The 223,742-nt window shown below is 67.6% G+C and carries 217 protein-coding genes and 1 tRNA gene (1 of these 218 running past the window's edge); 116 read left to right on the top strand and 102 right to left on the bottom strand.

Features of this window, described 5'->3' with window-relative positions; translation table 11 throughout:
- Positions 1-245: 245 nt before the first annotated feature.
- From ACIA12_RS33185 to ACIA12_RS33155, 7 genes are read right to left on the bottom strand one after another with little or no spacing between them, the layout of a single operon-like run.
- Positions 246-884: a choice-of-anchor M domain-containing protein gene (locus ACIA12_RS33185; RefSeq protein ID WP_396371170.1), complete on the bottom strand. Its 639-nt coding sequence runs from the start codon at positions 882-884 to the stop codon at positions 246-248.
- A complete protein-coding gene (locus ACIA12_RS33180; RefSeq protein WP_396371169.1) occupies positions 881-1,522 on the bottom strand; it encodes a choice-of-anchor M domain-containing protein in 642 nt (213 codons plus the stop codon). The genes ACIA12_RS33185 and ACIA12_RS33180 overlap by 4 nt, the downstream gene beginning before the upstream one ends.
- Positions 1,509-2,369: an anchored repeat-type ABC transporter permease subunit gene (locus ACIA12_RS33175; RefSeq protein ID WP_396371168.1), complete on the bottom strand. Its 861-nt coding sequence runs from the start codon at positions 2,367-2,369 to the stop codon at positions 1,509-1,511. The genes ACIA12_RS33180 and ACIA12_RS33175 overlap by 14 nt, the downstream gene beginning before the upstream one ends.
- Positions 2,366-3,112: an anchored repeat-type ABC transporter ATP-binding subunit gene (locus ACIA12_RS33170; RefSeq protein WP_396371167.1), complete on the bottom strand. Its 747-nt coding sequence runs from the start codon at positions 3,110-3,112 to the stop codon at positions 2,366-2,368. The genes ACIA12_RS33175 and ACIA12_RS33170 overlap by 4 nt, the downstream gene beginning before the upstream one ends.
- Positions 3,109-3,918: a TIGR03773 family transporter-associated surface protein gene (locus ACIA12_RS33165; RefSeq protein WP_396371166.1), complete on the bottom strand. Its 810-nt coding sequence runs from the start codon at positions 3,916-3,918 to the stop codon at positions 3,109-3,111. The genes ACIA12_RS33170 and ACIA12_RS33165 overlap by 4 nt, the downstream gene beginning before the upstream one ends.
- Positions 3,915-5,411 (bottom strand): anchored repeat ABC transporter, substrate-binding protein, encoded by a 1,497-nt coding sequence (locus tag ACIA12_RS33160; protein WP_396371181.1) that lies wholly within the window; start codon positions 5,409-5,411, stop codon positions 3,915-3,917. Before ACIA12_RS33160 ends, ACIA12_RS33165 begins: the two co-directional genes overlap by 4 nt.
- 47 nt (positions 5,412-5,458) lie before the next feature.
- Positions 5,459-7,735, bottom strand: a complete 2,277-nt coding sequence (locus ACIA12_RS33155; RefSeq protein ID WP_396371165.1) for a TIGR03773 family transporter-associated surface protein — start codon at positions 7,733-7,735, stop codon at positions 5,459-5,461.
- A gap of 343 nt (positions 7,736-8,078) precedes the next feature.
- On the opposite strand from ACIA12_RS33155, the gene ACIA12_RS33150 reads away from it, so the two are divergent.
- The 8 genes from ACIA12_RS33150 (at position 8,079) to ACIA12_RS33115 (ending at position 27,000) form a co-directional block, all read left to right on the top strand.
- Positions 8,079-8,702: a 50S ribosomal protein L25/general stress protein Ctc gene (locus ACIA12_RS33150; RefSeq protein WP_396371164.1), complete on the top strand. Its 624-nt coding sequence runs from the start codon at positions 8,079-8,081 to the stop codon at positions 8,700-8,702.
- Between the two features lie 43 nt (positions 8,703-8,745).
- Positions 8,746-9,321: an aminoacyl-tRNA hydrolase gene (gene pth / locus ACIA12_RS33145; RefSeq protein WP_396371162.1), complete on the top strand. Its 576-nt coding sequence runs from the start codon at positions 8,746-8,748 to the stop codon at positions 9,319-9,321.
- Positions 9,322-9,334: 13 nt separating this feature from the next.
- Positions 9,335-12,961 (top strand): transcription-repair coupling factor, encoded by a 3,627-nt coding sequence (gene mfd / locus ACIA12_RS33140; RefSeq protein WP_396371161.1) that lies wholly within the window; start codon positions 9,335-9,337, stop codon positions 12,959-12,961.
- Between the two features lie 29 nt (positions 12,962-12,990).
- Positions 12,991-13,629 (top strand): hypothetical protein, encoded by a 639-nt coding sequence (locus tag ACIA12_RS33135; protein WP_396371159.1) that lies wholly within the window; start codon positions 12,991-12,993, stop codon positions 13,627-13,629.
- 4 nt (positions 13,630-13,633) lie between these two features.
- The gene (locus ACIA12_RS33130) at positions 13,634-14,611 is read left to right on the top strand and encodes a MazG family protein (protein WP_396371158.1); all 978 of its coding nucleotides are present in this window, start codon (positions 13,634-13,636) and stop codon (positions 14,609-14,611) included.
- A 224-nt stretch (positions 14,612-14,835) separates the two neighbouring features.
- On the top strand, positions 14,836-25,833 hold the full coding sequence (locus ACIA12_RS33125; RefSeq protein ID WP_396371157.1) for a hypothetical protein: 10,998 nt from the start codon (positions 14,836-14,838) through the stop codon (positions 25,831-25,833).
- A complete protein-coding gene (locus ACIA12_RS33120; protein ID WP_396371156.1) occupies positions 25,830-26,138 on the top strand; it encodes a MazG nucleotide pyrophosphohydrolase domain-containing protein in 309 nt (102 codons plus the stop codon). The genes ACIA12_RS33125 and ACIA12_RS33120 overlap by 4 nt, the downstream gene beginning before the upstream one ends.
- A gap of 13 nt (positions 26,139-26,151) precedes the next feature.
- Entirely contained in the window at positions 26,152-27,000 is an 849-nt protein-coding gene (locus ACIA12_RS33115; protein ID WP_396371155.1) for a phosphotransferase enzyme family protein, read from the top strand.
- Here the strand turns inward: ACIA12_RS33115 and ACIA12_RS33110 are convergent.
- Positions 26,990-27,481: a hypothetical protein gene (locus ACIA12_RS33110; protein ID WP_396371154.1), complete on the bottom strand. Its 492-nt coding sequence runs from the start codon at positions 27,479-27,481 to the stop codon at positions 26,990-26,992. The genes ACIA12_RS33115 and ACIA12_RS33110 overlap by 11 nt on opposite strands.
- Before the next feature lie 67 nt (positions 27,482-27,548).
- Between ACIA12_RS33110 and ACIA12_RS33105 the strand changes: the two genes are divergently transcribed.
- From ACIA12_RS33105 to ACIA12_RS33080, 6 genes are read left to right on the top strand one after another with little or no spacing between them, the layout of a single operon-like run.
- Complete coding sequence (locus tag ACIA12_RS33105) at positions 27,549-28,421, top strand: LysR family transcriptional regulator (RefSeq protein ID WP_396371153.1); 873 nt, start codon at positions 27,549-27,551, stop codon at positions 28,419-28,421.
- Positions 28,418-28,978, top strand: a complete 561-nt coding sequence (locus ACIA12_RS33100; RefSeq protein WP_396371152.1) for an RNA 2'-phosphotransferase — start codon at positions 28,418-28,420, stop codon at positions 28,976-28,978. The genes ACIA12_RS33105 and ACIA12_RS33100 overlap by 4 nt, the downstream gene beginning before the upstream one ends.
- Before the next feature lie 38 nt (positions 28,979-29,016).
- The gene (gene eno, locus ACIA12_RS33095; RefSeq protein WP_396371151.1) at positions 29,017-30,297 is read left to right on the top strand and encodes a phosphopyruvate hydratase; all 1,281 of its coding nucleotides are present in this window, start codon (positions 29,017-29,019) and stop codon (positions 30,295-30,297) included.
- A gap of 18 nt (positions 30,298-30,315) precedes the next feature.
- Positions 30,316-30,927 (top strand): septum formation initiator family protein, encoded by a 612-nt coding sequence (locus tag ACIA12_RS33090; RefSeq protein ID WP_396371150.1) that lies wholly within the window; start codon positions 30,316-30,318, stop codon positions 30,925-30,927.
- Complete coding sequence (locus ACIA12_RS33085) at positions 30,924-31,409, top strand: DUF501 domain-containing protein (protein ID WP_396371149.1); 486 nt, start codon at positions 30,924-30,926, stop codon at positions 31,407-31,409. The genes ACIA12_RS33090 and ACIA12_RS33085 overlap by 4 nt, the downstream gene beginning before the upstream one ends.
- Before the next feature lie 55 nt (positions 31,410-31,464).
- Positions 31,465-32,397 (top strand): exopolyphosphatase, encoded by a 933-nt coding sequence (locus ACIA12_RS33080; RefSeq protein WP_396371180.1) that lies wholly within the window; start codon positions 31,465-31,467, stop codon positions 32,395-32,397.
- Here ACIA12_RS33080 and ACIA12_RS33075 read toward each other — a convergent pair.
- From ACIA12_RS33075 to ACIA12_RS33065, 3 genes are read right to left on the bottom strand one after another with little or no spacing between them, the layout of a single operon-like run.
- Positions 32,377-33,129, bottom strand: a complete 753-nt coding sequence (locus tag ACIA12_RS33075) for a class I SAM-dependent methyltransferase (RefSeq protein WP_396371148.1) — start codon at positions 33,127-33,129, stop codon at positions 32,377-32,379. The two genes, ACIA12_RS33080 and ACIA12_RS33075, sit on opposite strands and share 21 nt — an antisense overlap.
- Positions 33,122-33,649, bottom strand: coding sequence for a flavoprotein (locus tag ACIA12_RS33070; RefSeq protein WP_396371147.1), 528 nt, complete (start codon positions 33,647-33,649; stop codon positions 33,122-33,124). The genes ACIA12_RS33075 and ACIA12_RS33070 overlap by 8 nt, the downstream gene beginning before the upstream one ends.
- Positions 33,649-34,227, bottom strand: coding sequence for a TetR/AcrR family transcriptional regulator (locus ACIA12_RS33065; protein WP_396371146.1), 579 nt, complete (start codon positions 34,225-34,227; stop codon positions 33,649-33,651). Before ACIA12_RS33065 ends, ACIA12_RS33070 begins: the two co-directional genes overlap by 1 nt.
- A gap of 119 nt (positions 34,228-34,346) precedes the next feature.
- Between ACIA12_RS33065 and ACIA12_RS33060 the strand changes: the two genes are divergently transcribed.
- The 5 genes from ACIA12_RS33060 (at position 34,347) to ACIA12_RS33040 (ending at position 40,036) form a co-directional block, all read left to right on the top strand.
- A complete protein-coding gene (locus ACIA12_RS33060) occupies positions 34,347-35,765 on the top strand; it encodes an MFS transporter (protein WP_396371144.1) in 1,419 nt (472 codons plus the stop codon).
- 19 nt (positions 35,766-35,784) lie between these two features.
- Positions 35,785-36,615: a uracil-DNA glycosylase gene (locus tag ACIA12_RS33055; protein WP_396371143.1), complete on the top strand. Its 831-nt coding sequence runs from the start codon at positions 35,785-35,787 to the stop codon at positions 36,613-36,615.
- Between the two features lie 81 nt (positions 36,616-36,696).
- Entirely contained in the window at positions 36,697-37,692 is a 996-nt protein-coding gene (locus tag ACIA12_RS33050; protein WP_396371142.1) for a type IV toxin-antitoxin system AbiEi family antitoxin, read from the top strand.
- Positions 37,679-38,509, top strand: a complete 831-nt coding sequence (locus tag ACIA12_RS33045; protein WP_396371141.1) for a hypothetical protein — start codon at positions 37,679-37,681, stop codon at positions 38,507-38,509. The genes ACIA12_RS33050 and ACIA12_RS33045 overlap by 14 nt, the downstream gene beginning before the upstream one ends.
- 219 nt (positions 38,510-38,728) lie before the next feature.
- Positions 38,729-40,036 (top strand): NAD(P)/FAD-dependent oxidoreductase, encoded by a 1,308-nt coding sequence (locus ACIA12_RS33040; RefSeq protein ID WP_396371140.1) that lies wholly within the window; start codon positions 38,729-38,731, stop codon positions 40,034-40,036.
- Positions 40,037-40,048: 12 nt separating this feature from the next.
- Here the strand turns inward: ACIA12_RS33040 and ACIA12_RS33035 are convergent, their stop codons facing one another.
- The 3 genes from ACIA12_RS33035 to ACIA12_RS33025 all read right to left on the bottom strand — a co-directional run bounded on the left by ACIA12_RS33035 (position 40,049) and on the right by ACIA12_RS33025 (position 44,271).
- The gene (locus tag ACIA12_RS33035) at positions 40,049-42,397 is read right to left on the bottom strand and encodes a GH92 family glycosyl hydrolase (RefSeq protein ID WP_396371139.1); all 2,349 of its coding nucleotides are present in this window, start codon (positions 42,395-42,397) and stop codon (positions 40,049-40,051) included.
- A gap of 87 nt (positions 42,398-42,484) precedes the next feature.
- A complete protein-coding gene (locus ACIA12_RS33030; protein WP_343973357.1) occupies positions 42,485-43,150 on the bottom strand; it encodes a response regulator transcription factor in 666 nt (221 codons plus the stop codon).
- A complete protein-coding gene (locus ACIA12_RS33025; protein WP_396371138.1) occupies positions 43,147-44,271 on the bottom strand; it encodes a sensor histidine kinase in 1,125 nt (374 codons plus the stop codon). Before ACIA12_RS33025 ends, ACIA12_RS33030 begins: the two co-directional genes overlap by 4 nt.
- 103 nt (positions 44,272-44,374) lie before the next feature.
- On the opposite strand from ACIA12_RS33025, the gene ACIA12_RS33020 reads away from it, so the two are divergent.
- The 4 genes from ACIA12_RS33020 (at position 44,375) to ACIA12_RS33005 (ending at position 46,738) form a co-directional block, all read left to right on the top strand.
- Positions 44,375-44,881, top strand: a complete 507-nt coding sequence (locus tag ACIA12_RS33020; protein WP_363830559.1) for an ACT domain-containing protein — start codon at positions 44,375-44,377, stop codon at positions 44,879-44,881.
- A 32-nt stretch (positions 44,882-44,913) separates the two neighbouring features.
- Positions 44,914-45,453 (top strand): peptide deformylase, encoded by a 540-nt coding sequence (locus ACIA12_RS33015; protein ID WP_396371137.1) that lies wholly within the window; start codon positions 44,914-44,916, stop codon positions 45,451-45,453.
- A gap of 455 nt (positions 45,454-45,908) precedes the next feature.
- Positions 45,909-45,989 (top strand) — tRNA-Leu (locus tag ACIA12_RS33010).
- Positions 45,990-46,021: 32 nt separating this feature from the next.
- Positions 46,022-46,738 (top strand): TIGR02391 family protein, encoded by a 717-nt coding sequence (locus ACIA12_RS33005; protein ID WP_396371136.1) that lies wholly within the window; start codon positions 46,022-46,024, stop codon positions 46,736-46,738.
- Positions 46,739-47,223: 485 nt separating this feature from the next.
- Here the strand turns inward: ACIA12_RS33005 and ACIA12_RS33000 are convergent, their stop codons facing one another.
- Positions 47,224-47,796, bottom strand: a complete 573-nt coding sequence (locus ACIA12_RS33000) for a hypothetical protein (RefSeq protein ID WP_396371135.1) — start codon at positions 47,794-47,796, stop codon at positions 47,224-47,226.
- Positions 47,797-48,378: 582 nt separating this feature from the next.
- On the opposite strand from ACIA12_RS33000, the gene ACIA12_RS32995 reads away from it, so the two are divergent.
- A complete protein-coding gene (locus tag ACIA12_RS32995) occupies positions 48,379-48,849 on the top strand; it encodes a hypothetical protein (RefSeq protein WP_396371134.1) in 471 nt (156 codons plus the stop codon).
- Positions 48,850-48,942: 93 nt separating this feature from the next.
- On the opposite strand, the gene ACIA12_RS32990 is transcribed toward ACIA12_RS32995, so the two are convergent.
- From ACIA12_RS32990 to ACIA12_RS32955, 8 genes are all read right to left on the bottom strand, one after another.
- On the bottom strand, positions 48,943-49,383 hold the full coding sequence (locus ACIA12_RS32990) for an Imm1 family immunity protein (protein ID WP_396371133.1): 441 nt from the start codon (positions 49,381-49,383) through the stop codon (positions 48,943-48,945).
- On the bottom strand, positions 49,380-50,012 hold the full coding sequence (locus tag ACIA12_RS32985) for a DddA-like double-stranded DNA deaminase toxin (protein ID WP_396371132.1): 633 nt from the start codon (positions 50,010-50,012) through the stop codon (positions 49,380-49,382). Before ACIA12_RS32985 ends, ACIA12_RS32990 begins: the two co-directional genes overlap by 4 nt.
- Positions 50,013-50,179: 167 nt before the next feature.
- Positions 50,180-50,440, bottom strand: a complete 261-nt coding sequence (locus ACIA12_RS32980; protein WP_396371131.1) for a hypothetical protein — start codon at positions 50,438-50,440, stop codon at positions 50,180-50,182.
- An 86-nt stretch (positions 50,441-50,526) separates the two neighbouring features.
- The gene (locus tag ACIA12_RS32975; protein WP_396371130.1) at positions 50,527-50,868 is read right to left on the bottom strand and encodes a hypothetical protein; all 342 of its coding nucleotides are present in this window, start codon (positions 50,866-50,868) and stop codon (positions 50,527-50,529) included.
- Between the two features lie 105 nt (positions 50,869-50,973).
- Positions 50,974-51,717 carry a GntR family transcriptional regulator gene (locus ACIA12_RS32970; RefSeq protein ID WP_396371129.1) on the bottom strand — a complete coding sequence of 248 codons (744 nt, stop codon included), beginning with the start codon at positions 51,715-51,717 and terminating at the stop codon, positions 50,974-50,976.
- Between the two features lie 71 nt (positions 51,718-51,788).
- Positions 51,789-51,977, bottom strand: a complete 189-nt coding sequence (locus tag ACIA12_RS32965) for a hypothetical protein (protein ID WP_396371128.1) — start codon at positions 51,975-51,977, stop codon at positions 51,789-51,791.
- A 2-nt stretch (positions 51,978-51,979) separates the two neighbouring features.
- Positions 51,980-52,822 carry a phosphoribosylaminoimidazolesuccinocarboxamide synthase gene (locus ACIA12_RS32960; protein ID WP_396371127.1) on the bottom strand — a complete coding sequence of 281 codons (843 nt, stop codon included), beginning with the start codon at positions 52,820-52,822 and terminating at the stop codon, positions 51,980-51,982.
- A gap of 34 nt (positions 52,823-52,856) precedes the next feature.
- Positions 52,857-53,429, bottom strand: a complete 573-nt coding sequence (locus tag ACIA12_RS32955) for a pyridoxamine 5'-phosphate oxidase family protein (protein ID WP_396371126.1) — start codon at positions 53,427-53,429, stop codon at positions 52,857-52,859.
- A 138-nt stretch (positions 53,430-53,567) separates the two neighbouring features.
- Here ACIA12_RS32955 and ACIA12_RS32950 point away from each other — a divergent pair, with 138 nt between their 5' ends.
- The 3 genes from ACIA12_RS32950 to ACIA12_RS32940 are packed head-to-tail and all read left to right on the top strand — an operon-like array spanning position 53,568 to position 55,186.
- Entirely contained in the window at positions 53,568-54,209 is a 642-nt protein-coding gene (locus ACIA12_RS32950; RefSeq protein WP_396371125.1) for a hypothetical protein, read from the top strand.
- Between the two features lie 59 nt (positions 54,210-54,268).
- A complete protein-coding gene (locus ACIA12_RS32945) occupies positions 54,269-54,418 on the top strand; it encodes a hypothetical protein (protein ID WP_396371124.1) in 150 nt (49 codons plus the stop codon).
- 30 nt (positions 54,419-54,448) lie between these two features.
- Positions 54,449-55,186, top strand: coding sequence for a VOC family protein (locus tag ACIA12_RS32940; RefSeq protein WP_396371123.1), 738 nt, complete (start codon positions 54,449-54,451; stop codon positions 55,184-55,186).
- A gap of 38 nt (positions 55,187-55,224) precedes the next feature.
- On the opposite strand, the gene ACIA12_RS32935 is transcribed toward ACIA12_RS32940, so the two are convergent.
- From ACIA12_RS32935 to ACIA12_RS32910, 6 genes are all read right to left on the bottom strand, one after another.
- The gene (locus ACIA12_RS32935) at positions 55,225-55,536 is read right to left on the bottom strand and encodes a hypothetical protein (RefSeq protein WP_396371122.1); all 312 of its coding nucleotides are present in this window, start codon (positions 55,534-55,536) and stop codon (positions 55,225-55,227) included.
- Between the two features lie 77 nt (positions 55,537-55,613).
- Positions 55,614-56,081: a GNAT family N-acetyltransferase gene (locus tag ACIA12_RS32930; RefSeq protein WP_396371121.1), complete on the bottom strand. Its 468-nt coding sequence runs from the start codon at positions 56,079-56,081 to the stop codon at positions 55,614-55,616.
- Between the two features lie 347 nt (positions 56,082-56,428).
- Positions 56,429-56,872, bottom strand: coding sequence for a DUF4440 domain-containing protein (locus tag ACIA12_RS32925; RefSeq protein ID WP_396371120.1), 444 nt, complete (start codon positions 56,870-56,872; stop codon positions 56,429-56,431).
- Positions 56,859-57,326 (bottom strand): hypothetical protein, encoded by a 468-nt coding sequence (locus tag ACIA12_RS32920; protein ID WP_396371119.1) that lies wholly within the window; start codon positions 57,324-57,326, stop codon positions 56,859-56,861. The genes ACIA12_RS32925 and ACIA12_RS32920 overlap by 14 nt, the downstream gene beginning before the upstream one ends.
- A gap of 10 nt (positions 57,327-57,336) precedes the next feature.
- Positions 57,337-57,855: a DinB family protein gene (locus ACIA12_RS32915; protein WP_396371118.1), complete on the bottom strand. Its 519-nt coding sequence runs from the start codon at positions 57,853-57,855 to the stop codon at positions 57,337-57,339.
- Positions 57,856-57,864: 9 nt separating this feature from the next.
- Positions 57,865-58,197 carry a hypothetical protein gene (locus ACIA12_RS32910; RefSeq protein WP_396371116.1) on the bottom strand — a complete coding sequence of 111 codons (333 nt, stop codon included), beginning with the start codon at positions 58,195-58,197 and terminating at the stop codon, positions 57,865-57,867.
- Between the two features lie 557 nt (positions 58,198-58,754).
- On the opposite strand from ACIA12_RS32910, the gene ACIA12_RS32905 reads away from it, so the two are divergent.
- The 3 genes from ACIA12_RS32905 to ACIA12_RS32895 all read left to right on the top strand — a co-directional run bounded on the left by ACIA12_RS32905 (position 58,755) and on the right by ACIA12_RS32895 (position 61,258).
- Positions 58,755-59,504, top strand: coding sequence for a DUF4118 domain-containing protein (locus ACIA12_RS32905; RefSeq protein WP_396371114.1), 750 nt, complete (start codon positions 58,755-58,757; stop codon positions 59,502-59,504).
- A gap of 159 nt (positions 59,505-59,663) precedes the next feature.
- Positions 59,664-60,287, top strand: a complete 624-nt coding sequence (locus ACIA12_RS32900) for a hypothetical protein (RefSeq protein WP_396371113.1) — start codon at positions 59,664-59,666, stop codon at positions 60,285-60,287.
- A gap of 131 nt (positions 60,288-60,418) precedes the next feature.
- Positions 60,419-61,258, top strand: a complete 840-nt coding sequence (locus tag ACIA12_RS32895; RefSeq protein ID WP_396371112.1) for a Bax inhibitor-1/YccA family protein — start codon at positions 60,419-60,421, stop codon at positions 61,256-61,258.
- Positions 61,259-61,427: 169 nt separating this feature from the next.
- Here the strand turns inward: ACIA12_RS32895 and ACIA12_RS32890 are convergent, their stop codons facing one another.
- Complete coding sequence (locus ACIA12_RS32890) at positions 61,428-61,658, bottom strand: DUF4287 domain-containing protein (RefSeq protein WP_396371111.1); 231 nt, start codon at positions 61,656-61,658, stop codon at positions 61,428-61,430.
- A gap of 106 nt (positions 61,659-61,764) precedes the next feature.
- Complete coding sequence (locus ACIA12_RS32885; RefSeq protein WP_396371110.1) at positions 61,765-62,808, bottom strand: SGNH/GDSL hydrolase family protein; 1,044 nt, start codon at positions 62,806-62,808, stop codon at positions 61,765-61,767.
- Positions 62,809-63,050: 242 nt separating this feature from the next.
- Here ACIA12_RS32885 and ACIA12_RS32880 point away from each other — a divergent pair, with 242 nt between their 5' ends.
- Entirely contained in the window at positions 63,051-64,424 is a 1,374-nt protein-coding gene (locus tag ACIA12_RS32880; protein ID WP_396371109.1) for a cystathionine beta-synthase, read from the top strand.
- A 720-nt stretch (positions 64,425-65,144) separates the two neighbouring features.
- Here ACIA12_RS32880 and ACIA12_RS32875 read toward each other — a convergent pair.
- Together ACIA12_RS32875 and ACIA12_RS32870 are read right to left on the bottom strand one after the other, a co-directional pair.
- On the bottom strand, positions 65,145-66,611 hold the full coding sequence (locus ACIA12_RS32875) for a flavin-containing monooxygenase (RefSeq protein ID WP_396371108.1): 1,467 nt from the start codon (positions 66,609-66,611) through the stop codon (positions 65,145-65,147).
- Positions 66,612-66,644: 33 nt separating this feature from the next.
- Entirely contained in the window at positions 66,645-67,886 is a 1,242-nt protein-coding gene (locus ACIA12_RS32870; RefSeq protein ID WP_396371107.1) for a lactate racemase domain-containing protein, read from the bottom strand.
- Between the two features lie 207 nt (positions 67,887-68,093).
- Between ACIA12_RS32870 and ACIA12_RS32865 the strand changes: the two genes are divergently transcribed.
- From ACIA12_RS32865 to ACIA12_RS32850, 4 genes are all read left to right on the top strand, one after another.
- The gene (locus ACIA12_RS32865; RefSeq protein WP_396371106.1) at positions 68,094-69,482 is read left to right on the top strand and encodes an FAD-binding oxidoreductase; all 1,389 of its coding nucleotides are present in this window, start codon (positions 68,094-68,096) and stop codon (positions 69,480-69,482) included.
- Between the two features lie 76 nt (positions 69,483-69,558).
- On the top strand, positions 69,559-70,347 hold the full coding sequence (locus ACIA12_RS32860) for a hypothetical protein (protein ID WP_396371105.1): 789 nt from the start codon (positions 69,559-69,561) through the stop codon (positions 70,345-70,347).
- Complete coding sequence (locus ACIA12_RS32855; RefSeq protein ID WP_396371104.1) at positions 70,340-71,851, top strand: phospholipase D family protein; 1,512 nt, start codon at positions 70,340-70,342, stop codon at positions 71,849-71,851. Before ACIA12_RS32860 ends, ACIA12_RS32855 begins: the two co-directional genes overlap by 8 nt.
- Before the next feature lie 30 nt (positions 71,852-71,881).
- Positions 71,882-72,802: an aminoglycoside phosphotransferase family protein gene (locus ACIA12_RS32850; RefSeq protein WP_396371103.1), complete on the top strand. Its 921-nt coding sequence runs from the start codon at positions 71,882-71,884 to the stop codon at positions 72,800-72,802.
- Positions 72,803-72,859: 57 nt separating this feature from the next.
- On the opposite strand, the gene ACIA12_RS32845 is transcribed toward ACIA12_RS32850, so the two are convergent.
- Positions 72,860-73,579, bottom strand: coding sequence for a nucleotidyltransferase domain-containing protein (locus ACIA12_RS32845; RefSeq protein ID WP_396371102.1), 720 nt, complete (start codon positions 73,577-73,579; stop codon positions 72,860-72,862).
- Positions 73,580-73,712: 133 nt separating this feature from the next.
- Here ACIA12_RS32845 and ACIA12_RS32840 point away from each other — a divergent pair, with 133 nt between their 5' ends.
- Positions 73,713-75,758 (top strand): copper-translocating P-type ATPase, encoded by a 2,046-nt coding sequence (locus ACIA12_RS32840; protein ID WP_396371101.1) that lies wholly within the window; start codon positions 73,713-73,715, stop codon positions 75,756-75,758.
- On the opposite strand, the gene ACIA12_RS32835 is transcribed toward ACIA12_RS32840, so the two are convergent.
- From ACIA12_RS32835 to ACIA12_RS32825, 3 genes are read right to left on the bottom strand one after another with little or no spacing between them, the layout of a single operon-like run.
- Positions 75,753-76,244 (bottom strand): DinB family protein, encoded by a 492-nt coding sequence (locus ACIA12_RS32835; RefSeq protein ID WP_396371100.1) that lies wholly within the window; start codon positions 76,242-76,244, stop codon positions 75,753-75,755. The genes ACIA12_RS32840 and ACIA12_RS32835 overlap by 6 nt on opposite strands.
- A gap of 39 nt (positions 76,245-76,283) precedes the next feature.
- The gene (locus tag ACIA12_RS32830) at positions 76,284-76,994 is read right to left on the bottom strand and encodes a DinB family protein (protein ID WP_396371099.1); all 711 of its coding nucleotides are present in this window, start codon (positions 76,992-76,994) and stop codon (positions 76,284-76,286) included.
- 43 nt (positions 76,995-77,037) lie between these two features.
- A complete protein-coding gene (locus ACIA12_RS32825) occupies positions 77,038-78,036 on the bottom strand; it encodes a zinc-dependent alcohol dehydrogenase family protein (protein ID WP_396371098.1) in 999 nt (332 codons plus the stop codon).
- 81 nt (positions 78,037-78,117) lie between these two features.
- On the opposite strand from ACIA12_RS32825, the gene ACIA12_RS32820 reads away from it, so the two are divergent.
- Positions 78,118-78,432 (top strand): ArsR/SmtB family transcription factor, encoded by a 315-nt coding sequence (locus tag ACIA12_RS32820; RefSeq protein WP_396371097.1) that lies wholly within the window; start codon positions 78,118-78,120, stop codon positions 78,430-78,432.
- Here the strand turns inward: ACIA12_RS32820 and ACIA12_RS32815 are convergent.
- Together ACIA12_RS32815 and ACIA12_RS32810 are read right to left on the bottom strand one after the other, a co-directional pair.
- Complete coding sequence (locus tag ACIA12_RS32815) at positions 78,429-79,241, bottom strand: SDR family oxidoreductase (protein WP_396371096.1); 813 nt, start codon at positions 79,239-79,241, stop codon at positions 78,429-78,431. The two genes, ACIA12_RS32820 and ACIA12_RS32815, sit on opposite strands and share 4 nt — an antisense overlap.
- A gap of 143 nt (positions 79,242-79,384) precedes the next feature.
- On the bottom strand, positions 79,385-80,350 hold the full coding sequence (locus ACIA12_RS32810) for an alpha/beta fold hydrolase (protein WP_396371095.1): 966 nt from the start codon (positions 80,348-80,350) through the stop codon (positions 79,385-79,387).
- Between the two features lie 144 nt (positions 80,351-80,494).
- Between ACIA12_RS32810 and ACIA12_RS32805 the strand changes: the two genes are divergently transcribed.
- From ACIA12_RS32805 to ACIA12_RS32790, 4 genes are all read left to right on the top strand, one after another.
- On the top strand, positions 80,495-81,118 hold the full coding sequence (locus ACIA12_RS32805) for a histidine phosphatase family protein (RefSeq protein WP_396371094.1): 624 nt from the start codon (positions 80,495-80,497) through the stop codon (positions 81,116-81,118).
- The gene (locus ACIA12_RS32800) at positions 81,115-81,429 is read left to right on the top strand and encodes a nucleoside triphosphate pyrophosphohydrolase (protein ID WP_396371093.1); all 315 of its coding nucleotides are present in this window, start codon (positions 81,115-81,117) and stop codon (positions 81,427-81,429) included. The genes ACIA12_RS32805 and ACIA12_RS32800 overlap by 4 nt, the downstream gene beginning before the upstream one ends.
- 154 nt (positions 81,430-81,583) lie before the next feature.
- Positions 81,584-82,114 (top strand): DinB family protein, encoded by a 531-nt coding sequence (locus ACIA12_RS32795; protein WP_396371092.1) that lies wholly within the window; start codon positions 81,584-81,586, stop codon positions 82,112-82,114.
- Positions 82,115-82,144: 30 nt separating this feature from the next.
- On the top strand, positions 82,145-83,062 hold the full coding sequence (locus ACIA12_RS32790; protein ID WP_396371091.1) for a phosphotransferase family protein: 918 nt from the start codon (positions 82,145-82,147) through the stop codon (positions 83,060-83,062).
- Here ACIA12_RS32790 and ACIA12_RS32785 read toward each other — a convergent pair.
- The 7 genes from ACIA12_RS32785 to ACIA12_RS32755 form a co-directional block, all read right to left on the bottom strand.
- Complete coding sequence (locus ACIA12_RS32785) at positions 83,043-84,143, bottom strand: protein phosphatase 2C domain-containing protein (protein ID WP_396371090.1); 1,101 nt, start codon at positions 84,141-84,143, stop codon at positions 83,043-83,045. The genes ACIA12_RS32790 and ACIA12_RS32785 overlap by 20 nt on opposite strands.
- A complete protein-coding gene (locus ACIA12_RS32780) occupies positions 84,140-84,820 on the bottom strand; it encodes a VWA domain-containing protein (RefSeq protein WP_396371089.1) in 681 nt (226 codons plus the stop codon). The genes ACIA12_RS32785 and ACIA12_RS32780 overlap by 4 nt, the downstream gene beginning before the upstream one ends.
- Before the next feature lie 43 nt (positions 84,821-84,863).
- The gene (locus ACIA12_RS32775) at positions 84,864-86,288 is read right to left on the bottom strand and encodes a hypothetical protein (protein WP_396371088.1); all 1,425 of its coding nucleotides are present in this window, start codon (positions 86,286-86,288) and stop codon (positions 84,864-84,866) included.
- A gap of 537 nt (positions 86,289-86,825) precedes the next feature.
- Positions 86,826-87,200, bottom strand: a complete 375-nt coding sequence (locus tag ACIA12_RS32770; RefSeq protein ID WP_396371087.1) for a YciI family protein — start codon at positions 87,198-87,200, stop codon at positions 86,826-86,828.
- A gap of 105 nt (positions 87,201-87,305) precedes the next feature.
- On the bottom strand, positions 87,306-88,262 hold the full coding sequence (locus ACIA12_RS32765) for a hypothetical protein (RefSeq protein WP_396371086.1): 957 nt from the start codon (positions 88,260-88,262) through the stop codon (positions 87,306-87,308).
- A 213-nt stretch (positions 88,263-88,475) separates the two neighbouring features.
- Complete coding sequence (gene msrA / locus ACIA12_RS32760) at positions 88,476-89,120, bottom strand: peptide-methionine (S)-S-oxide reductase MsrA (RefSeq protein ID WP_396371085.1); 645 nt, start codon at positions 89,118-89,120, stop codon at positions 88,476-88,478.
- A gap of 87 nt (positions 89,121-89,207) precedes the next feature.
- A complete protein-coding gene (locus ACIA12_RS32755; RefSeq protein WP_396371084.1) occupies positions 89,208-90,647 on the bottom strand; it encodes a PLP-dependent aminotransferase family protein in 1,440 nt (479 codons plus the stop codon).
- Positions 90,648-90,709: 62 nt separating this feature from the next.
- Between ACIA12_RS32755 and ACIA12_RS32750 the strand changes: the two genes are divergently transcribed.
- From ACIA12_RS32750 to ACIA12_RS32740, 3 genes are all read left to right on the top strand, one after another.
- Positions 90,710-91,399 carry a YitT family protein gene (locus ACIA12_RS32750; protein WP_396371083.1) on the top strand — a complete coding sequence of 230 codons (690 nt, stop codon included), beginning with the start codon at positions 90,710-90,712 and terminating at the stop codon, positions 91,397-91,399.
- A 62-nt stretch (positions 91,400-91,461) separates the two neighbouring features.
- Positions 91,462-92,046: a TetR/AcrR family transcriptional regulator gene (locus tag ACIA12_RS32745; protein ID WP_396371082.1), complete on the top strand. Its 585-nt coding sequence runs from the start codon at positions 91,462-91,464 to the stop codon at positions 92,044-92,046.
- A 94-nt stretch (positions 92,047-92,140) separates the two neighbouring features.
- Positions 92,141-92,533 (top strand): hypothetical protein, encoded by a 393-nt coding sequence (locus tag ACIA12_RS32740; RefSeq protein WP_396371081.1) that lies wholly within the window; start codon positions 92,141-92,143, stop codon positions 92,531-92,533.
- A 33-nt stretch (positions 92,534-92,566) separates the two neighbouring features.
- Here the strand turns inward: ACIA12_RS32740 and ACIA12_RS32735 are convergent, their stop codons facing one another.
- Complete coding sequence (locus ACIA12_RS32735) at positions 92,567-93,712, bottom strand: hypothetical protein (protein WP_396371080.1); 1,146 nt, start codon at positions 93,710-93,712, stop codon at positions 92,567-92,569.
- Positions 93,713-93,720: 8 nt separating this feature from the next.
- On the bottom strand, positions 93,721-94,302 hold the full coding sequence (locus ACIA12_RS32730; protein ID WP_396371079.1) for a hypothetical protein: 582 nt from the start codon (positions 94,300-94,302) through the stop codon (positions 93,721-93,723).
- Positions 94,303-94,443: 141 nt separating this feature from the next.
- Between ACIA12_RS32730 and ACIA12_RS32725 the strand changes: the two genes are divergently transcribed.
- From ACIA12_RS32725 to ACIA12_RS32715, 3 genes are all read left to right on the top strand, one after another.
- Positions 94,444-95,598 (top strand): cystathionine gamma-synthase, encoded by a 1,155-nt coding sequence (locus ACIA12_RS32725; RefSeq protein ID WP_396371078.1) that lies wholly within the window; start codon positions 94,444-94,446, stop codon positions 95,596-95,598.
- A complete protein-coding gene (locus ACIA12_RS32720) occupies positions 95,595-96,965 on the top strand; it encodes a glutamate mutase L (protein ID WP_396371077.1) in 1,371 nt (456 codons plus the stop codon). The genes ACIA12_RS32725 and ACIA12_RS32720 overlap by 4 nt, the downstream gene beginning before the upstream one ends.
- 415 nt (positions 96,966-97,380) lie before the next feature.
- Positions 97,381-98,592 carry an AI-2E family transporter gene (locus ACIA12_RS32715; protein WP_396371076.1) on the top strand — a complete coding sequence of 404 codons (1,212 nt, stop codon included), beginning with the start codon at positions 97,381-97,383 and terminating at the stop codon, positions 98,590-98,592.
- Between the two features lie 72 nt (positions 98,593-98,664).
- Here the strand turns inward: ACIA12_RS32715 and ACIA12_RS32710 are convergent, their stop codons facing one another.
- The 6 genes from ACIA12_RS32710 to ACIA12_RS32685 all read right to left on the bottom strand — a co-directional run bounded on the left by ACIA12_RS32710 (position 98,665) and on the right by ACIA12_RS32685 (position 103,325).
- On the bottom strand, positions 98,665-99,459 hold the full coding sequence (locus ACIA12_RS32710) for a nucleotidyl transferase AbiEii/AbiGii toxin family protein (protein WP_396371075.1): 795 nt from the start codon (positions 99,457-99,459) through the stop codon (positions 98,665-98,667).
- Entirely contained in the window at positions 99,450-99,806 is a 357-nt protein-coding gene (locus ACIA12_RS32705; RefSeq protein WP_396371074.1) for a hypothetical protein, read from the bottom strand. The genes ACIA12_RS32710 and ACIA12_RS32705 overlap by 10 nt, the downstream gene beginning before the upstream one ends.
- Positions 99,807-99,810: 4 nt before the next feature.
- Positions 99,811-100,470: a nucleotidyl transferase AbiEii/AbiGii toxin family protein gene (locus tag ACIA12_RS32700; protein WP_396371072.1), complete on the bottom strand. Its 660-nt coding sequence runs from the start codon at positions 100,468-100,470 to the stop codon at positions 99,811-99,813.
- A 73-nt stretch (positions 100,471-100,543) separates the two neighbouring features.
- Positions 100,544-101,017 carry a hemerythrin domain-containing protein gene (locus ACIA12_RS32695; protein ID WP_396371071.1) on the bottom strand — a complete coding sequence of 158 codons (474 nt, stop codon included), beginning with the start codon at positions 101,015-101,017 and terminating at the stop codon, positions 100,544-100,546.
- A 170-nt stretch (positions 101,018-101,187) separates the two neighbouring features.
- Complete coding sequence (locus ACIA12_RS32690) at positions 101,188-102,789, bottom strand: MDR family MFS transporter (RefSeq protein ID WP_396371070.1); 1,602 nt, start codon at positions 102,787-102,789, stop codon at positions 101,188-101,190.
- The gene (locus tag ACIA12_RS32685; protein WP_396371069.1) at positions 102,786-103,325 is read right to left on the bottom strand and encodes a MarR family winged helix-turn-helix transcriptional regulator; all 540 of its coding nucleotides are present in this window, start codon (positions 103,323-103,325) and stop codon (positions 102,786-102,788) included. Before ACIA12_RS32685 ends, ACIA12_RS32690 begins: the two co-directional genes overlap by 4 nt.
- Positions 103,326-103,475: 150 nt before the next feature.
- Between ACIA12_RS32685 and ACIA12_RS32680 the strand changes: the two genes are divergently transcribed.
- The 4 genes from ACIA12_RS32680 (at position 103,476) to ACIA12_RS32665 (ending at position 107,040) form a co-directional block, all read left to right on the top strand.
- Positions 103,476-104,228 (top strand): SDR family oxidoreductase, encoded by a 753-nt coding sequence (locus ACIA12_RS32680; protein ID WP_396371068.1) that lies wholly within the window; start codon positions 103,476-103,478, stop codon positions 104,226-104,228.
- Positions 104,229-104,502: 274 nt separating this feature from the next.
- A complete protein-coding gene (locus ACIA12_RS32675; protein WP_396371067.1) occupies positions 104,503-105,450 on the top strand; it encodes an ABC transporter ATP-binding protein in 948 nt (315 codons plus the stop codon).
- 1 nt (position 105,451) lies between these two features.
- Entirely contained in the window at positions 105,452-106,237 is a 786-nt protein-coding gene (locus ACIA12_RS32670; protein WP_396371066.1) for an ABC transporter permease, read from the top strand.
- The gene (locus ACIA12_RS32665; RefSeq protein WP_396371065.1) at positions 106,237-107,040 is read left to right on the top strand and encodes an ABC transporter permease; all 804 of its coding nucleotides are present in this window, start codon (positions 106,237-106,239) and stop codon (positions 107,038-107,040) included. Before ACIA12_RS32670 ends, ACIA12_RS32665 begins: the two co-directional genes overlap by 1 nt.
- Here ACIA12_RS32665 and ACIA12_RS32660 read toward each other — a convergent pair.
- Positions 107,033-108,310: a phosphotransferase gene (locus ACIA12_RS32660; protein WP_396371064.1), complete on the bottom strand. Its 1,278-nt coding sequence runs from the start codon at positions 108,308-108,310 to the stop codon at positions 107,033-107,035. The genes ACIA12_RS32665 and ACIA12_RS32660 overlap by 8 nt on opposite strands.
- A 112-nt stretch (positions 108,311-108,422) precedes the next feature.
- Between ACIA12_RS32660 and ACIA12_RS32655 the strand changes: the two genes are divergently transcribed.
- The 5 genes from ACIA12_RS32655 to ACIA12_RS32635 are packed head-to-tail and all read left to right on the top strand — an operon-like array spanning position 108,423 to position 113,488.
- Entirely contained in the window at positions 108,423-109,217 is a 795-nt protein-coding gene (locus ACIA12_RS32655; protein WP_396371063.1) for a hypothetical protein, read from the top strand.
- A 37-nt stretch (positions 109,218-109,254) separates the two neighbouring features.
- The gene (gene ilvA / locus ACIA12_RS32650; RefSeq protein ID WP_396371062.1) at positions 109,255-110,460 is read left to right on the top strand and encodes a threonine ammonia-lyase; all 1,206 of its coding nucleotides are present in this window, start codon (positions 109,255-109,257) and stop codon (positions 110,458-110,460) included.
- A gap of 12 nt (positions 110,461-110,472) precedes the next feature.
- The gene (locus ACIA12_RS32645) at positions 110,473-111,810 is read left to right on the top strand and encodes an extracellular solute-binding protein (RefSeq protein ID WP_396371061.1); all 1,338 of its coding nucleotides are present in this window, start codon (positions 110,473-110,475) and stop codon (positions 111,808-111,810) included.
- Entirely contained in the window at positions 111,807-112,685 is an 879-nt protein-coding gene (locus tag ACIA12_RS32640) for a carbohydrate ABC transporter permease (protein ID WP_396371059.1), read from the top strand. Before ACIA12_RS32645 ends, ACIA12_RS32640 begins: the two co-directional genes overlap by 4 nt.
- On the top strand, positions 112,682-113,488 hold the full coding sequence (locus tag ACIA12_RS32635) for a carbohydrate ABC transporter permease (RefSeq protein WP_396371057.1): 807 nt from the start codon (positions 112,682-112,684) through the stop codon (positions 113,486-113,488). The genes ACIA12_RS32640 and ACIA12_RS32635 overlap by 4 nt, the downstream gene beginning before the upstream one ends.
- A gap of 165 nt (positions 113,489-113,653) precedes the next feature.
- Here the strand turns inward: ACIA12_RS32635 and ACIA12_RS32630 are convergent, their stop codons facing one another.
- Positions 113,654-114,079, bottom strand: coding sequence for a MarR family winged helix-turn-helix transcriptional regulator (locus ACIA12_RS32630; protein ID WP_396371056.1), 426 nt, complete (start codon positions 114,077-114,079; stop codon positions 113,654-113,656).
- 88 nt (positions 114,080-114,167) lie between these two features.
- Between ACIA12_RS32630 and ACIA12_RS32625 the strand changes: the two genes are divergently transcribed.
- From ACIA12_RS32625 to ACIA12_RS32615, 3 genes are all read left to right on the top strand, one after another.
- Complete coding sequence (locus ACIA12_RS32625; RefSeq protein ID WP_396371055.1) at positions 114,168-115,670, top strand: MFS transporter; 1,503 nt, start codon at positions 114,168-114,170, stop codon at positions 115,668-115,670.
- Positions 115,671-115,812: 142 nt separating this feature from the next.
- On the top strand, positions 115,813-117,717 hold the full coding sequence (locus tag ACIA12_RS32620) for a serine/threonine-protein kinase (protein ID WP_396371054.1): 1,905 nt from the start codon (positions 115,813-115,815) through the stop codon (positions 117,715-117,717).
- 282 nt (positions 117,718-117,999) lie between these two features.
- Complete coding sequence (locus ACIA12_RS32615; protein WP_396371053.1) at positions 118,000-119,298, top strand: hypothetical protein; 1,299 nt, start codon at positions 118,000-118,002, stop codon at positions 119,296-119,298.
- Here the strand turns inward: ACIA12_RS32615 and ACIA12_RS32610 are convergent.
- Positions 119,285-120,526: an MFS transporter gene (locus ACIA12_RS32610; RefSeq protein WP_396371052.1), complete on the bottom strand. Its 1,242-nt coding sequence runs from the start codon at positions 120,524-120,526 to the stop codon at positions 119,285-119,287. The two genes, ACIA12_RS32615 and ACIA12_RS32610, sit on opposite strands and share 14 nt — an antisense overlap.
- Positions 120,527-120,681: 155 nt before the next feature.
- Here ACIA12_RS32610 and ACIA12_RS32605 point away from each other — a divergent pair, with 155 nt between their 5' ends.
- Together ACIA12_RS32605 and ACIA12_RS32600 are read left to right on the top strand one after the other, a co-directional pair.
- Entirely contained in the window at positions 120,682-121,710 is a 1,029-nt protein-coding gene (locus ACIA12_RS32605; protein WP_396371051.1) for an ATP-binding cassette domain-containing protein, read from the top strand.
- The gene (locus ACIA12_RS32600; protein ID WP_363830838.1) at positions 121,707-122,546 is read left to right on the top strand and encodes an ABC transporter permease; all 840 of its coding nucleotides are present in this window, start codon (positions 121,707-121,709) and stop codon (positions 122,544-122,546) included. Before ACIA12_RS32605 ends, ACIA12_RS32600 begins: the two co-directional genes overlap by 4 nt.
- A gap of 49 nt (positions 122,547-122,595) precedes the next feature.
- Here the strand turns inward: ACIA12_RS32600 and greA are convergent, their stop codons facing one another.
- Both greA and ACIA12_RS32590 read right to left on the bottom strand, forming a co-directional pair.
- The gene (gene greA, locus ACIA12_RS32595; protein ID WP_343982280.1) at positions 122,596-123,108 is read right to left on the bottom strand and encodes a transcription elongation factor GreA; all 513 of its coding nucleotides are present in this window, start codon (positions 123,106-123,108) and stop codon (positions 122,596-122,598) included.
- A 192-nt stretch (positions 123,109-123,300) separates the two neighbouring features.
- Positions 123,301-123,825 carry a DUF4307 domain-containing protein gene (locus ACIA12_RS32590; RefSeq protein WP_396371050.1) on the bottom strand — a complete coding sequence of 175 codons (525 nt, stop codon included), beginning with the start codon at positions 123,823-123,825 and terminating at the stop codon, positions 123,301-123,303.
- A 35-nt stretch (positions 123,826-123,860) separates the two neighbouring features.
- Here ACIA12_RS32590 and mca point away from each other — a divergent pair, with 35 nt between their 5' ends.
- From mca to ACIA12_RS32575, 3 genes are all read left to right on the top strand, one after another.
- The gene (mca, locus tag ACIA12_RS32585) at positions 123,861-124,724 is read left to right on the top strand and encodes a mycothiol conjugate amidase Mca (protein WP_396371049.1); all 864 of its coding nucleotides are present in this window, start codon (positions 123,861-123,863) and stop codon (positions 124,722-124,724) included.
- Between the two features lie 40 nt (positions 124,725-124,764).
- Entirely contained in the window at positions 124,765-125,052 is a 288-nt protein-coding gene (locus ACIA12_RS32580; RefSeq protein WP_396371048.1) for a hypothetical protein, read from the top strand.
- 232 nt (positions 125,053-125,284) lie between these two features.
- Complete coding sequence (locus tag ACIA12_RS32575; RefSeq protein WP_396371047.1) at positions 125,285-126,322, top strand: copper resistance D family protein; 1,038 nt, start codon at positions 125,285-125,287, stop codon at positions 126,320-126,322.
- An 8-nt stretch (positions 126,323-126,330) separates the two neighbouring features.
- Here ACIA12_RS32575 and ACIA12_RS32570 read toward each other — a convergent pair whose 3' ends face one another.
- Entirely contained in the window at positions 126,331-126,897 is a 567-nt protein-coding gene (locus ACIA12_RS32570; RefSeq protein WP_396371046.1) for a Uma2 family endonuclease, read from the bottom strand.
- Positions 126,898-126,975: 78 nt separating this feature from the next.
- On the opposite strand from ACIA12_RS32570, the gene ACIA12_RS32565 reads away from it, so the two are divergent.
- The 4 genes from ACIA12_RS32565 to ACIA12_RS32550 all read left to right on the top strand — a co-directional run bounded on the left by ACIA12_RS32565 (position 126,976) and on the right by ACIA12_RS32550 (position 134,417).
- A complete protein-coding gene (locus ACIA12_RS32565) occupies positions 126,976-128,955 on the top strand; it encodes a thioredoxin domain-containing protein (RefSeq protein ID WP_396371045.1) in 1,980 nt (659 codons plus the stop codon).
- A 223-nt stretch (positions 128,956-129,178) separates the two neighbouring features.
- Entirely contained in the window at positions 129,179-131,233 is a 2,055-nt protein-coding gene (locus ACIA12_RS32560; RefSeq protein WP_396371044.1) for a M4 family metallopeptidase, read from the top strand.
- Between the two features lie 97 nt (positions 131,234-131,330).
- Positions 131,331-132,911, top strand: coding sequence for a M4 family metallopeptidase (locus ACIA12_RS32555; protein ID WP_396371179.1), 1,581 nt, complete (start codon positions 131,331-131,333; stop codon positions 132,909-132,911).
- Between the two features lie 75 nt (positions 132,912-132,986).
- Complete coding sequence (locus tag ACIA12_RS32550; RefSeq protein WP_396371043.1) at positions 132,987-134,417, top strand: M28 family peptidase; 1,431 nt, start codon at positions 132,987-132,989, stop codon at positions 134,415-134,417.
- Here ACIA12_RS32550 and ACIA12_RS32545 read toward each other — a convergent pair whose 3' ends face one another.
- Positions 134,418-134,927, bottom strand: coding sequence for a hypothetical protein (locus tag ACIA12_RS32545; RefSeq protein WP_396371042.1), 510 nt, complete (start codon positions 134,925-134,927; stop codon positions 134,418-134,420).
- Positions 134,928-134,970: 43 nt separating this feature from the next.
- On the opposite strand from ACIA12_RS32545, the gene ACIA12_RS32540 reads away from it, so the two are divergent.
- Positions 134,971-135,441: a nitroreductase/quinone reductase family protein gene (locus ACIA12_RS32540; protein ID WP_396371041.1), complete on the top strand. Its 471-nt coding sequence runs from the start codon at positions 134,971-134,973 to the stop codon at positions 135,439-135,441.
- On the opposite strand, the gene ACIA12_RS32535 is transcribed toward ACIA12_RS32540, so the two are convergent.
- The gene (locus ACIA12_RS32535; RefSeq protein WP_396371040.1) at positions 135,434-136,618 is read right to left on the bottom strand and encodes a phosphotransferase; all 1,185 of its coding nucleotides are present in this window, start codon (positions 136,616-136,618) and stop codon (positions 135,434-135,436) included. The two genes, ACIA12_RS32540 and ACIA12_RS32535, sit on opposite strands and share 8 nt — an antisense overlap.
- Positions 136,619-136,735: 117 nt before the next feature.
- On the opposite strand from ACIA12_RS32535, the gene ACIA12_RS32530 reads away from it, so the two are divergent.
- Positions 136,736-137,236, top strand: a complete 501-nt coding sequence (locus ACIA12_RS32530; RefSeq protein ID WP_396371039.1) for a MarR family winged helix-turn-helix transcriptional regulator — start codon at positions 136,736-136,738, stop codon at positions 137,234-137,236.
- Here the strand turns inward: ACIA12_RS32530 and ACIA12_RS32525 are convergent, their stop codons facing one another.
- Positions 137,237-137,962: a hemolysin III family protein gene (locus ACIA12_RS32525; RefSeq protein ID WP_396371038.1), complete on the bottom strand. Its 726-nt coding sequence runs from the start codon at positions 137,960-137,962 to the stop codon at positions 137,237-137,239.
- Between the two features lie 221 nt (positions 137,963-138,183).
- Between ACIA12_RS32525 and ACIA12_RS32520 the strand changes: the two genes are divergently transcribed.
- Positions 138,184-138,963, top strand: a complete 780-nt coding sequence (locus ACIA12_RS32520) for an isoprenyl transferase (RefSeq protein ID WP_396371037.1) — start codon at positions 138,184-138,186, stop codon at positions 138,961-138,963.
- Here ACIA12_RS32520 and ACIA12_RS32515 read toward each other — a convergent pair.
- A complete protein-coding gene (locus tag ACIA12_RS32515) occupies positions 138,920-140,026 on the bottom strand; it encodes an NYN domain-containing protein (protein ID WP_396371036.1) in 1,107 nt (368 codons plus the stop codon). The genes ACIA12_RS32520 and ACIA12_RS32515 overlap by 44 nt on opposite strands.
- Before the next feature lie 399 nt (positions 140,027-140,425).
- Here ACIA12_RS32515 and ACIA12_RS32510 point away from each other — a divergent pair, with 399 nt between their 5' ends.
- From ACIA12_RS32510 to ACIA12_RS32485, 6 genes are all read left to right on the top strand, one after another.
- On the top strand, positions 140,426-141,760 hold the full coding sequence (locus ACIA12_RS32510) for a PhoH family protein (protein WP_328328195.1): 1,335 nt from the start codon (positions 140,426-140,428) through the stop codon (positions 141,758-141,760).
- A gap of 162 nt (positions 141,761-141,922) precedes the next feature.
- Positions 141,923-142,621 carry a hypothetical protein gene (locus ACIA12_RS32505; protein ID WP_396371035.1) on the top strand — a complete coding sequence of 233 codons (699 nt, stop codon included), beginning with the start codon at positions 141,923-141,925 and terminating at the stop codon, positions 142,619-142,621.
- A gap of 35 nt (positions 142,622-142,656) precedes the next feature.
- Complete coding sequence (locus tag ACIA12_RS32500; RefSeq protein ID WP_396371034.1) at positions 142,657-143,301, top strand: spermidine synthase; 645 nt, start codon at positions 142,657-142,659, stop codon at positions 143,299-143,301.
- A gap of 20 nt (positions 143,302-143,321) precedes the next feature.
- A complete protein-coding gene (locus ACIA12_RS32495) occupies positions 143,322-144,725 on the top strand; it encodes a class II fumarate hydratase (RefSeq protein ID WP_396371033.1) in 1,404 nt (467 codons plus the stop codon).
- Positions 144,722-145,411 (top strand): DUF402 domain-containing protein, encoded by a 690-nt coding sequence (locus ACIA12_RS32490; protein WP_396371032.1) that lies wholly within the window; start codon positions 144,722-144,724, stop codon positions 145,409-145,411. Before ACIA12_RS32495 ends, ACIA12_RS32490 begins: the two co-directional genes overlap by 4 nt.
- Before the next feature lie 114 nt (positions 145,412-145,525).
- Entirely contained in the window at positions 145,526-145,690 is a 165-nt protein-coding gene (locus tag ACIA12_RS32485) for a hypothetical protein (protein WP_328328179.1), read from the top strand.
- 32 nt (positions 145,691-145,722) lie between these two features.
- On the opposite strand, the gene ACIA12_RS32480 is transcribed toward ACIA12_RS32485, so the two are convergent.
- A complete protein-coding gene (locus ACIA12_RS32480; protein WP_396371031.1) occupies positions 145,723-147,390 on the bottom strand; it encodes a fumarate hydratase in 1,668 nt (555 codons plus the stop codon).
- Positions 147,391-147,555: 165 nt separating this feature from the next.
- Here ACIA12_RS32480 and ACIA12_RS32475 point away from each other — a divergent pair, with 165 nt between their 5' ends.
- Complete coding sequence (locus tag ACIA12_RS32475; RefSeq protein ID WP_396371030.1) at positions 147,556-148,266, top strand: DUF1707 domain-containing protein; 711 nt, start codon at positions 147,556-147,558, stop codon at positions 148,264-148,266.
- 28 nt (positions 148,267-148,294) lie between these two features.
- Here the strand turns inward: ACIA12_RS32475 and ACIA12_RS32470 are convergent, their stop codons facing one another.
- The 3 genes from ACIA12_RS32470 to glpX all read right to left on the bottom strand — a co-directional run bounded on the left by ACIA12_RS32470 (position 148,295) and on the right by glpX (position 150,888).
- Positions 148,295-148,801, bottom strand: coding sequence for a hypothetical protein (locus ACIA12_RS32470; RefSeq protein ID WP_396371029.1), 507 nt, complete (start codon positions 148,799-148,801; stop codon positions 148,295-148,297).
- Between the two features lie 4 nt (positions 148,802-148,805).
- Positions 148,806-149,756 (bottom strand): carbohydrate kinase, encoded by a 951-nt coding sequence (locus ACIA12_RS32465; protein ID WP_396371028.1) that lies wholly within the window; start codon positions 149,754-149,756, stop codon positions 148,806-148,808.
- Positions 149,757-149,853: 97 nt separating this feature from the next.
- Positions 149,854-150,888, bottom strand: coding sequence for a class II fructose-bisphosphatase (gene glpX, locus ACIA12_RS32460; protein ID WP_396371027.1), 1,035 nt, complete (start codon positions 150,886-150,888; stop codon positions 149,854-149,856).
- Positions 150,889-150,950: 62 nt separating this feature from the next.
- Here glpX and ACIA12_RS32455 point away from each other — a divergent pair, with 62 nt between their 5' ends.
- Both ACIA12_RS32455 and ACIA12_RS32450 read left to right on the top strand, forming a co-directional pair.
- Positions 150,951-151,568 (top strand): DUF4245 domain-containing protein, encoded by a 618-nt coding sequence (locus ACIA12_RS32455; RefSeq protein WP_396371026.1) that lies wholly within the window; start codon positions 150,951-150,953, stop codon positions 151,566-151,568.
- Between the two features lie 120 nt (positions 151,569-151,688).
- Complete coding sequence (locus tag ACIA12_RS32450; RefSeq protein ID WP_396371025.1) at positions 151,689-152,363, top strand: NTP transferase domain-containing protein; 675 nt, start codon at positions 151,689-151,691, stop codon at positions 152,361-152,363.
- On the opposite strand, the gene ACIA12_RS32445 is transcribed toward ACIA12_RS32450, so the two are convergent.
- A complete protein-coding gene (locus ACIA12_RS32445; RefSeq protein ID WP_396371024.1) occupies positions 152,360-152,680 on the bottom strand; it encodes a DMT family transporter in 321 nt (106 codons plus the stop codon). The two genes, ACIA12_RS32450 and ACIA12_RS32445, sit on opposite strands and share 4 nt — an antisense overlap.
- Positions 152,680-153,279, bottom strand: a complete 600-nt coding sequence (locus ACIA12_RS32440) for a flavodoxin family protein (protein ID WP_396371022.1) — start codon at positions 153,277-153,279, stop codon at positions 152,680-152,682. Before ACIA12_RS32440 ends, ACIA12_RS32445 begins: the two co-directional genes overlap by 1 nt.
- A gap of 41 nt (positions 153,280-153,320) precedes the next feature.
- On the opposite strand from ACIA12_RS32440, the gene ACIA12_RS32435 reads away from it, so the two are divergent.
- Entirely contained in the window at positions 153,321-153,947 is a 627-nt protein-coding gene (locus tag ACIA12_RS32435) for a TetR/AcrR family transcriptional regulator (protein WP_396371021.1), read from the top strand.
- Here the strand turns inward: ACIA12_RS32435 and ACIA12_RS32430 are convergent.
- On the bottom strand, positions 153,944-154,174 hold the full coding sequence (locus ACIA12_RS32430; protein WP_396371020.1) for an exodeoxyribonuclease VII small subunit: 231 nt from the start codon (positions 154,172-154,174) through the stop codon (positions 153,944-153,946). The two genes, ACIA12_RS32435 and ACIA12_RS32430, sit on opposite strands and share 4 nt — an antisense overlap.
- Positions 154,171-155,385 carry an exodeoxyribonuclease VII large subunit gene (xseA, locus tag ACIA12_RS32425; RefSeq protein WP_396371019.1) on the bottom strand — a complete coding sequence of 405 codons (1,215 nt, stop codon included), beginning with the start codon at positions 155,383-155,385 and terminating at the stop codon, positions 154,171-154,173. Before xseA ends, ACIA12_RS32430 begins: the two co-directional genes overlap by 4 nt.
- Before the next feature lie 58 nt (positions 155,386-155,443).
- Here xseA and ACIA12_RS32420 point away from each other — a divergent pair, with 58 nt between their 5' ends.
- The 5 genes from ACIA12_RS32420 to ACIA12_RS32400 all read left to right on the top strand — a co-directional run bounded on the left by ACIA12_RS32420 (position 155,444) and on the right by ACIA12_RS32400 (position 159,503).
- Positions 155,444-155,953 (top strand): HAD domain-containing protein, encoded by a 510-nt coding sequence (locus ACIA12_RS32420; RefSeq protein ID WP_396371018.1) that lies wholly within the window; start codon positions 155,444-155,446, stop codon positions 155,951-155,953.
- 220 nt (positions 155,954-156,173) lie between these two features.
- Positions 156,174-156,581, top strand: coding sequence for a hypothetical protein (locus tag ACIA12_RS32415; RefSeq protein WP_396371017.1), 408 nt, complete (start codon positions 156,174-156,176; stop codon positions 156,579-156,581).
- 10 nt (positions 156,582-156,591) lie between these two features.
- Positions 156,592-157,797: a sensor histidine kinase gene (locus ACIA12_RS32410; RefSeq protein ID WP_396371016.1), complete on the top strand. Its 1,206-nt coding sequence runs from the start codon at positions 156,592-156,594 to the stop codon at positions 157,795-157,797.
- A complete protein-coding gene (locus tag ACIA12_RS32405) occupies positions 157,794-158,429 on the top strand; it encodes a response regulator (RefSeq protein WP_396371015.1) in 636 nt (211 codons plus the stop codon). The genes ACIA12_RS32410 and ACIA12_RS32405 overlap by 4 nt, the downstream gene beginning before the upstream one ends.
- Before the next feature lie 42 nt (positions 158,430-158,471).
- A complete protein-coding gene (locus ACIA12_RS32400) occupies positions 158,472-159,503 on the top strand; it encodes a 4-hydroxy-3-methylbut-2-enyl diphosphate reductase (RefSeq protein ID WP_396371014.1) in 1,032 nt (343 codons plus the stop codon).
- 39 nt (positions 159,504-159,542) lie between these two features.
- Here ACIA12_RS32400 and ACIA12_RS32395 read toward each other — a convergent pair whose 3' ends face one another.
- The 3 genes from ACIA12_RS32395 to ACIA12_RS32385 all read right to left on the bottom strand — a co-directional run bounded on the left by ACIA12_RS32395 (position 159,543) and on the right by ACIA12_RS32385 (position 161,313).
- Complete coding sequence (locus ACIA12_RS32395; protein WP_396371012.1) at positions 159,543-160,334, bottom strand: hypothetical protein; 792 nt, start codon at positions 160,332-160,334, stop codon at positions 159,543-159,545.
- A 3-nt stretch (positions 160,335-160,337) separates the two neighbouring features.
- The gene (locus ACIA12_RS32390; protein WP_396371011.1) at positions 160,338-160,874 is read right to left on the bottom strand and encodes a SigE family RNA polymerase sigma factor; all 537 of its coding nucleotides are present in this window, start codon (positions 160,872-160,874) and stop codon (positions 160,338-160,340) included.
- 73 nt (positions 160,875-160,947) lie between these two features.
- A complete protein-coding gene (locus tag ACIA12_RS32385) occupies positions 160,948-161,313 on the bottom strand; it encodes a winged helix-turn-helix transcriptional regulator (protein ID WP_396371010.1) in 366 nt (121 codons plus the stop codon).
- Between the two features lie 120 nt (positions 161,314-161,433).
- Here ACIA12_RS32385 and ACIA12_RS32380 point away from each other — a divergent pair, with 120 nt between their 5' ends.
- On the top strand, positions 161,434-162,042 hold the full coding sequence (locus ACIA12_RS32380; protein ID WP_396371009.1) for an NAD(P)-dependent oxidoreductase: 609 nt from the start codon (positions 161,434-161,436) through the stop codon (positions 162,040-162,042).
- 5 nt (positions 162,043-162,047) lie between these two features.
- Here the strand turns inward: ACIA12_RS32380 and ACIA12_RS32375 are convergent, their stop codons facing one another.
- The 9 genes from ACIA12_RS32375 to ACIA12_RS32335 all read right to left on the bottom strand — a co-directional run bounded on the left by ACIA12_RS32375 (position 162,048) and on the right by ACIA12_RS32335 (position 171,595).
- Positions 162,048-163,163, bottom strand: coding sequence for an SRPBCC family protein (locus ACIA12_RS32375; protein WP_396371008.1), 1,116 nt, complete (start codon positions 163,161-163,163; stop codon positions 162,048-162,050).
- 7 nt (positions 163,164-163,170) lie between these two features.
- Positions 163,171-163,608, bottom strand: a complete 438-nt coding sequence (locus tag ACIA12_RS32370; protein WP_396371007.1) for an SRPBCC domain-containing protein — start codon at positions 163,606-163,608, stop codon at positions 163,171-163,173.
- The gene (locus ACIA12_RS32365) at positions 163,605-163,931 is read right to left on the bottom strand and encodes an ArsR/SmtB family transcription factor (protein ID WP_396371006.1); all 327 of its coding nucleotides are present in this window, start codon (positions 163,929-163,931) and stop codon (positions 163,605-163,607) included. Before ACIA12_RS32365 ends, ACIA12_RS32370 begins: the two co-directional genes overlap by 4 nt.
- A 123-nt stretch (positions 163,932-164,054) precedes the next feature.
- On the bottom strand, positions 164,055-165,245 hold the full coding sequence (locus tag ACIA12_RS32360) for a glycoside hydrolase family 64 protein (RefSeq protein WP_396371005.1): 1,191 nt from the start codon (positions 165,243-165,245) through the stop codon (positions 164,055-164,057).
- Between the two features lie 613 nt (positions 165,246-165,858).
- Positions 165,859-166,416, bottom strand: a complete 558-nt coding sequence (locus ACIA12_RS32355; protein ID WP_396371004.1) for a GNAT family N-acetyltransferase — start codon at positions 166,414-166,416, stop codon at positions 165,859-165,861.
- 684 nt (positions 166,417-167,100) lie between these two features.
- Positions 167,101-168,324 (bottom strand): DNA recombination protein RmuC, encoded by a 1,224-nt coding sequence (locus ACIA12_RS32350; protein ID WP_396371003.1) that lies wholly within the window; start codon positions 168,322-168,324, stop codon positions 167,101-167,103.
- 62 nt (positions 168,325-168,386) lie between these two features.
- Entirely contained in the window at positions 168,387-169,802 is a 1,416-nt protein-coding gene (locus ACIA12_RS32345) for an MFS transporter (RefSeq protein ID WP_396371002.1), read from the bottom strand.
- 45 nt (positions 169,803-169,847) lie between these two features.
- Entirely contained in the window at positions 169,848-170,636 is a 789-nt protein-coding gene (locus ACIA12_RS32340; RefSeq protein WP_396371001.1) for a polysaccharide deacetylase family protein, read from the bottom strand.
- 74 nt (positions 170,637-170,710) lie between these two features.
- Positions 170,711-171,595 carry a DUF817 domain-containing protein gene (locus ACIA12_RS32335; RefSeq protein WP_396371000.1) on the bottom strand — a complete coding sequence of 295 codons (885 nt, stop codon included), beginning with the start codon at positions 171,593-171,595 and terminating at the stop codon, positions 170,711-170,713.
- Between the two features lie 70 nt (positions 171,596-171,665).
- Between ACIA12_RS32335 and ACIA12_RS32330 the strand changes: the two genes are divergently transcribed.
- The 7 genes from ACIA12_RS32330 to ACIA12_RS32300 all read left to right on the top strand — a co-directional run bounded on the left by ACIA12_RS32330 (position 171,666) and on the right by ACIA12_RS32300 (position 176,977).
- Positions 171,666-172,187 carry a GNAT family N-acetyltransferase gene (locus ACIA12_RS32330; RefSeq protein WP_396370999.1) on the top strand — a complete coding sequence of 174 codons (522 nt, stop codon included), beginning with the start codon at positions 171,666-171,668 and terminating at the stop codon, positions 172,185-172,187.
- Positions 172,188-172,221: 34 nt separating this feature from the next.
- Positions 172,222-173,298 (top strand): redox-regulated ATPase YchF, encoded by a 1,077-nt coding sequence (gene ychF, locus ACIA12_RS32325; protein ID WP_396370998.1) that lies wholly within the window; start codon positions 172,222-172,224, stop codon positions 173,296-173,298.
- Positions 173,299-173,351: 53 nt separating this feature from the next.
- Positions 173,352-173,714 (top strand): hypothetical protein, encoded by a 363-nt coding sequence (locus tag ACIA12_RS32320; protein WP_396370997.1) that lies wholly within the window; start codon positions 173,352-173,354, stop codon positions 173,712-173,714.
- Positions 173,715-173,812: 98 nt separating this feature from the next.
- The gene (locus ACIA12_RS32315) at positions 173,813-174,151 is read left to right on the top strand and encodes a DUF5984 family protein (protein ID WP_396370996.1); all 339 of its coding nucleotides are present in this window, start codon (positions 173,813-173,815) and stop codon (positions 174,149-174,151) included.
- A 274-nt stretch (positions 174,152-174,425) separates the two neighbouring features.
- Complete coding sequence (locus tag ACIA12_RS32310; RefSeq protein WP_396370995.1) at positions 174,426-175,235, top strand: oxidoreductase; 810 nt, start codon at positions 174,426-174,428, stop codon at positions 175,233-175,235.
- Entirely contained in the window at positions 175,232-176,248 is a 1,017-nt protein-coding gene (locus tag ACIA12_RS32305) for an AraC family transcriptional regulator ligand-binding domain-containing protein (RefSeq protein WP_396370994.1), read from the top strand. Before ACIA12_RS32310 ends, ACIA12_RS32305 begins: the two co-directional genes overlap by 4 nt.
- Positions 176,249-176,257: 9 nt before the next feature.
- Positions 176,258-176,977 carry a class I SAM-dependent methyltransferase gene (locus ACIA12_RS32300; protein WP_396370993.1) on the top strand — a complete coding sequence of 240 codons (720 nt, stop codon included), beginning with the start codon at positions 176,258-176,260 and terminating at the stop codon, positions 176,975-176,977.
- Between the two features lie 295 nt (positions 176,978-177,272).
- Here the strand turns inward: ACIA12_RS32300 and ACIA12_RS32295 are convergent, their stop codons facing one another.
- Positions 177,273-177,920, bottom strand: a complete 648-nt coding sequence (locus tag ACIA12_RS32295; protein WP_396370992.1) for a LysE family translocator — start codon at positions 177,918-177,920, stop codon at positions 177,273-177,275.
- Between the two features lie 166 nt (positions 177,921-178,086).
- Here ACIA12_RS32295 and ACIA12_RS32290 point away from each other — a divergent pair, with 166 nt between their 5' ends.
- Entirely contained in the window at positions 178,087-178,266 is a 180-nt protein-coding gene (locus ACIA12_RS32290) for a DUF5302 domain-containing protein (protein WP_328328093.1), read from the top strand.
- A gap of 138 nt (positions 178,267-178,404) precedes the next feature.
- On the opposite strand, the gene ACIA12_RS32285 is transcribed toward ACIA12_RS32290, so the two are convergent.
- Positions 178,405-180,483 carry an alpha/beta fold hydrolase gene (locus ACIA12_RS32285; protein WP_396370990.1) on the bottom strand — a complete coding sequence of 693 codons (2,079 nt, stop codon included), beginning with the start codon at positions 180,481-180,483 and terminating at the stop codon, positions 178,405-178,407.
- A gap of 27 nt (positions 180,484-180,510) precedes the next feature.
- Complete coding sequence (locus ACIA12_RS32280; RefSeq protein WP_396370989.1) at positions 180,511-181,578, bottom strand: class I SAM-dependent methyltransferase; 1,068 nt, start codon at positions 181,576-181,578, stop codon at positions 180,511-180,513.
- Positions 181,579-181,668: 90 nt separating this feature from the next.
- On the opposite strand from ACIA12_RS32280, the gene ACIA12_RS32275 reads away from it, so the two are divergent.
- The 4 genes from ACIA12_RS32275 to ACIA12_RS32260 all read left to right on the top strand — a co-directional run bounded on the left by ACIA12_RS32275 (position 181,669) and on the right by ACIA12_RS32260 (position 187,473).
- Positions 181,669-184,503, top strand: a complete 2,835-nt coding sequence (locus tag ACIA12_RS32275; protein WP_396370988.1) for an AAA family ATPase — start codon at positions 181,669-181,671, stop codon at positions 184,501-184,503.
- 40 nt (positions 184,504-184,543) lie between these two features.
- Positions 184,544-185,515: a hypothetical protein gene (locus ACIA12_RS32270; protein WP_396370987.1), complete on the top strand. Its 972-nt coding sequence runs from the start codon at positions 184,544-184,546 to the stop codon at positions 185,513-185,515.
- 53 nt (positions 185,516-185,568) lie between these two features.
- The gene (locus ACIA12_RS32265; protein ID WP_396370986.1) at positions 185,569-186,219 is read left to right on the top strand and encodes a DedA family protein; all 651 of its coding nucleotides are present in this window, start codon (positions 185,569-185,571) and stop codon (positions 186,217-186,219) included.
- A 75-nt stretch (positions 186,220-186,294) separates the two neighbouring features.
- Complete coding sequence (locus tag ACIA12_RS32260) at positions 186,295-187,473, top strand: hypothetical protein (RefSeq protein ID WP_396370985.1); 1,179 nt, start codon at positions 186,295-186,297, stop codon at positions 187,471-187,473.
- Here ACIA12_RS32260 and ACIA12_RS32255 read toward each other — a convergent pair.
- Positions 187,463-188,290 (bottom strand): acyltransferase domain-containing protein, encoded by an 828-nt coding sequence (locus ACIA12_RS32255; protein WP_396370984.1) that lies wholly within the window; start codon positions 188,288-188,290, stop codon positions 187,463-187,465. The genes ACIA12_RS32260 and ACIA12_RS32255 overlap by 11 nt on opposite strands.
- A 102-nt stretch (positions 188,291-188,392) precedes the next feature.
- On the opposite strand from ACIA12_RS32255, the gene ACIA12_RS32250 reads away from it, so the two are divergent.
- The 3 genes from ACIA12_RS32250 to ACIA12_RS32240 are packed head-to-tail and all read left to right on the top strand — an operon-like array spanning position 188,393 to position 190,252.
- Entirely contained in the window at positions 188,393-189,298 is a 906-nt protein-coding gene (locus ACIA12_RS32250; protein ID WP_396370983.1) for a helix-turn-helix domain-containing protein, read from the top strand.
- Between the two features lie 50 nt (positions 189,299-189,348).
- On the top strand, positions 189,349-189,696 hold the full coding sequence (locus ACIA12_RS32245) for a VOC family protein (RefSeq protein WP_396370982.1): 348 nt from the start codon (positions 189,349-189,351) through the stop codon (positions 189,694-189,696).
- A gap of 10 nt (positions 189,697-189,706) precedes the next feature.
- Positions 189,707-190,252 carry a GNAT family N-acetyltransferase gene (locus ACIA12_RS32240; protein ID WP_396370981.1) on the top strand — a complete coding sequence of 182 codons (546 nt, stop codon included), beginning with the start codon at positions 189,707-189,709 and terminating at the stop codon, positions 190,250-190,252.
- A 36-nt stretch (positions 190,253-190,288) separates the two neighbouring features.
- Here ACIA12_RS32240 and ACIA12_RS32235 read toward each other — a convergent pair whose 3' ends face one another.
- From ACIA12_RS32235 to ACIA12_RS32220, 4 genes are all read right to left on the bottom strand, one after another.
- Entirely contained in the window at positions 190,289-190,576 is a 288-nt protein-coding gene (locus ACIA12_RS32235; protein ID WP_396370979.1) for a 4a-hydroxytetrahydrobiopterin dehydratase, read from the bottom strand.
- A gap of 44 nt (positions 190,577-190,620) precedes the next feature.
- The gene (locus tag ACIA12_RS32230; RefSeq protein WP_396370977.1) at positions 190,621-192,597 is read right to left on the bottom strand and encodes an ABC1 kinase family protein; all 1,977 of its coding nucleotides are present in this window, start codon (positions 192,595-192,597) and stop codon (positions 190,621-190,623) included.
- Between the two features lie 289 nt (positions 192,598-192,886).
- Positions 192,887-196,192: a multifunctional oxoglutarate decarboxylase/oxoglutarate dehydrogenase thiamine pyrophosphate-binding subunit/dihydrolipoyllysine-residue succinyltransferase subunit gene (locus ACIA12_RS32225; RefSeq protein WP_396370976.1), complete on the bottom strand. Its 3,306-nt coding sequence runs from the start codon at positions 196,190-196,192 to the stop codon at positions 192,887-192,889.
- Positions 196,193-196,219: 27 nt separating this feature from the next.
- Positions 196,220-196,795: a TetR/AcrR family transcriptional regulator gene (locus tag ACIA12_RS32220; protein ID WP_396370975.1), complete on the bottom strand. Its 576-nt coding sequence runs from the start codon at positions 196,793-196,795 to the stop codon at positions 196,220-196,222.
- A 79-nt stretch (positions 196,796-196,874) separates the two neighbouring features.
- Here ACIA12_RS32220 and ACIA12_RS32215 point away from each other — a divergent pair, with 79 nt between their 5' ends.
- The gene (locus ACIA12_RS32215; RefSeq protein ID WP_396370974.1) at positions 196,875-197,714 is read left to right on the top strand and encodes a deoxyribonuclease IV; all 840 of its coding nucleotides are present in this window, start codon (positions 196,875-196,877) and stop codon (positions 197,712-197,714) included.
- 486 nt (positions 197,715-198,200) lie between these two features.
- On the opposite strand, the gene ACIA12_RS32210 is transcribed toward ACIA12_RS32215, so the two are convergent.
- The 5 genes from ACIA12_RS32210 to ACIA12_RS32190 form a co-directional block, all read right to left on the bottom strand.
- Entirely contained in the window at positions 198,201-198,953 is a 753-nt protein-coding gene (locus ACIA12_RS32210) for a succinate dehydrogenase/fumarate reductase iron-sulfur subunit (protein ID WP_396370973.1), read from the bottom strand.
- Positions 198,950-200,845, bottom strand: coding sequence for a fumarate reductase/succinate dehydrogenase flavoprotein subunit (locus ACIA12_RS32205; protein ID WP_396370972.1), 1,896 nt, complete (start codon positions 200,843-200,845; stop codon positions 198,950-198,952). The genes ACIA12_RS32210 and ACIA12_RS32205 overlap by 4 nt, the downstream gene beginning before the upstream one ends.
- 19 nt (positions 200,846-200,864) lie before the next feature.
- Positions 200,865-201,653 carry a hypothetical protein gene (locus ACIA12_RS32200; protein WP_396370971.1) on the bottom strand — a complete coding sequence of 263 codons (789 nt, stop codon included), beginning with the start codon at positions 201,651-201,653 and terminating at the stop codon, positions 200,865-200,867.
- 11 nt (positions 201,654-201,664) lie between these two features.
- The gene (locus ACIA12_RS32195; RefSeq protein ID WP_396370970.1) at positions 201,665-201,958 is read right to left on the bottom strand and encodes a hypothetical protein; all 294 of its coding nucleotides are present in this window, start codon (positions 201,956-201,958) and stop codon (positions 201,665-201,667) included.
- Positions 201,959-202,065: 107 nt separating this feature from the next.
- A complete protein-coding gene (locus ACIA12_RS32190) occupies positions 202,066-202,692 on the bottom strand; it encodes a hypothetical protein (protein WP_396370969.1) in 627 nt (208 codons plus the stop codon).
- Positions 202,693-202,732: 40 nt separating this feature from the next.
- On the opposite strand from ACIA12_RS32190, the gene ACIA12_RS32185 reads away from it, so the two are divergent.
- From ACIA12_RS32185 to ACIA12_RS32160, 6 genes are all read left to right on the top strand, one after another.
- A complete protein-coding gene (locus tag ACIA12_RS32185; protein ID WP_396370968.1) occupies positions 202,733-203,122 on the top strand; it encodes a (deoxy)nucleoside triphosphate pyrophosphohydrolase in 390 nt (129 codons plus the stop codon).
- 167 nt (positions 203,123-203,289) lie between these two features.
- The gene (locus ACIA12_RS32180; protein ID WP_396370967.1) at positions 203,290-204,336 is read left to right on the top strand and encodes an ABC transporter permease; all 1,047 of its coding nucleotides are present in this window, start codon (positions 203,290-203,292) and stop codon (positions 204,334-204,336) included.
- A gap of 3 nt (positions 204,337-204,339) precedes the next feature.
- Positions 204,340-205,344 (top strand): ABC transporter permease, encoded by a 1,005-nt coding sequence (locus ACIA12_RS32175; protein WP_363828020.1) that lies wholly within the window; start codon positions 204,340-204,342, stop codon positions 205,342-205,344.
- 19 nt (positions 205,345-205,363) lie between these two features.
- Positions 205,364-206,431, top strand: coding sequence for an ABC transporter ATP-binding protein (locus ACIA12_RS32170; RefSeq protein ID WP_396370966.1), 1,068 nt, complete (start codon positions 205,364-205,366; stop codon positions 206,429-206,431).
- Positions 206,432-206,459: 28 nt separating this feature from the next.
- Positions 206,460-207,497 carry an ABC transporter ATP-binding protein gene (locus tag ACIA12_RS32165; protein WP_396370965.1) on the top strand — a complete coding sequence of 346 codons (1,038 nt, stop codon included), beginning with the start codon at positions 206,460-206,462 and terminating at the stop codon, positions 207,495-207,497.
- A 187-nt stretch (positions 207,498-207,684) separates the two neighbouring features.
- Complete coding sequence (locus ACIA12_RS32160) at positions 207,685-209,397, top strand: ABC transporter substrate-binding protein (RefSeq protein WP_396370964.1); 1,713 nt, start codon at positions 207,685-207,687, stop codon at positions 209,395-209,397.
- A gap of 79 nt (positions 209,398-209,476) precedes the next feature.
- Here the strand turns inward: ACIA12_RS32160 and ACIA12_RS32155 are convergent, their stop codons facing one another.
- A complete protein-coding gene (locus ACIA12_RS32155) occupies positions 209,477-211,837 on the bottom strand; it encodes an ATP-binding protein (protein ID WP_396370963.1) in 2,361 nt (786 codons plus the stop codon).
- A 130-nt stretch (positions 211,838-211,967) separates the two neighbouring features.
- On the opposite strand from ACIA12_RS32155, the gene ACIA12_RS32150 reads away from it, so the two are divergent.
- From ACIA12_RS32150 to ACIA12_RS32125, 6 genes are all read left to right on the top strand, one after another.
- Positions 211,968-212,264, top strand: a complete 297-nt coding sequence (locus tag ACIA12_RS32150; RefSeq protein ID WP_343982572.1) for a LuxR C-terminal-related transcriptional regulator — start codon at positions 211,968-211,970, stop codon at positions 212,262-212,264.
- 44 nt (positions 212,265-212,308) lie between these two features.
- Positions 212,309-213,220, top strand: coding sequence for an N-acetyl-1-D-myo-inositol-2-amino-2-deoxy-alpha-D-glucopyranoside deacetylase (gene mshB, locus ACIA12_RS32145; RefSeq protein WP_396370962.1), 912 nt, complete (start codon positions 212,309-212,311; stop codon positions 213,218-213,220).
- A 77-nt stretch (positions 213,221-213,297) separates the two neighbouring features.
- A complete protein-coding gene (locus tag ACIA12_RS32140) occupies positions 213,298-215,640 on the top strand; it encodes an NB-ARC domain-containing protein (protein ID WP_396370961.1) in 2,343 nt (780 codons plus the stop codon).
- A gap of 20 nt (positions 215,641-215,660) precedes the next feature.
- On the top strand, positions 215,661-218,024 hold the full coding sequence (locus ACIA12_RS32135) for an ATP-binding protein (protein ID WP_396370960.1): 2,364 nt from the start codon (positions 215,661-215,663) through the stop codon (positions 218,022-218,024).
- 57 nt (positions 218,025-218,081) lie between these two features.
- Positions 218,082-218,597 carry a flavin reductase family protein gene (locus tag ACIA12_RS32130; RefSeq protein WP_396370959.1) on the top strand — a complete coding sequence of 172 codons (516 nt, stop codon included), beginning with the start codon at positions 218,082-218,084 and terminating at the stop codon, positions 218,595-218,597.
- A gap of 65 nt (positions 218,598-218,662) precedes the next feature.
- A complete protein-coding gene (locus ACIA12_RS32125) occupies positions 218,663-220,444 on the top strand; it encodes a VanW family protein (RefSeq protein ID WP_396370958.1) in 1,782 nt (593 codons plus the stop codon).
- An 89-nt stretch (positions 220,445-220,533) separates the two neighbouring features.
- Here ACIA12_RS32125 and ACIA12_RS32120 read toward each other — a convergent pair whose 3' ends face one another.
- Complete coding sequence (locus ACIA12_RS32120) at positions 220,534-220,965, bottom strand: type II toxin-antitoxin system PemK/MazF family toxin (protein ID WP_396370957.1); 432 nt, start codon at positions 220,963-220,965, stop codon at positions 220,534-220,536.
- Positions 220,966-221,000: 35 nt separating this feature from the next.
- Positions 221,001-221,939 (bottom strand): GNAT family N-acetyltransferase, encoded by a 939-nt coding sequence (locus ACIA12_RS32115; RefSeq protein WP_396370956.1) that lies wholly within the window; start codon positions 221,937-221,939, stop codon positions 221,001-221,003.
- 130 nt (positions 221,940-222,069) lie between these two features.
- Between ACIA12_RS32115 and fdxA the strand changes: the two genes are divergently transcribed.
- On the top strand, positions 222,070-222,396 hold the full coding sequence (fdxA, locus tag ACIA12_RS32110; RefSeq protein WP_131285641.1) for a ferredoxin: 327 nt from the start codon (positions 222,070-222,072) through the stop codon (positions 222,394-222,396).
- A gap of 60 nt (positions 222,397-222,456) precedes the next feature.
- Here fdxA and ACIA12_RS32105 read toward each other — a convergent pair whose 3' ends face one another.
- Together ACIA12_RS32105 and dapD are read right to left on the bottom strand one after the other, a co-directional pair.
- Entirely contained in the window at positions 222,457-223,434 is a 978-nt protein-coding gene (locus ACIA12_RS32105) for a hypothetical protein (RefSeq protein WP_396370955.1), read from the bottom strand.
- Between the two features lie 94 nt (positions 223,435-223,528).
- Positions 223,529-223,742, bottom strand: partial view of a 2,3,4,5-tetrahydropyridine-2,6-dicarboxylate N-succinyltransferase gene (gene dapD / locus ACIA12_RS32100; protein ID WP_396370954.1) — the final stretch only. It continues 725 nt past the right edge of the window; the window shows 214 of its 939 coding nt (coding positions 726-939); its start codon lies beyond the right edge, outside the window; it ends in the stop codon at positions 223,529-223,531.

The following is a 223,742-nucleotide window of genomic DNA, read 5'->3' as shown; positions in this document are numbered from 1 at the left end:
GGTGAACGCCAGGAAGAGCACGACGAAGGGGAGCGTCAAGATCCACGCAGCCGCGGTCTGGCGGCCGGGGGGCCCCCCGCGGCCCCCCCCCCCCCCCCCCCCCCCCGCGGCGCCCCCCCCCCCCCCCCCCCCCCCGCGCGGGGGGGGGGCGGCGGGGGCGGGGGGCGGGGCCCCCCCCCCCCGCGCCCCGCCCCCCCCCCCCCCCCCCCCCCCCCCCCCCCCCCCCCCCCCCCCCACGGATCGGGTTAGGGCTGGATGGTGAAGGTGTAGGCCTTCTGGCCGGTCGATACTGCGGCGCCGGCGGTTGTGGTGGCGGTGGCTTCGAAGACGATGGTGTAGGTGCCGGCCGCCTCGAACGCCCAGTTGGCGTGGGCGTGCGTGTTGATGGCGATCGCCCGGGTGTCCGGGAGGCCGTTGCCGCTGTCGAACCAGATGGTCGGGCTGCCGAGCGAGCTGGTGGTGTAGACGCTCACGTCGGCCGGTCCACTGACCGAGATCAGCTTCACGTTGAGCGTGTTGCCCTGCAGCGCGCCACTGGGTACGCCCTCGGTGTTGAAGCCCGGCCAGACGATGTTGCTCACCTGGGTCTGCGGCAGCATCCAGACGGCGCTCCCCGGCGTACCGAGGAAGCTGTATGCCGATCCGGACGGCACTGTCGTCTTACTGGCCGACACTGCGTTCAGTACTACGTCAGCCGGGTTGCGGTCGACGTTGGGGGTGACTGTGCCGTCGCGCAGGTCGAGCGTGAGGGCAGAGCCGGTCCAGTCGACGTCTACTGCGTCCACGTGCCCGGCGGAGATGGTTGTGAGGGCATGCGCGGGCAGTACCTGGAGCATGGCGATCAGCGCGGCGGTACCGGCGCCTGCGAGCACCCGGGCCTTCACTGCTTCACCTGGAAGGTGTAGGTGGCGACAGCGGAGACGGTCTTGCCGGTGGCGGCGAGCGTGCCACAGACCTTGACCTTCACCTTGTACGTACCAGCCGCCTCGAACGCCCAGTTGGCGTGCAGGTGGCCGCCGGCGCCCGTGGTGATCCGGTCCGGCAGTCCGTTGCCGCTGTCGACCAGTACGGTCGGCGAACCGAAGGCGTCGGTGGTGAAGACACTCAGGTCGGCCGGGCCGGTGACGCCGATGACGTCGACCTTCAACGCGTCGTCCTTGAAGACACCGGGCTCGATCTCCTCGGCGCCGATGCCGGGCCAGAGCAGGTCGGGGTCCTGCACCTGCGGCAGGACCCAGGCGCGGCTTCCCGGAGTACCGAGGAATCCGTACTGCGGGTCGTCGGGTACTGCGATCTCCGAGCCGGGCTTGGCGACCAGGTCGACCTCGGAGGGCGCGTACTCGACGCCGTGCTCCTCGTCGTGGATGTGCAGGTTGAACGCGCCGTCCTCGAAGGCGATGCCGATCACGTCGACATGGCCTTGGTCGAGGGTGACCTTCGGCGCGGCATCGGCCGGCAGGGACAGACCGGCCAGCGCGAGTACTGCCACAGCGGGCAGCGCAACGCGGTTAATTGTGCGCATGACTTTCCTTTCTTACTTGGGCAAACTTGAGGAGGCCGTGCCGGGGCGCGAACACCCAGCAGGCGATGAAGACGGCGGTCGCCGTCAGCACGATCAACCCGCCGGCGGCGAGGTTGAACGCGTAGGAGAGGTAGAGCCCGGCCAACCCGGAGAAGGCGCCGATCAGCGGCGCGATCAGCATCATCCGGCCGATCCGGTCGGTCAGCAGCCGGGCGCAGGCGGCGGGGGTGATCAGCAGCGCGAGCACCAGGATGTTGCCGACCGCCTGGATCGAGATGACGATCGCGATCGTCACCATCGCGTAGAGCGCCATGTCCAGCCAGAAGATCGGCAACCCGACCGAGCGGGCCGTCTCGCGATCCAGGCCGACGGTGACAAACTCCTTGTGCAGCGCGCCGCTGACCAGCAGCAGGACGGCGCCGCCGATCGCGACCGTGACGACATCGCCGTTGCCGATCCCGAGGACCGAGCCGAACAGGAACGACTCCAGCGATCCGCCGTACCCGGGCGCGGTGCTCATCACCACGATGCCGAGCCCGAACGCGGCCGCGAAGAACACGCCGATCACGGTGTCTTCCTTGAGCCGTCTGTTCTGCGAGAAGACGGCGACCGACAGTGCGGTGATCAGGCCCGCGACGATCCCGCCGACCACCAGGCTGGTGTGCAGGACGAACGCGATCGCGATGCCGGGGAAGACCGCATGCGCGACCGCGTCACCGATGAACGCCATCCCGCGGAGCGCGACATGGCTGCCGATGACACCGCAGACGACGCCGGACATCAGTACGACGAGGAAGGCGCGCTGCATGAACACGTGCTGCCACGGCTCGGTGAAGAACTCGATCATCGGGTCACCCCGAGTGTGTGCAGGAGTTGTTCGGAACGCGCGACTCCGAAGGCGCGCAACCACACGGCTGGGTCCCTGAGCTCTTCGGGGGGACCATCGGCGATCACTGTCTCGTTGAGCAAGCACAGTCGGCTACAGGTGTCCGCGGCCGCTGGCAGGTCGTGCGTGGTCATCAGAATGGCGGTGCCTTCGCTGGTCAACCTCCGGAACAGCCGGGTGAGAATCTCCTGCGTCGGTACGTCGAGCCCGGTGAACGGCTCGTCCAGCAACAGGAGCTTCGGTTCGAGGGCGAGCGCCCGGGCCACCAGTACGCGCTGGCGTTGCCCACCGGACAGCTCGCCGATCGGCCGCCGCTGAAGATCGACCAGATCGACCCGCTCCAGTGCCTCGTCCACGGCCGCTTTGTCTGCTCGGCCCGGCCGTCGCAGCCAGCCGATGCGGTGGGTACGACCGGTCATCGCGGCGGTACGGACATCCACCGGGTAGTCCCAGACAAACTCATGCCGCTGCGGGACGTACCCGATGCTGCCCCGCGCCTCGCGAGGCGTCCGGCCGTCGATGGCGACCGTCCCCTCGGTGATCGGCAACAACCCGAGGAGTGCCCTGAGGAGAGTCGTCTTCCCGGCGCCGTTAGGACCGATCAGCCCGACCTGCTCCTTGGCGTCGACAGTCAGCTCCACGTCATGCAGCACCAGCCGCCCACCCAGCTCGACCGCAACGCCGTCCACCTGCAGAACGCTCATGCGGCAACCCGCTTCCGGCGCCGCAGTACCAGGACAACGCCGATCGAGACCGCAACGAAAACAACAATCCCAACCACAACAAGGTCCAGCCCGCCTCCGTCGCCGGCCTCTTCCCGCGGGGCCGGCCCGACAGGTGCTGTTGTTTTGAAGGCATCCAGCGGATTACCCGGCCCGGCATACAAACGAAGCGGACGGTGGTCGGTGACTGTGGTGCCGTCGGTGAGTTCGGCTCTCATGGTGATGTCGAGCAGGTAGGTGCCGGGGGCGGAGAAGGTCCAGTTGCCGTGGACGTGCGTGTTGACGTCGATACCGGTCTCCTGCGGGAACGGCTTGCGGCTGTCGAAGACCGGGGCAGGCTTGCCGAAGTCCGAGTTGAGGAAGAGCGTGAACGTCCCCGGACCGTCGACACCGTTGAGCGACCACGTCACCTCGCGGTCGACCCGCTTCGCGACCTCGGGATCCTGCGTGTTCCAGCCCGGCCAGACGACGCCCGGCTGCTGCACCTGCGGGATCACCCAGACCTTCTGGCCGGCCTTGCCCAAGAACGAGTAGGCGGGATCCGCGGGAACCGACAGCTCCGCCTTGTCGGTTGCCTGCACGACGACGTTCTCCAGCGGCCGCCAGACAACCGGATCGCCGGTGTCGTCGCGCAACTGGATCGTCCATCTCCCGTGCACGAACCGTGGTCCCAGATCAACATGCCCGTCCGCGATCACCACCTGCGCGCCCGGCGGCGCCGGCGCGACACCGGCCGACGCGACTGCCGTCGCAGTGATTGCTGTTGGCAACAAGAAGAGCAGTGTCATCGAAATTCCCCCAGGCAGCGCAGCAGCTCGTCGGCGTTGTGCCGCATCATCGCGACGTAGGACCGGGCGTGTTCGTCGAACGAATCCCCGTAGATCGAGCACACCCGGACGCCGTTGTCGCGGGCGACCTGCGTCAGCACGGACGCGCGCTGCGCCAGGTTCGGCTCAGTGAAGACGGCCGGCACCTTCAGGTTGCGGATCGTCTCGGACAGCCTGCGCACCTGATCGACGCTCGGCTCCTGCGCCGGATTCGGTACCACGAACCCCGCGACCTTCAGCTGGTACGCCGAAGCGAGGTACCCGAACGCGTCATGCGTGGTGATCAACTGCCGCCGGTCAGCCGGGATCTTCGCCAGCCGCGACCTCACGTACTCGTCCAGCTCGTCGAGCTCACGCAGGTACGTATCGGTGTTGGTCCTGTAGATGTTCGACGACTGTGGATCAACACTGATCAACGTGTCGCGGATCAACTGCACGTACGCCTTCGCGTTGGCGACGTCCTCCCACAGATGTGGGTCGATCTCGCCATGCACATGCTTGCCGAGTACCGCCTGCGGCAGTTGATGGATCTGCGCCCCCGCCTTGCCCAGGAACGCGAACCGCGGATCGTCCGGCACCGTCTCGAGCGCCTTGCCCGGCACATCGATGACGACCCGCCCGGCCGGTACTGCGGATTGCGCCGCGCCGACCCGCCGCGCATCGGAGTACGCGTAGACCTGGCCGCTGTCGAGGTCGACGGTGAGGTCGGTGTGGCCGTCGTCGAGCACCGTCGCTTTGCCGCCGTCGGCCGGTTCGACCTGGTGCGGTTCGACTCCGACCGCGAAGGTGAAGGTGCCCTTGCCGAGTGGCCTTGGCTGTTGGCCGGTGCCTGTGTCGAGCTTGCCTTCGAGGGTGAGGTGGTAGACGCCGGGCTTCGTGAACGCCCAGTTGAGATGCGTGTGGGCGGCGGGTGGGAGCGTCGTACTGTCGGCCGGGTTGGCCGAGTCGAAGTACAGGTCGGGTTGACCGAGGGACTCGGTGAGGTACGCGACGAGCCTGCCCGGGCCGTCGATCTTGGTGGCGGTGAGCTGGATCGATGACGTACGGGTGGCGCCGCGCGCCTTGCCCGAACCGCGCACGCGCAGACCGAGCCAGAGCACGTCGAGCCCGATGTCCTCGACCAGTGGGATGACGTGCGCGCCGTAGGACTCGGCCGCCTCCGCGAGCGAGACGTTGGGGGAGTCCTTGGGCGCGTTGGCGTCGATCGTCTTGATGAGGGCCTGCGGTTCGAGCAGGAGGTGATTGGTGAAGGTGACGTCGGCTTTGGCTACTTTTTTGGCATCCGTCGGCGTCGGCTCATACGAATGCGGATCCCCACCGGCCGGCACCAGTGAACTGGCGGACACCCGATCCCCACCCACCCGCTGCACCAGATCAGCCAAGATCTCAGTCGTCGTAACAACGTCGACCTTCCCGCTGGCTCCAGCCGTACTTCCAGCGCACCCAGCAGCCACCAGTACTACGAACGCAACCCCCGCGGCGACGCACCGCTGCCCGCGCCTCACGCGTCCTCCCCGCGGCGGCGAGTAGCAACCAGAGTCACAACCCCAATCACCAACAACGTCACCCCGCCCCCGATCCACGCAGGCTCAACCTCAGCCCCCGCAGAAGCCAACCGGCACCCCTCAACAGCAGCCCGCGAAGGCACCGCCCCAGCAAGCACCGCGTCGCCCCGCAATGGCGCCGCCCCGGCCAGTACCACCCGCTCCGGCGACCCGGCGTCAACCGCCGTGCTCGCCCGTGTCGGTGATCCGGCTGCAAGCACCGCGCTCGCCGCCATCACCTGCTCCGCGCCGCTCGCTCGGCCGGCGCCCGCCGCGTCACCCACGTCCGCCGCGCCGGTGGCGCCTGCGCCGCTCGCGGCTGCGGCGGGCCTGCCGCTCGCGTCGGTGGTGTGGGCGGCTGGGTGGGTGCTGTTGGAGGCGTTGGACGGGGTGGCGGGGACTACGAAGGTGAGGGTGGAGGTGGTGGTGGAGCGGGTGCCGGTGGTGAGGGTGGCGGAGTGGGTGAAGGTGGCTTGGTAGGTGCCTGGTTTGGTGAAGGACCAGTTGCCGTGGGCGTGGGTGCCGAGGGGGATTTTGTAGGTGTCGGGGAGGCCGTCGCGGCTGTTGAAGATGATTTTGGGCTGGCCGAAGGAGTCGAACTCGAAGACGGCGATGCTGCCGGGGCCGGTGACCTTGGTCAGGCGCCAGTCGACCGGGGTGGAGAGCTGGGAGCTGGTGAGCTCTTCGGTGTTCCAGCCGAGCCAGATGACGCCGTTCTTCTGGGTTTGGGGGATCTGCCAGAGGGGGGAGCCGGCTGGGCCGAGGAAGTTGAAGGCGCCGCCGGGGGCGTAGGTGGCGGAGGCTGGGGTGAGTCTGATGGTTACGGATGCTGGGTCGCGCCAGATGGGGGCGCCGGGTTTGGTGCCGTCTTTTATGCGGGACTTGAGGGCGCCGTTTTCGAGGCGTACCGCGTAGTCGGCGTGGCCGTTGTCGAGGGTGGTTTTGGTTGGGTTGGCGGGGTTCGTTGGGGTGGTGGGTGAAGTGGTCGAGGGGTTTGTGGGGTTGGGGGAGTTGGTTGTGCCGGGCGGGTTTGTCTGTCCGGTTGTTGGGTTGCCGGACGTGGTCGGGTTGGTGGCTGGGTTGCTGCTGCTGCTGGTGGTGGGGCAGGGCGGGAGGGCGCCGGGTCGGTTGGAGTCGTTGGAGTTCGGCGGGGAATCGCTCGTCGAGTGCTCTCCATCGCCGCCGGAGAAAGAAGAAGAGCGCGGAGGTGATGAGAGAGGGGTCGTCGGCTTGGGGGTCGGCGTCGGCGTCGGCGTCGGGGCTGTGCCGGGTAGGGCGGGTGGGGGTGTGGTGGGGCGGGCTGGAGTGGGCGCCGGGGTGGTCGGCCCAGTCGGTCCCGTCGGTCCCGTCGGGGTCGTGGGGATCGGGGTGGTTCGGCCGGGAGCGGTTGGTGTGGGGTGCTCTGGCCCGGTGGCGGTCGGGTGGCCTGGGCCGGTCGGGGTGTTGGACGGGGTCGGGTTGGTGGGAGTGCCGGGCGGGGTGGTGGGTGTGCCGGGAGTGCCGGGTGGAGTGGTGGGTGGGGTGTAGGGGCCTACTACGAAGGTGTAGGTGGTGGGGGTGGAGGCGAGGGGGGTGCCTGCGGTGGCGGTGGCGGTGGCTTGGAAGGTTAGGTGGTAGGTGCCTGGGGCGGTGAAGGACCAGTTGGCGTGGACGTGGCGGCCTACTGGTTGGTGGAGGGTTCGGAGGGTGGGGTCGGCGGCGGAGAAGAGGCGCTGGGCGGTGCCGGTGAAGTCGTCGTAGTTGAAGAAGATCTCTACGTTTCCTGGGCCGGATGCCGACAGGAGGGTCAGGTCCACGGCGTCGCCGGCGAGGGTGCCGGGGGTGATGGTTTCGGTGTCCCAGCCGGGCCAGATGAGGTCGGGGTCCTGGGATTCGGGGGCGATCCAGACCGGGTCGCCGGGTTTGCCCAGGAAGGCGAAGGCGGGGAGGTCGGGGAGTTCGACCCGGGCGGAGGCCTTGTCCTCGAGGTTGAAGATCAGGTTGGCGGGGTCCGCCTCGCGGTACTCGCCCAGACCGATCCGGGTGCTCAGCCGCAGTACCGATCCGTCGTACGTCGTGTGCAGAGCGTCCGTATGGACCGCCTGCAACACCTCCGGCGCCGCTCCGGCGTACGAGCGCAACGGCAGCAACGCCATGCCCAGCGCGAGAGCGAGCGCCAGCAGCGCAGCGCCGGCCGCGAGCAGTCCGGCGCGGAGACGGGTGGGCAGGGGCGAGCGAGAGTGAGTGGCGGTCACCGGAGGAACTTAACTGATTTGACAATCGTTTTCAGTAAGCCGGTGGAAAACTGCCCTGTACGACGCCCGAAAGTCGTCACGACGCAGAAGGAACAAAGTCACCCCCAGAACGGATTTCCTGTCTGGGCTGAGTCGTGGGTAAACTGTTTTGGTTGCCTCGGCGAGGGACGCCCCCCGGACACAGTCGCGCTCACCCGTGAACTGTCGGGAGCGGCTCCGTGATCGACGCGGTGGTTCGTTGCCTGACGCCTGTACGGGAGTCAAGACGTGCCCGCTGAGGCTCTAGCAACTTTGTAACACCACCGACGACTAATCACCGCAACGCACTTGAGGAGTTCATCTCGTGGCCGAGGTCAAGATCCAAGCCGAGTCGCGCACGGAGTTCGGCAAGGGTGCTGCCCGCCGTATCCGCCGGGACCACAAGGTGCCCGCCGTTCTGTACGGCCACGGCACGGACCCGGTGCACATCACGCTGCCCGGACACGACACCATGCTGGCGCTGAAGACCGCCAACGCCCTGCTGCTGATCGAGGTCGAGGGCTCGGAGAGCCTGCTCGCGCTGCCGAAGCAGGTCCAGCGCGACCCGATCAAGAACACCATCGAGCACGTCGACCTGGTCATCGTGAAGCGCGGTGAGAAGGTCCAGGTCGAGATCCAGGTTCACATCGAGGGCGACGCCGTCAGCGAGACCCTGGTCGTGGTCGAGAACCAGACCATCCTGGTCGAGGCCGAGGCCACCCACATCCCCGACGGCGTCACCGTCTCCGTCGAGGGCCTGGACGCCGGCGCCCAGATCCACGCGTCCGACCTGAAGCTCCCGGCCGGTACGACGCTGGCCATCGAGCCGGACACCCTGATCGTCAACGTCACCGCCGCGCAGACCGCGGCCCAGGCCGACGCCGAGATGGCCGAAGCCGAGGCCGAGGCCGGCATCGAGCGCGACGAGCCGGTCGCCGCCGAGGCGTAAGCACCTCGCAGTACAACAGCTTCAACAGGAAGGGCCGGGATTCGTGGCGGACGACGTGTGGTTGGTCGTCGGGCTGGGGAATCCCGGCCCTTCCTATGCCAAGACCCGGCACAACGTCGGCCAGATGGTCGCCGACGAGCTGGTCTCCCGGGTCGGCGGCAACTGGAAACAGCACAAGCAGGCCAAGGCCGACGTGGTGGAGGCCCGGATCAGCGGCATCCGGACCATCCTGGCCAAGCCCCGGTCGTACATGAACGAGTCCGGCGGGCCCGTCTCCGGGCTGCTGAAGTTCTTCAAGGTCGAGCCGAAATCGATGATCGTGCTGCACGACGAGCTCGACATCGACTTCGGCGTCCTGCGCGCCAAGTTCGGCGGCGGCGACAACGGCCACAACGGGCTCAAGTCGATCCGCAAGTCGGTTGGCACGGGTGACTACTATCGAATCCGGTTCGGCGTTGGGCGTCCGCCCGGCCGTCAGAACCCGGCGGACTTCGTACTGAACGAATTCTCCTCAGCCGAACGCAAGGATCTCCCGTTCGCGGTCGACCGGACCGCGGACGCCGTCGAGTCCTTGATGACGGATGGCCTAGAAGTGACCCAAGGACGGTATAACTCCTAGTGAGGGACAACTCGTGAAACTGGCCGGCCTGGTCGACACCCTGATCACCGATCCGGTAGTAGCCGAGGCCATTCGCGACGCCAGGAACGACGGCGTCACGACGCTCGACCTGAGCGCTCCCGGACCGATCCGTCCCGTGCTGATGGCTGCCCTGGCGGCCGCCCAGGGCGCGGATCGTCCCGTGCTGGCAGTCACCGCCACCTTCCGCGAGGCCGAGGAGCTCACCGAGGCGCTGCAGTGCCTCGTCGAGCCCGGCACCGTCGCCTACTACCCCGCCTGGGAGACGCTCCCGCACGAGCGCTTGTCGCCGCGTTCCGACACAGTCGGCCGTCGCCTCGCAGTACTCCGCAGGCTCGCACACCCCGACCCGTCGGACGAGACGACCGGCCCGATCAAGATCCTCGTCGCGCCCGTACGGTCCGTGCTGCAACCTCAGGTCGCCGGACTGGCCGACCTCCGCCCGGTCCAGCTGCACGTCGGCGACTCCGTCGAGCTCGAGGACGTCACCGAGCGGCTCTCCGCCGCGGCGTACAACCGGGTGGACCTGGTCGAGCGCCGGGGCGAGTTCGCCGTCCGTGGCGGCATCATCGACGTCTTCCCGCCGACCGAGGAGCACCCGCTGCGGGTCGACTTCTTCGGCGACGACGTCGAGGAGATCCGGTACTTCGCAGTCGCCGACCAGCGGTCCCTGGAGATCGCCCAACACGGTCTGTGGGCGCCGCCGTGCCGTGAGTTGCTGCTGACCGACGAGGTGCGCGCGCGGGCCGCAGTACTGGCCAAGGAGCACCCGGAGCTGTCCGAGCTGTTCGAGAAGCTCGCCGAAGGGCATGCGGTCGAGGGGATGGAGTCGCTCGCGCCCGTCCTGGTCGACGACATGGAGCTGCTCGTCGACCTGATGCCGGCCGGCACGCATGTCGTCGTCAGCGACCCCGAGCGGGTCCGGGCGCGGGCGCACGACCTGGTCGCCACCAGCCAGGAGTTCCTGGAGGCGTCCTGGGCTGCTGCCGCCGGTGGTGGCGAGGCTCCGATCGACCTTGGCGCGGCGGCGTACATGTCGCTGGCTGATGTCCGGTCGCATGCGCTCGCCAAGGGCCTCGCGTGGTGGAGCATGTCGCCGTTCGCGATCGCTCCGACGGATGCGCCGGAAGAGCTGCGCGACTCGATGGGCGAGCGCGTCTCCTTCGACATCGACCCGGACGCCGGCGCGGTCCGCAGCCGGATCGTCGCGGCGCACGAGGTCACCCCGTACCGCGGCGAAACCGCTGCTGCCGTCGAGGATGTGCGCGGCTGGCTGCGGGACGGCTGGCGCATCGTCTGCGTCACCGAAGGTCATGGCCCGGCCCAGCGGCTGGCCGAGGTGTTCTCGGAGGCCGAGCTGCCCGCGAAGACCGTCGACAGCATCGACGGCATCCCGCCGACGGGCGTCGTGCAGATCTCGCAGGGTGCCCTCGACCGCGGGTTCATTGCCGAGGGCATCAAGTTCGCGGTGCTCACCGAGAACGACCTCGCCGGACAGCGGTCGGCGGCCGAAAGGCGTTCCCAGCAACGGATGCCGAGCCGGCGCAAGAAGGCGGTCGACCCGCTGGAGCTGGCGCCGGGCGACTACGTAGTACACGAACAGCACGGCGTCGGCCGGTACGCCGAGATGCTCCAGCGGACCGTTGGCACCGGGGCGCAGAAGGCCACCCGCGAGTACATCGTGATCGAGTTCGCGCCGAGCAAGCGCGGCCAACCTGGCGACCGGCTGTACGTGCCGACCGACCAGCTCGACCAGGTCACCCGGTACGTCGGCGGCGAGCAGCCCACGCTCGACAAGATGGGCGGCGGCGACTGGGCCAAGCGCAAGGGCCGGGCGCGCAAGGCGGTCCGCCAGATCGCCGGCGAGCTGATCAAGCTGTACGCCGCGCGCCAGGCGACCAAGGGGCACGCGTTCGCGAAGGACACTCCGTGGCAGCGGGAGCTGGAGGACGCGTTCCCGTTCGTTGAGACGCCCGACCAGCTGGCCACCATCGACGACGTCAAGCACGACATGGAACGCGTCACGCCGATGGACCGGATCGTGTGTGGCGACGTCGGGTACGGCAAGACCGAGATCGCGGTACGGGCGGCCTTCAAGGCGGTACAGGACGGTAAGCAGGTCGCCGTACTGGTACCGACCACGCTGCTCGTCCAGCAGCACTACGCGACCTTCTCCGAGCGGTACGCCGCGTTCCCGGTGAACGTCGCGCCGTTGTCCCGCTTCCAGACCGAGAAGGAGTCGAAGGCGACTCTGGACGGGCTGGCCGATGGGTCGGTCGACGTTGTCATCGGTACGCACCGGCTGCTCGGTGGTGAGGTCGCGTTCAAGGACCTCGGGCTGGTCGTGGTCGACGAGGAGCAGCGCTTCGGGGTCGAGCACAAGGAGCAGCTCAAGCAGCTCCGGACGGCTGTCGACGTGCTGACGATGTCCGCGACGCCGATCCCGCGCACGCTGGAGATGTCGATCACCGGCATCCGCGAGATGTCCACGATCGCCACTCCGCCCGAGGAGCGGCATCCGGTACTGACGTTTGTCGGCGCGTACGAAGAGGGCCAGGTGACCGCCGCCATCCGGCGCGAGCTGCTCCGCGAGGGCCAGGTCTTCTTCGTCCACAACCGGGTCAACACGATCGAGAAGGCGGCCGCCCGGATCCGCCAACTGGTCCCTGAGGCGCGGGTCACCGTTGCCCACGGCCAGATGCCCGAGCACCAGCTCGAGCAGGTCATCCAGGGTTTCTGGGAGAAGGAGTCCGACGTCATCGTCTGTACGACGATCGTCGAGTCGGGCATCGACATCTCCAACGCCAACACCCTGATCGTCGAGCGCTCGGACCTTCTCGGGCTGTCCCAGCTGCACCAGCTGCGCGGCCGGGTCGGGCGTGGCCGCGAGCGGGCGTACGCGTACTTCTTCTTCCCGCCGGAGAAACCGCTCACCGAGACGGCGCACGACCGGCTGGCCACGATCGCGCAGCACGCCGATCTGGGCGCCGGCATGCAGGTGGCGATGAAGGACCTCGAGATCCGCGGCGCCGGCAACCTGCTCGGCGGCGAGCAGTCGGGGCACATCGCCGATGTCGGGTTCGACCTGTACGTCCGGCTGGTGGGCGAGGCGGTCGCGGAGTACCGGGGTGACACCCAGGCCGACGAGCCCGAGGTCAAGATCGAGCTGCCGATCGACGCGCATCTGCCGCACGACTACGTGCCTTCGCAGCGGTTGCGGCTGGAGATGTACCAGCGGCTGGCCGCCGTACGGGACGAGGACGGTATCGCCGAGCTGGTCGAGGAGCTGCACGACCGGTACGGCGACATCCCGCAGCCGGTGCTGAACCTGATCGAGGTGGCGAAGTTCCGCAACCACGCCCGCCGGGCGGGGCTGCACGACGTCACTCTGCAGGGCAATCTGATCCGGTTCGGGCCGGTCGAGCTGCCCGATTCGAAGGTGCTCCGGCTGAACAGGCTGTACCCGAAGAGTCTGGTCAAGCCGCAACTGCGTACGATCCTGGTGCCGAGACCTGCCACCCGGCCGGTCGCCGGTCAGCCGCTTCGCGACCAGGAGCTGCTGCAATGGTGCGCGCGACTGATCGACGACGTGATCGCCGAACCGGTCGGCGCCACAGTATGACCACGAACTGGAAGATGCGAGGAGATTCGGTGAGCACTTCGCGACGGCTTCGGGCGACGCAGGTAGTCGGCGCGGGCCTGGCCTCGGTCCTGCTGCTCGGCGGCTGTGCCGCGGGCACCCACCCGGGCGCGGCGGCGACGATCGGCGACAACGAGATCAGCGTCTCCGACCTGGACAAGAGCACCGCCGCGATCCAGAGCGCGGTCGGCGGGCAGCAGCAGATCGCCCCGGCCGCCGTGCTGAAGATCCTGGTGAACAACGAGGTGGCCGCGCAGGTGCTCGACCAGCGCTCGATCAAGGTCAGCGACGCCGAGATCGAACCGGCCATGAAGGTGGTCGTCGACCAGTCGCTGTACCCGAAGTTCGCGGCGAACCCGGTCACCGCCGACTTCCTGCGGGCCGCTGCCCGCGCGGTGGTCGGCCAGATCAAGCTGGCCGGCGGTACCGGATCGGTCACCGACCCGAACGCGCAGCAGCAGAGCACCGAGGGCGCCAAGCTGGTCGAGGAGGCGTCGAAGAACATCACCGTCGACATCGCGCCCCGCTACGGCACCTGGGACGGCACCCAGCTCAAGGAGGGTTCGGGCTCGCTGTCGAAGCTGTCCGAGCAGAGCAAGCCGACGCCGACCGCGCCCGCAGAGCAGCCGCCGGCCGAGCCGCAGGGCTGAGCCTTTGACGGGTTCGATCAAGGTCGTCCTGACCAGTCCACGGGTCGCGCCCGGGTTGCTGACCCGGGCGGGCTGGCAGGTCTTCACCGACGCCTCGGCGATCGGCGCCTCGGCCGGGCCTGAGCGCCCGGACGTCCAGGCGCTGATCGGGTCCGGTCTGGTCGTCCAGCACATTGACGGTGACGTCTCCGAGCAGTGGGCCTGGCTGACCAGTGCCGCCCTGTCGGGTGAACGCGTGGCCTGGCTGGTCGGCGAGGACGGCGAGCCTGCGCTACTGCGGATCATCGCGGACGCGTTGAGCCGCGAGCCGCGCCCGGAGTACGAGGTCGAGATCGTGCACGGCTCGTACGACGTACCGGGCGCCCGCCTGATCGACCTCGTCCGCGTGATGGACCGGCTCCGCCGGAACTGCCCCTGGGACCAGGAGCAGACGCACGAAAGTCTGGCCCGTTATCTGCTCGAAGAGGCATACGAGACCCTTGAGGCGATCGAGACGGGCGACTACGAACACCTCCGCGAGGAACTCGGTGACCTGCTGCTGCAGGTGGCGTTCCACTCGCGGATCGCGGAGGAGACCCCGGACGAGGGCTTCTCGATCGACGACGTGGCCGGCGGCATAGTGGAGAAACTGATCCGCCGTCATCCCCACGTCTTCGCCGACGTCACCGCGGCCGACGCGGCCGCCGTCGAAGCCAACTGGGAATCCATCAAGGCCGCTGAAAAACAACGCTCCTCGGTCCTTGAAGGCATCCCCCTGGCCCTCCCCGCCCTGGCGCTGGCCGACCAGGTCCTGGGCCGGGCCGCCAAGATCGACCTGCCGCCGTCCGCGTCCCCGCTGTCGTCCGACAACGAACGAATCGGCGAGTCCCTGCTGGATCTGGTCCGCCAGGCCCGCGCCCTGGGCGTGGACCCCGAACAAGCCCTTCGCGAAGCCATCCGCCACCTTTCCACCCACATCCGCACCGCCGAGTCGAACGGCTGACGGCAGTCGGAGTTTGTCCGCGGCAACGACCGGCAGGCGACCTCTCAGCCCGAGAATTACACAGCGTGAACTTGTTGCCACAGCTTCCTTCTAGGTCTAGCGTCTGGTAGCGACGCGACTGGGGGACAGAAGAATGGCGTGGCAGGGGTGCCGCGCTGTCCGAGCCGCGGGGGTGGTGGGGGCTCGTGATGGACTTTCGTGCAGCCAGGCGTGCAATCGCAGCAGTGACGACATTGGCACTCGGCGGGGCCGTGCTCGTCGCACCATCGGCGCAGGCCGAGGTGCTGGCGACGCCGGAGGTCGATGGCATCCGGACCGCCCTCACCGGCGGGCCGGGCGTCCGCGGCCTGCAGGACTTCGTCGCTGATCTGTCCGGAGTCGGTGCCTTCGGCAAGCAGGTCACCGGCCTGACGATGGAGCCGGGCAGCGCCCAGGCGCTCGGCCTGCAGAACCTGATGCAGGGCGCGATCGGTGCGGTCGACGGCTACGCGTCCGCGACGACGGTCAGTGCGCTCGCGGATGCGTTCAACGAGACGAACGCCGACTACGCCGGTGATGCAGGTGCCAAGCGCCACGTGAAGTGGACGGCGACACCACTGCCGGACGGCTCCATCACGCGACTGCGGCTCACCGCCGTGGTGACCCGCACGGTGACCACGGGGATCAGGGTTTCGACCAAGACGAAACCCTTCGACTTCACTTCGGCGAAGGGGTTGTCGGCGCACCTGACGTTCACCGCGACCTTCACCGTCAACTACGACGACGCCGCGAAGACCTCCTGGCTGGACGCGGACCCGGCGATCGGCCTGCGGATCAACGACGTACACCTGATCACCCCGCCACCGCCGAACGACGGGCACACCCTGCCGGACGTCGACGCGGCGATCGGCATCCTCGGCGTCACGTTGAAGGACGACAGCAGCTACGCCGAAGATGTGACGCTCAAAGCAACGATCCGCGACCCGAACAACGACGGCCGGCTCTCAGTCGGGCAGCAGAACAGTGAACTGGGCGCGCAAGGCGCCTCGGCCGGGCTCGCCGCTGTGACCCTCGTGCCAGGTGGAACACTGTCAGGGACTCTGCACATCGTCCCTCGGCCGTCATCGACGATCGCCGGTCTGCCCGGCGTCGAGGTCGACGTCACCGTGGGGCCCAGCGATCCGGCCGCGGGAGAGCCGACCGCTGCCTACCCCGATCACGAGCTCGATCCGGTGGCGGCCTTCGAGACGCTGACGCCGTTCGACCTTGCCCAGGGTGTCAACCAGTTGGTCACGACACTGTCCGAGTTCCAGCACGCGAAGCCTGCGAGCTCGACGGTCGATGTGGACCTGCCTTTCCTGCACGGCACCGTCGCAGACCTCGTGCCCGCCACCGAGGCGCTGCAGCAGTTCCTCGTCGACCACGTGTCGAAACCCTCGACGCCGGGTGCCACCGGCGTCCCGGACTTCGCCTCGGTGCAGCAATTCCTGGACCAGCTGGTGGCCGAGAAGGGGCCGGGGAGCAGCTCGATCTACACCGTCACCGTCACCGGTGCGGGATTCGTCGCCACCGATCCCCTGCACCCACAGCTGAAGTTCACCATCGGCGTTCACCGCGAGCCGTCTGACCAGGCAGCCGATCCGGTCGCCGACCTGCTGTCCGGCGGACCCGCCGGCGTGACGTACTCCGACACGGCGCTCGTCGACAGCAGCAAGGACTGGAACGCGCTCAAGGCCGACCCGGCCACCAAGGCGATCATCGACGGCCTGGCCGGACGGCAGATCACGGCCGGCGGCCACACCGCCGCGATCAAGAGCGTCGGCGGCACGGACACGCATGCGATCCTGCTGGATTCCGCACCACTTGGCGGCACCACGGCCCCGGCGTCGCTCTGGACGGGCGGTACGCCGAGCAGTGGCACGGGGTACTCGATCGCGGCCGGCAACTCCAAGGCGGGCAACGTCGAGCTCGCGAACCTGCTCAAGGACAAGGCCCACCTACGGGACGCGAACGCGGTCCGGCCGCAGGCCACGATCACGTCCGGGTACACGCTGACGCTGCCGGTCGTGCTCGATCTTCAGCCGGCGGCCACCCTTGACGGCTGCAAAGGGCTGACCGATCCGCAGCAGGCCTGCCCCTTCGTCCAGAAGACCGGTGCCGACGGCAAGGGTCCGCAGCGCGTCGTGGAAGAACTGCCGCTCCGCGCCGACCGGATCATGCTGTCGACCGGCAGCCAGATCCTGACCGCCTCCACGAAGCTGACGACGCCGGTCGACCTGATCTCGCCGGTCGGCTACGTCCCGGTACACCTCGGCGGCACGATCGCGCTGTGCCCAGCAGCCGGGTACGACGGCTCTTGCACGAAGACGGGTGAGCCGGGTCCGGTCCAGCAGATCATGCTGCCGGGGACCGGCTCGCCGGTTCCGCTGGGCACGTTGTTCGACGGCGCCCGGGACCATCCTGACGACGTCCTGTCCGGCCTGCCCGCCGGTGCGGTCGCGCACTCTCACGGCGCGCTCAAGCTGCTCGAGGTGGCCGGCACCTCCACGTACTTCCACGACGACAAGTCGCCAGGGACCGCGACCATCGACGCCGACGCGGCGAGTACGCCGACCGCGCCGACGGTGACCGACCTGTCCGGGGACCTCGCCAAGCTGGTGCCGCTCGACGTCAAGCCGGACCCGAAGGACGCGTACTCGAACGCCCTGGCCGGGATGCTGCTGGCGGATCTCTCGGCGCTGTCCGGCCAGCTTTCGTCGGCCGCGACCGCAGGCGGTCTCGACACCCAGATCCCGTTGCTGGGCACGAGTTTCGGCCAGCTGATGGCCGATGGCGAGCGCGGTACCGCGTCGTACGGGATCGTCAGTGGTTTCCTCGAACTGACCGACTCGAGCCGGACCTTCGCCCCGGATCGTTATGTCGGCCGTCGAGTTCTGATAGGCAGCGCGCAGTTCCCGGTTGCCGGTGTTTCGGCCGACCTGCACACGCTGAAGCTGGCCACGCCTCCGGCAGCCCCACCGGCGAACGGGACGGAGTACGGAATCGGCGACGAGCTGCTCTGGGCGGTGGACGCGCTGACCTCGCTGCAGCCCGCGGACCTCGGTGCCCTGCTGGCAGACTTCAAGGCGCGTCTCGGCAACGGCAGTGACGTGTCGTTCACTGTGGACGCTTCGGCGAGCCCGCCGGTACTGCATCTGACGGTGGACTGGAAGCGCGCGTTCGCCACCCGCGCGACCGCCGGTGTGCACCTCACGCTTCCCGGCAGCGGCCCCGTTGATCTGTTCGGCAACACCAACGGCGGCACCGTCGACATCGACGTCAGCGGTGAGACCGTCGCGAAGCTGAACATCCCGCTGGACGCCGGCGGCCTCGCGGACCCCGTAGGCAAATTGACCATCGACCCGAGTTCGACCCGCTCGGCGCGGGCCAAGGTGAGTACTCCGGCCAGCCAGCGGACCGGCGCCGTCGGCGCGCTGCCGGTGGACCTCGGCAACTCCGGCGCCGACTCAGGTCTGCAACTCAAGGGCGACCTGGCCGTGGCCGTCGGGGACTCCAGCGATCCGGCAGGCACCGCAGTGGCGCTCGACAAGTGGTTGTCACATCTCAGCGCGAGCTCGCTGAACGGCGGGACCACGGCGCAGACCTGCACAGGTGTGTCGAGCTCCGCGCCGATGTCGTTGTGCGCGAGCATTCCGCTGCACAAGCACGGCGAGGCCGCGGTACTGGACACGATGGTGCTCCGGCTTCCGCAGACCGCTTCGAGCCTGGCGGACGCGCTGGCGCTGTCGCCCGACTTCGGCGGCGGACCGCGGCTGTCCGCGCTGCCCGGGCTGGACGCCGCTCTGAGCGCCAACACGATCAGCCTGCACCCACTTGCGGACGGCCTGCTCAAGTACCTCGATGACTCGAAGAGTGCGCTCGACCTGGCCAGCGCCGGTGGCAAGGTGCCGCTGATCGGCAAGGATCTCCAAGCAGGGAAGGACTTCCTCGGCCAGCTCGAGAAGAACCTGTCCGATGGCGTCAACGGCATCGGCGCCTACGCGACCTTCGGTGACCTGCAGACCGCACTGCAGGGAATCTTCGCGGCCGAGCCCCTGAAGTCCCTGACCAAGGGGCCAGGCGTCGTCACCGGCGAGTGCTCCGGTGTGCCGATCCCGGTGCCCTCCGGTGTGAACTTCACACCGACCACCGAGTCCGGCAAGACCGCGAACATCGATTACAAGTACGCCGTACTGGCGCGGGGGCCCGCACCGGCCAAGGCGCCGACCGCGCTGTCGGGGGCATCGCCGACGAAGAAGAACGCCGCCCTCGACGCCAAGAGCACCAACGCGGTGACCTGGAGCGGATCGGGCAGCCACGCGACCGGCTACGAGGTGTTCAGACAGGTCAACAACGACGGCAAGTGGCTCTTCATCGGCGCGACCACCGACACCCACCTGACCGACAGCGGCCAGGCCGCCGGTGGACCGCCACCGGCCGCCGGCAACCCGACGTACACAGGCCCCTGTACGCCGGCCGACGGTGCAGGCTACATCCAGAGCATCACGCTGAACGCCGCGTTCGGCTCGACCGGCAAGGTCGACGACAACGGCTGCACGGACGTCGGCGACACCGACAAGTGCCTGTCCGCGGACCTGCCGCTGGATCTCGGTCTGCCCGGAATCTCCTTGCACGCCAAGAAGGACGCGACCGGCGTCGTCAGCAAGGGGATCACCGCGAAACTGGGCTGGCGCCTCAACCTGGCGATCACCCTGGACAAGACCAAGGGCGTGGTGCTGGAGACCGCGCAGCAAGACGAGCTCCAGGTAGGCGCGGCCATCCAGATCCCGAAGCAGATCGACGCGGGGCTCGCCTTCATCCAGGTGCAGCTGAAGAACAACAAGCCGGACAAGAACCAGCTCGCGGCGTTGTTCAAGGTCGACCTCAAGGGCGGCGTCGGTGGCCACCTGCCGCTGGCCACCCTGCTGAACTCCAACCCCGCAAGCCTGTTCGTTCCGACCCTCAAGGCGGATCTCGACATCGACGTGGCGATCGACACCGGCCTGACCGGTGATGACGACCATGTCCTGCCCGGCCTGTCCGCGACCTTCAAGTTCGCGGCGAAGTGGGCCAGTTCGGCGCCGGCGGACATCGGCATCACGGCACTCGAGTTCGATGACATCAAGGTGGATCCAGGGGCGTTCCTGGCCAGCACGATCAAGCCGATCGTCGATGACATCGTCAACACCCTGAAGCCGATCCAGCCGATCCTGGACACCATCACCGCGCCGATCCCGGTGCTGAGCGATCTGTCCCACCTGGCAGGTGGCGGCGACGTCACGATCGTCACCCTGGCGGAGGCCTTCGGTGACGGCGCGCCCAGCGTCAAGACCGTCGCCGATGTGGTGACCACGGTGAAGAAGCTGTCCGACGCACTGACCAAGCTGGGCACAGCCGGCGGTATTCCGCTCGGCTCGTTCCAGTTGCTGCCCGACAAGGTCAAGAACACCGCGACCTCGCCGTCGTCGGCAGACAGCCTGATCGGCAAGGTCTTCGACAAGGACGGCGCTGAGATCACCGACGGCAAGCCTGGCTCGATCGTCGGCGCCCTCAACGACAACATCAACGACCCGACCAAGCTGGCCGACCAGGACAGCGGACCGGGAATCACCTTCCCGGCGCTGAAGAATCCCCGCCAGTTGCTCGGGCTGATCGCGGGCGGCGACGCCACCCTCGCCCAGTTCGACAGCAGCACGCTGACCGTCGGATTCTCGATGAGCGAGTCGTTCGGGCCGGTCTACGCCCCGCCGCCGGTGCTGGTGGTGATCTCCGGCAGCGCGTCGGTGAGCCTGCACGTGGTGGCCGGCTTCGACACCTATGGCATTCGGCAGGCGGTCGAGACCGGGAAGCCGGTGCAGATCCTCAACAGCCTGTTCTTCGTCACCGTCGACGAGAAGGGTGCGCCGATCCCGGTGCTCTCCTTCCACGGTGAACTCGCGGCCGGCGCGGAGGTGAGCGCCGTCATCATCAAGGTCGGTGTGGTGGGCGGTGTCGCACTGACCGTCAACTTCACCTGGAACGATCCGAACAACGACGGCAAGTTCCGGTTCAGCGAGTTCCTGGCCGCGGCGGTGAAGAATCCGATCTGCCTGTTCAACGTCGGCGGTGAACTGTCGCTGTTCCTCAAGGTGTACATCACCATCGGCTTCTCGCCGTTCTCGGTGTCGTTCGACTTCACCCTGGTGAACATCAAGCTGCTCGACTTCTCGATCAGTCCGAACTGCGCGCCGCCGCCACCCAGGCTCGGCGGCACGAAGGATCACGTGCTGTACCTGTTCGCCGGGAAGCTCGGTACCGGGACGGCGCGCGGGGACGCGCTGTGGAACGCCGCCGACGCCGACGAGACCTGGATCGTTCGCCAATCCGGTCCGACGATGACCGTTCAGGCGCTGGGGATCACTCAGACCTTCACCGATGTCAATGCCGTCGTACTGGACGGGCGCAAGTACAACGGCCAGCTCAAGGTCCTCCTCCAGGGCGCGAGCGCGGACGCCCAGTTCACCGCCAAGGCGGTCGTGTTCGGCAGTACGAAGACCGATGTGATCAGAACCGGTAGCGGTCGCGCCTTCGTGGACGGCGGTGACGGCGACGACACCATCACCACCGGCGACCGGCCCGACGTCGCCAAGACGACTGCGACCACCGGGGTGGTCGTCGCGGGCAACGGCGGTGCGGACCGGATCACCGTTGGCAACGACAACGACATCGTGGCTGGAGACGGTCAGCTGAGCCAGACCACGACAGCACTCGACCTCGACTCACCCAAGACCGGCGACGGTCAGGCCGATCCCGTCCACTTCGCGGACGTCATCGATGTCGGTGCGGTGGAGACCGCCGGACTTGTCTCCACATCGGCTCCGGCCGAAGGGGCTGCCGGCAACGACACCGTCGCGCTCGGCCTCGGCAAGGACGACGCGTACGGCGGTGACGGCGACGACAACATCGCGGTGGCCGCGGACAGTCCGCTGCTCGGCACGCCTGACCAGGGCGCCAACCCCGCACAGTTGAGGTCCGCCGGCGTGAAGGTGGTCGGCGGCGCGGGCGCGGACTCCGTCTCCGGCGGCAGCGGCGGCGACACGATCTTCACCGGCAACATCCCGAGCGCTCTGGACCAGGACAACCCGGGCACCGGGGACAAGTACGACGCGAGCGACCCGCTCAACCTCAAGGAGGCGACCGAGACGCCCCATGTCCGGCACACCGACGTCAACCACGTCGACACCGGCAAGGGTTCGGACACCGTCTGGGGCTCGAACTCCACTGACTTCGTCATCGGTCATTCCGGGACGGACAAGGTCGACCTTCTCTACGGTCTGGGCGGTAACGACGTCCTGGTCGGTGCGGACGGCGTGGACGAGATCTACGGCGGTCGCGGGGACGACTACCTGATCGCACAGCCGTCCTCGGTGGACACCGGCGCGAACCTGACCGATCAGGTCGGCTCGGGGGCGTACCGGGTGACCTCGCTGCCAGATCCCAACCCGACGTCGAAGAAGACGCTGGTCGGCGGCGGCGGAAGTGATCGAATCTACGGTGGTGACGGCGACTCGACGATCTACGGCGACCACTCGACGATCACCGCGACGTCGACACCGGACAGTTGCGTGAGCCCGGGGCCGGATCCATCCGATCCGCCGGCCGAGCATCCGCGGAACTCCGGCAACGAACCCGACCCGGCGAACCGTGACGGCGCCGATCTGATCCTCGGTGGCAACGGTGTCGACACGGTCCAGGCCGGTGGCGCCGACGACTGGGCCTTCACGGCCGGTGCCGGAGATCTGGTCTGTGCCGAGGGCGGCGGCGACCACGTCTACGGCGGCGCCGGCGACGACACCGTCTTCGGCGGCAGCGGCGACGACGTCCTCCAGGGCGACTCCGAGGCCGATCACCTGTACGGCAACGACGACAACGACACGGCGTACGGCAATGCCGGCGGTGACCACATCCAGGGCAACACCGGTGCGGACACCCTGTTCGGCGGCGAGGACGCGGACGTGATTCTCGGTGGCACCACGACCGCCGGCCGCGACGACCGGGCAAGCACCCCGGCCGGCGAGTCTCAGGCCCGCGGCGACATCATCCGGGGTGACATCGGCGCCGACACGATCATCGGGGACAACGGCAACCCGGCGGCCCCGGCCGGTCCGGTGTTCGACCTGGGCAGCAGCAATACCGACCTCGGTGGCCCGGACACGATCTACGGCGGCAGCGAGGCCGACACCCTGTACGGCGGCCTGAACGACGACCAGGTCTTCGGCGGGACCGGCAACGATGATGCCGAAGGAAATCCTGGCACGGACCACCTGTACGGCGAGGCAGGCGCCGACGACCTGATCGGCGGCAGCCACCAGACTCCAGGTGATCCGGCGGCCAAGGACGCGGCCGGTTATCCGGACACCGGTGACACGATCTCCGGTGGCGCCGACGACGACGTCATCGCCGGTGACGACGCGACCATCACCGACACCCTCGCTCCGGACGACGGCGACCCGGTCACGCGTGGCCGCGGTCTGACGTTCGGACGGCATGCGGTGCTGTTCGATCTGGGCTACAGCCCGGCCGCCGCGAACTCGGGCGCCGACATCATCGGCGGTGACGCCGACAACGACGTGATCTACGGCCAGGGTGACGCGGACACCGTCCATGGCGGTGCCGGCAATGACTACACCGAAGGCGACCAGGGCTCCGACATTCTGTTCGGTGATGCCGGGCAGGACGACCTGGCCGGCGGTTCGTCGTACGCCGAAAGCGGCACCGGCCAGCTGACCGCGGGGCAACTCGACCCGGGCGACACGATCTCCGGTGGCGCCGACGCGGACGTGGTGCTGGGCGACAACGGCCTGCTGACCCGCGACGCAGCCATCGCCAAGAGCCCGATCACGCAGGGCAGGTCGAATGCCGACGCTGCCGGGCAGATGACCGAGCGCAGCATTCAGCCCTACGACCTCGGCGACACCCCCGCCGCGAACACGTCGGGCGGCGACGACGTCACCGGCGACGACGGCTGCGACGCGATCCTCGGCCAGGGCGGCAACGACCGGCTGAAGGGCAATGCCGACGCCGACTACGCCGAGGGCGATCCCGGCCGCGACTGGGTCGAGGGCAATGCCGGCGACGACGACCTGATCGGCGGAAGCTCGCAGATCTTCGGCGCCGACACCGGCACGACCACGCACGGCCAGCCGGATGTCGCAGACGCGGTCTTCGGCGGCCTTGACGACGACCTGATCACCGGCGATAACGCGGTGATCACCAGGGTCGGCACCCCCTCGCCGTATCTGCTCAGGGTCGGCGGCAACGGCCGGTTCGAGACCCAGCGGTCGCTCCGGCTGCTCGACCTGTCGTGGAGCAACGGGTTCCTGGGCGCACCGACGCGTGCGGTGGCCGGCGGTGATCAGTTGTCCGGTGGCGGCGCGGTGGACGTCATCTTCGGCGAGGATGGCGACGACGCGATCTCCGGTGGCGCCGGCGACGACTATGCCGAGGGCAACGGCGGCCACGACACGGAGTACGGCGACCGCACGCTGGCCGAGGCCGGTATCGCGATCACCGCACCCGTACCGGCTTGGCCCGGCACGGCATCCGGTCCGGCGGCGCTCGGTGACGTCAGTGCGCCGCATGGACAGGACGACCTGATCGGCGGCAGTTCGCTGCAGGTGTTCCGCGACACAGCCGACGATGTCCACGGCGATGGTGCGGCCGACTTCGTGCTCGGCGACAACGGCACCGCGGTACGCGATGTCGTCGACCAGACCGGCAAGCCGGTGGCGCTCGGTGATGACCTCACGAAGGTGACCCTGCCGCTGACCAACCGGGTCTACGCGGGCCGCTACGATCCGGCGCACCTGCCGGGCGACGCGGCGTACGTCCGGCACGGCGTGAACGGTGCGCCGACCCGGTTCTGCACCACCGTACAGGCGACCTGTGAAGCCGTTGGCGCCTCGGGCAACGACCATCTGTGGGGCGGAATCGGCGAGGACACCATGTACGGCCAGGACGGCGACGACCTGCTGTACGGCGACACTGGATCCACCGCGGCCGCTGATGACGGCGGAACGCTGACGGCCGGTGCCCGCAACAACGACGACATGTACGGCGAACTGGGCAACGACCGGTTGTGGGGCGAGTCCGGTGAGGACGCCATGGTCGGTGACCGCGGCGGCATCGTCGACAAGTTCCAGAACGGGTCCGACCACTTCACCATCGATCAGAGCCAGGTTCCGCAGATTCACTACGAGGGGTTCCTGGCCGGCTCGGTCACCCGGTGGATCGACCTGCAGCACGACGTCAACGGTGACGTCTTCGCGGCCACCGGTACGGCAGCGGCGATGCCGCATCGCGGCGACCTCGAGGGTGGAGACGACCGGGTCCGCGGTGGGGAGGATCATGACTCGATCCACGGTGGCTTCGGTGACGACCTGCTCAACGGCGACAGCTCCGGTGACATCGTCTTCGGTGACGACGGGGCCGACCTGCTCTGGGGTGGCAAGGGCTGCGACACGGCAGTGGACGCCACCACTTCGGACTGCCTGACCAGCGGCACCTTCGACCCGAACGCCCGGGGGACGAACGACCGGATGGTCGACTACCTGCTCGGCGGCAAGGGGGCCACCTCAGGCCCGTCGGTCGCGCCGGCCACCGGCGCTCTCGGTTCGGACATCATCGACTGGCACCCGCGCGGGACATACGGCACGCCGGGGTCGACGACCTGCACCGCGAACCCGTGGCCGCAGACGTTCGGCAGCGGCAGGAACGCGGTCAGCATCGACCCGTGCTCCTGGTTCGAGATGACCAACCTGGACGACGCGACGGTGGCGAACAACCAGCACCACCAGGGCATCGACTGGATGTACGGCGGCTGGGACCGCGATGTGCTGCAGGGGGACGTGGCCGACAACGGGCCGAACCTCGGCGACCGGATGCTCGACTGGACCGGCGCGTACAACCTCTACACCCACTGCAACGCGGCGTACGGAGGCTTCAACGACGTCCGGCAATGGAGCCCTTCGATGCAGGACTTCCTGCAGCGCTGGGCCGGCTCGCTCGGCGCCGGTCAGAAGGCCGGCGAGGTGCTCACGGCAGGCACCTCGGCGTACGACGAACTGGCGCTGGTCTACCAGGCGGACCTGTCCAGCCACGGCGCCGGATCAGCCTTCCCGTCCACCCCAGGCCATTTCGACGACCCGAACGCCTGCGCTCCGTGACCGGCTGGGACCAGGAGCAAACGCACGAAAGCCTCGCTCGCTACCTCCTCGAAGAAACCTACGAAACCCTCGGGGCGATCGACTCCGGCGACTACATCCACCCCCGCGAAGAACTAGGCGACCTCCTGCTCCAGGTAGCCTTCCACTCCCGCATCGCCGAAGAAATCTCCCCCGAAGACGACGGCTTCACCATCGAACGACGTAGCCGGCACCCTCGTCGAAAACTGATCCGCCGCCACCCCCACATCTTCGCCGACGTCACGCGAAGCCCGTTAATTCCTTCGACGCACCCTGCGACCGGCTGACAGGGTGACGGTGGTGGAGCTAACTGACGTCCTGGCGCAGCGCTGGAATCTGACCGCCGACCGACTGGAGACTCTCAGCGGTGGGATGAACTCCCAGACCTGGCTGGTCACCTCCGACGGCGTCCGGTACGTCGCGAAGTCGGTGCCTGGAGCGGACTCCCCGTTCGAGCCCGGGCTCGAACTCGCCGCCCGCCTCGCCCGTGGCGGCCTCATCACCGGGGCGCCGATCCCCAGCCGCGACGGCCGCCTGGTGGAGCGCTGGGGCAACCAGCAACTCGCAGTACTGGAGTACGTCGACGGTATCCCGCTGCTAGCCACCCCAGAAGACCAGCAAGCCGTCGGTACGACGCTCGCCCGGGTGCACCAGATCTCTCAGACTCCTTCCGGTGACCTGGAGAAGTGGTTCGAGCTGATCACGGACTTCGACGCCTACCTGGACCTCGAACCCTGGATCCGCCCTGCGGTGGAAGGCGCCCTCGACGGCGTACGAGCCCTGGGCAACCTCACCTGGGCCGGCCTCCACGGCGACCCGGCGACGGAGGCGTTCCTCCGCCAGCCAGACGGCGAGATCGCCCTGATCGACTGGGGCAGCTACATGACCGCCCCACTCCTGTACGACGTCGCCTCAGCCGTCATGTACGTCGGTACGGCCGAACACATCCTCCCCGCCTACCTGGCCAAACGCCCCGACCTGACCCCCGAACTGACCACCGGCCTCCCAGCCTTCTGGCACTTCCGCCAAGCCGTCCAAGCCTCGTACTTCGCCTGGCGCATCACCACCAACGTACAAACCGGCCAAACCCCCGACAACAACAACCAAACCGGCCTAGCCAACGCCCACCACTGGTTCATTAGCAATTGATACGGGCGAGGTCTGCGGTGATTGCGGCTTCGGCGGATGGCCAGGTGGGGGTGTGGGTTAGGTGGGGTGGTACTCGGTGTTGGGGGCCGAAGAGGTAGCGGTGGGGGACCACGTCCAGTAGGGCTGCGTGGACGTCTGGTTTGTCGTCTATGAAGTGGGTGATGGAGAGGTCGGCGCAGTGGATTGCCTTGTCGGGGCGGTGGAGGCAGAAGCGGATGTTGGCGGCGGGGATGCCGGTGTGGGTGAAGAAGTTGTGGTGGTGGAGCCAGGCCAGGGAGCGTTGCTGGATTCTTGGGCCGCATTTGGAGATCAGCCAGGCCTGGCCGTCGAAGAGGTCTACCAGGCGGGGGATGGTGTCGAAGGCGCCGGGGACGGCGGGGGTTTGCAGGGCGGCGGTGGGGGAGCCGCCGAAGAAGGCGGTGTCCTGGCCGGGTGGGCTGTTGATGATGACGCGGCCGATGTCGATTCCCAATCTGTTCATGGGGTGATCGTGCAACGGGGGACTATGTCGACAGAACTATTAATCGCCTCGATAGCTATAGTTTGAGATGATGATTCTCGATCGGTTGGTGGCCGAGGACCTGGAGGCGTTCGCCGTCTTCGCCAAGCATCGGAACTTCACGCATGCGGCCACCGAGCTGCGTGTCAGCCAGCCCGCGCTGCACGCGAGGATCCGCAAACTCGAGCAGACGTTGGGCAAACAGCTCTACGAGCGCCAAGGCCGCAACCTGCTGCTGACCGTGACGGGCGAGCAGCTCGCCGCCTTCGCCAACGACACCCGTGCGCGCGCCGCAGCCTTCCTCGACGCGCTCGACGTCCTGCCGCCGCGGCCGCTCGTCCTCGCGGCCGGCTCCGGGGCATACCTGTACGTCATCGGCGACGTCCTCCGCCGCTACCTCGCCCGCCAGCCCGGTCTGCGCCTGATGACCACGAACTCCGACGCCACCATCGCCGCGGTCCGCGACGGCAGCGCCGACTTCGGGGTGACCGCACTCGCCATCCCACCGGACGACCTGGACTGCGAGCCGCTCGCGCAGTACCCGCAAGTGCTCGCGGTTCGCCCCGACCACCGCCTGGCGGACCGGCGTACCGTCCGATTGAAGGATCTCCAGGGCGAGGCTCTGGTCGTACCGCCGAAGACCCGCCCGCACCGGCAGCAACTCGAGCGCGGCCTGCTCGACGCCGGCGTCGACTGGACCGTCGCGGTGGAGGCGGAAGGCTGGGCCCTGCTGGTCCACTTCGTCCGTCTGGGCATCGGCCCCGCGGTCGTCAACGGATTCGTCCGTACGCCGGCCGCCGTGCGAACCATCCCGGTCAAGGACCTCCCGCCGGTGCGCTACTACCTCGTCACCCGCCGCAATCGCCCTGCTGACGCGAGACTCGACACCCTCCGCACTCTGCTGACACGCTTCGTCACGTGAGCCAGGCAAGCAGGCAGTTGTCCCGACTGCTCCGACACACAGCAGGCGACCGTGGGCTGGCGATGACCCCCGACGGCTGGGCCTCGATCGAGGACGTCTGCAAACTCCTCAAAATGGACCGTACTGCGCTCGCGGCCGCCGTCGCCCATAACGACAAAAAGCGCCTGCAGGTGGACGGCGACCGGATCCGCGCCTGCCAGGGCCACTCCGCCGACGGAATGCCCGTCACCCGTGAAGCCTTGGAGAACAGTTGGCGACGGGTCCAGCCCGTCGAGGAGCTGTGGCACGGCACGTCGACGGGCGTTCTCGACCTGATCCTGCGCGACGGGCTGCAGCCGGGCCGGCGTACCCATGTCCACCTCGCGCCGAGCCCGAACAGCCACGTGGGCAGGCGATCCAGGGTCGACGTCCTGCTCGGCATCGACCCGGCCCAGCTCGACGGCCCTGTTTTCGAAGCCCCGAACGGCGTTCTGCTGGTCCGTGAAGTGCCGCCGCGGGCGATCTCCCAAGTGCTGAAGGCGGACGCGGTCCACGGGGCCGACTGGTCTGGCCGCTAGGCTCGGGGCTGACATCAGGTGTGAACAAGGGAGTAGATGTGGCCACCATCGAGGCCGTCGGCGCCCGCGAGATTCTTGACTCGCGCGGTAACCCCACTGTCGAGGTCGAGGTTCTCCTCGACGACGACACCGTCTCCCGGGCGGCAGTGCCGTCGGGAGCTTCCACCGGCCAGTTCGAGGCCGTCGAGCTGCGTGACGGGGACAAGTCCCGCTACGGCGGCAAGGGTGTCCAGAAGGCCATCACGGCCATCCTGGAGGACATCGACAAGGAGATCGTCGGCTACGACGTCCACGAGCAGCGGCTGATCGACCAGGCCCTGATCGACCTGGACGGTACGCCGAACAAGTCCAAGCTGGGCGCCAACGCCATCCTCGGCGTCAGCCTCGCGGTGGCCAAGGCCGCTGCCGAGAGCGCCGGCCTGGACCTCTACCGCTACGTCGGCGGCCCGAACGCCCACGTGCTCCCGGTGCCGATGATGAACATCCTCAACGGCGGCTCGCACGCGGACAGCAACGTCGACGTGCAGGAGTTCATGATCGCCCCGATCGGCGCGTCGACGTACTCCGACGCCCTGATGCAGGGTGCGACCGTCTACCACGCGCTGAAGGCGGTACTGAAGGAGAAGGGCCTGTCCACCGGCCTCGGCGACGAGGGCGGCTTCGCCCCGAACCTGCCGAGCAACCGGGACGCGCTGGACCTGATCCTGGTCGCGATCGAGCGGGCCGGCTTCAAGCCCGGCGAGGACATCGCGCTGGCCATGGACGTGGCCGCGAGCGAGTTCTACACCGACGGCGTGTACGCGTTCGAGGGCGGCAAGAAGTCGGCCGACGAGATGATCGCGTACTACGCGGACCTGGTGGCGGCGTACCCGATCGTGTCGATCGAGGACCCGCTGAACGAGGAGGACTGGGAGGGCTGGAAGAACCTCAGCTCCCAGCTCGGCGACAAGATCCAGGTGGTCGGCGACGACCTGTTCGTCACCCAGGTCGAGCGGCTGCAGCGCGGTATCGACGAGAAGGCCGCCAACGCCCTGCTGGTCAAGGTGAACCAGATCGGCTCGCTGACCGAGACGCTGGACGCCGTCGACCTGGCCCACCGCAACGGGTTCGCCTGCATGATGAGCCACCGTTCCGGCGAGACCGAGGACACCACGATCGCCGACCTCGCGGTGGCGACCAACTGCGGCCAGATCAAGTCCGGCGCGCCGGCCCGGTCCGACCGTACGGCCAAGTACAACCAGCTGCTCCGGATCGAGGAAGAGCTCGACGACGCGGCCCGGTACGCCGGTCGCTCGGCCTTCCCGCGATTCAAGGGCTGACCGACGTAGGGTTGGCAGATGTCCTCCCGCCGGGATCCAGGTGCGCGCCCAGGCTCGCGACCGACGAGTCGTAGCCAGTCGCGCCCGCCTGCCCGCCGGGACGGCAACCAGCCCAAACGCCGTACGACGGGAACCCCTGGCGCGGGTACGCCTCGCACCAGGGGTTCGCGCAACCTCACCGGCCGGGCGGCCGTCGTGCTGCTCGTGCTCGGTGCGCTGATCGTCTCGTACGCGCAGAGCCTGCGGGTCTGGTTCGACCAGCACCAGCAGATCAGCGCGTTGCAGCAGGAGATTCGCGATCGCGAGACGCGGGTCGACCAGCTCGGCGAAGAGGTCGAGCGCTGGAACGACGACGCCTACGTCAAGGCGCAGGCCCGGCAGCGGCTCGGCTGGGTGATGCCGGGCGAGGTCGGGTACAGGGTGATCGGAGCGGACGGCAAGCCCGTCGGCGCACCGCCCGAGCCTGCTGGGCCGGCTGATCCGCACGCCGATCCGCAGAAGCCGACCTGGTACACGAAGCTGTGGGGGAGCGTCGAGGGCGCCGGCAATCCGCCTGCGCCGAGCAAGCCGGCCACCCCGAAGCCGACCCCCAAACCGGTACTGACCGCACCACCGAAAGGCAGCAGGTGAGCGTTACACCCGAGGACGTTACGGCCGTCAGCGAGCAACTCGGCCGCCCCGCCCGCGGGATCCGTTCGATCGCGCATCGCTGTGTCTGCGGGCTGCCCGATGTGGTCGAGACCGAGCCGCGGCTCCCCGACGGCACGCCGTTCCCGACCACGTACTACGTCACCTGCCCGCGGCTCGCCTCGGCGATCGGCACGCTCGAGGCGGACGGCGTGATGAAGGAGATGACGGACCGGCTCGGCGAGGACGAGGAGCTGGCCGCTCGTTATCGCGCCGCGCATGAGGACTACCTGCGTCGGCGCGAGGCGCTGGGCGACGACGTACCGGAGATCAAGGGGATCAGCGCCGGCGGGATGCCTACCCGGGTGAAGTGCCTGCATGTGCTGGTCGGGCATTCGCTGGCCGCTGGGCCTGGTGTGAACCCGCTGGGCGATGAGGCGCTGGCGATGCTGCCGGAGTGGGGCCGCCGGGGGCCGTGTGTCTGAGGACGCCGCGAGCGCTGAGGGGTATGTGCTGGGCGGCGCCTCGAGCGACGAGCCGGTGTCCGGCGTCTCGGTGCGGGTTGCCGCGATCGACTGTGGGACCAACTCGATCCGGCTGCTGATCGCTGACTATGTCGATGGCTCGTTGGTCGAGGTTGATCGGCAGATGCGAGTCGTGCGGCTGGGCCAGGGCGTGGACTCGACGGGGGCGTTCGCTCCGGATGCGTTGGTACGGACGTTCGCCGCCTGTGCGGAGTACGCCGAGATCGTGCGCGCGGCCGACGTCGATCGGGTGCGGTTCGTGGCGACGTCGGCGGCGCGGGATGTGAGCAACCGGGACGAGTTCTTCGCCGGTGTGTCCGAGCGGCTCGGCGTCGAGCCGGACATCATCTCCGGCGAAGAGGAGGCCGCGCTGAGCTTCCAGGGCGCGACGGGCGGGCTCGCGGCTCTCGAAGTACCGGGTCCTTACCTGGTGGCCGACATCGGAGGTGGGTCGACCGAGCTCGTCCTGGGTGATCGCAACGGCGTCCTGGCTTCGGAGTCGCTCGACATGGGCTCGGTGCGGATGACCGAGCGGCATCTGCACTCCGATCCGGCGACCGTGGAGGAGATGGCGGCCGCCACGAAGGACATCGACGCCCTGCTCGACTCGACCGTGGTGCCGCTGTCGCAGGCCCGCTGCCTGATCGGCGTCGCCGGTACGGTGACCACGGTCGCCGCTGTCGCACTCAAGCTCACCGAGTACGACCCGGGCGTGATCCACCACGCCCGGATCCCGTCCGACCTCCTGCTCGACACCACCTCCTGGCTGATGGGCTCGACGAAAATGGCGCGCTCCGAAGTACCGGCCATCCACCCCGGGCGCGTCGACGTGATCGGCGCCGGCGCCTTGATCCTCCAACGCCTCCACGACCGCCTCGACTACGACGGCGTCCTGGTCTCAGAACACGACATCCTCGACGGGGTCGCTCTAGCGCTTGCGAGCGAGTAGAGCGAAGGAATTCGGCAGCCGGCCCTCCCAGGCAGCTGCTCGGTGGCCGTCACCGGGACGCCAGAACGGTTCGGCGTACTCCTCCAGTACTTCGATCTCCAGGCCGGCCCGGACGCACGCCGTGACGATGTCTCCGAGCGACCACTGCCATTCCTGAGCGCCATTCGCCGGGAAGCTGTCGTTGATGTGTGACTTCGCGAAGTAGCTGCGGTCGGCACGGATCCGCGGCTTGTCCTCGTCCCAGGACCACAGTGGAACGACTGGATGAGCTTCATAGATGTAGAGCCGGCCAGCAGGCTTGAGGAGCCGCACGACCTCCGCGGCCCACGCTTGGAGATCACGCATCCAGATCAGCGCGCCTTTGCCGGTGTAGAGCAGATCCGCGCACCCGTCCCTCAGCGGCACGATCGGCACCTCGGCCACGACATAGTGGACCCTCACCGCCAGATCGCGCGCTCTGCGCTGAGCCGCGGTCGCTGCCGTCGAGCTGTAGTCGACACCGACCACCTTCCGGGCGCCCTTCGCGACCAGATCGACATCATCCAGCCCGTGCCCACTCTGCAGATGAACCACCATCGGAGCCTGCGCCAGGAACGGCCCGAGCAACTCCAGCTCCCACGGCCGCAACGACTTCAACCGCGCCGCCTCGGCCAGATGCTCGTCGTAGTCGTCCAGATGATGCCGCGACGCAAGCTCCCACGCCACCCGATTGGCTGCAACCTCTTCATTCACAGGTCTTCCTCACGAGGGCGATGATCTCCTCCCACGGCAACTTCCTGCCACCGGTTTCTGCCCGGGGCTCCAGCAGTTCCCACTCGACCAGGTCTGCGCCGGCTTTCCGTAGTACCTGCAAATGACCGGCCCAGGCGGGGTGGCGGGCGTGGGCTGCGTTCACGCGGGGGAAGACGATCATCGGCGTACTGCCGAGCGCCTCGGACAGGACGGTGAGCGCCTGGTTGTCGCCGATCCCCAGCGCGAGCTTCGCCACCGAGTTGGCGCTCAGCGGGGCGGCGATGAAGAGGTCCATCGGGGGATGCGGGCGGGGCTCGCCTGGTAGGCGGGGTTGGGAGCGGACCGGAAGGCCCGTCAGTTGCTCCAGGTCGTGGAGCTCGCGGGGGAAGAACCAGCCGGCGGCGGTTGGGGTGAGAGTCAGGGCGACCTGGTGACCCTGGTCGATCAAAGGCTCCAGCAAGCCGGTGCGTAGTTGCTCGACGCCGCCGGTTGCCGCGGCGACGACTCCGATGGTCGGCACTAGCGGGGGTGGAGGCCGTCTAGGGACAGGTTCAGGACTCGGGTGCGTTGGGCGTCGTCGACGAAGCCGGCGGCGGTGAGGCCGCTGACCATGCGGAGGACGTCGTCGAAGTTGGTGTCGAGGCGGATGTCGCCGGCGTTCTGAGCTTGGTCGAAGAGCGGCTGACCAGCCTCGTACATCGCCTCGCGGGCGGTGCGGAACAGGTCCGAGTCGCGGTTCAGCTCCTCGTAGATGGCCCGTTTGGTCGCGGCGTACCCGACGAAGCGCTGCAGCCAGGTCTCGAACGCCTCCCACGGCGGCAGGTCGGCGACCTCGTCCGCGGCCTGGCAGAGCTCCTCGATCTCGCCGAAGTAGACGGCGTCGAACAGGTCCTGCCGGGTCGGGAAGTTCCGGTACAGCGTCCCGATGCCGACGCCGGCCCGCCGGGCGATGTCTTCCAGCGACGCCCCGGAGCCGTGCTCGGCGAAGGCGTCCCGGGCGGCGGCCAGCAGGGCGTCGAAGTTGCGGCGGGCGTCCGCGCGGTGGGGGCGCTTGATCGCGACGCCCAGGCTGCTCCGCGCGTTGGTGGTCTCGGTCACCCCGCTCACCCTATCTACTAGAACCGGAGGTAGTCCTCCGCTATAGTGGAGGCATACCTCGACTTTAGCAGATCGAGGTCTCCCGTACCGCCGCTCATACCCTCTTGAAGGACTTCTGCATGCCCAGAATCAGGCATACCTCCCCACGATCGACGCTGGCCGTGCTGGCATCCGTCGTGGCTGCTTTCTCCATGCTGCAGTCGCTGGTCACCCCGGCGCTGCCGCTCATCCAGCACGACCTGCACACCACTCCAGGCCTCGTGACCTGGGTGTTCACCGCGCTTCTCCTCTCGGTCTCGGTGTCGACCCCGCTGCTCGGCCGGGTCGGCGACATGGTCGGCAAGGAGCGCACCCTGCTCATCGCCCTGGTCGCTCTCGCGATCGGCTGTCTGCTCGCGGCGATCGCGCCCAACATCGGCGTACTGATCGCGGGCCGGGTCGTCCAAGGTCTCGGCGGCGCGGTCTTCCCGCTGTCGTTCGGCATCATCCGCGACGAGTTCCCGAGCGAGCGGGTCCCGTCCGTGGTCGGCCTGGTGTCGGCCGTGATCGCGGCCGGCGGTGGGCTGGGGATCGTACTGGCTGGGCCGATCGTCCAGGCGCTCGGCTGGCGCTGGCTGTTCTGGATCCCGCTCGCCGTCGTCACGACCGCCGCGGTGCTGGTACGCCGGTACGTCCCCGAGTCGCCGAATCGAGTCCCCGGCCGGATCGACTGGCTCGCCGCCCTCCTCCTCTCCGGCTGGTTGATCGCCCTGCTGCTCCCGTTGAGCACCGGCCGCTCCTGGGGCTGGGGCTCGGCGCGTACCGTCGGCCTGTTCGCCGCGGCCGCCGTACTGCTGATCGGCTGGATCACCGTCGAACTCCGCTCGAAGAACCCGCTGATCGACATGCGGGTGATGCGGTTGCCGGCCGTCTGGACGACCAACCTGGTGGCGCTGCTGTTCGGCGCCGCGATGTTCGCCGTCTACGCGTTCGTGCCGCAGTTCGTACAGATCCCCAAGGCCGCGGGCTTCGGGTTCGGCTCGAGCGTGACGCAGGCCGGACTCCTGATGCTGCCGATGCTGGTCACGATGGCCGTCGCCGGGTCGCTGAGCGGTCCGCTGGCGCCGCGCTTCGGGCCGAAGGCGCAGGTGGTCTCGGGCTCCGCGCTGAGCTTGGTTGCGTCGCTGCTGTTCGCGCGGCTCCACGATTCGCCCTGGCAGCTCGCGCTCTCGACGGCGCTGTTCGGGATCGGACTCGGTCTGGCGTACGCGTCGATGACCAGCCTGATCGTGCAGAACGTGCCGCGTGAGCAGACCGGCGCGGCCACCGGGATGAACGCCAACATCCGCACCATCGGCGGATCCATCGGTACTGCGGTCGCAAGCTCCGTCATCACCGGCCACCTGCAGCCCTCCGGTCTGCCCGCGGAGTCCGGCTTCACGGACACCTTCTACCTGCTCGCGGCCTTCTCGGCGGCCGCCGTCCTGCTGGCGCTGGCCATCCCGACCGCCCGCCGGATCGCTGCGCCGGCTCCAGTCCTCGAAGAGCTGGTCAGCTGATCGGTTCTACGCTGAGGGCATGAAGCTGCCGCACCCACTGACCGGTGAGCTGTTCGACAGTCCGGTACCACCGGGTGCCGGCTGGCCCGAGGACCCAGCGGCACGCAGTACTGCGGTCGCTCACGACGCGGCCGAGGTCCTCAAGCTCGCGCAGACGGACGACCTGGCGGAACTCGACGCCAGGGTGTCCGTCTGCCGGGCTTGTCCCCGCCTCGTGGAGTGGCGCGAGGACGTTGCCCTCAGCAAGCGAAAGTCCTTCGCCGGCCAGCCGTACTGGGGCCGGCCGATCGCCGGCTGGGGAGACCCCTCGCCCCGGATACTGATCGCCGGCCTCGCCCCCGCGGCGAACGGCGGCAACCGCACCGGCCGGGTCTTCACCGGCGACCGCTCGGGCGACTGGCTGTTCGCCTCCCTCTATCGCGTCGGGCTGGCGAACCAACCGACGAGCGAGCATGCCGGCGACGGTCTCCGGCTCACCGGCGCCCGGATGATGGCCGCGGTCCGCTGCGCCCCACCCGCCAACAAACCGACGCCGGAGGAACGCGACACCTGCGCCCCGTGGTTCCACACCGAGCTGGAGCTGGTGCTGCCGACTACCCGCGCGATCGTCTGCCTCGGCAAATTCGGCTTCGACGTCCTCCTCAACGCGCTGCAGGCCGTCGGCGGCAAGGTCCCCAGCCCCCGCCCGAAATTCGGCCACGCGGTCGAGCACGCAGTACCGGGCCCGTACGGCGAAGTAACCGTCCTCGGCTGCTTCCACCCCAGCCAGCAAAACACCTTCACCGGCAAACTCACCGAACCGATGACAGACGCCGTCCTCACCCGAGCGAAGACCATCGCCGGCCTGTGACGCGCTGATCGAATGATGTTCAATCGGCGATCATGTTCAGCTATATTGAACGCGAGGCGAGATTGAACGGAGTGAGTTCAGGTGGAACCGCAAATCGCTTCGCTCCTCAGTGAGCAAGTGGACGCAATCGGGTTGGAGATCGACGGCCCCACCTTGCCTGAGCTGCTCGCGTCCGATGGAGCCGTGCAAGGTGAGATCCGGCGGCATAATGCCCGGGCCGACTACTGGCTGGCCTATCGGCGCGACATGACCTTCACCGAGATCGTTCAGCTGAGACGCTGGGCAGCGGACCGCCCCTTGCTGGTGCTCGGTGAGCGGATTACTGAACGATCCGCGAATGCGCTGAGAGAGGCGGATGTCCAGTACCTCGACAGTGCGGGTAACGCCTACATCGCGTTCGAGGACGTGTTGATCGACATCAGAGGGCGTCGCAGCTCAGTGCCCCTTTCCAGGTCGTCCGTACCGGCGCGATCTACCAACTTGTTCAGTCCCCGTCGGGCCCGGGTGGTTTTCGCATTGGTGACGTGGCCTGCTCTTGTACGGGCAAGCGTTCGGGAGCTCGCCGCGGTCGCGAGAGTTTCGTCTGGTCTCACGCATGACTGCCTCGACCTGCTGGAACGGAATGGCTACTTGAGCTCCGGCCGGCAACGGGAGCTCCGCGATGGCGAAGAACTGCTGGACCATTGGACCGCTGCCTATCCGTCAGGGCTGGCGCCGACCCTGAGGCTGGGCGAATTCTCTGGCGATATCGATGAAGTACGACCTGCTCGTCCGGATCAGCCGATCTTCGTCAGCGGTGAGTCGGCGGTGCCGCGCATGATCCGGCCGGTTTCGTTGACACTCTACGTAGATGTTCTGGATCCGATGCTGGCGATTCGCAACCGCTGGCGTTCGGATGAGCAACCCAACATCGTCGTCAGGCAGAAGTTCTGGACGGACCCTGGGGTGCCCGAGGAGTTGCCGGACGGCAAGTTGCTGGTGCCGTGGACGCTGGCGTACGCCGATCTGATGGCGACTGGTGAGTCACGTCAACGAGAAGCGGCTCACCAGTTGAGAGCGGACCTTGCTGAGTTTTGAAGGCATTGATGTCAGGCAGCTCGACCTGGCCCGCGTGGTGGTCGAGGAGATTCTGGAGCTGGGCGACATCGACCCGGCCGAGATCATGATTGTGGGGGCATCGTGTCGAGATGTTCTCCATGCCGGTCAAGGACACAGCTTCTCCTTGCGGGCGACGACGGATGTGGATGTCGCCATTGCTCTGCCCGCATGGGCGCCGTTCGAAGAGTTGGTCCAGCAGCTGAGGCCGGCTGGTGACAACGGGATCCGGTATCTGGTGCGGGACATCAAGGTCGATCTCATGCCATTCGGTGAGGTGGAGGATCCAGTTGGCTCGGTACTGCCTGTGCGGCGGGACGAGCACATGGATGTCTTCGCCTTCCGTGAAGTGTTCGACGGATCGCTGACGCTCCCACTTGGGGCGGAACTCAGCGTTCGAATCCCAGATCCAGCTGGGTACTGCGCACTGAAGATGTCGGCCTGGGCCAATCGCAGCCTGGTCAACGAATTCCGGGACGGCGCCGACATTGCTGCGGCAATGTACTGGTACCTCGAATCGCCTGTGGTCGAGGATCGGTTGTACAACACTGACGAAGGCATCGCGATCTTGCTGGCAACAGAGGTGGATCGGCTGCTGGCCTCCGCAGAGCTGCTGGGGCGGGATGTGGCTGTGAAGATCGGCCCGGAGCGCACGCGAGAACTGAAGGCTCGGTGGCCGGCCTCGGTCCGAAGCCGACTGGCGGGCGAGCTCGGTGACGAAACGATTCCCGGCTGGACTGCGGAGTGGAGCAGGCGTGAGGCGGCCATCGAACGACTGTGCGCCGGCCTTTGGGGCTGATCGGCCGGCCGGTCGGCCCGTGAACTTGCGGTTGTGTTACCGGGGTAGTTGTCGCTAGGTCCGGGCGGGTGCAGGCTGCAGAGTAGGGGACAGAGAACCCTCGGACGGGGGATTTCCGGTGGGTGAGATCACTCTGGAGATGGCTTGTGAAAGTTTTCACGAGCCGGGTATCCTGAAGTGGACATGAAGTTCGAACAGCACTCAGGGAGAGTGAAGGCAATGGCAGCCCAGGTACCGCACATCCTCGTCGTCGGAGGCGGTTACGTCGGGATGTACACGGCGTACGGCCTGCGCAAGGCCGCCCGCAGGGGCAAGATCCGGGTCACCGTGGTCGACCCCCGTTCGGTGATGACGTACCAGCCGTTCCTGCCCGAGGCCGCGGCCGGCTCGGTGGAGCCGCGGCACGTGGTGGTGCCGCTGCGCAAGACGCTGAAGGGCTGCCGGGTGGTCACCGGCCGCGTGGTCGGCGTCGACCACGAGCGCAAGGTCGCCCAGGTGATGCCCGAGGAGGGTCCTGACTACGAGCTCGCGTACGACCAGATCGTGATCGCGATCGGCTCGATCGCCCGGACGCTGCCGATCCCGGGGCTGGCCGAGGAGGCCACCGGGTTCAAGAACGTCGAAGAGGCGATCGCCCTGCGCAACAAGGTGCTCGACCGGCTCGACGTCGCGTCGTCGCAGCCCGACCCGGCGCTGCGCAAGTCCGCGCTCACCTTCGTCTTCGTCGGCGGCGGGTACGCCGGGATCGAGGCGTTCGCCGAGCTCGAGGACATGGCCCGCTACGCCACCCGGTACTACGACAACATCACGCCCGACGACATGCGCTGGGTGCTCGTCGAGGCCACCAATCGGATCCTGCCCGAGGTCGGCCCCGAGCTCGGTCAGTACACGGTCGAGCAGCTCCGCAAGCGCAACATGGACATCAAGCTCGAGACCCGGCTGGAGTCCTGCGAGAAGGGCCATGTCGTGCTGAGCGACGGCGAGGAGTTCGACTCCGACACCATCGTCTGGACGGCCGGCGTGAAGGCCAACCCGGCGCTGGTTCAGACCGGCTTCCCGCTGGACGAGCGCGGCCGGGTCAAGTGCCTGGCCAACCTGCGGATCGAAGGGGCCAGCGACGCCTGGTCCGCCGGCGACAACGCCGCAGTACCGGACCTGACGTCGGAGACCGGCGCGTACTGCGCCCCGAACGCGCAGCACGCCGTCCGGCAGGCCAACCGCCTGGCGGCGAACATCCTCCGCGTCGTCGACGGTCAGCCGCCGCAGGACTACAAGCACAAGTACGTCGGCTCGGTCGCGAGCCTCGGCCTGCACAAGGGCGTCGCCCAGCTGTACGGCGTGAAGGTCAAGGGCTGGCCGGCCTGGTTCCTGCACCGGACGTACCACGTGTCCCGCGTCCCCACCTTCAACCGCAAGGCCCGGGTGATCCTGGACTGGACGCTGGCGTTGTTCTTCCGGCGCGAGGTCACCAGCCTCGGCAGCCTGCAGACTCCGAACGAGGAGTTCCGCAGGGCTACCGACAGCTAGTCCCAGACTGTTTCAGTGGTCGATGGGAGCGGTGCCCCAGCTCGTGGGCGTCGCTCCCATCTGCACGTTGATCCGCCCGCCGCCGGTGATGAACGACTCCGGCAGCCACGACTCGGTCCGCGGCTTGCCGTTGAGAGCCAGCGCATCGACGTACTGGTTGGCATCTGACGTCTGCGGCGCCTCAATGGTCAGCCGAACCTTGTTGCTTCTTCGAAGCTCGACCTTCGGGAACAGCGGACTGCCCACCAGCAACTCGGCCCGCCCAGGCGTCTGCGGGAAGAGCCCGATGGCGGCGAACACGTACCAGGCCGAGAGCGTCCCCAGATCGTCATTACCCGGCAGCCCCGACGGCCCGGTGCCGTAGACGGTGTCCACGATCTCGCGCGTCGTCGCCTGCGTCTTCCACGCGACGCCGAGCCCGTTGTAGAGCCACGGCGTGTGCAACCCCGGCTCGTTGGTCGGGTCATACCGCAGCGCACTGCCGCCCTTGACCGCCCAGTTGCCCGCGGCGTCGTGGAAGAAGCCGTCCAGCCTGGTGACCGCATCGCCGCCCATCACCGCGCCAAGGCCGGAGACATCCTGCGGCACCATCCACGTGTACGTCGCGCTGGAACCCTGCGCGAATCCCACATCGGTCGACGGCGTGAACCCAGGCTGCCAAGTCCCATCCGCCTTGCGCGCTCGCTGATAGCCGACTTCCGGGTCGTAGGTATTCTTCCACCAGGTACCACGATCTGCGAGATCTTGGGTGTCCTTGCCGAGCCGGGATCCCCACTGGGCAAGGGAGAAGTCGGCCAGCGAGTTCTCCAGCGTCTCCGCGGCTCCACCCCAACAGTGGCAAGCGTCCTGCGGGGCATAGTGCTTTGCCAGGTATGTGTTGAGCGCCGGTCGCTGCCCGGTGCATTGCCCTGGGCAGCCGCCATCGTTCTCGGCATCGGCGTTCTGCACCGTCGCCTGGTGTACCAAGGAGTCGTAGGCGCCCTCGGCATCGAAGTTCGTGACGCCCATCGCCGCGAAGGTCGCCAGCGTCGGCGCCGCCGGATCGCCGGTCATCACGTGCGTGGGGCCGTTGTTGTGCAGCCAGCGGTCCCAGATGCCCTTGTTTTGTTGGGAAAACTGGTACATCGACTGCGCGAAGTCACCCGCGATCTCCGGCTTCAGCAATGCGAGCAGCTGGATGTGCGCCCGATACTGGTCCCAGCCCGAGAAGGTCCCGTACTGCGCCTGCTGACCCGGCGCGAGCTCGTGGATCTGCTGGTCGCTGCCGAGGTACTTGCCGTCGACGTCGTTGAACACGTTCGGCTGCAGGAGTACGTGGTACAGGGCAGTGTAGAAGGTGCTGCGCTGGGCGTCGCTGCCGCCGGTGATCCGGATGTTCTGCAGCTCGTTCTTCCAGGTCTTGTAGCCATCGTTGGCGATCCGGTTGACGGTCGCGTCCGGCCGGACCTCGGCGGCGAGGTTCTCCTCAGCGCCTTGCGGGCTCACGTACGAGATGCCGATCCGCATCTTGACCTTGGCGCCGGGGGTGAAGCTGACGTAACCGCCCGAGCCCTTGCCCGCCCGGTCGGCGCCGGTCGCGTAGCCCTCGCCACCCGTGGTCTGGGTGCCGCCCGGGGTGATCGTGTCGTCCTTCCAGGTGCCGGTGGCAACGACCGGTTGGTCGAAGGAGGCGGTGAAGTAGAGGCGGTAGTAGGTCTTCCGGTTGTTCGTACCACCGTTGGCGCGACGTCCGCAGAAGGCGCCGGTCAGGACGGAGCCGGTCACCTTGCGGTTGGCCGCGTCGATGGTGATCTCGGCGTCCTGGCTGCCGTTGAGCGAGTTCGACGTACGGAACAGCAGGTTCGGCTGACCGTCTTGGGGGAAGCTGAAGTCGCCGACGCCGGCGCGGGTGGTGACGGCGAGGTCGGACTCGACGCCGTTCGCGAGCTTGACGGTGTACCGGCCGGGCTTGGCGATTTCGTCGGTGTGGCTGAAGTCGCTGGCGTACTTCGCGTCTTTGGTGTCGGCGGTCGGCGAGGTGTCGACGGTACCGACGTACGGCATGATCGGGATGTCGCCGGCCGCGCCCGGGTTGCAGCCGGCGCCGCTGAGGTGGGTGAGGGAGAAGCCGCGCACCCGCGTCACGTCGTACTGGTAGCCGTTGGCCGCACCGGTGCTGGTCTGGTCGCCGCGAGTGCTTGTGGGACTCCACGAGATCATGCCGAACGGGCGGACCGCTCCCGGCCAGGTCGTTCCGTCGCGGGCGGAGCCGACCAGCGGATCGACGTACGCGGCCGGGTCCGTGACGACTTGGTCCACGGCCTGGGCTGGCAGGGCGGGGAGCAGCAGGGCTAGGGCTAGACCTCCGACGAGCAGGCGCATTTGAAACCTTCCAAGGGCGGACGAAACCCCTAGAGGCTAATGCGAATCAGGTCGTTGTGGTTGTCCGCGCGGGTGAAGGCTCGGTGATCAGCGGGTGTCGTCGAGGAGGCCGGCGTCGTGGACGAGGAGGGCGATCTGGACGCGGTTGTTCAGGTCGAGCTTGGTGAGGATGCGGGAGACATGCGTCTTCACCGTGGGGATGCTGAGGTACAGGGTCGCGCTGATCTCGGCGTTCGACTTGCCCTCGCCGACGGCGACGGCGATGTCGCGTTCGCGGTCGTTGAGGTCCTTGAGACGTTCGGCCGCCTTGCTCTTGCGCTGGTCCTGGCCGGAGGCGGCGACGCGGGTGATCAGCCGTTTCGTGACGCCTGGCGAGAGGACCGGCTGGCCGCCGGCGATCCGGCGTACGGACTCGACGATCTCGGCCGGTGGGGTGTCCTTGAGGATGAAGCCCGCGGCGCCCGCGCGGAGCGCGCGGAGTACGTGCTCGTCGGCGTCGAACGTGGTCAGGATGACGACCTCGGGTGCGCCGGGACGCCTGCGGATGGACTCGGTCGCGGTCAGGCCGTCCGTGTTCGGCATCCGGATGTCCATCAGCACGACGTCGGGGGAGAGCTTGTCGATCAGGCTCTGTACGCCGCTGCCGTCGCCCGCCTCGCCGACCACGCGGATGTCCGGCGCGCCGCCGAGCATCAGCTGCAGCCCGGCGCGCAGCAGCGGGTCGTCGTCCACGATCAGCACCCGAATGGTCATGCGGGCCACGGTAGCCAAGCGGCGAGGCGGAATTCGCCGTCGGGGGTACGGCCGTGTTCGAGCCGGCCGTCGACGAGCTGGGCGCGTTCGGTCAGGCCGATCAGGCCCTGGCCGTCGCCTTTGCGTGCTTGGCCGGCCGGGTTGTGGAGCTCGACCGTGAGGCCGTTGCCCGGGGCGCCGATCACCTTGATCTTCACCGGCTCGCCCGGGGCGTGCTTGAGGGCGTTGGTGAGGCCTTCCTGGACGATCCGGTACGCCGTTCTGCCGACGTGCTCGGGGAGGTTGCCGGGGGCATCGAGTTCGAGGTCTACGGGGAGGCCTGCTTTTCGTGAGTCGTCGACCAGGGCCGGGAGGTCAGCGAAGCTTGGCTGGGGGAGTTCGCCGACCGGGGCTCGTAGTACGCCGATCACCTCTCTGAGGTCCTGGAGAGCCTGGTGGGCGCTGGCCCGGATGATCTCGGCGGCGCTGGCTACTTCCTTGGGGTTGGCATCTGGGCGGTAGGCGAGGGCGCCGGCGTGCACGCTGAGCAGGGAGAGGCGGTGGCCCAGTACGTCGTGCATCTCGCGGGCGATCTCCTCGCGGGCTCTCAGTTGGCCGCGCTCAGCCTGTAAGAGTGCCATCGCCTCGGCACGGTCGGCCCGGTCGCGGAGGGTCTGGAGGAGCTGGCGGCGGGAACGGAGGTACAGGCCCCAGCCGGCCAGGGCGCAGTAGATCAGGATCGCCCAGAGAGCGGTTTGCTGGATGGACTCTGGTTTGTGCCGGATTGCGAGGTAGATGGCCAGGCTGACCGTGTTGACGCCGAAGATCACCAGCGTCGTCCGGAACGGCCGGTAGATCGCCACCGTGAGGATGATCATCAGGGTCGCGCCGGCGGCGGCGTCCGAGAAGGCCGAGATCGCGGCCGCCACGATCGCCAGCTGGACCGGCCAGCGGCGCCGGAACCACAGCGTCAGGCACAACGCCAGGCCGAGGACGAAGTCCAGGTCGTGCAGCCACTCGGGGATCGGGTCTTTCCGCCCGCTGTCGTACGAGACCAGGCTGATCAGGATCGCGAGGACGAAGCTCAGGCTGTCGACCACCCAGTCCCGGGCGCTGCGTCGAGGACCTTCTGAACCCGCCATGGGTCGAATCTAGCGGCGTTTTTCCGGTTTTCGGGGTCGTCGGTGGCGTCCGCATACCGAAGTTTGACCGGGTAAAGACTTTGGTCCGGGTAAGTTTCCGCCCATGAGTCAGCTCGCAGTCACCGTCATCGGCCCGGACCGCCCGGGCATCATCGCCGACGTCACCGAGGCCCTCGCCCAGACCGGCGTCAACCTCGAGGACTCGACGATGACGCTCCTGCGCGGCCACTTCGCGATGATGATCGTCTGCTCCGGGTCGTTCCCGGAGGTACGCGAGGCCCTGGAGCCGTTGCGCGGCGAACTCGTCATCACCGTCCGCGAAATGGGCCCGGAACACGCCCACGCCCCGATCGGTGCCCCTTTCATCTTGAGCGTGCACGGCGCCGACCGCCCCGGCATCGTCTCCGCCGTGACCCGGATGATCGCCAGCGTCGGCGGCACGATCACCGACCAGACGACGCGCCTGAGCGGCTCCCTGTACGTCCTCACCGCCGAGGTGGAGCTGCCCGCTGGCGCCGAACTCGGCATGCTCCAGCGAGCCCTGGAAATCACCGCCGAGGAACTCGGCGTCGGAGTCACCCTCCGCCCCGCCGAAAGCGACGATCTGTGAGCTCTCCAGTGACTGCGCATTTGAATCAGACGGTGGCCAGCTGGAGCCCCGCCCAACTGGGCCTGGCTGGCGACGTACTGGAAGTAGTCCGAGCCCCCCACCCCGTACTAGCCACCGAAGGCGCCCCTGTCGACCCGCTCGACCCCGTAATGCTCGCCCTGGCAGCCGACCTCGTAGCCACCATGCGCGTCTCACCCGGCTGCGTAGGCCTAGCCGCCCCTCAGGTCGGGGTAGCCGCCCAGATGTTCGCCCTGGACGTCACCGGCCACCCCAAAACCCGCACCTGCCACGGCGTCTTCGTCCTCTGCAACGCAGTCATCGTCGAAGCCACCCGCCAGGAAAAGGCCCGCGAGGGTTGTATGTCCGTCCCCGACCTGACCGGCGACGTAAAACGAGCCACCCGCCTGACCCTCACCGGAACCCTCCCCGGCACCACGACCGAACTCACCATCACCACCGACGCCTTCGAAGCCCGAGCCCTCCAACACGAAATAGACCACTGCTCCGGCGCCCTATTCCTAGACCGAGTAGCCGGCGCCCACGCCATCTACCCCCGCAAGGTCTACCTGTAAGGCAGCCGTGCCTCTCCCACCTACCCACCCCAAGGCGGGGCTGGAGCGTGGGGTCAGATGACTGTGGCTTCCCCGCCCGCCCGCCCCTGCGGGTTGGGATGTTGGGTCAGGCGGCTGTGGCTTCCCCGCCCGCCCAGCCCCAGGCGGGGTTGGGGTGTGGGGTGAGGTGGCTGTGGCTTTCCCGCCCGCCCAGCCCGAGGCGGTGTTGGTGTGTGGGGTGAGGTGGGTGTGGTTTCCCCGCCCACCCGCCCCTGCGGGGTTGGGGTGAGGGGTCAGGCGGCTATGGCTTACCCGCCCACCCACCGCCGTGCCCGAACATCAAGACCCCACGAACTGTCTTCGTCTGCTGACTCAACCCGTGCACAGGGGGATGTCCGCACATACCAACCCCACCTCACCCGCTTACCCTGTGTCCGTGACCAGGATCTACTTGTAAGGTGCTCCTTTGGTCGCAGGCCCGGGTGGCGGAACGGCAGACGCAGCGAGCTTAAACCTCGCAGCCGAAAGGCATACGGGTTCGAATCCCGTCCCGGGCACAACCGCCTCTGACCTGCGCTTATTCTGAGTGGTGGACACCGCCTGGATGCAGGAGAAGCTGAAGTACTACCTCGTCCTTGTCAAGCAGTACGACATGGCTTACGAGCGCGCAGGGTATGAGTGGAACTCGGACTGCGAGGCATTCAACAACGAAGCGGGGATGCTGCTGCCCACCATCGAGCAGATACTCAAAGTGCTCGGTGTGATGCCGTCGGAAGACCTCACCACTCTGGCGTACGGCGGCGGGGGCAAATCCGCTACTGCGGTGAGGCGGGCCCTCGGGACACTGCGCGACCGTGATGAGTGGGCGGTACGACTCGCACCACAAGCCCCCACATTTGCCGCTGATCAATTCCATCCCTGGGTGTGGCAAGCCGCCGCCGTCTTCTGGGACGCAGGTCAACCTGCGGCTGCCGTAGAGGCTGGATCAAAGTCGCTCACGGCACGCATTCAACAGAAGTCAGGATCTAGCCTGGTTGATCGTGAGCTTGCGGCGGACGTCTTCTCTTCGAAAGCCAGTAGTAGCAATCGAGTGCGCCTCTGGCTGCCGGGTGACCGTTCGACCGACATGTGGCGATCAAGGCAGGACGGGTTACACAACCTTGCCATCGGGGCCTATGCGGGCATTCGAAATGTGGCCGCACATTCTCATCAGCCAGGTTGGTCAGACCACGAAGCGATGGAGTACCTAGCCGTGCTGTCCACAGTCGCCCGGTGGGCAGACGAGACCGAGATAACCTCGCCGTAGTAGGACTGCCTCAGTCGGCTATCCCGTTGGCCTGACAAGTTTCTCTACGTCTTCAAGACGGGCCCCTCCAGGGCCCGAAAGCGCGCCGCCACCGCAAGACCGGGGGAGCGGGGCAGCCTCCGGCTCCTCGCCTAAGGGCTCGTCGGCCCCGCCCCCCCGTTGGCTTGGCGCGCACGTGCCAAAGGGTGCCGGTCGAAGACAGCAGAACTCGCCATCGAACGATCCGACACCCTGTCAGTGGTCGCGCCCGCAAATGCCGGCCACTCGTCGCGGTGGTCCAGGCGGTCTGCCGTCTCGCCTTGGTTACCGCATCGTCCCGCTAGCAATCATGGGAGGGATGGTCCGGCTCGGCCCGCGTCAAGGGCGCCTTCGGCGTCGCTCCGCGATCGAGCAAGCTCGCCTCTGGACCCGCACCGAACCGAACCTAAGGTCGGCAGCTATCGGGACGATGCGGCAGGACTGCCCGTGCGCTTGACACGTGACTGTCAAGTGTGGGTCGTGAGACGCGTGACGCGGCTAACGACAATTCCTGACGGCTCCTGCCGCACCTCAGCCTCGTACTGATGATGTTCGTCTTCGTAGGTGAACATATACCCGGCAGGGTTGAGCGTGTCTGCCTCTTTGACTATGTGCAATGCATCTCTTGAGACAGTCTGATAAGCCATCACGATAGCGTGGGTAGCCGCCCATCCAGCGCTCTCGCGGTCAAGCGGCTCAGTCATCTCCTTTTTCCGGATTTCTGAGATCTTCCGCCGAACCTTTTCGCCTATGAGGCCCAAGCCTGCGACGAGCAGGTCATGCGGTAGCTCCTGCGCCATCTGGATCATGTATTCGATGGATGAAGCCGAAGCACCCCACGAGAAATCTGTATATTTCTTCTCAAGGACAAATGGTGGCGGCAATTCAGTCGGCCGAATGTACAACGACTTGACGTCATCTACGCTGATCGCTGTCGGAACTCGAAACACCCAGGCTTCGCGCGGCACTAAATCTTCGACGTAGAGATTATCAATGATGGCGAAGCAAACGCTGCTCTCTTCGACTTCAGTCTCGCTCACACTGCACCATAAGGGATCGTGTCTACCGACCGCGAGTGTCCGGAGGCTTCGGCGGTGGAAACCGTTTGTCGCTGCCCATTGAGCCACCAATAGAACAAGTGTTCGAGACGCGCTATTTGACGCGTACGTGTCAACAGTCGGTGGATCGTGGACAGCACGGCGTGAGCAATCACCGACTGCTGTACGGCAGCGAAGTACAGCAACCAAGGTGGCCAGCATGGTCTGCGCCGGTCGTTGGCCATCCAGTGGTCACGCTTGGATGGCTTGCTCTGGCCGTGGTGCCCCGAGTTCGCAACGAGGTGCAGGTAGTTGCAGCCGTAGTTGCAGTTCACCCGGATGCGCAGGCGTTCGCCGACGTGCAGCAGCCGGAGCAGGAGTCTGAGGTGAACTACAACGAACGCCCACGGCTGGGGGATGGGCGAACTTAAACCTCGCAGCCGAAAGGCATACGGGTTCGAATCCCGTCCCGGGCACCTCATCACATGCATCTAGCGCTTCATCACCGCCGAGGACAATTGTCCGAGAATCTCGAACCGTCGGTTCATGACGCCAGCCTCCGCAGGATCAGCCACACTTGACCTCGTGAACTGGTTGCTCCGAGCTCGACGAAGCCGGTGGTTGGTCCCGGTCTTCCTCGGGGTTGCCGCACTTGCATTGGCCGGCGGATTGATGGCCACGGTCGTGGATGAGTACGACGTACGAGCAATCCTGAAGAACAGCGGCCAGCAGGCGACCGTCACCGTGACCGAGGTGACCGCGTACAGCAGAACGAAGGAGTCACTTGCCGTTCGCGCGGCGCTGCCAGATGGCCGACTAGTCGATGTGGACTTCGCCGACAGCAATCAACTCGGCGCCACGGTCGGGGAGCCCGTCCAGGTCACAATCGACCCCAATGACATAAGCATCAGCATACCGACCGACCAGTTGAACAACGGACAATCCTTTGCGAGTGGATTAGTCGCAACAAGTGGCCTCCCCGTTCTGTTCGCTGTCGGGTGTTTCGTCTTCGCCTTCATCAGAGCCAAGGAAGCAGCCCATCGCACTGATAGGTAGGCGTGAGCTATCGCTGGACTGACCCTCCACCAGAGCACGGTCCGGACTCACAAGCAGCCGCCGCCTGCGCAGCTCGACTAGCTTGCTGGAACGTCAGGCAATGTCCTGGGGCCAGGGCTTCCATTCGACCGAGGTCGGACGACCGCCGCCTTTCGAGACGAACTCCTTGACCGCGGCTCGAATTGCCTCGACCGGCAACTGGGAGTCGGCAGGAAACTCACGGTCCTGCCCGGCGTAGTAGTACACCAGTTCGTCGTGGTCGCTCGGCTGGCCAGCTCCGTAGTACGTGCCCGACTCGTTCATATAGCGCAGACTGCCGAGGATGCCACCCGCGTTGTCGATGCCGATCAGAAGTTCATGGTCGGGTACACCTGCGGAGTTGAGCCGACCACCGACGTACACGGTGGCCGCCGAGTTCTCGTAGTCCTCGCCGAGCAGGTCGTCGACGAGTCGGTCAACATCGGCCTCTGTCGAGATCCGGACAGGCTGCTCATCGTGCTCGTGTCGAAAGTAGGCCTCGGCCGTCGCGGTCATGATGGATCCGACTCTCCTCTGTAGGTCTGCTCGAAATTATCTGGTCCGTGGACGATCAACTCAGCGCCGGGTGGCAGGAAGCGCTTGAGGAGTTGGTTGCAGCCGAGTCGCCCGGGACATGGCATCTTGTTCACGGCGATGACTGCCTTCTTGATTCCTTCACGTCGCATCTTCATGGCGAACTTCAGTTCGACGTCGGCGGCTGTAGCCAAGGTCCCGTGGTCGGGGATCAGTCCGAGTCGCTTCGCATGACCCAGAGCTGCCTCGAAGTCTTCCCCATGTCGGCCGCTGATCAGGTTCTGTACGACGCCGCTCTCGTTCTGCCAGGCACCCCTCGTCTTCTGTCGGTGGTTCGGGATCACACGCTGGACCGGGAGGGATGCGAGCAACTCCCCTCCGGTCAGGCGGCGGTGCCGATCGCGCTGAGCGTCAGGGGAATCGGTCGGAGAGCGGGTCTGATCGCCACTCGCACGCGGTGTGCGTTCGCTCGGTTCTCCGGATCTCCCGGCGGTACGATTCTCGGAGACCAGCTGCTCGGCCCAGTCGCGCGCCTTTGGTCGTACCTGGGCAAGGTACTGCGCTGCGTCCTCGCAGCGGCGGGCCGCCTCGGCCAGCTGAACTGCAACCATTCGGGCTGCCGGATGGTTGGCGATGTGGCTGACAAGGCCCGCGTTCTCCCGACACCTCTGAGCCATTCGATGTAGGTACTGGGCAACGCGAGGCGTCTCGTCGAGGCTGGCCAGCAGTGCCTGGGCTACTCGCTGGAGTTCGGAGGGCATCCGCGTGCCTGTGGATGCTAGATCTGGTCGGCATAGCTTCGGCAGCCTTGGGCGGCGATCTGGAGAGACTCAACTGCTTGTTCGAGCGAGCGCCCGGCCGCATCGAGGAGTTGAGAGATGTCGCGGTCGGCGCCAGTGGCTGAGCCGGCGATCAGGGCTTGAACCTGTGCGCCCGTCTGGCTGAACTTCTGTCTGAAGCCGCCAAGGCTTCCGGCGCCTTGTTGGGCTTCGGTTGTCAGTTGGTAGAGCTGAGCTTTGAGCCTTTGGATGTCGGACATGGGTGCCTCATCTGATTCGGTTGCTGTGGGCAACTGGAGCGGCAGGTGGACGCAGGGTGCTGGGCCCGGTGAGTCCACCCGCCGGATTATGGAGTCGCGTCGACGGGGGAGGCGACGAATACCTGGGCGCCGGTCGCCTGCTCGAAGGTGAGCTTGACGGCGAGCGGAGCGCCGAGGACGGCGAAGTGCAGCATGCTCGGGAGTACGACGGCTGTTGCCTGGTGCTGGCCGATGGCTTGGATGAGTGCTTCGAAGGCAGCGGGCGTCGACTCCCGCTGCTCCACGAAGACCGGCCCCATCGTGAAGCCCTCGATGGTGGCGTAGTGGGCAAGCCGCTCCTTGACGCCGATGAGTTCGTCCGAGGTCATCAGCAGGTGCTGCCGGATGTAGCCGAGAAGAAGGGGTTTCGTGCGATCCGTGTCGCTCATCGGGTACTCCAAAGATCGAGTGTTCTAGTTCAGAGACTAGAACACTCGAATAGAACGCACAAGGCCGTCGAGATCGGCTGTTCGGTAGTGCGGGTACGGGGCCGATCAGTCGCCGAGGCGGCCGCGGTAGGTGACTCGGCCGTAGGTGATGCTTTCGCCGTATTCGAGGACGTCGCCGGTGTCGTCGTAGATCCAGTTGCGTCCGACGAGGATGAGGTCGCCTTCTTCGAGAGCGAGTTCGGCTGCCTGCTCAGCGGTTGCAGTTGCCGGTTCGAACTGGTCTTGCCAGGCGTCGATCGTCCGCTTGAGGGCGCTGGCGATGTACGCGAAAGTTCCTTCGCGAATCCGCTCGGTGCTCAGCAGCAGCGGAGCGAGCTCGGCCAGATCGCCTTTGAAATAAGAGGTTGACGCGGAGATCGGCTTGTCGTCGGCGCGATAGGTGACTCGCACGCGACGGATCACGGTGCTTCCGGCTTTGAGGCCGAGTGCGTCGGCGACCTGCTCGCTCGCCTTGTCGAGCGCCGCGTGGGTGATTTTGGCGTACTGGCCGGTGGGGTAGACCTTGCCGGTACGCCGGGACTTGTCGACCCGGTCGTTCGCTGCCCGGCCGCGTTCGTCCTCAGTCGTGACGATGCTTCCGACGCCACGCTCGGGCCGGATGTACCCCTCGGCCCGCAAGCTGGTCAACGCGCGCTGCGCCGTCGCGATCGCCACTCCGTAGTCGCGCATCAGCGCTCGTACGGACGGCACGCGATCGCCGGCCTGCAGTTCACCGTTGGAGATCCGGGTACGGATCGCGTCGGCAATCTGCAGGTACGGCGGCGCGGGACGCACCAACTTCGGGGGCATGACAGAACCTCAGACTCTTCAATCGGTGTTCTAGAACACCGTCGAGCATAAGCAGAACCGCGCGCGAAGGTCTAGTAATCGTCCCGCGCGTTGACCCGGTCGATGCTCAACCCAGTCGCGGCAACGGATCTGGCGATCTCGACATCCGCCGGCTCCGGCTCCACGCCATGTTCCTTGGCGGCCAGCAACCGGTGGTGGACCTTCTGCAGCTCCAGTACTTCGCTCAGGCGGGCCTCTTGGATCTCTTCCCACGTCGCCATGGTCAGTCCCACTTCAGCCCGGTGATGCGCTCGTACATCGCGACGTAGCGAGCCCGAGTCTCATCGACGACCTCGGCCGGGATCTCCGGGCCCGGGGGAGTCTTGTCCCAGGTCCCCAAGTCGCGCGCCCAGTCACGTACGAACTGCTTGTCGAACGACACCTGCCGCTGCCCGGGCTTCCAGTCCTCGTCGCGCCAGTACCGCGACGAGTCCGAAGTCAGAACCTCGTCCGCGAGTACGAGCGTCCCGTCCTTCGCCAAGCCGAACTCGAACTTGGTGTCGGCCAGGTGAACCCCACGGCCTTCGGTGATCTTTGTCGCCCGCGTGAACAGCTCAAGCGTCTTGGCCTCGAGCGTCTTCGCCAGCTCCGGCCCAACAGCCTCCGAGACCTCCTCAAAGGTCATCGGCTCGTCATGCCCATCCTCGGGCGCCGTCTTCGTAGTCGGCGTGAAGACCGGCTGCGGCAGCTTGTCGCCCTCGCGCAGCCCCGGAGGAAGCGACACTCCGGAGATCTTCCCGGTCTCCTGATAGGCCTCCCACCCCAGCCCAGCAAGGTATCCACGAGCGATGCACTCGACCTGGATGATGTCGACCTGCTGCACCCGGACGGCCCGCCCCTCGAACTCGGCCGGTACGTCGGTAGCCGAGATCACGTGATTCGGCATCACGTCCTTGAGCTGGTCAAACCACCACAACGAGAGACTCGTCAGCAGCTTGCCCTTGTCAGGTACCGGCGTAGGCAACACCACGTCGTAGACCGACACCCGATCAGTCGCAACGAGGATCACCTCCCCGGGCCGATCGCTGTAAACATCCCGAACCTTGCCCCGATGAAGAAGCTCCACGCCACTGTTCTAGCACACCTGCTTCGGCCCCGCGTCACGCTGGTGATGGCCGCAGGAGATCGTGGTGGGTCTCGGGCTCGCCTACCGAGGTCGCCGACGTCCCGCGTCGGACAAACTCACGCCCGTCCGGCCAACGGGCGACGAATTGATCACCGGTGGCATCGTCGTAGCGGATGACGGTGATGTCTGTGACATCGACCGCGAACAGATGGAAATGGCCGGGCACAGGACGCCAGCCGAGGGCGTCTGTGACCGCGTCCGCGTAGCGACGCTGAATCGCGGCGTCGTCGGTCGGATCGGCGCGGCCGCGCACCTTGTACTCGCCCTCGCCGCCATCGCGGCTCGTGATCACACTGTGCACGAGGATCCGCGGGTCGCGCAGCAGGTCACGTGCCTTGGTCGACCCCCACATCATGGACAGCCAGAGATCGCCGTCCATCACATACGGCTCGACGGGGCTCAGCCGCGGCGTGCCGTCGCGCCGGGTCGTGGCAACCAGGACGACTCCCGGATCCAGCAGCCGTCGGTGCCCGAACTCGATCAGACGTGGCTGACGGGATTCGATCTCGGCCCAACGCATGGTGTCCTCCTCGGTAGACGCCGTCATCGCTCACCGTCCTACACCGGCCCACGGACATTCGCAGGCGTGACGGCACGCTTACCGCTGCCGAACGACGGCCCGTCCAGGGTTTGATCGTCCTCGGCGTGGGGGTCGTTGAGGGCACGGTTCCGATACCGTCTGGGTATGACTGGTTGGCAGAGTTTGCGGGTGGATCTGCGCCGGTTGTATGAGGAGTCACCGGGTGCGATCGTCGTCGGCCCAAGCCCCGACAGGGAGCGGCGTGAGCCGCCTTTCCACATCCAGTTGGCCGCCTGGGCAACCGACATCGCGGCCACGCTGAACGCCAAGTACGGGAGCCTCCTGGATCTAGAGGTCGGGGCAATGACCTTCCCGGCCAGACAGCTGTGGCTGAGCGCGGACCTGCCCCAGCTGCGCGGAGTACCCGCCGAATCCGCCGGCCTCGACGTGGAACCCCTGTCACCGTTGTCGGTGCGGACCGGCCGGTCCACGCACGAGGATGTGCTGGTAACCAATCGGACTGCGCATGAGCAGGTGCTCTTCACCCACGGTGCTCTGACCTCAGGGGTGACCGACAGTTCCGGCGGCATCGTCGGTCTGTACGTCGGCCCACTCCACGCGTCTCGCGTGGGCTTTGCGATCGAACCTCATCAGAGCCGCCCTGTGCCGGTTCTGATCGGAACAGCCTCGATGGTTCCCGACCTGGGGTACGCCGTACCGCCAGGACAATGGCGGCTAGTCATCGCCATGCGCACCGACAGCGGCACCATGCTGTCGCCGCTGCTGGACATCACCGTCACGCCGTAAACAGCACGCGCTCTTGCCAGCGCCTCACCGGGATACCGACTGATATGACGTTGGGGGGCTTGATGAAGCACCTGGCGCTCGTTGAGTCGCAGTGGTCTGATCACTGGTTTCGCGACGTGGGGTTTGCGCCGCCCTTTGGTGCCATCGACTGGGACGACATCGCAGACGACTGGGAGTTCGTATCGGCTCGTGACGACACTGTGAAGTGAAGGGCGCCGACCTTCGTTAGCATCGGCGGCATGGCGACGCGGCTTGTTCAGATCAATATGAAGGCTCGGGATGACGCCGCGTTGGGCGGGTTCTGGGCGGAGGCGCTTGGTTGGGAGATCTCCAGCGAGGGGCCGGGCGTGACGAATCTTGAGCCGGAGGGCTTCGTCTATCCCGACCCCGTCGCCGTCTGCATCGACCTTGTCGTCTCACCGGAGCCCAAGACGGTGAAGAACCGCGTGCACGTTGACCTCGCTACCACCTCCGCGGTCCATCAGGCGGAGCTGGTCGGGCGACTCACGGACCTCGGCGCAACACTCGCCGACGTGGGTCAGGGCGACGCCCCGTGGACGGTCATGGCCGACCCAGAGGGCAACGAGTTCTGCGTGCTGGAACCCCGGCCGGTCTACCGAGACACCGGACCGATCGCGGCAGTGGTGGTTGACTGCGCGGATCCGCGAGCCATGGCCCGCTTCTGGGGCGAGGCGATGGACTGGGCCCTGCTCGAAGTGACCGACCACAACGCGGTACTTCGCTCCGCCAAGGGCGTCGGCCCATACCTGGAGTTCATCCGTACACCCGACGTGAAGACTGTGTGGAACCGAGTCCACCTCGACCTCCGCCCATACCCAGCTGACGACCTGGAGACAGAGGCCGCCAGACTCCGCTCCCTCGGCGCCACCCCCATCGACCTAGGCCAGAGCGATGTCCCGTGGACGGTCCTAGCCGACCCAGAAGGCAACGAGTTCTGCCTCCTCACCCCAGCCTGACCGAAACACCGGCCCACGGCTACATCGGCGGTCGCAGTTCACTGCCCTGCGAGCGGTTCGGGCGGGTTGTATTCATGACCGGCGAATTCGCAAGGCATGATGTCGGCATGGGAATTCGCGCCGAGCTTGTTGCATCTGGCGGTGCGGTAATCCGGCTTCCGGATCCATCGGGTGGCACGTTCGATGGCGCCGGGGACTTCGACGAACTGCTGCCGGTCGACGCAACCGCGTATCAGCAGCTCAGTCGGGTGGGACCATTCGACCAGACGGCCTTCTCTCCCGATGACATGGACGCACTGGTCCCAGAAATAGATCGGCTTATCGGCTCTGTCGCCCCAGGCCTTCAGCACAGAGGACTGCTCCGCCTCCGTGCGTTGGCGTCGACCTGCCGAAACCTTCCAGAAAGCACACTCCGCTTCGTGGGCGACTAGTCGGCCCCGCCCTGCGCGCCGGGGGGTGTGAGTCTTGGGTTTTTGGTTCGGCGCATTAGATGGGAGCTGCCCACCTCGTCGGTGAAGGCCCAGCGGCGGTAGAAGGGGATGAGGTTGGGTTGGCAGACTAGTTCGATGCTTTGTACGCCGGTGAGGCGCGGGTGGTGGACGACGGAGTCCATGAGGGTGGCGCCTAGGCCGGAGCCGCGGAAGTTGTCGCTGACCAGTACGTCCAGGACAAGCGCTACGTAGGTGTAGTCGGTGAGGACTCTGGTGAAGCCGACGAGTTGGTCGGACGGAGTGTGGATCACGGACAGGACCAGGTCGGACTCCCTTACCATTCTTGTGACGTCGTCCGGGGTGCGGTCGGTCATCCACCAGGCTGAGGTGAACAAGTCCATCAGTTGAGGTAGTCGCTCCGTCTCAACCAGTTCCTGCACAACGAAATCCTGAAGCCTCGTCATCTGCGCAGGTCTACCAGACGATCCGGCCCTGTTCTCGGCGTTGTGTTCCGTTCGACAGGACATAGTGCCGAATCGGCGGCTCGTGGGACCTGTGGCAGGCGGGGGCGTCGCCGGGGAGCGTGAGTATGTCCTGTCCATCGGGACAGGAATCCGCGGTTGCAAGCGGTGTCTGGGCCGGCCGTGTCCGGTTCGGCCTGGTTGCGTCGCATCGGGTGATTGTCCAGCGGGCGCGGGAGTATCCGGGTGCCTGGATGTGTCGATGTCGGCGGATTCGATGGCGCAGGGCGGGTGAATCTCTTTGAGTGCTGGGAATCGCATGAGGTGGGTGGGACGCGCGGGCCGTTCGACTAGTCGATTGTGAGGCCGGGGCGTTCGTCGTCCCAGGCTGCGGCGGAGATTCGCCAGCCTTCGGTGGTACGGATGAATTGGATGATTTTTCTGCCGCGGCCGGTGAAGGGTTCGCCGTTTTGGGTGCCTGCCTTGGCGTAGGCGCCCCACCAGTGGGCGATGTCGCCCCAGATCTCGGTACTTCCGCCAAGTGCCCATTCGTGGAAGTCGGTCAGCGTGCCGCCTTCGAGCAGGGCTTGGCGTGGGGCGATGAAGTCCTCGACGCCGTAGACGGCCGGCTCGCTGCCGCAGGTCCGGACGATGACGGCTTGGGGGATGAGGAGTTGCCGCAGTACGTCGAGGCGTGCCGCGACTCCCTCACCAGAGGTGAAGGCCGAGAAGAACGCGTCCACCATCCGCTCGAGCTCGGAGCGGTCGGTTGCCTGCTGATCAGTGGTGGTCATCTAGGCCTCCCAGGAAGTCGTGGTCGGCTTGCAGGGTGCTGGGCTCCGGCGGGATCGGCCCTAGCGCGATCAGGTTGCGGTGAGCGAATGTCAGCAGCAGGTCCGGGGAGATGTCCGGTGACGCGTGGAAGGTGCGCTGGTGGATGTCGAGGCGGTAGTACCCGGTTGGTTCACCGGCGAGTTCGCTGGTGACGAAGCAGAGGTAGTGATCGGGAGGCTGTGGTCCGGCGGCCAGGATGTAGTGGGCTCCAAGTTGGCTTCGGTGCTGCTCCAGCCACGCGGGGCGGCCGGAGCTCACCCCCGGTGTCCGCGCGGCCAAGGCCATCAGTTCCTCGAGCCTGTTGGTGGTGACGACCTTGATGTCGCTGGGGCGATTGTCCACCCACGCCGTCTCCGAGTCTTTGAACTTCGGCCAGCGTCTGATTCGTTGGCCCCAACCCAGCAGAAGGCTCATGTGGGGGACCTTATTGGCCGGTGGTGCCGTCGAGGGATTCTCGGAGGAGGTCCAGGTGGCCTAGGTGTCTGGCGGTTTCTTCGATCATGTGGGTGAGGGCGTAGCGGAGGTTGAAGGTCATGCCTTTGCCTTGGGCCATGTCGTCGAGAGATGAGGCGGCGGCTACTACGGCGCGGGAGCGGGTGCATTCGGCTTGGTAGGCGGCTACCAAGGCCGAGAGGGTGTCTTCAGGTGCCAACAAGAAGTTGCCGTGGGGGTTGTCATCGGGCCAGGGCCATTCGATGTCCTGGGCGGCGAAGTCGATGGCGAACCAGAAGCGTTCGGTGCCGGTGAGGTGTTTGACCAGGCCGGCGGGGGTCAGGGCTGAAGCGGGGACGGAGCGGGTGGCGGCCTGCTCGTCGGTGAGACCGGCGACCTTGTTCACGACCGTGTCGCGGAGGAAATCGAGCAAGCTGTTCAGAGTCGCGCGTTCATCCGCGGCCTGCAACGGGCGGGAGCGCTCGACGGGTTGCACCACCGATTTGTCCATTCGGCCAAGCTAGCTTGTGCGGTGGGCCTCTACCCGGCTGAAAAGGCCCGCCGGGTAGACGAAGACCCGCTTCACGCTGGAGATGGGGCTTTTCGTGGCGAGGATCGCGGTGCCCCTCGCTCCGGGGAGCAGGTAGAACTGGCTCTCGTTGGACAGCTTCACCCCTCGGTTGTACTTCGTGGCGTCGCCGTCCTCGCCCGCGAACGCGTCGCACCACTCGTCGACGAAGTCGCTGACGGCGGTTGCCTCTATCTGGCGCCCTTCCTTGGTGACGACGATGACCTTGTACATGTTGATTGTGTCGTTCGATCGGTTGTCGACGGTTGCGATCAAGTAGGTCACGACAGGAGCTTTCGCGAGGCGCCGGTAGTCGCCGTACCGCTGAAGGCGCGGATCGGTCCGCGGCGTCGGTACCTGGATGGTCCCTCGGGCATCCCCGAACGCGAACGAGTAGGTACCTGGGCCTGACAGCGCGGGCACTCTCGCAGTACTGGCTGGTCGACTGGTGATGGGCGGAGCTGGCGTTTTGGCTGGAGCCGAGGGCAGGGACGCCACCGATGCCGGAGGTCCGGAGACGGCTGGTGGCTGAACGGTCGGGTTGTTGACCACGCATCCTGTCGTGACGGCCATCAGGACGACGGTTGTCAGTCGAGTACCCCATCCAGCGAACGACCGCTCCACACCGAACATCCCCATCCCATTTTGGGACCGCCCCCGAACTGCCGATCCTCACTGAACGTATCGGTCACGTCTGCCTTGGTGTTACCGATCGCAGGTCGGAGCGGCGAGGCGAGGCCGAGCAGCCGTGAGCGTCAACGGGCGGCTGAACGTCCGGTGACTTTGTCAGAGTCTGGTGAGAGGCGTTGGAATGTTGGGCTGCGGGGCGTATCAATGGAGGTGTGGAGAGTTACCGGAATCCGGTGCTGACGGGCGCGGTGTTCGCCCCCTTGATCGTTTGTGTGGTGGTTGCGCCGTTCAGGCGCAGTTTTGACAATGCCAATGCGGCGTTGCTGCTGGTGCTGGTGATTGTGGCGGTGGCGTCTTTCGGGGTGCGGCCGGCCGGGGTGGTGGCGGCGGTGTCGAGCGCGGTCTGGTTCGACTTCTTCCTGACGGTGCCCTACAACCGGCTGACGATCGAGAACCAGGACGACATCGAGACGACGATTCTGCTCGTTGTGATCGGCGCGGCGGTGACCGAGATCGCGATCTGGGGCCGGCGGCAACAAGCTCGGGCCAGTCGGCAGACCGGGTATCTGGCCGGCGTCATGACCACGTCGAAGGCGATCGCGGCGGGTGGGTCGACGGCCGAGGTGATCGACCAGGTGCGGACGGAGCTCACCGCCGTACTACGTATCGACGGTTGCCGATTCCTTGCCGGTGGCAAGCGTGAGCACTCGCCGCAGCTGAACCCGGACGGCTCGGTCTCCCGGCGGGATCGGCTGATCAAGGTCGAGCGCGACGGGCTGCCGACCGACGCCGAGATCGAGTTGGTGGTCCAGCACGCCGGCGTCGTCCAGGGCCGGTTCCTGTTGACCGCGGCGAGCCGGATCTCGCGCCCCGACCTCGAGCAGCGCCTGGTCGCTGTCGCTCTCGCCGACCAGGTCGGCGCGGCCCTCGCCTCCCAGGAGACCACTCTGCGTAACCCTTGAAGTAACCCCTGAACTGGCCTGCGGGAAGAACCACATCCTGGGTGGCCACCGGTCCCGGCGTCGTACTTGCCCATACAGGTACGACGCCGCACCGCGTCCACCGCCGGCCGAAGCAGCAGTTTCCTGGCGCGATCGGCGGCCGTACGCCATCATTCGCGGGTGAACGAGCAGGAGATGTATGCGTGGGTGGGGGAGCTGTCGGGGCGGCTCGGCTACCCGATGCCGACGCTGATCTGGGTCGATGGCGGCGTGCACGACCAGAGCTGCATCCAGATCACGCCGAACCCGGCCGGAGGTTTGATCCTCACGGTGCACGATCACGTGGGCGACTTCCACTCCGTGGAAGAGCAGGAAATACTGATCACGCAGGGATTCGTGCAAGGGCGGCTGGGGGTCGAACGCTGGCCGAAGAGGTTCAGGTGGATCGAGGGAGGATCGTTGCTGGCCCTCTGCGTGGTCGGCGGCCTGGTCGTAGGCCAGATCACGGACAACAGGTTCCTGGCGTTGCTTGGGTTGCTCGCAGCGCTGGCGATCGCCTACCTGCTGACCCAGTTGGTGCATGTGCTGCTGGCGTTCGTCATGACGCGCAGCCTCCTCCGCCGGTCCGACCGGATGTTGTGCGAGGTCATCGGTCGTGATCGGGTGGTGGCGTGGCTGACCAGCCGGTTGGGGGATCCGAAGCCGATCGGGTGGAGGTATCGCCTCCGCTGGCTGTGGGCCGGGTCGGCCCCGATGGCTGCCGAGCGGCTGCGGATGTTGGGGGAGAAGGTCGCCGCCGCCTGAGCGGTTGGGTTGTGCAACCTGTTCTGGCTTAGGGATATCGCTTGGGGAACACCTGGTTGATCCTCAGGCGTTGTTAAGGGTGGGCCCGTAGTATCCAGGTACGACCCACAGTGGGTTATCAGGAGGATGACATGCAGAGCAGTAACCCGGTCCTGAACCGGTCGAGTGCGTTTGCGCCTGGCCAAGGCCAGGCCTATCCCGGGGCAGCTCCGTACGGTCAGCCCGGTCCTTACGGTCAGCCCGGCCAGTACGGCGGACCCGGAATGCCGGGCCAGCAGTACCAAGGTGCCCCCGCCAACAGCCGTCCGATGACGTTGGACGACGTCATCGTCAAGACCAGCATCACGCTGGGTGTCGTCATCGCCGGTGCCGCGGTGGCCTGGAACGTGATTCCGGACCGGCTGGTGTCGCCGGTGTTCATCGCGTCGGCGCTGCTGGGCTTCGCGCTGGCGATGGTGCTGTCGTTCTCGCGCAAGATCAACCCGGCGCTGGTGATCGCCTACGCCGCGGTCGAGGGCGCGTTCCTCGGAATCTTCAGCAAGTTCATCGCCGGCTACGTCGGCAGCTCCGATGTCATCGTGCAAGCCGTCCTGGCGACCATGGTGACGTTCGCGCTGACCCTGGCGACCTACAAGTACTTCGCGATCAAGGTGACGCCACGCTTCACCAAGATGGTCGTCATCGGCACGATGGCCTTCGCCGGCGTGCTGCTGGTCAACTTCGTCGCCAGCCTGTTCGGCTACCACACCGGTATCGGCGGGTTCGGCGCGATGGGCCTGTTGTTCGCCGTCCTCGGCGTCGGCCTGGCCGTGTTCAACCTGATCCTCGACTTCGACATGGTCGAGCAGGGTGTTCGCGCCGGAGCCCCGCAGCAAGAGGCCTGGCGGGCCGCGTTCGGCCTGACCGTCACGCTGGTCTGGCTGTACATCAACCTGCTGAAGATCCTCGCGATCCTTCGCGGTAACAACTAGCACTGCGGCAACAACTAGTACTACCCGACAAGGCCCGGTTCCTTCAGGTGGAGGAACCGGGCCTTCGTCATGCCGGACGTTGTCTCAGGCGACTGCATGCAACGAAGACCTGCCCCTCCACCTGAAAGGGCAGGTCTTCGGCGAAAAATTCAGTCTCCTGTTCGGCTCGTCAGCCCATTCGCCTGTGCGCCTTGGCGAGGTCGTACTCATGGACGATGGCTGTGGCGTGCCCGTGTGCGAGGGCGTACTCGCTGGAGAGCCATCTCACCCTGTCGTCGAAGCGCAGGAACGACGGTCCGTCGTTCATCAACCTGAACCACTCGGCCATCTCACGTCCAGTGCATCTGGGCACCTTCTCCACCAGACGTTGGTGCGTCTCCTCGGAGTGGTTCAAGCCCATCTTCGCCTCCCGTTTCATCCGGGGTATCGCGTAGTCATTCGACTGTGCATCAGGAAGACGTTGCGTGCAAGCCCTTCTTCATGAAAGTCAACGCTCAGCGGACGCTCTATTTCCCAACGGGTACTGCGTCCGCGGTGCCGCCGACGCCTTCCTCGACACCCTCAGCCTCGACCCGCTCGACCTCGACCTCGGGATGGCGACGACGGTGCCGGAGCTCGGCCCAGCGACCACGCGGACCGCGCTCGTGACCGGCCACCTCGGTGGCGGCGACCTCGGTACCAGCGGTCCGGGCGGCCTGTACCGCGGCCTCCGCGATCGGCAGCACCGCCTCACCCCGGAACGGCTCCGGATAGATGTACGACTCCGGCCCGATCCCCATCGCGGCGGCAACGGACGGCAGCAACGCGGCCGACGCGGCGGCGTACCCGGTGACGGAGGGGTGGAAGTTGTCCGGCCCCCACATCGACGGGTTGGTGCGGAAGGCCTCGCTCAGCAGGGAGCCCATCGACACCGTACGGCCACCGGCCTCGACCACGCTGATGGTCTGTGCAGCCGCCAGCCGCTGGCTCCACGAGCGGGCCACCTGGCGCAGCGGCGGCATGATCGGCCGGACGACGCCGAGGTCCGGGCAGGTGCCCACGACGACCTCGCAGTTCGCGGCGCGCAGCCGGCGTACGGCGGCTTCGAGCAGCCGGACGGAGGTCGACGGCGGCACCTGCGCCTTCACGTCGTTGACGCCGATCAGGATCGCGGCCACGTGCGGGCCGGCGAGGAGAGCATTGTCGACCTGGCCGGCCAGGTCGACGGACTTGGCCCCCGTTCGGGACACGTCGACGAGCCGGACCGGGCGCTTCGCCAGGTCGGCGAGACCGCTGGCGAGCAGTACGCCGGGGGTCTCGTCGGGCGAGGAAGTGCCGTATCCGGCTGCACTGGAGTCGCCGATCATCGCGAGCGTGATCGGGCGACCTGGGTACCGACCGTACAGGCCGTCGCCCTTGGCCGGGTGAGCCTTCATCGGACCGATGACGTGCTTGGCATACCGCGCTTCCGCGGTCAGTACGCCGTACAGCGTCGCCCCGATCAGTCCGAGTCCCCCGCCACCGAAGGCTGCGGCCTGGGCCAGTTTCTTGGCGGCCCGGGCTTTTGTCATAGACCCAGGATTACACGGTGTGATGCCGAAGCAAGTGAAATAGGGGAACGGCGCGCTAAGTGTGCCCTCAGCGACATCGCTCGAACGATGGCGGCGCCCAGGCACGCACCTCGCGGCGTTGGAGAAACGTCCACGATGCCAGGGCATCGAGGACGCTTCTCCGCCTTGCGATGCACGCACCTGGACGCCGCCATCGTTCGAGCGATGTCGCTGAGGGCACACTGGTCTCGTACAGTGAGACTGTGCGCTACTCAGAATCTCTCCTGGACCTGGTCGGCAACACGCCGCTCGTGCGGCTTTCGAAGACCACCGACGGTGCCAAGCCGCTGGTGCTCGCGAAGGTCGAGTACTTCAACCCGGGCGGGTCCGTGAAGGACCGGATCGCCAAGCGGATGATCGAGGCGGCCGAGGCCTCCGGCGAGCTCAAGCCGGGTGGCACGATCGTCGAGCCGACCTCCGGCAACACCGGCGTCGGGCTGGCGATGGTTGCCCAGGCCAAGGGCTACAAGTGCGTCTTCGTCTGCCCGGACAAGGTCAGCGAGGACAAGCGCAACGTGCTCAAGGCGTACGGCGCCGAGGTGGTGGTCTGCCCGACCGCGGTCGCGCCGGAGCACCCGGACTCGTACTACAACGTCTCCGACCGGCTGGTCCGCGAGATCGAGGGCGCCTGGAAGCCGAACCAGTACGCCAACGTGAACAACCCGATCTCGCACTACGAGTCGACCGGGCCGGAGCTCTGGGAGCAGACCGACGGCAAGATCACCCACTTCGTGGCGGGCGTCGGTACCGGCGGCACGATCAGCGGCACCGGGAAGTACCTGAAGGAGGTCTCCGGCGGGCGCGTCCAGATCATCGGGGCGGACCCGGAGGGTTCTGTGTACTCCGGTGGGTCCGGCCGGCCGTACCTGGTCGAGGGCGTCGGTGAGGACTTCTGGCCGGAGACGTACGACCGCGACATCTGCGACCGGATCATCGAGGTCTCCGACGCCGACTCGTTCGCGGTGACGCGGCGGCTGGCGCGGGAAGAGGCGATGCTCGTCGGCGGATCTGCTGGGATGGCGGCCGCGGCTGCCATTCGGCTGGCCAAGGAGCTGGATGACCCGGACGCGGTCATCGTCGTGCTGCTGCCGGATGGTGGGCGTGGGTATCTGACGAAGGTGTTCAACGACGAGTGGCTGGCGCAGTACGGGTTCCTGGCGCACGAGCGGCAGGGGGCGACGCTGGGCGAGGTGCTCGCGCGCAAGGACGGCAGCCTGCCGCCGCTGGTGCACATCCACCCGCACGAGACGATCGCCGAGGCGGTCGAGATCCTGCGCGAGTACGGCGTATCGCAGATGCCCGTGGTGCGCGCGGAGCCGCCGATCATGGCGGCCGAGGTTGCTGGTTCGGTGTCGGAGCGGACGCTGATGGACGCCCTGTACTCCGGGAAGGCGCGGCTCGCGGACATCGTCGAACTGCACATGGACCCGGCGCTGCCGTCGCTGGGTGCGGGCGAGTCGGTGACGCAGGCGGTCGAGCTGCTGGAGGGCCGGGACGCCCTGATGGTGCTGGACGACGGGAAGCCGGTGGGCGTGCTCACCCGGCAGGACCTGCTCGGTCATCTGTCCGTCAGCTGACTCCTATCTGTCCACGACGGTGGGAACGATGGCGATCAGGACCGTGAGCAAGATGCCGACCACGATCGCTGCTGACCCGAGTACCTGAAGAATTTCCATACCTTCAGAATCCGCCGGAAATCCGTTCTGCCCATCGGTCCCTAGACCTGTCTTGTGGTCCTCCCGGGGTAGCAGAACCCCTTGTTTCCCTCATACTTCTGTTGCCCCAAGCAATAAACAGAACCACCGACGCCGGCCGCCCCTACGGGGACGGCCGGCGTCGGCGGTTCTGGAGGTGCGAATGGCGCGTTGCCCGCACCCGGTGGGTGAGCTAGCGGTGGCGCTGCGCGCCACCAGCTGCTCGTCGTACTCCTGCTTGCTCCACCACCGATGAGCCCCCCGAGGACTCTTCGGGTGTGGGGCGGCCGCACTCGAGCGCTCGGTAGGTGGGGCGCCTGGCCTGCTACCGGGGCGTGGGGGGTTGGGGTGGAAGCACGCCCGGCTCGAGTGCGGGGCTGGGTCAGCGGTCTACGACGGTGGGGATGATGGCGATCAGGGCGGTGATCACCACACCGCCGACGATGACGACCGTGCTGAGGATCTGGAGGAGGTTCATGCTTCTAGAGTCCTCCGGAAACGAGCGGAAAACGTCGGTCCAAAGACCTGTCTTCGTCTCCACCTATAGTCGTACGCCGACCCTGGCCCTCTCCTACTCCAGTAGTCCGGGGTGCCTCAGGGGTGTCAGTGGGTGATGACGTAGTCGGCTGGGTTGAGGCGGCGGGTGCGGCGCCAGTAGGTGAGGGTGAAGTCGGGCCAGATGGTGGAGTTGCGGCCCTGGTCGTCGAGGTACCAACTGGTGCAGCCGCCTTGCCAGACGCTGCCGTCGAGGTCGTGCTGGACCTCGGAGACGAAGCGTTCCTGGACGTCCTCGCGCACCTCGACCGCGGTGGCGTTGCGGCGGCGCAGCAAGTCCAGCGCCTGCATCACGTATCGGACCTGCGCCTCGATCATGAAGACCATCGACGAGTGCCCGAGCGCCGTGTTCGGGCCGACCAGCAGGAACAGGTTCGGGTAGCCGGCCACCGTGATGCCCAGGTGCGCGCCGATCCCGTTCTGCTTCCACGCGTCGCCCAGGTCGACCCCGTCGCGGCCGAGGATGCTGATCCGGGTCAGGTTCCCCGACACCTCGAACCCGGTCCCGAACACGATCGTGTCGCACTCCCGCTCGACCCCGTCCGCGGTCACCACGCCGGTCGGTGTCACCCGGCCGATCCCGTCCGTGACGACCTCGACGTTGTCGCGAGCCAGCGCCGGGTAGTAGTCGTTCGAAATGAGGACCCGCTTGCAGCCGATCTGGTAGTCGGGCGTCAGCTTCTCCCGCAGTACCGGGTCGCTGATCTGCTTGCGGAGCTGCCGCTTGGCCTGCAGCTCGAGCCCCTTCATCAATCGAGGGTTGCCCGCGAAGCCGAGCCCGCGCGCCTCCAGCCCCCAGAAGATGATGTCGCGGATTGCCCGCTGACCGGCAGGGAACCGCGCATGCAGTGACCGCTCCAGCGACCCGATCGCGCGGTCGGGCTTGGATGTGACCCACGGCGGCGTCCGCTGGTACAGGTCCACCTGCGCCGCCTGCTCAGCGACGCGAGGCACGAACTGGACCGCCGAGGCGCCGGTCCCGATGACGGCCACCCGCTTCCCGGTCAGGTCGTGCTCGTGATCCCACTGCGACGAGTGGAACGCCTTGCCGGCAAAGGAATCCAGGCCGACGATCGCCGGGAACTTCGGCTTGTGCAGGTTGCCCACGCCGCTCACCAGCGCCTGCGCCTGCAGCGTCTCGGTGCCGTTGACCGTGACGGTCCAGTGCCCGGTGGCTTCGTCGTACGCCGCTTCGGTGACGTCCGAGCCGTACCGGATCTTGTCCGCGATCCCGTACTTCGTGGCGCAGTGCTCCAGGTAGGCGAGGATCTCGTCCCACGGCGCGAACATCCGGGTCCAGCGCGGATTCTGCTCGAACGAGAAGGAGTACAGGTACGACGGTACGTCGCACGCGCAGCCCGGGTAGGTGTTGTCGCGCCAGGTCCCGCCGAGGCGATCGGCCTGCTCCAGGATGACGAAGTTCTCGCAGCCGGCCTGGCGGAGCTTGATACCCATGCAGATCCCGGCGAACCCGGACCCGATGATGGCGACCTCGACCTGTTCCAGAGCAGTCATACCAGCGAAGGTTACCCGCCAGTCAGGTCGCTGTCAGCGGAGTCGATGGAGGATCTCGCCGGCGTTCGGGATGACCAAGGTGTCCGGGTCGCTCTCGTACTGCGCAAGCTCGAACCCCGCCGGATCCAGGTACCCGAGATTGGCGCCGCGGACGACCTCCTCCGGTATGCCTGTCGCCAGCGTGACGTCCACCCGACACCGCTCCCCATCGACCGGATCCCAGGTCCCCGCGCCCCGGAGATGCGTCGAGTGCGCGAGCACCCCCCAATGCATCGAGCGGAACGAATCCCACTGACCGAGGAAATAGTCGCGGCAGTGGTACCCGATCTGCTCGATCTCCGGGTGCATCGCGGCCAACTGGGTCACGTGCGGGGCGTACAGGATGACCTCGCCGCCGTCGGCCACGACCGGCTCGACCTTGTAGAAGCCCTTCGCGGCCGTCCAGATGTCTTGATAGCGCGACGGCATCAGCGAGACGACCCGGCGTACCGGCTTGTCGAGGTAGCGGACGTGGGTCTGCGCGGACACCGATGCGGCTGCTTGCCAGGAGGATGCGGTGTCGCCGAAAGCCACTGCGTGCAGGCCATTGGTGCCGGACTGGGCGACGACGCTGATCGCGAGCTTCTCGGCGGGGATGAGCGCGGCGGCCTCGTCGATGAGAGCGCGCACCGGGGTGATGCCCGGCGTGCCGATGATGCCGGCGCTGGTGATCAGCGCGCCGAGCCAGTGGGAGAGGTCGATGACTTCCTGGCCGGCGACACCTGGGAAGAAGTACTTGTTGCCGCCGGAGAAGCCGACCACCTCGTGCGGGAAGACTGGGCCGACGACGAGCGCGACGTCGTGCTCGACGACTGCGCGGTTGAGGCGTACCGGGACCTCCTCGTGCAGCAGGCCGCCGGAGATCTCGCCGATCCGGTCCGCGCTGATGATGCCGAGGTCGGCGAAGGTCTCTTCCTTCCACCACTCGTGGTTGAGCACGTCGTAGTCGCCGCCAAGATGCGTGCGCAGCTCGTCAGCGGACATCTCGGCATGGGTGCCGAGGGCAACGAGCACCGTCAGCCGGGAGACCTTTCCGGTCAGGGCGCCGTGGACTGCGTTCAGCAGGAGCGGCAAAGGGCAGCTCCGGGTGGCGTCCGGGACGATGACGCAGACGCTCCGGCCGTCGAGCCCGGCGCCGGCCAGTTGCTCGTGGATGAAGGCGGTGACGTCGGCATCGGAGAGGACCTGGCCGGGTCCACCCAGCAGTGCGGCGGTCTGCGCGTCGGTGGCGGTCATGCTGTTCAGCTTACTGGCAAGCGGTTGCCAAGGGGTGTCCTGTCGCTCGGGACCAGTCAAAGGATGCCGACTGTAGTCGGCTGGAAGCCCTTGGTGTGCAGGGGATTCGCGTCATCCTTCGGTAAGGGGTGAGGCGTTGACCGGGTCGGTGCGCGGGAGCAGCATCGGGGTGTCAACTGGGGAACAGCTAGGCAAGGGGGAGTTCCCATGTCCGACACGATGGCGCGTTCGCCGGGTTCTCATCGGGGGCGGCCGGACGGTTTCGGGGGAGAGGTGATCCGGCCGGGCGATCCGTCGTACGACCAGGCCCGGACGGTGTTCAACGCGATGATCGACAAGCGGCCGAGGGTGATCGCGCAGTGCGAGTCGGCGGCCGACGTCGCCGCGGCGATGCGGTACGGGGTCTCGGAGGGTTTGGAGATCGCGGTACGAGGGGGTGGTCACAGCGTTGCGGGTGCTGGGGTGACGGAGGGCGGCCTGGTGGTCGATCTGCGCAAGATGCGGTCCGTGCAGGTCGACCCGGAAGCCAAGCTGGCACGGGTGGCTGGTGGTGCGACCTGGGCGGATCTCGATGGCGCCTGTCAGCAGTACTGGCTGGCGACGACCGGTGGCAGGGTGTCGACGACGGGGGTGGCCGGCCTCACGCTTGGCGGTGGGTCCGGCTGGCTCGAGCGCAAGTTCGGGTTGGCGTGCGACAGCCTGGTATCGGTCGAGCTGATCACCGCTGATGGGCAGTTGGTGATTGCCGACGAGACCCGGAACACCGAGTTGTTCTGGGCACTGCACGGTGGTGGCGGCAACTTCGGGGTGGCGACGTCGCTGACGTTCAAGCTGCGGCCGCTGACGTCGATGACGCTGGTGATGCTGCTCTGGCCGGCCGCCGCTGGACCTGAGGTCCTCAGCCGGTACCGGAATCTGATCGAGGCAGGGGTGCCGGAGGAGTTGGGCGGTGGCGTGATCTACCTGACGGGGCCACCGGAGGACTTCGTGCCGGTTCATCTGCAGGGCGAACGGCTGGTGGCCGCGGGTGCGTTCTACGCGGGGCCGGAGGACGAGGCGCGAGCTGTCTTTGCGCCGATGTTCGATCTCGGGCCGGAAGGCGTGATGGTCGCCGAAATGCCCTATGTGGCGCTCCAGTCGGCGCTGGACGATCCGCCGGGATTCCGGAACTACTGGTCGGCCGAGCATCTGAGCGAGTTCCCCGACGAGGCGATCGCCGCGTTTGCCGCTTGTGCGGCCGACATGCCGTACCCGGCGCCTTCGCAGCAGGTGGTGGTGCCGTGGGGCGGTGCGGTCGCGCGCGATGCCGACAAGTGGCCGTTGCCGCATCGGAGTGCTGCCTGGGTGGTCCATCCCTTCGGGATGTGGGCCGATCCCGCCGATGATCAGCGGGGGATCGAGTGGGCGCGGAACCTCTGTACCGAGATGAAGCCGTGGGCGACCGGCGCGGTCTACCTGAACTTCATCGGTGACGAGGGCCAGGACCGGGTGGTGGCCGGATACGGGCGGGAGAACTATGACCGGCTTGCCCGGGTCAAGGCGGAGTACGACCCGGGTAACGTGTTCCACCTGAACCAGAACATCAAGCCTGGTTAGGCTCAGAACTTGGCCGCCAAGCGGTGCGTCTACTTGTCAACCAGATCACGTCGTCAGTACAGGAGACACCGAGCAGATGCGGCCGGTTGGGAGCGTGCTGACGCGGCGGGCCGGGAGCGTGCTCGGGCTCGGGCTGGTCTCGATGCTCGGCTGGAGTCTGGCGGTCTCGGCGTCGATGCCGAGCTGGTACGACCCCGATCGTGACTGCGCCCAGGCCTTCCCCCTCGCCGACGGCAACGGCCTGCGAATCACCAGCCAATGGCTACCCCCGCACGCCACCTGCGACTTCGGCGACGGCCAGGTCCACCAGTTCATCTCGCCGACCCGCTCGACGGTCTTGACGATCGTCTTCGCGCTGACCGCGGCGCTCACCCTCACCGGCCTGTACTTCGTACTCCGCCGCCTCGCCGCCCCCGCCGGCATCCTCCGCTCCGCCGAAGCCGTCGATCTCCGCGGCCGCCAGCTCCGGCACCTGGGGAGCGGCGCCTTTCTCACCCTCCTGATCGTCGCCCTCTTCGCCGGCGCCAACGTCTTCGCAGCCTTTCTGGGCGGCCCACCCGGCATGCTGATCGTCGCGGTCACCGCCATTGCCGCCCTCTCCGCAGTCGCTGCCGCTCTGGACCGCCAGTTGGGCCCGCTCCCCAGCACGGCCCGCGACTCCCACCGCCGAGGCACAGCCGTCGGCTCCATCACCATCGCCACCGTCTTCTTCATCACGGCAGCCACCGGCAACTTCCCCTTCTACCGAATCTGGGTGGCACCCGTTGGGGCTGTCACCTACCTCCTCGTCGTCACGCTCCAGTGGTCCCGGGCAACCCGTGGAGTTCGGAGTGGGATGGCCGGGGTACTGGGAGCGGATGAGTGACTGGTTTCTGACGGCTGAGGAGCGGGGCAACCCGGCCTCCGACCTCGAGGGCGCGTGGACGGAGGGCAACTCGGTCCGGATGCTCGTGCACGGTGCCGTCTACTTCCAGCGGCTGTACGACGAACTGTGTGCGCTGAGTGCGGGCGATCGGGTGTACTTCACCGATTGGCGTGGGGATGCGGATGAGGTGCTCTACGACGGTGGGCCGTCTGTCGGTGAGGTGCTTTGTGACCTCGCCAAGGCAGGGGTCGAGGTCCGGGGGTTGTTGTGGCGGTCGCATTCGGATCATGTGCAGTTCAATGCGCAGGAGAACCAGCGGCTCGGGGCCGAGCTCAACGAGGCCGGGGCGGAGGTACTGCTCGATCAGCGGGTACGGCGGTTGGCGTCGCATCACCAGAAGATGTTCGTGATCCGGCATCGGGGTGAGCCGGCGAAGGATGTCGCGTATGTGGGTGGGATCGATCTGAGTCATCAGCGACGCGATGACGCTCGGCACCTGGGCGATCCGCAGCAGGCGCCGATGGACCCTCGGTACGGGAAGCAGACGCCGTGGCACGACGCGGCGCTCGAGCTTCGTGGGCCGGTCGTCGGGGATGTGCTCCGCACCTTTGTCGAGCGCTGGGACGATCCGCATCCGCTCGATCGGCGTACGCCGTACCGGATGTTCGTGCAGCGGAAGGCGGACATGCCGCGGCATCCGTCGAAGCTGCCGGAGACCTTTCCGGATCCGCCGGCGGCCGGGCGGCACGCGGTGCAGGTGCTGCGGACCTTCGGGCACAAGCACCCGCCGTTCCGCTTCGCGCCGAAGGGGGAGTACAGCATCGCGCGGGCGTACCGGAAGGCGTTCGGGCGGGCGCGGCGGCTGATCTATCTCGAGGACCAGTACCTGTGGTCGTCAGTGGTGGCGGAGGGGTTGTGCGAGGCGCTGGAGCGGTCGCCGGAGTTGCGGGTGATCGCGGTGGTGCCGCGGTATCCGGATGCCGACGGGCGGTTCAGCGGGCCGCCGGCGCGGTACGGGCAGTTGCAGGCGCTCGACCTGTTGCACTCCGTCGCGCCGGATCGCTTCGCCGTGTACGACCTGGAGAATGCGGCCGGTACGCCGATCTACGTGCACGCGAAGGTTTGCGTGGTCGACGACGAGTGGTTCACGTGTGGGTCGGACAACTTCAACCGGCGCTCGTGGACGAACGACAGCGAGCTGACGTGTGCCGTCGTCGGTGACGGGTTGGCGAGGTCGGTACGGGCCGAGCTGTGGTCGGAGCATTTGGGGGTGGAGCCCGAACTTGACCCGGTTAAGGGTTTTGAACAGTGGCAGGCTGCTGCTCAGGCGTTGGACTCGTGGCATGCGGAGGGCGAGGTCGGGCCACGACCGGCGGGGCAGCTACGGCGGCATGATCCCGCGCCGGTCGGGCGGCTGGCGAGGGTGTGGGCGCGGCCGCTCTACGACCATGTCTATGACCCGGACGGTCGGCCGCGGCGGATGCGGCGGCGAAATTCGTTCTGAGATTCGCGCTGGCTGGGCTTGGATGACGGTATGGGCCGGATGCACGCGAACGAGGCGTTGATCGACGACGAGCTGGTACTGCGCTTGGTGGCGGGCCAGTTTCCGCGATGGAGCGGGCTGGCGGTCGCCGAGATCCCGTCGAGTGGGACGGTCAATGCGATGTACCGGCTGGGGGAGTCGCTGACCGTACGGTTGCCGCGGATCGCGGGTGGGGTGTCAGACATCGAGAAGGAGTTCGAGTGGTTGCCACGGCTGGCGCCGTTGCTGCCGGTACGGATCCCGACGCCGGTCGCGCTGGGGGAGCCGGCCGACGGGTATCCGTGGCCGTGGCTGGTGCAGGAATGGATCCCGGGGTCGATCGCGGTTGCTGGGGAAGTGCGCGAGCCGGTCGGGTTGGCGGAAGATCTGGCCGGATTCGTCCGAGCGATGCGCTCGATCGACCTGCCGGGCGATGCGGGGGCCGGGTCCGGGGGGATCGGGGGGCCGGCGGCGTATCGGGGTGGGCCGCTGTTCGCCCAGGACGAGGGGACGCGGAAGGCGCTCGTGCAGTTGGAGGGCTGGATCGATACGGGGACTGCGTTGGCTGCTTGGGAGTCCGCGCTGGCGGCGGCGCCGGCGACGTCGCCGTCCTGGGTGCATGCCGACTTGATGCCGTCCAACCTGTTGCTGACCGACGGCGGAAGGCTCGCGGCGGTGATCGACTTCGCCACCGCGGGAGTCGGGGATCCGGCTTGCGATCTGATTCCGGCGTGGAACCTGCTTCCCGCGGCCGGGCGATCGGCTTACCGCGAGGCGCTCGGGGTTGACGACGCCGCCTGGGTACGCGGTCGCGGGCGGGCGTTGTCGATGGCGCTCATCCAGCTCCCGTACTACCGCGACACCAACCCGGGCATCGCCGCCAACGCCCAGCACGTGATCAACGAGGTCATCGCCGACTTCAGCGCCGGCTGAGCGGCCGTACCGGACCGGATCACTCGTCGAGCGCGGAAGCCGGCGAACCGTACCGGATCAGTCGCCGGCGAGGTGGAAGCCGGCGAATAGGCGGCCGCCGTAGGGCTCAAGGATTGAGTCTGTTGTGGTGATCAACGGTTCTGAGGTGCCGGTGGTTGCGGCGCGGAGGGCGGCGGGTAGGGCGGTTGCGTAGTTGGTGTTGTGGGTCGCGTCGTAGGCGTGGAGCTCACGCAGCAGACCTTTGCCGGTGCCACCCCAGTGGTTGGCGCCGGTCAGGAGGAGCGTGGCGGCGTCCTGCCACAGCAACGAGGCGACGACCGTCCGCACGTCGTTGCTGTCGGCACCGATCAGGTCTTCGAGCAGATCGGTGATCTTGTACCTGAGCATGGCGAGGTCATGGGGTGACAGCGGCGGTGGGCCGGCCTGGAGCTGGGCCTTGGCGTTCGCTTGGAGGGCGGCGCCGGAGCCGTCGGTGTCGAGCAGGACGACGGTTTCGCCGACCAGGCGCATCATCGAGGGTTGCCGGCGTTGGCGGTCCTTCTCGCAGTAGTGGGCGAGGGACGCCTCGGTATGGACGAAGAGTTCGACCGGCCAGTCGGCGTACCGGAGGGATTCGCGCAGGGGTGCGGGCGGGCCGGGGAGCAGGACGGTGATGTCGAGGTCCGAGGTCGGCGTGGCGGTGCCTCGGGCGACACTTCCGCCGAGCCAGGCGGCGCGTGCCTGTGGATAACGCTCCTTGACGAGCCTCCGGGCGGTCTCTGTCGCTTCCTCGATCATCCGCTCAGTCTCACGGGTGGTGGTGGCGATCTCCAGCCAATTTGTCGCGGGCGGGAATAGGCAGGGAGGGACGCCGGTTGCCGGATTGATACCCCATGGGGGTATGGTGTTGGGTGAGTCGATGGAGGTTGAGATGAGTCACGAACACGCCACTCATGCTGAGCACGCACAGGGTGAGCATGAGCACGCGGCGCATGGCGGGCACGGGGATCATGCGGCGCAGTTCAAGGATCGGTTCTGGGTCAGTTTGGGGCTGGCTGTGCCGGTGGTGTTCTTCAGCGAGATGTTCTCGGAGCTGCTGGGCTACAGCAGGCCGGAGTTCGCCGGCGCCGAGCTGATCGCGCCGATCGTCGGCACGATCATCTTCTTGTACGGCGGGCAGCCGTTCCTGCGCGGCGGGTGGAGCGAGCTCAAGGCTCGCCAACCGGGGATGATGCTGCTGATCTCGATGGCGATCTCGGTCGCGTTCGTGGCGTCCTGGGTGACGACGCTCGGGATCGGTGGGTTCGACCTGGACTTCTGGTGGGAGCTCGCGCTGCTGATCGTGATCATGCTGCTCGGGCACTGGCTGGAGATGCGGGCGCTCGGCGCCGCCTCCGGTGCGCTCGACGCGCTGGCCGCACTACTGCCCGACACTGCCGAGAAGGTCACTGATGACGGCGTGATCGAAGTTGCCCTGAGCAACCTCTCCGAGGGTGACGTCGTGCTGGTTCGCTCCGGCGGCCGGGTGCCCGCCGACGGGCAGGTGGTCGACGGCCAGGCCGAGGTCGACGAATCGATGATCACCGGCGAGTCCCGCCCGGTACTACGCGCCGCCGGCGACCAGGTCGTCGCCGGTACGGTCGCCACCGACAGCGCCCTGCGCGTCGAGATCACCGCCGTCGGCGACAACACCGCCCTGGCCGGGATCCAGCGCCTGGTCGCCGAAGCGCAGGCGTCGTCATCACGCGCCCAGGCGCTCGCCGATCGCGCGGCCGCGTTCCTGTTCTACTTCGCCTCCATCGCAGGCATCATCACCTTCCTGGTCTGGAGCCTGCTGGGCAAGCTGGACGAAGCGGTCACCCGAACCGTCACCGTCCTGGTGATCGCCTGCCCGCACGCCCTCGGGCTCGCCATCCCGTTGGTGATAGCGATCTCGACCGAGCGCGCGGCGAAGGCCGGTGTCCTGGTCAAGAACCGGTTGGCGCTGGAGCGGATGCGGACGATCGACGTGGTCCTGTTCGACAAGACCGGCACGCTGACGAAGGGTGAGCCGGCCGTCACCGGCGTTGCGACGGTTTCCGTTGCTGACAACGAGTTGCTGGCCATTGCGGCGGCGGTGGAGTCGGACAGCGAGCACCCGCTGGCCAAGGCGATCGTGCGGGCGGCCGCGGACGCTGGTGCGGAGAGCCTGAAGGCGTCCGATTTCAGGTCGCTGACCGGGCGTGGGGTCGAGGCTGTTGTTGATGGCGCTCGCGTGTCCGTTGGCGGGCCGGCTTTGCTGCGCGAGTCCGGAGTACAGGTTCCTGCATCGTTGGACGCTGCGATTGACGAGTGGAAGGCGCGGGGAGCGGCGGTTCTGCAGGTGGTTCGGGACGGTCAAGTGCTCGGCGCGGTGGCGTTGGAGGATGAGGTGCGGCACGAGTCGCGGCAGGCCGTCGATGCGCTGCACAAGCGTGGGGTGAAGGTCGCGATGATCACCGGCGACGCGCATCAGGTGGCCGAGGCGGTGGCGGCCGAGTTGGGGATCGACGAGGTGTTCTCGGAGGTACTGCCGCACGACAAGGACGCCAAGGTGGCCGAGTTGCAGGCGCGTGGGTTGAAGGTCGCGATGGTCGGTGACGGCGTGAACGACGCACCGGCGCTGGCCCGGGCCGAGGTGGGGATCGCGATCGGCGCCGGTACGGATGTCGCGATCGAGTCGGCGGGCGTCGTACTGGCCGCCGACGATCCGCGGGCGGTGCTGTCGGTGATCGACCTGTCGAAGGCGAGCTATCGCAAGATGTGGCAGAACCTGGTCTGGGCGACGGGTTACAACGTCATCGCCGTACCGCTGGCGGCCGGGGTCCTGGCCTTCGCCGGGATTGTCCTGTCGCCGGCGGCAGGCGCGGTACTGATGTCGCTGTCGACGATCGTCGTCGCACTCAACGCCCAACTGCTGCGTCGCCTGAACCTGTCACCCGACCGGCTGGCGTCATAGCGGGTCCTGGCCCAGGCCGGTCCTCCCGTCGATGAGTTCCCGGGCGGCGTCGAGGTGGCCGAGGTGACGAGCGGTCTCTTCGATGAGGTGAAGCACGATGAACCGCAGGTCGGTGATCAGGCTGGTGTCCCCCTGCCCGTGATCACCGACCGGCGGCGTGTCCCAGGGAACGGACGCCAGTACTTCGTTGGAGCGGGCGATCTGGTCCCGATAGAACCCGAAGACAGTCTCCGGCGAAAGCGCCGAGCTGAAGCCGCCCTCGTCGTCTTCAGTGGGCTCTTCCGGCCAGGGGAACGGATCGGCAGCGCCCAGCGCAACCTGCTGGAACCAGTGCCGCTCGGCACCCCCGAGATGCTCGATCATGCCGAGCACCGTCCAGCCCGAGGGCAGCACGGCCTTCGTGAGTTGCTCCGGGGTGAGTCCTTCGACGATCTCGAAGACCCGGCCTCGTTGCGCGTCCAGGAATGACTGCAGTAGTTGGTCCATGCCAATAGGTCGAAGCATCGCCGCCCCCATCGACATTTCTCACCCGCCGGCGAGGACCGCGAGGTCGCGTTCGGCGTACAGGCGGTGCTGGTACTCCTCGTTGAGCGTGATGAGCAGGCATTCGCGGACCGGGTAGCTGATCGGCCGGGGCCAGCTGGGGGCTCCGGTGACCGGTGTGGTGTCGGCGGCGAGTTGCTCGTCGGTGAGCTGAGCGAGGTACTGGCGGGCGCCGGTCATGCGGTCCTTGCGGAGGGCGAGGACCTCGTCGAGGGACGGGCGGGCGGTGCGGTCCCGCGGTACGCCGGGGGTGTCGGCCATCTCGTCCCAGGGGAGGTCGAGTGGGTGCCAAGGGGTTGGGTCGCCGAGGATCGCTCGGCGGACCCAGGCGTCGGTGGCGAAGGCGAGGTGGCGGAGCGTCTCGATGAAGGACCACTCGCCGTCGACGCTCTCGTGCAGGAGCTCTGGTGGCAGGGCGCGCGCCTTGGTGACGGTCTCCTCCCAGCGCTGCTCGAGCAGATCCCAGGCCGCACGGAAACCGTCGGGGTCGGCCGGGCGCATCTTGGCGCGGTCGGGGTCGCGCCGGTCGAGTTCGGCGTCGATCAGTGGTGCTACGTCGACGCCGTTGATCGTCAGGTTCTCGATGTCGCCGGTGATCTCGACGTCGTACAGTTCCGCGCCGATCAGCCGCACCTTGCGCAGGAAGGCTCCGCGCAGCTGAACGTCCTCCAACACCAATGCGTCCTCGGTCATAGCTTGCACGCTAGAGCATGACCCGGACGGTTCTCGTCCGGAATCAGCGCGGGATGGTGACGACCAGTTTGCCGAAGTGGGTGTTGGATTCGAGGTGCTGGTGGGCCTGGATGATGTTGTCGAGGGTGAAGAGGCGGTCGACGGTGGGTTTGAAGGCGCCGCTCCGCAGGCCGCTGGTGACGAAGGCTGTTGCCCTGCGCAACCGTTCTGGGTTTCGGGTGATCTCGTGGACGGTGTAGGTGCGCAGGTTGAGGGCGGGCATGCCGAGGTCGAAGCCCGGGTACGGCGTCGGCCGGCCGCTGGCTGCTCCCCAGAGGAAGAGGGTGCCGTCGGGCGCGACCGCGCGGGCCAGGTCGGCGACTCCGGGACCGGCCACGGCATCGAAGATGTACTCCGCGCCGCGCTGGTTTGTGAGGTCGAGGATGCGGTTCGGGACAGCTTCTTCAGCGGAGATGATGACCTCGGCGGCGCCCTCCTCCAGGAGTCGTTGGCGCTTGGCGGTGGTGCGGGTGATGGCGATCGGGGTCGCGCCCAGGCGGTTGGCTGTGTGGATAGCGGCCAGGCCGACGCTGCTGGAGGCGGCGTTGATGACTACGACGTCGCCGGGGCGGACGTGGGCGATCTCCACCATCGCGCCGTACGCGGTCAGGTACGGCATCCAGACGGCGGCGCCGGAGACGGCGTCGACGGAGTCGGGGCGGGGGATGAGGGCGGTGACGGGGGCCAGTGCGCGTTCGGCGTACAGGGGGTAGTCGTTCTGGGAGAAGTTGGGGATGACGCTGACCGGCTGGCCGATCGTGAATCCGCTGACGCCGGGGCCGAGTGCTTCGATGACGCCGGCCGCTTCGCTGCCCAGGCCGGCCGGGAACTGCTTGACCGACTCGATGTAGTTGCCGCTGCGGAACAGGATGTCCGCGCGGTTGAGGCCGATCGCGTCGATCCGCAGCAGCACCTCGCCCGGGCCTGGCTCACCTGGGTCGAGGTCGTGCAGCCGGAGTACGTCGGGGCCGCCGGTGGCGTGGAAGCGCACGGTCGTCGTCATGCAGCCAGTCAAGGCGGAAGTTTGAGAACTGTCAAACTTTGAAATCCATCAAACTATGATGGATATCGTATGATCGGGCTCATGGCACGTGCGCCGCGGCATCCCGAGGTCTCCGAGTTCGAGCTCCAGCAGGTGCTGGAGGCGCTCGTCGACCCGGTCCGCCGGAGCATCGTCCAGCAGCTCGACGCCGCGGGGCACGACATCAAATGCGGTGACTTCGACATCGCCGTCCACAAGTCGACCGCCACGCATCACTTCAAGGTACTGCGTGAGGCCGGCCTGATCCGCCAGTACTACGTGGGCACCTCGCGCCTCAACGCGCTGCGCCGGGACGACCTCGACAAAGCCTTCCCAGGGCTTCTCCCCGCCCTGACGACTCCACAGGCTGCCCGTTAGGCGAAGTCGTTGCGGTGGTCCTCGACCCATTGCCGGTAGGACAAGGGTTTGCGGCCCAGCACTTCCTCCACGACGCCGGTCGCGGGTGAGCCGCCATCAGCGGCCGTTCGCAGGAAGTCCAGGATCGCCTCGATCTGACTGCTGTGCTGGAAGGCCTTCCGGGCGTCGCCCTCGGTCAGTTCCTCGACCTGCAGTGGGCGACCGAGGACGTCGGCGATGATGGCGACTCGTTCTTCCTGGCTCAGCAGCTCGTTGCCGGTGAGTATTCCGTCGGTCGCTTTGGTGGTGGTGAGAGCCGTGACGGCGACGGCGGCGATGTCGTGTTCGTGGATCGGCGCAGTACGAGCTTGTGGGCGGACGAGGCGGATGGGGTGCCGCGTGTCCCAGTGGAGATCGTTGGTGGCCAGTACCAACGGCCGGATAGGGGCCCAAGGCAATGAAGCGGCGGCGAAAGCGTCTTCGACCGCTCGATGCTCTTCCGCGATGGAGTTTCCGGCGGCGGATTCCAGCAGTACGCTCCCGGACGAGAGCTGCACCACGCGTTCGGGGTCCGCCTTCTCCAGTACGCGAATCACGCCCGCTACCTGGTTCGGCTCGGGTGCGTAGAGAAAGACCCGCTGTACTCCGCGCAGAGCGGCGCTGAGACTGTCCGGCTCGGAGAGATCGGCGCGCACCACCTCGACCTGCGCGGGAAACTCGTTGCCGCGGATACGCCGTACCGAGGCGCGAACGTCCTCGCTCAGTGCCAGCAGCTGCTCGACCACGGCTCGCCCGACGTTGCCCCGGGCACCGATCACCAGCGTTGTCATGACTACCTCCAAGGCACAAGGATCATCCGCAGATGACCATCCATGCGCCTCGAAGCCGCTAGCGGCAGAAGAAGCGTTCCGACGCTGCACTTCCTCTGCCGCCAACCATAGCTGCCCGTCGATTTCGGGCAAACCGGTGAGCGCTAGCCGAGGAAGGCTGTCAGCTCGCTGATCACCGCCTGCGGGTTCTCCTCGGCGAGGAAGTGGCCGGTGCCGGGGACCTTGTGGACCCGCACGTCGGTGCCCTGACCGGACCAGACGGCGAGGTTGGACTCGTAGCTGTACTCCGAGGTCAGACCGAGGAACGGCGCGGTGATCTTGCCGTAGCCGGCGAAGTCGACGACGTCCTGGTGGAAGCCCTGGTACCACGCGTTGCCGGCCCGGATCGCGGCCGGACCGGCGTACGCGTGGGCGTAGACGCGCCGGGACAGCTCGTCGATGGCAGACGGGTCCGGCGGGAAGGTGTCCATGAAGTAGTCGACGATGTGCCGGGACCGGCCGGTGATCAGCTTCTCGGGCAGGCTCTGCACCTGGTTGAACGCGAACCACCACAGGCTGAAGCCCTGCCCGGGCCGGACCAGTAGCGGCAGGTCGTACAGCGAAGGATCGGGGTGACCGACATCCATCAGCACGAGCTTGCGAGTCGCCGCGCGGTGGTTGACCGCGAAGCTGTGCGCGACCATCGCGCCGATGTCATGACCGGCGATGTTGACCGAGTCGTAGCCGAGGTGGTGGACCAGGTTGGCCACGTCGGCGGCCATCGTCTTCTTGTCGTACCCGTCGGCAGGCTTGGCTGATCCGCCCATGCCGCGCAGGTCGACGGCGATCACCGTGTAGCGCTTCGCCAGCGCAGGCAGGATCTTGTTGAACGACCACCAGGTCTGCGGCCAGCCGGGCAGCAGTACCAGCGGCTCACCGTGACCGCCGATCACGTAGTGCTGACCTTTCCAGTACTTGCTCCGCAGTCCCAGCTTCCGCGCGAGCGCAGCATCAGACGGTACGCCGCCGCCTGTGCCTGTTGCTTGTGCTGTGATCGCCGACCCGGTGACCCCAGCAGCCACAGCCGCCCCGGCCCCCAACGCGAGCAACCGCCTCCGGTCCATGTCCATCTAGCCCACCCCTCACCAGGCAGCCCCGCGGATCGACGCCGCCGTGCAGGCACAGTAAGCGCCCCATGGGTCAGGGCGGTCGAATCCAGTAGGCGCTCTCCGGGGCGATCGTGTGAGGATCGGTAGAGCTTTAGGGAGGCTGGGATGGCTGCTACTCGGTACCTGTATCTCGCTCGGCATGGGGAGGCGTTGGCGGATCAGAGTGGGTTGACGGTGAAGGGGCGTCGGCAGGCGGAGTTGCTCGGCAGGCGGCTGCGGGACGTGCCGTTGGCGGGGTTTCATCACAGTCCGTTGCCGAGGGCGGTACAGACGGCTGGGTTGGTTGGTGGGCAGCTGCGGGCGGGTGTTCCGGCGGAGGCTTCGGCGGCGGCCGGTGACTATCTGCCTGCTGCGCCGGTGGCTGGCGAAGTACCGGCTGAGTACGCCGACTTCGTGCGTCACGTGCTCGCGCAGTTCACGTCCGATGAGCTGCAGGAAGGCCCTCCGCTCGCCCGGCAGGCCCTGGATCTCTTCACCGGCCCAGCTGACGGTCCCGAGGATCGGCACGAGTTGCTCATCACCCACAACTTCCTGGTCGGCTATCTCGTCACCCAGGCCTTGGGCGCTCCCGGCTGGCGCTGGCTCACCCTCAACCACTGCAACGCAGCCCTGACAGTCCTCCGCTACACCCCAGGCCGCCCCGCAACAGCCCTTGTCTACAACGACATGCGCCACCTACCGAAAGACCTCCGCTGGACAGGCTTCCCCAAGCCGGAGCCGGGCCTATGAGCGACGGCAAGCTGATCAGAGACCGCATCCCAGACCTCATCCGCGCCAACGGCGAAGACCCGATCACCTACGTCGCCGCCGCGGCCGAGTACCGCCAACGACTCCGCGACAAGCTCCTCGAAGAGGTCGACGAGTTCCTGACCGCTGACTCCACCGCCGCCATCGAGGAACTGGCAGACGTACTGGAAGTCGTCTACGCCATAGCCGCAGACCTAGGCACCGACCGCGCAACCCTGGAGCAACTCCGCCAAGCCAAAGCAGAAGAAAGAGGCGCCTTCACCGAGCGCTTGGTCTGGCTCGGCCTCCGTTGAACCTGTTGGTAACGCGAGCCGTGCTGGGTGGGCCTATTGGGGCGTGACGGCTGTGCCGGCGCAGGAGTCGATTGCCGGCCTCCGGCGACTGCTTTTGTGAAACTGTTGATAGTAGAGGTCAGGAGCTGGCCGCTATTGTCCCTAGGCTGAAGGCATGACTACGAACGAGCAGATCGCCACCGGTGAGCGCGACGACATCCTGGACTTTCTTGGCAAGCATCGGTACTTCCTGCGGCACACTGCTGAGGGGTTGACCGATGAGCAGGCGAATACTCGGAGCACGGTTAGTGAGTTGACCATTGGTGGGCTGATCAAGCATGTGACGGCGGTTGAGCAGAACTGGGCCGACTTCGCGGTTTCGGGTGGTGGCAAGGAGGTTCCGGCGGAGGTCGAGTTCACACCGGAGATGATCGCCGAGTGGGAGAACCAGTTCCGGCTGGCCGAGGGGGAGACGCGGGCCGGCGTACTGGCCGAGTACGAGAAGGTTGCTGCTGCCACCGACGATCTCGTCCGGACGCTCGACCTCAACGCCAGCTACGAACTTCCGGCCGCGCCGTGGCAGCCGCCGGGTGTTTTCTGGACGGTCCGCCGGGTCTTCCTGCACATCACCGCCGAAACCGCCCAGCACGCCGGCCACGCCGACATCATCCGCGAAACCATCGACGGGCAGAAAACCATGGGCTGAACGCCTCCTCCGCAAGTAGCCTCGGCAGGCATGAGGTGGTTGCAGGACGGATCGACGACCGCGCTGGCCGAGGCGCTGAGGCAGGTCGCGCCCGCGTTGGCGGACCACCCGATCGCGTTTCGCGAATCGCCGGGCGAGGACGACCCCACGTGGTGGTCGGCGAGTACGGTCATCGGGGAGCGGTACGTCGCGAAGTACGCCTGGTCGCGCCCCGCCGCCCACCGGCTGGCCCACGAGATCACCATGCTGGAGGCCTTGGCGATCCCGTACCTGCCAGAGGTAGTTGCCAGCAGCACCGACCCGCTGCTGCTGGTGACCAAGCTCGTTCCGGGTCGGGCGCTGTTCGACGTTGCGAACTCGCTCGACCTGGACCAGGCCGGTGGGCAGCTCGCCCACTTTCTGAGCGAGCTGCACGATTCGGCGACCCACGTCGGTGACCTTCCTCCTGCATCGCTGCAACCAGTCTCGACCGATGTACTGCGCGAACGTTTTCCGAAGTGGGTTCGCCCAGAGCAGCGCCCTACTGTCAGCCAATGGTGCGACTGGACAGACGAAGTACTGGCGACGCCGGGCCCGAGTGTTCTGGTGCACGGCGACCTGCACGGCGGCAACCAGATCTGGCGTGGCGCCCACCTCCGCGCAGTCCTGGACTTCGAGACCGCCGGCCTCGCGGAGGCGGAGTACGACCTGCGCTGCTTCCCCGGAACAGGCCCCGGCGCCGAACTCCTGACCGCCACCCAGCACCATTACGAACAACTCACCGGCCGTACTTTGGCAACGGACCGAGTGATGGCGTGGCACGTCCGCACCACGCTCGGCGACGCCCTGTGGCGCAGCGAAGCAGCCGTCCCCCTCCCAGACCACCGAACCCCACCCGCCTGGATTGAAGACCTGGCCGGGCGATTCACCGCCCTGGACCTTGACCCGCTCAGTCGGGCTCGGACATGAACTTCTGAACAACCGATGCATCGGCGCCTTCTGCGCTGGCCGGCTCGTCGGCTGGTGAGTCGGCGGCGATGTCGGCGTGTCTCCAGATGACTACTGCTGTTCGGTCGTCGTGGGAGCCTTGGCGGCGGTACCGGAGGCTGTTGGCCATGGCGTAGGGGCCGAGGGGCAGCCGCCACTCCTGAGCGAGCCATTCGCGGAGGCCGGCGGAGTTGCGGAGGTCTGTCGCGAGGCCGTCGGTGGTCAGCACGATCTGGTTGTCGCTGCCGGTGCGGACCTCCTCGGCCACGGGCGCATGGGTGCTCGGCAGCCGGGCCGGCACGATGTTGAGGGCCATGTCGTCGTGCTCGAACAGTTCGCTGAAGGAGCCGTCGGAGGTCAGTGCGAACGCTGACACATCTCCTACCCGCGCGATGTCGACGGCATCCTCGGTGAAGACGGCGACGGCTCCGACGAAGGAGATGTCGTCGCTGGGCAGACCGTAGCTGTCCTCGGCGGTTGCGCTGGTCTGGGCGGCTGCCTGGACGAGGTACTCGGCCGCGGTGCAGTCCGTCGTACCGGCAAGGATCGTCACCTGTTCGCAGAAGATCCGGGCGCCGACCTGCGAAGCCGGGCGCGAGCCGAGACCGTCGACGATCGCTACGACGAGGCGACCGGTGGGCGTCAGGACGAAGTCGTACGAGTCCTGGCGTGGCTCGCCCTTGATGAGGTGCGCGGTACCGGCCTGGGATGCGGCCGCGACATGGAACGAGCCGACACTCAATCCGTCGAGAGCGACCGTCGGCGTGCGATGTACGACTCCCACGCCGACGTGGAGCTGGGGCAGCGGCCGGACCTTGCCGATGACCGGTGCCGACGTCGGCAACTCACGCGCTTCAGGGTCACGGGCTTCAGGGTTGGGGTCGCGGATTTCGGGGCGGGCGTCGGAGTCGCGGGTTTCGGGGACGCGGGGGTCAGGTGCGCGGGTTTCCGGGTCGTCGTCAGGCTGTGTGGGTGGCTCGGTCGACTCGGGCGGCGGCGTGGTCGCCGGTTGGTCCGACGGGGCCGGCGGTGAGTCGACCCGCTCGTCCTGGCCGGCGGTCACGCCGACAACTTCTCTAGCGGTGTGAAGTGGGTCCTCGGCGCGTCGATGTGCAGGCCGTCGACCTGGTTCGGATCGTGGAAGCTCCGCGAGGTCGTACGGATGCTGCTGATCAGCGCGTTGATGATCTCCCTGACGGCGTCGGCCGGGTTGGTGTCGTTGGCCATGAACGCGAAGCGGCTCGCGATCTCCTGCAGCGCCTCCTTCCTGGCCTCGCCCAGACCGAAGGTCACCACCTCGGGGGCGAACTTCCAGTTCGGGTCCTTCAACTCGGCCAGCGCGGGTCGGTAGTCCTCCCGGGCAATGTGCTCACCGTCGCTCAGGAAGAACACCACAGGCCGGTAGAACGGCGTACCTTTCGGCAACGAGCGCAGTCCGCTCTCGATCGCGGACCTGGTCTCGCGGAAGCCGGCCGCGAAGTTCGTGCCGCTTTCCACCATCACCTCGGGAATGGGCGCGTCGGCCAGGTCGCAGAGCGGGATGAGGGTCCGGGCGTCGTCCGAGAACGTCACCAGCGCGACCCGGGCGATCTCGCCGACCGTCGGATCCGAGAGCATCACCTTCTTGATCTCCGGCATGGCCTCGTTCAAGGCCTCGATCGGCCCGCCCGCCATGGACGCGCTGACGTCCACCAGCATGAAGATCGGGAAAATCGTATAAGACTCCGAGTTTTCGTTCATGGTGTTCTCTTTCTGTCGATTCAGGCGATTGTTTTGTGCATGACTAAACGCTGGACAAGAAACCCAGGGCGAAGAGGGCCGCAAATCCGCCGTAGATCCCGAGGCTGATCCGTGCCCGGGTGACTCCGGGGTACCGGGAATCAGCGCGCATCAGTTGCAGGAGACCGACGACGCAATAGACCAACGCCACCGGCCAGATGAGGAATAGCGCGAGCACGCCCTTCACGTACCAGGCAGGTCCGCCGGCCAGTGCTCGCCTGGCCACACCGCCGGTGGGAGCGGAGATGAGCTCGTACTGACCGGGGTAAGCGGTCGGGGTAGCCGGTTGTGGGTACCGGCGAGGCGGTGGCGGTGGCGGTGGCGACCAAGTCTGAGGAGTAACCGGTGGTGGCGGTAGTGGCGACGACCACCGCGGAGATGGCGGGGGAAGCGGCACTGGTTGCGGAGGAGTCGGCGGCGGCTGAGGCGGTTGCCTGACCGTGGGGGTCGATGGCCGCGGATCCCAGGTGGTCTTCGGCAACGGTACGAACGGGGCGGCCGGCTTCGGTTTCGGTTTCGGCTTCGTGATGGCGTCGAGTGCTTGCAGCGCCCGCACGTCGAATCGGCCGCCCGGCACGTAGGCACGCAGGAGCGCATCGACCCATTCCCTGGGCCGCGGCCGCATACCAGGATCCAGCGGTGACAGCCCGCGCCGGATGAGGCTGGCGATCTCTTTGTCGAGCTGGGCCGGAATGTTGCCGGGTTCCGGCCAGCTGCCGTCGGCTGCCCGGTCGAGGCGGCCGGGGGTGAGCAGCAGGCCCCGGTACATCGCGAGCGCGAGGCAGTACCGGTCGCTGTAGTGGTCGTGTGCCTTGATCGCCCTGGTCACCACCCGCGGATCGGTCCAGCCGGCCGCCGCGACGCCCACCTGGGGTGGCGGGTCCCGCGGGACCATTCCGTCGCAGTCGATCAGGTACATGATCGGTTCAGGGGTCAACGTCCAGGCGAGGTTCTTGACGTTGAGATCGCCGTGCACGAGCTGCTGCGCGTCGACGAAGGCCAGGATCTCGGCCATCCGGAGCAGCAGCGCCACCCGTTCCCTGGCCAGCGGCGGCCGGGCCCGGGACATGATCAGGAAGTCGAGGGTGCGGACGGTACCCAGGTCGGCGTCGAACAACTCGGCGGGGATCGCGGGCAGTACGACGGCTTTGACCGCGCCCGACCGGTCGAGCACATAGTCGACCGGCCAGTTCACCGAGGACTCCGGGGTGTCGCCGGGGCGCTTTCCGCGGGTGACCAGTACCTCGCGGCCGACCCTGGTCAGCGGATCGAGTCGCGCCAGGCTCGGTGCCTTGGCGGGGTTGAAGTAGCGCTTCACGACGAAGCGCGGATCGTCGGTCCGGTGGATCGAACCCACCCCACCCTTGGCCAGGGTGGCCTGGTCCACTGTGTATGCGCCGAACTGGCCGCGTTCCAGGTCGAAACCCATCGCCCGCTCCTCAGCTGCTGCCGGTCGTCGAGACCGATTCGATCTCGCCTGACACCGGGCCCCGGTTGCCGCAGGTGGGACAGGTGAAGTCCGGCCAGCTCTTGTCCCAGCACCCCAGGCTCTGGCAACCCCCACACTGGACGAAGCTGTCGGCTCCACAACTCGGGCAGCCGGTGTAGGTCGACGCGCAGGCGAAACCACCCGACTGCGAGCGCCGTTTGGCGGCCACCGGATTGCTCTCAGGCCGCTGTCGAGAAGCTCCGACGAGCACCCACTGCTCACTCATCCACTCGAACCTGGCCACGCCGGGATGGCGGGTCGAGCTACAGGTGAAATTCACGAAGAACGGCTGTGGGCTCACCATCAGCCCCGCCCCAGCCGCGCGCGAAATCTCTCCATTTGCACCCCTCCAGGCCCCTGAATGTCCGCCCTGCTGTCACACGTCCATCTCTGACGGACAGCGTTGGAGGCTTCGCCGGGAACGCCAGGCGTTGGGGCAGCCGGGCCAGTACGGCGTACTGGCCCGGCCGGGGTCTTTCAGAAGACGTGGATCGGGCGGAGCTCGATGGTTTCGCCGGGGCCGGCGAAGGTTCGGGCTACGGCGTCGGCGCGTTCGGGGCTGTCGACGTCGATGAGGAAGAAGCCGGCCAGGTGTTCCTTCGCCTCCGAGTACGGGCCGTCGGTGACGACCGGACGACCGGAGTACCGGTAGAGACGAGACGTGGCCGGGTCGCCCAGGGCCTCGCCACCGAGCAGTTCGCCGCTGGCCTGGAGCTCGCCCAACAGCTTCTCGAAGTCCGAGTTCAACCGGTCACGCTCGGCCTTGGGCAGCGCCTGATGCTCGGCCACCGTGTCACCGGTCGGGTGCCCCCACGGCTGCGGGTTGGAGTGGATCAGTACGACGTACTTCATCAGAGTTCCCTAACGTCGGAGCAGCCGCCGATCGGCCCTCTCGAAGCTACATCGGCGCCGACCCCCAACTCTCGACATTCAGCTTCGTACGTTCCCAGGTACCGGTCAGCAGGCTCGGCTCGCGAGATCGTTGGCTGCGGTGTCGATCTGCTCGGCAGAGGTCGTCAGGCTGTGAACTTTCGCAGTTGCCGTCGTCTTCGTCGTACCTGATTGGCGCAGAACTCCGGCTGCCTCCTTCACGCTCGAGAGGTCGGGCACTGTGCCGCCCTGCGCTTGGACACTCTTCGCGGATGCCTGAATTGACGTGATCTGGGTCTGCAGATCCTGCTCGGCGCTCGCGAGGTCCGCCGTGGCGGTTCCGAAGTCGCCTTCGGCAGTCATCAGGTCGCCGTACGCGGTGCCCTCGTCGCCGATCCTGGTGAATACGTCGACACAGTCGGCCGATTTCACCGCGGCCAGCGCTGCCCGCTGCGTCTTGAGGGCGCTCTGTACGTTGCCGAGCGCTACCGTCAGTCCGCCGCCGGCTGTTTTGACGGCGCTGATCAACTCGGGGATATTGCCGATGCTGTCCGCGAGTGCTTGCTCGTCGCCTGCGAGTGCTGCCGCCGCACTGGCATCCGCGGCGGCCTTGGCCTGCTCTTCCCGCTCGGTGGAGACGCGCGTCGCGAGCGCTTGAACAGCACGGTTGTAGGACTCGATCGTCGAGCGTGAGTACGTCACGGTCCGGACACCGCCGTCCTTCTGGGGTACAGACAGCGTCAAGGTGTCGCCCGACAACGTCCCGGTGATGGTGGTGAGACCGTCAACAGTCAGGTTCAGCGCACCTTTCGAAACCCGCCCACGGATGCTGGCGTCCGAGCTTTCCGTGGCCGGCCCGTCGGACTTGCTCGACGCGGAGACCACTTGATAAGTCCCCGTCAGAACGCCGTCGCCGTCCTCGGTCCACTGAACGATCGACAGCTGATCAGACGCCTCTGCCACGAACGTCGCCGGACCCTCGGCTGCCGTACAACCGGTGAGCAACACACCGACCAGCACCAGCACTGTTGGCAAACGCAACATGACCCCCACTCGAGCACGACGGCCGGTGCCCTTGCCCGCCCACCCTCAGATCGTCCACAACCGCCACCGCGTTACACCACGCAACGAGGTGATCTGAAGCCGCTGGGCATGGCGGCGGCCCCATGGGATGCGGGTTTCAGGTGCATCACATGGGGCCGCAGGTGGTTCGGGTGGGCTCAAGACTTCAGCCCGCTAGACGAGTACGGGTGGGCGCTATACGTCGGTGGGGAACTTGGCGCCGGTGTTGCTGTGGCAGCGGTAGCCGTTGGGGTTTTTGGCTAGGTACTGCTGGTGGTAGCCCTCGGCGTAGTAGAAGGTGCTGGCCGGGGCGATTTCGGTGGTGATGTCGCCGTAGCCGAGGGGCTTGATGACTGGGGCGTAGAGGTCGCGGGTGCGCTCTGCCTCTGCCTTCTGGGCCTCGGTGGTGTAGTAGATGGCCGAGCGGTACTGGGAGCCGAGGTCGTTGCCCTGGCGCATGCCCTGGGTCGGGTCGTGGGTCTCCCAGAAGACCTTCAGCAGATCGGTGAAGGTGGTCTTGGTGGGGTCGTAGACGACGCGGACCGCCTCGGTCTGGCCGGTACGACCGGAGCAGACCTCTTCGTACGTCGGGTTGGGGGTGTAGCCGCCGGCGTAGCCGACCGCGGTCGTGTAGACCCCGGGCTGCTGCCAGAAGATCTCCTCGGTGCCCCAGAAGCAACCGGTGCCGAACCAGACTTCCTCGAAACCCTCGGGAGCGGGTGCGGTCTGCGGCGTACCGAGCACGATGTTGTCCGCCGGTACGGCGAAGGTGGGCTCTGGGCGGCCGGGCAGCGCGCGCTCGGGCTCGACCAGGGCGGTGTTGCGGTTGAAGAACGACATCTCACGCCTCTCGCAAAGTGGCTTTCATAGTCTCTCAACGCGACGCCCGGGGTGAACCTTCCCCCGGCCGATTACGGGGCGTTTACGTCAAGCGATCATCGCGGCGGTACGCCGGAGCGGTGGTCCCGCCGTCAGCGACTCGTACGAGGCCGCCAACCGCGAAACAGCGTCACGCAGCGTATCCGGATCCAATGTGTACGGCAGCCGCAAGAACGACTCCAACCCACCATCAGGTGAGAACCGCGCCCCAGCAACCAGCAGTACTCCGTTCCGCTGGGCCACCCCCACCAGGCTCGACCCCACCGGCTCGGGCAGCTCGCACCACATCGACAGCCCGCCGCCGGGCAACGTGAACCGCCAGGTCGGCAGCGCAGTACGAAGCGCCGAAGCGAGCGTGTCCCGCCGCAGCGCCAGCGCGGCCCGCCGCTCGGGCAGTACCGACCTGTACGAACGCAGCAGTCGAGTCACGACCAGCTGCTCGAGTACCGGCGCCCCCAGGTCCAGCGACGCGCGCGCATCGAGGATGCGAGCGACCAGCGACTCAGGCACACGCAGCCACCCGATCCGCAGACCGCCCCAGAAGGACTTGCTGACCGACCCCAGCGTGATCACGCCCTGCGGATCGAACAAGGCGAACGGCGGCGGCATCTCCTGCCCGTCCAGCGGCAACTCGTACAGCGTCTCGTCGATGATCACGGTCGTCCGGGCACGAGCAAACGCCCGAGCCAGCCGTTGCCGATCGGCGGCCGGCATCAACCGCCCGGTCGGATTCTGGAAGTCCACCACCATCCACGCGGCCCGCGGCGCCGACTGCCGAATCGTTGCCTCCAGCAACGGAAGATCCCAGCCGTCGGGACTCATCGGTACGCCGACCACGCGGCACCCGCTCCGCCGGATGGTGTCCACCGAGTTGGGATGCGTCGGGCTCTCGGTCAGCACCCGGTCGCCGATCTGCGTCATCGCCCGGATCGCGATCGCGGTCGCGGCCAGCGCACCGGCTGTGACGATGATCTGGTCAGCCGTCGTCGGCAGTCCGCGGGCGCGGTACGACGCGGCGATCTCCTCCCGCAGCTCAGGCAGTCCCTGAGGGTGGTACCCGGGCGTCGCCAGATGCAGCGGGAGATCCTCGACGGCCTCGGCAACCGCGCTGCTGATCCCCGGTACGGACGGCGAGGCCGCGCAAGTGAAGTCGTAGAGCCCGACGGTGTCGATCCACGGCGCGTGATGGCGCCCGAGCTCCGGCTCGACCTTCGACGGCAGCGAGGTGACGCTGCCGGAGCCGCGCCGGCTGTTGAGATAGCCGCGGTCGCGCAGTTCCCGGTACGCCGAAGCGACGGTCGTCCGGCTCACCCCGAGCGCGTCGGTCAGCTCGCGCTCCGACGGCACCCGCGCGCCGGGCATGATCCGCCCGTCTGCGATCAGCAACCGCAACCGCTCGGCCAGGCTCCGGTACGCCGGTCCGGAGTCGTCCGACCAGGTACCGAGCAGGCCGGCCAGAGTGCTTGCGGGGAGCTGTTGCCCTGTCATGCAGTCCACTATTGCCCAAGTGGCTATCGAACACCAGGCCAATCGGCCGCAAACTGGATTCTGTGACCGCCACTTCGGAAGCCCCTGCCGCCAAACCAGTCCGAGGCCGCCAGTTGGCCGCGCTGAACCCGATCGAGCAACTCAAGGCCGGTCACCTGCCGCGCCGCCTGGTTCAGCTCTACCTCGGGCTGCTGCTGTACGGCGGGTCGATGGGTCTGATGGTCCAGGGGAACCTCGGCCTCGACCCCTGGGACGTCCTGCACTCCGGTCTCACCAAGCACGTCGATCTCAGCTTCGGCACGGTCGCGATCGTGGTCAGCTTTGTCGTACTGCTGGCCTGGATCCCGCTGCGGCAGTGGCCCGGCGTCGGCACGATCAGCAACGCCATCGTGATCGGCCTGGCCGTCGACCTGACCATCGCGCTCGTGGACCGGCCGGATCAGCTGTGGCTGCGGATCGTGTTCATGGTGGCCGGCATCGTGGTGAACGCCCTGGCGGGTGCGCTCTACATCGGCGCCCAGCTCGGCCCCGGCCCGCGCGACGGCATGATGACCGGGCTGGTACGGCGTACCGGCAAGAGCGTGCGACTGGTCCGGACGAGCATCGAGGTGACCGTGCTGGCGGTCGGCTGGCTGCTCGGTGGCGTGGTCGGGATCGGCACCGTCGCCTATGCGCTGGCGATCGGGCCGCTGGTCCACATCCTGCTTCCGCTGTTCACGGTCAAACTCAAGACCGAAGCAGCGGCCAACTAAAGCTGCGGCTGCCGGACCAGGGGGCCCGGCAGCCGCACACCCACACGACCTAGTCTGGTGAGGTGCGGGACGAGAGCGGGGCGCCGGGCAGGGCGCGCGACACCAAGGCCGAGATCCACCGGGCGGCGCTCGAGCTGTTCTCGAGCCGCGGCTACGAGAAGACCAGCCTGCGCGAGATCGCCGAGCAGGTCGGCATCACCAAGGCCTCGCTGTACTACCACTACTCGTCCAAGCAGGAGTTGCTCCAGGCAATCGTCGGTACGTTCTTCGACGACGCGAAGCGGGTGTTCGAGCAGACGGACGGGCTGGAGTGGTCGCCCGAGCGGGAGTTGGAGGTGCTCGGTGCGTACCTGGACGTCGTCATCAAGCACCGCGCGACTGGCCCGACCGTACTGCGGGACCTCACAGCAGTACTGGCCGCGTTCGACGACCAGCTAGGCGACCTGATCGACCAGAGCCGCCGTTTCCAGCTCTGGCTGGCAGGCCCGAACCCGACCATCGCCGACCGCCTGCTCGCGGCGGCCGCGGTAGAGGCCATCGGAGCGGTGCTGTCGGTTGGCCCAGACCCATCCGAGGTCTCCGACGAAGACCTCCACACCATCCTCCTGGAAGCAGCAGCCGCCGTACTGTCCCGCAAAACCAACTAATAGCCTGCGGTCCGACGTATAGCCCCCCACGCCTATTTGGCCCGGCCGGCTGCGATGATTCGGGGCCAGGATGGGCTCGGGCAAGGGGTGGGGAATGGTGTGGGGCAGCAAGCGTTTCGCGCGTCCGCGGCCGTGGATACGCATCGTGTTCTTGGTGGCGGCGGTAACTTTCGCCTTGCCGTTGATCGGAAACCATCAGTTGCTCGAGGTCGTCAGAACGGCGATACTCTGCGGCTTGTGCGTGCTCTGTGCCATCTCACCGCGGGCCATCTATGACGGACGAGCTACCGCGTGGGAACAGGCCCACCCCATCCAGGCCGGGGTGCTGCTCTTCTTGTTCTTGGGTCTGCTGATGTTCAACGCGCTCACCAACGTGCTGACCGCGCTGACCAGCGCACTGATCAGCGTCGCCTTTTCGGCCGTCTTCGCCACTTGGGCGGTCCGGCGAGGCCGCAAAAACAACCACCCGAGCCGTCTCACCGACTGATCGCTGGCCGAGCCAGAGCTGAGGCCTAGGGGGTTACCGCTCTTGGCCTTCGGGTTTTTGGTGTTTGGTGTGGGTGGGGGTGGCTTGGCCTTGGCTTGTGGTGGATTGCTGGGTTGCTGGTTTGACGGCGCCGGCGGCTGGGGCCATGGCGGGGTCTAGTTGGCCGCTGAAGGAGCCGGTTTGGGGCTGGTTTGCTGCTACCTCGGCTGTTTGTCCGGTTTGAGGGGGCGGGGTGCCGGTTGGCGCGGTCTGGGTGGTGACGGCGCCGTTGGCGGGGGCTAGGCCGTCGAAGGCGGCGGCTGCTTCGGGGGCTCGGTGGCGGTCGGTGGCGGGGGTGGCGGCTTCCGGGGCGGTGGCTTCCGGGGTGGGCATTGTGTTGTTGAGGCCGGCGTGGACTGCCTTGGCTTGGGCGGCCTTGTCGGCGGCTACGTCGGGAGTGCGCGCAGCAGTTGGTTGGGTGGGGGCGTTGCGGGTGGTGGGGTTTTGGCGGCGTTCGTTGTAGTCGGTGCGGAATTTCTCTGCTTTGGCGATCGCGTTGTTCGCGCCGTCGCGGACTGAGTTCTTCCAGCGGGAGGCGGTGTTGACCGCGTTGGCGACTCGCTGGCCCGCGGACTGCCGGGGCGGCTGGGCGGCGACGGCTGCGGCGGAGGCGCGCGCTTGGGCGTAGTGGTGTTGCGCGGCTTGCTCGATGCCGGCGCGAATGGGTGCGCTCAGTTGGGCGGTCGAGAGCCGGGCCAGATCCTGCTTGGTGACGCGGGAGTGGCCGATGCCCTGCCGGACCGCGGGGTCGATTCGCTTGACCTCGCTCTTGGCTTGGGCGTAGGCCTGCTCCAGCACGTACCGGCCCTGGCGGACGGCCTTCTTCTCCTCGCGCCGGTTCGCGAGCTTCTTGAACGGGTTGCGGGTTCGCTCAGTCGCAGGTGTCGTCGCCTGCACCTGCGCTGCCGCCTGGGCGTTGAGCTGGTTGGCGAAGCGCTCATGGTTCGAGCCGTACAGGCCGTTGATGTTGGCGTGGGCGAGGTGCTTGAGGTCCTGGCCGTTCATCTTCGAGCGCCCGACGGCGGCCAGCACGGCCGGGTCCATCCGCTTCACGTCGCGTTGCGCCTGGGCGTACGCCGACTTGAGCGTCCGGGTGCCTCGCCGGGTCATCCGGCGCGGGGACGGGTTCGAGAGGCTCATCGGAGCTCCTAGTCGATGTAGACGGCGTAGTTGACCCCGACAGCGGTCGTCAGCGGATCCTTACTCGGTCTGGTGCTGTACAGCCGGTACTGCGCTCCCGGCCGCACCCAGACCGCTAGATGCCGACGGCCCGCACCCGCTCCCGGTTCCCACTCGTCGTCGAAGCCTTCTGCGCTGTCGTCGTTGACGTAGTCGGGCAGTCCCCAGTGCTGCGTGGCCAGCGCGAGGTGCTCCGGCCAGTGCTCGTCCAGCCCGGCCGCTGCCGCGGCGAGGTCGTCAGGACCGATGTCGTACGCCGACCAGCCGCTGTCCGGGCAGTCCGAGAAGGCCAGCCCGGCGAAGACGACCATCGTGATGCCGCGGCCGGTGGTGAAGCCCCAGGAGACCATCGCGTCGTCGATCGTCTCGCCCGGCTCGAGCGGCCACGGTTGCCAGGTGGTCGAGGCCATCACCCGGTGGACGAGCGCGCGGACCACTGCCTCACCCGACTCATCGTCGTCGGGCCCGGCGATCGGGGTCCAGTCGGTGATCTCGGCGAGGTCGGCCATCGCCAGGCTGTCCTCGTCGAGCGACCTGTCCTGCGTCTTCATCCGGCGGATTCCTTCCGTATGTCGTCAGCCAGCGAAACTCTAGGCCCATCCCAGGTGCACCCGCCGACTGTTATCCACAGGCTTGTCTCGGGGCTGGGACGGGATTCAGATGTGGATGGGACCAGGCCGTACGCTGGTCCGGTGAACTCTGAACACTCCTACGGCTTCGAGACGCTTGCGATCCACGCCGGAAACGAGCCCGACCCGACCACCGGCGCGGTGGTACCGCCGATCTACGCGACCAGCACCTACAAGCAGGACGGTGTCGGCGGGCTGCGCAACGGTTACGAGTACTCCCGGTCGGCCAACCCGACCCGGACGGCGCTGGAGGAGTGTCTGGCGGCGATCGAGGCAGGTACTCGCGGGTTCGCGTTCGCCAGCGGGCTGGCCGCCGAGGACACGCTGATCCGGTCGCTGTGCGTGCCGGGCGACCACGTGGTCTTCCCCGACGACGCCTACGGCGGCACCTTCCGGCTGTTCTCCAAGGTGCTCGGCGCCTGGGGTGTCGAAATGACCCCGGCGGCCGTGACCCACCCCGAGGCGATCCGGGCCGCGATCCGCCCTGGCAAGACCAAGGTGGTCTGGCTGGAGACGCCGACCAATCCGCTGCTGAACGTCGCCGACATCGCGATCGTCGCGCAGATCGCGCACGACGCCGGCGCGCTCCTGGTGGTCGACAACACCTTCGCCTCGCCGTACCTGCAGCAGCCGCTGGAGCTCGGTGCCGACGTGGTGGTGCACTCGACCACGAAGTACATGGGCGGGCACTCCGACGTGATCGGCGGCGCGCTGATCGTCCGCGATACCGAGCTGGCCGACAAGATCGCCTTCCACCAGAACGCGATCGGCGCCGTCGCGAGCCCGTTCGACTCGTTCCTGGTGCTGCGCGGCATCAAGACGCTCGGCGTCCGGATGGACCGGCACAGCGACAACGCGGAGAAGGTCGTCGACTTCCTGCAGCGGCACCAGGGCGTCACCTCGGTGCTGTACCCGGGTGTCGACGGTCACCCCGGCCACGAGACCGCGGCCAAGCAGATGAAGCGGTTCGGCGGCATCGTCTCGTTCCGGGTCACCGGTGGCGAGCAGCAAGCGCTGGACATCTGCAACAAGGCCGAGGTCTTCACGCTGGGCGAGTCGCTCGGCGGCGTCGAGTCGCTGATCGAGCACCCGGGCAAGATGACGCACGCCTCGGTCGCCGGTACGCCGCTGGAGGTGCCGGCCGATCTGATCCGGCTCAGCGTCGGCATCGAGACGATCGACGACCTGCTCCAGGACCTCGATCGCGCGATGGCGTGAGCCTGTGGGTGGCGGTCGACTTCGGGTCGACCTTCACCAAGGCGATCGCGGTGGACGCCGGCTCGGGTGACCTGATCGCCCGGGCCGAACACCGCACGACCGTCGACAGCGACGTGATGGACGGCTGGTACGCCTGCCGTACTGCGTTGCTGGCGGCGGACTCCGGTGTCGCCGCGGCGGAGGTGCTGGCCTGTTCGAGCGCGGGCGGCGGGTTGCGAATCGGTGTCGTCGGCAACGAAGAGCTGGTCACCGCGGAAGCGGGCCGGCGGGTCGCGTTGTCGAGCGGTGGCCGGGTGGTTGCCGTGGTCAACGGTGGGCTGACGGCAAGCTCTCTCAAGGCGCTCAGGGCCGAGCGCCCGGATGTGGTGCTGCTGCTCGGAGGTACCGATGGTGGCAACTCGGCGGTGATCACCAACGCGGCCGCGGTGCTGGCGAGGTACAAGTGGCGCCGGCCGGTGGTTGCTGCGGGCAACGTTGATGCGCAGCAGGCTGTTCGTGAGTTGTTGTCGTCGGCCGATGTTCCGCATGTGATCGCGGACAATGTCGTGCCGGAGATCGGGGTGTTTGCGCCGGACAGCGCGCGGGCGGCGATCCGGGAGATGTTCCTGGCGCATGTGATCGGTGGCAAGAATCTGTCGCGTGATCCGGGGTTCGCGAAGACGGTCCGGGCGGCGACGCCGGATGTCGTACTCCGCGGAGTCGAGGTGCTCGCCAAGTTGCACGGGGATGTCGCCGTGGTCGACATCGGTGGGGCGACGACGGATGTGCACTCGGTGATCGAGCTCGATCCCGAGGACGCGAACCTCGGTCGTGAGGTCGTAGCGACGCATCCGGTGACGCGGACGGTCGAGGGTGATCTGGGGATGCGCTGGAGCGCGGTACCGGTCGTTGGCGCTGGTCTGGAGGCGGGGTTGCTCGAGGCCGGTACTGTGCTCGAGGCGGCGGCTGTGCGTCGGCATGAGGACCCGTCGTTCCTGCCGGGTGATGCGCTCGAGGCGTCGTACGACGAGACGTTGGCTCGGGTGGCGGCGACGGTGGCGCTCCGGCGGCATGCGGGGCGGCAGCGGGTGGTGTTCGGGCCGGGTGGGCGGGTGATCGAGCGGTCCGGGAAGGATCTGCGTGAGGTCGATCTGCTCGTCGGGTCCGGGGGAGTGCTGCGGCACAACGGGCCGGAGGTCGCGGCACGGATCCTCGGCGGGATCTCCGTCGGGGCGCAGGAAGAAGGCTGGCTGGTACCGACCGCAGCACGCACGTGCGTCGACTCCGACTACGTGCTGGCGGGTGTGGGATTGCTTGCCGAGCTCGACCCGAAGGCGGCTGAAGGACTGGCCGCTCATATTCACGGAACGATTGAGCCGGGGAACTAGTCTCAGGAAGAACTGAGACCCCGGAGGTGTCATGAGCAAGCCGGACGAGCCGGTGGGGCGGGACGACTCGACCGAGACGCCCGAAGGCGGCGCAAGCCGAGCCAACGAAAGGCGCGGGGCGGGCGACGGCGCAGTAGCCGGAGTCGACGGACCTGGAGCAGCAGCGCTGTCCGGGGAGGGCGCGAGCGGGGCAGGCATTTCCGAGGACCGCGCGAGCAGGGCGGGCGTGCCCGGAGCCGGCGCAGCGGCCGGAGCTGGCGGACTTGGAACCGGGGTGTCCGGGGAGGGCGCAAGCGCAGCGGCCTTGCCCGGGGACGGCGCAGTGGCTGGAGTTGATGGGCCTGGAGCGGGGGTGTCTGGGGAGCGGGGGACTGGGGCTGACGTGCCTCAGGTGGGGTGGGAGGGGGAGAGTCCGGTGGCGGACAACTCGGCCGCCGACAAGGTGAGTGCGACGGTGGTGCCGACGGATGAGCAGCATCTGGTCGTGGCGTCGAGCAAGGGTGCGATCGACACCGGGGTGACGCCGGGGATGCAGATCGCGAGTGCTTGGTCGTGGCGCTTCCTGGTGATCGTGGCGGCCGTGCTCGTGATCGCGTACGGGATGCGGTACCTGTCCGAGGTCGTAGTACCGGTGACCGTCGGCATCCTGCTCACCGCGCTGCTCGTGCCGGTGACGAACGCGCTGAGCCGGCTCAAGCTGCCGCGCGGCGCCGCGGCCGGGATCACGGTGGTCGGCACGATCGTGGTGGTGGCCGGGTTGCTGACCTTGGTCGGGACGCAGATCGCCGGCCAGTTCGACCAGTTGTCGGGCCAGGTCGGCGAGGGCTGGCAGAAGCTGCGCGACCTGCTCCGGCTCAACTTCGGGCTGACCGAGAAGGACATCACCGACTCACTGAACAAGCTCCGCGACACTGTGATGAACGGTGGCGGAATCGGTCAGCGGGCGGCCGAGGTCGGCACCACCGCGACGCATGTCGTCGCGGGGCTGTTCATCGCGCTGTTCTGCCTGTTCTTCTTCCTGTACCAGGGTCCGCAGATCTGGGCCTGGGTCGTGCGGCTGTTCCCGCGGCACGCGCGCGACAAGGCCGACTCGTCCGGCCGTAAGGCGTGGGTCTCGCTGACCGCGTTCGTCCGGGCGACCATCATCGTGGCCGCCGTCGACGCGATCGGTATCTCGCTCGGCGCCGCGATCCTCGGGCTGCCGCTGGTCAGCGCGATCGGCATCCTGGTCTTCGTCGGCGCGTTCGTACCGGTGGTCGGCGCCCTGGTCAGCGGCATCGTCGCCGTCCTGGTCGCGCTGGTCGCCAAGGGACCGGTGGTGGCGATCGTCATGCTCGGCGTGGTGGTCGGCGTCCAGCAACTGGAAGCGCACGTCCTGCAGCCGTTCCTCCTGGGCCGGGCCGTCAACGTCCACCCGCTGGCGGTCATCCTCTCGATCGCCACCGGCGTCATCATCGCCGGCATCGTCGGCGCCCTGCTGGCAGTCCCGACCGCCGCCGTCCTCAGCACCATCGTTAACCACCTGGCCGGCCACGACGTAGACCCAGAACCACCCCGCCCGATCCCGCGCCCGCCCATACCGCGCCGCCGTCCCCCGACCCCCGAGGCAGAACAACCAACAACCTGACCCCGGTAAGTCCCGCCCGGCGAACCCATCCGGCCCACCCCGGCGCCCGGTGCGGCCGCGTCCCGCGAATGGTCAGCGGCTCAGGTCGTTGGGGTTGCGGGACTGTTCGTAGGGGGAGTGGCGGCGATCCGCTTCGCCCGAGGATGCGACTGCCGGGGCCGTGCCGGGGCGGGCCTGTCCGGTTTGGAGCAGGCGCATCGAGTTGTCGAGGTCGGGCTTCTCGGCGCGGGTGCGCATGTCCTGGGCCCAGCCATTGAGGTCTTGTTTCAGGGCGGCCGTCTGCTCCGGGGCGAGGCCTTGTTCGGCGTACTTCGCGTCCGGGATGCGGGCCGCGGAGGTAAGTTGCTCGGCGAACATCGGACGGTCCATCGGGGAGCCCTCACGTTCGTCGCCCAGGGCAAGCAGTTCGTCGCGGGAGTACCGACCGTCCTGGGCCGCCGCCTGGAGATCGACGAAGTCCTTGGCCTCGCCGCGACCGTACGCCGCGCCGACCTTCGAGCCGACCGCGTCGTCGACCGACAGCACCGGACCGACGTCCGACTCGACGGCCGGGCGACTGCGGTAGTCGCGGCCCATGTCGAGCTGGGTCGTACGCCCATCCTTGGTGACCTCCAGTCGCGCATACTCCTCGGAGCGCCGCGGCACCTCGACGTCGTACCCCTGCTCCTCGAACGCCGACCGCACGTTGCCGACGGCACCGTCGAAGTCCGTCTGCTGGTCCGTGAAGATGTCGACGTCCTTCGACGGCCTGGACCCGATGCCGTGCATGGTCAGCGCATGACCGCCGGCCAGCGCGAACCCCTGCTCCCGCGTCGCCGACAGTGCGATCCGGGCGGCTGCTTCGTGGTCCGGGTCCATCACTGCCATATGCCGCCTGCCCCCAGCTCAGCCAGTTCGGGGAACTTGGCGTGCCAGCGGCGTACGCAGTACCGGGGGAGTCGTAGGTGTGGCCAGAGGGCCAGCAGGCCGTCCTTGTTGAGGAACCGGCTCAGGTCCTCGACGGTCGACGCTTCGCTGAGCACCGTCGTGTACAGCGCGATCCGGTCGTCGGGGTTGTTGAGGTCGTAGACCCGCTGCGGGCTCCAGTCGATCGGGATGCCGACCTGGACGATCCCGGTCAGCGGGCCGGTGAGCTGGTCGAGAGAGTCCGGTACGACGTACGGGATCCGCGATTCGTGCAGGTCTCCGGGCTGGGTCCGTCGCTCCTCGTTCATGGCGTCATTGTCCCTGATCGGCGGTCCAGCTTCGCAGGTGCTCGGCCCAGGCGCGGGTCGTCGCCCGAATGCGCTCGATCAGCTCCGGGGTGGCGCCGTAGCGTTCGAAACCGGCGGCGGGAAGCCGGCTGCCCGCGAGAAGTTGCTGGGCGAACATCGGCCGGTCCAGGGCAGTGGCCTCGCGCTGGTCGGCGAGTGCGAGCAGCGCGTCGACGTCGTACCGGCCGCTGTCGAGCACGGCCTGTACGTCCATCAGGTCGCGCGGCTCCAGCCGCGAGTACACAGCCCCGACCTTGCTGCCGACCGCATCGGCCTCCGACAGCACCGGTCCGATCGGCAGCTGCGTGGGCGGAAGCAACCGGTGATCCACCCCGAGATCGGCCTTGGCGCTTGCGCCTTCCGAGGTCACCACCAGCCGCGCGAACAACGGAGCCTGCCGGGCCACCTCGGCCTCCAAGCCGTCCCCGCGGAACGCCGCGACCAACCGCTCGACGGCGGCGGCGAAGCGCTCGGGATCCAGTACGTCGGTGAACAGGTCGATGTCGTCGGACCCGCGCTCGCCGAAGCCATGCGCCCGCAACGCATACCCACCCGCCAGTACGAACCCATCACCCGCCAACGCCCGCAGCCCAACCGTCGCCATCCTGCCCTGCAGCGCATCCATACGCCCCAGTCTGCCGTCAGCCCAAATCCAGTACTCCGGACCGCCACCGATCCGCTACGCCGGTACGCCGCCGTCAGCTCGATGCGTTGCGTCGGAAAGGCAGCGCGAGGCGTTCCCGGTCGGCCGCGTTCACGTCGCTCAATGCGTTGAACGCGTCGAGGAGTTTGCGCTCTTCGAAGGTGAAGTGTGTCTCGAGGAGCGCTGCCACCGTGGCGAGTTCCTGCGCCTGTGCGCAAGGGTCGAGCTGATCGAGGGTCTCGATCCGGCGGAGGGAGCTCGCGACGAGGTGGTGGTCGCGCTTGAGCTCGGCCAGTACCGGCTGAAGCTCGGGATAATGCTCGCCGATCACCGCGAACGCGCCGTTGTCCTCACCAGTGTGATGACTGGTGACGGCCTGGCAGAAGCTCAGGCAGTGCGCTCGCAGGTCGAGCCCGCCGGTACTGACCGGCTCGCCCGCTTCGACCCGGTCGCGAAGATCCTCGAGCAATTCACGCAAGTAGATGTGGAACTGGATCAGTTGGTTGCCGAAGGCCTCTAGTCGTGACATCGGGACGAGCCTAGCTCTGAACAAGAGCAGAACCGCCGACGCCGGCCGTCCCCTGCGGGGGACGGCCGGCGTCGGCGGTTCTGGAAAGGCGAGGTGTGAGCCGCCTCGGCTGTTTCCTTGCTTGGTGCTTGGTGCTTGGTGCTTGGTGCTTGGTGCTCAGTGCTCAGTGCTCAGTGCATTGCGGCGGCGGCTGAGGCTTCGAGGTTCTCGCCCTCGGGCTTCGGGGTGCCGTCGGTGCGGCCGGCCAGGCGTTGCTCCGGGGTGATGATCGCGATCACCAGGGCGATCGCCAGGAAGGGCAGCGAGACCAGGAACACGTCGTCCATCGCGCTGACCAGGCCGTTCAGGGCCCAGCCCTTCATCGGCTCCTGCAGGGCGTGCAGCACGGGCACGCTGTTGGCTGCCTTGGACAGCGGCTCGACCATGTTCTGCTGGGCGGCCGGGACGATGTCGTGCAGGTGGTCCTTCAGGCGGCTGGTCAGTACCGCGCCGTAGACGGCCGTACCGATCGCTCCACCCATCGAGCGGAAGAAGGTCATCGTCGAGGTGGCGGTGCCCATGTGCTGCCGGGGCACGCTGTTCTGCGCCGCGGTGACGGTGATCTGCATCGACAGGCCCAGGCCGGCGCCCATCACGAACATGTAGATCGCCAGGTGCCAGTACGGCGTGTTCATGCCGATCGTGGACAGCAACACCATCGCGCCGCCGACCAGGACCGCCGAGATGATCGGGTAGATCTTGTACCGGCCGGTCTTGCTCATCAGCTGGCCGCTCGGGATCGAGGCGGAGAAGATGCCGACGATCATCGGCAGCAGCGCCAGACCCGACCGGGTCGGGGACAGGTCCTTGACGGCCTGCAGGTACAGCGGCAGGAAGATCAGCGCGCCGAACATCGCGAAGCCGAGCAGGAAGGCGTAACCGGCGTACCCGGAGAAGATCCGGCCCTTGAACAGGTCCATCGGGATGATCGGCTCGGAGACCCGGAGCTCGACCAGGACGAAGGCGACGGCGAGGACGACCGCGCCGATCAGCAGGGCGAGCGTGGTGCCGTTGCCCCAGCCGTTCTGCGGGCCGGACCAGGAGACCGCCAGCAGCAGCGTGGTGACCGCGCCGGTGACGATGGCGGCACCGAGGTAGTCGATCTTGTGGCTGCGCTTCACGTGCGGCAGCTTCAGGACGGCGGCGACGATGCCCAGCGCGACCAGGCCGATCGGCAGGTTGATCCAGAAGATCCAGCGCCAGCCGGGACCGTCGGTGAGCAGACCGCCGAGCAGCGGGCCGGCCACCGAGGAGAGGCCGAAGACGGCACCGAAGTACCCCATGTACTTACCGCGCTCGCGCGGCGGGATCACGTCGCCGATGGTGGCGAAGGCGAGCGACATCAGACCGCCGGCGCCCAGACCCTGGACGGCGCGGAAGCCGATCAGCTGCTCGATGTTCTGCGACAGCGCGGACAGCACCGAGCCGCCGAGGAAGGTGAGGATCGCCGCGATGAACAGCGGGCGGCGGCCGTAGAGGTCGGAGATCTTGCCCCACAGCGGAGTGGAGGCGGTCGAGGTCAGCAGGTAGGCCGTGACCACCCAGGACAGCTTGTCCAGGCTGTTGAACTCGCTGACGATCTGCGGCAGCGCGGTACCGACGATGCTCTGGTCGAGTGCGGCCAGGAACATGCCGGCCATCAGGCCGCCGAGGATCACCAGGATGTTGCGGTGGGACAGGTAAGTCGGTGCATTCGGATCAGGCGCCGCGACCGCGGGCTCGGTGGTGCTCATCTGTTGTTCTCCACGTTCTGTACGTCGTTACGGTGCGCGGCGGCCGCTTGGGCCCACCCCTTGTCGGCCCATGCTTTGCCGGCGTCGCGCTCGTCGACGAGGCTGGTCACCCCGTCGGCAAATCTGGTCATCAACTTCTCGAAGGTCTCGATGTCCGACTGCGTCCAGCCGTCCATCGCCTGGGAGAGCAGCTGCATCCGGCGCTTGGCCGCTGCCTCCCACTCGGCGATGCCCTGCTCGGTCAGCTCGACCCGGAAGGCCCGGCCGTCATCGGGATCGGCCGAGCGCTGGAGCAGTCCCGCCTGCTCGAGTGCCCGCACGTGGCGGCTGGCGGTGGAGGCGTCGATCTCCATCTTGGCGGCCAGGTCGGACAGTCGCAGTGCCCCGTTGCACCGCAGCACGAACAGCGCCAGGTGGGCGCTGTGGTCGATCGTGTCGCCGGCCTGCTTCGACTTCAGCCGGCGGCCGATCCGGGTGAAGGCGTGCAGGACACCCTCCACCGGCGTCTCCGGCACCCATCCCTCATTTACATGCATGGTGCAAGCATATACATGGTTGCGTGATACACGCAAATGAGTTTCCGGATCTCTTGGAGGTGTCGCAAGTTGTTAACTTCTCGTCATCGGCCGGTCACGCAGAGGTAACCAGCGAGAATGGGCCATCCAGCGAGAGGTGTGGAGGACGGCATGCAGCAGGTGGCGGTGGTGACCGGCGGGGGTTCGGGGCTCGGGCGGGAGATGGCTCTGGCTCTCGCGGCGGCCGGCTTCCAGGTGACGGTGACCGGGCGGACCGAGGCGAAACTCCAGGAGACGGCCGACGCCGCGGTGAGCGCGGTCGGCCCGGCGGGCGTGGGGGAGGTGCGGACCGCAGTACTGGACGTGTGCGACGGCGCTGCGGTGTCGGCCTTCTTCGGTGGGCTGGAGCGGATCGACCTGCTGGTGAACAACGCGGGGACGGGGGCGCCGGCGGCCGCAGTACAGGATGTGAAGGAGGAGGACTGGCGACGGGTAGTCGACACCAACCTGACTGGGTCGTTCCTGTGCGCGCAGGCTGCCTTCGCGCTGATGTTGCGGCAGGAGCCGTCGGGTGGGCGGATCATCAACAACGGCTCGATCTCGGCGCACGTACCGCGGCCGCAGGCGATCGCGTACACGGCTTCCAAGCACGCGATCAGCGGACTGACGAAGGCGCTGGAACTCGAAGGCCGCCCGCTCGGCATCACCTGCGGGCAGATCGACATCGGCAACGCGGCCACCTCGATGACCGCTGGGATGGGCGCCGGCGTCCTGCAGCCCAACGGCTCGATCGAGGTCGAGCCCACCTTCGACCCCAAGGTCGTCGCCGACTTCGTGGTCAAGATCGCCCAGCTCCCCACCGGCATCGCCGTCCCCACCCTGACGGTGATGGCCGCCGGCATGCCGTACGCCGGCCGCGGCTGACGCCGGCCCGCGACTTTGAGCACCGGCCAGGCGCTCGAGTCGCGTTCACATGCCTGCTGGGTGCACAAGGTGGGCGAGGGGTCGGCCAGGCAGCGACTTTGAGCACCGGGCAGGGAGTTGATCCGCGTTTAGGTGACTGGCTGGTGCTCAAGGTGGGGCGGGGCTGGGGGAGACGTAGGGGGCCTCAAGGCCGTGATGGGGGGATCGGGTGCGTGGGCGTGGTACTCCCAAAACCAGCAAGAGAACTGTCGGCAGCGCGGTTTAGGGTCGGGGGGTGGCGGAACTGCGGGAGTCGTTGGTGCGGGCGCGGGGGTTGCGGAAGTCCTATGCGGACTTCGAGGCCGTCGCGGGGATCGACCTGGACGTCTGGAAAGGGGAGGCCTTCGGCTTCCTCGGACCCAACGGCGCGGGCAAGTCGTCGACGATGCGGATGATCGGCGCGGTCTCCCCGGTCAGCGGCGGCGAGCTGCGCATTCTCGGGATGGATCCGGGTACCCACGGACCGGCGATCCGGGCCCGGCTGGGCGTCTGTCCGCAGGACGACACCCTCGACGTCGAGCTGTCCGTCCACGAGAACCTGACCGTCTACGGCCGGTACTTCGGGCTGAGCCGCGCCGAGTGCCGGGAGCGGGCCGATGAGCTGCTGGAGTTCGTCGCGCTGACGGAGAAGGCCAAGGTCAAGGTCGACGAGCTGTCGGGCGGGATGAAGCGGCGGCTGACGATCGCCCGGTCGCTGGTGAGCAAGCCCGACCTGCTGCTGCTCGACGAGCCGACGACGGGGCTCGACCCGCAAGCCCGGCACCTGCTCTGGGACAAGCTGTTCCGGCTCAAGCAGGCCGGCGTCACGCTCATCATCACCACCCACTACATGGATGAGGCCGAGCAGTTGTGCGACCGGCTGGTCGTGATGGACGGTGGCAAGATCGCGGCCGAGGGGTCGCCGGCCGAGCTGATCCGGGACTACTCGACCCGCGAGGTGACCGAGCTGCGGTTCGGGCCCGAGGTGATGATGTCGGACCACGACGCGCTGGCCGGCAAGGTGGAGGACCTCGCGCAGCGGATCGAAGTACTGCCTGATCGGTTGTTGCTCTACACCGATGACGGGGAGCGTGCGGTCGCGGCCGTGCATGAGCGCGGATTGCAGCCGGCTGCGGTGCTGGTGCGCAGGTCGACGCTCGAGGACGTGTTCCTGCGGCTCACCGGCCGGACGTTGGTCGACTGAGATGACCGTGCTCGCGGTGGAGAACGGCCGTCGCCAGTTCGACTACTGGCTGACGGTCTACAAGCGCACCTGGAAGGGCAGCCTGGTCAGCAGCTTCCTGCTGCCGCTGCTCTACCTGGCCGCGATGGGGATCGGGCTCGGCTCGTTCGTCGACGACAACGGGACGGGCGCGCTCGGTGGTGTCAGCTACCTGCAGTTCATCGCGCCCGGGCTGCTCGCCGCGACCGCGATGCAGATCGCGGTGGGGGAGTCGACCTATCCGGTGATGGGTGGGATCCGCTGGCACAAGACGTACTTCTCGATGATCGCGACGCCGCTGCGACCGGCCGACGTGCTGTTCGGGCAGCTGGCCTTCATCGCCTTCCGGGTGGTCACGACCTGCGCGGTGTTCGTCGCCGTCATCGCGGCCTTCGGTGGATTGAAGACGGGGTGGGGTGTGCTCGGCCTGCCGGTCGCCCTGCTCGTCGGGCTGGCCGTCTCGGCGCCGGTTTGCGCGTATGCGGCGACGCTCGACAACGACGCGGGCTTCTCGATGGTCTTCCGGTTCGGCGTGATCCCGGCGTTCCTGTTCTCGGGCGCGTTCTTCCCGGTCTCCCAGTTGCCGGACTGGATCGAGTGGCTCGCCTACCTGAGCCCGTTGTGGCATGGCGTCGAGCTGTCGCGTGACCTCAGCCTCGGCACGGTCGAGCTGCTGCCGGCCGTCGGCAACGTCGCCTATCTCTTGGCATGGTTCGGCATCGGCACCTGGCTCGCGGTGCGCACCTTCACCCGGAGGCTGATCAGCTGATGGCCACCCTGACCGCCCGCGTCGTCCCGCTGCCGATCAAGCCCGGCAACGGCCGCACCCTGGTCGAGCGCAACTTCCTGGTCTACCGGCGATCCTGGATCGTCTTCGTCTCGGGCTTCTTCGAGCCGGTCTTCTACTTGCTCTCGATCGGCATCGGCGTGGCCCAACTGGTCGGCGACTTCACGCTGGCCGACGGCACCAGGATCGGGTATGCCGCTTTCGTCGCGCCCGCGATGCTTGCCAGTTCGGCGATGAACGGCGCGATCTTCCACTCGACGTACAACATCTTCTTCCGGATGAAGTACGCCCGGCTGTACGACTCGATGCTGGCGACTCCGCTGCGACCGTGGGACGTCGCGACCGGCGAGGTGAGCTGGGCGCTGCTGCGCGGTGCCTGCTACTCGGCGATGTTCATCCTGGTGATGCTCGTGCTCGGGCTGATCCAGTCGTGGTGGGCGTTGCTCGCGCTGCCGGTGTCGGTGCTGCTCGGCTATGCGTTCGCGGGCGCGGGGATGGCGCTGACCACGTTCATGCGAAGCTGGCAGGACTTCGAGTTCGTCCAGCTCGCGACGATGCCGATGTTCCTGTTCTCGGCGACCTTCTACCCGGTCGAGACCTACCCGGCCTCCATCCGCTGGCTCGTCGAGATCACCCCGCTCTACCAGGGCGTCGCGCTCGAACGTGCGCTCACCACCGGCACGGTCACCTGGACCCTGCTCATCAACGCGTTGTACCTCGCAGTGATGGGCACCGCCGGGATGTACGTCGCTTCTCGCCGCCTGGGCAAACTCCTGCTCAAGTAACCAGCCTGCGCAGCCAGAAGGTGGCACCGCGGACCATCGACTCGGCGGTCAGCCTCGACACATGATCGGACAGATGCAGCGAGGTCATCACCTGGTGGAGCGCGCCGAGCTCTTCTGCCAGCTCTAGTGCGCGGCGCAGCGCAGCGGGCGACGCATACGCTTCCCACTCAGCCAGGTAGGCGTCCTTCACGCGTGTATCGGTCGAGATCGGCGATCGCTTCTCGATGAAGGTGACCAGGTCGAGGAACGGGTGCGCCACCGCCGCGTCGGTCCAGTCGAAGGCGAGCACGGTACCGTCGCGGACGGCCAGATTGCGCGGATGCAGATCGCCGTGCAGGAGCGTCTCCGGGATCCCGATCGCCGCCAGTTCATTGATTGCCTCGCGCAACTGATCGGCGCGGCGCGGAAGCTTCGCGCGCTCGGCGGGCTCCAGTTGCCCGGTCGCCGGGTTCGGTCCGAAGAGCCGGTCGAGTTCGCTGTCCAGTACGGTCAGCCGGCGATCGACACAGCTGAACGACAGCAGCCGCTCCGCCTGATCCGCGAAGCCGCGCTGCAACCGCGCATGACCCCGCAACGAGTCCATCCACAAGGAGACGTCGGTCTCGGCAGCCAGCGGCGGACCGAGATCAGGCAGCAGCATCCAGGCCCGCTCCTGGTCGATCGCCAGCGGAGCCGGTACTTCGCCCGGCCGGGCCTCGGAGAGTTTCTGGAGCAGCAGCGGCTCATGCGCGAACAGCAGCGGCAGCGCATCGGCCCGGGCCGGCCGGACCGTACTCGAATGGGCAAGCGCCTTGAAGTACACGTCGCCCTTGCTGGTCGGGCAGCGCAGTACGTTCGACAACCCCCACGACCGCACCTGAGCCGGGACGCCGGTCCGCGGAGTACCGGCCGCGGTCAGGTGCTCATCGATCCACGGCAGCGCCTCGGCGTACCAGCCGGGCTTGGTCCAGGCTGGCGTCACGGGAGCATCGGCGGGTAGCGCGAGGTGTGCGCGCGCGGCCTCGACCAGCGGGTGATCGAAGGCCGCCACCCATCGAGCGCCGACAGGAAGGGCGTCGAGGCTCAGCATCAGGTAGGACGTTCCGCCCGGCTGGCTGTCGAGACAGGTCAGCACGCAAGCCTCGATCCCCAGTTGCTCGCGCAGCGCCCGGACCGGGGCCTCGACATCGAAGAACCAGAACTCATCGGCGACCGATACTTCGGGAAGCCCAGAGGGCAGTACCAGCAGGGATTCGTCGTCCGGATGCACAACTACGGCCGTGACTCTCACAGCACCTCCTGTCACCGTCCGCAGCGTAGCTGGCGAGTGGTTAGCGGCCCATGGATTTATCGCCGGCAGTAGCTGACTGCAACCGATCGGGCACGGCCTGCGTCTGATCAGGATGTTCAAGGCATTCAGAGCGCGGATGCGCCGGATCAAGGATCAGCTCGCCTTGCTGGAGCAGCTCAGGGTGCCTCTGCAAGAGCTGCCCGGCGGCCAGGAGCAGTGGATCGAGGGCTCGATGGAGTGGCTCATCGAGCAGTTCGGCTCCGAGGTGTTCAACCGTCCGATCGTCCGGCCGTCCGTCTTCGTCCCCGCCACGTACGACGGCTCCGAGGCGGCGGGCCGGAGGTTGTTCGAGAAGGTCCGGGAGCGGATGGGAGTACCTCCCGGCCGGCTCGTGCTGCGCTTCGACCTGGATGACATCGACCCGGGCGTGATCCGGACCAGGGCGCAACGGGAGCTGGCCGGCGCCACCCGGCTGCGCTTCGGGCTGTGGGTGCCGGGCCGGAACCGCAACACCGTCTACACCAGTCGGCGGCTGCTCGGTGAGCCGTCGGTGCTGGTCGCGAACTTCGCCCACGAGATCGGTCATGAGCTGCTGATCGGCGAGGGCCGGATCACCGCGGACCGGCCCGACCAGGAGTCGCTGACCGATCTGCTCGCGGTCTTCCAGGGCTTCGGCATCTTCGTCGCCAACGCCTCCTTCGGCCGGTTGCCCGGCGGCGAGCGCAACGCCACGATGGCGATGTTCTACCTGCGCGAACGCGCCCTCACCGACGCCCTTGCGTACTACGCCTTCCGCCGCGGCACCCGGGGGATCCCGCCCTGGGAGGACGAACTCGACCGACCGGTACGTTCCGGGCTCGTCACCCGCCTCAAGCAACTACAAGACGCGGCCCAGCCGGGTAAATAAGCACCCGCAACGTCGTCTCGCGCTTAGTGTGGATGGCGTGAGCATCACTGCGGCTGAGATTGCCAGGGCAGCGGATCTGCTGCACGACGTGGTGGCGCCGACCCCGCTGGAGTACTCGCGATGGTTGAGCGACCTGGTCGGTGGCGACGTGTTCCTCAAGTGCGAGAACCTGCAGCGGACCGGCTCGTTCAAGCTGCGTGGCGCGTACGTCCGGATGGCACGGCTGTCCAAGAAGGAGCGGGCGCTCGGCGTCGTCGCGGCGAGCGCGGGCAACCACGCGCAGGGCGTCGCGCTCGCGGCCCAGTTGCTCGGCATCAAGGCGACGGTGTTCATGCCATACGGCGCGCCGATCCCCAAGGAGAAGGCCACCCGGGCGTACGGCGCGGACATCCGCTTCGTCGGTACGTCGATCGACGACTGCCTGGTCGCGGCGCGGGAGTTCGAGGCGGCGACGGGTGCGATCCTGATTCACCCGTTCGACCATCGCGACATCGTCGCCGGGCAGGCGACCACCGGGCTGGAGATCGTCGAGCAGTGCCCGCAGGTGCGGACAGTCGTCGTACCGACCGGTGGCGGCGGCCTGATCGCCGGGATCGCGCTCGCGATGCAGCGCGACGGGATGCCGATCGAGGTCGTCGGCGTACAGGCCAAGGGCGCGGCGGCGTACCCGGCCTCGCTCGAAGCCGGTATGCCGGTGCAGCTCGACAAGATGGCGACGATGGCGGACGGGATCGCCGTCGGGCTGCCGGGCGACGTCCCGTTCAGCGCGATCAAGCAGCACGTGAGCGGCGTACTGACGGTCGACGAGGACTCGTTGTCGAAGGCACTCCTGCTGGTGCTCGAACGCGCCAAACTGGTCGTCGAGCCGGCTGGTGCGGCTGCCGTCGCCGCGGTGCTGGATGACCCCAAGCGGTTCAAGCCGCCGGTCGTCGTGGTGCTGTCCGGCGGCAACATCGACCCGCTGCTGCTGATGCGGGTCATCAGGCACGGCATGGCGGCAGCCGGCCGATACATGTCCCTGCGGGTCCGCATCCCCGACACCCCGGGCGGGCTGGCGACGTTGCTCGGCCGGCTCGCCGAGGTGGATGCCAACATCATCGAGGTGCTGCACGAGCGCATCTCGGAAACGCTCAACCTGGACGAGGTCGAGGTCGCGTTGCAGCTCGAGACCCGCGGTGAGGACCATCGCTCACGGGTACTGGCGAGTCTGAGCGCCAACGGCTACACGTACACCCTGAACTAGAAGGAGCCCCCTGTGAAGGTCGTCGCACTGGCCACTGCAGCTTTGTTGCTCACGGCAGCCTGTACTCCGGGCTCCGACAACCCGAGTGGCGGTGCGAGTGCGCCGAGCTCGGTGAAGACCGACGCCGGCGCGCTGGGGGACGTGTCGCTGACCGTCTGGGACCAGGAGGTCCGTGGCGGGCAGGCGGCCCAGATGGCCGAGCTGAACAAGCAGTTCCAGGCGAAGTACCCGAACATCAAGCTCAAGCGGGTCTCGCGGTCCTTCGACGACCTCAAGACCACCCTGCGGCTCGCGCTGACCGGCAACGACGCGCCGGACGTAGTACAGGCCAACAATGGGCGCTCGGACATGGGTGAGTTCGTCAAGGCCGGGCAGCTCGTGCCGCTGGACAAGTGGGCGGACGCGTACAACTGGAAGAGCCGGTACCCGGCCTCGGTACTGCAGTATTCGCGGTACTCGGCGGACGGCAAGACCTTCGGCGAGGGCAACCTCTACGGCATGCCGCAGGTCGGCGAGGTCGTCGGGATCTACTACAACAAGACCAAGCTGGCCGCGCTCGGGATCGAGCCGCCCAAGACCTGGGCCGACTTCGAGAACGCGCTGGGCAAGGCGAAGGCGGCCGGTGAGGTGCCGATGCAGTTCGGCAACCTCGACAAGTGGCCGGCCATCCACGTCTTCGGCACGGTGCAGGACAAGCTGGTGCCGGCCGAGCAGATCACCACGCTGGCCTTCGGGCGGGCCGGTGCTTCGTGGAAGACGGCGGAGAACACGAAGGCTGCCGAGACCTTGGTGTCCTGGGTGGACAAGGGCTACTTCAACCAGGGCTTCAACGGGCAGGGGTACGACCCGGCCTGGCAGGACTTCGGCAAGGGCAAGGGCGTCTTCCTGATCGCCGGTACCTGGTTGCAGGCCGATCTGCAGAAGGCGCTCGGCGACAAGGTCGGCTTCATGCTCCCGCCTGGTGCGTCGGCCGATGAGAAGCCGGTCGTCACCGGTGGTACCGGGTTGCCGTTTGCCGTGACCAACAAGGCGAAGAACCCGGACGCGGCCGCGGCGTACATCAACTTCATCACCAGCCCGGACGCGATGAAGGTGCTGACCAGCACGGGCAACCTGCCGATCGCGGACACCTCGGCGCAGCAGGCTCCGGCTGGGCTTGCCGCCGACATTTTCAACGCCTTCGGGACGGCGGTGGGCAAGGAAGGCCTGGTCCCGTATCTCGACTACGCGACGCCGACGATGTACGACACGCTCGGCGCCGCACTCCAGGACCTGCTGGCGAAGAAGGCGACTCCGGCGCAGTTCGTCGACAAGCTCGAGGCCGACTACAGCAAGTTCGCCGGAAAGTGAGTTCACCGCCCGGCGAGCCGCGCAAGATCGGCTACCTCTACATCCTGCCTGCTTTTCTCGTCTACGCGGCGTTCCTGCTCTATCCGCTCGGGCGGGCTGTGCACTTGTCGCTGTTCGAGTGGAACGGGATCACGCTCGGGAAATTCGTTGGCCTGAGCAACTATGCCGACGTGATCGCGGACGGCGGGCTGCGGGCGGCCTTCGGGCATGCGCTGGTGCTGATCGTCTTCTATTCGGTACTTCCGGTGGTGATCGGGCTGGCGCTGGCGTCGGTGCTGCAGCGGGCTCGGGTTCGCGGGCTGGGGTTCTTCCGGACCGTCGTGTTCCTGCCGCAGGTGATCGCGATGGTTGTCGTCGCGGTGTCGTGGCGGCACATCTACGCGCCGGACGGGCCGCTGAACGACGTACTGCGTGCTGTTGGGCTCGACTCGGTTGCTCGCGGGTGGCTGGGGGACTACACGTTCGCCTTGCCGGCCGTCGGGGTGATCGGGACGTGGTTCGAGACCGGGTTGGTGACCGTGTTGCTGCTGGCGGGGATGGCGCGGATTCCGGCTGAGCGTTACGAGGCGGCGCGGCTCGACGGGGCCGGGGCGGTGGCCGAGTTCTTCGCGGTGGTACTGCCGGCCGTACGGGGTGAGATCGCGGTCGCAGTGACGTTGACGGTGATCGCGGCGCTACGGACCTTCGACCTCGTCTACGTGACGACGAGTGGGGGACCGGGGACGTCGACCAGCGTTCCGTCGTACGAGGTGTATCACCGGGCCTTCGAGCTCGGGCAGGTCGGTTCGGCGGCGGCAGTCGGGGTGTGCCTGACGGTGCTGATCTTCGTGATCACGCTGGGCGTCAACCGGTTGGCGGATCGGAGTACGGCGTGAGGGCGCCGTTGGCCGAGCGGGTCGGCAACTACCTGCTGCTGGCGGTCTTCGGGCTGTTCGCGCTCGGTCCGATCGTGACGATCCTGGTCTCTGCCTTGGGGCCCGACGACGGCGGAAGTGGGTCCAGCGGGTTCGGCAACTTCGGGAAGGCCTGGGAGATCGGGCACTTCGGCAGCTATCTGCGCACCAGCTTGGCCGTCTCGGTTTTCGTGGTCGTGGTGAGTGTGCTGCTGTCGATCTTGAGCGGCTACGCGTTCGGGACGATGCGGTTCCGCGGCGCAGGGGTGCTGTTCTACCTGTTCCTGCTCGGCATCATGATGCCGACCGAGGCGATCGTGGTTCCGCTGTACTTCGATCTTCGCTCGCTCGGGCTGACCGACACGTTCTGGGCCGTCGCGTTGCCGCAGGTCGCGCAATCGGTTGCCTTTGGCACCTTTTGGATGCGGGCGTACTTCCGGTCGTCGAGCCGGTCGCTGGTGGAGGCTGCGCGGCTGGACGGTGCGGGGCATTGGCGGACCTTGTGGGCGGTACTGGTGCCGCCCGCGCGTCCTGCGCTGGTGACGTTGGTCGTGCTGGTGTTCATGTGGACGTGGAACGAGTTCCTGATCCCGCTGGTGATGGTGACGAGCGAGTCGCTGCGGACCGCGCCGCTGGGGCTGGCTTTCTTCTCCGGGCAGTACACGTCCGGCTTCACATTGCTCGCGGCCGGCGCGGTCATCGTGGGCACACCGGTGGTACTGGTGTACGCGTTCCTGCAGCGCCATTTCATCGCGGGGATGCTGGAGGGCGCGGTACGGGAGTAGCTCGTGCCCTGAGCCCGAAGTTCTTTGACGTGGGCGGCGCCCAGGCACGCACCTCGCGGCAGCGGAGAAACGGCCACGATGGAAAAACATCGAGGCCGCTTCTCCGCCACCGCGATGCACGCACCTGAACACCGCCCACTGTCAAACAACTTCGGGCTCAGGGCACTAGAGCGGCTCGCACGACTTGAGCAGCGGGGAGTGCAGGCGCTCGGCCAGCACTCGGCGGTGCGTCGGTGCTGCCTCGGTCTGCCGGAGCAGGCCTTCGTCGGTGAGCTTCACGTTGACCGCGCGGCGATCCTCGTGGCACATCAACCGCTCGACCAGGCCGGCGGACTCCAGCCGGCCGATCACCCGGGACAGCGCGCTCTGGCTCAGGTGGACCGACTTGGCGATCGTCTGGACCTTCGCGGACTGCTCGGGGAGCTCGGCGAGCCGCTCGAGCACCTCGTACTCACTCATGCCCAGTCCGTGCTGCTGCAGCTCGCGATCGAGCGCACAGCCGATATCGGCGTGTCGAGCCAACAGCTCGCGCCAGATGCGGACATCGGCGCTGACTTCACCAGTCTCAGCGCTGACCTTCGTCTCGGTCATGGAGGCGACGTTATCATGCATCTGCATTCAATGCAACCGCAATTAATGAGTAGACATTAGATGCAGGTGCATGCAATGCTCTCTTCTCGTGACACACACAACAACGCACACCACAACTCCGGATCGCCTGACCTGGGACGCGCGCCTGTGGGGCGCACTGCTCGTGGTCTGCGGCGTGATCTTCCTCGACGGCCTGGACGTGTCCATGGTCGGTATGTCGCTGCCGTCCATCGGCGCCGACCTGGGCGTCTCGCTCTCCTCCCTGCAATGGGTCGTCACCGGCTACGTGCTCGGGTACGGAGGGTTCCTGCTGCTCGGTGGCCGCACGGCCGACCTGCTCGGCCGTCGCCGCGTCTTCCTGATCGCGCTCGCCGTCTTCGCCGTGGTCTCGATGCTGAGTTCCCTGGCCACCAACCCCGAACTGCTCATCGCCGCGCGGTTCGTGAAGGGCATCGCCGCCGCGTTCACCGCGCCGGCCGCGCTCTCGATCATCACCACCACCTTCCACGAGGGCCCGGATCGCAACCGCGCCCTCAGTGTCTTCACCACCTGCGCCGCCAGCGGCTTCTCGATGGGCCTGATCCTCGGCGGCTTGCTGACCGAGGTCGGCTGGCGCTGGACCTTCCTGATGCCTGGCCCGGTCGCGCTGATCGTGCTGCTGTTCGCGCTCAAGCTGATCCCGAACAGCCCGCGGGACGAGAGCGCCGGCGGGTACGACGTACCGGGTGCCGTCACTGTCACGGCCGGCATGTTGTCGCTGGTCTTCGCCGTCGTCGGCGCTGAAGGGGCCGGCTGGGTCTCCTTCCGCACCATCGGGCTGTTCGTGCTCGCTGCGGTTCTGCTGGCCTCCTTCGTGCTGATCGAGCTGAAGACCAAGCACCCGCTGGTCCGGCTCGGCATCTTCAAGCAGGCCAATCTGCGCAACGCGAACCTCGCGATCATGACGGTGTTCGGGGCGTACGTGTCCTTCCAGTTCATCGGCACGCTCTACCTGCAGAACCTGCTTGGCTGGTCGTCGCTGGAGACGGCCCTCGGCTTCCTGCCGGCCGGCCTGATCGTCGCCTTCCTGTCGCCGAACGCCGGCAAGGTGGCCGACCGGATCGGTACCGAGCGGATGGTCGCGGCGGGCATGGGGCTGTTCGTCGTCGGCTACGCGCTCTTCCTGCGGATCGGGCAGTCGTCGGACTACTTCGGAACTGTGCTGCCGACGATCGTGCTGATCGGCCTGGGCTTCGCGATCACCTTCCCGGCGCTGAACATGCAGGCGACCAACGGGGTCGACGACAACGAGCAGGGGCTCGCGTCGGGTCTGTTCAACACGTCGGCGCAGGTCGGCGGGGCGATCGTGCTGGCCATCACCACCGCGGTGATCGGCAGCCAGTCGCACGGCGTCACGGCGCCGAGCGGGATGCTCTCGGCGTACAAGCCGGCGCTGGTCGTCGTCACGGGGATCACCATCCTCGGCACGCTGATCGGATTCCTCGGCCTGCGGGGGCTGGGGGCGCGGCGGGCGGCCGAGGCTGCTGAGTTGGCTGAGCTGGACGCAGTACAGAAAGAACTGGCGGATGAGGAGATGACTCCGGCCGCCTGAGTCACATATGAACAGTGCGGGTCCCGGGCTACTCCGCCGGGGCCCGCACTGCTGCGTCCGCCGGTGGTTGGGGCTGGGTGGTTGTGGCCGGTGGTTGGGGCTGATGTGGTTGTGGCCGGCCTGGGCTGGGCACTGGTGGCGGATGCGCAGTGAAGAGCCGGAGGGGCGTCTCCTGGCAGGGCGGTACCGGCTGCTCGGCCTGCTGGGTCGCGGCGGCATGGGGAAGGTCTGGCATGCCCGGGACGAGGTGCTTCACCGAGAGGTGGCGATCAAGGAGATCGTGTTGCCGCCCGAACTCTCCGATCCGGACCGCGACATGCTCCGTCGCCGGACGCTCCGCGAGGCGCGATCGGCCGCCCGCCTGAGCGACCCGAACGTCGTCGCCGTGTACGACGTGGTCGAGGAGGAGGGGCGGCCGTGGATCGTGATGGAGTTCGTCAGGTCCCGCACGCTGGCCGACACGCTGCGGCAGGACGGCCCGCTGCCGTATCAGCGGGTGGCGAGGATCGGGTTGCAGGTACTGGCCGCGCTGGAGGCGGCGCATCCGGCCGGGGTACTGCATCGCGACGTGAAGCCGAGCAATGTGCTGCTCGCCGACGATGGTCGGGTGGTGTTGACGGACTTCGGGATTGCAACGCTGGAAGGCGAAACCGCCCTTACCCAGTCGGGGGCGCTGGTTGGCTCACCGGCGTACATAGCGCCTGAGCGCGTGCAGGCAAAAGGGGCGGGACCTGAATCCGACCTGTGGTCGCTTGGGGCGACGCTCTACACGGCAGTCGAGGGGCGGCCGCCGCATGACCGGGATACTCCGCTCACCACGCTGACCGCTGCCGTGACCGAGCCACCGGACCCGCCGCGTCGAGCCGGGCCGCTGTGGCCGGCCATAGAAGGGCTGCTGCGCAAGAACCCCGCCGACCGCCTCAACGCCGCGTCAGCCCGCCGCCTACTACTGCAAGCCGCTGCTGCGCCTAGCCCTAGCGTGCCCCCACGCCCACAGCCGGTACCGGCACCAGCACCGGCCTCGGATCGCGGCCAAGGCACCCGAGTCCTCTCCGCCCTACCAGCCGTCTCGAACCCCCACCCGCCCGTCGTCCCGCCGACGCCGACCGTCCCTTCGAAGCCGACCAAACCAGCCGCCCCGCCACCTTCGCCCGAGACCCCACCTGCTGCCGACCCGCCAATTGCGGCCGAGCTGCCATCTGCGGCCGAGCTGCCATCTGCAGCCGGCCCGCCACCTGAGGTCGATCCGTTGTCCCCGGCCGACCGGCCACCTGCGGCCGCCTCGCCGTCCCCGCCGAAGTCCACGGGTGGGCGACAGGCCAGAGCGCTCGCTATCGCGGCAGCTTGTCTATTGGTGGCTGCGGCTCTCGGAGCCTGGGCCGTCTTCGGCCCAGACGGCGACAACAACCAGAGCCGGCACCCAGGCGCATCCACGACGCCTACCGCGATCCCCAGCGGCACAGCCCCGCGCAACACGCCAACCGCGTCTGCCAAGAGCAGCAAGCCCGCGACCAGCGCCCCGTCGTCATCTTCAGTTCCCTCCACCCGACCCACAACGCCTGCAACGCAGCCCCCGACTCGGCCCACAGCTCAACCGAGCGGCGCCGTGGTACCGGCCGGCTTCGAACGCCACAACGACCCGACCGGGTTCTCGGTGCTGGTACCGCGGAACTGGACCGTCAGCCGCGAAAACGGCCGCGTCTACTTCCGTGAGCCCGGCGGATCCCGCTTCCTCCTCATCGACCAGACCGACGAGCCGAAGCCCGACCCGGTCGCCGACTGGCAACAACAGGAGAAGTCCCGCCGCGCCGGCTACCCGCAGTACCGCCGAATCCGCCTGGAAGCAGTGAACTACTTCCAGAAAGCCGCCGACTGGGAATTCACCTACACAGTCAAAAGCGGCGCCCGCCAACACGTCCTGAACCGAGGCGTCATCACCAGCCCCCACCAGGCCTACGGCATCTACTGGTCCACCCCCGACTCCCGCTGGACCGCCAGCCGCCCCCTCCTACAAACAATCACCACCACCTTCCACCCAGCCCCCTAACCCACCCCACCCAGCCCGGTGATGCCACCACCCACCCATCCCCACCCACCGCGCCGGTGCCAGCATCCACCCCCACCCACCGACCCCGGCGGAGCCACCACCTGACCCTCCGATCGCCGAGCGCGGCGGTGTTGGCGCCCAGCTGCGAGCAGTCGGTGGGGTGTTGCGGGGGTGTGGGGCGGCCTTCGGGTGTCGGGTGGGTGGTGGTGTTCAGGGGGTGGGCGGGGGAGTTCGGGGCGATCCCCGATTGGTTTCGGACCTTCTGGGTGCTGGACTGGGGGTATGAGCGATCAGAGCAACCAGAGCGACTACGACCGACGGGTCCGAACCATCCTCGACCGAGTCGCCGCCGGCCACCTCACCACCGAAGAAGCCGCGACCCTGATCGCTGCCCTCCCCACCAACTCCCCATCCCCCACCAACTCCGCTTCCACCAACTCCGCTTCCACCAACTCCGCCCCCACCGACTCAGCTCCCGCGGACTCGGCGCCCGCCGGCTCTGCGGCCCCCGCCGACTCGGCTCCTGCGGGCGGGGATGACTCGCCTTCGTCGTCTGTGTGGGCCGAGGTTGTCGACACTCCTGCCTCCAACGGCTCTCCGAAGCACGCGGCCGCCGCCTCCGAGGGCGAGGGGAGCGTGGTGGACGACGCTGCCGTAGTACCGGAGGCAGCACCGGCCCCCGAGCCGACGGCCGCCACCGAGCCGACGGCCGCCACCGAGCCGACTGTCGCCACCGAGCCGACTGTCGCCGCCGAGCCGACCGTTGTCCCCGAGCCAGCGGCTGCGACCGAGCCTGCCGCTGCAGCCGAGCCGGCCTCCGAGCCGACGGCCGCCGCCGAGCCGGCTGCTGCCGTCAAGCCTGCTGCCGCCAAGCCGGCTGCTGAGCCGGTGACTGCGCCTGCCGCAGAGCCGCTTGTTGAGAAGGAGGCGTTGCACAGTGATCTGGTGGTGCCGTCCGGGGTGCGGCGGGTGACGATCCGGGCGATCGGGCGGCGGGTGCGGTTGATCGGGGAGCCTGCGGTGACTGGGGTTGCTGTGGATGGGCCGCATGTGATCAAGCGCGACGGCGACACGCTGGCGATCAACAGCGAAGGCGACATGGGGGTCTCGATCGACGGTCTGAGCATGCTGCGGAACCCCACGGACCTCAAGTCGCACGTGAACGGGTTCGCCAAGGAGCTGTCCATCCGGGTGAACCCGATGCTCGAGGTGGAGATCGAGGTGACCGGCGGCAGCGTCACCGCCGAACGCCTCCCCGGCCTGTCCCGCGTCCGCGTCACCGCCGGTACTGCGAAGGTCACCGACGTCGACGGCCCGATCGACCTGCTCGTCCAGGCCGGTACCGCCACCCTCGACGCCCAGATCACCAAGGGCCGCTCCCGCGTCCGCGTCGAGTCCGGCTCCGCCAACGTCACCCTCCGCCGAGGCTCCGACGTCCGCGTCCACACCGAAGCCCAACTGGGCCGAGTCTCCTGGACCGGCGCAGTCTCCGGCCAGTCCAAGGACGTAGAAATAGGCCGAGGCCGAGCCGCCCTCGACGTAGAGGTCTTGGTCGGCAGCGCCCAAATCACCTCCGACTGACCTCCGGAATCGTCCGAAGGGTTCGAAGGGGCGAGAAGAAAAGCCAGGCTGAGCCGAGCAAGGTGGCCAGCCCGGCTAGTACCAACGTGGGACGGAGGCCGATGGCGGTGGCGGTCAGGCCGCCGAGGAGGCTGCCTATGGGGGCTGCGCCCCAGCTGACGAAGGACATGGTGGCGCTTACCCGGCCTTGGAGGTCGGGTGGGCAGAAGCGTTGGCGGGCGCTGATGGCGACGATGTAGCTGACGATGATGCCGATGGCCGCCAGGAGAGTGCCTAGGACGTACCAGGCCAGGCCCCAGCCGGGAGTGGTCAGCGCCTGCAGGGTGAAGGCGACCCCGATCGCTACTGACCCGAGCACCAGCGCCCGGGCGTCGCCGATTCGAGTGCTGAGGCGTTCGGTGAACCAGGAGGCGGCCAGGGCGCCTAGTAGGCCGGTCATGCTGAGTACGCCGATCAGGCTGGGCGACAGGTGGATCTCCCTGACCAGGAACACGATCATCACCGCGCCGTTGGCCGCCTGGAACAGCATCGTGGTGGTCTGGTTCAAGGCGATCGGCCGCAGCAGCGGATGCGTGAACACGTACCTCAGCCCCTCACCGATCTCCCGTCGCAGGTTCGGCCGCTCGGCCGGCGTCGGGCGCGGTTCCGGCGTACGGATCGAGCGGAGCCAGATCGCGGACCATACGAAGCTGAGCGCGTCGAGCCCGAGCGTGACGGCCGCACTCAACCACTGGACGAGGAACCCGCCCGCACCCGCTCCCACCACGGCAGCGACCGAGTGGTTGGCTGCCAGCCTCGCATTGCCTGGCAGCAGTTGCTCAGGCGCGAGCAGCCGCGGCGGATAGGAGCTGTGCGCGACATCGAACAGCACCGTCAACAGCCCAGCCAGCGCCAGTACGACGTACAGCTGAGCAAGAGTCAGTACTCCGAACCAGGCGGCGATCGGAATCGACCCGAGCAGCACCGCCCGCCCGAGGTCCGCGGCGACGAGCACTGGCAAGCAGCGGACGCGGTCGACCCAGGCACCTGCGAACAGCCCAAGTACTAGCCACGCAGCCGTCTCGCTGGTGCGCAGGAGCGAGACCTGGAGCGTGGAGGCGTCCAGCGTGAGGAGAGCGAGCAGGGGAGCGGCCATCATGCCGAGGCGGCTGCCGAGCTGGCTCAGCAGGTCCGCGATCCAGAGGCGGCGGAAGTCCGGGTGGCTGAGGATGCCTGGGGTGGAGCTCATCTGGCGACGGTAGAACGCAGACTTGAGCGTTGTCGACTCAATGTCAACAAAGTTGAGCCTACTCGGCTCAAGGTTGAGACAGCGTTAAACCGCTCGAAATTTGTCGGTGAGCTCCGACAGGATGACCTGCATCACATCTGGAAGGAGCGGCTGCGATGGCTGCAATCGAGGCGACAGGCCTCGTGAAGACGTTCAAATCCCGCAAGAACACGGTCAAAGCGCTCGACGGCATCGACCTCGAGGTCCCCGAAGGCAGCGTGCTCGGCCTGCTCGGGCCGAACGGCGCGGGCAAGACGACGACCGTCCGGGTGCTCACCACGCTGATGCGGCCAGACGCGGGCAGCGCGCGCGTGCTCGGCCATGACGTGGTCAAGGACGCCGACACCGTCCGTGGCCTGGTCGGGCTCTCGGGTCAGTACGCCGCGGTCGACGAGCTGCTCACCGGCCGGGAGAACCTGTGGATGTTCGGCCGGCTGTACCGGCTGAGCAGCCAGCAGGCCAAGCAACGGGCCGAGGAACTGCTCGACATCTTCGACCTGACCGAGGCGGCCGACCGGATCCTGAAGACGTACTCCGGTGGCATGCGCCGCCGGCTCGACCTGGCCGGGTCGCTGATCGCGCATCCCAAGGTGCTGTTCCTGGACGAGCCGACGACCGGGCTCGACCCACGCAGCCGGCTCGACCTGTGGCAGATCATCCGCGACCGGGTCAGCGAAGGTGTGACGATCCTGCTGACCACGCAGTACCTGGAAGAGGCCGACGCGCTGGCCGACAGCATCGCGGTGGTCGACCACGGCTCGGTGATCGCCCGTGGCACCGCTGACGAGCTGAAGGCGAAGGTGGGCGGCGAGCGGATCGAGGTCGTCGTGCACGAGCCGGACGAGACGTACCGGGCGCTCGAGTTGCTGACCGCGGCGCTGGAGATCACCGATCCGGAGTCGACCACGCTCGACAAGCACAGCAAGCGGCTGACGATGCCGGCGCCGGGTGGTTCGGAGGCGCTGGTCGGGGTGATCCGCACGCTCGACGGCGCCGGGATCCGGATCGCCGACATCGGGCTGCGCCGGCCGACGCTGGACGACGTGTTCCTCAGCCTGACCGGGCACGCGACCGACAACCCGGACACCGCCGTGGACGAGACGGCAGGTAGTACCGGTTCCGATCCGAAGAAGGTGAAGGCATGAGCACGACCGGTACGCCGGTGAAGGTGAGCCCGATCGGACGGGCGGTGACCGACGCGGGCATCCTGGCCTGGCGCAGCCTGAAGCGGATCCCGCGGACGCCGGACATGCTGATCTACGCGACCATCCAGCCGATCATGTTCGTGCTGCTGTTCGCGTACGTCTTCGGCAACGCGATCCCGATCCCGGGCTTCCCGGGGGCGCGGGCGTATCGCGAGTTCCTGATGTCCGGGATCTTCGCCCAGACGATGGCGTTCGCGGTCGCCTCGGCCAGCGTCGGGCTGGCCGACGACATGTCGAAGGGGCTGATCGACCGGTTCCGGTCGTTGCCGATGGCGCGCTCGGGTGTGATCGCGGGCCGGGTGATCGGTGACGTCGTCTTCAACGCGTTCGTCATGCTGATCATGGTGATCTGCGGTTTCATCGTCGGCTGGCGCTGGCACAACGGGATCGGCAACGCCCTGGCGGCGTTCGCGATCCTGCTGCTGTTCGCCTTCGCCATGCTCTGGGTGGGCGCCTTGATCGGATTGTCGGTGGGCGGTCCGGAGGTCGCGGCCTCGGCCGGCCTGATCTGGCTGTTCCCGCTGACGTTCCTGTCGAACGCCTTCGTACCGACTCCCAACCTGCCCAGCGGCCTGCAACCGGTCGCCGAGTGGAACCCGATCTCCTCGATCGTGGCCGCCTGCCGTCACCTCTTCGGCAACCCCAGCCCGTTCGCCAGCCCCGACGGCTTCCCCGCCCAGCACCCGGTCTGGCTCTCCCTGATCTGGTGCACCGCCATCATCGCCGTCTTCGCCCCACTAGCAGTCAACAAGTACCGCCGAGCCACCGGCCACTGAACAAAACAGCACCCCCGGACCTCGCGGCCCGGGGGTGCTGAAGGCTGGGTCAGCCCTTGAAAGGGACGGCCGCGACGATCTCGACGGTGACGGGCTTGCCGTTGGGGGCTTCGTAGGTGGCCTTTTCGCCCTTCTTCTTGCCCAGGATCGCCGAGCCGAGCGGCGACTGCGGCGAGTAGACGTCGATGTCCACCGAAGAGTCCAGCGCGAGCAGTTCGCGGGAGCCGAGCAGGAACGTCTCGACGTCGTCGTCACCGGCGAACTTGATCGAGACCTTCATCCCGGGCTCCACCTTGCCGCCGGCCTTCGGGGTCTCGCCGACCCGGGCGCGGCGCAGCATGTCCTCGAGCTGCCGGATCCGGGCCTCCATCTTGCCCTGCTCGTCCTTGGCCGCGTGGTAGCCGCCGTTCTCCTTCAGGTCGCCCTCGTCGCGGGCGTCGCTGATCCGCTGGGTGATCTCGGTCCGGCCGGGGCCCTTCAGCTCCTCCAGCTCGGCCTTCAACTGGTCGTAACCATCCTGTGTCAGCCAGACAACGCTGTCCTCGTCGATCTTCTGCGTCATGGCTGCTCCTTTGTCGATGGGATGGGGTGAGAAAAAGGCTGAGGCCGCCGTCGTCGACGGCGACCAATCCACTGAGCGTAGCAAGACAGCGCTCAGAACCCCACAGTTCTTCGCCTTCTCAAACAGTTGGCAACCGCTTACCGTGTTCACCGAGGCAATCGTTTACCCCGCCTCGGAAGCGGGTAGGCGGATTTAGTTCGGCCGGTGTGCGTCAGCGGTCGTGCAACCGACCAGTACGACGGCCGTCGCGGCCCGCTGCGTCGTCAGTGTGGCGTCGATGGTCTGTTGCCGGGCAGAGTCCGGCGCGACCGTCACGGTCAGCTCGCCGACGATGGAGAAATCGGCCGCTTTCGCCTGCAACCGGCACTGCGCCTCGACCGATTTGCTCCGGTCGACCTGGAACGTCGCGGTCGCCGTGGTCGCCGACTCGATCTTGAAGCCGATCATCCGCGACGAGACCGGCGGGTTCGACGCGATGAACGCGGCCCACGCCAGCCACACCAGACCGGCCAGCGCCAGCACGCCGACCCCGGCGACGATCAGCACCCGGCGGCTGCGCCCGGTCCGGCCGTACCGGGCGTCCAGTACGGCCTTCGTGCCGGGGTCAGTACCGGGGTCAGTACCAGGGCCCGTACCAGTGCCCGTACTGCTGCCCGCACCGGCGTTCGGGCCGGCGCTGGTACCGGCGGTCCGGACGTCTGGGTGTGGGTCGGTCACTGGTTCTCCTCGGGCTTGGAGGACCATTGTGTCTTGTGACTGAAGATCTTCGCCTACTGCATGTCCACGCACACCCCGACGACGAGTCCAGCAAGGGCGCCGCATCGACCGCCAAGTACGTCGCCGAGGGCGTCGACGTGATGGTGGCCACCTGTACCGGCGGGGAGCGCGGCTCGATCCTCAACCCCAAGATGGATCGGCCCGAAGTACTGGCGAACATCACCGAGATCCGCCGCCAGGAGATGGACGCGGCCCGCGAGATCCTCGGCATCCGGCAGGAGTGGCTGGGCTGGGTCGACTCGGGCTTCCCCGAGGGCGACCCGCTGCCGCCGCTGCCGGAGGGCTGCTTCGCTTCGCTCAAGGTCGAGGACGCCGCGGCGCCGCTGGTGAAGCTGATCCGCGAGTTCCGTCCGCAGGTCGTCACGACGTACGACGAGAACGGCGGCTATCCGCACCCCGACCACGTGATGTGCCACCAGATCACCGTCGCGGCGTTCGAGGCGGCCGGCGACCCGGACGCGTACCCGGAGCTCGGTACGCCGTACCAGCCGCTGAAGCTCTACTACCACCACACCTTCCACCGCGAGCGGATGAAGGCGCTGCACGACGCGATGGTCGCCCGCGGCCTGGAGTCGCCGTACGCCGATCGGCTGAAGGACTGGAAGCCGGACCCGGAGAACGAGAAGCGGATCACCACCCGGGTCGAGTGCGCCGAGTACTTCGAGGTCCGCGACCGCGCCCTGCTCGCGCACGCGACCCAGATCGACCCCGACGGCGGCTGGTTCACCGTACCGTTGGAGGTGCACCAGCAGGCCTGGCCGACCGAGGACTACGAGTTGGCTCGCAGCCTGGTGGACTCCGAACTGCCTGAGGACGACCTCTTCGCGGGGTTGCGCTGAGGGCGGGGACAGCCGGTGAGAGACTACAGAGGTGACAGCGATGACCCGACTTCTGACCATCAGCCCGCCGATGACCGAGATCGATCCGAACTCGGTCAAGCCCGGCTGGGTCGCGCTGCTGATCGTCCTGGTGCTTGGTGGCGCCACCGTCCTGCTGTGGCGCAACATGGGCAAGCAGCTGAAGCGGATCGACTTCGACCCGGACGCGGGTGCGCGCGACCGAGCACCGTCCGACGTCCCGCCGACCACGGGCAGCTCAGCGGCCCCGGCTGGCGCTGCCGGGCCGCCGGCGGCGACGACGACTGCTGCCGAGACGCCGGATAAGTAGGCGAGCCGCAGCCGGTCGGTGACGCGCGGTAAGGGGCTTCCCGGGTAGATGCCTCTGGCAACGGGTTGGCTCTTTCGCGGGCTCGTGGCGGGCGCCGCGATCGCCGAAAGTCACGGCTGAACAACCGTTTGAACCCGGCTGGTCACGAGATGGTGTCATGCGGGGACTCTGTTAGATAGCTCACCTATAGTGTGCGCGTGTCCATCCATGGTGCCGAGGGCGGGAACGCTCCGTGACGACGACCCGCGCCACCCGCGTCGCCCGGCATCGCATGCCCGGCCGCCTGGTCGCGGGGGGCGCCAGTGCGGTCGCGGTAGCGGCGGTGGCGATGGTGATCGCCCTGTACGCCGCCGGCAGCGAACCGAAAACCGCCGATGACGGGCTCGGCGGCCCAGGCCTGCTGGTCGAGTGGCTGCTGCCGTTCTTCCGGTTGCTCGCCACGATGGCGACCGTCGGCTGCGCCGGTGCGCTGCTGGCAGCGGTCGTGTTGCTGCGTACCGATGGCGGCCCGCTCGGACTGCAAGGCCGGCGGGCGATCCGCGACGCCAGCAACTCCGCAATCATCTGGGCGGTCAGCTCCTTCGCCGGCGCGATCCTCACCGCGGCGATCCTGCTGGCCACCCCGGTCAGCCTGCTGCGCCTCCGGCTGGACGACGCGCTCGCCGTCCCCGAGGTGAAGTCGCTGCTGATCACCGGCATCCTCGTCGTCGCCCTGGCCATCGGCATCCGCCGCGCCGAGACGTCTGCGGGCGCTGGACTCGGCGTACTGGTCGCGATCGCCGCCCTGGTCCCGCCGGCCCTGACCGCCTTCCCACGCAACGAGTCGTACGTCGTCCTCGCAGGCGCGGCCCTGGTCATCCACGTGATCGCCGCAACCAGCTGGGTAGGCGGCCTCGCGGGCCTGGTCCGCTACGGCCGAGCCAGCCGCAACGGTCTTCCCCTCGTCCTGGAACGCTTCAGCCAGGTAGCCCTGCTGTCCTCGATCGCCGTCCTGCTCAGCGGCCTGATCAGCGCCGCCGCCCGCCTGGCAGCCAAAGGCGGCGGCTACGGCAAAGCCCTGGATGTCCTCACCTCAGACCCCTACGGCGCCCTACTCCTAGCCAAAACCATCGCCTTCATCATCCTCATCATCGGCGGCTGGCTACACCGCCGCCACACAATCGGCGACATAGATGCCACCGGCAGCCGTTTCTGGCAACTGGTAGCCGGCGAACTCTTCATCATGGCCGTAGCCATAGGCCTCTCCATAGCCCTAGCCCAGACCATCTAGGGCCTGGGTCAGAGTGCGCCGAGGTCGATCTCCATCTGGAACGGCAAGGAGGTCTTGATGACGCCGGTGCAGATGTCACCGTCGCGGTAGACGCCACTCGCCGGGTCCAGCACGTAGGTGTAGACCACCGGTACGCCGGTGGCGGCCTGCTCGACACGCCAGTAGAAGGCGATGCCTGCTTTCGCGTACTGGTCTGGCTTGACGACCCTGTCGGTGGTCTCCGAGCCGGGTGATACGACCTCGACAACGAGCAGCACGCGGTCGGGCCTCATCGGCACCAGGTCGATGCTGTCTGCTCGATAGACCACTACATCCGGCCGGCGGTTGGTCAGCGGGATGTCCTGCAACCGAACGTCGAAGTCCGTATCGGCGTTCCAGTCCGGACCTGCCGCGAGTTCCAGCCCGTTGGCCAGGAAGCGACCCAAGCGGTTATGCCGTGCGGAAGCGCTCGGGGTCACTACGACCATCCCATCCACGATCTCGATGCCGGCGCATTGCTCGGCGGACCAGGAGTCGTACTGTTCCGCCGTGATCTGGCTGTGCATCCACGCCGGAGCGACCATATCTGCAGTCACGATGTACCTCCCCTGGTTCAGCGATGGGCCGGTAGTACTGCAGTCAGGATAGCCGGGCGGACTGCCTAGTGTGGGGGTATGTCCTCCAATGAGCTCGGTAAGTCGACTTCGCCGTACCTGCGTCAGCATGCGGATAACCCGGTGCATTGGCGGGAGTGGTCCGAGGCGGTTTTTGTGGAGGCTCGGGAGCGGGATGTGCCCGTGTTTTTGTCGGTGGGGTATTCGGCTTGTCACTGGTGTCATGTGATGGCGCACGAGTCGTTCGAGGACGAGGTGACGGCTGCTTATCTGAACGAGAACTTCGTTTGTGTGAAGGTGGATCGGGAAGAGCGGCCGGATGTGGATGCGATCTACATGCAGGCGACTGTCGCGATGACCGGGCAGGGTGGGTGGCCGATGTCGGTGTTTCTGACGCCGGGGGCCGAGCCGTTCTTCTGTGGGACGTACTTCCCGAGTGAGCCGCGGCATGGGATGGCGACGTTCCGGCAGGTGCTGGAGTCGTTGGTCAACGCGTGGCAGACCAAGCGGGAGGACATCGACAAGGTTGGGCGGTCGGTGGTCGAGCAGCTTGGGGCTCGTGGGGCGGTGGCTGAGGGAGCCATGGACGAGGCGACGCTGGAGCGTGCCGTCGCGTTGCTCAAGGTGGACTTCGATCCGGTCGACGCCGGGTTCGGGCGGGCGCCGAAGTTCCCGCCGTCGATGGTGCTCGACTTCCTGCTGCGGAACCATCGGCGGACCGGTTCCACGGAGGCGCTGGAGATGGTCGCGCGGACGTGTGAGCGGATGGCGCGGGGTGGGATGTACGACCAGCTGGCCGGTGGGTTCGCGCGGTACAGCGTCGACGGGCAGTGGGTCATCCCGCACTTCGAGAAGATGCTCTACGACAACGCGCTGCTGCTGGACGTCTACACCCAATGGTGGGCGATCACGGAGGAGCCGCTCGCGCGACGGATCGCTCTCGAGACGGCCGGCTTCCTGCTCGCCGAGCTGCGTACGCCGGAGGGTGGGTTCGCCTCGGCGCTCGACGCTGACACAGAGGGGGAGGAGGGCCGGTACTACGTATGGTCGCCCGCCGAGCTGCATGAGTTGCTCGGCGAGGACGCGGACTGGGTGATAGAGCTCTGCGATGTCACGGGCACCTTTGAGCAGGGGACGTCTGTGCTGCAACTCCGCCGCGACCCGGACGATCTGGGTCGGTGGCAGAAGGTCCAGGCGGTACTACGGGAGGCGCGGCGCGGTCGGACGTATCCCGGCCGCGACGACAAGGTGGTGGCGGCATGGAACGGGTTGGCGATCACTGGGCTTGCGCGGGCGGGCGTCGTACTGGCGAAGCCGGAGTATGTCGAGGCGGCTGTCGCTGCGGCTGAATTGGTCCGGGACGTGCATCTGGATGAGGCTGGAATCCTGCATCGGACGTCGCGTGATGGTGTGGTTGGGTCGGCTCACGGGGTGCTGGAAGACTATGCCACCTATGCGCACGCGTGTCTGACGCTGCTCGGCGTGACGGGTGATCCCGAGTGGCTGGTGGTCGCGCAAACCCTGCTGGACCGGGTGCTTGAGCAGTTTGTTGCCGACGGCATCTTCTACGACACGGCCGCTGATGCGGAGACGTTGGTCTGGCGCCCGCAGGACGCCACCGACAACGCCAGCCCGTCCGGAGTCTCCCTCGCAGCCGAGGCCTTCACCACACTCGCCTCCGTGACCGGATCGGCCCGCTACGAGGCTGCCGCCCGGCAAGCACTCCAGATGTCCGCAGCGATCGCGGCGAGGGCGCCCCGCTTCGCTGGGCGAGCTCTGGCGGTAGCAGAAACCATCGCATCAGGCCCGCTGGAGATCGCCATCGTCGGTGAGTCCACCGAACTTCTGAGCGTCGCGGTGAAGGAGTCTCCGTGGGGGACTGCTGTGGCTAGTGGTCTGCCTGGGAGCGGGGTTCCGTTGCTTGAAGGGCGTGGGCTGGTTGGGGGGAAGGCGGCCGCGTTCGTGTGTCAGCGGTTTACCTGCAAGCTGCCGGTTGTGTTGCCGGAAGACCTTCGGCGTGAGTTGAACGCCACAGTGTGACCCCTTGCAGAAGTGCGGGTTTTCCCTGTCATTTCGGCAGAATCGCTTGACTCCTGCTCCGGCGGAGGACAGAGTCCTCCCTCAGTCGGATGTAACAGAACTCGCATGTACTGACACGCAGTGTCACAACTAGGCAGTGGCACTGCTGCGCCAGACATCCGGCCCGCCCAAATGAATTGGTCGTTGCGCCCAAACAGCGACCACACCGTGAGGAGATGTTGTCTTGAAACGACTGACATCAGCAGGGGCGGTGGTCATCGTCGCAGCCGCGGGGCTGGCGATGTCGCCCGCAGGAGCCGCCAACCGGACGGCCCCGCTTCCGGCATCCGGCTTCAACCAGCCGGCCGCTGTCCAGGCAGAGTCGGCGCTGACCGCGCAGACCGCCACCGCCCTCGGACTGGCCGGCGGTGAGGTGCTCAAGGTTCGCGACGTCGTCAAGGACGCCGACGGCAGCGAGTACGTCCGCTACGACCGGACCTTCAACGGACTCAAGGTCGTCGGTGGCGACCTGATCGTGAAGCGCGACGGCTCCACGATCAGCAACGTCACCTACAACCGTGGCGCCAAGGCCGTCGGAGTCAGCTCGACCAAGCCGACGCTGTCCCAGGCCGCCGCCCTGGCCAAGGGTTCGAAGTCAGCCGACTTCAAGGCCACCAGCAACAAGGGGACGCTGGTCGTCTTCGTCACGCCGACCAAGCCGGTGCTGGCCTACGAGGTCGTCACCAGCGGGGTCAAGGCCGACCAGACGCCGTCGGTCCTGCACTCCTTCATCGACGCCAGGACCGGCGCGGTGCTGGACCAGGACGACGAGATCAAGACCGGTACCGGAAACTCGATGTACTCCGGCACCGTCACCATCGGCACGTCGGGCAGCTACTCGATGACCGACACCAGCCGTGGCGGCAACTGGACCACGGACCTCAACGGTGCGACCTCGGGCAACGGCACCACCTTCACCGACCCCGACGACACCTGGGGCAGCGGCACCACCGCGAACCGCCAGACCGCCGGCGTCGACGCCCACTACGGTGCGCAGCTGACCTGGGACTACTACAAGAACGTCTACGGCCGCAACGGCATCTTCAACAACGGCCAAGGTTCGCGCTCCCGGGTGCACTACGGCAACGCGTACGTGAACGCGTTCTGGGACGGCACCCAGATGACGTACGGCGACGGCTCCGGCAACTCCCGTCCGCTGACCTCGATCGACGTGGCCGGCCACGAGATGAGCCACGGTGTCACCGAGGCGAGCGCCAACCTGAACTACTCCGGCGACGCGGGCGGCCTGAATGAGGCCACCTCCGACATCTTCGGCACCGCTGTCGAGTTCTACGCCAACAACGCCTCCGACGTCGGTGACTACCTCATCGGCGAGAAGATCAACATCAACGGCAACGGCACCCCGCTGCGCTACATGGACAAGCCGTCGAAGGACGGTGCCAGCAAGGACTGCTGGACGACCAGCACCGGCGGTCTGGACCCGCACTACTCCTCCGGCCCGCTGAACCACTGGTTCTACCTGGCCTCCGAGGGCTCCGGCGCCAAGACGATCAACGGCGTCTCCTACAACAGCACCACCTGCGACGGCGGGACCGTCACCGGTGTCACCCGCGAGGTGGCGGCCAAGGTCTGGTACCAGACCCTGACCACCAAGCTGACCTCGGGCAGCACCTACAAGGACGCTCGTGAAGGCGCGATCTCCGTCGCCAAGGCCCTGTACGGCGCCAACTCGTCCCAGTGCCTCGGCATCCAGGCCGCGTTCAACGGCATCACGGTCCCGGCCGGTGCCGAGACCTGTGGCGCGGTCATCCCGCCGACCGGTTCCGAGCGCCTCGTGAACGGCGGCTTCGAGTCCGGCACCGCAAGCTGGACCGGTACCTCCGGTGTGATCGTCAACGGTGGCGCCAAGCCGGCTCACGGCGGTACCTGGAAGGCCGTTCTCGGCAACAAGGGCACCACCTCGACCGCGAACCTCGGCCAGTCGGTCGCCATTCCGGCCGGCAACTCCTCGGCGCAGCTGTCGCTGTGGCTCCGGATCGACACCAACGAGACCACCACCTCGACGGTGTACGACAAGCTCCAGGTGCAGATCGTGGACGGCTCGACCACCACGACGCTGGCCACGTACTCGAACCTGAACAAGAACACGACGTACACGCAGAAGACCTTCAACGTCGGCGCCTACTCCGGCAAGACGGTCACCGTGAAGTTCCTCGAGAACGAGGACTCGTCGCTGCAGACCAGCTTCGTCGTCGACGACGTGTCGCTGATCGGCTAGTCACCATTCCGCCTGGCCTGCCAGGAAGCACGTGTACCAAGCGAACGCGCTGCGCCCATTCAGCGACGAAACCGTGAGGAGTGCTGTTGTGAAGAGAATGACATCTGTAGGGGCGGTCGCCGTGCTGGCGGCCGCGGGCCTGGCCATCGCGCCGGCCGGCGCGTCTGTCCGCTCCGCCCCGTTGCCAGCTTCCGGCTTCGACCAGCCGGCCGCCGTCCAGTCCGAGCAGACGCTGTCCGCGAAGACCGCGGCCGCGCTCGGGCTGGGCAAGGGTGAGGTTCTTCAGGTCAAAGATGTGGTGAAAGATGCCGACGGCACCGAGTTCGTCCGGTACGAGCGGACGTTCAACGGCCTGAAGGTGGCCGGCGGCGACATGATCGTGAAGCGCGACGGTGGCGGCGCGATCAGCAGCGTCACCTACAACCGCAACGCGACCGGGGTCGGCGTCAAGTCGACCAAGCCGCTGCTGACCCGTTCGGCGGCGCTGGCCAAGGGTGCGAAGGCGGCCGGCTTCAAGGCCACCGGCAACCAGGGCACCCTGGTCGTCTACGTGACTCCGGCCAAGCCGGTGCTGGCCTACGAGGTCATCACCACCGGGGTCAAGGCCGACCAGACCCCGTCGGTCCTGCACTCCTTCATCGACGCCGGCACCGGTGCGTTGCTGGCCTCCGACGACGAGGTCAAGACCGGCACCGGAAAGTCCATGTACGCCGGCACCGTGACGATCGGTACGTCGGGCAGCGCGCCCAACTTCGTCATGAAGGACACCTCCCGTGGCGGCAACTACACCACGGACCTGAACGGTGGCTCGTCCGGCGCCGGTACCACCTTCACCGACGCGGACAACATCTGGGGCACCGGTGCCGCCTCGAACCGGCAGACCGCCGGGGTCGACGCGCACTACGGCTCCCAGTTGACCTGGGACTACTACAAGAACGTCCACGGCCGCAACGGCATCTTCAACAACGGCCAGGGCGCTCGCTCGCGGGTGCACTACGGAAACTCGTACGTGAACGCGTTCTGGGACGGCACCCAGATGACGTATGGCGACGGTTCGGGCAACACCCACCCGCTGACCGCCATCGACGTCGCGGGTCACGAGATGAGCCACGGCGTCACCGAGGCGACCGCCAACCTGAACTACTCGGGCGACGCGGGCGGCCTGAACGAGGCGACCAGCGACATTTTCGGCACCATGGTGGAGTTCTACGCCAACAACGCCAGCGACGTCGGTGACTACCTCATCGGCGAGAAGATCAACATCAACGGCAATGGCACCCCGCTGCGCTACATGGACAAGCCGTCGAAGGACGGTCGCAGCAAGGACTGCTGGACGACCAGCACCGGCGGTCTGGACCCGCACTACTCCTCCGGCCCGCTGAACCACTGGTTCTACCTGGCCTCCGAGGGCACCGGCTCCAAGACCATCAACGGTGTCAGCTACAACAGCACCGCCTGCAACGGCACCACGTTCGCCGGCGTCGGCCGCGACGTGGCCGCCAAGGTCTGGTACCGCACGCTGAGCACCAAGCTCAGCTCGGGCTCGACCTACAAGGATGCCCGCAACGGCGCGATCACCTCCGCCAAAGAGCTGTACGGCGCTGGTTCCGTGCAGTGCAAGGGCATTCAGGCCGCGTTCAGCGGCATCTCGGTACCGGCAGGCTCAGCCGCCTGCTAACACCTGGTCCCCGGTGCGGGTCTCATCAGGATCCGCACCGGGGTCCTCCTTTGTGAGGCAAAGGAGTATCCGCCCATGCTCAAGTCCCCCCTGAAACCAAGCCTGTACGGCGTACTCGGTGTCGCTCTCGTCGCCACGGCGATCCTCGTCCCGGGATCTGCCGCCAACGCCGTCGACTCACCCGACATCTCGGTCACCAACACCAAGGCGCACCTGGACCAGCTCCAGTCGATCGCCACCGCCAACAGCGGCAACCGCTACACCGGCCGCCCCGGCTACCTCGCCTCGGCCAACTGGGTGAAGTCGAAGCTCGACGCGGCCGGCTACACCACTACGCTGCAGTCGTTCTCGACGTCTGCCGGTACGTCGTACAACGTGATCGCCGAGTGGCCGCAAGGCGACGCGAGCCATGTCGTGATGACCGGCTCGCATCTGGACAGCGTCAGCGCCGGACCGGGCATCAACGACAACGGCAGCGGCAGCGCGGGTGTCCTGGAGACCGCACTGGCGTACGCCGCGAGCGGCCAGGTGCCCAAGAACCGTCTGCGTTTCGGCTTCTGGGGAGCTGAGGAGCTCGGCCTGCTCGGGTCGAAGTACTACGTCAACAACCTGCCCTCGGCCGAGCGGGCCAAGATCGAGCTGTACCTGAACTTCGACATGATCGCCTCGCCGAACCCGGGCTACTTCATCTACGACGACAACCCGGCCGGCAACGGAGCGCGCGACGATCTGAAGAGCTACTTCACCAGCAAGAGCATCCAGACCGAGTACATCGACGTGCAGGGCCGGTCCGACCACGCGGCGTTCCGGTCGCTCGGCATCCCGACCGCCGGGACGTTCTCCGGCGCCGAGGACATCAAGACCTCGGCCCAGGCGACCAAGTGGGGCGGTACGGCGAACGCCGCGTTCGACGCCTGCTACCACCGCTCCTGCGACACCATCAACAACCTCAACCTGACGTCGCTGGACCGGCAGATCGACGCCATCGGCCACATGGTCTGGAACTACGCGCAGAAGGACTACGGCCCGGTCACTCCGCCGACCGGCCCGAACCTGATCCAGAACCCGGGCTTCGAGGCGGGCGCGGTGAACTGGACCGGCACCAGCGGAGTCGTCACCAACAGCAGCAGCAAGCCCGCGCACGCCGGCACCTACAAGGCCTGGCTGCAGGGCAACGGCAGCACCAGCAGCGAAAACCTCGGCCAGTCGGTGGCGATTCCGTCGACCGCGACCGCGGCGGCGCTGTCCTTGTGGATCCGGATCGACACCGCCGAGACGACCACCTCGACCGTGTACGACACGGTGAAGGTGCAGGTGGTCGACGGGTCGACGACGACCACGCTGGCGACGTACTCGAACCTGAACAAGAACACCACGTACACGCAGAAGACGTTCAACGTCCTTGCCTACAAGGGCAAAACGATCACCGTCAAGTTCCTCGGCCAGGAGGACTCGTCGCTGCAGACGAGCTTCGTGGTCGACGACGTGGCGCTGGCAGCCGGCTGATCAGACCGCCTTGCACAGGTTGCCGGGTTTGGTGGCTTCGGTGAGCAGCGTGCCCACCGGAGCCACCAACGGCTTCAGCTTCGGGTCGTCCAGCCGGGCCAGGCCGCCGCTCGAGGAGACCGCGATGATCATGTCGTCCGGGTGCCGGACGGTCGGCTTGGTGATGCCGACCGACGCCCAGTCGACCTGCTTGGCCGCGTCGGTGAGGGTGTTGAGGAAGCCGGATTCCAGCTTGCACTTGCCGGACTTGCCCGTCGAGCTGTAGCTCGCGATGCCGTCGGCGCCGACCACCACCTGATCGTTGAACCCGGCGAACCCGCCGGTCCGGCTGACGGTCAGCGGAAGTCCGGTGCCGGTGGTGGTGCCGGTACTCGGCGACGGCAGGCTGGCGATCGGCGTGCTCGGGTTGCTGGTGGCGGACGGCGTACCGCCCGCGCCGGAGTCATCACCGCATCCGGCCAGAACCAGACCGGCGGCGGCTGCCAGTAGTACGAACCGAATGTTTCTCATCCCCCATGCATACCCAACTTCGGGGTGACGGCAGACTTCGTGCATGGGCTGGTACACGAATGTCATCCGCTCGTTAGGGCATCGGCCGTGGTTCGCGGTGGCCGGCCGCAATTTGGTACCAATAGACCGCTGGCTGCAACGAAAGACGAACGGCCGGATCACCATCCTCGGCCGATCCGCGTTGCCTACTTTGCTTCTGACGACGCGCGGCCGGAAGTCGGGACTGCCCCGGACCGTCCCGCTGATCTACGCGCCGGACGGCGACGGCTTCGTCGTCACCGCGTCGAACTGGGGGCAGGAGCACCACCCGGCCTGGTCCGCCAACCTGCTCGCCTCCAGCGAGGCGATCATCTCGCTGGAAGGCGGCCGGGACATCCCGGTCCGCGCCGTCCTCGCGGAAGGAGCGGAACGGGACCGGGTCTGGCCACTCGTCACCAAGGTCTGGCCGGCCTACGACACCTACGTCGAACGCAGCGGCCGGGCGATCCGCGTCTTCGTGCTGACCCCTAGCTGATGGTGGATACGAGGTTGACCAAGGTACGGGTCAGTCGGACCCGTTCCTCGAAGAGCTCGATCCCGCACGCCGCAGTCTTGCCGAGTTGCTCGAGCGGCAGCGCGGTGAAGGTCGCGCGGACCATCAGCGAGCCGAGATAGCCGTACAGGACCTCTTCCTCCGACACCGTCATCCCCTCCGCGGCCACTCCCTCCATGAACGCCGCGAGGATGACCGTGTGAATGGCCGGCAACTCCTCCGGCGCGAGCTCGCCGGCGTGCGCGAGGCCGATCAGGAGCTGGCCGAGATCGAAGCCGATCGCCTGCGGGCAGTCGAAACCCCAGTCGATCACGACGAACTCGTCCTGCTTGTCCTTCGGCACCAGCAGGTTCTGCGGGCTCGCGTCCCCGTGCTGGTATGTCTGCGGCAGCGTGTCCAGCCGATCCAGTACTCCGGGCAGCCGGTTCGCCAGGTCGAGCAGATCGTCCCGGAGCCCGTGGTCACCCGTCGAGCAGACCGCCTGGGCCAGCAGCGGGTGCTGCCAGGTCTGGTCGTCGGCAAGCAACGGGATCGCGCCGTTCAGCACGCGGCCGTCCGTGTAGTACCGGAGTCCGATTCCCGGGACGTGCACGTTGCCGCGGGGGAACAGCGGCTCGACCAGGTGTGCCTGCCGCCGGGCCGAAAGCCGGCCGAGCAGGTTCGCGGCGCGCTCGAAACGGCCGAGCTGCCAGCAGTCGGGTGCCTGCTCGATGTCTTCCATCCACAGGGTCGCGCGATCGTCGTCGTACTCGCTGATCCGGTACATGACCGGCAGCCGCAGCCCGTCCGGGAGCAGGGTCGCGATGGGGCTCCGGTGGACCATCATCTCGAGCTGCCAGGGGATGTTCTGGATGAACGTTTCCCGGAACTGCTCCGGGACCAGGTGCATCATCGGCCAGTGCCGCACAGACGCGAGCTTCTTGACGAAGACGGACCACTCGACGGTCTCGCCGGAGTGCAGCTCGGCGGTGCCCAGGACGCGCAGCAGGGCCTCGGTGGTCGGCGTACCGATCTCGTAGTCGACCGGCTCGACCCGGGCTGAGGTCGGTACGGCGCCGGGCAGGCCGGTGATCTTGCTGACCAGGCAGGCCAGCGCGCGCTCGTCGGGCGCGTCCCGGCCGAGCTCGGCCAGTCCGTCGCTGACGGTGGTGGTGTTCATGGGTCCCCCCGGCTTTCGGTAGTTCTTCGATGCTGCCGCCGAGTCTTCAGCTCACCTTAAGATCCGCCGCGCCGAAGAAGTAAAGCAGCCTTACTACCGAGATAGTAAAGTTGCCTTATGACTTCCGTCAATTGCCCCTCAAAAAATGCACTGTCGGGCCATGCTGAGGGCTACCGTGGCCTGCACATCGCCGGTCTGCTCGGGCTCGCGCTCAAGCGGCTGCGCCAGGAGATCCTGGTCGATGGCGAGCAGCAGTTCCCGGGGTTGCGGGTGTCCCACTTCCGGTTGCTGGAGTTGATCCCGGACAGCGGGGCGCGGATCACCGACCTGGCCGAGATCGCCGGGATGACCAAACAGGGGCTCGGGCAGCACGTCGACTACCTGCAGGAACGCGGGTACGCCGAATCCGAGCGAGTGGCCGGGGATCGGCGGGTCCGGCTGGTCCGGCGTACCGAGGCGGGGGACCGGGCGATGGAGTTCAGCCGGGCGTCGATCGACCGGGTCGAGCAGGAGTGGAAGCGGCGGCTCGGCGCGGAGAGGTTCGAGTCGTTCCGCGAGACGCTGGTCGAGGTCTGCGGGCCGCTCGACGAAGAGCTGGAGTGGCTCTCCAGGCCGTAGCTAGCTCCGGTACGTCGCGATGCTGACCGCGACGTAGTGGCAGATGAAGGCCGCCACCGTGCAGGCGTGGAAGATCTCGTGGAAGCCGAACCACAGGGGCGACGGGTTCGGCCGCTTGGTGCCGTAGATGACCGCGCCGATCGAGTAGAGTCCGCCGCCGATCGCCAGCAGCGTCACCACGGACGCGCCGCCGAGGTGGTAGAAGTCGCCCATCCAGAAGATCGCCACCCAGCCCAGAGCCAGGTAGATCGGGGTGTAGAGCCAGCGCGGGGCGTGCACCCAGAAGATGCGGAACAGGATGCCGATCAGCGCGCCACCCCAGGCCAGGCTGAGCAGCAGGATCCGGTCGTTGCCGCGCAGCAGCACCACGCCCAGCGGGGTGTAGGTGCCGGCGATCAGCAGGAAGATGTTGCTGTGGTCGAGCCGGCGCAGGATCGCCTCGCCGGTCGGACCCCAGTAAAAGCGGTGGTAGAGCGCGGAGATGCCGAATAGCAGCATCGAGCCGGCGGTGTAGACGGCGGCGGCCCAGCGGGCGCTGGTGCTCGGCGCTAGGCAGATCAGCACGATGCCGGCCGCGGTCGCGAGCGGGAAGGTGCCGGCGTGCAGCCAGCCGCGCAGCTTCGGCTTCAGCGGTGCGAGCCGCTCCGCCAGGCGGTGTCCGTGCTCGTGCTCGTGCTCGGGCGAGTGGACGTCGGTCGCGTTGCTGATCGCGGACTTCTCCGTCATCGCCATCCTCTCGTACGCGCGTAGTGGTGACCTACGCAACCGTAACCTACGCAACCGTAGGTTCTATCGTCCGGAAGGATGAATGTAGGCGAGATCACCGACCCGCAGCAGGTGCCCGGAGTGTCTGACGCGCAAACTCCGGCAAAAGTTCGATCACTCTACGGAACCGGAAATCTCGGCTAGCCTCAGAAGCCGGAGAGCTTTGAGGAGAGCACCTGCCCATGCGGACACCTGGCAAGGCAAAGCTGCGCGACGTCGTCTACGGGCTGTACGAGCGGCGGCTGGCGCGCTCGCTGTCACCGGACCGGATGCCCCGCCACATCGGCGTGATCATCGACGGCAACCGGCGCTGGGCCCGGGCGACCGGTGATCCGGTGTCGCGCGGTCACGAAGCGGGCGCGACCAAGATCACCGAGTTCCTGCACTGGTGCGACGAGGTCGGGGTCAAGGTCGTCACGGTCTGGATGCTGTCCACCGACAACCTGACCCGGCCGGCCGAGGAGCTCGAGCCGCTGCTGCGGATCATCGAGTCGACCGTCGAGGAGCTGACCACGATCGGCCAGTGGCGGATCCACCCGGTCGGCGCGCTCGACCTGCTGCCGGGCGCGACCGCCGAAGTGCTGAAGCACGCCGAGACCGCGACCCAGAACGTCGACGGCATGCTGGTCAACGTCGCCGTCGGGTACGGCGGCCGGCGCGAGCTGGCCGACGCGGTCCGGTCGCTGCTGCTCGAAGAGGCCGCGAAGGGCATCTCGATCGAGGAGCTGGCCGAGCGGGTCGACGTCGAGCACATCGCCGAGCACCTCTACACGAAGGGCCAGCCCGATCCGGACCTCGTCATCCGGACGTCGGGGGAGCAGCGGCTGGGTGGCTTCCTGCTCTGGCAGAGCGCGCTGAGCGAGTTCTACTTCTGCGAGGCGCTCTGGCCGGACTTCCGGCACGTCGACTTCCTGCGCGCTATTCGGAGCTATGCGCAACGAGAGCGCCGCTTCGGGACGTGAGTGCTGCGGTCTCTGGCGCACCGCGGCCGCACCGGCGGCACGTAGTACGGCGTCTGAGGTAGTAGGCGTAGGTGGCGGCGCCCAGGGCTGCGCCCCAGACGACCCAGAGCGTGCCGGGCATCGCCACGCCCCAGCTGTCGGCTGCGTGGGTGCCGGGGAGCCGGAGGTTCATCAGGCCGGCCGGGATCAGTACGACGGCGACCGTCGATGCCGGGATGATGGCGAGCAGGGGTGGGACGCGTCGGCCTGCCTTGAACCAGATCCAGCGGGGGTAGATCTCGCCCCAGCGCTGGACGAGGCCGTGGGTGAGGATGCTGCCGGCGACTCCCATCGCGGCCATGGCGAGACCCATCTCGAGCATGCCTGGCGTGTCGGCCATCATCTGGTGGAACTCGTGGGTGATGCCGAGTTCCCAGCCGAAGTACCAGGCGACCCGGGTGAGCTCGTAGGGGAGGTTGGCGACGACGGCGATCAGTACCGCCCGGCGTCCCCAGCGCAGGGCGCCCTCGGGGGTCTGCCAGGGCCTGAGTGGCCTGTCATCGCGTCCGCAGCTCGCGCAGGCGTTACTGAGCCGCCGGTGGTAGCTGACCGCCGTAGCGGCCCACAGGAGGCCGCCGACGAAGATGATCAGGATGTTCACCCGGTGCCAGTACAGGATGTCGCCGATGCCGTCCTGTGCGCCGGGCACGCCGGTGAAGGCGAAAACGAGCAGCGCGGGGGACAGGGCGAGCGTGGCCAGCGGCGTGTAGTCGGGGATGACGAGCGCCAGCAGCACAGCCATCACCACGGCGAAACCCTGCAGCACCCACCCACCGCCCTGGCCGTCGGCCGGCCGCTCTCGCCGTGTCATCAGCACGGCGACCACTGCGCCGAGCAGGCCTAGGGCAACCATCGTCGGGCCCACCACGCCGACGGGAGCGCCCTCCAGCAGGGAGGCGGTGCTGTGATCGTCGTCCACGGGTGCGAAGGGGTAGCCGGCACCGCCTGTGGCCCAGTAGATGCCCAGGGCTCCGTACGTCAGCGACCACAGTGCTGTGGCGTAACCGAGCGTGGTTTTCAGCATGCGAACAGCGTGCGGCGGCGGACGGTGGTACTGGCTCACCCTGCGGGGTGAACGGCGTCGCCCGGTAGGGGGAAACGTGTAACAAGCCGTTAACCCCGTGGCCGGGCGTGTCGGGCTGCGGCAGTTGCGCGACCCACCTACAGTCCTAAGTGACGGTCGGAGGGGAAGCCGGCTGTCCGGGAGGCCCGATCAGATGAGACGTAATTGCTCGCCGGTAGCCCCATGAGGCGCCGAACGGAGTGCCCGAGACCCACGGTCTCACCCTCACTGATTTCCGTTTCCGCGCACCTTGCGGGACGGAGGGGGTCTGCACCAGACCTCCGGGTCCGGACCCGGTCCAACACCTAACCACTGGTGGGCCGGGCGTGGTGCACGCTGCGGTCCGAGAGGACGTGCGACATGGCTGCCACCCACGCCAAGGCGTCAAACCCCTCATCCACGCCGGACCAGCGCACTTTCGTGCTGGACACCTCCGTGCTTCTCTCCGACCCGCACGCGATGCTGCGGTTCGACGAGCACGAGGTGGTCATCCCGGTTGTCGTCGTCACCGAACTGGAGGCAAAACGGCATCACCCTGAGCTCGGCTACTTCGCTCGCACCGCGTTGCGCTTGATGGACGAGCTCCGGATCCAGCACGGACGATTGGACGCCCCCCTGCCAGTGGGGGAGAAGGGTGGAATGCTCCGGGTCGAGCTGAATCACACCGATCCCGAGAGCCTGCCGGCCGGTTTCCGGCTCGGCGACAACGACAGCCGGATCCTCGCGGTGGCCTGCAACTTCCAGGCCGAGGGCCGCGACGTCACGCTGGTCTCCAAGGACCTGCCGATGCGGGTCAAGGCCTCGGCCTGCGGCCTGGACGCGGAGGAGTACCGCGCCGAGCTGACGCTGGAGTCCGGCTGGACCGGGATGGACGAGATCGAGGTGCCGACCAGCGACGTCGACTCGCTGTACGAGGACGGCGTACTGGACATCCCGGAGGGGCGGGACTTCCCCACCCACACGGGACTGGTGCTGCTGTCGGAGCGGGGCAGCGCGCTGGGCCGGGTGATGCCGGACAAGCGGATCCGGCTGGTCCGCGGCGACCGGGAGGCCTTCGGGCTCCGGGGCCGCTCGGCCGAGCAGCGGGTCGCACTGGATCTGCTGCTGGACCCGGATGTCGGGATCATCTCGCTCGGCGGCCGCGCTGGTACCGGCAAGTCGGCACTGGCCCTGTGCGCCGGGCTCGAAGCGGTGATGGAGCGGCGGCAGCACAAGAAGGTCGTCGTCTTCCGGCCGCTGTTCGCGGTCGGCGGCCAGGAGCTCGGCTACCTGCCCGGTTCGGAGTCGGAGAAGATGGCGCCCTGGGCGCAGGCGGTGCACGACACGCTGGGCGCGCTGACCAGTCCGGACGTGATCGACGAGGTGATGGACCGCGGCATGCTCGAAGTGATGCCGCTGACCCACATCCGCGGCCGGTCGCTGCACGATGCGTTCGTGATCGTCGACGAGGCCCAGTCGCTGGAGCGCAACGTGCTGCTTACGGTGCTGTCCCGGATCGGCGCGAACTCGCGGGTGGTGCTCACCCACGACGTCGCCCAGCGCGACAACCTGCGGGTCGGCCGGCACGACGGCGTGGTGGCGGTGGTGGAGAAGCTGAAGGGTCACCCACTCTTCGCGCACGTGACGCTGACCCGGTCGGAGCGCTCGCCGATCGCGGCGCTGGTCACCGAGATGCTGGAGGACGTCCAGCTGTAGCGGACGATTCTGTAAAACGAGAGTAAGGATTTCGCGGTACCCGGTGCGGCCACACGCCATGTGGCCGCACCGTACTTTGTGACGTTGTTGTGATCACGCTCTGATTAGGCCAGAGTATGTTCCTGTTGCAGCCGACGGGGGTCGGGTAACTCGGAAGGACAGATGAAAGCCAAGCGCTCCGTCGCGATCCTCGCGGTCAGTGGGATCGTCGTCGTCTCCGTTGTCGCAGGCCTCGACCTCTTCGCCTCTCCAGGCAGCGCCAACGCCTCGGACCCGGTCTCCGGGCGCGCCGAGATGGCCGTGCTGAACAGCGAGCGGGCGCAGGCGGCCAAGTCGCCGAAGCCGAAGGAACTGACCCCGGCCGAGCAGGCCCAGGAAGTCATCCAGCTCCGCAACCAGATCGAGGCCGTCGAGTCGGCCCGCAAGGCCGCGCAGGACCAGTCGGACCTGCGCCAGAAGGCCAAGAACACGGCCATGGCCCGGTACAAGGCGCTCCAGAAGACGCAGCGCAGCTCCAGCGAGGAGCGTGCCAGCCGCGACGCCGAGCGGAAGAAGTTCGAGGGCACGCCGAAGCAGATCGCGAAGAACCTGCTCGCCGACCACGGCTGGAAGGAAAGCCAGTTCGGCTGCCTGGAGAGCCTGTGGAACAAGGAGTCGCGCTGGCGGGTCAACGCCGACAACCCGTCTTCCTCGGCCTACGGCATCCCGCAAGCCCTCCCCGGCAACCGCATGGCGGCCTACGGCTCCGACTGGCGCACCAACCCGGTCACCCAGATCAAGTGGGGCCTGGACTACATCGACAACACGTACGGCTCCCCCTGCAGCGCCTGGGGCCACTCCCAGAACAAGGGCTGGTACTGAGCGCTGAGCTCGGTGCTGGTGCGTTGAGGTAGTCCGTGGGCGAGGTGGCGCGGGCGGTCAGTGAGCGGGGTGAGCTCCTGCTCCGCCGCCGTCCGGACGGGGCGCTGGAACTGCGGGTCAACGGCGTCTTCGTGATGGACGACGTCGAGACGTCCAGCGAGGAGTTGCTGGCGTCGGCGGCGCTGGATGCCGTACTGCGGCCCGCGCGGGTGCTGGTGGGTGGGTTGGGCCTCGGGTACACCGTGCGTGCCCTGTTGGCCGATGCGCGGGTGTCGAATGTGCTGGTGGCTGAGATCGAGCCGGCTGTGGTCGAGTGGATGCGGTCCGGGCTGGTGCCGTCGGTACTCGACGACGCGCGGGTGTCGGTGCTGGTGGGGGATGTGCGCGACGTCGTACTGGCTCAACCGTTGGCGTCTTTGGACGCGGTGTTACTCGATGTGGATAATGGGCCGGACTTCCTTGTCTACAACGAGAATTCGGCGCTCTACGAGAGTGAGTTCCTGGCCGAGTGCCGGCTTCGGCTGGCGCCGGGTGGGGTGTTGACAGTGTGGTCGTCGTCGACGTCTTCAGCCCTGGAGGCGGCGATGCGCGAGGTCTTCGGCGGGTGTGTGGTGCGGCCCGTTCCCGTCGCCCTGCAAGGACGGTCCGAGACGTACTACGTGTATCAGGGTGGCTCCTAGCCTCGACGTACTCTGCAGGTATGGGAGACAACGTGGAATTCAGGATCGAGCACGACACGATGGGCGAGGTCAAGGTGCCGCGCGACGCGTTGTGGCGGGCGCAGACGCAGCGCGCGGTGGAGAACTTCCCGATCTCCGGCCAGCCGCTGGCGCCGGCCCTCGTGCACGCGCTCGCCCAGATCAAGGCGTCGGCCGCGGTGGTGAACGCCGAGCTGGGCGTGGTGGACGGCAAGCTTGCCGACGGCATCGTCGCGGCGGCGGACCGGGTGACGGCGGGCGAGTTCGACGCCGAGTTCCCGATCGACGTGTTCCAGACGGGGTCCGGTACGTCGACCAACATGAACGTGAACGAGGTGCTCGCGACTTTGGCGACGCGAGCGCTGGACGCCGAGGTGCATCCCAACGATCACGTGAACGCGAGCCAGTCGAGTAATGACACCTTCCCGTCGGCGATCCACGTCGCCGCGACGGCCGGGGTCGTGCAGGATCTGTTGCCGGCGCTGGAGCACTTGGCGCAATCGCTGTCCCGTAAGGGATCTGAGTTCGCGTCGGTGGTGAAGTCGGGGCGGACGCACTTGATGGACGCGACGCCGGTGACGCTGGGGCAGGAGTTCAACGGGTATGCGGCGCAGATCAGCCGGGGCGCGGATCGGGTTCGGGCGACGCTGCCGCGGGTGACCGAGTTGCCGCTGGGCGGGACGGCTGTCGGCACGGGCATCAACACGCCGGCCGGTTTCGCGGGGAAGGTGATCGCTGAGCTCAATCGGCGTACCGGGCTGGAGCTGAGTGAGGCGGCCGACCACTTCGAGGCGCAAGGGGCTCGCGACGCGCTGGTGGAGCTGTCGGGGCAGCTGAAGACGATCGCGGTCAGCCTGACGAAGATCTGCAACGACCTGCGCTGGATGGGTTCCGGGCCGCGCGCTGGGCTGGGGGAGATCGCGCTGCCGGATCTGCAACCGGGGTCGAGCATCATGCCGGGCAAGGTCAACCCGGTGATCTGCGAGGCGACGCTGATGGTCGCCGCGCAGGTGATCGGCAACGACACCACCATCACGGTGGCCGGGGCCGGCGGCAACTTCGAGCTGAACGTGATGCTGCCGGTGATCGCGCGCAACCTGCTCGAGTCGATCCAGCTGCTGAGCAACGCGTCTCGCCTGCTGGCGGACCGCTGCGTCGACGGCATCACCGCTCATGTTGAGCATGCCCGCGCGCTGGCCGAGTCGTCGCCGTCGATCGTCACGCCGCTGAACAAGTACATCGGCTATGAGAACGCGGCGGCCGTCGCGAAGAGCGCGCTCAAGCAGGGCAAGTCGATCCGGGAGGTCGTGATCGAGAACGGTCACGTCAGCAACGGCGACCTGACCGAGGAGCAGCTCGACGCCGCCCTCGACGTGCTCTCGATGACCCGGCCGGCCGGGTCGTGACGGCGGGGACGACGACCGGGGTCGAGCTGTACTGGGAGCCCGGCACCAGAATCGAGTGGGTCTACGAAGGTACCGGCCGATTCAGCGACCTGCCGAACGTCCGCCCGATGACGGTGGTCCGCGACGACGAGGACGGCCTGGTCGCCTGGCTCGCACCCGGTACGCCGCTGATCAAGCCCGTCCTGCTCGACGGACGCGACATGCGCCATGCCGGACCGGAGGGCATGTTCACCGAGGACCGCGTCCTCAAGCTCGACATCTGGCACGGCACCGGCATCCTGAAGGTCTCGCCGGCTGGCAAGCCCTGGTCCGTCTGGCACTTCTGGTCCGCCGATGACACCTTCCTCGGCTGGTACGTGAACCTCGAATCCGAACACCACCGCGACCTCGAGGCGAAGCGAACCAGCTGCGAGGACTACGTCCTGGACCTCTGGATCCACCCCGACCGCCGGATCGAGTGGAAAGACGAGGACGAACTGGAAGGCGCCGTCGCCACCGGCCGCTACACCCAGCAACAGGCCGACCGCATCACCGCCGACGCCCACGCCGCGATCAAGGACATCGAGGCATGGACGAGTCCTTTCGCTGACAACTGGAAGGACTGGCGCCCAGATCCTCACCTACGCCTCCCAGAAGCCCCCACCGGCTACGCCGTGACTCACATAGCCAAGGAACTCCTCGGCTGACCGCTGCAGGCCTGTCCCTCCGTCCACCAGCGGGGAAGTGGGTGTGGAGGCGGCTGAGCAACGGGTCGGTCACGGGCGGCGCTTTCTGGCGGTAGCGGGTTTACCGTGAAAAACATGCACACCATCGAACTGAATGACGAGGAGCTCAGGCTGCTGCGATCTGCCCTGCGCTCGTACCTCCAGGCCTTCGGTCACAACGAGGCCGACCTGCTCCGTGCCGCCAAGCACCTGATGATCAAACTCCCCGACCCGGCCACAACCGCCGCCAACGCCAGCTAGCCCACCGCCCCAGCCGGCGGTGGGCCAGCGGCTCAGCTGCGTGGCCGGACGGTCAGCGGGACCGGCTTGCGCGTGTCGGTGAAGAAGTCGTTGCCCTTGTCATCGACCACGACGAAGGCCGGGAAGTCCTCGACCTCGATCTTCCAGACCGCTTCCATCCCGAGTTCGGCGTACTCGATCACCTCGACCGACTTGATGCAGTCCTGCGCCAGCCGGGCGGCCGGTCCGCCGATCGAGCCGAGGTAGAAGCCACCGTGCTCCTTGCAGGCCGCGGTGACCTTGGCCGAGCGGTTGCCCTTGGCAAGCATCACGAAGGAGCCGCCGGCGGCCTGGAACTGGTCGACGTACGCGTCCATCCGGCCGGCCGTCGTCGGGCCGAAAGATCCGGAGGCATAGCCCTCGGGGGTCTTCGCGGGGCCGGCGTAGTACACGGCGTGGTCCTTCAGATACTGGGGCATCGGCTCGCCCGCGTCGAGCCGCTCCTTGATCTTCGCGTGCGCGATGTCGCGGGCGACCACCAGCGGCCCGTTCAGGGACAGCCGCGTCTTCACCGGCAGCTTGGACAGCTCGGTGCGGATCTCCGCCATCGGCCGGTTCAGATCGATCCGTACGACGTCACTGTCGTCGCTCAGGTGCTCATCGGTCGTGTCCGGCAGGAACCGCGCCGGGTCGCGCTCGAGCTGCTCCAGGAAGACGCCCTCGGGGGTGATCTTCGCCAGCGCTTGCCGGTCCGCCGAGCAGGAGACCGCGATCGCGACCGGGCAGGACGCGCCGTGCCGTGGCAGCCGGATCACCCGGACGTCGTGGCAGAAGTACTTGCCGCCGAACTGCGCGCCGATCCCGAACTCCTGGGTCAGCTCGAAGACCTTCTCCTCCAGTTCCACATCGCGGAACCCGTGCCCCAGCGGCGATCCCGTCGTCGGCAGCGCGTCGAGGTAATGCGCCGACGCGTACTTCGCTGTCTTCAGCGCGTACTCCGCGGAGGTGCCGCCGACCACGATCGCCAGGTGGTACGGCGGGCAGGCGGCGGTACCGAGCGAGCGGATCTTCTCGTCCAGGAACTTCATCATCCCGTCCGGGTTGAGCACCGCCTTGGTCTCCTGGAACAGGAACGACTTGTTCGCCGAGCCGCCACCCTTGGCCATGAAGAGGAACTTGTACGCCGGATCGCCACTGCCGCCGGGGGTGGAGTACAGCTCGATCTGGGCCGGCAGGTTCGAGCCGGTGTTCTTCTCGTCCCACATGGTCAGCGGCGCCATCTGCGAGTAGCGCAGGTTGAGCTTGGTGTACGCGTCGTACACGCCCCGGCTGATCCACTCCTCGTCGACCGCGCCGGTGAGCACGCCCTCGGACTTCTTGCCCATCACGATCGCGGTGCCGGTGTCCTGGCACATCGGCAGCACGCCGCCGGCCGAGATGTTCGCGTTCTTCAGCAGGTCGAGCGCGACGAACCGGTCGTTGCCGGACGCCTCCGGGTCGTCGATGATGCGCCGGAGCTGGGTGAGGTGCGCAGTACGGAGGTAGTGCGAGATGTCGTGCATCGCCTCGGCGGTGAGCTGCTGCAGCACCTCGGGCTCCACCTGCAGGAAGGTGCGGCCGCCCGCGCTGAACGTGCTCACTCCCTCGGTGGTGAGGAGCCGGTACTCCGTGTCGTCGGCACCCAGCGGGAGCAGTTCGGAGTAGTTGAAGTCGGCGGACACCGGGCGTACCTCCAGGGCAAGTGGTCTCAGAACCCCATAAGCGTAGTTCCGGGCCGGCGAACCCGCGCCGACGGGCCGGTACAGCGGCTGCTCAGGGTGTGCTCAGGGTGGATTCGGGGATCTGACTTATCCGCGGGGAACCGGTGCCGCGCGTAGAGTTTTGGTGTGGCCGACAATGAGTTCTCCCAGCCGAACCGCCCGCAGGACACGCCTCGCCAGGACAGCGTGGCCGCCCCGAGCGCTGACGAGCTGGCGCTGCGCAGACGCGTGTCGGATCTCGAGCGGGAAGAGGTCGCCGACGTACTGCGGGAGGCCGCGGGCGAGGGCCGGCTGAGCTACACCGAGCTCGAGGACCGGCTGGAGACGTTGTACTCCGCCAAGACGTACGGCGAGCTGGTCGAGATCGCCTCCGATCTCCCCAACGGTCCGACCCTCGCTGCGGGCGCGGCCGCTATCGCGCCGGTCAGCCATGCCAGCCCCGGTCCTGGGATGACGGTGCACGCCCCGGTCATCAACGTCTTCCTGTCCGACCAGAAGCGCATCGGCAACTGGATCGCGCCTCAGCGCCAGGAGGTCAACGCGGTCCTCGGCGACGTCACGCTGGACTACACCGAGGCGCAGGTCCCGTACAACGAGATCTACATCGACGTGAAGTCGATCCTCGCCGACGTGAAGATCCGGGTACCCCGCAACGCGATCGTCCACCTCGACAGCAACCCGATCCTCGGCTCGGTCTCCGAGCAGGATTCGGTCCTCGGCGCCGTCGAGGAACCACCGTCGGCCCCCAAGATCTTCCACATCCGCGGCACCGCCATCCTCGGCGAAATCAAGATCAAACGAGGCCCCCGCCTCACCAAACGCCTCGGCCTGACCTGATCTCCCGGCCGGTTGAGCTTGGACTGGGTCAGCCGGTGGTGGGGTGGGTTTGGTTGGCGTGGAGGGTTCGTAGCCAGGCGGCCAGTTTCATCAGGTCCGCGGCGAATTCGTGGTTGATGGCCAGGGCTCGGGAGCCGTGGCGGTCGGTGGGCTGGAGTTGGATGCTGCGGAGGCCGGGGGCGAAGGAGGCGACGGGTGGGTCGTCGATGCGGGCGATCTCGTGCCAGGGGACGAACCGCCCGCGTTTGCCGAGTTGGACGCCGGCACGGTTGACGGTCAGTACCGGGCGGCGGGTGACAAGTTGCCAGGCGGTGATCGCCAGGAAGTAGACGAAGGCGCCTAATGAGGTGATTCGTAGTACGGCGACCACGCCGGTCATGTCGTCGGCGCGGATGTGGGCGATCAGCGACCAGAGGGAGTTGCTGAAGAAGAAGGCCGCGACCGCCGCGCGGACCCAGAGGCGGTTGCGGCGTTGAGGGAAGATCACCTGGCCGGTGGATTCGAGTTCGGCCGACCAGGTGTCCGCGGTACTCAAGCCGTCAGCCCCAGGTCGCGGTGTGTTCGGCCGCGGTTGGCGGGTCGGCGCCGTGGCGGGTGCAGGTGATCGCGGCCGCCTTGACCGCGTAGTCGACGACGTCGTGGAGGGTTTGCTCGTCCAGGCCTTCGAGGCGTACGTCGCCCAGCAGGCCGCGTGCTTGCAGGCCGGCGATCAGCGCGGACATGAACGAGTCGCCCGCGCCCACCGTGTCGACCACCTTGATGGCCGGTGCGCTCACCTCGACCCGCGCGCCCCGGCTGATTCCGATCGCGCCCTCGCCGCCGCGGGTGATCACGACGCACTTGGTCCGGTCAATCGACAGCAGTTCGGCCGCGATCTCGTCGGGCGACATCCCGGGTCGCAGGAACTCGCAGTCCTCGTCGCTCAGCTTCACCAGATCAGCCGACGCCGCCAGCACCCGTACCGCCGCCCAGGTGCTCTCCGCGTCGGGCGTGATCGTCGGGCGCGCGTTCGGATCGAGCGTCACCGTGACGGGCTGATCGGCCAGCGAGGCGAGGAACGTCCGGATCGCCGCCGCGCCCGGCTCGAGCACCGTCGCGATCGAGCCGGTATGCACGGCAGGGCAGCCGCGTCGCAGCGACAGCGCCGGCGGCTCCCAGGCGATGTCGAACCGGTACGACGCAACGCCTGCGGCGTCGAGCGTGGCCGTCGCAGTACTGGTCCGGAACGTCGGGTCGACCGAGCCAGGGGAGAGCTGGACCCCGTTGCCGAACAGATGAGCGCCGAGCTGATCGCCGTACGGGTCGGTGCCGAAGCGGGTGACGAGTTCGGTCGGCAACCCGAGTCGCGCCAGCCCCACCGCCACGTTGGCCGGCGACCCGCCGGGCGTCGCCTTCGACCCGTTCTTGCCGTTCCGCCCGGACCCGTTCCCGTTCCCGCTCGAGACGATGTCGACCAGCGCCTCACCAATGACGAGTACCGGAGTGGTCATCGGGCCTCCCGGACCGGACTGAGGAGCGAAGCGACGAGGGAAGGCCGGGAGGTCAACCCCGATGACCCGGGCGCCGGGGGCGCGTACAACAGCACCGTCATCGGGCGTGCTCGAAGTCGATCGCGGAGTAGGCGCGCAGCTTGGACAGCTGGTGCTCGCTCTCGATGCTGCGGATCGTGCCGCTGCGTGAGCGCATCACCAGCGAGTGGGTGCGCGCGATCGAGCTGCGGTATCGGACGCCGCGGAGCAGTTCGCCGTCGGTGATGCCGGTCGCGACGAAGAAGCAGTCGTCACCGCTGACCAGGTCGTCCGTGGACAGCACCCGGTCGAGGTCGTGGCCCGCGTCCAGTGCCTTCTGCCTTTCCTCGTCGTCCTTCGGCCAGAGCCGGCCCTGGATCATCCCGCCCATGCACTTCATCGCACAGGCCGCGATGATGCCTTCCGGCGTACCGCCGATGCCGATCAGCATGTCCAGGCCGGTGTCCGGCCGCGCGGCCTCGACGGCGCCCGCGACGTCACCGTCGCTGATGAACTTGATCCGCGCCCCGGTCGCCCGGATCTGCGTGGCGAGCTCGTCGTGCCGCGGCCGGTCGAGCAGTACGACGGTGACGTCGTCGACCGGCGAGCCCTTCGCCTTTGCGACCCGGCGGATGTTCTCGGCGACGGGCAGCCGGATGTCGACCACGTCGGCGGCCTCCGGGCCGACCACGAGCTTCTCCATGTAGAAAACGGCCGACGGGTCGTACATCGTGTTGCGCGGCGCCACCGCCATCACGGCGATCCCGTTCGCCATCCCCTTGGCGACCAGCGTCGTACCGTCGACCGGGTCGACCGCGACGTCGCACTCCGGGCCCTCGCCCGAGCCGACCTGCTCGCCGTTGTAGAGCATCGGGGCGTTGTCCTTCTCGCCCTCGCCGATCACCACCACGCCGTTCATCCCGACCGTGCCGATCAGGGTCCGCATCGCGTTCACGGCCGCGCCGTCGGCGCCGTTCTTGTCACCCCGGCCGACCCACCGGCCCGCGGCCATCGCGGCCGCCTCGGTGACCCGGACCAGCTCCAGGGCCAGGTTGCGGTCGGGGGCGTGCTCGTCGACCTCGAGATGGGCAGGGGGCGTGGACGGGTCGTTCATGCCACGGATCGTAGCCAACGACCGGTGTCGGCGAGTTGGCGGTCTCGGGGGACACTGGTGGCATGAGTTCGACGAGTGAAGGGCCGACCCGGGAGCAGGCACTGGCCCAGGCGGAGAAGGCCAGGGCGCGCGAGGAGGCGCTGGCCTACCGTGCGCAGAACAAGATCGACCGGGCCAAGGCGCGGACGCTGACCAACATGTTCTGGGCGCTGCTGGCCTGCTTCATCGTGGTGGCGTTCCTGATGATCGTCACCTGGCGGCCGAAGACGGAGAAGGTCCGCGAGGTCGAGTACACCGCGCAGCTGGCCGACGCCCGCAAGGCCGCCTCCTGGATCCGCGGGCCGGAGCCGATGCCGGCCGGCTGGAAGGCGACCAGCGTCGAATTCCGGGCGCCGCAGCAAAGCCCGATCAGCTGGCACCTCGGAATTGTCACCGACCAGAAGAAATACGTCGGGCTGGAGCAGTCCAACGTGACCAGCAAAGGGTTTCCGGCGGACAAACTCGGCCGGACCGCCGACGACGGCACCTCGACCGTGGACGGCGTCGTCTGGCAGCGCAAGACGCTGACCGACCGGGAGGGCGAGCAGGCCCTGCTGCTGGTCGGCTCCGGGGTCACCACGATCGTCACCGGAAATGCCGGATATCAAGCACTTGAAACGTTTGCCGCCACCTTGAAGTGAATTCGCCGGGGTTATTCAGCCGTTGACACGGCGTTGCCCCGCGTTGTGCAATCGTCGGATTGGCGCCGGCGAAGGGACCTGGGATGAGTTCGTTGTGCCAGGTCGAGGGGTGAGGCCGCCGTGTTCGTCACCGGTCTGGTGCTCGCCGCCGAAGGGTCGCCGCGGCTCGGCGTACCCAAGCAACTGCTCGCGTACCAGGGTGAGACGCTGCTCGGCGCGTCGCTGGAGACGGCGCGGGAGTGTGGTTTCGACCAGCTGATCGTGACGCTGGGGACTGCTTCGGAGCAGGTACGCGAGCGGGTCGATCTGGACGGCGCGCGGGTGGTCGAGTCGCCGCATGCCGACACCGGCAGCTCGTCGATCGTGCCCGCGCTGGACGTGGTGGACCGGCGTACCGACGGACTGGTGATCATGCTCGGTGATCAACCCGGAGTGACCTCGGCCACTGTCTGGTCGCTGGTCGCGGAGGTGGCCGGGCCGTCGACGCCGATCGGGGTGAGCCGGTACGAGAACGGCCGCGGCAATCCGTGCTGGTTCGGGCGGGAGCTGTTCGGCGAGCTGCGGCAGTTGCGCAACGACCAGGACATCTGGTCGGTGATCGGCACCGGCAGCCACCCGGTCACCGATGTCGATGCCGTCGGCAACATTCCGCTGCGGGTGGACAGCTGGGACGACTACCAGTCCCTCGTCGCCCAACCCGACACCCTCGGCGTCGACCCCCCAGTCGTCCCACCCGCCGCCGTCCCCACCCGAGGCCGAATCACCCGCCGCACCCTCCGCCGCCGCCGCGTCTAGTCGGCGCCGGCCAGGCGGAGGCCTACTACACCCACCACGATGAGCGTGATGGAGGCGAGGCGGGCCGGGGTTAGTGGTTCGTTGAAGAAGAGGACGCCTAGGGTGACGACGCCGAGTGAGCCGAGGCCTGTCCAGACGGCGTAGGCGGTGCCCACCGGTAGCCGGTCGAGGGTTTTCGAGAGCAGGACGACCGAGATGATGCCGAAGATGAGTACGCCGGCAGTCGGCCAGAAGCGGCTGAACCCGTCGCTCGGTTTCAGGCTCACCGCGAAGGCGATCTCGAACGCGGCCGCCACGATCAGTACGAGCCAGGCCATCAGGCCGCCAGCGACCCGCGCTGGTGCCGCAGGGTGACGGTCGCGACCCGGGCGCCGAGAGCCGCCGCCGTACGGAGGTCGGTCTCCGGCGGCGCCTTCTCCGCGGACAGGTCGGCGTCGGACTGCGCCATCGCGCCCAGCCAACTGCCGAGCCGGTTCAGATCCTCGATGCTCGCGGTCGACTCGGCCCAGCCCGGGTAGATGTCCAGGCCGACCCAGATCATCCCGTGCTGCGCGGCGAACACGGCGAGGTCGACGATGCTGTTCAGCTTGTCGCCCGACATCGCCTTCGAGTTGGTGAAGCCGGCCGCGATCTTGTCCCGCCAGCCCAGGTCGGCGGCCCAGACCTTCACGCTGGCCTCGGCGAACGCCTTGAAGACGGCGCTCGGGCTGCCCATGTACGTCGGCGTACCGAAGATGATCGCGTCGGCGGCGTCGAGCCGCTCCCACACCTCATCGGTCAGTTCGTCCAGCGATACCAGGTCAGCGACAGCTCCCGGTACTTCGGCAGCGCCCGCCGCGACGGCTTGCGCCTGCCTCGCGGTGTGGCCGTTGCCCGAGTGGTACGCGACCGCGATCCGGGCGGTGGTGTTGCTCATGGTGCTTCCTCCAAGGTCTTGAGCGGACTACAGTCCGTCTTATGAACGACGATAGCGGACCACGGTCCGTTTCACAACGGAGTCTGCCGGTCCTGGGGGAACCACGCCCGGAGCGGGCCGACGCCCGGCGCAACCGGCTGAAGGTGCTGGAGGCGGCGGAGCGACTGTTCGCCGAGCACGGCGTGAAGAACGTGTCGGTGGACGCGATCGCGATCGAGGCGGGGGTCGGCAAGGGCACCGTCTTCCGGCGCTTCGGCGACCGGGCCGGGCTGGCGGTCGCGCTGCTCGACGAGCGGGAGGTCGAGCTGCAGGGCAAGCTGTTGAGCGGTCCGCCGCCGCTCGGGCCGGGGGCGCCGGCCGTCGAGCGGGTGACCGCGTTCCTGACGGCGTACACGGAGCTGCTGGATCGGCATGTCGAGCTGTTCGCCGACAGCGAGAACGCGTCAGACGGCGCCCGGTACCGGATCGGTTCGTACCGGTTGTGGCACCGGCATGTCGCGATGCTGGTGGAGGAAGCGCGGCCGGACTTCGACGCCGACTACACGGCGCACTTCATCCTCGCGCCGCTCGCCGCCGACCTCCATCAGGCGCTGCGTGAAGAAGGCTTCGACCTCGCCCGCATGCAGGCAGGTCTGGTGGCTGCGACTACCGCGTTGCTGACCGCTTAATTGGCCTTCTCTTCGTGGGCGGCTTGTGCCTCGGCGAGGCGTTTGCGGGCGCCGTCGAGCCATTGCTGGCAGGTGGTGGCGAGGGTTTCGCCGCGTTCCCACAGCGCCAGGGACTCTTCGAGCGTGGTGCCGCCGGCTTCCAGTTTGCGGACCACCTCCACCAGTTCCTCGCGGGCCTGCTCGTAGGAGAGCTCGGGGCGGGCTGCCGGCTCGGCGTTCTTGGTCATTTGCTTTCCTTTACCTCTACGTCGAAGCGGCCGTCGCTGACCCGGGCGTTGAGGACATCGCCGGCCGATACCTGGGCGATCTCCCGTACTGCGGTGCCGTCGGCCAGTTGGAGCACGGAGTAGCCGCGCTCGAGAGTTGCCTTGGGGGACAGGGCCCGTACGCTCGCCAGGCGGTGAGCCAGGTCGTCGCCGGCGCGGTCCAGGCGATGCGTGAGCGTGCGGCGGCTGCGGTCGACCAGGGCGGCGATCTCATCGGCGCGGCGTTGCAGATCTGTCGTCGGCGCGGCCAGCGACGGGCGACTGCGGATGGCGGCCAGCGCGTGGGTCTCGCGGTCGAGCCAGCCACGGATGGCCCGGAGACCGCGCTCGCGCAGGAGCCGTACGCCGTCGAGCTCTTCCCGTACGTCCGGCACGATCCGTTTGGCGGCGTCGGTCGGGGTCGACGCGCGGAGGTCGGCGACCAGGTCGAGCAGCGGCGAGTCGGGCTCATGGCCGATGGCGCTGACGATCGGAGTACTGGCCTGGGAGACCGCCCGGATCAGCCCCTCGTCGGAGAACGGCAGCAGGTCCTCGAGCGAGCCGCCGCCGCGGGCGATCACGATCACCTCGACCGACTCGTCGCCGTCGAGCTTGCGAAGCGCGTTCATCACCTCGCCGGCCGCGGCCGGACCCTGGACCGACGCGTACTCGATCCGGAAGGCGACCGCCGGCCAGCGGCGCTTCGCGTTCTCCAGCACGTCGCGCTCCGCGGCCGAGTCGCGGCCGCAGATCAGCCCGATCGTGTGCGGCAGGAACGGCAGCTTCTTCTTCCGGTACGCCTCGAAGAGCCCTTCGGCGGCGAGCAACTGCTTCAGCCGCTCGATCCGGGCGAGCAGCTCGCCGATGCCGACGTGCCGGATCTCGCTGACCGCGAGCGCGAGGGTGCCGCGCCGGGCGAAGAAGTTGGGCTTGGCGTTCACCACCACGCGGGAGCCATCGGTGACGGGCGGATCGACCGCCTCGAAGACGCGCCGGTTGCAGGTGAAGCGCAGCGAGATGTCGGCATCGGTGTCGCGCAGGGTGCCGAACACGGTCGTCGTCCCGCGCCCGATCGAGACGTCGGTCAGCTGCCCCTCGACCCAGACGGCGCCGAGCTGGTTGATCCAGCCGGCAATGCCGTTCGCGATCGTGCGAACGGCTGCAGGCGCTTCCGGCGAGGTCTCCAATGCCACCCGGCGACTCTACGGTGCCCGACCGACAATCCCCGCCAACCCCCAGTACATTGCGAACATGGAGCCCCGCCCGTACCTCCTGCTCGACGTCGACGGCCCGCTCAATCCGTACCGCGCGAAGACGATCCCACCCGGGTACCGGCTGGAGGAGATCGTCGAGGGCGAGAAAACCTGGAAGCTGCTGCTCAACCAGCAGCACGGAGTCGAGTTGACTGCGCTGGCAGACATCTTCGAATTGGTGTGGGCCACCACTTGGGAGGATGGCGCCAATCGGCTCATCGCGCCGAGGCTCGGGATGCCCGCTGATCTTCCGGTGATCTGCTGGCCGCCGGACGCACGAGCCGGAGCCGAGCGCAGCCGCCGCTCCTGGAAGACGCCACATGTCGCGCGCTGGGTGGGCAGCCGTCCGTTCGTCTGGATCGACGACGAGATCAACCGGTACGACCGGATGCTCCTCGAATCGACGCCAGGGGTCGGCGCATTCCGGCTGCATCGCGTCGAGGCGAACCGGGGACTGGCACCGGCGGATTTCGCCGCGATCAGGGTGTGGGGCGAGGACAACGTCTGAGTGGCGTAAATCCTTTGCGTGGAAGGCTGGCTGGGCGCATTCTTGAGGGGTGAACACCTCCTGGAGAGGAGTCGCCCGGACAGGGCGGGCGGCTCCTTTTTGTTTGCTGTAGGCAATGAACCAACCGATCGGCTGATCCGGACCCTCAGCCGGTCGGTTGGCCTGCGAACGGGTGCATCGGTCGATGCGCGGACGCCGGTACGGCTGTCAGGCTCGACGTATGACCACACAGCTCGAAGCAACCCACACCGCCGCCTTCCGGACTGTCAGGGCGCTGGTCGCCGGCTATCTGGTGCTGAGCGTGCTCACGGTGGTGGCGGTCGTCATCCTTCGGCATCACCCGTCGGTCGTCACCGACGCCGTCTGGGTGCGGACCGTCATCGTCGTCGGCAGCGCCGCGTTGATGACCACCTTCGCCGCCCGGGCAGCGCGTGGGCACGGCCGGTCGTTCCTGCGGCTCCGCCTCGTCTCGGCGATCATGCTGGTCGCGATCGCGGTCATCATCGCGATCCCGGGCGACTTCCCGGTCTGGCTCAAGATCGAGCAGGGCGTCTGCGGCTTGCTGCTGCTCGGCGTCGTACTGGTTGTCAACGGCAAGCACCTGCGAACTGCCTTCGACCGCGGGTAAGGTGCGAATCGTGGAGGAACGTCGCTGGCCAGGGTTGGTCACCGTCGTGCCCTATGTTCTGCTGGCCGTGCTCGCGGTCGGCACGGTCATTATCAAGCACTCCGAGCCACGCTCGCTCGCGATCGACCTCGGCCTCTGCGCCCTGGCAGCGCTCTGGATGCTGGGCATCTTCACCCTGCATCCTCAGTGGCGAGACCGTACGCCGCACATGCTGGTCTTCGTCACCGGTCTGCTGATCATCATCGGCGTACTCATCCACCGCGACCCCTGGTTCGGCTTCTTCACCCCGGCCGCCTACTTCTACGCATTCGGCGTCCTGCCCTGGCCGTGGGAGCTGCTCGGTGTCGCCGCCGTGGCATCCCTCGCCGGCGCGGCACAGGCATCCACGGTCGACAAATCGACGACGGTCGGACTCGCGATCTTCTTCGCCGTACTGCTCGCCAACATCCTGCCGATGACCGGGTTCGCCTGGCTCAACCGGCAGCAGGACCAACGCAACGACGCCCGCCAGCACGCTCTGCAGGACGTCAGCGAGGCCAATCGCCGGCTCGAGGCGACGCTGGCCGAGAACGCGAAACTCCACCAGCAACTACTCGACCAGGCCCGCGAGGCCGGCGTACTGGATGAGCGGCAGCGGATGGCGCGGGAGATCCACGACACCCTCGCGCAGGGGCTGACCGGGATCATCACCCAGCTGCAGGCGGCTGAGAACAAACCGAGCCGTCATGTCGAGGCCGCGATCACCTTGGCGAGGGAAAGCCTCAACGAAGCAAGGCGATCCGTGCACGCGCTCCGCCCCGGCTCACTCGACAGCGCCCGCCTCAGCGACGCACTGGCCGACGTCGCCAAGCGATGGACAGCACTGCACAACATCGACGTACAAGTGACAACGACCGGTACCACGCTCCCGCTGCCGCCCGATGCCGAGCTGGCCCTGCTCCGCACTGCTCAGGAAGCGCTGGCCAACGTCGCCAAACATGCGCAGGCGAGCCGAGTCGGCCTGACACTGTCCTACCTGGAAAACAAGATCGCCTTGGACGTCCGCGATGATGGCAAGGGATTCGTGGCTGGAGAGGTCGACGGGGAAGGTGGGTTCGGGTTGATCGCGATGCGGCAGCGGATCGAGGCCCTGGATGGCTGCCTCCAGATCGAGTCGGAGCCAGGCGCCGGTACTGCGATCTCGGCCAGCGTCCCCGTGTTGCGCGGGGAACGATGAGCGGCCCGATCAAGCTGCTCATCGCGGACGATCACCCGGTCGTGCGCGACGGGTTGAGCGGCATGTTCGCGCGCGACCCCGATTTCGAAGTACTGGGTGAGGCTGCTGACGGCGCCGAGGCGCTCGCCCTGGCCAAGGAGCTTCAGCCGGACGTGATTCTGATGGATCTGCGGATGCCGGGGATGGACGGGCTGACCGCGATCACCGAGCTGGCCAAGCAGGGGAGTGCCGCGCGGGTTCTGGTGCTGACGACTTATGACACCGACACGTACGTGGTTCCGGCGATCGAGGCTGGGGCTACCGGGTATCTGTTGAAGGACGCGCCTCGTGACGAGTTGCTCCGTGCGGTGCGGGCGGCTGCGGCGGGGGAGTCCGTGCTGTCGCCGAGTGTGGCGAGCAGGTTGGTCAACCGGGTGCGTACGCCGGAGGCCGGCCCGCTCACCCAGCGTGAGATCGAGGTGCTGGAGCTGGTCGCGGCGGGCAACACGAACCGCGAGACGGCGGTCAGATTGTTCATCAGCGAGGCCACCGTGAAGAGCCATCTGCTGAATCTGTACCTCAAGCTCGGCGTGAACGACCGGGCCGCCGCGGTCGCCGAGGGCTTCAAGCGAGGCCTGCTGTCCGGACCGTGATGTCCACCACGGCGGGTGGGGTGTTCAGCTACGGCCCGTACGATGGGGGTCGTGACTGCCCAGCCTGAGACCACCGGAACTCCGACCGCGCTGAAGACCAAGCGGGTGCTGCTTGCGGCCCCTCGCGGGTACTGCGCGGGCGTGGACCGGGCCGTGGTGGCGGTCGAGAAGGCGCTCGACCTCTACGGCCCGCCGGTCTACGTGCGCAAGGAGATCGTGCACAACAAGCACGTCGTCTCCACGCTGCAGGCGCGCGGCGCGATCTTCGTCGACGAGACCGACGAGGTGCCCGAGGGCCAGACGGTGATCTTCTCCGCGCACGGCGTCGCCCCGATCGTGCATCAGGAGGCGGCGGCGCGGCAGCTCAAGACGATCGACGCGACCTGCCCGCTGGTCACCAAGGTGCACCACGAGGCCAAGCGGTTCGCCGCGATCGACTACGACATCTTGCTGATCGGCCACGACGGACACGAAGAAGTGATCGGTACCGCCGGTGAGGCGCCCGAGCACGTGCACCTGGTGGACGGCCCGGGCGACGTCCCGAACATCGAGGTCCGCGACCCGGAGAAGGTGGTCTGGCTGTCCCAGACCACCCTCTCGGTCGACGAGACGATGGAGACCGTACGCCGGTTGCGCGAGCGGTTCCCGAAGCTGCAGAACCCGCCGAGCGACGACATCTGCTACGCCACCCAGAACCGGCAGGTCGCGGTCAAGAAGATGGCGCCGGACGTCGACCTGATGATCGTGGTCGGCTCGCGCAACTCCTCGAACTCGGTCCGGCTGGTCGAGGTGGCGCTCGAGCACGGGGCGCAGGCCGGTCACCTGGTCGACTACGCGGCCGAGATCGACGAGGCCTGGCTGGAGGGTGTCGACACGGTCGGCGTCACCAGCGGGGCGAGCGTGCCGGAGCTGCTGGTGCGCGACGTGCTGAGCTGGCTGGCCGAGCGCGGGTACGGGGAGGTGGAGGAGGTCACGACGGCGGAGGAGAGCCTGGTGTTCTCACTGCCGCGTGAGCTTCGTACCGACCTGAAGGCCGCCGGGATGGCGACCACAGGCACGTCCGACCACGCCTGACCTCGGTCCGGCCTGACCCGTGTGGTCAGGCCCGCCTGGTCAGGGCACGACGATCTGGGCGGTTTTGGTCGCCTTGAGCGTCTGGTTCTTGGTTCCGCAGTACTGGACCGTGTACTTGAAGGTGTAGGTGCCGGCCTTCTTGTACACATGCGGGCCGTCCATCAGCGTGTAGGTCTCCTTCGAGGTGACCCGCTTCTTGGCGCCGGTGCAGGTGACGGCGCCACCGTCGGAGCCGCTCTCCTCACCGTCCCCGTACAGGTAGGTCGTGCCCAGGGTGCGGTTCAGGAAGCTGGTGTCGCCGGGGAGTTCGACGCCTGAGCTGCCGTCGCCTTCGATCCCGAGCGGCGAGATCAGCGTGCCCTTCACGGTGACCTTCATTGTGAGTGACCTGCCGGTGAGCCTCGGCAGCAGCGAGACGGTCACCGCGACGGGCGGGCTTGCTGGTGGGTTGTGAGTCTGGGTCCCGGATGACGAGGGCTTGGCGGGGCCGGTGGGTTGGACGGATCCGGTCGTGCCGGTCGTGCCGGTCTTGGTGGTCTTGGTGGTCCCGACCGTTCCGGTTGTGGCGTTGCTGGTGGACGACGGCGGCGCGGACGCTGCGATCGTCGGGCCGGGAGTACCGGAGACCGGTGGGGTGGAGTTGATGTCGGTGAGGTTGTTGCCGGCGACGGCGATCGCGGCCACGGCGGCGGCTGCCAGCACGGCCACGCCCGCGGTACGACGCCGGCGTACGGTCCGCACCTTGGCGAAGACGGCCTCGCTCGGCACCGCGGTGGGTGGCGGCGGATCGGCGACGAGTTGCTGGAACTTGTCCTTCAGTTCATCGGGCATCGTTCAGCCCTCCTTCCGGGCCGGAGCCTTGGCGGGCGGCGCGATCAGGGGATCGGTGAGCAGGTGGTGTTCGCGGAGCTTGGCCAGTCCGCGGGAGATGTTGCTCTTCACCGTGCCGGTGGAGCAGCCCATGAGCTGGGCGATCTCGGCCTCCGGTAGGTCCTCGAAGTACCGCAGGACCAGCGTGGCCCGGACCCGGCGGGTGAGCGTCGCCAGCGCGCGGAGCAGCAGGTCGCGATCGTCGATCGTCCCGTACTCGGAGTGGGTGGCAGGTTCGGGGAGGTGCTCGGTGGGCGCCTCGCCCTTCCACTTGCGCCGCCACCACTGGGTGCTGGTGTTCACCATCACTGTGCGGGTGTACGACTCCAGCGCGTTCGCACTGCGCAGTGACTTGCGGTGGAACCACACCTTGGTCAGCGCGGTCTGGACCAGGTCCTCGGCCAACTGCCATTCCCCGGTCAGCAGGTAGCCGAACCGTTGCAGTGCGGTGAAACGTCCGTCGACGAACGCTGCGAATTCGGCGTCCAGCCCTGGATCCATCAGTTGCCCCCAGTGGAGTGTTGTCTCGGTCAGCAGTGTGATGACCGAGCGGGGGCGAAAGGTTGAGCCGTGATCAGGCGTTGTCCAGGTCGTAACTGTTCTGCGCCGCGGAGATGGCCGGGACATGCTCCTCGGCCCAGTCGCTGATCGCCCGGATCGGGGTGATCAGGGACTCGCCCATCGGGGTCAGCGTGTAGACGACGCGGGGTGGGACCTCGGCGAAGACCTCGCGGGTGACCAGGCCGTCGCGCTCGAGTCGCCTCAGCGTCTGGGTGAGAACCTTGGGCGCGACCCGGCCGATGCCGTCGCGGAGCTCGGTGAACCGGAGCGGGCCGTTGCTCAGCAGAAGCACGGCGAGCACGGTCCACTTGTCGCCGATCCGGTCCAGAATCAGCCGCGTCGGGCAGTCCGGATCGAACAGGTTGCCGCGATCGAACATCCTGGCGACCAGAGGCTCTCCGTTAGTAACCACCAGGTACTTATAGCACGTTGAAGTAGCCAGTTACCAATGGTTACTGTCGGCTGCGTTGAGGTTGCTGCCGATGTTTGGAGACTTGTCGTGAAGATCGCGGTTTATGGTGCCAGCGGGATGATCGGGAGCCGGATCGCCGCCGAGGCGGTCAGGCGTGGGCATGAGGTCGTGGGCATCACCCGGTCTGGTGGGGCTCAGCCGGACGGTGTGCGGGCTGTCGTCGGGTCGGCGAACGATGCCGCGTCGGTGAAGGAGATCGCATCCTCGGTCGACGTGCTGGTCTCGGCGATGGGGCCGAGCCGGACCGGCGGGGATCCGCAGGACTTCGTGGACGCTATCGACACGCTGATCGCGTCGGCCGGCGGGACCCGGCTGGTGGTGGTCGGTGGGGCGGGCAGTCTGCTTGCCGGTGGCAAGCGGCTGGTGGACTCGCCGGACTTCCCGGAGATCTACAAGGCCGAGGCGCTGGTTGTCGCCGGAGTGCTAGACACCCTGCGTGCGACGCCGGCGGACGTCGACTGGACGCTGCTGTCGCCGGCGCCGGTGATCGCGCCTGGCGAGCGGACTGGCGTCTTCAAGCTCGGCCTGGACGAGCCTGTTGGGGGCGAGGTCTCGGCGGAGGACTACGCCGTCGCGCTGGTGGACGAGCTCGAGCAGCCTGCTCATCGTCGTGGCCGGTTCACGGTCGCGAACTGATTTCTTTACTCAGTAAGACTTTTGCCCAGGTAACCCCTGGCCAGCATGGTGACCCATTGGTAGACGGCGTCCTCGGCCGGCGCCAGGGGGCCGGGGCGGAAGTGAGGCGAGTCGGCGCCGCGCTGGACCGACTCGCAGGCCGACCAGTCCTCGCGGTTGGTGATGTCCCAGAACTCGACGGCGTACGACGGGTCGGCCACCTCCGCCGGGAAGTACCAGGAGCACTCGATCGCCGTCAGGCGCGGAGTACGGGGTTCGAGGCGGTGGGTCATCACGTAGTCGGGGTGCAGGGAGATGAGCAGGTTGGGGAACAAGCCGACGTAGTTCACGGTCCGTGGATCGACGCCGGGCAAGGGGATTCCGTGGGACTTGCCGTCGAGGGACATGGTCTCGGCGTCGGGGCGGAGATCCATCAGGCCGCCGACCCAGGCGCCGGGCAGGTTCCAGTTGTCGCCTGACGTCGGGGGCGAGACCTTGCAGAGCTCCGGGTGGATCAACGGGCAGTGGTAGCACTCGTGATAGTTCTCCACGATCGTCTTCCAGTTCGAGGCGACGTCGTAGCTGTGCCGCGCCTTGAGGGTCAACGCCTCCGGCCGGTACGGCGCGACGAGGTCCGTCAGGCCGCCGACGTGCTCGCTGAACGCTGGAGCCGTGCCGAGTGCGTTGACGAACAGCCAGCCGTGCCACACCTCGGTCGGCAACTCTGTGAGTCCGTACGGCGTGGCGTCGAAGGTGTCGCCCATGCGTGGGGCTGCCTTGACTGCGCCGTCCAGGTCGTAGGACCAGCCGTGGTACGGGCAGACGACGGCCCTGCGCTCGCTGGAGTCGCCTTGCGGTAGTAGCTCGTGGCCGCGATGCCTGCAGGTGTTGGCGAAGGCGCGGGGCTTGTCGCTGAACGTCAGTAGCACTCCGATGTCGCCCACGGTCGTCGCGCTGTACGTAGTACCGGCAGCTAGTTCTTCTGCTCGGCCCAGGCAGGTCCAGGTGCCGGCGAAGAAGTTACGGCGCTCCCAGGCCAGTACTGCGGGGTCCGTGTACGCCGCCTGCGGCAGCATGACCGACTCCCCGTGCGGGCGGAGTGAGGCGGCTAGTGCGCTGGGGTCGACCGGAGCGTTGGCCATCCGCCCACTATCGGCTGTGGCTCACGTAGAAGTCGAGCACGTAGTCCCAGCCGGTGTTGTAGTCCTCGCGGGCTTCGGCGCCGTCGGGCTGGCGCTCCCAGCCGCTGTGGACCAGTTCGACCGCTGTGCCGTCGTCCAGTTGGGTGAAGCTGACAGTGATGCTGCCGGCCTGCTTGGGGTCGCTGCCGGGATGCCAGGTGAAGGAGAGGCTGTTCGGCGGGTCCCAGTCGGACACTGTGCCCCAGTAGCCGAGTGGGCCGTCTTCGCCGTACTCGACGATGCGGCCGCCGACGGCGCCCTCGAGCTCCACACTCGTGGCTTTGTCGTGGCCGACGGAATGAGTCTTCAGCGGCCACCAGGCGCTCATCTGCTTGGTGAACAACTCGAAAGCGCGATCCTGGGTGGTGCTGACGACCACCCGCTTCACCAGCGGCGCGATGCTCATCTCTGCTCCTCTTCGGTCTTTCGTACGTACTCCGCGAACGCGTCCAGCGCGTCATCCCAGAACTGGTCGAGCCAGTCCCGGACTTCGTCGAGGCCGGCGCGGTCGAGGCGGTAGATGTTGCGGGTGCCCCTGGCCTCGTGGTCGACGAGGCCGGCTTGGCTGAGGACCTTGAGGTGCTGGGAGATCGCGGGGCGGCTGACCGGGACGCGCTCTGCCAGGCCGGCGACCGAGCTGGGGCCGGTGCGGCGCAGGGTCTCCAGGATGGTGCGTCTGGTCGGATCGCCGAGAGCGTCGAGGACGGTACCGGCTTGGTAAGTGCTCACGAACGGTAAGTTGCCACTAACCATTGCCGATGTCAAGACTACCGGTGTCAACACGTGGAACACCCCGGGTCCCCCGCGGGCAGCTACGGGGACCCGGGGCGGGTCTCTGACTTGTTTCTTTGGTTAGTTGAAGGGGTCGAGGGTGATGTAGGCCTGCTGCGGGTTGCCGTCGTGGACGAGGGCCTCGTGGTTGCCGACGTCGTCGAAGGCGAATCCGTAGGCCTTGCCGTCGGCCATCTGCGCGTGGATCAGCCTGGAGTAGTGGTTGGTGACGCTGTCCTTGTAGAAGTTCGAGTTGTTGGGGTCTGGCTGGTTGGGGTTGATCAGCAGCGTCGACCGGTTGAAGCCGGCGCAGAGCGTGCGCGAGATCGGCCCGCGGACCAGGTCGTTCGGGGCGTCGAGCAGGCCGGCGCAGCCGAAGATGCTGGGCGCGTTGGGCTTCTGGAAGCTCGTGACGACCTGGCCGGAGGTGTTGGTGAAGTTCATGACGTTGCCGGAGACGCGACCGAAGTACTTGGTGTTCGGCTGGTCGCCGAACGGCTGCACGGTCAGGGTCTGCGAGCTGTACTTCGACCAGACCCTGTTGATGTAGTCGTCCATCACGTTGCCGGGCAGCGCGCCGGTCTCGACGCCGTAGGTGGGCGCGAGTGCGCGGAGTACCGAGCCGTTGGGTGCTGTTTGGATCAGGTTGGCCCAGCCGCCGGGCTGGCCGCGGAGCGCGTTGAAGAAGTTGTTGTACCCGCCTGGCTTGAGATGGCCGGTGGTCAGCACGTTGCCGTTGCCCTGCTGGACGCCGACCGCGTACGGGACCGAGAACATGTCGACCTGGGTGCTGTTGATCCACAGGCCGGAGTCGTTCAGCGTGTACTCGGTCCAGCTGAACAGGATGTTGCGGTTGGGGTCGCTCGGGTTCTGGACCGCGGGCTGCACCAGGCCGCCGGTGGTCAGCTTGAAGACCAGCTTCTGCCCGTACGAGAAGTAGACCCGGCCTGAGAACTTCGGCATCCGGATGGTGATCGACCCGCCGTTGCCGGGTCCGGCGATGGAGGCGTCGGGTGCCGGCGTCGGCGGGTTGCCGCCGGCCGGCCAGGCGTGGAAGTTGCCCGCGGCATCGGCCCAGCCCTGCTGGCCGGTCTGCAGGTTCGTACCGAGGTTGTAGATGTAGACCGCGTCGCCGCGGCCGGAACTGTTGGAGATCTTCAGCGGAATGGTCGTCGGCACGGCTTGGGCCGGCATCGCGACGCTCGCGACCAGCCCGGCGGCGACGGTACTCGCGGCGGCCAGAACCGCCAGCAGCTTGTGTTTGATGCGCACAACTCCTCCTCAGGTTTGTCCCGTGCGAGAGAAGGCGGAGCACCGGACGACCACGAAGAGACTGCGATACCAGGACACAGTCACCGCTGGGGGCGAGCGGTACCCACTGCTCATCCGACGAGGGACGGTGGATCACCGGATGAGTGAGAGCGCTCTCATACTTGGCCGCCCCACCACCCCTGTCAACCCCCAACCCCTGTCGGCTTTCCGACGCCTGATATGCCGACCCAGCCCGACATGCCAACTACCTCGACGGCCAACCGCCCAGCGTCACGTCCAAGCAAACGCAACAAGAACAAGAACAAGAACAAGAACAAGAACAAGAACAAGAACAAGAACAAGAACAAGAACAAGAACAAGAACAGAACAAGAACAAGAACAAGAACAAGAACAAGAACAAGAACAAGAACAAGAACAAGAACAAGGGGGCCCCGCTGCCGCTGTGGTCGCCGCGGTGCCGGCGCTCAGGTTATATCTGTGGCCCAGTAGGGGAGCGGCGCAGAAATATTGTCAGTCGGCTGATGGTCCCCGAGTCGACTTGGATGCACAATCAGCCGCCGAAGATCAGATGGCGGGAGGTGGTCTGGCCTGGGTCAGGCGAGTCTTGCGCTTCTCATGACGGTGGCAACCGAAAAACAAGCCGATCGAATACCGGTGAGTCCGGAAACGGCTGCTTCTCTCCGAGCTGGACCCAGCCCCACGAGCGGTACGCAGCCTGCGCCGGAACATTGTCCTTGCGCACCAGGAGTTCAGCGACCGGCTCAGGTCTCCCTTCGAGCAGCGCGTCATGGACACGGCGGCCTATGCCTTTCCGCTGGTGGTCCGGATGAGTGGCGAATTCCCGGAACAGGTAGAGCGGAACCGACTCGACAGGAAGATCCCACTCCGGGTACGTCGAGCGGAGTTCATCGCAGATCGCGCCATGTTGATCGCGCGGGCTGCCGAAGGCGTAGCCGACGACGGTGCCGGCGATCCGGGCGGCAACGAGTTCGAAGTCGCGGCCGGGGAGGTACAGCTCGACCAGGCGCTCCCAGAACTGGTCTGGGCGGAACCACGGGTCGTGCATCTGATCGTCGTGCGAAGCGATGTACACCGGCAAGATGTCGTTCCGCAGTTCCAGGGTGGAGGTTGCATCGTGCCGCTCGATGGTCAGTTGGTCCAGGTCGCTCATGCCGCTCTGACTACCCTCTTCAAGGCGGATCAACCTGCGCTGAGCTCAAGACACTCACGGAACTCCACGACCGCCGGCTTCGACATCTGCGGCGCTGGTACAGCGCCGAGTACTTCCTTGGCGAGGGCAACGATCGGTCGGATCTGATCTCTGCTCGGCAAGCTCTGAAGTGCGGCCGACGCATGCTCGATGCCAGTGCTCACATCATCGCCGCTGTTCACCATCCACAGAGCCTGCTGTAGTTCGATCCGCGCCGGACCACGCCGGTACTTCGACGGGGTATGCCCTGATCGCTGTGTGGAACGGCAAGCCCGCAGGTGAGTTCGGCGGCACTGCTGATGTCGTGGCGTACGCGCTAAGCCAGGGACGTCGAGTGGTCGCTCTCTTGCTGGCGGGAGCTGAGCGGGACTGAGTGCCGTGCCAACTCAGGCTGACGCGGTGCGAGTCCGCTCTAGCGTCGGGGTCCGTCCTCGTCAGTTGACGCTTGGGTCGGGCAGGCTGCGAGGCGTGCGGCCGGCGAGGCGAAGCGACTCGGGTCCGTCTTGCATGGGATGTGGTGCTGGACGGTTGCAGTCGCTCAAGCAGGCGACGGAGGAGCCTGCGCCCAGGGTGGGTGGGAGCCTGCGAACGCGGACGCGACGAAGGAGCGGACGGCGGAGCAGGCGTGGGGTTCTTGGCTCGCGGTCAGCCCGTTTGGGTATCCAGGCCGGGGAGTGGGGGTGGTTCTCGGTGGGTTTTGTCGACGGTGGGGCCGGGGAGCCAGCGGTGGGTGTTGGGGGTGTCGTCTACGGCCAGGAATTCGGGGGCGGTTAGGGGGCGGGCGGAGGCTTCTATGGATTCCATGGCGGTTAGTTCTGCTTCGGTGACGTGGAGGTCTCGGAGTTTGCGGGCGGTGGTGAAGACTCGGCGTTCGAAGGAGCCGACGGTGCTGTTGTAGGCGTCTACGGCCGACGTCAGGGAGCGGCCGACCTTGTTGAGGTGGTCGCCCATGGTGCTGAGGCGTTCGTAGAGTTCCCGGCCCAGTTCGAAGACCTGTTGGGCCGATTCGGTCAGGGCTGATTGGTTCCAGGCGTAGGCGGCCGCGCGCAGGGTGGCGATCAGGGTGGTGGGGGTCGCCAGGATGACGCGGCGCTCGGCGGCGTACTCGAGTAGCGCCGGCTCGACGTCCAAGGCGGCGGAGAGGAAGGACTCGCCGGGGACGAAGAGGATGACGAACTCGGGAGTCGAGGGGAGTCGCGACCAGTACGCCTTGGCGGAGAGTTGGTCGACGTGAGTCCGCAGGTGGCGGGCGTGGGCGCGGAGGCGTTCCTCGCGGAAGTCGGCGTCGTCGCTCTCGGCGGCTTCCAGGAAGGCCGCCAGCGGGACCTTCGAGTCGACGACCAGGTTTTTGCCCTCGGCAAGTCGCACCACCATGTCGGGGCGGAGCAGGCCGTCGTCGCCCACGGTTGTGGTCTGCTCGGTGAAGTCGCAGTGCGCGACCATGCCGGCCAGCTCGACCGTACGCCGGAGATGCAGCTCGCCCCATCGCCCGCGCACCTGTGGTTTGCGCAGCGCGGTCGACAATGAGGCGGTCTCCCGCCGCAGTGCCTCACCGCTCATCCGCACCTCGTTCACCTGTTGGTGCAGCTGGCTCTGCCAGGCAGCGCGGCCCTTCTCCAACTGGTTGAGCTGGGCATGCAATCGGTCGAGCGACTCCTTCACCACCGCTTGCCCGGACATCTGTTGCCCGACCGTCGTCCGCTCCTGCGTGAGCTCGACCACGCGATCCTCGGCCGCATCCCGCTCGGCTGTGATCCGCGCGAGCGAGGCGCCGTCGCGTCCCCGCGACCAGAGCAGGCCGAAGACCCAGCCGAGCCCGAGCCCGACCAGCAGGAAAACCAAGAGCAGCAGAACCGCGGTACCGGTCATGTCACAGACAGTCGCAGACCCCGCCGACAATTTCCGCACGACAAGCCCGGTACCACCGAACCTCAGTGTGTGAGCTGCGGCGCGTCGGCCTTGCGAGCCACTCCGGAGCGAGCGATCCGCCAGGCCGGGAGGGCGCCGAGCACGGCCGCGAAAGCGAAGACATACAGCAGTAGGTGAGCGGATGTGAGGACGGAAGGCTCGCCGAGTTTGACCAGTACGCCGGCCAAGGCCGCGCTGAACGCGCTCGACATCAGGAACACCGTGTTGATCCCCGCCGATGCCTTGGCCGCCTCCTCCTGGTCCTCGACGCTGCTGAACGCGGCGACGGCCAGGTGCGGGAAGGCGATCCCGATCCCGGCACCGGCCGCGAACAGGGTGACGAACCACAGGATCACCACCACAGCCGAGGGCCCGTGGACCTGCAAGGCGGAGTACGCCGCGAGGCCGATCGCCAGCAACGCGGGCCCGCCGACGATCAGCCGGCGTACGACGGCCGTACTGGATGCGCTCGCGCTCGCTGTCTGGCTCAACGACCAACCGAGCGACAGCGCCGCGCCGAGGAACCCGGCCAGCAGCGGCGACAGCTCACCCAGCTCCTGACCGAACAACGGGATGAAGGCCTCGGTACCGATGCCGAAGGCAAGAATTCCGACGGTCAGGTAAACCCACTTCAGCGACTTGCCGGCAGCAAAGGTCACCCGCGGAAGCACAGCCGCCTTTGCGGTCCGCTCGAACCAGACGAAGACCACGCCGAGCCCCAGCCCGACCAGCAGCACCACCGCGGTCGCCACCCCCGCCGGCACGATGCTCGCGATGCTGACCATCGCCACCGCCGCGGTCAGCAACACCAGCGACACCACCGGTACTGCGGACGCGGCCGCCGATCGCTCGGTACGAGGAATCACCCGCACGACGACGACCATCAGTACTGCGGCCAGCCCCACCAGCAACCAGAATGCCGGCCGCCACACGCCCAACTGCCCGAAAGCGCCACCGCCAGACGGCCCGACGAGGTTGCCGACACCCCACATCGCCGACACCAGAGCGGCCGCCTTGGCCCACAACCGCTCCGGCAAAGCCCGCTGGATGAGGGCATAGCCGAGTCCCGCGAGCAGCCCGCCGCCGAAGCCCTGCACGGCCCGGCCGGCCAGGAAGACGCCGATCCCGGGGCTCGCGGCGGCGATCAGCGAGCCGAGCCCGAACAACCCGAACGCGAGCAGATAGGCGACCATGGAGCCGCGCGTGATGAGGATCCGGCTGACCAGCATCGAGCTGATCACCGACGCGACCAGGAAGGCCGTCATGGTCCACGCATAGAAGCCGGTACCACCGATGTCCCCGACGATGGTCGGCAGCAGGCTGGTGGTGAGGTAGACGTTGCTCGCCTCCATCAGCACGCCGCCTGCCAGTACCACCGCCACGGGGGCGTAGGTGAGACCGAGCAGTTCGCGCCAGGAGCCGTTCGCCGGGGTGTCCATTGGTGGACGGTACGACTTAAAGTCAGGTTGAGCTCAACCCCGAGGTCAGCAGGCCATCGCGGGGAAGCTGTAGCCCTGGGCCTTGAGCAGGCGGAGCGCCTTGTCGAGTGCTGCGACGGTCTGGCTGCGGTCGCCGCCACCGTCGTGCATCAGGATGATGTTGCGCTTGTGGGCGTGCGTCATGATGTTGCTCACGATCGCGTGCACGCCGGGCCGGGCCCAGTCGCGCGGATCGACGTCCCAGAGCACCTGGACCATACCGGCGGCCTTGATCTCGGCGCGGACCTTCGGGTTCGAGGCGCCGAACGGCGGCCGGAAGCACTTGGACCGCGGACCGTCGAAGATCTCGTGGTGCCGCTTCGCCGCCGAGATCGCGGTCAGCTGGGGGTGCGAGATCGAGTGGCTGCCGATGGTGTTGCCTGCGGCAAGTACTTGCTCGCGCAGCCCGGGGTGGGCGGCCTGCATGTTGCCGAGCTCGAAGAAGGTCGCGTGGGCGCCGTACTTCTTCAGCACCTGCAGGATCTTCGGCGTCCAGTACGGGTCCGGGCCGTCGTCGAAGCTGAAGAACAGCACCTTCTTGTTGCCCGCCGACGCAGCGAGCGTCGGGTCGCCGGCCGGTTTGCGCGGCTTGCCGCTCTCCGGTGAGCCGGAGTTGGCCGGCGGCGTGGGCGTCGTGGTCGGCGTCTCGATCGGTGTCGACGACGGGGTGCTCGGTGATGAGGCCGAGGTCGGCTTGGGCTGGTTCGTGTGTCCCAGCGCCAGGGCGATCAACGAACCGACGACCAGCGCGGAGGCGGCGGCGGTGGCGATGACGGCGGCAAGCTTTCGGGACATGATGCTCCCTTGCAGATCAGGCGGATGTTCCCCAGACACGCTCCCCCTCAAGGAGCTTTCGTTGGTAAGACGCCTTACCTTCGGGCCTGGTTGGCATCGCTGTGTTGCGGGGAGATCTCAGTAGCCTTCGGAGTCGCGACGGTCGCGAGCGTGCCGCGGTGGTACAGCCTGCCCTCCAGCGACTTCACGCTCGCGACCAGTACGAAGCTCATGCTGACCAGCAGCGCCCACGCGCCGAACTTCGCCGGGTGCACCAGGTGCCAGACGTTCACCTGGTCGGGGTAGTTCCAGGCATCCAGGAAGGTGCCGAAATTCTCCGCCATCCAGAGGAAGAAGCCGATCAGCGCGAACGCCAGCGCCAGCGGCATCCGGTACCTGCGGCTGCCGACTGAATAGAAGACCCACGTGCGCCGCAGTACGAGCAGAAGAGCCAGCGCGATCGGGATGCGCAGGTCGACGATCCAGTGATGGGTGAAGAAGTTCGCATAGATCAGTACTGCGAGCACGGTGGTGAGCGCTGGCCGATATCCGCTGACCCGCAGGTCGAACCGGCGCCACGCCTGGCAGATGTAGCTGCCGACCGCGGCGTACATGAAGCCGGCGAAGAGCGGCACCCCGGCGACCTTCGTCACCGCGTCGCCCGGATACTCCCAGGAGCCGACCTGGACCTTGAACAGTTCCAGCCCGAGGCCGACCAGGTGGAATCCGAAGATGACGGCGATCTCGCGCCACGTCTCCAGGCCGGCCAGCCAGAACCCTCCGGTGAGCAGGACGGAGTAGATCAGCAACGCGTCGTACCGGGCGATCGGCAGTTCGACGTACTTCGAGAGCGCGAGGCCGGCGAACAGCGCGGCCGGGAACAGGCAGGAGACCAGCTCGGTCCAGCCGAACCGCAGGAATTGCGAGCAGGCGAACACGATGTGTGATCGGTTGGGCGCGAGTTTTCTCCGGCTGGTCACAGAAAGGAGACGCTGCTTGCTATCGCCTGGTTGGGACGGATAGATCACTCCTACGGATGGAGGTGCCGCGATGGATCCGAGGGTGGTGTACCAGACGGACCGGCTGGTCGTGCGCGACTGGGCGGAGAGCGACGGGGACCGGGTGTTCGACATCTACCGGCGCTGGGAGGTGTCGCGCTGGCTGGGCGCCGACCCGCGGGTGATGACGGATCGCGACGCGGCATCCCGGACGATCGAGCGGTGGAACGCGCGCAACTCCGATGACGTCTACGGGATCTGGGCCGTGGAGGAGAAGGCGACCGGCGTGGTTGCCGGGACGGTCTTGCTGGTACCGCTGCCGGAGGGGCCGTCGTCGAAGGGAGAGGTCGAGGTCGGCTGGCATTTCCACCCCGACGCGTGGGGGCGGGGCCTGGCGACGGAGTCGGCGCACGGGGCGATCGCGCATGGGTTCCGGGCGGGGCTGGGGGAGATCTACGCCGTCGTACGGCCGGACAATCAGCCGTCGATCGCGGTGTGCAAGCGGCTCGGGATGCAGCCCCTGGGGTTGACGTCACGCTGGTACGACGCGGAGCTGGAGTCCTTTGTGATTTAGGTCGAGTGGGCCACGCCGCGTAGTCTTGCTGCCCGTGGCACTCTCCATCGGAATCGTCGGGCTCCCCAATGCGGGCAAGTCCACGCTCTTCAACGCGCTGACCAAGAACAACGTGCTCGCGGCGAACTACCCGTTCGCGACGATCGAGCCCAACGTCGGGGTGGTCGGCGTACCGGACGCGCGGCTGGCCAAGCTGGCCTCGCTGTACGACTCGGCCAAGGTGATCCCGGCGACGGTGCAGTTCGTCGACATCGCCGGCATCGTCCGGGGCGCGTCGGAGGGCGAGGGGCTGGGCAACAAGTTCCTCAGCCACATCCGCGAGGGCGACGCGATCTGCCAGGTCACCCGGGTGTTCCGTGACGACGACGTCACTCACGTCGACGGCAAGGTTTCACCGGCCGACGACATCTCCACGATCCAGACCGAGCTGATCCTGGCCGACCTGCAGACGGTGGAGAAGGCGATCCCGCGGCTGGAGAAGGAAGCCCGGCTGAAGAAGGAGAGCGTCGCCGTACTCGAGGCGGTCCGCGAGGCGCAGAAGCACCTCGAGGCCGGTACGCCGATCATCGCCACCAACGTCGACCGGGACGCGATCCGCGAACTGATGCTGATGACGGCCAAGCCGTACATCTTCGTCTTCAACTGCGACGCCGACGAACTCGCCGACGAGACCCTGAAGCAGAGCATGCGCGACCTCGTCGCCCCCGCCGAGGCGATCTTCCTCGACGCCAAGTTCGAAGCCGAACTCGTCGAACTCGACGACGAGGCCGAGGCCCGCGAAATGCTCAACGAGATGGGCGTAGAAGAGCCCGGCCTGGACGTCCTGGCCCGCGTAGGCTTCGAAACTCTAGGGCTCCAGACCTACCTGACCGCAGGCCCCAAAGAAACCCGGGCCTGGACCATCAAAAAGGGCGCCACCGCCCCCGAAGCAGCCGGCGTCATCCACACCGACTTCCAACGCGGCTTCATCAAGGCCGAGATCGTCTCCTTCGACGACCTGATGGAAGCCGGCAACATGGCAGCCGCCAAATCCGCCGGCAAGGTCCGCATCGAAGGCAAGGACTACATCATGGCCGACGGCGACGTCGTCGAATTCCGCTTCAACGTCTGAACGCCACTTCGGTTTCCTGGCTTGAGTTCCGTCTCAGCGGTTGAGGGTTCGTCGTGCTGACGCCGATCCTTGCGACCGCCGACCCTTACCTGGCTGCCGACGAGTTCGTCGCCAACGGCTGGACCCTCGTCTTCGCCACCCCGAAGGGATCAGCTGACCCGTTGGCCTGCGTAGAACTCCACGGCGCCCAGGTTCTGCTTGGTGTGGACACCGAGCAGTTCCTTCCAGCTGAGGCGCGCGAGCACCGAGGCGCCGGTGTGCAGCTCTACCTCGAAGTGCCATCAGACGCACTGGACGCTGTGCACGCCGCCCATCAAGCCCCTGGTCCCCTCACCGACCGCGCCTGGGGCACCCGGGCCTTCGCCGTACAACTGGCCGGCTACAACTTCATGATCGCCTCGGCCCAAGCCCACTGATCCGTTTCCGGGACGGTCATCGCTGTCTTGACCGGGGATGATTGAGCGGTGGCGATTCGATTCGGGTTTGAGCTTCGGGCGCTGGCGGACGTTGGGGTTTGGGTGGGGAGACCCCGCGGTTGCATTGGTTCGGGCTGACCGACGGGTGGTACTGGATCGAGGTCGGTGAGTTGCGGTTGCTGCAGTATGCCGATGGGTCCGGCATCGACTACTACGTGGTTCGGTTGTGGGAGGACCTGCTGCAACTGCTTCCCGTGATGCTCCAGGATGTGCCTGACGATCTGGCCGACTTCGTCAGCGGCGACTCTCTCGACTGGAACGACGTGGAGTCGGAATCGGCGGACGCGGCGATGGCCTGGTACTCGGATCACTGGCTCTATCTGGGGTACCTGCGTGACAGCCCGGCGATCTGCTTCAGACGCCGTGCGGCCGGGTGACGATCGACTGGGAATTGCCGGTCCCGGACAAGTTCGCCGTACCGCCGACGGGCGCTGGGTCACCTGGACGACGGCGGGGTCTCCGTCGAAGAGCGCGGCTGGGGTGGGCATGCGGGTGAGGCTGGCCAATTGTGGGGTGGGGCGGCGCATCGGCGTACCGAAGTGGTGGCGGGATCGGGAAGTTGGTTGGCGGGGATGGTCAGTGGGGGATGGGGCTGTCGGCAATAGCGTCTTTGGTGGGTGGTCAGGTGGGCTGTCTGTTGAGGAGGTTGTGGTGGCGACTGTGTTGGTTACTGGGGCTTCGGCGGGGATGGGGAAGGCTACTGCGGCGAGGTTGTTGGGGGAGGGGTACAGCGTGTACGCCGTTGCGCGGCGGGTCGAGGAGATGGGGGAGTTGGAGAAGGCCGGGGCGATCATCCTTGCGGTCGATGTGACTCGGGATGACGAGTTGGTCGCTTTGGTTGAGCGGATCGAGGGGGAGCAGGGCGGGGTTGATGTGTTGATCAACAACGCGGGGTTCGGGTTGTACGGGGCGGTGGAGGACACGTCGATCGAGGATGCCCGGTATCAGTTCGAGGTCAATCTGTTCGGGATGGCTCGGTTGACGCAGCTGGTGTTGCCGGGGATGCGGGCACGGGGGAGTGGGCGGATCGTCAACATTTCGTCCATGGGTGGGAAGGTTTATACGCCGCTGGGGGCCTGGTACCACGCGTCGAAGCACGCGGTGGAGGGGTGGTCGGATTGCCTGCGGGTGGAGGTGAAGCCGTTCGGGATCGACGTTGTGGTGATCGAGCCGGGGTTCGTGGCGACGGAGTTCGGGGCGGTGCTGGCGGAGCCGATGTTGCGGCGGTCGGGGCAGGGGGCTTACGCCGCGCTGGCGGGGAAGGTTGCGGCGGCCAGCGGCGGTGAGAACGCGGTCAAGGGGACGCCGGCCGCGAAGCTCGCCGAGGTGATCGTGAAGGCGGTGTCGGCGCGGCGGCCGCGGACTCGGTATGTCGCGGGGAAGTACGCGCGGCCGTTGATGTTCACCCGTAAGTGGTTCGGCGATCGCGTCTACGATCGTGTTGTGATGAGTCAGGTATGAGTTCGGGCGGCTATATGCTGGGCCCGTCGGCGCGGGCGCTGCTGGTGGATCTCGGCGCGTCGGTTCCGACCGTACTACGGCGTGCGCGGCTGCCGGAGGGGTTGCTTGCCCACGGCACCGTTGAGCTGACGTCGGCCGAGTACTACGCGCTGTGGCAGGCGCTGGCCGATGACCTGGGTGACGAGGTCCTGCCCGTCACGATCGCCCGCGTGCTGACGGCCGAGGTCTTCGACCCAGCGTTGTTCGCGGCGTTGTGCAGTCCGTCGCTGGCGCTCGCGGCGGGGCGCATCGCGCAGTACAAGAGACTGATCGGGCCGCTCCGGCTCGAGGTCGAGGCGTCGGGCGGCAGTACAAAGATCGAGCTGCTGTGGGTTGACCGGCCGCCGGAGGTCTACGCGCTCACCGAGTTGCTGTTCTGGGTGGCATTGGCGCGGATCGGAACTCGGGGGGAGGTGCGGCCGCTGCAGTTGACGGCGCCGGTCAGGCAATCGCGGGAGGTTCGCGACCAGTACGCGGAGTACGCCGGAATCCCGATCACGTACGGACCGCGCTGGTCGATCACCTTCAACGACCGTGATGCCAACCGGCCGTTCCTGACCGCGAACGAGCGCATGTGGGACTCCTTCGAACCCGACCTCCGCCGTCGCCTCGCCGACCTGGACCGGGCGTCGACGACCGCCGAACTCGTCCATGCGGCCCTGCTCGAACTTCTCCCCGCCGGCGCCGCGACCATGAGCGCGGTGGCTCGGCAGTTGGCGATCAGTACCAGGACCCTGCAGCGTCGCCTTCAACTGGAGTCGACAGCCTTCCAGACCGTCCTGCGCACCACGCGCGAGTCGCTGGCCCGGCACTACCTCAGCAGCTCGGCGATGTCGGCCGCCGAGATCGCCTATCTGCTCGGCTACGACGACACGACGTCGTTCTACCGGGCGTTCCATGACTGGACGGGGCAGACGCCGGAAGCGGTACGGATCGCGGAAAACCGTTCGAGCGCTGAGGGTGTGCGCACCTAGGGTCGACGCATGCCTGATGCCTTGTTCGCTGTGCCTCGGTTGGCTGCGGTTTATGACGCGTTGGAGGCGGGGCGGGGGGATCTCGAGGCTTATGCGGCGATGGTGGAGGAGTTCGGCGCGCACCGGGTGGTCGACGTCGGGTGTGGGACGGGCGTTTTTGCGTTGATGCTGGCCGAGCGTGGGATCGACGTCGTTGGAGTCGACCCGGCGTTGGCTTCGTTGGAGGTGGCTCGGGGGAAAGCTGGGGCTGAGGCCGTGAGGTGGGTACATGGGGATGCGGGGGCGTTGCCGGCGGCGGAGGCTGACTTGGCGGTGATGACGGGGAATGTGGCGCAGGTGTTTGTGGGGGATGAGGAGTGGGCGGCGGCGCTCGGAGATGTGCGGCGGGCGTTGGTACCGGGTGGGCGGTTTGTGTTTGAGACCAGGGATCCGGGGCGGCAGGCCTGGTTGGGGTGGAATCGGGAGGAGAGCTACCGGCGGGTTGAGGTGCCTGGGGTTGGGGTGGTGGAGAACTGGACCGAGTTGGTGGAGGTTCGGTTGCCGTTGGTGACGTTCGAGTCCACCTATGTCTTCGCGGAGGACGGCGCGACGTTGTTCTCGCGGTCGACGTTGCGGTTCCGGTCCCGGGGTGAGGTTGAGGAGTCGCTGAGGCGGGCTGGGTTCGCGGTTGACGAAGTACGGGATGCGCCGGATCGACCGGGGCTCGAGTTCGTCTTCGTCGCCAGGTAGGTGGAGCGGCCAGGGTGCCGGGCAGGGGATGGGGATCACCGGCACCCTGACCTGTCAGGGGGGCCACTGGGGGAGCGGTCGGGGCGGCCGGGGTGGGACGTTGTGCCGGTGGGGATCGCCGCGCTGGATGGGGCGATCGGAGGTGCCGGGTGGTCCGGGGGCCGTACTAGTAAAGGTACGTCGGGACCCAAGGGGCGGGCTGGGTGCTCAAGCGCTTGAAACGCAGGGGTTTGTGCGCGGACGGTGGCTGGGCGTGAGAGTACGGCCCTGGTGACTTCGGGCGGTGTTGCCGGGGCTACGGAGCGGCTACTGGCGCGGTGCGGTCTGTGGCGAGCTTCACGGCGAAGACGGCTAGCGCAGTACCGGTGAGGTACCGGTGGATGCGGGACCAGAGTGGTTTGCGGCTGAAGAAGGTCGCTACTGAGCCGGCGGTGACGACGAAGATCGCGTTCACCGCGACGCCGACCGCGAGTTGGGTGAGGCCGAGCAGCAGGCTCTGGGTGCCGACATGGCCGGCCGACGGATCGACGAACTGCGGGAGCAGCGAGATGTACAGGATCGCGATCTTCGGGTTGAGCAGGCAGGTGAGCAGGCCCATGCCGAAGAGCTTGCGGGGGCGATCCGGGGCGAGCTCGGACGGGGTGAAGGCCGAGCTGCCGCCGGGGCGGAGGGCGCCCCAGGCGAGCCAGAGCAGGTACGCCGCGCCGGCCAGCTTCAGCGTCAGGTAGATCTCCGGTACCAGCGCGAAGAGCGTCGCCAGGCCGGCGGACGCGGCGAGCAGGTAGACGAGGAAGCCGACGCCGACGCCCGCGAGCGAGGTGAGGCCGGCGCGACGGCCCTGGACGACCGAGCGCGAGACGAGATAGATCATGTTCGGGCCGGGGATGACGACCAGGCCGAGCTCGACCAGCGCGATCCCGATGAATGCTTCCGTGCTGACCATGAACCGTCCCCTTCGCCGTTGCGTCGCCGCGACGCTAACAGCCGGGCGGGGGCGGGCCGGAGGCATTTTCGGGGGCTGAGATGGGGGCCGCTGATAATCGGTGGCGTGGTGGTGGGCACAATTGGTTAGCTAGAGGTTGAATGCCTGACGGTTTGAAGGAGACGGTATGAGCGACACGCCCAGCGAGCCGGCCAAGGACGATCTGCAGAAGAAGTTCCGCGAGGCGCTTGCCAAGAAGAACCAGCAGCACGACTCGCACCCCGGCAGTGGGCCGCGGCACGAGGGTGTCGGCGAGGCGCACAACGACAAGCAGAAGCGCCAGTTCCGGCGCAAGTCCGGCAGCTGAATTCCGCCGCCCATCCATCCACCTCGAGCCCCGGGTTGCCGCCCGGGGCTCTAGCTTTTCCCGGTACCTCCGGCCGGTACTCCTCCCGCCCGCCCTGGGGCCGGAGCGGGCCTTGCCGGTGGGTGTCTTCGTCGCGGGCTAGAGGAGTTCGTTGAGCAGGGTGGCGGCTCGGGGGGCGGCGTTGGTGGGGACGGGGAGGTAGTCGATGGGTTGGGTCAGTTGTTTGGCGATGGCCTCGGCCAGGAGTTGGGGGTTGCGGGCTGCTTCGTAGGGGAGGTGGTGGCCGGCGTTGTGGCGGTCGAGGCGGGCGCGGACGTGGAAGTTCTGTTCGAAGTGGTGCTCTAGTGGGACGTAGATGAAGGGGATGCGCAGGGCGGTCAACTCCATACAGGTGGACAGGCCGCCCTGGGTGATGGCGAGGTCCGCTACGGCCAGTTGCTGGTTCAGGTCGGGTAGGTAGCCGTGGATGGTGACGCCTTCGGTGGGTGGCAGTTCGGTCGGGTCTATGCGGGGGCCGGTGACGAAGACGAACTCCAGGCCGGGTACCAGTCGTCGGGCCAGGGGTACTGCGTCTAGTACTCGGTGCAGAAGAGCCTTGCCGGCTGCTGATCCGCCCACGCTCACCACACAGCGGAGTTGACTACTGCGTGGGCCTGTTGTGGTGGGTGGAGGGCCAATGATGTAGCCAGTGAAGGTGTAGTTGGTGGTGGCCCAGTCCCGGATCGAGGGGAGGCCGGGGCCGAAGGTGGTGGTGACGATGTCCTCCGGGTCGCCGACGAAGATCGAGTGGTCGCGCAGGCGCGGGTAGCGGGCTCGGTGTTCGAGCATCTCGGCGTTGTAGTCCGCAGTGAGGGCGGCTTCGGCGGGGCCGCCGTCGGGCATCGGAAGCCAGCCGATGAAGTCGGTGAGCCAGGCGTAGGCGAAGTGTTTGAGCTCTGGGTTCTCGTGCAGGAAGTAGTCGACCTCCCACGCCTCGTCGGCGATCACCAGGTCGTAGTACCGGTCGTCGACCAGGTCGGCGAAGGTGAGGAAGTTCGCGACCAGGATCTCGTCCATCCGGCGGATCGCCTGGAACGCGTGCAGGTCGTGGTCGTCGGCCTCGAAGTCGATGTGGGCGGCTTCGCTGATCAACAGTCCGGAGGCAGGGTGCACTGTCTCGCCGGCGTCCTGCAGGACTCTGGTGACGGGATGCTGCGCGAGCCAGTCGAGTTGCAGGTCGGGGCGCAGCACCCGCAGTTCCTGGGCGATGGCCAGGTCGCGTTTGGCGTGCCCGAGGCCGATGGGCGACGAAAGGTAGAGGGCTCGGCGGGGGCGGTTGAGTGCGCGCACCCAGGTACGCCGTACCGGCTGCTGTGCGGTGACGAAGTCCTTGAGGAGGCGGTTGAAGAACACCGGGTCCCTGGCGTGCGGGGCGTGGCCGCCGCCTTCGATGGTGACCAGGGAGCCTCCGGTGAGTTCGGCCAGGCGTTGTGCCTCGGCCAGCGGTCGTACCGGGTCGTCGGAGCCGTGGACTATGAGCACTGGGCACTGCACGGCTGGGAGCGACGGCTGCTGGGCTTGGCGGGCGGCCTCTGTGTCGACGAGGCGGTCTGGGCCGATCTGCAGGCCCCAGCGGATGCCGTCTTCGATCTGCTTGCTGGAGTGCGGCTCGCTGAAGATCTGGCCGAAGAAGAACTCGATGAAGTCCTCGTAGCCGCCTTCCTGCCAGTAGTGGCGGTTGTACTTCGCCCAGCCCTCGCTGGACGGCTGGCGCTCGCCCCACAAGCCCTTGGGGTCCGGGACGAGACCGGGTGCGCTGCCCACGCACACGACCCCGCGTACTCGACCCGGCTGAGCTGCGGCCACTTGCAAGGCCCATGGCGCACCACGGGAGAAGCCGACCAGTACGCAGTCCGCCACCCCCGTGGCATCCAGTACTGCGAGAGTGTCGGCCACGTACTCCGCTTCGGCGTACGCCGCGGCTCCCACCGGCTTGCTGGAAGCGCCGGAGCCGCGGCCGTCGAAGGTGACCACCCTGAAGTGCCTAGCCAGGTACGGCACCTGCGCCTTCCACATGCGGGAGGGCACGATCGACCAGGTCGGCATCAGTACGACCGTGGGCCCGCCGTTCCCCCTCTCGAAGGCGGGCCCGTCCCACACCTGGTACGCGATCGTCACCCCGGCCCGCTCGACCGTCCCCACCTGGTCCGCCGGTCGAGCGGGTCGTTCTGGTTTCATCTGCCGTTCCCCCATCCCGGCACTGTCTCAGGGGCGGACTTCGAAGACCAGGTTGAACGGGGTTTCGGCGGCGGTACGGAACCGGGTGAAGCCGGCCGCCGTGGTGACGTCGCGGATCCGGGCCGGCCCGGCCTGCGTTCCCAGCGCCAGACCGACGTCCTGTGAGAGCGAAGCCGGAGTACAGAGCAGCGTGGAGAACCCGTAGTACGCGCGGCCGACCGGGTTGAGGTTGTCCTCGACACGGTCGCCGGCCATTGGCTCGACGACCATCCAGGTGCCGTCGGAGGCCAGTGACTCGCGTACGTGCTTGGCGGCGCCCACCGGGTCGCCCATGTCGTGCAGTGCGTCGAAGGTGGTCACCAGGTCGTACCCGCTTCCGCTGTACTTCGTCGCAGGCGCCACCTCGAACGTCACGCGGTCCGCCACTCCCGCCTCGGCCGCACGCCGGCGGGCCGTCTCGATCGACTCCGGGTGGTAGTCCGAGCCGATGAAGGTGGACTGCGGGAACGCCTGGGCCATCAGAATGGTCGAGGCGCCGTGCCCGCAGCCGATGTCGGCCACCCGAGCACCTGTCTGCAGCTTCTGCACCACGTCGTCGAGCGCGGGCAGCCAGCCGGCGATCAGGTTGGCGTTGTAGCCGGGGCGGAAGAAGCGCTCGCAGCCGAGGTGTACGTCGGAGTTGTGCTCGTGCCAGCCGATCCCTGCGCCGCTGCGGGCGGCCTCGATGGTCTCGGTGGTGTGCTGCACGGTGCCGAGCGCGATCTGGAAGAAGCCGGGCAGGAACGCCGGGCTGCTCTCGTCGGTCAGCGCCACTGCCTGCTCCGGTGGCAGTAGGTACTTGCCTGTGTGCGGGTCGTACTCGACAAAGCCGCCTGCTGCTTGGGCATTGAGCCACTCGCGGGCGTAGTGCTCGCTGGTGGACGTCTTCTCCGCCAGCTCGGCCGGTGTGGTCGCGCCACCGTCGGCCAGCGCGCGGTAGTAGCCGAGGCGGTCACCCATCACCACCAGCGCGGCGTTCAGCGTCGCGCCCACCTCACCTACCGCCTGGCCCACGAAGGCCATCAGCTTGTCCATGTCGATCGCAACTGTTGTCATCTCAGTTCCCTCCCTGGATCTGTACTGCGAACCTAGGAAGCGCGGGCAGGTGCTCGCATCAGGTGACCCACCTGGTGTGTACTGCCAGACATGCTGATCGGGCGGGAAACCGAGCGGCGGGCGATCGAACGGCTGGTCGCGGGGGCGCGGGTGGGATCCAGCGGGGTACTGCTGATCACCGGGGAACCGGGGATCGGCAAGACGGCTCTCGTGACGGAGACGGCGATGCTCGCCGCCGGCATGCGCGTGCTCAAGGCTCAAGGCACCGAAGCCGAACAAGAACTCCCCTTCGGCACGCTCCTGCAGTTACTCCGGCCGGCCCTCGGAGAACTACCCCGCATCCCAGCCCCCCAACGCAGAGCCCTCGCTGCCGCTCTCGCTCTGGAAGAGGGTGCGGGCGAGGTGCCTCACCGCGAGTTGAGGGAAGGCGAAGTGGAGTCGGGGCAGCGCCCCCGCAGCGCGGAGGCTGGGGGGCGGGCGCCGGGGCAGTCCAGTGCGGAGGCTGGGGTGCGGGGGCAGGGGCGGTTCAGTGCTGAGGAGCGGTTTGCTGTGGGGGCTGGGGTTTTGAGTTTGGTTTGCCGGTATGCGGAGGGGGCGCCGGTGGTGGTGCTGGTGGATGACGCGCAGTGGGTGGACCTGCCGTCGGCGGAAGCGTTGTTGTTCGCGGCGCGGCGGTTGGTGGCGGATCCGATCGGGCTGGTGATCGCTGCGCGGGCTGGGGAGCGGCATCCGCTAGCTCAGGCTGACCTGCCGGAGTTGCGGCTGGGTGGAGTGGGATTGGCGGCGGCTCAGGAGTTGGTGGCCGGGTTGCCGGTGGATCTGGTGGCCAGCCTGCATCGGACTGTCGCGGGGAACCCGTTGGCGCTGATCGAGCTGGCCAGAGATCCGGAGCAGTTGCAGCGGGTACCTCCCGGTGTGCCCGTCCCCGTGTCGGCTCTGCTCGCGGATGCCTTTGCTGCAAGGGCTCACAAGCTCAGCGAGCCCGCCCAGCGTGCACTGCTCATCGCCTCCGTCGAGGACGGGGACCTGGGAGTAGTAGCGAGAGCCTGCGAAGACCTTGGAGTAGACGTCGCAGTGCTGGGTGAAGGCGAGCAGGCCGGGCTCATCCACCTCAGAGACGGACGAGTGGAGTTCAGACATCCGTTGGTCCGCTCGGCCATCTACGCCAACGCCGAGCCCGCGCAGCGGAGGGCCGTGCACCTAGCGGTAGCCAACGCAGTACAGGACGCTGACCGCCGCGCATGGCATCTCTCTGAGACAGTGCTCGGCACCGACGATGCAGTAGCCGCCGCGCTAGGCCTAGCAGGCGACCACGCTGTCGACAGAGGAGCCCATGCAGTAGCAGCAACCGCCTACGAGCGAGCCGCCCGCCTCACCGGTACTACGAGCGCTCGCGCGCTGCGCCTGGTCGCGGCCGGTCAGGCAGCCTGGTTCGCCGGCATGCCCGAGCGAGCAGACGGCCTGCTCAACGAGGCGCTGACCTTCGACCCACCAGGACGCGTCCGCACCCAGGTCGACGAGCTCCGCGGCGACATCGCAGTGAAGTGTGGCTCCCCAGCACGCGCCCGGGACATCCTCGTCGCCGCAGCAGCCGAGACCACCGACCCGGAAGCAGCAGTAGGCCTCTTAGCGGATGTAGTGAGCGCCTGCTTCCGTCTGGGGGACGCATCGACGGCGTTGAAGGCGGGAGCCGACCTGACCGAGCTACTGCCGAAGGTCGAGCGCCCGGGAACCCGTGTCATCGGACTACTGGCCAGCGGCATCGCCAAGGTGCTCGGCGGGAGTGGTGGCACGGAAGAGATCCGCCAAGCCATCGCGCTGGCACCATCTGTCGCGCTCGACCAGGACCGGCGACGGCAGATCTGGATGATGCTCGCGCCGCTCTTCCTGCGCGAGGCAGGCACTGGCCGCGCACTGATCGAGGAGGCGATGCGGGAACGCCGGGACCGGGTCGCAGTCGGAGTACTGCCGGGCGTGCTCTTCCACTTGGCGCGCGACGACGCTACGACCGACCGCTGGGCGGATGCGGCGGCGTCGTACGACGAAGGTGTCCGCTTGAGCCGGGAGACCGGGCAGACGACCGAGCTGGCGATCAACCTGGCCGGCCTGGCGTGGCTGTCGGCGCACCAAGGACATGAGAAGGAGTGCCGGGCGAGTGCGGCCGAGGCGATGCGGATCTGCGCGGAACGGCAGATCCATCTCGGGCTGGTCTGGTCGCTGTTCGCACTAGGCGACCTCGAGCTGGGCAAGGGTGATCCGCAGCGGGCACTACCGCAGTACGAGCGCTTGGCGGAGGTACTGGCGTCGCTGGGCGTGCTGGATCCCGACCTGTCGCCCGCGCCCGAGCTGGTGGAGGTCTACCTGCGTTTGGGACGAGATGAGGACGCGAGAAGGGCTGCGCGAGTGTTCGCGACGCAGGCGACCCAGAAGGGGCAGCCCTGGGCGCAGGCACGAGCTGCCCGCGCACTGGGGTTGGTCGACGATGACGAGCAGCAGTTCCAGCAGGCATTGGAGTGGCATGCGCGGACGCTGGACGCCTTCGAGCTCGCACGTACTCGTCTCGCCTATGGCGGTTGGCTGCGCCGGGCGAGAAGGAGAGTGGACGCCCGTGAGCAGCTACGCGAAGCAGTAGCGGCCTTTGACGAGCTGGGCGCACCTGGCTGGGCAGACCAGGCTGCTGCGGAGCTCAAAGCGACAGGTGAGACAGCACGTCGCCGGGAGCCCAGTACTGCGGACGACCTGACTCCGCAGGAGCGGCAGATCGCACTACTGCTCGCCAGCGGCCAGAGCATCCGCAGTGTGGCGGCGCGGCTCTTCCTGAGTCCCAAGACGGTCGAGTACCACCTGCGCAAGGTCTACACGAAGCTGGGCATCCACTCCCGTCCCGAGCTGGCCGAAATCCTCGAGAAGGCCAGCCCGGACTAAATCGCGGGCACTCCGCAGCAGGTCGTGGCATGGTCCATACGTGGACGCTGCGACCTGGACCTCTGATGAGTGGCTCAGTCAGGCGCAAGCCTGGCTGGACGAACAGCTGGCGGCTGCCGGCACCGAGCGTGTGGGCGAGCTGGCTCAGCCGCGGGTACGCGCGTGGGGGACTGTCCTGCGCGCCGACACCACCGCAGGCCCGGTCTGGCTGAAGGCTCCCGGCCCGGCGACGGTCTTCGAAGTACCGCTCTACCGGCTGCTGGCGACGCTCGTGCCGCGCTTCGTGCTGGATCCGATCGCCGTCGACATCGAGCGCGGCTGGGTGCTGCTGCCGGACGGCGGCCCGACCCTGCGCGAGCAGATGGGCGAGCGGGACCTGTCCGAGGTGATGGCGCGAGTACTTCCGCAGTACGCCGAACTGCAGCTCGAACTGCAACCGCACGCCGAGGACCTGCTGGCCGCCGGCGTCACCGACATGCGACCCGCTGTGATGCCGCAGCGCTTCGACGAGGCACTGGAGGTCACCGGCCGGTACGCCGAGGCCTCGGGCGATGCGGAGGCCAAGGAGCGGCACGAATGGATCGCCGGGCAACGCGCGGAGTTCACCGCACGCTGTACTGACCTGCCCGATCGGGCCAGCCTCGACCACAACGACCTGCACACCAACAACATCCTCGGCGGCCCGGGCGACTCGGTGCGCTTCTACGACTGGGGCGACAGCGTGCTCGCGCACTCGTTCAGCAGCATGCTGATCCCGCTGCTGGCACTGACCAAGCTGCTAGACGTCGGCCCGGACGACGAACTGGTACGCCGCCCGCGCGACGCCTATCTGGAGGTGTTCGGGAACCCGGCCGAGCTGGTCGCCGAACTCGACCTCGCCTGCTGGATCGGCAAGGTTGCCCGGGCGCTGGTCTGGGAGCGTTCCCTGCACGGCGATCCCGGTGAGTACGCCGACGCGCCGCTGGAAACTCTCTGGTCCCTGAGGATGAATTCCTGGCAGTTCCCCGCCTGAGACAGCCTTCGCCGATTGGGTCGAGGTTGACATCGGATGGCATGCTTCCTGGGGTGACAGAGTTGATGGAAGCCGCACGGCACCTGCTCGGGATCGCCATGGCTTCGCATTGGCTGATCCTGGTGCTGTTCGTGGCTGCCACGGTCGACGCGGTGTTCCCGGTCGTTCCGAGTGAGGGTCTGGTCGTCACCGCGGGGATGGCGGCCGCTGCCGGTCACCAGAACCTGCTGCTGGTGATCGTCGCCGCGATGGTCGGCTCGGTCATCGGCGAGTCCCTCTGCTACTTCCTCGGCCGGGGCTCCGGTCCCGCGCTGCATCGCTGGATGCGCCGCCAGGAGAAGCGGCAACGGATCTTCGAGAAGGTCTCCACGGCGCTGCACTCGCGCGGCGGGCTGATCCTGATGACGGTGCGCTACATCCCCGGCGCGCGGATGGTCGCGACGCTGACCGCGGGCGCGACGGCGTACTCCTTCCGCAAGTTCATTCTGTTCACCATCGCCGGCGTGACGATCGCCTACACCTACGTCGCGCTGCTCGGCTACCTGGGCGGCGACGCGTTCGCGCACGACTCGCTCAAGGCGCTCGCGTTCAGCCTCGGCCTGGCGTTCACCATCGGCCTGGTGATCGAGACCACCCGCCGGATCGCCGGCAAGCGCAAGGCAGTGGCAGCGGCGGGGGCAGCGGCGAAGGTCACGGCCGGGTAACGATCAATCGTTCGCTTTCCGCGCGAACGCGTGTCCCGGACCAACCGAAGTGGCGGTCCGTGCGTCAGTAGAGACGTGGTGAGGCCCGCAGTACTGCGTTTGCTGACCTGTACCGTCGTGATGGCGGCAGTGGTCGGTGGCTGCGCCGACGTCCCGCTCGAGGGCGCCGGTCCCGGTGAGAACCCGACCAAGGCGCCCAGCAGCCACCCTCCCTCGAAAAGCCCGAGCAAGACACCCAGCAAGACGCCCAGCGTGACGCCGGATCCATCGACCACGCTCACACCCGGCGTGAAGGCACCCGCCGCGGCGCCGGTCACGCGCAGGTTCCCGAAGACCCTGCGGAATGGCAAGCCGCCGCTGTTCATCGTCGTCTCCTTCGACGGCGCCGGCGACCTCCCCTTGTGGGCGCACTGGCGGGCCGTCGCCAAGCAGGTCGATGCCCGGATGACGTTCTTCCTGTCCGGCCCGTACCTCTACCCGCAATCACACAGGACCAACTACAAACCGCCGTACAAGAAACCGGGTTCGTCCGACATCGGCTGGGGCGATCCGGAGAAGATCCTGCGCCGGGCCGTCGTACTGCGCCAGGCGATCGCCGAGGGCCACGAGATCGGTACCCACGCCAACGGGCACTTCTGCGGCAAGGACGGGATCGACCGCTGGACCGGCCCGCAGTGGACCAACGAGCTGACCGCGTTCGACGCGATGGTGCGCAACGGCCCGACGCTGGCCGCGGGCAAGACGCTCGCGCCGCCGTTCGATCCGACCACGGTCAAGGGGATGCGCACCCCATGCCTGGAGGGCAACAGGCCGGCGTACCGGGCAGTGATGAAGCAGCGCGGGATGCTGTACGACGCCTCCGAGCCCGGCTACATCGCCTGGCCCAAGAAGGAGGACGGGCTGTGGAACTTCCCACTGCAGTCCGTGCAGCTCGCGGGGACGCACAAGAACACGCTGACGATGGACTACAACCTCTGGTACAGCCAGACGGAGGCCCACGAGGCGCCGGTCGCGCATGCGCCCGCACTCAAGGCACAGGTGCTCGCCACCTACCGCATGGCGCTGGCCCGCTCCCGTGCGGGCGGCAACCCACCACTGTTCCTCGGCAACCACTTCAACCGCTGGAACAACAGCGTGTACTCCGATGCGCTCACCAGCTTCGTCCAGGAGACCTGCACGCAGCAGGACGTCCGCTGCGTCTCCAACATCGAGCTGGTCAACTGGCTGACTCGGTACGGAGTACCTAAAGCCTGAGGTAGCCGAACGCGTTCTGCCAGGTGCCGCCGGCCTTGATGCGGGCGACGATCAGGCGCTGCAGGGTGGTGTCCTGCGGGAAGTCGTCCAGGTGGTCGAGGTCGTGGCTGCGGAAGGTGAAGAAGATCGCGCTGTCCTGCGCGTCGCGCGGTACGCCGTACGGGGTGAAGCGGCGGCCGAAGCGGACCATGTTGGAGTCCTGCGGCAGGTTGTCGAGCAGGTACGAGTCGAGCAGCCAAGAGCCGAGCGTCGCGGTCTTCACCGGGTACTCCGGGAAGACGCGCGGGAAGAACTCACGAGCCTGGGCGAAGCTGTCGTCGATCGCCTCGGGCGTCAGCGGACCCGTCTCGGGGATGTGGACTCCGATTACCCATTCACCGGGCTCAGTGCCGGGGACCGGGTTGTCGGCCGGTACCTGGTGAAGCAGGAACTGCAGCCGTCCGAGCGCGAAGAGCATCCCGGCCCAGTGGATGCCCAGCCACCAGTGCGTGGCCAGCCCGTACTCCCCGAAGGTGCGGCGATGGACGTCCAACTGCTTGCCGAGGTCTGCCAGGGTCGCCCAGCTGATCTCGTCGCTGATGCCGCGTTCGCGGTGGTACCGGCGGATGTCGGGCACCGTCTTGAGCAGCGCCGCCACCGTTACGCGCGGATCGTCCGGCATCTTCACGGACTCGCCCTCGGCCGGGAACGTCCCGATCGCGGCCCGGATCTGCCCGGCCAGGTCCTCGACCAGGACAGGATCCGCCTCGAACTTCTCCGCGTCCTCCCGATCGGCATCGGTGAAACCCAGCAGTCGGTACTCCTCAACGGTGGTCACGCTCCAACGGTAGTCGTTGGATAGTTACGAGTCTTCGCCATTCCCCGCCAGCCGCTCGCGACGTCCGCCTGCCGAGATCGCCACCGGGCCTATCGTTGCGCTGTGTCCGGCTACCTTCGCTTTCCGCCACCCGCGACCCAGCGCGACGCCGTCGAGCACTACTGGATGGTCGAGATGCCGGGCTCGCCGACGGAGCTGAAACAGCAGATCCTGATCCCGAACGGACGTCCGGGGCTGGCAGTCGCGTTGGCCGAGCCGGGGACCCGGCAGGATCCGCTGAGCGGCGCGACGTGGGTCAACGATGCGGCGCTGTTCGGGATCATGACGCGACCACACGTCCTCAGCCAAACCGGGATGTCGAGCTACGTGGGCGCCGAACTGAAGCCCTGGGGCATCGCCGCCCTCGACCTGCCGGAACGGCCTGCGGGCGGACCGCCGGATCGGCCTGCCGCAGGTGGACCGCCGGATCGGCCTGTCGTGCGGGTTCTGCCGGATCGGTTGGTCGATGGTGTGCTGCCACTCGCCGACTGGGTCGGAGCCGGCGCTACGAAGAGCCTGGCGGAGCAGCTCGCCGACGTGGAGTTCGGGCCGGAGCGGGCGGCGCGACTGGCGGCCTTTGTCGAGTCCTGGCTTCAGCCGGTGCGTGGGATCGACCGGCTCTCGCGAGTGGTCGCGGTGATCGAGGAGAGCCATGGAGCGGTGGCGGTGGCCGAGTTGGCTGCCGTCGTCGGGGTTTCGTACAGCAGCTTGTACCGGGTGTTCGCCGGAGCGACCGGGATCGGACCGAAGCAGTTCGGTGAGATCGTCCGGTACTTCCGGTTCGTCGGCGGACTGCTCGACGGGCCGGCTGATGCGACGGCGGTGCTGGCGGCGTTGCACGGGTACTACGACCAGGCGCACGCCGCCCGGGACTTCAAGCGCTACACGGGGGTCAGCGCGACGTCGTTCCGCGCAGTGCAGGACGGGATCGCCGCGTTGATGCATGGAAGATCTGTCCAAGACGTCTGAGGTGGGTCGGGAGATGCTGCGGGGGTCGGAGTACCGCAGAGGAGAGCATCGTGGGACGCATCATTCATGTCGAGCTGACTGCTACGGACACCGCCCGGGCGGCCGCCTTCTACGCCGAGGTTTTCGGGTGGGAGACCGAGCCGTCGCCGTTCGCCGACGAGTATCTGGTCGCGACGACCGGCACCGGCGAGGGGATCGACGGCGCGATCATGGGTCGTGGGTATCAGGAGCAGGTGACGATCGCGTGGCTCCAGGTCGACGACCTCGATGCGACGCTGACGGCGGTACGGGAAGCCGGCGGCAGCGTGGCGGGCGACGTACAGGAGATTCCGGGGCAGGGGCGGGTCGTGTATGTCCGCGATCCGGAAGGCACCTTGGTGGGGCTCAGAGGCCAATAGGATCGAGCGCATGGTCGTTCAGTTCCGGTCGGCGGGGCCCGGGGACGCGGAGCAGGTCGCGATGCTGCACGCGGACAGTTGGCGGCGGCATTACCGCGGGGCGTTCGCCGATTCGTTCCTCGATGGAGATCTGGTCGCGGAGCGGGTGGCGGTGTGGTCGAAGAGGTTGGTGGATCCGGATGGTACGGCGACGATCCTTGCCGAGGCTGATGGCGAGCTGGTCGGGTTCGTGCATGTGATGTTGGATCTCGACCCGGAGTGGGGCAGCCTGGTCGACAACCTGCATGTGGTACACAGCCGGCGACGTGGTGGGATCGGCAAGCAGTTGCTGGGGCGCGCGGCGCAGGCCGTGGTCGATCAGGCGGATGGCGACGCGATGTACCTGTGGGTGCTGGAGCAGAACGTCGCGGCGCAGCAGTTCTACCTCGCGGTCGGAGCCAAGCATGTGGAGACCGCGCCGGTGTCGCCGCCAGGCGGCGATCCGGCGCACCTTAACGGAAAACCCAATGGTCTCCGGATGGCGTGGGCGGACGCGGCGGCCTTCAGCTCTGACTGACCGCCGAGGCCCGGGCCGCAGTTGGAGCTGGGCAGCTCAGCCGGCGGCGGTGTCGATGTGGCGGGCTAGGACCAGGTCGTCGTCGGTCAGGCCGCCGGCTTCGTGGTTGGTCACCTTGAAGGTGATCGTGGTGTAGCGGATGTCGATGTCCGGGTGGTGGTTCATCGACTCGGCGAGCTGGGCGACGGTCGCGACCAGCCGGATGCCGTCCATGAACGAGTCCTTCTTCACGCTGCGCACCAGCGCGTTGTCCACGACCTTCCACTCCGGCAGGTGGTCGCGCAACGCGGCATCGATCTGGTCATCGGTCAGCAGCTCAGACATGAGCCACACTCTAGTCCTACTTACTACTTGGTACGGATCCCGATTCAGGTGCGGGAGCGGGTGTCGGGCAGGCGGAAGACCAGCACGAGGACGCGGAGTACGAGAACTGCGCAGATGACGAGCAAGTTGTAGGCGAAGAGCTGGTACAGGGTCAGAGTGCCGGTGACCTTGGGGCCGCCGGGAGTGCCGAGCAGGAGTACGGCCATCAGACCGGCGGTCGCGCCGAGGACTGCCAGCAGGGCCTGGTGGAGGAGGCCGGTCAGGTGGCGGCGGTCGCGTTCGTCGGCGAAGAGGCGGACGTTGAGGCTGAGGCGACCGCTCTCGGCGGCGGCGGCGATCCGGTCGATGCGGCGCGGGAGCCTGCGGAGCATCGGCAGCAAGGTGGCCAGTTCCTCGGTCGCAGTACGGCGGAGTGCGTCGGGCGCGAGCCGGTCGGTGACGTGGGCAGCGGCGAAGGAGCGGGAGGCGGCGACGAGGTCGAAGGCGGGGAAGATCCGCGCGATCGTGCCCTCGACCGTCGCCAGCGCGCGGAAGACCGCGGCGACCTCCGGTGGAACGCCTAACTCGTGCGTGGTGATGATCTTGAACAAGTCGTTGAACATGACCGGCCCGATCGCTGCGCCGGCGCCCAGGTGCCGCGCCATGAACTGACCGACCGCGCGCTCCAGGCTCTGCTCGTCGATCACGTCCGGCCGGTAGACGATCTCCAGCAGCGCATCGGTCGCGGCCACCGGATCACCGTGGTCGACAGCGAGCAGGAACCGTTGCAAGGCCTCGCGGGTGGACGGGTCGAGCCGCCCGACCGAACCGAGGTCGAGCATGCCGATCCGGCCGTCGGTGAGCAGCAGGAAGTTGCCTGGATGCGGATCCGCGTGGAACACACCGTCGATCGCGACCTGACCGAGCAGGCATTCGAACAGCACCTTCGCCAGCCGGGCAGCGTCGAGCCCGCGTTCGGCGATCGACTTGGCTGCGCCCCCGAGGCCGATCCCGTCGAGACGCTGCATGGTCAACACCCGGCGGGTCGAATACTTCGGGTGCAACTCCGGTACGACGACATCGCGGTTCCCGGCCACCGACTTGCCGGCCGCGACGCTGGCCATGTTGCCGGCCTCGACGGTGAAGTCGAGCTCTTCCCGCATCGCGTCTGCGAACCCGGTCGCGAGCGAGCGGACGCCCATCGACCAGCCCCAGTCGGTGTTGCGCTCGAGCAACCGGGCCAGCCGCTGCACGATGTCGAGATCCCGCTCGACGACCGACGCGATGCCAGGACGCTGCACCTTCACCACGACCGGTACGCCGTCCAGCCGAGCCGTGTAGACCTGAGCCACCGAGGCGGCGGCGAGCGGCTCGGTGGCGAAGTCGGCGAACACCTGCTGGGGTGGCGCGCCGAGTTCCTCGGTGAGTACGGACTCGATCTGATCCCAGGGCGCGGGGGAGACCTGGTCCTGCAACCGGCTGAGCTCGACCGCGACCGACGCCGGGATCACGTCGCTGCGGGTGGACAGCACCTGGCCGAGCTTCACGAACGTCACGCCGGCCTCGTCCAGCGCGAGCCTCAGCGACCGGGCGAGATCGGCCTGGCCGGCCGCGTTCTCGTGTCCGGGGCGTCGTCGGCCGCGCAGGTACGGGCCGAGGCCGTGCTTGATCGCGATCCGGAGGATCTGCAGGTACCGCCGGGTGCGCGCGATCCGGCCACTCAGGTCCCGCCGCAGATCACGGGCCCTGGGCAACGATCCGGTCGGTACCAGCGCCTCGGCCAGAACCAGGAAGATGAGTCCGGCAAGCATCGAGCACAACGCCGTCAACGCCAGCAGGGCGAAGGCCGCGCCGTTCGACCCGGTCCACGGCGGTGGGCCGGAGACCGCTTTCGCCAGCGGACCGGCGATCGCCAGCGTCAGCGCGGCGCCGACCGCCAGCCGCCCGAAGCCGAACCGAACCCCCAGCAACCGCTGCGACACCGGTACGAACAAGAACATGAAAATGCCGATGTTGACCAGCCCGACCAATGCCACGTCCATGCCCCGCACCCTAGGCCCAGCACCCGTCCAGCCACCTCACCCACGCGGGGGATGGCAGCCATCGCTCAGGTGAGCCTGCCGCCGGCCTTCCAGGCAAGGGGCCGGTCTCCTCGCCCGGTATGTGCCGCCGCCGGATCGCGGCACCTGCAAGGGCCGGTCTCCTCACCCGGTATGGGCTGGGTGAGGAGACCGGATGGCGGGCGTCGAGGGGACCCGCCTGCCCGGACCTACACAGTCCGGGCCACCTCGACCGACCCTGATTGCGGCCGAGGCTGTCCGACACGGCCCACTAGTGCAGGGCCGCGCTGATCAAGGTCGCCTGCTCCTCGGCGTGCTTCTTGGCCGAACCAGTCGCCGGGGCTGCCGAGCGGGGCCGGGAGACGACCTGCAACGGCCTGGTCAGCAGCGGGTTGAGTTCGGACTGGAGGAAGGACCAGGCGCCTTGGTTGCGCGGCTCGTCCTGGACCCAGAACGGCTCGGCGTTGGGATAGGAGTCGAGGACGTCGGCCAACTCGGATGCCGGGAGTGGGTAGTACTGCTCCAGCCGGACGAGGGCGACAGCGCGGTCGCTGGTCTTCTCGAGTTCGTGGCGCAGCTCGTAGTACAGCTTGCCGGAGACCACGAGGACCCGTTGGACGGCTGACCTGTCGGTGATGCGTGGATCGTCGATGACCGGCTCGAAGCGGCCTTCGGTGAGGTCGGCGATCGAGCTGGTCGCGTCGCGGGTGCGGAGCATCGACTTCGGGGTGAAGACGATCAACGGAGTCGACGCCTCGTGGGCCTGACGGCGCAGCAGGTGGAAGTAGGAGGCCGGCGTCGATGGCTGCGCGACGGTGAGGTTGCTCTCGGCGCAGAGTTGGAGGAACCGTTCGATCCGGGCCGAGGAGTGGTCGGGGCCGCGGCCCTCGTGACCGTGGGGGAGCAGCAGGACGAGGGACGACCGCTGGTTCCACTTCTGCTCGGCGGACGACAGGAACTCGTCGACGACGATCTGGGCGCCGTTCACGAAGTCGCCGAACTGTGCCTCCCAGAGCACCAGCGCGTCCGGCCGCTCGACCGAGTAGCCGTACTCGAAGCCCATCGCGGCGTACTCACTGAGCAGCGAGTCGTACGCCGCGAACGCGCCGAGCTTGCTCAGCGGCATCCACTCCTGACCGGTGATCCGATCGTGCAGTACCGCGTGCCGCTGGACGAATGTCCCACGGCGCGAGTCCTGCCCGGCCAACCGAATCGGCGTCCCCTCCTGCAGCAGCGACCCGAACGCGAGCAACTCACCGAACGCCCAGTCGACGCCACCGGACTTGCTCATCTCCTGCCGCTTGGTCAGCAACTGCCCGAGCTTGGGATGCACGCTGAACCCGGCCGGCAGCTCGGCGAACACATCCCCGATCGCCCGGATCGACTCCTCCGTCACAGCAGGCGTAGTACCTGCGGCACTCTGTACTTCGGAAGCGGCCGACGCACCGGACACCTCACGCGTCTCGGCGAAGGCACGATCGAGCCGGTCATGGAAGTCGTGATCGGCCTGCTCGTACTCCGCGCGGCTGATGTCGCCGCGGCCGACGAGCGCTTCGAGGTAGAGCGTGCGCACGCTCGGCTTGCCCTCGATCAGCGCGTACATCCGCGGCTGCGTCATCGACGGGTCGTCGGCTTCGTTGTGCCCGCGCCGCCGATAGCTGACCAGGTCGATGACGACGTCACGATGGAACTGCTGCCGGTAGGCGAGCGCGAGCTCGGCAACGCGGACCACCGCTTCCGGGTCGTCGCCGTTGACGTGGAAGACCGGCGTCTGCGTCGCCTTGGTGACGTCGGTCGCGTAGACCGAACTGCGAGCATCGGAGGGCAGAGTCGTGAAACCGACCTGGTTGTTGAGGTTGATCCGGATCGTGCCGCCGGTCGTGTACCCCCGCAGCCGGGACATCTGCACGGTCTCGGAGACGATTCCCTGACCTGCCATCGCCGCGTCGCCATGGATGATGATCGGCAACGTCGCGGACCCACGATCTTGCCTGCCGCGGGCGATCCCGAGCAGGACGCCGTCCACCGCATCCAGATGCGACGGGTTGGCCGCGAGTACGACGGGCAGTTCCTCACCACGAGCGCCGCGGTAGATCCCCTCGGTCCCGAGGTGGTACTTCACGTCTCCGGAACCGTCGATGTCGTCCGTGCCCTGGAACTCGCGGAAGACCTGCGCGTACGTCTTGCCGGCGATGTTGGTGAGCACGTTCAGCCGGCCGCGGTGCGCCATCGCGATCGTGGCGCCGTCCAGCCCGGCCTCGGCGGCGCCACCCAGCAGCGCGTCGAGCAGGGCGATGGCCGACTCGCCGCCTTCGAGGCTGAACCGGGTCTGGCCGATGTACTTGGTCTGCAGGAACGTCTCGAACGCCTCGGCCTCGTTGAGCTTGCCGAGGATCCGCAGTTGCCGGTCGTGCGAGGGTTTCGCGTACGGGCGCTCCAGCCGCTCCTGGAACCACAGTCGCTGCGCGGGATCCTGGAGGTGCATGTACTCGACGCCGACCGTGCGGGAGTAGGCATCGCGTAGTACGCCGAGAATGTCGCGCAACGCCATCGTCCGCTCAGCGCCGCCGAAGTCTCCGGTGACGAACTCACGATCGAGATCCCAGAACGTCAGCCCGTGCCCGGACAGCTCCAGATCGGGGTGCGACCGTTGCACGTACTCGAGCGGATCGGTGTCCGCCATCAGGTGACCGCGGACCCGGAACGCGTTGATCAGCGCCTGCACCCGGGCCGTCTTGTCGACCGCGCTCGCCTCGTCCACGTGGATGTCGCGCGCCCACTGGATCGGCGCGTAGGGGATCCGCAACGCGGTGAAGATGTCCTCGTAGAAATGGTTGGCCCCGGCCAGCAATTCGTCCACCAGCCGCAGGAACTCGCCGGACGCCGCTCCCTGGATGACGCGGTGGTCGTAGGTGCTCGTCAGCGTCACGGTCTGCCCGATCGCCAAGTCTGCAAGGGCTGCAGGACTGAGCCCCCGGTACTCCGCTGGATACTCCAGCGCCCCAACTCCGATCACGGCGCCCTGCTGGGTCATCAGCCGCGGCATCGAGTGCGCCGTCCCGATCCCACCCGGGTTGGTGAGCGAGATCGTCGTACCGGCGAAGTCGTCGACCGTCAGCTGGTTGGCCCGAGCCTTGCCGACCAGTACTTCGTACGCCGCCAGGTACTCCTGGAAGCCAAGAGTCTCGGCCACCTTCAGGTTGGGGACGACCAGCGTCCTGGTGCCGTCGGGCTTGACCAGATCGACGGCGATCCCGAGGTTGACGTGCGGCGGAGTCACCGCGACCGGCTTGCCGTCCGACTCGTCGTAGTACGTGTTGAGCACCGGGTTGGCCTTCACGGCCTGGAGCAGCGCCCAGCCGATCAGATGCGTGAAGCTGACCTTGCCGCCACGGTTGCGGCGCAGGTGGTTGTTGATGACGATCCGGTTGTCGATCATCAGCTTGGCCGCGACCGTGCGCACACTGGTGGCGGTCGGTACGGTCAGGCTGCTGGTCATGTGCGCAGCGAGCGACTTCGCCGTTCCGCGCAGGGGTGATGCGGTCCCGGACTCAGGTCCGGTGACAATGGCCGTCACGGCCGATCGCCTTCTTTCGTTGAGGTTTCAGACGTCCTTGAGGGTGGCGTCGAGAATGCGGTTGAGCTGGCGGGGATCGGCACCGGACTTGGCCAGCACGCTGGTGCCGATGACGGCGGCCAGCAGGGCGCTCGCGGAGTCGGCGGGTGAACGCTCCGAGGTGAGCTCGCCGGTGGCCCGGGCGCGTTCGAGCGCGGCCCGGAAGGTGTGCTCGATCTGGATGAAGAGGTCCTTGGCGACGTCGGCCACACCCTCGTCGGTGCTGCCGAGCTCGGCGACGGAGTTGACGATCAGGCAGCCGTAGCGGTGGTCGCCGATGCCGGCCAGGGTGCGCATCGCCTCGCGGAGCCGGGGCAACAGTGGCCCGGGTCCGTCGAGTCCCTCGGCCAGGGCGGCCACCCGCGTCGCGGAGTACCGGCGGAGGGCCAGGTCGAAGAGGTGATGCTTGCTCTTGAAGGTGTTGTACAGGCTGCCGCGGCCGATGCCGAGCTCGTCGGCGAGGGTCTGCGGGGTGGTGGCGGCGAAACCGCGCTGCCAGAACACCTCGACCGCCTTGTCGAGCGCCTCACCGGCCTCGAACTTCATCGGTCTGCCCATCGCCATGCAGCCATAGTAGGCACTTGTTGAACCCCAGGTCAAAAAGTCGGGTACGCTGGCAGCGAACCGTCCTGGGAGGAGAGCGATGTCGCTGATCGGCACCCATGTGGCCGTCGCGGGTGGGCTGGTGAAGACCGGACTGCGCGAGGCCGACGAGGCCGGGGCCGAGATCATCCAGCTGTTCGCGGGCAATCCACGGAGTTGGGCGCCGCGAGCCGCCAACCCTGCCGCTGACGAGGCCTTTCGGGCCGGGTGCGCCGAGCGCGCGTTGCCGGTGGTGGTGCACGCCCCGCACCTGATCAACCTCGGTGCCCCGTCGGAGTTGGTGCTGTCCCGCTCACTGGCTGCCCTGGAGCTGACCTTGCAGCGGGCGTCCGATCTCGGCGCCTTCGCGGTCGTCGTCCACGCCGGGTCGTCGGTCACCCCGGGACGGCGTACGACCGCTTTGGCTGCCCTGCCCGAACTGATCAGCCCACTTGTCGACCGGGCCGACCCAAGCGTCCGCCTGCTGATCGAGCCGACCGCGGGCGCCGGCGAATCGATGGCCTCGACGATCGGCAGCACGGTCGAGTACGTCGCGGCCCTGAATGACGAGCGGGTCGGCCTCTGCCTCGACACCTGTCACCTGCACGCGGCGGGGGAAGACCTCGCCGATCCGCGGCTGATCGACGACCTGGCGGATGCCGTCGCGCTGATCCACGTCAACGACAGCCGTGACCCCCGGGGATCGCACCGCGACCGACATGAGTCACTGAACGAAGGCACGATCGGCCTGCCGACGCTTGCCGCGTTCCTCGCTCATCCGGCACTGGCGGAGGTACCGATGCTGGTAGAGACGCCGACGCATCAGCGCGACGTCACCTTGCTCAAGTCGATCACCGACAAGGGCACGTTGACCGAATTCGCCACCACCCCCAAGAGCTGACGCAACAAGAACCAAAAGAAACAAAAAGATAGAAAGAGAAGGAAATAGCGGGGCTGGGCGCCGGGCTGGGTCTCGCGTGCCGGTAACGGTCTGTAAGGGCGCAAATCCCGCCGAGTGCAAGGAAGTCCGTCACGGACTGCTCCGAGCGGCAGTTCGGAATCCCGTGGGGACTTCCGGTGCAAATATCGTCTGCTCGGTTCCTGTAGGTAGGAACTCCGGAAGGAGCGTCGTGCAGCTCTTGTCTTTCAAGCAGGGGCGGTTGTTCAGGTCTTAACTCACGGCCCTTGCGCAACAACGCGTTTCGGCAACTTGGCGGCTATGTCACGCCCGTTGCCCCGCCCTCTGTACTGTCGCCATCGCTGGGGGCTGGCATGGAACGGGAACTGTCACCTGGGCTATGCCCGCGACCGGCGATGTTTGTTCTGGAACGCGGAAGGCCGCCCGCGGCGTTCTCAGCTGCGGGCGGCCTTTGCCTGTACTACGTGCTCAGCCTTCGCGGCGGCGGATCTTGTTGCCGAGCCAGACGAGCGGGTCGTACTTGCGATCGGCGACGCGTTCCTTCATCGGGATGAGGGCGTTGTCGGTGATCTTGATGTGCTCGGGGCACACCTCGGTGCAGCACTTGGTGATGTTGCAGAAGCCGAGACCGTGCTGCTCCTGGGCCGCCTTCTGCCGGTCGGCCGAGTCGAGCGGGTGCATGTCCAGCTCGGCGATCCGCATCAGGAAGCGCGGACCGGAGAAGGACTCCTTGTTCTCCTCGTGGTCGCGGATCACGTGGCAGGTGTCCTGGCACAGGAAGCACTCGATGCACTTGCGGAACTCCTGCGAGCGCTCCACGTCGACCTGCTGCATCCGGTACTCGCCCGGCTTCAGGTCGGCCGGGGGAGAGAACGCCGGTACCTCGCGCGCCTTCTGGTAGTTGAACGAGACGTCCGTCACCAGGTCCTTGATCACCGGGAACGTCCGCATCGGGGTGACCGTGACGGTCTCGCCCTCCTCGAACGTGTTCATCCGGCACATGCACATCAGCTTCGGCATGCCGTTGATCTCGGCGCTGCAGGAGCCGCACTTGCCGGCCTTGCAGTTCCAGCGGACCGCCAGATCCGGGGTCTGGGTCGCCTGCAGCCGGTGGATGACGTCGAGGACGACCTCGCCCTCGTTCACCTCGACCTCGAAGTCCTCGAGATCGCCGCCCTCGGCATCCCCACGCCAGACCCGGAACTTCGCCAGGTAACTCATGCCGGCAGCTCCTCTTCCGTCAGGTACTTCTTCAACTCGCTGACCTCGAACAGTTCCAGCAGGTCCTCGCGCATCGGGATCTGGTCCTTCTTGACCACCGTCACGCCGTCGTCGCTGCTCTCCAGCGAGCAGACCAGCAGGACCTTGCGCCACTCAGCGTTCATGCCCGGGAAGTCGTCGCGGGTGTGACCGCCACGGGACTCCTCGCGCAGCAGCGCGGCCTTGGCGACGCACTCCGACACGGTCAGCATGTTGCGCAGGTCCAGCGCGAGGTGCCAGCCGGGGTTGAACTGCCGGTGCCCCTCGACCGTCATCTTCGCGATCCGGCCGCGGAACTCGGCCAGCCGCGCCAGCGCCTGCTCGATCTCGTCGGCCTTGCGGATGATGCCGACCAGGTCGTTCATCGACTGCTGCAGTTCCTGGTGGATCGTGTACGGGTTCTCGCCACCCTCGAGCTCGAACGGTGCCAGCGCCTCGGCAGCGGCAGCGTCGACATCAGCCTCGGAAATTTGAGGCCGGTTCTCGCCCAGCGACTCGACGTACATCGCCGCGCCGGCTCCGGCGCGACGGCCGAAGACGAGCAGGTCGGACAGCGAGTTGCCGCCGAGCCGGTTGGAGCCATGCATGCCACCGGCAACCTCACCGGCGGCGTACAGGCCCTTGACCGACGACTGCGCGGTGTCCGGCTCGACCTCGACGCCACCCATCACGTAGTGACAGGTCGGGCCGACCTCCATCGGCTCGGCCGTGATGTCGACGTCCGCCAGCTCCTTGAACTGGTGGTACATCGACGGCAGCCGGCGCTGGATCTCCTCGGCGGGCAGCCGCGAGGAGACGTCCAGGAAGACACCGCCGTGCGGCGTTCCGCGGCCGGCCTTGACCTCGGAGTTGATCGCCCGGGCGACCTCGTCGCGCGGCAGGAGCTCCGGTGGGCGCCGGTTGTTGTCGGCGTCCTTGTACCAGCGGTCGGCCTCTTCCTCGGTCTCCGCGTACTGCGCCCGGAACACGTCCGGTACGTAGTCGAACATGAACCGCTTGCCCTCGGAGTTCTTCAGCACGCCGCCGTCACCACGGACCGACTCGGTGACCAGGATGCCCTTCACCGACGGCGGCCAGACCATGCCGGTCGGGTGGAACTGGATGAACTCCATGTTGATCAGCGTCGCGCCGGCCCGCATCGCGAGGGCGTGACCGTCACCGGTGTACTCCCACGAGTTCGAGGTGACCTTGAACGACTTGCCGACGCCGCCGGTGGCCAGGATCACGGCCGGCGCGTCGAACAGTACGAACCGGCCCGACTCACGCCAGTAACCGAAGGCGCCGGAGATAGCTGGGGAGTCGCCGGCTGTGTCATCAAGAAGCAGCTCGGTGATCGTGCACTCGGCGTAGACCTTGAGGTTGGCCTCGTAGTCGCCGGTGGCCTTGAAGTCCTCCTGCTGCAGCGAGACGATCTTCTGCTGCAAGGTGCGGATCAGCTCCAGCCCGGTCCGGTCGCCGACGTGCGCGAGCCGGGGGTAGGTGTGACCGCCGAAGTTGCGCTGGCTGATCTTGCCGTCCGGCGTCCGGTCGAACAGCGCGCCGTACGTCTCCAGCTCCCAGACCCGGTCGGGGGCTTCCTGCGCGTGCAGTTCGGCCATCCGCCAGTTGTTCAGGAACTTGCCGCCACGCATCGTGTCGACGTAGTGGGTCTTCCAGTTGTCGTTGGAGTTCGCGTTGCCCATCGCCGCGGCACAGCCACCCTCGGCCATCACGGTGTGCGCCTTGCCGAACAGCGACTTGCAGATGATCGCGGTGCGCTTGCCCTGCTCACGGGCCTCGATCGCGGCCCGCAGGCCGGCGCCGCCGGCGCCGATCACGATCACGTCGTACTGGTGTCGTTCCAGTTCAGTCATAAGTGTTCAGACGTCCGTATCAGTTGAAGAAGCGCAAGTCGGAGAACCAGCCGGCCGAGACCGACATGATGTACGCGTCGGTGATGATCACGGTGAAGAGCGAGATCATCGCGTACGTGCCGTGCTTGGGGTTCAGCTTCGACACGAAGGTCCAGTACCGGTAGCGCAACGGGTGCTTGGAGAAGTTCTTCAGCCGGCCGCCGACGATGTGCCGGCAGGCGTGGCACGACAGCGTGTACATCCACAGCATCACCAGGTTGATCCAGATGATCAGCGTGCCCAGGCCGATGCCGAAGCCGCCGTCCTTGCCGTGGAAGGCCTGGAGACCGTCGTAGACGTTGAGCAGGCCGAAGACCAGCGCGCCGTAGAAGAAGTACCGGTGCAGGTTCACCGCGGCGATGGGGAACTTGCGCTCGCCGTTGTACTTCTTGTGCGGCTCCGGAACCGCGCAGGCGCCCGGTGCCAGCAGCAGCGAACGCCAGCCCGCCTTGCGGTAGTAGTAGCAGGTACCGCGGAAGCCGGCCAGCACGGCGAACGTGATGATGCTGAACGGGAGCACCCGGGGGAAGTCCCCGAACCAGGTGCCCAGGTGGCTCGAGCCCTCGACACAGGACGAGGTCACGCACGGGGAGTACAACGGGGTGAGGTAGTGGTACGCGTCGACCCAGTAGTACTTGTTCATGAAGATCCGGACCGTCGCGTAGACGATGAAGAAGCCCAGGATCACGCCGATCCGCAGCGGCGCCAGCCACCAGCGATCGGTACGAAGAGTCTTCTGCTTGATCTGTGCTCTACCGGGAGCACTCACACCCGTCGCCATCAGGGTGCGCGCCGGTCAGGGGCGCCGAAGCCTTCGTGCTCCGCGTCGGTCCACATGGACGCGTCGTATTCCACGTCGGGGATCTCCTCGAGTTCCTCCGGAACGGGTCCGGGTCTGTGATGAGGGTCGGGAGGGCCGAGCTCGGCCAGGTCGTCGCTCAGCCTGGCCACGTCCGACACCAATCGGCGAACGCCGAGGGTGTCACCGTACTCCTGGCTGAGTTTGCCGACGCAGGCATGTAGCGCTTCGAGCGCGCGCTGCACCGCTGCCACGGTGCTGTTGCCGTCACCCATACCGACTCCAGTGATGGTTTTGTCGCTGTAAGTATGGGCACACTTTGCCCTCGCGCGGCGCACAACGGAAGACCCCTCGGTACGGCGTGTTCCTAGTTAGGTTCGCCTCAGTTGCCGATGGCCGTCGGGTGGAGTAAAGGGGCGAATCCAGCCTTGAGTACAAGGAGATTCGCGGGCGGCGTCAGTACTTCGACCTCGCGCAACCCGGCCGGCCGGGCCGGTGTGTTGTATCCCTCCCACGACCAGCCGAGCACCTGCGAGCCCAGTACCAGGGCAGGCCGGCCGTCGAAGCGGATCATCGCGCCGTCGGGCAGCTCGTCGAGGTCGGCGATCGTCGTGCGCTGCTGCCGGGTTCGCGGGTCGACCCGTTCGAGATGGAGCTGGGCGTCCATCGCGGTGGCCCGGGGCCGCTCGGGCAGGCCACGGGCGGCGGCCCACGCACCGGCGTACAGGAGGTAGTCGCGGCGGCGGCAGTAGGCGCATGGGCGGTGGCCGGCGGCCAGGGCGACCGCTTCGTCGAAGAAGAACAGTGCGGTCCAGCGTCCGGGTGGCATCGGGTCGCGCTGCACACCGTTGAAGTCCAGCACGCAGCAGATCCAGGCCTTCGACCGCCACCGGGTGGTGCCGAGGGTGCGGCCGGGATGGTGGATGGTGCCGCGGTTGCCCATCAGCAGGCCGCGACCGGCGTCGGCCACGATCTCCTGGGTCGGCAGCACTCTGTTCTGTAGTGGCACCCGGCCATCATCCAGGCAAGCTCTGGAAGAGTGCAGCCCCATGAGTGAGCCGCAGGTGGTCGTCGGGGTGGCCGTGATCCGCGACGGTCTCGTACTGGCCGCGCTGCGTCCCGGACCGGACGGTGGCTGGGAGTTCCCGGGCGGCAAGGTCGAGCAGGGCGAGACCGATGCGCAGGCCGCGATCAGGGAACTGCGCGAAGAGCTGTCCGTGGAGATCGAGCCCGGGGTGTCACTGGGGCCTGCCCAGCCCATCGGAGATCGATACCAGCTCCGCGTGTACGCTGCGGCGCTGTTGAGTGGTGAACCGGTTTTGTCCGAACACAGCGCGATCCGCTGGGTCGGCGTGGCCGAGTTGGCGCAGCTGGAATGGCTGCCGACTGACCGTCCGTTCCTCACCGCTCTACGCCAAGTAGTCGAAAACGGCACATAAGTGCGGGTGGCACTGAATGCCCGGGTAATGGTGGCACTAATCCGTCACGATTCCGTGACATCGGTGAGTGCCCGGTGGCGTCCACACTGCGAGATCCGTAGGGTTCCCGGCAACTCGACCGTCGGGGTGACGACGTGCGATTCAAGTGGGAAGGGTAGGCAACAGCGATGACGCTGGGGGTTTCCGAAGAGCTGTCTCCAGAAGGCGGTCTTCCGGCAGACGGCTTGGCCGAGACAGCTGAGGCCAAGCAGATCGAAGGCCGGTCCCTAGGGCAGATCGCCTGGGCCCGGTTGAAGAAGGACAAGATCGCCGTGATCAGCGCGGTCATCATCCTGCTGATCATCGCGGTGGCGATCTTCGCCCCGCTGATCGTGAAGATCAACGGCTTTCCGCCGGACCAGTTCAACAAGCTGAACAAGGACGGCACGCCGCTGCTGAACACGCGCGACGGCAGCATTCCGATCGGCGGTCTGTTCGGCAGTGGTTCGAGCAGCGAGCACTGGCTCGGCGTCGAGCCGCAGAACGGCCGCGACGTGTTCTCCCGGCTGGTCTACGGCACCCGGGTCTCACTGCTGGTCGCGCTCGGTGGCACGATCATCGCGATCGTGCTCGGCACCGTGATCGGCATGGTCTCCGGCTACTTCGGCGGCTGGATCGACACCGTGCTGAGCCGGCTGATGGACATCATGCTGAGCTTCCCGTCGCTGCTGTTCATCATGGCGCTGACGCCGGTGGTCGCCGACCGCGGCCAGGCCCTGTTCGGGATACCCGACGACAACCGGCTCCGATTAGGCGTGCTGATGTTCGTCCTCGGGTTCTTCGGCTGGGCCTATCTGGCCCGGATCGTCCGCGGGCAGACGCTCTCGCTGCGCGAACGTGAGTTCGTCGAGGCGGCCCGGTCGCTCGGCGCCGGCCCGATGTACGTGATCTTCAAGCAGATCCTGCCGAACATGCTGCCGACCCTGCTCGTCTACACGACGCTGCTGATCCCGAGCAACATCACCGCGGAGGCCGCGCTGTCCTTCCTCGGTGTCGGTATCAAGGAGCCCACCAGCTCGTGGGGCCGGATGATCAGCGATGCCTCGCAATGGATCGAGAGCAACCCGCTGTACCTGTTCTTCCCGGGTATGGCGCTCTTCATCACCGTTCTGGCGTTCAACCTGCTCGGCGACTCCGTGCGTGACGCCCTCGACCCGCGTGCCGGGAGGAGCTGACCCATGGGCCGCTATCTGATCCGCCGGCTGCTGCAGACCGTCCTCATCCTCTGGGTGATCTCTGCCATCACGTTCTTCCTGTTCTGGATCACGCCGGCGAACCCCGCCCTGCTGATCTGCGGCAAGAACTGCGACACCGCGACGATCCAGACCGTCAACGAGACCTACGGGTTCGACGACCCGCTGATCGTCCAGTACGGCACGTACATGAAGGGCCTGGTCAACCCGGGCGGCCGCGACATCGGCACCGCCGGCAGCGAGCACAACTGCGCGTGGCCGTGCTTCGGTGAGTCGTACCAGAACGGCATTCCGGTCTGGACCTCGATCTCCGACGCCTTCCCGCCCACCCTGTGGCTGGCCGTGGGCGCCGCGATCATCTGGCTGATCGGCGGCGTGATGCTCGGCCTGCTGGCCGCCCTGCGCAAGGGCAAATGGCTGGACAAGCTGAGCGTCGGGCTGGCGTTGTTCGGGGTCTCGTTCCCGACCATCGTGTTCGGCTACCTGCTGTTGTTCCTGTTCATCGTCAAGCTCAAATGGCTGCCGTTCCCGGACACCGCCAATTCGGAGTTGTTCACCGTCGGGCCGTTCAAGTGGCTGCAGTTCTACATCCTGCCGTGGCTGACACTGGCGCTGGTCTACGCGGCGCTGTACACCCGGATCACCCGGGCCAACATGATCGACACGATGAACGAGGACTACATCCGCACCGCCCGGGCCAAGGGGCTGGGCGAGGGGACGGTGATCTTCAAGCACGGCCTGCGGTCCGCGCTGACCCCGATCGTGACGATCTTCGGCCTGGACCTCGGTGGTCTGCTCGGCGGCGCGGTGATCACCGAACAGGTCTTCAGCATCACCGGGCTGGGCAAGTTCTCGATCGACTCGGTGCTCGGCAACGACCTGCCCTCGATCATGGGCGTGGTCTTGTTCGCCGCCATCTTCGTCGTCCTCGCGAACGTGATCGTCGACGTCCTGTACGCCTTCATCGACCCGCGCGTGCGGTTGTCCTGACCCGTCGAGGAGACGACAAGTGACCGAGACTGTGACGACCACAGCATCCACGGACCGCACCGGCAAGCCGTTCCTTGAGCTCAAGGACCTGCAGGTGCACTTCCCCACCGACGACGGCCTGGTCAAGGCCGTGAACGGGCTGAGCTTCAGCCTCGAGCGCGGCAAGACGCTGGGCATCGTGGGCGAGTCCGGCTCCGGCAAGAGCGTGTCGAGCCTGGCGATCATGGGCCTGCACAAGGGCAGCCGAGCCAAGGTGACCGGTGAGATCTGGCTGGACGGCGCCGAGCTGGTGGACATGTCCATCCCGGAGATCCGCCGGCTGCGCGGTCAGCAGGTGGCGATGATCTTCCAGGACCCGCTGTCGGCGATGCATCCCTTCTACCGGGTCGGCGACCAGCTGGTCGAGGCCTACCGGGTGCACAACGACGTGACCAAGGCGGTCGCCAAGAAGCGCGCGGTCGACCTGCTCGACCGGGTCGGCATCCCGTCGCCGGACAAGCGGTTCTACGACTACCCGCACCAGTTCTCCGGCGGTATGCGGCAGCGCGCGATGATCGCGATGGCGCTGATGTGCGACCCGCAGCTGCTGATCGCGGACGAGCCGACCACCGCCCTGGACGTCACCGTCCAGGCCCAGATCCTGGACCTGATGCAGGATCTGCAGAAGGAGTTCAACTCCGCGATCGTGATCATCACCCACGACCTCGGCGTCGTCGCCCAGATGGCCCAGGACGTGGTGGTGATGTACGGCGGCCGGGTGGTCGAGTCCGGCCCGGTCCGGGACATCTTCTACCGGCCCGAGATGCCCTACACCTGGGGCCTGCTCGGCTCGATCCCGCGGGTCAACCGCGGTGGCGATCACCGGCTCAAGGCCATCCGGGGCACTCCTCCGTCGCTGATCAACCTGCCCAAGGGCTGCCCGTTCCAGCCGCGCTGCGACTTCCAGCAGTACGTCGAGGGGCATTCCTGCACCGACGAGGTGCCGGAGCTGCTGCAGGTCGGCGTCGAGGAGCACCGGGTCCGCTGCCACATCGAGCACGAGAAGCGCATGGCCCTGTTCACCGAGCAGATCAAGCCGAACCTGTGATGCCGGCCGTCAAGTTTGAGGAGCGATCGTGAGTACGTCGACGTCGGCCGAAGAGGTCGTCCGGCCGGAGCAGGGCGAGGCACTGCTCGAGGTCAAGGGTCTGCAGCGGTACTTCCCGGTCACCCGGGGCATCGTCTTCCAGCGCCAGACCGGCGCGGTCAAGGCGGTCGACGGAGTGGACTTCACGATCCGCTCCGGCGAGACGCTCGGGGTGGTCGGCGAGTCGGGCTGTGGCAAGACGACCACCGGCCGGCTCGTCACCAGGCTGGACGAGCCGACCGGCGGCTCGATCCGGTTCGAGGGCTCGGACATCACCCACCTGAACCGGCAGAAGATGCGGCCGTTCCGGCGCCAGGTCCAGATGATCTTCCAGGACCCGTTCTCGTCGCTGAACCCGCGGCAGACGATCGGCACCATCATCGCGGCGCCGTTCGAGATCCAGGGCGTGAAGAGCGAGGGCGGCACGAAGAAGGCCGTCCAGGCGCTGATGGAGCGGGTCGGGCTCAACCCGGAGCACTACAACCGGTATCCGCACGAGTTCTCCGGTGGCCAGCGGCAGCGGATCGGGGTGGCCCGGGCGCTCGCGCTGCGGCCCAAGCTGATCGTCTGCGACGAGCCGGTCTCCGCGCTCGACGTCTCGATCCAGGCGCAGATCGTGAACCTGCTGGAGGACCTGCAGGACGAGTTCGAGCTCGCCTACATGTTCATCGCGCACGACCTGTCGGTGATCCGGCACATCTCGGACCGGGTCGCGGTGATGTACCTGGGCAAGATCGTCGAGATCGCTGAGCGTGACGAGCTGTACAACCACGCCCGGCACCCGTACACCCACGCGCTGCTGTCGGCGGTACCGGAAGCGGACCCCGACGCGGTCGCCCACCGGGAGCGGATCCGGCTCACCGGTGACGTCCCGAGCCCACTGAACCCCCCGTCCGGTTGCCGATTCCGGACCCGTTGCTGGAAAGCGCAGGACATCTGCGCCGAGCAGGAGCCGCCGCTGATGCAGATCGGCGCACCGGGTCACCAGGCGGCCTGCCACTTCCCCGAGGAGCGCGATGTGATCTGAACATTGCGCAGAGTCACCTTAGGTCAATCGATGGCAATGAACCAATCACGATCTGGTCACCGAGCCGCAAGCTCGTTGCACCACCTGTGAATCCGTGAGTTGATAACCGCGAATTGTGACGCCAGATGACCTATCCGGCCGCCGCGACCCGGCGTGGAACGTCATGACAAGGAAGGAATTACTGGCTATGAAGTACGCCAAACGAGTAGGACAGGTAGTTGCAGCTGGGGCCTCCGTGGCCCTGCTGGCGACTGCTTGCGGCGGCGGGAACGATGACGCCGGCAGCAAGTCCACTGCAGACAGCGGCACCACCGGGGCCAAGGGGGGCACCGTCACGGTTTACCACGTCAACGATGTCGAGCACCTCGACCCGGCACGTAACTTCGTCACCGACTCCGGCATGATCGGCAAGCTGATCACCCGGACGCTGGTCGACTACCGCTACGACGCCAAGGCCAAGAAGATCGTTCTGGAGAACGACCTCGCGGCCAGCTACGAGGCGTCGCCCGACTTCAAGACCTGGACCTTCAAGCTGAAGGACGGGCTGAAGTACGAAGACGGTTCGCCGATTGTTGCCGCCGACATCAAGTACGGCGCGGAGCGATCGTTCGCCGCCGACATGGCAGAGGGTGCGCCGTACGCGCACCAGTACCTGGACTGCCCGGGCTACAAGGGCCCGTACGTGAACAACAACAACGGCGGCAAGGGCTGCACCGCAATCGAGGTGCCGGACGAGAAGACCGTCGTCTTCAAGCTGAAGGAGCCGGTCGCCACCTTCGAGGGCGCCGCGAGCATGAAGATCTGGTCGCCGGTCCCGAAAGCCAAGGACACCCACACGGCGTACGACAACCACCCGGTCGCGACCGGTCCGTACAAGATCGAGTCCTACGTCCGCAAGAAGTCGCTGACGCTGGTCCGCAACACCAACTGGGACGCGAAGACCGACCCGCTGCGCAACGCGCTGCCGGACAAGTTCGTCTTCAAGTTCGGTGACGCTGAGGCGACCGTCGACCAGCGGCTGTTCGCCGACGGTGCGGCGGACAAGAACTCGGTCAGCTTCGCCGGTGTCCAGCCGGAGAACATCGCCAAGACCAACCAGCCGAACGTCAAGGACCGGGTCGTCACCGGTACCGACGTCTGCCGTCGCTACATCGCCTTCAACCAGCAGAAGCCGCTGCTGAAGAACCAGAAGCTGCGCGAGGCGCTGTACTACGGTCTGGACCGCACCAGCTACCGCGACGCCCGTGGTGGCGAGCGGCTGGCCGCGGTGGTCGACTCGATCATCCCGCAGGACCTGAACGGCTACACCAAGGAAAGCTTCTTCAACTCCCCGCCCGAGGGCGACCAGGCCAAGGCGAAGGCCGCGCTGGCCGAGTCCGGCTACAAGGGTGAGAAGCTGACTCTCGGCACCGCCGACTCGGGTCTGGCCACGAAGGCGGCCGAGGCCGCGCAGGCGTCCTGGAAGGCTGTCGGCATCAACATCGACATCCGCAAGATCCCGGGCGACAACTACTACTCGACCCAGCAGCAGGACGCGTCGGCGACCGATCTGATCACCGCCGGCTGGTGCTACGACTGGGCGACCCTGGCCACCATCGTCCCGCCGGTCTTCGGACCGGACCTGACGGCCCCGAACAAGGCCGCGCAGAACAACTACGCTCGCAGCAACGCGGGCTGGGACAAGATGGCCGAGCTGTCCAAGGAGACCGACAAGCCCAAGATGGAGCAGGGCTACTCGGACCTGTACACCGAGATCATGAAGACGGCGCCGCTGGTGCCGACCGTTCAGGACCTCAACGTGTACGTGACCGGTTCGAACATCACCGACGCGGTGGCGGACCCGAACACCGGTGGAATCCTGGACCTGACGCAGATCGGCCTGAAGAAGCCGACCAGCTGATCGAGCAGGTAGCACCATTACCTGACTGGTGAGGAGGAGGCGGTTCCCGCAGGGGAGCCGCCTCCTTCGCTGTTGTTGCTCAGGTGCCGCGGAGGAGTTGCTGCAGGGCGGTGGCGCCGTGGGCGTCGTGTTGTTCGTGGATGGACAGGGCGATGCGCCACTCGCGGCGGGCTTCCGGGAGGTGGCCCTGGGCGTGGTGGACCTCGCCGAGGCTCTTGCGGATGTCGGCCTCGACCAGCCAGTCGCCGTACTGGCCGGCGATGGCCAGGCCCTCGCTCTGGGCGGCGAGGGCTTCTTCGTAGCGGCCCTCGGCCAGGCGCAGACGGCCGAGCTCGTTCAGCACCTCGGCCTCCGGGATCGCGGCACCTGCCATCCGGTAGAGCTTCAGGCTCTCGCGCAGGGACTCGCCGGCCACCTCGTACTGACCGGCCTCGCGGTAGGCGACACCGACGTTCTGGGCGATCATGCCGCGGTACTTCTCCAGGCCGGGCTCGATCAGGAGCTCCATCGCCTCGTCGAAGTGCCGTCGGGCGGACTTCGGCATCCCTGTCTTCAGGTACAGCATGCCGAGCGCCAGGCAGGCCCAGGCGGCTCGTGGCGGGATCCCCAGGCGCAGACCGATCTCACGGGCTCGCTCGGCGTACGGGATGCCGTCGGTGGTGCGGCCGGTGCGCTCCAGTACGTGGCTGAGGCTGCTCAAGCAGAGTGCCTGGAGGTTGCCGTCGCCGGAGGCGTCAGCAGTGTCCACTGCTCGGCGCAGCGGAGCGACGGCCTGCTCGTACTGTCCCAGCTCGGCGTGGGCTGCGCCGAGGTCGTGGAGGACGAGACCTTCGGCGATCCGGTCGGGGCCGCCGCTGACCAGGCGTAGTACCGCCTCGTTGACCTGCAGCCACTCGAGCCAGGCCCGCCGGACGGCGTAGTAGACGTTGAGCCCGACCGCTAGCTGTACTGCGAGGCTGGGCTGGTCCACTGCCGCCTGCTGCACGATGCCGACCAGGTTGGCCCGCTCACTGTCCAGCCAGGTGAGCACGTCCTCCTGGCAGTCGAGGTCCTGGGCGCCGGTCAGCCACTCCTTGTCGAGCCAGCCTTCGCGGGTCACGCCGTGTCCGGCGTACTCGCTGGCCTTCCAGACGACGGCGGAGACTCGCCTGATCCACCTGGTGGTCGCCGCTGCCTTGTCCTGCTCGGTCAGCATCTGGTCCGCGAGCTCGCGCGCCGCGACCCGCACCAGGTCGTGCAGTCTGTACCGCCCTGGCCCGGGCGTGGCGAGCAGGTGCACGTCTACCAGCCGCTCCAGTACTACTACAGCCTCCGGCTCCGGGCTGTCCGACAGCGCGGCCGCCAGCGCCGACGTGAGATCCACAGAGTCCGACAACCCGAGCAGCGCGAACATCGTGACGGCCTGTACGTCGATCGGGTCGTCACTGCCGGCCAGCTGCTCGATCGACAGCACCAGCGTCGCCCGTACGCCGGAATCGTCCAGTTGCAGCTCGTCGAGCCGGCGTCGGCCGTCGGCCAGCCGCTCGGCGAGGTGAGCCACCGGCCACGTCGGGCGAGACGCCAGCCTGGCGCCGGCCATCCGGATGGCCAGGGGGAGGCCGCCGCACTGCCGTACGACCTCGGCGCACTCGTCCTCTGGCGCGTCCGGGCGTTCTGAGATCCGCCGGAGCATCTCGATGGACTCCTCCAGCGGCGGCTCGCCCAGCTGGAACTGACGGCCGCCGAGCCCGGCCATGCTGCGCCTGCTCGTCACGATGACCGCGCAGCCGCCCGACCCAGGGAGGAGCGGCCGCACCTGGTCCTGGTCGGAGGCGTTGTCCAGTACTAGCGCCAGGCGGCGCCCGGCGAGCGCAGTACGGAAGCGGGCTGTGGCGGTGGCGAGGTCCACGGGAGGTGTCTCGCCCAGGTCTTCCAACAGGTAGGTCAGGGCGTCCAGCGGCTCCAGTGGTGGGCCGATGCCGAAGCCGCGCAGGTCCAGGTACAGCTGGCCGTCCGGGAAGTGGTCTGCGACCTGGTGAGCGGTGTGGATGGCGAGTGTGGTCTTGCCGATGCCGCCCATCCCGGTGATGGCGGTCACACTGACGCCCTTGGAGGTGGTCAGGTACTTGGTCAGCAGCTCCATCTCCCGGACCCGGCCGGTGAAGTCCCCGCTGGCGAACGGCAGCTGTCTGGGGGAGGCCGCCAGGGACGGTTTCGACGTCGGCTTGTCGGACTTACCGCGGCGGGAGGCGGCAGCGGCCAGCGCGGCCGCCTGGTCGGCGTCCAGGTGCAGCGCCTCGGCCAGCGCGTCGACAGTGCTCAGCTGCGGGTAGCGCCGGGTCCCGCGCTCGAGGGTGCTGATCGCCTGGACGCTCACGCCGGAGCCCTCCGACAGCTCCTCCTGGGTCAGCCCGGCGGCCGCCCGGTGCCGCCGGAGCAGCGCCGCGAACTGCGAGTCCACTCCACTACCTCCCGATCGCCACTTTCGGTCACGCCCTATTTGTATGGGTGAACTGTATGGGTTGTACCTGGTGAGCCGGTTTACAGCAGTCGAGAATTGAACTCGCACGACGACTGGGGAGGAGATGTGCATGTCGGTTTACCAGGCCGTTCCTGCGGTGCGACGCGAGGACTTCGCACCGGAGGTCGTCTGTGAGGTCTACGAGCTGGGCACGCATCGCAAGACGCAGGCCGCGGCCAACGAGCTCACCAGCCGCCAGGTCACCATCGGCCGGCTGATGGCCACGGGCGCCAAGGACGCCGCGATCGCCCGCCAGCTCGGGCTCTCGCTGCGGACCGTCCGGGCCGAGATCAGCGCGCTGATCGCCGGACTCGGCGCCAGGTCCCGCTTCCAGGCAGGCTGTCTGCTGGTCCGCCGGTTCGGCTGAACCAGTACCCGGGGACTGTCCGCCGGCCAACGTAGTCTGGCGACATGAGTGAGCTTCCCGACCGCCGCCTGCTGCTGGTCCACGCCCATCCTGACGACGAGACGATCAACAACGGCGCGACGATGGCGCGATATGTCGCCGAGGGCGCGCAGGTCACCCTGGTGACCTGCACCCTCGGTGAGGAGGGCGAGGTGCTCGTCCCCGAGCTGGCCCATCTGGCCGCCGACCAGACCGACGAGCTCGGCAAGCACCGGATCGGCGAGCTCGCCGCGGCGATGGCCGAGCTGGGCGTCACCGACCACCGGTTCCTCGGCGGACCGGGCAAGTACCGCGACACCGGGATGATCTACAACGCCGAGGGCAACGCGGACGTCCCGCCGGAACCCCGGCCGGACAGCTTCTGGAAGGCCGACCTGCTGGCCGCGGCGAACGACCTCGTCCCGGTCATCCGGGAGATCCGCCCGCAGGTCCTGGTCACCTACGACCAGTGGGGCAACTACGGCCACCCCGATCACATCCAGGCGCACCGGGTCGCCACCTACGCGGCCGCCCTGGCCGCGGCACCGTCGTACCGGGAGGATCTGGGTGAGGCCTGGGAGATCGCGAAGATCTACTGGCCGACCATCCCCGAGTCGAGCATGCGGGAGAGCCTGCGCAGGCTCCGCGAGGCCGGCGACACCACCACCTTCGAGGGGATGGACCCGGACGGCCCCATGCCGCCGATGATCACCCCGGACCGGCTGGTCGACTGCGTCATCTCCGCCGGCGAGTACCTCGATCGCAAGATGAACGCGATGAAGGCGCACGCCACCCAGATCACCGTCGACGGCCCGTTCTTCGCCCTGTCGAACAACACAGGCAACGAGATCTTCGGTGACGAGGCCTACCGCCTGGTCAAGGGCACCGCGGCCCCCGGCCCCGCCGGTGTGGAGACAGACCTCTTCGCCGGCCTCTGAGGCGGGGGCCAGGCTGCTGCGCCGCACGATCCGCACTGGCAATCGGTCTGTCGGTGGGCGCGGTTACGATCGGCGGTATGACCTTCGCCCCGAGGTTCGCAGTATTGTTGCGCGGCTTCCGCCGGGACGCGGCGCTGACTCAGGAGGCGCTGGCGGCGCGGGCCGAGTTGAGTGTCGAGGCGATCCGTCTGCTCGAGGCGGGTCGCCGGCGCCACCCGCGGCGGGCCACAGTGCGGCAGTTGGCGGAGGCGCTTGGGCTGTCTGAGCAGGATGGCGCCCGGTTGCTGGAGGCCGCGGGGCGGCGCCCAGCGGTGACCGGACATGAGCTGCCTCCGGACGTCGACGACTTCTCTGGCCGGACGGCAGAGCTCGGGGAACTACTGGACGCGCTGACCGGTACTGCGCCCGCGGTCGCGCTCGTCTCGGTCGCGGGGATGGGTGGCATCGGGAAGACGGCCCTCGCGGTGCACGGGGCGAGGCTGCTGACCGGCACGTTCCCGGACGGCGTCATATACCTGAACCTCGGGGCGCACGGCGGAGGCGAACCGGCTCAGCCGCTGGAACTGTTGCAGCGGCTGCTCCGGACACTCGGGGTCGACGAGGGGCAGATCCCGGCCGAGGTCGAGGTCGCGGCAGCGCGGTACCGCTCGGTCCTGGCCGGCCGGAGAGTCCTGGTTCTGCTCGACGACGCGGCCAGCGCGGCGCAGGTCGGGCCCCTCATTCCCGGGCAGAGCGGTTCGGCAGTCCTCATCACGAGTCGCAAACAGCTGACCGAGCCGGCCGGCCTGCGGCAGCTGCGACTGGACGTGTTGCCGGACGCCGAGGCGCTGGAGCTGCTGTCGGCGCTGCTGGGTGAGCGCAAGGTCGAGGAGGAGCGGGAGGCCGCGCTGGCGGTGGCCCGGTTGTGTGGCCATCTTCCGTTGGCGCTGCGTATCGCGGCAGGTTACCTGTCGGGGCAGCAGGACAAGAGTGTCGGACAGTTGGCGGCCGAGCTCGAGGACTCGCGGACGAGGGTGCTGTCCACCGACGGCAACGGAGTTCGCGCGAGCGTCGACCTGTCGTTGCGGGCCCTGGCCGACGACGCCGGCCCGATCGCCCGGACGGCTGCCGAGACGTTCCCGATCGCGGCGTTGCTCGGTGCTGATGACTTCGCTCTGGATGCGGCGGCCGCCGCGATGGACCGGCCGGCCGGCGAGATCGAGGACGCGCTCGAGCACCTCGTGGACATCAGCCTGCTCGAGACGCCGCAGCCGCATCGGTACCGGATGCACGACCTGGTCGCAGAGGTCGGCCGGGAGCTGGCACACGCAACCCTCGGGACGGCCGGCATCGAGACCGTCCGGCTGCGGGTCCTCGACCGGTACCTGGCTCTGGTCTGGCGGATCGACGAGCACGCGGCACCACGTGAGGCATTGGGCGACTGGCCCGACCCCGAATGGTCGTCGGCGGCCAAGCACCTCGATCTGGAGGCCGCGATCGAACTCCTCGACGCGGACCGCCAGAACCTGGTCGCCACGGTGCGGGCGGCGGCAGGTGGTTCGTCGGCCCAACGCCGCGCGGTGATCCGGATCGCCACCGGGATGAACAACTACGGCTTGTCCCGCAAGCGGTGGAGCGAGTGGCGGGCGGTCCTGGGAGCCGCTGTCACCGTCGCCGGCGAGCTCGACGACCCGGTCGCCGCGGGCATGGTCCATTTCGACCTGGGCATCGTCCACAACGAGCTCGACGATTTCGAAGCCGGCGCCGGGCAGCTCGCCCGCGCGGTCGGTTATGCCCACCAGATCGCAGTGGAGTCGTTCGAGGCGGCCGCCAAGCTGCATCTCAGTCACGCGCTGGAGCGGGCGGATCGGCCGGCCGAGGCCAGGGCGATCGTCGAACAGGTCCAGAAACAGCAGCTGGACGAGCAGATCGCCTCCTGGATCGCCTTGATCCTGGGAATGATCGCGGGCAAGGAGAAGGATTTGCCCGGCCAGCGCGCCGCCTTCGATCGCTCGATCGAGCTGTACCGGGTGGCGGGAGCTCCAGCGCGTGCGTTGGCGATGCGCTACCGGACGATCGGCGAGTCGCTCGCCGAGGCCGGCGAATATGAGGAGGCGGAAGCCGCGTTCCATCAGGCGCTGGCGCTCTATCGCGGAGAGAACGACGCCATGGACATCGCCGCGATCCTCGAATGCCTGGGGACGGCCTATGTCGGCAGCCGACGCTTCGACCAGGCGGAATCGGTTCTGCTGGAGGCGCTTCCGCTCGTCCAGGAGCAGCAACAGTGGGACTGCGAGGCCCGGATCCAGGTTGCGCTCGGCCGGCGGCTGGCTGCGCTCGGCCGGATCGGCGAGGCTGAGGACGCCTGGCGACAGGCGCTCGGAATCTACGAGCGTCATGGCGCCGCGGCTGCTGAAGACGTCCGGGAGCTGCTCGCCTAGCCGCGACTACGATCGGCAGCATGAGCACTCGGTTGGGTGGGCTGCTGCGCGCGCATCGGGGTGCCGTCGGGTTGAGCCGGGAGGCTTTGGCTGAGCGGGCCGGGCTCAGCGTGGAGGCGATCCGGGCGCTGGAGAACGGGCGGCGGCGGTATCCGCGGGCCAGCACGATCGAGCACCTGGCCGGAGCGTTGGGGTTGCCGGAGGCCGAGCAGGACGAGTTGGCGCAGGCTGCGCAGAGGCCCGCCGGACCGGCTGTGCCGCGGCAGTTGCCGGCCGATCTCGCGGACTTCGTCGGCCGGCAGCAGGCGCTCGATGAGCTGGTCGATGCGCTGACGGCTGTTCCTGGCCATCCAGGCGGAGCGGTGCTGGTGGCGATCGCCGGGATGGGTGGCATCGGCAAGACCTCGCTGGCGGTCCGTGCCGCGCAGCAGACCGCCGATGAGTTCCCCGATGGTCAGCTCTACGTCGATCTGCGCGGTCACGGTGGCGATCCGGTCTCCGCCCTGGATGCATTGGGCCGGATCCTGCGGACGCTCGGCGTGCACGACGTACCGGATGAGGTGGCAGCCGCGTCGGCTCGGTACCGATCGCTGCTGGCCGGACGGCGCATGCTGCTGGTGCTCGACAACGCAGCCAGTACTAACCAAGTGGGCCCGCTGCTGCCCGGTACTGCGGAGACCGTCACGCTGGTCACCAGCCGGCGACGGCTGAGCGCGCTGGACGGAGCCAAGCACCTCCCTCTCGACCTGCTGTCCGAGGCCGAAGGATTGGAGCTCCTGGCCTCGGTGGCCGAGCACCGGACGGAGCAGGACCCCGCTGGAGCCGCCGAGGTCGTCCGGCTGTGCGGGCGCCTGCCATTGGCGCTGCGGATCGCGGGTACCTATCTCGCCGACCGACCTGGACTCTCGGTCAGGCAATTGGCCGAAGCGCTGGCCGACGAGCAGTCCAAGCTCGGCGTGCTGTCATCCACCGGGCTGGGGGACGGAGTGCGCTCGAGCCTCGGCGTCTCCATCGAGGCGCTGGCGGCCAGTACTCGCAAGGTCGACCAGACGGCTGCTCGCGCGCTCCCACTGGTCTCCCTGCTCCCCGGCGACGACTTTTCGTTGCGGGTTGCCGCGGCTGCGCTCGAGCTGCCCCTGTTCGAGGTCGAGACGGCACTCGAGCACCTGGTCGACGTCAATCTGCTCGAGACGCCGGCGCTGCGGCGGTACCGGATCCATGACCTGATCCGGGCCGTCGGGCATGACCTGGCGCTGTCGACGACGACCGAAGAGGATCGAGTCGCGCTGAGGCTGCGGGTGCTCGATCAGTACGCCGCGATGCTCTGGCGCGCGGATGAGCTGGATCCCCAGTCGCCCGTACGAGTCACGTGGCACGACCCGGCCTGGGCGGCCGGTGCGCTGGATCTGCCCGATCTGGGGAGCGTCTTCGAAGAGTTCGACGCGGATCGCGGCAACCTCGTCCTGGCGACCCAGGCCGCGGCGGCCGGGTCAAGTGCAGAGCAGGGGCGGGTCGTGCGGATCGCCGTCGGGTCCAGTCTGGCGTGCCGGCACCACCGGAGATGGCTGGAGTGGAAGCAGCTCAACCAGCTCGCGGTCGGTCTGGTCGACGAGCGATCGGACCCGATGGCCGCGTTCATGATCCATTTCGATCTGGGACTGGCCCAGGCCGAGCTGGGCGACTTCGCCGGCGGCGCGGACCATCTGGCGGTGGCGCGCCGGCTGGCGGCGGAGCTGGGGGACGACGAGTACGAAGCCAAGAGCCTGATGAACCTCGCGCACATGCTCGAACAGGCCGATCGGCTGGACGAAGGACGGGTGGCGGCGCGGGAGTCGATGGCTCAGGCGATCCGGATCGGCAACGAGAACCTGGAGGCCTATTCGCGGCTGGTCCTCGGCCAGATCGCCGGGAAGGAAGGCGAGTCCGAGGCGCAGCGGGCTGCCTTCGAGGCGGCGGTCGAGGTGGTCCGGCGGACGGACCGGCCGGTCCGCGTGGCGGCGCTGCAGTTGACGATCGCCGAGGCGTACCGGACGACCGGCCGGTACGACGATGCCGTCGACGCGTTGCGGCAGGCCGAGGTGATCCATCGCGCCCTCGGATCGGACGGTGGGGTGGCCGAGGTACTCGATCATCTCGGGGCCGTGTGGTTCGAGCTCGGGCGCTATGAGCAGGCGTTGGGCTCCCAGCAGGATGCGCTGAAGCTGGCGCTGGAGGTCGAGGCGCAGGATCGTGAGGCGAGCGTGCGGCTGCGGATGGGACAGACCCTGGCCGCGCTCGGCCGGGTGGACGAGGCGCGGGCCGAGTGGCAGGCCGCGTTGCGCTTCTACGACAGCCACGGCAACCCGCGATCGGAGCAGGCCCGGAAGCTGCTGGCCGGGCAGTGACTGGTTCCACAACCGTGAGTTGAGGCGTCAACCTTCTCGGGGTCATAGAGTGCTGGGGTGACGACAGACCCCGGCGGCAGCATCGATTCGGGGGAGTTCCGTACGGCGATGGGCCGGTTCGCCTCCGGGATCACCATCATGAGCACCCTGCAGGACGGCGTCGCGCACGCGATGACCGCCAACGCGTTCACGTCGGTCTCGCTGGATCCGCCGCTGGTCCTGGTGTGCGTGGACCACGGGGTCCGGATGCACGACGCCGTACTGGAGTGCGGGTACTGGGCGATCTCGGTGCTGGCCGACTCGCACCGGGAGATCGGCGAGCGGTTCGCCAAGTCGGGGCGGGACCTGTACCGGCAGTTCGACGGGATCGCCACCCAGGCCGGTCCGAAGACGGGCTGCACGCTGATCGAGGGAGCGCTCTCCTGGCTGGAGTGCCGGACCTGGGCGACCTACCCGGGCGGCGACCACACGATCGTCGTCGGCGAGGTGCTGAGCCTGGGAACCGGCCCGGCCGGTGACGCTTCGGGGCTGATCTACTACTCAGGCGGATATCGGGCACTGAAGGGCAGCTAGGCCTGCCCCTTCCGGTAGTCTTTGCCGTTGCTGTTACCTGGTTACGAGCAGGAGGACTCTGTCCGGTGGGGAGAAACAAGCTCGCGGGGATCATCGCCGCGGCAGTGTTCGGGGTGCTCGTAGTCGCTTACGGTCTGGCGTTCGCGCTGACCGGCGACAAGGTACCGGGGGATACGACAGTGCTGGGGATTTCCCTCGGCGGCCTGTCCGAGAACGACGCGAAGGCCAAACTGCAGGCCGGGCTGAAGGATCGCCTGGTGCTGCCGATCAAGCTCAAGGCCGGTGAGTCGACCTTCGCGGTGAAGCCCGCCGACGCCGGTCTGACCCTGGACGTCGACGCGACCGTCGCCGAGGCGGGTGCCGGGCGCAGCCTGAACCCCGCCCGGATCTGGCGGGCGATGACCGGTGGGGACGCGATCCAGCCGGTGATCGCCAAGGACGAGACGAAGCTGAAGGCAGCCGTCGAGACACTGGCCAAGCAGGTCAACCGGCCGGCCACCGAAGGCACCATCACCTTCGTCGAGGCCAAGGCGGTCAAGCACCCGTCCGCCGACGGGCTGCAGCTGGACAACGACAAGGCCGCCGCGACGGTCGTCTCCGGCTTCCCGTCGGACGGCAACCCGAAGGACCTCCACGTCAGCGTGACCAAGCCGCAGGCCGGTACCGAGGCGATCGACAAGGCGATGACGGAGTACGCCGTACCGGCGATGTCCGGCCCGATCCGGCTGACTGTCGGGGACAAGAGCGCCGAGTTGCAGCCCGAGGAGCTCGCCCCCGCGCTGACCCTGACCGCCAAGGACGGAAGCTTCACGCCGAGCCTGAACGCCAAGCTGCTCGAGCCGCTGTTCGCCGAGCGGTTCAAGACGCTCGAGACGCTGCCCAAGGACGCGACGATCGGGATCGTGGCCGGCAAGGCCAAGGTGATCCCGGCCGTCGACGGCATGGTGGTCGCCCGGGACAAGGTGGTGCCGGCGATCCTGGAGATCCTGCCGAAGCCGGCCGGTCAGCGGACCGCCGCGGTCGGCCTGGCGCACACCAAGGCCAAGATCACCACCGAGGCCGCAACCGCGCTCGGGGTCAAGGAGGTGATGGGGGAGTTCACCACGCACTTCCCCTACGCCGAGTACCGCAACGTCAACATCGGCACCGCCGCCCGCAAGATCAACGGCACCCTGCTGAAGCCGAACGAGATGTTCAGCCTGAACAAGATCGTCGGCGAGCGGACCAAGGCGAACGGGTTCACCGAGGGCAACATCATCAACGGTGGCAAGTTCGTCCTGGATCTCGGCGGCGGCGTCTCGCAGTCGGCCACCACCACCTTCAACGCGGCCTTCTTCGCCGGGCTGAAGGACGTCGAGCACAAGGCGCACAGCGTCTACATCGACCGCTACCCGGTCGGCCGCGAAGCGACCGTGGCCTGGCCGTCGGTCGACCTGAAGTTCCTCAACGACTCCGGGCACGGGATCTACGTGCAGACCATCTTCACCGCCGCCAAGCCCGGCGGGCAGGGCACCCTGACGGTGAAGATCTGGGGCACCAAGGTCTGGGACATCACCGCGGGCAAGTCGGAGCGGACCAACTTCCGCGCCCCCGGCGAGATCTGGGACACCGCCGCGAACTGCCGGCCGCAGGCGCCGACCGGTGGCTTCGACATCAAGATCTACCGGTACTTCGCGAAGAACGGCGCCCGGGTCAAGACCGAGTCGTTCACCACGAACTACAACGCGGCCGACACGATCCACTGCGGCCCCAAGCCGGGCACGCCGCCGCAGACGCCCACCACTCCCGGTCAGCCTGGGATGGGCAAGCCGTCGGGTGGCCCGACGACCACGCGGCCGCCCAGCTGAACCTCTGAACCGCGTCGTAGGCCGTCCCGTGCTCGGGGCGGCCTTTCGCTCAGCTCGGCGCGGTTTCGGCCGCGGTTTCAGGCCCGGTTTCAGGCGCGGTGGAGCTCGTGGAGATGGGCCGCCACGAGGTTGAAGATGTCCTCGCCGATGACCGCGCCCTCGCGGCGGACCTCGGCCGGGTCGATCCGGAGTACCCGATCGATCCGTACTTCGCTGTTGCGGCCGGCCTTGTCCCACGGGCCGCTGCCGATGTCGAGCCAGACCCGGCCCCAGCGCGCCTCGTCGGCGGCGTCGCGGTCGTGGTCCTTGCTGGTCAGGATCAACGCGAGCAGCCACGGCCCGTCCGAGCCGACGACCAGTACCGGCCGGTCCTTGCCCCGGTGGTGGTCCTCCTCGAACGGCACCCAGGTCCAGACCACCTCGCCCGGATCCGCCACACCGTCATCGGGGTGCGGCGTGTACTCGACGTGCACCGTGCCCTCGTAGTCCCCTGCGTACTCCGGCCGCACCTGCTCAGTCATGGGCCGACCCTACCGACTGCCGGCTGCTGGCTGCGTCAGCTCGACGGCTGGTTGGTTAGGTAGCGGTACTTGTAGGCCACGGCGTAGCCGAGGTTGGTGTAGGTCGCAACGGCTGCGGTGTTGTCCTCGACGACCTCCAGGTAGCTACGGCGACCGCCGAGGTGCCCGGACCAGCGTGTGAGGCCCTGGAGGACGGCTGTGGCGAGTCCACGCCGCCTGTACTCCGGGTCGACCCGTACTGCGTCCACACCCAGCCAGTGCCCCGTCATCGAGCCGCGGCCCACCGCTACGACCTTGCCGTCGAGCTCTACCGACGCGAAGGCGGCCTTGGGCGCGCCCTCCATGACAGCTGGTGCTGCCTTCGGGGGAGTGCCTTCGAAGGCAGTGCCGTACCAGGCGGCGTCGGGCTTGTCGCGGACGGTCACCTCCACGGCCGGTTCTGCGTTCACCAGGTCCAGCGTCGTGTGCATGACCAGTACGTCGGCCTGCTCGGGACGGGCGTCTACCCAGCCGAGCTGGCTGAACTCCTGAGCTGCCGGACTGTCGAGGCGGACCAGCGCCAGCGGTTGCAGGCCCCGCTCCGTGTAGAACGCCTCAGCCAGCTTGAGAGCCTCCGAGATGGGCATCTCGGGGTCACCGGCCGGCAGGAGAGAGTTGGCGCGGCCAGTCCAGCCGTCAGAGGCCCGCAGGAGCCACTGGCCGACGTACGAGGTCTCTACTGCAGGGCGGCCCAGGGCGGTCGTGAGGAAGAGCTGCTCGACGTCCACCGGGCGCAAGGGCATCGGTGGGATCGGCTTGGCTGCTGAGACGTCCTGCAAACGGACCCGGTGCAGCGTACTGTCGGAGTGCCGGACCACCAGCCAACCCGCGTCGTATGCCTGCAGTACCCCGATCACATCGGTCGACTGGCCGCCCGGAAGCCGGTGGCGGACCACGACACGGTGGCCGATATCACGGGCGCTGAGGCCTGACACGATGCGGACTCCTGGCAGAGTGGGGCTGGGACTACCGTGATACTAGGTAGCCGCACCACCATATGAGCATCGGGAACACCGCACCGCAGCACCCAGTCCGCTGCGCCTGCTGGCTATAGGAGGAGTACCAGTGACCTACGTCATCGCGCAGCCGTGTGTTGACCTCAAGGACCTCGCCTGTGTCGAGGAGTGCCCGGTCGACTGCATCTACGAGGGCAACCGGATGCTTTACATCCACCCCGACGAGTGCGTCGACTGCGGAGCGTGCGAGCCGGTCTGCCCGGTAGAGGCGATCTACTACGAAGACGACACCCCGGAGCAGTGGAAGGACTACTACACCGCCAACGTCGACTTCTTCAACGACCTCGGCTCGCCCGGCGGCGCTTCCAAGATGGGCAAGATCGACAAGGACCACCCGTTCATCGCCGCCCTGCCCCCGCAGGAACACGACGAGTAGAACCCCGCACCACCCCACCGCAGCGCTCCAGAATCCCTGGGGCGCTGCGGTGTTTGCGTGCTACTGGTCGATGACGTCCACGTGGACGTGGTCGAGGTGGCGGAGGGTGTCCTTGTTGCCGGGGCGGTCGGGCGGCGTGTAGTCGCGCCAGCCGTCGTCGGACCGGCCGCCCGCGGTCCAGATCTTGTCGCTGAAGATGACCGTCCGGATGCCGAGGTGATCGGCGCGGGCCACCAGGTACTGCGCCATCGCCCAGCCCTTGACGGTGTTGCCCGCGGAGATGGGTTTCACGAAGATGTCGACGGCCCGGCCCTCGTAGTGCGCTGAGCCTTCCATGTGGCCGGTCGTCACGCCGCCGGGCTCGTAACCGCCGGTGGAGACCTTGCCGAAGGTGGCGACCAGGTCCTTGCGAACCTTCTCGGCGCGCGGCGTCAGGCCGTTCTTGCCCATCGTCTCGGCCGGCATCGACTCGGTGTTGACGGTGCAGCTGAGCGCGGCCTTCGACTGGCCGGTCAGCGCCGACGCCAGGATCCGCGCATCCGCCTCATGGTCGGCATACGCGTTGGGGAAGGCGCTGCGCTGCACCTTGTCGGCCGCGACCGTCACCGCGAGCTTCTGGTAGTTCGGCACCTTCACCAGTGCGTCGTAGAACTTGCCCGCCGCGTAGTGCGGGTCCTGCACCTGCTTGATCGTCCCCCAGCCCTGCGACGGCCGCTGCTGGAACAGCCCGAGCGAGTCCCGGTCGCCATGCGCCAGGTTCCGCAGTCCGGACTCCTGGTACGCCGTAGCCAGCGCGACCGTAGCGGCCCGCGGCGGCAGCCCACGGCGTACAGCGACGCCCACGATGATCGCCGCCGACTCCGCCTGCTCCAGATCCAGTACTACGGACCCAGTGCTGACCGTGGCCTCGCACTGCTCGCGTGGTGGCAGCAGCGGGCCGAAGTCCTTACCGCTGACCCAGTGGATGCCAACACCGACAGCGACCGCGAAGGCACCCACTGCTCCCACTGCGACCAAGGCGCCACGCTTCACCGGCATACCGATCCCAACGTCCGACTACGGCGTACAGGTTCCGGGATCTGCGTCACGCTCTGTATGACGTGCTGCTCGTCGCGTTGGTTGGCGTGAATCGTCACGCGTTCGCGTGCAGGGCCTCGTTCAGCGTGATGCCCTCGCCCTTGCGCGGCCGCGCCTCGACCGCGCCGGTGATCGAGTTGCGCAGGAAGAGCAGCCCGGACTGGCCGGACAGCTCGATCGCCTTCACCACGCTGCCGTCGGGCAGCTTGAGCTTGGTACCGGGCGTCACGTAGAGCCCCGCCTCGACCACGCAGTCGTCGCCGAGCGAG

The sequence above is a fragment of the Kribbella sp. NPDC051620 genome, from assembly GCF_044453825.1.
In the GTDB taxonomy this organism is placed as follows: Bacteria; Actinomycetota; Actinomycetes; order Propionibacteriales; family Kribbellaceae; genus Kribbella.
This window is presented reverse-complemented; position numbering and strand designations above follow the sequence as displayed.

Excerpts from the sequence above, each read along its gene's own strand:
- ACIA12_RS33180 (WP_396371169.1), bottom strand. The coding sequence starts at position 1,522 with ATGCGCACAATTAACCGCGTTGCGCTGCCCGCTGTGGCAGTACTCGCG.
- ACIA12_RS33175 (WP_396371168.1), bottom strand. The coding sequence starts at position 2,369 with ATGATCGAGTTCTTCACCGAGCCGTGGCAGCACGTGTTCATGCAGCGC.
- ACIA12_RS33170 (WP_396371167.1), bottom strand. The coding sequence starts at position 3,112 with ATGAGCGTTCTGCAGGTGGACGGCGTTGCGGTCGAGCTGGGTGGGCGG.
- ACIA12_RS33165 (WP_396371166.1), bottom strand. The coding sequence starts at position 3,918 with ATGACACTGCTCTTCTTGTTGCCAACAGCAATCACTGCGACGGCAGTC.
- ACIA12_RS33110 (WP_396371154.1), bottom strand. The coding sequence starts at position 27,481 with ATGAACAGATTGGGAATCGACATCGGCCGCGTCATCATCAACAGCCCA.
- ACIA12_RS33105 (WP_396371153.1), top strand. The coding sequence starts at position 27,549 with ATGATGATTCTCGATCGGTTGGTGGCCGAGGACCTGGAGGCGTTCGCC.
- ACIA12_RS33090 (WP_396371150.1), top strand. The coding sequence starts at position 30,316 with ATGTCCTCCCGCCGGGATCCAGGTGCGCGCCCAGGCTCGCGACCGACG.
- ACIA12_RS33060 (WP_396371144.1), top strand. The coding sequence starts at position 34,347 with ATGCCCAGAATCAGGCATACCTCCCCACGATCGACGCTGGCCGTGCTG.
- ACIA12_RS33055 (WP_396371143.1), top strand. The coding sequence starts at position 35,785 with ATGAAGCTGCCGCACCCACTGACCGGTGAGCTGTTCGACAGTCCGGTA.
- ACIA12_RS33040 (WP_396371140.1), top strand. The coding sequence starts at position 38,729 with ATGGCAGCCCAGGTACCGCACATCCTCGTCGTCGGAGGCGGTTACGTC.
- ACIA12_RS33035 (WP_396371139.1), bottom strand. The coding sequence starts at position 42,397 with ATGCGCCTGCTCGTCGGAGGTCTAGCCCTAGCCCTGCTGCTCCCCGCC.
- ACIA12_RS33030 (WP_343973357.1), bottom strand. The coding sequence starts at position 43,150 with ATGACCATTCGGGTGCTGATCGTGGACGACGACCCGCTGCTGCGCGCC.
- ACIA12_RS33025 (WP_396371138.1), bottom strand. The coding sequence starts at position 44,271 with ATGGCGGGTTCAGAAGGTCCTCGACGCAGCGCCCGGGACTGGGTGGTC.
- ACIA12_RS33020 (WP_363830559.1), top strand. The coding sequence starts at position 44,375 with ATGAGTCAGCTCGCAGTCACCGTCATCGGCCCGGACCGCCCGGGCATC.
- ACIA12_RS32990 (WP_396371133.1), bottom strand. The coding sequence starts at position 49,383 with ATGACCGCGACGGCCGAGGCCTACTTTCGACACGAGCACGATGAGCAG.
- ACIA12_RS32985 (WP_396371132.1), bottom strand. The coding sequence starts at position 50,012 with ATGGTTGCAGTTCAGCTGGCCGAGGCGGCCCGCCGCTGCGAGGACGCA.
- ACIA12_RS32980 (WP_396371131.1), bottom strand. The coding sequence starts at position 50,440 with ATGTCCGACATCCAAAGGCTCAAAGCTCAGCTCTACCAACTGACAACC.
- ACIA12_RS32975 (WP_396371130.1), bottom strand. The coding sequence starts at position 50,868 with ATGAGCGACACGGATCGCACGAAACCCCTTCTTCTCGGCTACATCCGG.
- ACIA12_RS32970 (WP_396371129.1), bottom strand. The coding sequence starts at position 51,717 with ATGCCCCCGAAGTTGGTGCGTCCCGCGCCGCCGTACCTGCAGATTGCC.
- ACIA12_RS32965 (WP_396371128.1), bottom strand. The coding sequence starts at position 51,977 with ATGGCGACGTGGGAAGAGATCCAAGAGGCCCGCCTGAGCGAAGTACTG.
- ACIA12_RS32955 (WP_396371126.1), bottom strand. The coding sequence starts at position 53,429 with ATGACGGCGTCTACCGAGGAGGACACCATGCGTTGGGCCGAGATCGAA.
- ACIA12_RS32950 (WP_396371125.1), top strand. The coding sequence starts at position 53,568 with ATGACTGGTTGGCAGAGTTTGCGGGTGGATCTGCGCCGGTTGTATGAG.
- ACIA12_RS32940 (WP_396371123.1), top strand. The coding sequence starts at position 54,449 with ATGGCGACGCGGCTTGTTCAGATCAATATGAAGGCTCGGGATGACGCC.
- ACIA12_RS32930 (WP_396371121.1), bottom strand. The coding sequence starts at position 56,081 with ATGACGAGGCTTCAGGATTTCGTTGTGCAGGAACTGGTTGAGACGGAG.
- ACIA12_RS32925 (WP_396371120.1), bottom strand. The coding sequence starts at position 56,872 with ATGACCACCACTGATCAGCAGGCAACCGACCGCTCCGAGCTCGAGCGG.
- ACIA12_RS32920 (WP_396371119.1), bottom strand. The coding sequence starts at position 57,326 with ATGAGCCTTCTGCTGGGTTGGGGCCAACGAATCAGACGCTGGCCGAAG.
- ACIA12_RS32915 (WP_396371118.1), bottom strand. The coding sequence starts at position 57,855 with ATGGACAAATCGGTGGTGCAACCCGTCGAGCGCTCCCGCCCGTTGCAG.
- ACIA12_RS32895 (WP_396371112.1), top strand. The coding sequence starts at position 60,419 with ATGCAGAGCAGTAACCCGGTCCTGAACCGGTCGAGTGCGTTTGCGCCT.
- ACIA12_RS32890 (WP_396371111.1), bottom strand. The coding sequence starts at position 61,658 with ATGGGCTTGAACCACTCCGAGGAGACGCACCAACGTCTGGTGGAGAAG.
- ACIA12_RS32885 (WP_396371110.1), bottom strand. The coding sequence starts at position 62,808 with ATGACAAAAGCCCGGGCCGCCAAGAAACTGGCCCAGGCCGCAGCCTTC.
- ACIA12_RS32875 (WP_396371108.1), bottom strand. The coding sequence starts at position 66,611 with ATGACTGCTCTGGAACAGGTCGAGGTCGCCATCATCGGGTCCGGGTTC.
- ACIA12_RS32870 (WP_396371107.1), bottom strand. The coding sequence starts at position 67,886 with ATGACCGCCACCGACGCGCAGACCGCCGCACTGCTGGGTGGACCCGGC.
- ACIA12_RS32865 (WP_396371106.1), top strand. The coding sequence starts at position 68,094 with ATGTCCGACACGATGGCGCGTTCGCCGGGTTCTCATCGGGGGCGGCCG.
- ACIA12_RS32860 (WP_396371105.1), top strand. The coding sequence starts at position 69,559 with ATGCGGCCGGTTGGGAGCGTGCTGACGCGGCGGGCCGGGAGCGTGCTC.
- ACIA12_RS32855 (WP_396371104.1), top strand. The coding sequence starts at position 70,340 with ATGAGTGACTGGTTTCTGACGGCTGAGGAGCGGGGCAACCCGGCCTCC.
- ACIA12_RS32850 (WP_396371103.1), top strand. The coding sequence starts at position 71,882 with ATGGGCCGGATGCACGCGAACGAGGCGTTGATCGACGACGAGCTGGTA.
- ACIA12_RS32845 (WP_396371102.1), bottom strand. The coding sequence starts at position 73,579 with ATGATCGAGGAAGCGACAGAGACCGCCCGGAGGCTCGTCAAGGAGCGT.
- ACIA12_RS32840 (WP_396371101.1), top strand. The coding sequence starts at position 73,713 with ATGAGTCACGAACACGCCACTCATGCTGAGCACGCACAGGGTGAGCAT.
- ACIA12_RS32835 (WP_396371100.1), bottom strand. The coding sequence starts at position 76,244 with ATGGACCAACTACTGCAGTCATTCCTGGACGCGCAACGAGGCCGGGTC.
- ACIA12_RS32830 (WP_396371099.1), bottom strand. The coding sequence starts at position 76,994 with ATGACCGAGGACGCATTGGTGTTGGAGGACGTTCAGCTGCGCGGAGCC.
- ACIA12_RS32825 (WP_396371098.1), bottom strand. The coding sequence starts at position 78,036 with ATGACGACGACCGTGCGCTTCCACGCCACCGGCGGCCCCGACGTACTC.
- ACIA12_RS32820 (WP_396371097.1), top strand. The coding sequence starts at position 78,118 with ATGGCACGTGCGCCGCGGCATCCCGAGGTCTCCGAGTTCGAGCTCCAG.
- ACIA12_RS32815 (WP_396371096.1), bottom strand. The coding sequence starts at position 79,241 with ATGACAACGCTGGTGATCGGTGCCCGGGGCAACGTCGGGCGAGCCGTG.
- ACIA12_RS32810 (WP_396371095.1), bottom strand. The coding sequence starts at position 80,350 with ATGGACATGGACCGGAGGCGGTTGCTCGCGTTGGGGGCCGGGGCGGCT.
- ACIA12_RS32805 (WP_396371094.1), top strand. The coding sequence starts at position 80,495 with ATGGCTGCTACTCGGTACCTGTATCTCGCTCGGCATGGGGAGGCGTTG.
- ACIA12_RS32800 (WP_396371093.1), top strand. The coding sequence starts at position 81,115 with ATGAGCGACGGCAAGCTGATCAGAGACCGCATCCCAGACCTCATCCGC.
- ACIA12_RS32795 (WP_396371092.1), top strand. The coding sequence starts at position 81,584 with ATGACTACGAACGAGCAGATCGCCACCGGTGAGCGCGACGACATCCTG.
- ACIA12_RS32790 (WP_396371091.1), top strand. The coding sequence starts at position 82,145 with ATGAGGTGGTTGCAGGACGGATCGACGACCGCGCTGGCCGAGGCGCTG.
- ACIA12_RS32780 (WP_396371089.1), bottom strand. The coding sequence starts at position 84,820 with ATGAACGAAAACTCGGAGTCTTATACGATTTTCCCGATCTTCATGCTG.
- ACIA12_RS32775 (WP_396371088.1), bottom strand. The coding sequence starts at position 86,288 with ATGGGTTTCGACCTGGAACGCGGCCAGTTCGGCGCATACACAGTGGAC.
- ACIA12_RS32770 (WP_396371087.1), bottom strand. The coding sequence starts at position 87,200 with ATGAAGTACGTCGTACTGATCCACTCCAACCCGCAGCCGTGGGGGCAC.
- ACIA12_RS32765 (WP_396371086.1), bottom strand. The coding sequence starts at position 88,262 with ATGTTGCGTTTGCCAACAGTGCTGGTGCTGGTCGGTGTGTTGCTCACC.
- msrA (WP_396371085.1), bottom strand. The coding sequence starts at position 89,120 with ATGTCGTTCTTCAACCGCAACACCGCCCTGGTCGAGCCCGAGCGCGCG.
- ACIA12_RS32755 (WP_396371084.1), bottom strand. The coding sequence starts at position 90,647 with ATGACAGGGCAACAGCTCCCCGCAAGCACTCTGGCCGGCCTGCTCGGT.
- ACIA12_RS32740 (WP_396371081.1), top strand. The coding sequence starts at position 92,141 with ATGGTGTGGGGCAGCAAGCGTTTCGCGCGTCCGCGGCCGTGGATACGC.
- ACIA12_RS32735 (WP_396371080.1), bottom strand. The coding sequence starts at position 93,712 with ATGAGCCTCTCGAACCCGTCCCCGCGCCGGATGACCCGGCGAGGCACC.
- ACIA12_RS32730 (WP_396371079.1), bottom strand. The coding sequence starts at position 94,302 with ATGAAGACGCAGGACAGGTCGCTCGACGAGGACAGCCTGGCGATGGCC.
- ACIA12_RS32710 (WP_396371075.1), bottom strand. The coding sequence starts at position 99,459 with ATGGCAGTGATGGACCCGGACCACGAAGCAGCCGCCCGGATCGCACTG.
- ACIA12_RS32705 (WP_396371074.1), bottom strand. The coding sequence starts at position 99,806 with ATGAACGAGGAGCGACGGACCCAGCCCGGAGACCTGCACGAATCGCGG.
- ACIA12_RS32700 (WP_396371072.1), bottom strand. The coding sequence starts at position 100,470 with ATGGATGCGCTGCAGGGCAGGATGGCGACGGTTGGGCTGCGGGCGTTG.
- ACIA12_RS32695 (WP_396371071.1), bottom strand. The coding sequence starts at position 101,017 with ATGTCACGACTAGAGGCCTTCGGCAACCAACTGATCCAGTTCCACATC.
- ACIA12_RS32690 (WP_396371070.1), bottom strand. The coding sequence starts at position 102,789 with ATGAGCACCACCGAGCCCGCGGTCGCGGCGCCTGATCCGAATGCACCG.
- ACIA12_RS32685 (WP_396371069.1), bottom strand. The coding sequence starts at position 103,325 with ATGCATGTAAATGAGGGATGGGTGCCGGAGACGCCGGTGGAGGGTGTC.
- ACIA12_RS32680 (WP_396371068.1), top strand. The coding sequence starts at position 103,476 with ATGCAGCAGGTGGCGGTGGTGACCGGCGGGGGTTCGGGGCTCGGGCGG.
- ACIA12_RS32670 (WP_396371066.1), top strand. The coding sequence starts at position 105,452 with ATGACCGTGCTCGCGGTGGAGAACGGCCGTCGCCAGTTCGACTACTGG.
- ACIA12_RS32665 (WP_396371065.1), top strand. The coding sequence starts at position 106,237 with ATGGCCACCCTGACCGCCCGCGTCGTCCCGCTGCCGATCAAGCCCGGC.
- ACIA12_RS32655 (WP_396371063.1), top strand. The coding sequence starts at position 108,423 with ATGTTCAAGGCATTCAGAGCGCGGATGCGCCGGATCAAGGATCAGCTC.
- ACIA12_RS32630 (WP_396371056.1), bottom strand. The coding sequence starts at position 114,079 with ATGACCGAGACGAAGGTCAGCGCTGAGACTGGTGAAGTCAGCGCCGAT.
- ACIA12_RS32620 (WP_396371054.1), top strand. The coding sequence starts at position 115,813 with ATGCGCAGTGAAGAGCCGGAGGGGCGTCTCCTGGCAGGGCGGTACCGG.
- ACIA12_RS32615 (WP_396371053.1), top strand. The coding sequence starts at position 118,000 with ATGAGCGATCAGAGCAACCAGAGCGACTACGACCGACGGGTCCGAACC.
- ACIA12_RS32610 (WP_396371052.1), bottom strand. The coding sequence starts at position 120,526 with ATGAGCTCCACCCCAGGCATCCTCAGCCACCCGGACTTCCGCCGCCTC.
- ACIA12_RS32605 (WP_396371051.1), top strand. The coding sequence starts at position 120,682 with ATGGCTGCAATCGAGGCGACAGGCCTCGTGAAGACGTTCAAATCCCGC.
- ACIA12_RS32600 (WP_363830838.1), top strand. The coding sequence starts at position 121,707 with ATGAGCACGACCGGTACGCCGGTGAAGGTGAGCCCGATCGGACGGGCG.
- greA (WP_343982280.1), bottom strand. The coding sequence starts at position 123,108 with ATGACGCAGAAGATCGACGAGGACAGCGTTGTCTGGCTGACACAGGAT.
- ACIA12_RS32580 (WP_396371048.1), top strand. The coding sequence starts at position 124,765 with ATGACCCGACTTCTGACCATCAGCCCGCCGATGACCGAGATCGATCCG.
- ACIA12_RS32565 (WP_396371045.1), top strand. The coding sequence starts at position 126,976 with ATGTCCTCCAATGAGCTCGGTAAGTCGACTTCGCCGTACCTGCGTCAG.
- ACIA12_RS32555 (WP_396371179.1), top strand. The coding sequence starts at position 131,331 with ATGACATCTGTAGGGGCGGTCGCCGTGCTGGCGGCCGCGGGCCTGGCC.
- ACIA12_RS32550 (WP_396371043.1), top strand. The coding sequence starts at position 132,987 with ATGCTCAAGTCCCCCCTGAAACCAAGCCTGTACGGCGTACTCGGTGTC.
- ACIA12_RS32545 (WP_396371042.1), bottom strand. The coding sequence starts at position 134,927 with ATGAGAAACATTCGGTTCGTACTACTGGCAGCCGCCGCCGGTCTGGTT.
- ACIA12_RS32540 (WP_396371041.1), top strand. The coding sequence starts at position 134,971 with ATGGGCTGGTACACGAATGTCATCCGCTCGTTAGGGCATCGGCCGTGG.
- ACIA12_RS32535 (WP_396371040.1), bottom strand. The coding sequence starts at position 136,618 with ATGAACACCACCACCGTCAGCGACGGACTGGCCGAGCTCGGCCGGGAC.
- ACIA12_RS32530 (WP_396371039.1), top strand. The coding sequence starts at position 136,736 with ATGACTTCCGTCAATTGCCCCTCAAAAAATGCACTGTCGGGCCATGCT.
- ACIA12_RS32525 (WP_396371038.1), bottom strand. The coding sequence starts at position 137,962 with ATGACGGAGAAGTCCGCGATCAGCAACGCGACCGACGTCCACTCGCCC.
- ACIA12_RS32520 (WP_396371037.1), top strand. The coding sequence starts at position 138,184 with ATGCGGACACCTGGCAAGGCAAAGCTGCGCGACGTCGTCTACGGGCTG.
- ACIA12_RS32515 (WP_396371036.1), bottom strand. The coding sequence starts at position 140,026 with ATGCTGAAAACCACGCTCGGTTACGCCACAGCACTGTGGTCGCTGACG.
- ACIA12_RS32510 (WP_328328195.1), top strand. The coding sequence starts at position 140,426 with ATGGCTGCCACCCACGCCAAGGCGTCAAACCCCTCATCCACGCCGGAC.
- ACIA12_RS32505 (WP_396371035.1), top strand. The coding sequence starts at position 141,923 with ATGAAAGCCAAGCGCTCCGTCGCGATCCTCGCGGTCAGTGGGATCGTC.
- ACIA12_RS32495 (WP_396371033.1), top strand. The coding sequence starts at position 143,322 with ATGGGAGACAACGTGGAATTCAGGATCGAGCACGACACGATGGGCGAG.
- ACIA12_RS32485 (WP_328328179.1), top strand. The coding sequence starts at position 145,526 with ATGCACACCATCGAACTGAATGACGAGGAGCTCAGGCTGCTGCGATCT.
- ACIA12_RS32465 (WP_396371028.1), bottom strand. The coding sequence starts at position 149,756 with ATGACCACTCCGGTACTCGTCATTGGTGAGGCGCTGGTCGACATCGTC.
- glpX (WP_396371027.1), bottom strand. The coding sequence starts at position 150,888 with ATGAACGACCCGTCCACGCCCCCTGCCCATCTCGAGGTCGACGAGCAC.
- ACIA12_RS32455 (WP_396371026.1), top strand. The coding sequence starts at position 150,951 with ATGAGTTCGACGAGTGAAGGGCCGACCCGGGAGCAGGCACTGGCCCAG.
- ACIA12_RS32445 (WP_396371024.1), bottom strand. The coding sequence starts at position 152,680 with ATGGCCTGGCTCGTACTGATCGTGGCGGCCGCGTTCGAGATCGCCTTC.
- ACIA12_RS32440 (WP_396371022.1), bottom strand. The coding sequence starts at position 153,279 with ATGAGCAACACCACCGCCCGGATCGCGGTCGCGTACCACTCGGGCAAC.
- ACIA12_RS32435 (WP_396371021.1), top strand. The coding sequence starts at position 153,321 with ATGAACGACGATAGCGGACCACGGTCCGTTTCACAACGGAGTCTGCCG.
- ACIA12_RS32430 (WP_396371020.1), bottom strand. The coding sequence starts at position 154,174 with ATGACCAAGAACGCCGAGCCGGCAGCCCGCCCCGAGCTCTCCTACGAG.
- ACIA12_RS32420 (WP_396371018.1), top strand. The coding sequence starts at position 155,444 with ATGGAGCCCCGCCCGTACCTCCTGCTCGACGTCGACGGCCCGCTCAAT.
- ACIA12_RS32415 (WP_396371017.1), top strand. The coding sequence starts at position 156,174 with ATGACCACACAGCTCGAAGCAACCCACACCGCCGCCTTCCGGACTGTC.
- ACIA12_RS32405 (WP_396371015.1), top strand. The coding sequence starts at position 157,794 with ATGAGCGGCCCGATCAAGCTGCTCATCGCGGACGATCACCCGGTCGTG.
- ACIA12_RS32400 (WP_396371014.1), top strand. The coding sequence starts at position 158,472 with ATGGGGGTCGTGACTGCCCAGCCTGAGACCACCGGAACTCCGACCGCG.
- ACIA12_RS32395 (WP_396371012.1), bottom strand. The coding sequence starts at position 160,334 with ATGCCCGATGAACTGAAGGACAAGTTCCAGCAACTCGTCGCCGATCCG.
- ACIA12_RS32390 (WP_396371011.1), bottom strand. The coding sequence starts at position 160,874 with ATGGATCCAGGGCTGGACGCCGAATTCGCAGCGTTCGTCGACGGACGT.
- ACIA12_RS32385 (WP_396371010.1), bottom strand. The coding sequence starts at position 161,313 with ATGTTCGATCGCGGCAACCTGTTCGATCCGGACTGCCCGACGCGGCTG.
- ACIA12_RS32375 (WP_396371008.1), bottom strand. The coding sequence starts at position 163,163 with ATGGCCAACGCTCCGGTCGACCCCAGCGCACTAGCCGCCTCACTCCGC.
- ACIA12_RS32370 (WP_396371007.1), bottom strand. The coding sequence starts at position 163,608 with ATGAGCATCGCGCCGCTGGTGAAGCGGGTGGTCGTCAGCACCACCCAG.
- ACIA12_RS32355 (WP_396371004.1), bottom strand. The coding sequence starts at position 166,416 with ATGAGCGACCTGGACCAACTGACCATCGAGCGGCACGATGCAACCTCC.
- ACIA12_RS32350 (WP_396371003.1), bottom strand. The coding sequence starts at position 168,324 with ATGACCGGTACCGCGGTTCTGCTGCTCTTGGTTTTCCTGCTGGTCGGG.
- ACIA12_RS32345 (WP_396371002.1), bottom strand. The coding sequence starts at position 169,802 with ATGGACACCCCGGCGAACGGCTCCTGGCGCGAACTGCTCGGTCTCACC.
- ACIA12_RS32340 (WP_396371001.1), bottom strand. The coding sequence starts at position 170,636 with ATGTCCCGAAAGCTTGCCGCCGTCATCGCCACCGCCGCCGCCTCCGCG.
- ACIA12_RS32330 (WP_396370999.1), top strand. The coding sequence starts at position 171,666 with ATGGATCCGAGGGTGGTGTACCAGACGGACCGGCTGGTCGTGCGCGAC.
- ACIA12_RS32305 (WP_396370994.1), top strand. The coding sequence starts at position 175,232 with ATGAGTTCGGGCGGCTATATGCTGGGCCCGTCGGCGCGGGCGCTGCTG.
- ACIA12_RS32300 (WP_396370993.1), top strand. The coding sequence starts at position 176,258 with ATGCCTGATGCCTTGTTCGCTGTGCCTCGGTTGGCTGCGGTTTATGAC.
- ACIA12_RS32295 (WP_396370992.1), bottom strand. The coding sequence starts at position 177,920 with ATGGTCAGCACGGAAGCATTCATCGGGATCGCGCTGGTCGAGCTCGGC.
- ACIA12_RS32290 (WP_328328093.1), top strand. The coding sequence starts at position 178,087 with ATGAGCGACACGCCCAGCGAGCCGGCCAAGGACGATCTGCAGAAGAAG.
- ACIA12_RS32285 (WP_396370990.1), bottom strand. The coding sequence starts at position 180,483 with ATGAAACCAGAACGACCCGCTCGACCGGCGGACCAGGTGGGGACGGTC.
- ACIA12_RS32280 (WP_396370989.1), bottom strand. The coding sequence starts at position 181,578 with ATGACAACAGTTGCGATCGACATGGACAAGCTGATGGCCTTCGTGGGC.
- ACIA12_RS32275 (WP_396370988.1), top strand. The coding sequence starts at position 181,669 with ATGCTGATCGGGCGGGAAACCGAGCGGCGGGCGATCGAACGGCTGGTC.
- ACIA12_RS32240 (WP_396370981.1), top strand. The coding sequence starts at position 189,707 with ATGGTCGTTCAGTTCCGGTCGGCGGGGCCCGGGGACGCGGAGCAGGTC.
- ACIA12_RS32235 (WP_396370979.1), bottom strand. The coding sequence starts at position 190,576 with ATGTCTGAGCTGCTGACCGATGACCAGATCGATGCCGCGTTGCGCGAC.
- ACIA12_RS32230 (WP_396370977.1), bottom strand. The coding sequence starts at position 192,597 with ATGGACGTGGCATTGGTCGGGCTGGTCAACATCGGCATTTTCATGTTC.
- ACIA12_RS32220 (WP_396370975.1), bottom strand. The coding sequence starts at position 196,795 with ATGGCGATGGGCAGACCGATGAAGTTCGAGGCCGGTGAGGCGCTCGAC.
- ACIA12_RS32215 (WP_396370974.1), top strand. The coding sequence starts at position 196,875 with ATGTCGCTGATCGGCACCCATGTGGCCGTCGCGGGTGGGCTGGTGAAG.
- ACIA12_RS32210 (WP_396370973.1), bottom strand. The coding sequence starts at position 198,953 with ATGAGTTACCTGGCGAAGTTCCGGGTCTGGCGTGGGGATGCCGAGGGC.
- ACIA12_RS32205 (WP_396370972.1), bottom strand. The coding sequence starts at position 200,845 with ATGACTGAACTGGAACGACACCAGTACGACGTGATCGTGATCGGCGCC.
- ACIA12_RS32195 (WP_396370970.1), bottom strand. The coding sequence starts at position 201,958 with ATGGGTGACGGCAACAGCACCGTGGCAGCGGTGCAGCGCGCGCTCGAA.
- ACIA12_RS32185 (WP_396370968.1), top strand. The coding sequence starts at position 202,733 with ATGAGTGAGCCGCAGGTGGTCGTCGGGGTGGCCGTGATCCGCGACGGT.
- ACIA12_RS32180 (WP_396370967.1), top strand. The coding sequence starts at position 203,290 with ATGACGCTGGGGGTTTCCGAAGAGCTGTCTCCAGAAGGCGGTCTTCCG.
- ACIA12_RS32175 (WP_363828020.1), top strand. The coding sequence starts at position 204,340 with ATGGGCCGCTATCTGATCCGCCGGCTGCTGCAGACCGTCCTCATCCTC.
- ACIA12_RS32160 (WP_396370964.1), top strand. The coding sequence starts at position 207,685 with ATGAAGTACGCCAAACGAGTAGGACAGGTAGTTGCAGCTGGGGCCTCC.
- ACIA12_RS32150 (WP_343982572.1), top strand. The coding sequence starts at position 211,968 with ATGTCGGTTTACCAGGCCGTTCCTGCGGTGCGACGCGAGGACTTCGCA.
- mshB (WP_396370962.1), top strand. The coding sequence starts at position 212,309 with ATGAGTGAGCTTCCCGACCGCCGCCTGCTGCTGGTCCACGCCCATCCT.
- ACIA12_RS32140 (WP_396370961.1), top strand. The coding sequence starts at position 213,298 with ATGACCTTCGCCCCGAGGTTCGCAGTATTGTTGCGCGGCTTCCGCCGG.
- ACIA12_RS32135 (WP_396370960.1), top strand. The coding sequence starts at position 215,661 with ATGAGCACTCGGTTGGGTGGGCTGCTGCGCGCGCATCGGGGTGCCGTC.
- ACIA12_RS32120 (WP_396370957.1), bottom strand. The coding sequence starts at position 220,965 with ATGACTGAGCAGGTGCGGCCGGAGTACGCAGGGGACTACGAGGGCACG.
- ACIA12_RS32105 (WP_396370955.1), bottom strand. The coding sequence starts at position 223,434 with ATGCCGGTGAAGCGTGGCGCCTTGGTCGCAGTGGGAGCAGTGGGTGCC.